Raw genomic sequence first — 165,578 nt, forward strand, 5'->3', positions numbered from 1 at the left:
GTTCAGCGGCTTTAGGCTGCGCGAATTCCAGCGGCATATCATCCGGCCGGTCGTCTTTCACCACTTTATCCAGCGCTTCGGCAAAACTGCTCTTCTTTCCGGATGGAGGAGGAGCGGTATCACCGGAAGCCCTTGTCAATGCTGCCTGAACATCTGCCTGCACATTGTCCATCATCGCTTTTGTTTCCTCACTGGCCGTATCATCAGACAACCTCGTCACCACTACCTCTTCCTGCGGCGCTTCCACACCTGCACCGCCACCGGCAGCATTCAGTGTCGCAAAGGTCTGCAGATCATATAATGCAAATTCTTTATCCCCGGTGTTCTTGAGCAGATAACCATAATCCCGCTGCCCGGTAATACGAAGAGTATATTCCTGCTCCGGCATCCCGTTCTTCAGAAAACCGACGGTCACCGGCACTTTCCCCTGGGGCAGCTTTGACAGGATCACATACCCCCTGGAGGAGGAACTGACCACCTTCCCGTTCAGCTTCACGTAAAACGGCTGCTGCTGCTCATGCTGGATATACACGAAATGCGCCTGGTCCTGCGCAGACAGGCCACCGGCCACCAAAAGGCAACAGAAAAGATATAACAGCTTTAATTTGGATCGATACATAACGTTACTACTAACAAATATTATTCCAGCACAATTAATACTTCCCCTTTCTCCACTGCTTTCCGTTCGGTGACCTTCACTTCTTTCACTACCGCATCGGAGGGGGCTTTGAATACATTCTCCATCTTCATGGCTTCCAGGATCAGCACCGGATCTCCCTTGCTGATGGCCTGTCCGGGTGAAACCAGCACTTTCAGCACCATGCCGGGCATCGGCGCTTTGATATCGTTCAGCTTGCGGGATGAGGCTTCTGAAATACCCATTGCCGCCAGCAGACGGTCCATCGGCTCTTCCAGCTTCACCTCAAAAAGGCGCTGCCCCAGCTGAAGCGTGACCGTTTTCGTGTCCCGGTCCGTTCTCACGACCTCGGCCACGTAACTTTTCCCGTCCATCAGAATGCTGTAACCGCCTGATGGCAGGGCTTCAGCACTCCATTCCGTTTTCCTGCCGTTACAGGATATCCCGTCCGCCGGGCTGGTTATTTCGAACGGCTGGGCGCCGTTCACTATTGCTTTGATCATCATTACAATTCCAAAAATAACAATTTTAACCGCTTGCGTCGTATTTGGGCCATTTGTTTAAATTTGACCCTTCCCCACGCAGTGAGGGGCTATTTTTGTTCTAAATAACAATTGCATGCATCATCATTTTCAGACATCTATTCGCACTTTACTGGCCGGCCTCCTGTTCACAGGGCTTTGCACAGGGGTGCTGGCCCAGACCGGTGGCGCCCGGCAGGAGGACCCGGCTCTCAGCATCTATCGGGCAACCCCCACCAAGATCAATAACCTGGTGCATACAAAACTGGATGTGAAATTCGACTACGCCAAACGCTACCTCCATGGCAAAGCCTGGATCGTATTGAAACCGCATTTCTATCCCACGGACAGCCTTACGCTGGATGCCAAGGGCATGGACCTGAAACAGGTATCGCTTGTACAGACGGGCAACACCGGCAAAACCGCTCCCACAGACCTGCTGCTGAGAACGGCCCGGCAAACCCCGCTGAAATATGCATACGACGGCCAGCAGATCCGCATCCAGCTGAATAAAACCTACAAGAACACGGAATCATATACGGTATTTGTAGAATACACCGCCAAGCCCGATGAGCTGGAAGTAAAGGGCAGCAACGCCATTACCGATGCCAAAGGCCTGTATTTCATCAATCCGGATGGCAAAGATCCCAAAAAGCCCATCCAGATATGGACACAGGGCGAAACGGAGGCTTCTTCCGTATGGTTCCCCACGATCGACAAGACCAATCAGAAAACCACGTCGGAGATCAGCATGACGGTGGATAAAAAATACGTTACCCTCTCCAACGGCCGGCTGGCCGGCCAGAAAAACAATGCGGACGGCACCCGTACGGACACCTGGCGGATGGACCTTCCCCATGCCCCCTACCTCTTCATGATGGCGGTGGGCGACTTTGCCGTGGTAAAGGACAAATGGCGCGATAAACAGGTGAACTACTACGTGGAGAAGGAATATGCGCCCCACGCCAAAGCCATCTTCGGCAACACACCGGAAATGATGACCTTCTTTTCCAAACTCCTGGACTACGACTATCCCTGGGTGAAATATTCCCAGATCGTTGTGCGGGACTATGTGTCCGGCGCTATGGAAAACACGACCGCCACCATTCATGGCGATTTCCTGCAGAAGACCGACCGGGAGCTGCTGGACGATGATGACCGTCTCGGGGAATCCGTGATCGCGCATGAGCTGTTCCACCACTGGTTCGGAGACCTGGCTACCTGCGAATCCTGGAGCAACCTCACCATGAACGAGTCCTTCGCGGATTACAGTGAATACCTCTGGTTCGAACATAAATTCGGCAAAGACGCCGCGGATGAACATGCCTACAGCGCCCTCAACAGCTACCTGGAAATGGCGGAATACCAGGGCGACCGCCACCTGGTGCGCTTTCATTATCACGACAAGGAGAATATGTTTGACCAGGTAAGCTACCAGAAAGGCGGGCGCATCCTGCATATGCTGCGCAATTACGTTGGTGATGACGCCTTTTTCAAAGCGCTCAATCTCTACCTGAAAGAACATGCCTTCAAAGCCACGGAAGCGCATCACCTGCGCCTGGCCATGGAAGAAGTGACCGGGCAGGATATGAACTGGTTCTTCAACCAGTGGTACTTCGGCCAGGGGTATCCCACGCTGGATATCAACTACGACTACAGCCAGGCCGGTACCGCCAAAGTGATCCTTACCCAGAAGGGTGAAAAGGTGTTCGACCTCCCCATCACGGTAGATGTGTACACCGGCGGCAAAAAAGAACGCCACAATATCCGCCTGACCGAGAAAGCCGATACCTTTTCGTTCGCTGTAAACGGCAAACCGGATTTCATCAATGTGGACGCGGACAAGGTGCTGATCCTCAGGAAAACGGACCGCCGGGACCTGAACACTTATGTATTCCAGTATAAAAATGCGCCGCAGTACCTAGACCGCCGCGAGGCTATTGAGGCCTGCCTGAAACAGCAGACCAGCAATGCCGGCGCCCGCGCTACGGCAATCGCTGCACTGAAAGACCCCTATGAAGGGCTCCGCGCACTTGCTGTCGATGGCCTGAAGCTGGATAACAATGACGTGAAGACCGCCGCCCTGCCCATCCTGCTGGACCTTGCGAAGAACGATAAACATTCCCAGGTGCGCGCAGCCGCGTTGAGACAGCTCGGCAGGCTGAAAGACACGGCATATACGCCGCTCTTTGAAGCTGCGCTGAAAGACCGCTCCTATATGGTGGAAGGCATTGCGCTGAATGCCCTCGCCGAACTGGATATGACCAAAGCGTACAGCCTGGCAAAGGCCATGGAAAAAGATGCAAAAGGTTTGCTGAGCAGCGGTATCGCCAATGTATATGCCCGGAACGGCAATATCGCCGATGTGCCTTTCTTTGCGAAGCAACTGGAGGAAACGAGCGGACAGGAAAAGATCGGCGCCGCTATCATGTACCTGAATATCCTGGCCAACGTGGACGATACGGAACTGGTCACCAAAGGCATCGACCAGGTGGTGGACGTTGTCACCGGGTTTAACAATACCTGGGTGAACAACTATATCATCAACCTGCTTGCGCCGATGGCGGAGAAAAAACACAGCAAAGCCGCCACAGCTGATGCCGCGCTGAAAGCGGAACTGACGAAGCAAGCGGAGTATGCTCAACAGGCAGCCGCGAAGATCAAAGCAAGTTCCAGCGAAGAATAATATGGGCGTCAGCGGCGGCGCTTTACCTGGCCGCCGTTGCGTCGCACACTTGAACATTCACCTTACTGTCAGCAGGCAGTTTCCGGGAACGGGAGCTGCCTGTTTTCGTTGTATCCCCAAGGCATACAGGAATATTTTGCGGCGCCGCTATACCAAAACATGCAGCAAAAGAAAACAAACCTCCAGGCGTTTTCAGTTTTAAACATGATTTGCTATATTGAGCAAATTCCACTGTCTCATGTTAGCATTCCTGCCCTTGATATATGCTGTAGCCGCTATCCTCCTGCTGATCGTCCTGATCCTGTGGGTGAAGCTGGACACGTTCATTTCCTTTCTGATCGTCAGTATCATCCTGGCACTGGCCTGCAACATGTCCGGTCCCGAAATTGGCTCGGCCATATCTAACGGTATCGGCAGTACGCTTGGCTCGCTGGTCACCATCCTGGGCTTTGGCGCCATGCTGGGCAAGCTGGTGGCCGACAGTGGCGCCGCACAGCAGATCACTTCTTCCATGATCCGCATCTTCGGCATCCGGCATATCCAGTGGGGAATGGCACTGGCCGGTCTTCTCGTGGGCATCCCGATGTTCTACACCGCCGGTTTTGTGATCGTGGTGCCGCTGATCTTTGCCACAGGCATGTCTACACGCCTTCCGCTGCTGTACCTCGGCATCCCGATGATCTCCGCATTATCTACCGCCCACGGTTTTCTGCCGCCGCATCCTTCCCCTACCGCCATCAGCCAGCAGCTGGGCGCGGATATCGGGAAAACGCTGGTGTACGGGCTGCTCATTTCCATACCGACCATTGCCCTGGCCGGCCCGGTTTTCGGCCGCAGCCTCCGTAAAATGAATATAACACCCGAACAGGGCCTGCTGAATATTACTTTCCGGGAAGAGAAGGACATGCCGGGGCTGGGGATCAGTCTCGCTACGGCCCTGCTCCCGCTTATCCTGCTAACGCTCACCACGGCCCTGGCGCCGCTGATGGTGGAAGGAACCGCGCTGACCAGAGCGCTTCGTTTCATTGGCGACCCCAACATCGCCATGCTGCTCTCCGTACTGGCGGCCATTTATTTCCTGGGCGTCCGCCGCGGACAGCCCATGAAAACGGTGATGAAATCCATAGAACAGGCGTTAAAAGATGTGGCGCCCGTCATGCTGATCATCGCCGGTGCAGGGGTTTTCATGCAGGTGATCAAAGACGGCGGCATCAACACCTATATCGGGGAAGCGCTGAAAGACCTGCCGGTATCACCGCTGGTGCTTGGCTGGACGATCGCGGCCGTGATCCGGGTCTGTGTAGGCTCGGCCACTGTTGCAGGGTTAACGACCGTAGGCATATTGCTGCCCCTCATACAACAGGAAGTGGTACATCCGGAACTGATGGTGCTCTCCATCGGCGCGGGCAGCCTGATGTTCTCCCATGTGAATGACGGCGGTTTCTGGCTGTTCAAGGAATACTTCAACCTCAGCCTGAAACAGACCTTCGCCACCTGGTCCGTCATGGAAACCATCGTTTCCGTATGCGGATTACTGGGGGTGTTGGCATTGGAACTATTTATTGGATAACTTTAAGCAAAAATCAGATGACGGCAGCAGAAAATTTCGCAGCGCTCGGGTTGAACCTTCCCCCCTGCCCCGCTCCCAAAGGCGTTTATAAACCATTACTGATCGTGGGCAACCTCGTGTATGTTTCCGGCCACGGCCCCGTGCTGGACGATGGTTCCTTACTGTTCGGAAAAGCGGGACTGGAAGTAAATGCAGATGGCGCGAAGCTTGCGGCACAACAGGTTGGCCTCACCATCCTTTCCACACTGGTCAGCCAGCTTGGCTCCCAGGACCGGATCAAACGGGTGATCAAAGTACTGGGTATGGTGAACGCTACACCGGATTTCGGCAAACACCCCTACGTGATCAACGGCTGCAGCGAATTGTTCGCAAAGGTATGGGGACCGGATAACGGCGTAGGCGTTAGAAGTGCGGTGGGCATGGGCTCTCTTCCGGACAATATCACCGTGGAGATCGAAGCTGTTTTTGAACTGGCAGACTAAATCAATATACAGATGCAGGCAGACTGGTATCACCTCAAAGACCCGGACACGGTGGCTTCCCCCGCCCTGCTGGTGTATCCGCAGCAGGTGGAAATGAATATCGACAGGATGATCGCCATAGCCGGCGGTCCGGGGCACCTGATGCCCCATGTGAAAACGCACAAGATGAAACCCATCGTGCAAATGCAGCTTGATAAAGGTATCCATCGTTTCAAGTGCGCTACTTTTGCAGAAGCGCTGATGCTCGCGGAAGCAGGCGCGCAGGACATTCTCATGGCCTATCAGCTGACCACGCCCGTTGCGGAGCAATTTGCGCTGCTGGCAAAACAGTATCCGAAGTCCCGCTTCTCCTCACTGGTAGACAATCTTGATTCGGCCATGCTGCTGAACAAAATCTTCAGCCCGCCGGGAGACCAGTTTGCCGCGGGTCATCTGCTCAATGATATCGATCATCCTCCCCGCGATCATTTTGGCACCGTACCGGCGCCGGAAAGCGCCGCCGTGGCCAATGTTTATATCGATATTGATAACGGTATGCACAGAACGGGGCTGGCGCCGGAAAAGGTATTCGCGCTGTACGAACAACTGCAGTCCCTCCCGCATGTACAATGCCTCGGCCTGCATGCATACGACGGCCATATCCGCGATACCGACCTTGCGGTGCGCACGGAAAAATGCGAGGCCGCATTTGCAGTGGTAGCCGCGCTCGCCGCCCGGATGCCGGGAGCGGAGATCATTGCGGGCGGCTCCCCTACTTTTCCCGTGCATGCCAGCCGGCTGAAGGCGTGGGAAAAGATCGCAGCCGCCGATACCGGAAATACGGAAACGGCTGAGGCAAAGGATGCCGCCGCTTCCGGGCACAAAGGCGTACGGCTGACCTGCAGCCCCGGTACCTGCGTACTATGGGACGAAGGTTACGGCAGCACTTTGCCCGACCAGCCATTCATTACGGCAGCGCTGCTGCTCACCCGCGTGATCTCGAAACCGCAGGAAGGGCATATGACGCTGGACCTGGGACATAAAGCCGTATCGGCTGAAAACCCCATCACCAAAAGGGCTTTCTTCCATGAGCTTGGTGAATATGAAGTGATCTCCCAAAGTGAAGAACATCTTGTTGTAAAAACACCGCTGGCCGGCCGCTTCAAGGTGGGCGACGTACTGTACGGCACGCCCTGGCATGTTTGCCCCACCGTAGCCCTGTACAACGAGGCACAAATAATTGAGAACGGCATCCTCACGGATACCTGGCCCATTGCCAGGGGACGGAAGCTGCTGTAACCACTAACCTTTAAACCTATGCAGCCACTAATTTTTGATGCGCATCTCGATCTCGGCATGAATGCGCTGGAATGGAACCGTGACCTCACCAAATCCGTCAATGCCATCCGTGAAAGGGAGAAGCATATGAATGATAAACCGGACCGGGGGCATGGCACCGTTTCCCTGCCTGAAATGCGGAAAGGCCGCGTTGGCTTGTGCGTAGCCACACAGATCGCGCGGTATGTGGGGCTGGATAACCCCTTGCCGGGCTGGCACTCGCAGGAGCAGGCCTGGGCGCAGACACAGGGGCAACTGGCCTGGTACCAGGCCATGGAAGCCAAAGGCGAAATGAAACAGATCACCAATGCCGCCGAACTGTCCACCCACATCAAACTATGGGAAACAGCTACAGATACCAGTTCGCTGCCGGTAGGGTTTATCCTCAGCCTGGAAGGCGCTGATTCTTTCTTTGAACTGGCCTGTGTGGAGAAGGCATATATTTCCGGCCTGCGGGCAGTGGGACCTGCCCATTACGGTCCCGGAGTATATGCTTACGGCACTGATGCGGATGGCGGGCTGGGCACAAAAGGCCGTGCGCTGCTGAAAGAACTGGAACGGTTCGGCATCATCCTCGATGCCACGCATCTTTGCGACAAGTCATTCTACGAAGCCATGGACCATTATACGGGTCCCGTTTGGGCAAGCCACCATAACAGCCGTACCATTGTGCCGCATAACCGGCAGTTCTCCGACGAGCAATTCTCCCTGCTGATACAGCGCGGTGCAGTGATAGGCACCGCCTTCGATGCCTGGATGCTGATACCCGGCTGGGAGCGCGGCAAAAGCACACCGGAACAGACCGGGGTTTCCCTGCAGCATATTGCCGATCAGATCGATCATATCTGCCAGCTGGCGGGCAACAGCCGTCATGCTGCCATAGGGTCTGACCTGGACGGTGCCTTTGGTACAGAACAGACGCCGAAAGACCTGAACACGATAGCAGATCTGCAAAAGCTGCCGGAGATACTGCAGAACAGAGGGTTTACCGCTGAAGATATCGATAACATCACCTCCCGTAACTGGATCCGTTTTTTGCTGGATACCTGGAGCTGAGTTATCTAACAGCGGTACAATGAATAAACATGACGGTGTGAACCCGACTGATATCCGGCGCCAGTACGATGAATTGCCCGGAGTGGGGGCAGGCGAAAGATGTAAGCGGCATTTTTGCAGCAAGACGAACAGGAGCGATCTCCCGTTCGTCTTTTTATATACCAGAAATTGGAAAGGAAGTTCCGTTGATCAGTTCGTCAGTTCTATCTGTCCGCGGATCTCTCCGCCGGGATGGGCGGCGGTGTGGATATTGACGTACCATTTTCCCCCAAGCAGATCGGCTTCCGTCTGGGTAGTGCCGTTGAGCACAAAGCTGGTGGAAAAACTGCCCGAAGGCGCGGCGGCAAACAGTGTGGCAAAGTTCTGCAGCACTCCTGCATTCGTACCGCGGTCTGCCGGCCCGTGTATGTGCATGAGCGTAGCATTACCGGTAAGCCCCTGCCAGCTGATGGTAATATTCATTTCTTTGGAGGCGGGGTTGTAGGTGGCATTGAAGCTGCCGGAGCCTGTTGTGGTTACCGCCGGGCTCTCCTGTGCGCCGGTGATGGGGGCATTCGTAGCCCTGTAGAGATTGTCATCATCTTTGTCCTTCCTGCAGGCTACGGCCAGCAGACAGAACAGGCCCATGGTAATGAATACAAGGGAATGCAAATTTTTCATAGCGCTCGTTTTCCGGAGAATACGGGCGGGGTGCGGGAAAGGTTGCCCCGGGTCAGGAATGCACCACCTTGCCTTCTTCGTCATCCCAGCGCCAGGGGGTATGCTCCAGCGGAATCCCGCCTATCCAGATATTATCCTGGCAGGCGAAGGACAGGTAGTTCTCTTCTGCATTCAGTATTTCTTTGCCGAGACCGGTAAGGCACAACATTTCATCGTTGCGTTGCACCACACCGGCGCGTTGGAGGCGCTGTGTGTAGATATCGAGCTGAAAATCCCCGAAGCCGTAGATCTTCAGCTCATCCCAGAACTGGTAATACAGGTCGCGTTCGCGGAGTTTGCCTAGGGAAAGCCGGTCCAGGAAAAAATGTTCCACGGCATTCAGGCCGTTCTCTTTGCCGGGAAGGCGTTTCAGATGTGCCTGCAAAGCTATGCCCAGGTAGGGCAGGCGTTCGGTACGATGGTAGCTGAGCTGTTCCAGTGCAAGCGGATCTTCGGAGCGGTAGGCTTCCCAGGCGTCAGCGGCCAGTTGCCAGTCTTCCTCCTGCAGGTACACCCGCTGTTCAAACAAGGGGGGCAGATGCTCCTGCCGCAACATGCCTAAACCGCGGAAGTTCGGTACCTCCGGGTGCTTGTGCAGCTGAACGATACTGACGGGTGGTAAGGCGGGATTGAGTTTTTTGAGGTAGTAGAGCACAAACAGCATGTTGACCTGGCAGAAAAGGTCGAACTCGAACCAAAGCACCACCTCGTCGTAGCTGGATGCTTTGCCGAGCTTTTTGTAATCTTCGCCGATCGTATCCAGGTAAGTTTTGCGGTCGAGACCATACACCTGCTGCAGGTGAGCCGCTCTTTCCTCGAAGAAGCGCGGCAGTTCTTCCGTTGCCGGAGCTTTGCCTTCGCAGAGCATTTCCCGCCATACGATCATATCACCTTCAAGGCCGCTTTGTTCGAATATTTCACGGGTTGCATCCCCATTGAGAATATGCAATATCATATCTACAATTTTCAGTTACAGATTGAACATTCAGCGATCAATCCATAACCTGAAATTGATCACTGTATTACCAGCTTCCGCTTGCGCCGCCACCGCCGCCGGAGCCTCCTCCGAAGCCGCCGAAACCGCCGCCACCGAAGCCACCGCCTCCAAATCCTCCGCCACGGCTACCGCCGCCAAGAGAGCCGGCGATCATGCCTCCGAGGATGCCCCCGAAGATGCTGTCCCCACGGCGGCTGATCACCCGGCCACCGCCTCTTCCGCCGCCACCGCGGCCTCCGATGATAAACAGGATGATGAGGGCGATGATAATGATACCGATGATATTTCCTCCGCCGGGTCCGCGTTTGCTGCGCGGAACGCCCTGGTATTCGCCGGCTGCGGCCTGTATGATCTTGTCCACCGCTTCATCCAGCCCCTGGTAGTAATGCTCCTGCCGGAAGGCGGGCTTCAATACCTTATCCACGATCCCCCAGGCAATGGCGTCCGGTACAGCGCCTTCCAGCCCGTACCCTACTTCTATCCTGGTCCGTCGCTCCTTCATCGCCACCATGATGACGATGCCGTTATTCTTCTCCGTACCGATGCCCCAATCCCGCAGAATGCGGAGGGACAGCTCGGAAATATCATAGTTGTCCAGGGATTTGATCAGCACGATGGCTATCTGGTTGGAGGTACTGTCACTATACGCTACCAGTTTTCTTTCCAGTTCCTGTATCTCGGACTGCACCAGCACATTCGCAAAATCGTTTACGAGGCGCGGGGGATCGGGCTTCTTCATCCAGTCCTCGTTCTGCGCCTGTACACCAGACCCGATCAGCACGAGCGTCCATAATAATAACCAGCGGGTAAACTTCATTGTTTGTTGCTTGTGAACCATTCTTTATTATTTTCCGAACACGATATCGTCCGGCAGTTCATTCTGATCACCGGATTCGTACGGAAAATAATGATACAGGGATTCTCCGATCTCTTTCACACAGACCTCGATTCCTTCGATGATCCTGTTCCCGGAAAAGTGCGTTTTGAGCAAAAGGGCTTCCTGTTGCCAGAAGTCGTTACCTACTTTTTCGTGGATACCCTGGTCTCCCAGGATGGCGAACTGATGGTCGCGCATGGCGAGGTACAGCAATACGCCGTTCCGCAGCCGGGTTTTTTCCATGCCGAGGGACAGGAATGCTTCCTTTGCGCGATCCATCGGATCTACATACTTGCAGCGGCTTTCCACGAACAGCCTGATCTCACCGGAGGTGAGCCGTTCGGCATGGCGGATGGCCTGCACGATCCGCGTTTTCTCGTCTTCTGTAAAAAGTTCCTTCTTTTTAAATGGGAACATGGTTCAATGATCAATATGCTTCCGGGATACAGGCCGGGGCGCTGCTGTGAGCGATATCCCTGCTTATATCCCGGAGAGCCGTTAAAATTTGTATCCGGTGAGCGTTCCGGCTGCCGATGGGGCACCGGATCAACAAAACCGGTGATTAAAATTCGACTTTCGGCGCTTTGTCAGAGCCTTCCGCCGCCTTGAAATAGCCTTTTTGCTGGAAACCGCCCAGGCCGGCCACCAGGTTGGTGGGGAAGGTGCGCACACTGCTGTTATATGCGTTCACGGCTGTATTGAAATCGTTCCGCGACACGGCGATCCTGTTCTCCGTGCCTTCCAGCTGCGCCATCAGCGTCTGGAACTGCTCGGTGGTACGCAGTTCGGGATATCGTTCCACGCTGACGAGCAGACGGCTCAGTGCGCCGGACAGTTCTCCCTGTGCCTGCTGGAACTGGGCGATCTTTTCAGGACTGAGGTCGTTCGCATTCACCTGCACGGAAGTAGCTTTGGCCCGCGCTTCAATAACACCGGTGAGGGTTTCCTGCTCAAATTTGGCGGAGCCCTTCACAGTGCTCACCAGGTTGTCGATCAAATCCGCCCTGCGCTGGTATTGCGTTTCCACATTTCCCCATGCCTTTTGCACTACTTCGTCTTTCTTTACCACTCCATTGTAGCTGCTGCAACCCCAAAATCCCACCAGTACGAGGACGATGATTACAATGATGCCTGTTTTCATTTTTCTGTTGTTTTTTAAATAATGTTAGGTTACGGGTATAATCAAACCTACAAGAAATAACGGAAAGCGCAAAAACTAGCTTCAAATAACATCGCGTTAACCGGCTAAGTTCCAGCGCTTACCAAACAACTCGCAACGGTCAACCAAAATCCCCCGGGTGAATAACAAAAAATAATTATGTTTGGCATCGATTTCCGGGTAATAAAAGAGGGAGTTATTATACCGGAGCCTGTTATCGGAATGCACAATTGTATTTTGTTTGATTGATACATTCATGGAAATTTTCATTGTTTCTAACTCATTTATTTTTATTATATTACATTAAGCTACTGCGTTTTATAATGAGTGCACAACACATTCACATCCTCTATATTGATGATGAAATACATAACCTGAACGCGTTCAAAGCTTCCTTCCGGAGAATCTATACCGTACAGACGGCTGAATCTGCCGAGGATGCTTACAAATTGCTGGAAGACCATGAGTTTCACATCATTATATCGGATCAGCGCATGCCCCGCATGACGGGGATCGAGTTCTTCGAATCGATCCTGCATAAATATCCTGAGCCCATACGGATCCTGCTTACCGGCTATGCCGACATCAATGCTGTTATTGATGCTATCAACAAGGGACAGGTGTACAAGTATTTCTCCAAGCCCTGGAACGATGAGGAGCTGCGCCATAATATAGAGAAGGCGTACGAGGTGTATTCCCTCCGCAAGGAAAACCGGGAGTTAACGGAGAAATTGCTGGATGTGAACGAGAAACTGGAGTTCCTGCTGCGGCAGAAGCTGATCTCTTAACTACGCCCTGCCGGCTCCCGGTCCCCGCTTTTATGCGCCCTGCTTCCTGCTTATGGTATATTTACCTTTGCCACAGCTCCCCTGTTACCTGCTTTTCACCCGCACTGCTGCTGAAGTGTGCGACGCAACGGCGGCCCCGGTCAGCGGCCCCCGCGCCCGGCCCCCAACTTATCTTCTTCATCCGCCCAACCTGCCTTTTCCCATAAAAACACGGGCTACTTTTCCATTTTCCGTTAAATTGCGCTCATTCATAAACGTTTAATAGCTCAATCATGCAAGTTTGGAAAGATTATCAGGCTCAGCACAAGGACCGTTTTTTGAACGAGTTGCTGGAACTGTTGCGGATCCCTTCTGTCAGCGCGGACTCCCGTCATAATGAGGACACTAAACGCTGTGCCGAAGCCGTAAAACAAAGACTGGTGGATGCCGGCGCCGAAAAGGTGGAGGTTTGCCCTACTGCCGGCCACCCTATCGTTTATGGCGAAAAGATCGTTGACCCTTCCCTGCCTACCGTACTGGTGTACGGCCACTACGACGTGCAGCCGCCCGATCCGCTGGATCTCTGGACCAGCCCTCCTTTCGAGCCGGTGATCAAGGATGGCAAGATCTACGCCCGCGGCAGTGCGGACGACAAAGGACAGTTCTACATGCATGTGAAGGCATTCGAGACCATGATCAAAACCAATACACTGCCCTGCAATATCAAATTCATGATCGAAGGAGAGGAAGAAGTGGGTTCCAACAACCTGGGCGTTTTCCTGAAGGACAATAAAGAGCGCCTGAAAGCGGACGTGGTGCTGATCTCGGACACCTCCATGATCAGTATGGAAAACCCTTCCCTGGATACCGGCCTGCGCGGCCTGGCCTATATGGAAGTGGAAGTGACCGGCCCGAACCGTGACCTGCACTCCGGCGTATATGGCGGCGCGGTGGGCAACCCCGCAACTATTCTGGCGAAAATGATCGCATCCCTGCATGACGATAACAATCACATAACGATCCCCGGATTCTATGACGGCGTGCTGGAACTGAGCGCCAAAGAGCGGGAAGACCTGAACAAGGCGCCGTTCGATGAAGCGGAATACAAGGCCGATCTGGGTGTGAATGAGCTTTGGGGAGAAAAAGGATATACCACCATCGAGCGGACGGGCATCCGCCCCACGCTTGAGGTGAACGGCATCTGGGGCGGTTATACGGGCGAAGGCGCCAAAACGGTGCTGCCTTCAAAGGCTTTTGCGAAGATATCCATGCGGCTGGTGCCTAACCAGGACTGGCAGCAGATCTCCGACCTGTTTGCCGCACATTTCAAGAAGATAGCCCCGAAATCCGTAACGATAAAGGTAACTGCCCACCATGGCGGTTCCCCCTACGTTACGCCTACGGACCATATTGCTTTCAAAGCGGCCAGCAAGGCGGTGGCTACCACATTCGGCAAGGAGCCTATACCGGTACGCGGCGGCGGCAGCATTCCTATTGTAGCGCTGTTTGAAAAAGTGCTTGGGCTGAAAACGGTGCTGATGGGCTTTGGGCTGGATAGCGACAATCTCCATTCACCGAATGAGAAGTACGGGCTGGAGAACTTCTACAAGGGCATTGAAACGATCCCTTATTTCCATCAGTATTTTGCGGAAATGTCCAAATAATAGTCCCGGATGCCGTAGCGGCTTCCGGCTTTTGACAAGAAGGGCTGAACTAAAAGCAAGGATGATCCTGCTTTCCGTTCAGCCCTTCTGTTATTGTTGATGCTGTTATTTTTTGATGGCAGCGATGCCGGGCAATTCCTTGCCTTCGAAGTATTCCAGCATGGCGCCGCCGCCGGTGGATACATAGCTTACCTTCTCGGCGAGGCCGAATTTATTGACCGCAGCCACGGAATCACCGCCTCCCACGAGGGAGAAAGCGCCGCTGGCCGTGGCTTTCACGATGGCGTCCGCAACGGCTTTGGTGCCGCCCTGGAAGGGTTTCATTTCAAAAACGCCCATGGGGCCGTTCCAGAGGATGGTTCTGGAGGCGGCGATCACGTCGCTGAAAAGCTGTACGGATTGGGGTCCGATGTCCAGCCCCATCCAGCCGGCGGGGATATTGTCGTTAGATACTTCCTGTGTATTGGCATCTTCCGCGAACTTGTCCGCCGCAACAGAATCCACGGGGATGAGCAGCTGTACGCCGAGGGTTTTGGCTTTGGCCAGCAGTTCATTGGCGAGGTCAAGCTTATCGTTTTCCACGAGGGAGTTGCCGATCTCCTTGCCCTGTGCTTTCAGGAAGGTGTAGGCCATGCCGCCGCCGATGATGATATTATCGGCTTTGTTCATGAGGTTCTCGATGATGAGAATTTTGTCGCTCACCTTTGCGCCGCCGAGAATGGCCGTGAAAGGCTTTTCGGAGTCGTGCAGCACTTTTTCGGCGCTGCTGGTCTCTCCTTCCATCAGTAGTCCGAACATTTTCTTCCCGGCCGGGAAAAATTCCGCGATCACAGCTGTGGAAGCGTGTGCGCGGTGTGCGGTGCCGAAGGCATCGTTTACATATACATCGCCCAGTTTGGACAGCTGTTCCGCAAAGGCACGGTCGCCTTTCTCTTCCTGTTTGTGGAAGCGGAGGTTCTCCAGCAGCAGCACTTCGCCCATTTGCAGGCTGGAAGCGGCTTTCTCAGCTACTTCGCCTACGCAGTCTTCCGCAAATTTCACGGTAGTGCCGTTCAGCAGTTTGATCAGGTGGGTGACGAGGTGTTTGAGGGAGTATTTGTCGGTGGGACCGTCTTTGGGGCGGCCCAGGTGGCTCATGAGGATCACGGCGCCGCCGTCTTTCAGGATTTTCTGAATGGTGGGAACGGCCGCCTGCATGCGGTTATCGTCCGTTATGTCGAACTGGTCGTTCAGCGGCACGTTGAAGTCCACACGGATGAGGGCTTTCTGCCCTGCGAAGTTGTGGTCGGAGAACTTGCTCATAATAAAGGCATTTAGTGAGGAAGGTAAGCAAAAACCCTCCGGTAAAGCGCCGAAAGCAGCGTTTTCGCGGAGGGTTGGTAAATATCATCAAGACCGTTATTACTTGCTGATCAGGCCAGCAAAGTGTTTCACGGTGCGAACGAGCTGGGAAACGTAGCTCATTTCATTGTCGTACCAGGATACGGTTTTCACCATCTGGATGTCGCCCTGGGTCATTACCCTGGTTTGGGTGGCATCGAAGAGGGAACCGAAGTTGATACCAACGATGTCTGTGCTGACGATCTCATCTTCCGTATAACCGAAAGATTCGTTGGCAGCGGCTTTCATGGCTGCGTTGATCTCTTCGGCGGTTACTTTTGTTTTGAGGATGGTGGTCAGTTCAGTCAGTGAACCGGTGATGGTGGGAACGCGTTGGGCGCTGCCATCCAGTTTGCCTTTCAGTTCGGGCAGTACGAGGCCGATGGCTTTGGCTGCGCCGGTGCTGTTGGGAACGATGTTGGCTGCGGCGGCGCGGGCGCGGCGCAGGTCACCTTTGGCATGCGGGGCATCCAGGGTGTTCTGGTCGTTCGTATAGGCGTGGATAGTGGTCATGAGACCGGTCACGATGCCGTATTTGTCGTTCAGCACTTTTGCCATCGGTGCGAGGCAGTTGGTAGTGCAGGACGCGCAGGAGATCACGGTTTCGCTGCCATCGAGGATATCATGGTTTACGTTGTAGACAACGGTTTTCAGGTCACCGGTGGCGGGAGCGGAGATCACAACGCGTTTGGCGCCGGCCTTGATATGGGCTTCCGCTTTGTCTTTATCGGCAAAGAAGCCGGTACATTCGATCACAACGTCGATACCGTGGTCTTTCCAGGGAATCTGGGAAGGATCTTTCTGAGCGTAAATTTTCACTTCCTCGCCGTTTACGGAGATGGCGTTATCGCTGTGCTTCACGTCCTGGCCGAAGCGACCCTGCGCGGAGTCATATTTCAGCAGGTGTGCGAGGACTGCGGGGCTTGTGAGGTCGTTGATCGCCACTACGTCGATACCGGGCATGTTATAGATCTGGCGGTAAACCAAGCGGCCGATACGACCGAAACCATTAATACCAATTTTGAGAGAAGTTCCCATTTTACACTGTAGTTTGTAGATGAAAAAAATTGAAGGCCAAAATTACGAGGTTGGCGGGGATTAATCAATAGCTATTTTTCGCGGGGGCTGTGGAGGCTGTTAAAAAGATTTTTTTTGGAAATTATGAAAGGGATTATACCTTTGCAATCCCAAATGAGGGAATGCCGCGTTGGTCAATCGGCTAAGACGCCTCCCTTTCACGGAGGAATGACGGGTTCGACTCCCGTACGCGGTACGAAAATCCAAAAGGGCTGTTCAATATGAGCAGCCCTTTTCATGCAAATATTCACGGCGGCAATCATAACTCTTCAGATATCGATACTGCTCATTCCATTGCCTGTTAAACTCAACACATCTCCATACGTCTATCCAAAGCTGCGCTTACGGCAGCAACCTGCATCACCGCCTGGCACGACCAGAAAATCGCGCTTCCATACTTACTACTTTTTTTTCGGCCGGTCGCGCTTCGATGATTTTGCTTCGTCATTAAAATCAAGGCACAGGCTGATCCAAAATTCAAAATCCTTTCTGCTTTTATATCCGTCTGGCGCCACGTAGCAGTAGCCTTTAAGTTCTTTGCCTTTCATGATCATGGGCAGAAAACCGGTCTTTTCCGACAACTGTTCCGTCAACTCAGGATCAAAACGGCACATTAGCCTGTCTTTGGAGACATTCACGCACATTTTATCCTTGACCATAAAAGCCAATCCCCCAAATACCTTCTTTTCCGACAACTGCAACCCCTTTATAGCATGCAGATATTCCCTGACGCGGTCTGCCAGGCGCTGATCAAATGCCATGGTAACAATATTTTAAAAAGTACTGGCGTCTATTCAATAACCCCGATAACAAGTGACATGCTCAGCATCAGGATCAATTGATAGCCATTATTTATCCAGGTCAGATTTGCCGGCTTCAGTTCGAAGGCGTTGTGCGTGACAAGCGTTGTTGCGGAAAATGCCAGCCACGTGAGGAAGCCGATCAGCAGGGCAACACCAACGTTATTTGCTCCGAAAGCAACGCTGCCTGCATGGATCAAAACAGATAACACTATCGCGGTAATGAGATTTGCGAACAACGTGATGATGATCGGTCTTTTGCCCGCCTTTTGGGATGCGGCTTCGCTGATACCGGTCAATTTTCTCCAAACCGGCCCGAATGCGGTTTTCATATACCAGGTTTTAGCACAGATCATTCCAACGACCGTGGCTAAAACCACAGCAAGCCAATTCACTTTAATGTCCATATAGTCAGATTTTAAGTTTATTTTGCACTTGCATTTTGCAATATCTAAAATACATAAGTTATTGCAAATTGCAAGAACTATTTTGTTTTCTTATGGAAAAGAACAGATCTGATTGTCCGATTAGCTGTTCGCTGGATGTTTTTGGCGACAAGTGGTCACTATTGATTATCAGGGACATTATGTTACGGGGGAAAGTTTCCTACAGTGAATTTTTGGGGTCGGAGGAAAAAATAGCCACCAATATCCTGGCTAACCGGCTGAGCGTGTTGGAAAAAGAAAAAATACTGGTCAAGGAAACATCGCCTGCCAATAAATCGAAGTTTGTATACAGCCTGACCCAAAAAGGTGCTGACCTGCTGCCGATCGTTATAGAGATCATGGATTGGGGAGCGAAATACAATGCAAATTCTCCCCGCCGTGAATTGGGGAAAAAAATCCGGCAAGACAAATTTTCCGTGGTTAAAGAATTGAGTGAAGCGCTGAAGAAGAAGGTTAAGTAAGGATGTTATCAACTTCCATCCTTGAACCTATGCAACCAACACTACACAGGATCACCCGCAATCGACCGGATCTCAATAAGAAAATCAATTGGCCAAGGGAGCACAACGGGAAATTGAAGATAGGGGATCCCGATAACCTGCCAAATCACGATACCACATAAATTGGGGCATCAACGCACGCCGCATCCCAAACAGGACCAAGTTCCCCCCTCCCCCGCCCACTTTCCCATAAAAAAACCTTAAATTAACGGTGGACTTGACCATCATCCCATGAACCTTTCAAAACCGATACCCCTAATCGTGTTGTGCCTGCTATGCTGTTATTCAGGAAACAGTGTTCTCGCCCAATCCGAAACGATCAGGAACGAGCAACACCAGTTGCATTCCATCAAAGACAGCATCGCGTTTGCCGACAAGCTTAACCGCATCGGTATCCTTTTTTACATGAAAGACGTTGACAGCTGCTTTTACTACGGCATGACGGCAAAAGCACTCTCAGCCAGGCTGCAGTACAACAAAGGCGAAACCGATGCTGATAACGTGATTGCTGCCGCATTGTACTTTAGAGGACTTTATAAGGAAGCGCTGGAACTACTCCATAAATGCCTGATGGCCTACCGGAACATGGGTGATTCCGCCAATGTTGCCCAGGTGCTCTCTAATATGTCAATCATCTACACAGACATGGCCGACAGCGCAAAGGCTATCAGCTTTGCCAGCCAGGGTTTCGAGCTGGGGCGGCAACTGGAAGGGGACAGCATTCAGACACTGCTCTACCTCAACTATTGCATAGACAATCCCCAGCTCCCCGAAGATACTATCCGGCACTACCTGGCCAAAGCCCGGGCTAACGCGGAGAAGTATAATGACCAGCCCATGCTGTCCTTGTCCATGCTCGTATTTCCCATATACCTGGTAGCTAACAGCCGCACCGAAGAAGCACTACCGCTGATCAGGGAGGTGCTTGACCACTCCCGCAGTACAGGAATGGAATACCTGGAGATCAGGACGCTGATGCTATACGGGGATTGCCTGAAAAACAACCCGGATAGCGTACTGGCATACTATACGCCCGCCCACAGGATCGCAGAGAAAAACGGCTACAAAAACTTCATCCTGCAATTATTGCAAGTCATCCTGGCAAACACGGAGCTGGTTGGTGACAAAGATCAGATCATCCATGTGCAAAAACTGATGACATCTGCACTGGAGGCGGACAACAACAACCTGAAAAAATTCATCGGCGATTACACCGCTTATAGTGCGATCAGGGAGAAAAACCACTTGCTGGAAGCCAGCAACCGGAACAAACTTACCCAAATATGGCTGCTGGCGGGCATATGCGCCGTCACAATACTGCTGCTCGCTTTCATTTACTATCTGTACAGGCGCTCGCGTCGTATGCATAAAACCATATCAGACCAGTACCAACAGCTGCAGCATACACTGGACGCGCTTGAACAAAGCCAGGCGGACAATAGCCAGATGCTCAAAATAGTGGCGCACGACCTGCGCAACCCTATAGGCGCCATGACATCTATCGCGAACCTGATGCTGGAAGATGGCCCCCGCAGCGAAAATGACCGTATGATGCTGGACCTGCTCAAGACCTCCGGGGAAAATTCACTGGAACTTGTTAACGATCTGTTGCTCATGCATACCCGTGCCGAAGAGCTTGCAAAAGAACCGGTAGACATGTACCAGCTCCTGGAATATTGTGTAGGGCTGCTGCATTTCAAAGCCAGGGAAAAAATGCAGCAGCTACTGTTGACGGCAGTACACGTAACCGTCCATGTAAACCGGGGGAAGATATGGCGCGTGATCAGTAATCTCATTACCAATGCCATCAAGTTCAGCCCAAATGGCGCGCGCATCCAGGTATTGCTGGAAGTCAAGACGGGTAAAGTGCAAATCAGGGTGGAAGATCAGGGGATCGGGATATCTGAAGAGATGAAGGATAAGATATTCGACATGTTCACCATATCAGGAAGGACTGGCACAGCAGGAGAACAATCATTCGGTCTTGGCCTATCTATTTCCCGGCAGATCGTAGAAGCGCATGGTGGCTCCATCTGGTGCGAAAGCTCCCCGGGTAGCGGCAGCACCTTTTTTGTTGAGCTGTCGAGGGAAACGGCCTGAATACCTGACCCGCGCAGTTCAATGGAACTGTGGTCATCTCCCCCTCACCGTCTCACATAATGAAGCGCCACACATCCGGATTTGAAATGTATGGTATCGGTCAACTTTAACTCAAGTTTTTCCTGAAGACTTCCGGCATCCAGCAATCGTCTTCCTTTTCCCACGATCACCGGATGGACCACCAGATTAAATTCATCGATAAGGCCCGCTGCAATCAACTCCGGAAGCAGGCTTATACTGTCTACTGAAATCTTTTTACCGGGTAGCTGTTTCAGTTTCAGGAGTTCTGCGGCAGGGTTGCTACGGACTATCCGTGTATTTTCATCAGCGCTGTCCAATGATCGGGAAACAACAACCCTGTCGATAGCGGTAAGCCTTTCCGCGAACCTGTTTTCACCTGCTGTACCGGATTGATCCCTCGCAACATCGCTCCAATAGGGAAACATGAGCTGGTACATGACACGCCCGAAAAAGAACAGGTCAACATCATCCATCGTTCCTGTAAAATAATCAAGCAGCTGCTCACTTGGATTGCCAATGGTGTGATCGCAGTAGCCATCTATGCTGATGTTTATACCGAATGATACAGTTCTCATTTTATTTGTTTTTGTGAAGACGATAGCCAAAAGTAAGCTATGGCATTAAACATTTTTGGGTGTTCCGCGACAAAAAGAGGGGTTTTCTGGCAAATGTAAATTTGCCGTTGTTGAATTTCACCTACCCGGGTACGATTTGTTATACAAACATAAAAGGTGTCAGAAATGGCAGCTGCGGTGCGCCCCTGAAAGGGTTTGCCAAAATTCCATTATGTTTACAGGAACATTCTGCTGCAAAATAATTGAAGGATAATAGTTTATATACTGACGAACAGCTGTTCGCCCTGATCGCTACGGGCGATGAAGCGGCGTTTGAGCGTTTGTTCTACCGTTACCTGCCGAAACTGCAACTGGTGATCCGGAAGATCGTGAAGCAGGAGGCTGTGGTGAATGATATCATACACGACATCTTCCTCAATATCTGGCTCAAACGGGAGGAATTACCGGAGATCAGTTCCCCCGCCAGCTGGATCTATCGCGTCATGTATAACCGTTCCCTCACCTGGGTAGAGCGGCAGCAGCTCCACAAGCGCAAACAACAGCAACTGCAAGCCGTCACCACTACCAATGATGCCGAAGAAGCCGTGTTCTTCGCGGAAACATCCAGACTGGTGCGGGAGGCGATCCGCAAGATGCCGCCCCAAACACAAAGGATCTACCTGCTCAGCCGCGAGTCAGGGCTCCGCATACCGGAAATTGCCGGTAACCTTGGACTTTCCCCGAATACGGTCAAAAACACCCTGGTACGGGCAGGAAAGCTCATTCGTGACCATCTCCGCGACCATGGCATCGTATTGCCGCTCCTGCTTTTTACTTTCTATTGATTTTTTTCGGGTCCCGTTGGTCCTTAATCCTCTTTCGCGGGACTTTATATGTAGGGGCTTTTTATATCACTATTATTTCACCTTCAAAACGATGATATTTTGTCTGACAGAACAGTCATACGTCAATTGCTGAAAAAGCTCACTGATGGCGTTGCCACAGAAGAAGAATCCCGTTTGCTGCGGCAACTGATCACGGAAGACGAGCAGGGCAGCCTTGCGGAGGAAGCCAATATCTACTTCAGCGGGCAGGCAGACATATCCACGGCAGAAGGCACGCCTGACCCTTACTGGGAACAGGCTGTCCGGAACATCCTGGATGTGGACAAGGTACAACCCCGGCGTTCATTCCGCTTATACTGGCTGGCTGCCGCTTCGGTATTATTGCTGGCGGTCGTTGCGGGTATCTACAACCGGGAAACCCGTCCGGCCCCGGAAACCGCGGCACAGGCAACCACAGCGGATATTGCGCCTGGTAAGGAAGGTGCTGTCCTCACATTATCCGATGGTACCAAAGTGACGCTGGATAGCCTGGGGAACGGCGTAGTGGCCTACCAGCAAGGCACACAGGTGATCATCCGCAATGGGCAACTGGCCTACGATCCTGCCGGAGCTTCAACAGCGGCCATCGCATATAACACCATGACTACACCAAAGGGCCGCCAGTTCAGGCTCCAACTGCCGGACGGCACGTCTGCCTGGCTCAATGCTGCCAGCTCCATCCGCTTCCCTACCGCATTCACAGGTAAAGAACGAAATGTGCGGATTTCCGGGGAAGTGTATTTTGAAGTAGCGCACAATGCCGCTCAACCATTCATCGTGAACGTAGATGACCACGCCTATATAAAAGTGCTGGGCACCCATTTCAATGTGCAGGCCTATCGCGATGATGCCAGTATCCATACCACCCTGCTCGAAGGTAGCATTGTAACCGCCGGCATCACCCTGCAGCCCGGCCAGCAGGCCCGGTTGAGCAGGATCTCCGGCTCCGCTCCGCAACTGGCAGACCAGGTAGATACTGATAAGGTCATGGCCTGGAAAAACGGCCTGTTTAATTTTAACGGCGCATCATTGGAAGAAGTGATGAAGCAACTCGAACGCTGGTATGATATAGAGGTCATATATGAAAAAGGCATCCCCGACATTACTTTCGGCGGTAAAATGACCAAAGGGGTTTCCCTGAAGGGCGTGCTGACAGCATTGGAAAAATCTGAAGTGCATTTTAAACTGGAAGGAAGAAAACTGATCGTATTGCCATGAGAATTTTATAACAAACCTATGCCGGATCAACAAAACAAAACCGGAAGTGTTGGACGCACTTCCGGGGAATCGTTCAGTTGATACTAAAACAGGTCTCGACAACCAATTTCATTCACAACCAAAACCTTGCTAAGGTATGCAAAAAACTGCTATCAGCGGCTTGGGCAAGCCGGTCCCGCCTCCATACGGACCGGCCACCCGGAACACCGGGCCCGGGCTGCCCGCCAAAATCATGCGAATTATGAGAATGCTCTCTTTCCTGCTCCTCGCTGCCTGCCTGTCCGTTCACGCCACAGGCGTGGCACAGCACGTTACGCTGTCCGGCAGGTCCCTTTCCATTAAACAGGTGTTTGCCGCCATCGAACAGCAAACGGGATATGTGGCCTTTTACAATGAAGACCTGCTGTCCGGCACCAGGCCGGTATCCGTATCTGTCAGTAATATGCCATTGAAACGCCTGCTGGAAGAGGTATTAAAAGATCAGCCGCTGGATTATGTGATAGAAGACAAGACCATCATCCTGTCCCGCAGGGCCCGCACGAACCCGGTCTATATTTCACCGGCGGCGGCGTTAGCACCGGTAAAACTGCGGATCACCGATACCACCGGGCAGCCTTTGCCCGGAGCGGCCGTCAATATTCGCGGCAGCAGGGCATCCGGTATGACAGATGCAGATGGCATATTGCATATAGACGTTAAGGAAGGTGATGTACTGCTGGTATCCTTCGTGGGCCATAACACACATACCGTTACCATAACAAAGGATATCCTCGACAATGCCACACTGGATATTACGCTGCGTCCATCAATAACCCGGCTGCAGGAGATCGTGGTAACCGTGAACACCGGGTATCAGGTAGTAGCGAAAGAGAAGATGACCGGTGCCACAGTTTCCCTCGGCAGCGCCGAACTGGAGAAAAGATACACCCCAAATATCATGGACAATCTGGAAGGCAGAGCGCCAGGCCTCGTCATATATCGCGGCACCACCTCCATTCGCGGCATCGGTACGATCAATGCCAACAAGAACCCGCTCATTGTACTGGACGGCTTACCTGTTGAAGGCAGTGTAGCAGACATCAATCCGTACGATGTAGAGAATGTGACCGTATTAAAAGATGCGGCCGCAGCAGCGATCTATGGCGCCCGCGCCGCCAACGGCGTGATCGTGATCACCACAAAAAAAGCCAAAGGCAATCGCACCACCGTGGAATTCTCCAGCGATGTGACCATTACGGAGAAACCGGATATCGGTTTCAACCTGCTGACACCCGCACAGCAGGTGGATATGGAGGGCCTGGTATATGACTACCTCTACTATGGCGGCATCTACCCCAGCACCGAAGCGGCGGTAGCGGCTACGGAAGCGGCTTTTATCAGGGGTTCGGGCATACAGCCGTTGTACTATGCTTATTACCAGCGGGCTAAAGGCATCATTACACAAAGCGAATTCGATCAGCAGGTAGCCAGCCTGAAACAGGGCGACTTCCGCCGGCAGTTCAAAGATCATGCTTTGCTGAATGGCCTGCTGCAACAATACAATCTGGCTGTAAGAAGCGCAGGAGATAAATTCCAGTCCAATCTCATCCTCAACTACAAGACGAGCAACACCGGTATCATCAACGCTTATGACCGTCAGTTGAACCTGTTCTACAAAGGCGCCTACGATATCACAAAATGGCTGAGCGCCAACTATGGCGTAAATACTGTGCTTGGTTACGGGAAAGCCAGCAACAGCGCATTTGCCACCAGCGGGCTCAATATACCATCTTACCAATCCCTGCTGGATGCCGATGGCAACAATGTATATTACTCAACGGCAGAATACAACATGTACAATACGGACCCGGCCAGCCAGCCTTCACAGGACCTGCGGTTCAACCACCTGGAAGAGCTCGGGAAAGATATGAAGCGCACCAACAGCCAACACAACCGCTATTATCTGAATCTTTCCGCCAAAGTATTACCGGGCCTGACGCTGACACCGCAATTCCAGTATGAAAGCAATACCATCAGCACATCTGCCTATTCGGAAGCAGACAGCTATATCATGCGGTACCTCAAAAGCGTGTACACTACATTGCTGCCTGCCAATGGCGGCAAACTGGCCACTACCAATACACGTGGCGACTACTGGACAGCCCGCGGCCAGGCACAATATCAGCGCAGCTTCGGTGCGCATGCAGTGGATATGATTGCCGGTACGGAATTCAGGCAAACGCGCGTGAAAGGAACAGGCGGTCTCCTGCTGGGTTATGATGATCAACTGCAATCGCATGCTACCACAAGCGTGAGCTTCCCTGCACTTTATGCGCTCCGGAACACAACAACGTTCAAGCCAGGATTCAGCACGGCCGCTCTCTACAGCACTTACCTGAACGATCCCCTCACCGTAATTCCGGAAACAGTGCATCGCTTCAATTCCAACTATGCGAACGTCACCTATACGTATGATGACCGGTATAATGCATTCGGTTCTTTCCGTGTTGACTATGCGGATGTGTTCGGCCTGGATGAGAAATTCCGCGGCAGGCCGCTCTGGTCAGCCGGTCTGGGATGGGCCATCCACAACGAGGGATTTATGGAGGGGATATCATGGGTAAACTTCCTCAAGCTGCGTACCACGTATGGCGTGACCGGCAACATCGTTCAGGGTGTGAGCAGCTTCCTCACGGCCAACTCTACCCTGGTGAATCCGATCACCAGCGCACCCTTGTCCATCGTCACAAATGCCGCCAATCCGGAACTGCGCTGGGAAAAAACAACTACCGTCAACGCCGGGCTTGATTTCGCCCTCCTGAATAACCGCCTGAACGGTACGCTGGACCTCTATCGCAAAAAAGGCTCCGACCTGCTGGTCACCACCCGTCTCGATCCTTCCGAAGGCTTTACCAGCCAGATCATCAACAATGGTGGTGTGTTAAACAAGGGCATCGAGCTGAACATCAACTACGAATGGTTCCAATCCACCCGGAGAAACGGACTGCGCTGGCTGACAGGTGTACTGCTGAGCAGAAACCTGAACGAGATCACGTATATCGATGAAACGGCCACCACACCTGTTGCACTGGCACAGAACGGATACCGGGTCGGTTTCCCTGTGAACGCATTATATGCTTTCCAGTACAAGGGGCTGGATGCAGTCGGCCAACCGCAATGGCTTGCCGGAAATGGCGAGCTCACCATTCTCCCTTTAACGGGCAATGACATGAATGCCGTGATATACAGCGGCACCTCCGATCCCCGCATCAACGCCACGCTTACGAATGAATGGCATTATAAGGGCATCAGCCTGAATGTACTGGCCGTGTATTACGGCGGGCAAAGCCTCCGGGCCGTTGTGCCCGAAGTGATCAGCGGCGCTCCTTACGGCTCCATGCCCGCCTACCTGCTGGACAGCTGGGAACCCGGCAAGACCAACACCATTATACCCGGTTTCGGCAAATATTCACCGGGCATGTACCCGGGCACCCGCAGCGTACCGCCCTACCATCTGGCCTACTCAGACGCATTCGTGCGTAAAGGCGATTTCATCAAGGTACGAAGCGCTACACTGGGCTATCAATTACCACATGGATGGACGGACAGGATCGGCGCGCGATCCGCAAAACTGCGTTTCCAGCTCAACAATCCTAAAGCTATCTGGACCCGGAATGACATTGGTCTGGATCCCGAGACCGGCGGAGCACGCGTGCCTTCTTCCTTCGTCTTCGGTATTAATGTCAACTACTAAAACCTGCTGAACATGAAAAAGATCATCGCTATTACAGGATGTATATTATATATGGGCATCGTGCTGCCGGCCTGTCAGAAATTCACGGAGATCACGCCGAAAGGCGCCAACATACTCAACCGTGTGTCTGACCTCGACCTGCTGCTGAACTACAACTTCTCTTCCGGAGATGCGAACAGTGCGCAGGCGGCCTTCTCTGCCAATGATGTGGGCAACCTGGTAAACGATACCTATGCCTACACAACGAACATCCCGTCGCTCATCACTGCCCAAACACAGAATCTCAATTATGCATATACCGTGTATGATGCGTCCATAGACAGGAAAACGCTGGCTGTTACGGATGCGAAATATGAAAAGATGTATTTCATCATCAACAATGTATGCAACGTGATCCTCAGGAATGCCGACAATGCATCCGGCGACCGGCAGAAAGCCAGCCAATACAAGGCGGAAGCCTATATCCTCCGGGCCTACATGCACTACATGCTGGTCAATCTCTATGCAAAAGCCTATGATCCGGCCACTGCGGCTACAGACCCCGGCATTCCTTATGTAAAAGAAGATAATATCATCTCCGAGCCCAACAGGAAAAGCACCGTTGCAGAAGTTTACGACAACATTCAGGCTGATATAGATGCCGCTTTTCAACTGAACAGCCTACCCCGTATCCCTGTAAACAATATGCGCACAGGGCAGGCGTTCGCGTATGGCGTAAAAGCACTGGTACTGCTGAATATGCGCAAACATACGGAAGCACTGGCAGCTGCCGGCCAGAGCCTCAGCATCGATAGTGTTTTGCATGATGACCGGCTCTATGCGCCCGTGGGTACCGCTGCCTACGTCAAACCGGTGATGACACCGCAGGAGAACCTGTTCTACATGGGAGCAGGCGGCAGTCCCACCGTTGCATCGCCCAGTATCGAGATCACCAGCCATATTTACGAACCCGGCAACATCGTCAACAGCTATGTGGAGCCGTATTATGCGCTGGACAATCCGTTCAGCGGAATTGCAGGTTCAAAGCTGTGGCTGAGCCAGGGAGGGGTTTATGCGATCAATACCGCCGGCCTCACTACCAGCGACACTTATCTCATCCAGGCCGAATGCCATGCGCGTAGCGGAAACCTCAATGAAGCGCTGCGCATCATCAACAAGATCAGGGAAAGACGGATTCATCCGAACGACTTCACACCGGTGTCTGCCAATACAACAGCCGGAGTAATGGCCTTGCTGATGCGTACTTCCCGGATCGAATTCCTTTATAGCATGCGCAATTTCTTCAACATCAAACGCTGGAATACGGAACCGGACTACCAGCAGACCATAACCAGAACGGTGAACGGGGTAACTTATTCGCTGGCTCCGGATTCTCCGCTCTGGATCTTTCCCTTCCCGCAAAGCGCTACCAATTACAATAATGAACTGACCCAAAACTATTAGTATCATGCTTATCACTAAACTGACCGCAGCACTCACCCTGCTGACACTCACCACACAGGCACAGGAAAACTTCGTCATCAACGGTAAAACAGGCACCGGCAATGCGCCCGGGAAAGCCTACCTGCTATATAAAAATGGCCGGGACATCATCACCGATTCCGCGGACCTGCATCATGGCGCATTCGAATTCAAAGGCAGCCTGAAGGAACCTACCCTGGCCCGCCTGATCGTAGATCATAAAGGCATTGGTTTTTCCAACACACCCATGAACGCGGATATGATCATGATGTATCTCGAAAAAGGTACCATCCATATCAATGCGGCAGATTCCGTAAAAAAAGCGAAGATCACAGGCTCGGCCATTAATGACGATCATGCCCGTTACCAGGCATTCATTGCCGGCACGGGCAAGGAAGACCTCCTGACCAAAGAGTTTGAATTCATCAGGGCGAACCCTGATTCTTACGTCAGCCTTTATACCCTGCGCGCAGCAGCAGTGCCGGTGATAGACGTACCGGTGATAGAGCCGCTCTTCAATGGATTGAGCAAACACTTGCAATCGTCTGTTACAGGCCGGGAGTTCAGGGAACTGATCGACAAGAAAAAGGCATTGGCGATAGGACAAATCGCACCCGGCTTTACGCAGAATGATGTGAACGGCCAGCCGGTGAGCCTCTCGGATTTCAGAGGTAAATATGTGCTGATCGACTTCTGGGCCTCCTGGTGCGGCCCCTGCCGCGCTGAGAACCCTCACCTCGTGAAGGCTTACAACAGGTATAAAGACAAAGGATTTACCGTACTCGGCGTTTCGCTGGACAGGCCCGGCAAGAAAGAAGACTGGCTGAAGGCCATTGAAAAAGATGGACTGACCTGGACGCAGCTATCCGATCTTCAGTTCTGGGACAATGCGGTGGCCAGGCAATATGGTATCAAAAGCGTTCCCCAGAACTTCCTGCTGGATAAAGAAGGCCGTATCCTGGCCGTTGATCTGCGCGGAGATGCGCTGAATGAAACACTTTCCAGGCTGATCAACTGATCATGTTTGCTGTTAAAAAACGGAGGCTGTATCTTTTCAGGTACAGCCTTTTGCATTGATGAGCAGCTGCGATGCCTGTAACTACGCAGCTCCGCGGACGCTGCATCGCCAGATATGCAGCGTCCGCAACACATCAGGCCAACACCCTCCCAATTGTGCGGAAAGATCATGAAAGTATCTGACCAATCAAACATCGAATATCATGTGGCCTGTCAAGCATTTTATTTTTTTATGTAAGTTTGCGCCATACAATTGATAACCCAACATTCGTACAAATGATGAAACAACAAATGATCTCTCTGGCAGTTGCCGTATTAGCATTGACTGCCTCCTCCTGTAACAATCAAACCAGGCAACCTTCCGCAGCAGAAGAATCCGGAGAAAAAACGGTGGCCGCAACCGAAGAAAAGAAACAGCCAGCCGGTAACGACCCCGCCGGTGCAAAAACGTTTGACATCAATACCATTCCTGTATCCGACAAGGAGATCGGAGAATTTCCCTTCTTCAACTTCCCGGAAGGCCTTAAAGCAACCAACCGCCCCATCCAGCGTAAATACGATGTGCTGTATTTTCCGATAGATGGCGTTATGACGCCGATAGAAGGCAAAGTTTGGAAAACGTATGTGTCTATAGCAAAGGGGTCTGATGACGAATGGTCCTTACCCTATTTTCTGAAAAGCTATGACGAAGCAATTGCCGCCGTTGGAGGAGTGAAGATCTTTGATGGTAAAATAACGAATGAGGAATATGAACGGTATCACGACCAGGCGGAATATCTGGGAGAAGATGGCTCCATTGGTTATGTTGGTCAAAGAATAGTCGTTTATGTGATTCGCCGGAGCGATGGCAGGGATGTCTATATTCAAATGGCCGGGAACACGGCTTCAGGCAACCTCAATATCCTGCAAAAGGAAGGCTTTAAACAAACCATCACCATGATGAAGTCTGACCAGATACAGCAAGCATTGGATGAAAAGGGGAAAGCCGTTCTTTATATCAATTTCGATGTAGATAAATCCACTTTAAAACCTGATGGAAAAGACGCCGTTGCTGAAATCAGAAAAGTGCTGGAAAGCACCCCCTCCCTCAAAATTGCCATTAATGGCTATACGGACAATACCGGTGACGATGCGCATAATAAACGGCTGTCAAACGACAGGGCTAACACGGTGATGCAGGCACTTGTTGCCGCGGGGATAGATAAGGCAAGACTGTCCGCCGAAGGGTTTGGCTCTCAAAACCCGCTTGCTGACAACTCATCTGAAGAAGGGAAGGCTAAAAACAGGAGAGTGGAGCTTGTTAAAATGTGATTTTTATTGACCGGTGGCAACCGGTAGGGTAAAGGGCTTCCATTCGCGAAGATGTTTTTCTGCTTTCTGTTAAAGGCTGATATCTCCCCATGTTGATTAAGCCTTTGATAAAAATATGGTCCAATCATTTCCCGGTTTTTCTTAAATTCAACCAGAAAATGTCTTTGTTAGCCAATGAATGAAACAGAAAAAACAGTAAAGCTACGGAAACCTGATCCTGAAGAAATCCAGTATATAATGGTTTCTCGTCTTGACGGGCATTGGGAGACGATTCATATTAATGGGACATCCACATCATTTCCCATTTCATTAATTCGTGGCTTGGTACATAGACCCATGCCCGAAGAAGCATCAACCTTATTTATCCGAAGGCACGACAATGGGAATCCGGATGAGTCATGGCTGGGTAAAAGCTACGGTTTTAGATGGCAGCGCAACTTACAAAATACGCTTACATTAATCTTTCACATAAAGGATTTGCAGCGGGTCTCATGCCCGTCAGCTTTTAAGAAACATGACATCGGGTGCCATTTAAACCATAAACACTCATTTGCGAATGAGCATCTGGAAGCAATTTTTTTAAAAGAAATGGCGGTTACCAACCGATGGCCTTTATTTGAGCAGTATTGCCATTACTTATTAAAATTACTTGGGATACATACAATACACCCTGTGTCTTTAAAAAAAAGCAAGGGTAAAGCAGATGGGCAATTCATATTCCAGGATCTGTTTGTTCTCTATGATGCAACCCTAAGAAGTAATTTTCGGGAATACAAAAAAACGCAAATAGCATCATATGTTACCCAGTTAAAGAAAAAAAGGCATATTACCATCGGTAACAAGCCTTTTGTCCTTAGAGATATGCAAAAGCAGATCTGGATCATAACAAGAGGAACTGAAAGTGGCCCAATAACCTTGGATGCAAGTATAAATTCAGGAAAAATATCCGTAAAAGAAGTTCCATTCACTAAATTGGTGGATATCTACTTCAAGAGAATGCACGAGGAAATCATGGCTGAAGATATATGTCTGCTTCTGAAAAACATCTGACTCCCGGCGAAAGACGGTATGTTTCAACGAACTCCTAATACTGTACAGCCAGGTTTTACCAAATATCCGGCATCCTCTGCACATCAGGCCTGCAGCTTCAATTGCGCTGAAAGGTCATGAAAATACCTGGCCGACCAAACATCGAGCCGCTCCGGATGACGGATAAAGCGACGGATACCATCCTTCACCCGATCCATATTTACCGAATCTATCTTTTGTTTGAGCAACGATCTGAATTGTGCTTCCGTAATCACTTCTTCCTGCCAGTTGCCGCTGCCTTTGGCGCGCAGCAGAAAGTGAGAAAGGTTGAGCGGTGTTCCATTTCTTATATACCATTCCATATCGTACCAATCACGCCCCTTGACATTGTTTTGCCATTTGCGAAAGAGGAGTGCATGCATTTTACCGGCAAAAAGGTCTGGCAATGAAAAACACTTTACATAAAAAGAAAATGGCCGGGTCAGCAGCTTCTCTTCGGTCGCAAACCCTAAGGGAGGCTTTTTGTCCACCTCAATCTTGATTTTTATCCTGGCCACCTGCCCTAAATGTTGTTCGGGCAAAATGCTATCAAGCACCAACTCCTTCCAGATCGTTTCGGATTTCAGAAACGCAGATTCTACATTGGATTGTGCAGACTTTACCTTTTCATTAATGCTCACCTGCATGCCCTGTGCATTAAATTCCGAAATAATAGCCTGCATATACGGTTGAAATGAAAAACCGGCATCTTCCTCAAGTAAAGAGAAATCGAGGTCTTCAGAAAAACGATCCAGCCCGTAAAAAATCCGCAAAGCGGTTCCTCCGTAGAAAGCAGCTTTGTCGAAGAATCCGCTGCGATACAATCCAGCCAGGCCTACCTCCTGCATGATCTCCCGTAATGCAGATGTTGCTTCTTCCCTGTTGGCCGGGTTATATGATTCGAGCCATTCTTTTATCATAGCTGTTGTATTGTTTGTACCAAAATATCCAGCGAAGTTCTTTTCGGGGAATTGACAAGCCACTCCTTCATAGCGGGAACATTTAAAGTCTTCAACCGGTCCAGGTCTATCCTCAAATCGTTTTCCAGGTAAGCAAGCGCACCCTTGCGGCTTCTAAGCTCTACCCCTGCAGTGGCAATGATCTTGTCAAAAAGCGCCTTTTCGGGCGTAGCGACAAGGAAACGTTGTTTGGGAGAAACTGCTACGCTTGCAATCCCATAACTATAGTACGGTAGCCGCAATCGCGTATAGCTAAACACACCAAGAGGAGTCTGGTAAATACGACTGCCCTTTGTGGTAACGGAAGTGGTTTCATAGACTTTTTCCGGGATAAGGTCATAGTAAGACAAGGCGCTTTCGAGCGAAACATAGCTCGGCCCCAGAATATGATTGGCCAACAGGAAGGGATCAGGCTGCTGATGGGTGATCTTTGGGCCGGCCACATAAAGCCCTTTTCTTACGGGGAGCAAAAGACCGTCCTTTACCAGATACTGAATTTTGTCATTCGGCTGCCGGTAATCCTGTAGCAACCATGTCATTACATGATGAGGAATGGGGGTTTCCCCGTATTGCTGTATGGATTGTGCTAAAGTCACGTTACAAATGTAGAATTTTATAGGGATAATATGAAATATTCATATTATCTATGTCAATTTCCGCATTTTCCATCCCACCTTTGCATGATGTCAGTACCTGGTATCTAAAGACGTTTTCAAAACCCGTAAATTGCACCCCCCGTAAACAATACGTTCCGCATCCCACAGTTGGCGGTAATTTTAAATACATCAAACAACAATCATGAGTATTGAAGAAATAAAAACACACATCTTTCAGAATTTTGAGCATGTCAATATTGTTGAAGCGAATGGTGACCTGTTTTTTATGTATGACAACAACGACAAGTTCCCCTTTGCAACGATCGTGACCAGCGATAATGAATACGACAGCACTTCAAACCTCAACCGGGAGGGTTTCTTTCGGCTAAACGTCGGGCTGGACGGCGAGACGTTCAATTCGATGTTTGGAGGACTGACCAGTGAAAAGGGACTTGAAGCTTACCTGAATTTGGGAATTGACTTTACAAAAGAAGACACGATACTGCCTCACCCCACTTATGGCGCGATGTACTGGGTTTGCGTGGTCAATCCATCGAAGGAGACGTTCGAATCGGTGAAGGAATACCTGGCCCTGTCCTATAATAAAGTCGCAAAAAAGCAATAACGGACGCTCAACGGCGTGCCGGCCGGCAACCTGCATTTCTGCCGGCTTGTAACGCTTCGTACACCCATCCATGAAACTGCTGTCATCCTTCTGTCGTGCCGGTATAAGTCAGAGAGGCAATGGGTGGATGACGGATGGACAACGGGTGGCGACCGGGGAAAAGGTGGACTTACAGCGGTGGTGATCCGGTGGCGAGGTGGGAATGAGTATTTGCAGGATACCGGATGAGGCGGTGTTATGCTCAAAAACAGGAATGCCCGCAGCGAAGGCCTGCAGGGGAATTTGCGGGTTATTGTATGTGTTTTTCAAGATCGGTTTTCAGGATAGTTTGCTCACCAAATACAGTACTCAAGGCGGGGATAACCTATTCTCTTTGTATGATGTGTCGGGTGGATGGTGTGCGTTTGGAGAGCGGAATGAGGTGGTGATGCTGTGCCTTAGCATCGGTGTGGGTGGCGGTGGTTGATGGAAGATCTTTCCGGTTTGTGGCTCCTGCACCGCTACGATATCCGCGGCCACATATTTACGGTTACCGGAAGGGTAACCATCCTTCATGGCCCTGACCTGCAGGGTCACAATCAATGTTCCCTTCCCCGGCACATCAACAGATAATGCCGCCCCGGCGAAAGGTTCCCGGGGTGTCGAGGATGAGGGTAGCGGTTTCTGTGTCTACCACTTTACGCTCTGCAAAGCTGATCCGCGCGGCGATCACTTTTACCTCCAGGGCGGTGAAGCCTTTGAGGTCTTTCAACGTTTGCGCGGGGATGTGCAGGATACCATCAGCAGACAGTACCGGGTCTACACAAAAGAACTTGTCTGTTCCCGTATAACGGTTAAACCGGAAGCCTGCAATGGCCCCGGGGTTGTTCCTCCCACCTTTGATGATCGTTTTATTCAACCGGTTAACCCGGCTGCCGTCGGAACGGATATCCAGTTCCTGCGCAAAAGCGCTTCGGATAAGCCGCCCTTTCCTGCTGGCAACGCCGAAGCGTTGTGCGGCCTGGCGGGTAGCGGAGGTTTGTCTGACCGTTTCAGGCATGCAGCGCATGAAATGTTTGCCGTTGCGGTTGTAACCGATCAGGTTGCCAACTCTCCCCGTAAAGGTGAGCAAAGATGTTTGTCTGCCCATGAGCAATTGTTTTGGTGCTATCTGAAATAACGCATCCGGGGAAGGAAGGTTCATCCATTTCCATCAAATTGCCATGATTTTATTAAATTTAGGCCATTGTAATACTATTTCTTAACCCTTATTTCAATTGTTATGACAAAACCCTTCCTGCTTCTACTGGCCTTTGCATTCACTCAACTATCTGTAAAAGCCCAATCAGATTGTGATGAACTGAAAAAAGAAAATGAGTACCTGAAAAAGGCCATAAAGTTTACCACTCCCACCAAAACCCTCACTTCCTCAAAGATCGATTTCAACCTCATCAAAGTTGAAGGAAATACGAAAGAGCAGTCAGTGGATATCGTTCTTACGTTAACCAATCGTGATGTTAACAAGAACATTAACCTTAGCAAAGCAGTGGCTATTGATATAGAAGCCAATGAATATGAAACCTACAATACCAAGATTGGCAGCGGAGGCTCGAGGAACAAAATATATACCGACACCCCGGTAAAAACAGTGATCAGATTCACCAAGATATTACCGGGCGTTAAAATGCTGAAATTAGTTCCGATAAGCTATTATGACGAATCAGGAAATACCGTAGGCATCGAATTCAAAGATCTGACCATCGACTGGAAATAGCTACAGCCCCAGCTTCGCATAAGGCACCCGTATCCCCTTCACCCGGTAATAATACGGGTCCATATAAGCACCTTCGCAGCTGGGTTCCCCGCAGGCCGAAAAATTAAGACAATACGTCAGCAACAGCTCATTCCTCCCGTTATCGAACTCGGGATGAATGACGGGCGTATAATACCGGGCATACTTGCCCTTGAAATACTCCGTGATGGTGTACACCGGTATTGGCGCGGTAAACGGCCCCGTTGGTGAACTGGCGGTTGCGATGTATATCCTTCTGGCGGTATCGCAGTTAAAGCCCTGGTCCATCGTCATCAGGATGTACCTGCCGTTCAGGTAAGCCATACTGAGCGTTCCCCTGACATCAGCGATCTTTGCGCCGCTGCCGGTATCGGGACTGCCGGTCCATTCCCGGCCGTTATAATATTCCCATTGCAGCGGGGCATCTTCGCCAAACCTCGCCACATGTACATAGCCGTCGTAATTGAAATGAATGCCCTGCCTGCCGAAGACATATACATACCCATCTCCCGGCCTCACCATACCACCGGAATAAATGATGGCCTTCTCGCCCTCCAGCCCATCAGGCATCATGCGCTCCGCCTTCCATTCCGTGCCCGCGCTTTGCGTTAAACGGTAAAGCGATTGCCCGGTGGCATCAAGGCCATTCCCTTCTCCGCAATGCACATACACCTTGTTACCGATCTCGATGCCGGGGCCGGACCAGGTCCAGGACGTGCCGGGCTGTATGTCAAATACCTGCCGGGGCTTACCGGAGCTGCTGTTGGGGATCGTCATGTTAGGGGTATTATCCGGATGCCAGTCGGTTTTACCCGGTTGTATCAGTACCGAATTGCTATAGCGGTGAAAATCCTGGCATGCGAACATGTTGTTGGGCTGCAACTGCACGCCGTCCCACGCATCCTGCGTGACCCAAAGCACTTTACCCTTATTGGGGCCCCAAGTCAGCGGAATACTGTTCCCCTGATCGAAAGCGGCAGAGCCAAGGGATGTGTTGTTCCGGTTGAAGAAATTGACCACCGCATCATCTCTGTAAGTGTCATGTTCGATCATGGTCATATTCCAGTATTGCCTGCGGTCGTTCGCCGGGGCTTCCTGTATCACCATATCACCGGCAGCGCCTCCTCCGGGAGAAAGCGCCAGGCCATTCTTTTTATTCCGTATCCTGTATTGCCCGGCTTCCTGTTCTTCCAGGCTCCATAACAGCTGATCCGGATGCTGCGGGAGTGTGGCTGACAACTGAATAACAACGCCGCCTGCATCAGAAGGTGCACTCAGCAATTTTCCGCTGTGCAGGTTCCGGATATGATAATACCTGGTGCCGTTCACCGTAGTTTGATAGATCAAATGCCATTTCTGCCAACGCTTTAACGTACCGCCCGGCACGGGGATGCCGGATTGCTGCAGTGTGGCGCTGTCTTTAAACTTTTCATTCTGCAAAAGATCGCCTCCTATTTCAAGGTACTTTCCGGTCTTTATGTGCTGTAGTGTGACGGTAGCGTAATCAGGGATGGGCGGCGTTCCCGCCGGATCGTGATGACCGGTTAACAGGGATAGCAAGAAGCAGGCTACAGTGAGACATCTCATCATGTTACAAAAATTAAATACTCACATCAAAAACCCGTTCTTCGCCTGAATAGGCACAGGAACATTCCCTTCCCCGATCATCTGCAGCAGGTCTATTTCTATCGTACGGCAAATGGAAAGCATCGGCACATCGTTATACAAACCTTCGAACGGGTTTTCCGTATAATCGCCGATCATTTCCATCAGCACATACACCCAGCCCGTTATAACGCCAAATGGAATGCAAAGCCACACACCATTACCTCCTAACTTGCTAAACTCCGCCACGAGTCCGAAAGGTAAGAGGAATACGAAAATGCAGACAAAAAGAAAACTGAAGCTGCCGTACTGCCGGGGGAAGGGGAATCGCTTGATACGCTCTGCTTTGCCCTGTTCTTCATAAAAGCTATTGAGCACCCGTTGCATTTCAATATGCTGCATCATGTTCATGCAGCCGCTGTTGTAGAGCGAGAGCAAGTCAGCGGTTTGCCTGTCTATCAACTGTGTGGCCCTGTTCGCCATCCCGTCGTAAGCATTTCGCTCTTCCTGCTCAAGATATTGCCTGGCAGCCACTTCCGCCAGTTCCTCCTGGTACGCCAGGTCCAGCAGCCGGTGCTGCCGCCGCCGGTTGTAGGAACCCCAAAGCCAGTGCAGGCTCACATGTTCCCAGGGCGCGGGCATGAGCAACTGCTCCCGCAGCGTGTACACATAGGCAATATGCCGGTACACCATTTTCTTTTTCAGCTGATCCAGCTGTCCGGCACTGATCGTCTCACCGGCTGCGAAGTGCTTCACCATCGTGCCCAGCATCCTGCTGTTATTGATGATGGCGCCCCATATTTTCCTGCCTTCCCAGAGACGGTCGTATGCCTGGCTGTTTTTAAAGCCGACATAGAACGCTACCGCAATACCGATGATCGACAAAGGTAACCAGGGAATAGTGATCCATTTCCAATGGGTAAAGTGATATAGTGCGGTAACGAGTACCATCCAAGCCGTAAGCCACAACAGATGATGGCCCCCGAATTCGTAAATGGCCCTGATGCCGAGCGTTTTTTTGACGATCATTGGCTGAAATGCATATGGTGAGTGTCCAAATTAGGCAAAATAGGCAGCTTTCCCAACAGGCGGGTTTACTTCACTTCCAGCTCCAGCAACGCAACATGCAGGTTCCTGTTTTGCAGCGGCAGCTCCGGGGCATCGGAGGTTTTGTAATGGCCGAGGAACACAAATCCAAATGACATATAGTAGGCGATGATCCGGTCATTTTCTGCCCAGGTATCCATCCGCACATACCGCAAACCATGCTGCCGCACATATGCCTTTGCCCAGTCCAGTACTTTCTCAAACTGTTTCTGCCCTTTGAAAGCGGGGTTTACAACGATCCTGTGCAGATAGATGGCATCATTCCGGTCCCGCTCTCCCCAGATAAAAGGATCATTGTGCTGTACGCTGAAAATGCATAACACCTCCTCCCCCTGCAATATCTTGAATTGCGAACGGCTCCTGATATCTTTCAGCAGCGCTTCGGGGTCAATTTCCTGCCATACCTTGTAGCCGTTCTTCCCTTGCAGGTCCATGGCCTGCCGGAAAAGCCTCTTTACCAGGTCAAGGTCTTCTTCCGTTGTTTGGATGATCCTGATATGATCTGTGTTGTTCTGCATGGCCCGGGTTTTAACAAAAAGGGCCGGCCAACGGCCAGCCCTGCAAAAATAGTTGTTTTCATTATTGGATCTTCAGTGGAAACTCCGCCAGCAGATCCGTGCTGCCCGGACCATAAGTACCATCCTTGCTCCCGGGCTGGTGCCGTACCACAGTACGGAAGAAACCGGTGAAGGCCCCTTTGGTGGCCAGGGTAATCTCCAGGCCTATGGGCAGGTTGTTGTCATCCTTATCCAGCGGTGTAACGGTCGCTACGGCAGACAGGGAATCCGCCACGGATTCGTTCGCGTTGAGGAAAAAGAGATGGAATATGCGGTGTTCATCTGCTTCCTCTTCAATTTCGTGCGTGATGGTATCCGCCGGGTTTTTACGCTCGTCAAAAAGCTCGGTGGTTACCGTATAGGTGGTATTGGCTTTCAGGCTGATCTCATCGATCACCGGCGTGGAGCCATCGCCGCCAAGATTTTTCCAGTTGGCTACCACTACATCGGTGGCATTGGCTGCGTTGGTAAAGGTGAGCTTCACCGTGGTGATCTCTTCATTGTCATTTTCTTCCTGCGGTTCGTTCTTTTCTTTTTTGCAGGCAGCAAAGAGCAGGGCAATCATGACAGCGAATACGGATAATGTCTTTCTCATGTTAGTTCAGTTGTTGGATGTTTAAGATTTGTTTTTCCTGAACTGCAGCGGCAGCTTCAGTTTCAGGTACACATTGGTACCCGGTTCATCCGCGAAATAGCGGAAGAAATTCATGTAATCGCGGTAGCGGGCATTCAGTAGATTGCCTGCCCCGATGATCACCGATAAGGGCTGTCCGCCGAGTTGCAGGGTGGACCCGGCTTCGAGGTTCAGCAGGGTGTAGCCTGCCGGCGGCGCCATAAGGTCCTGACCCCGCGGGTCCGATTTATCGGTCAGGTTCGCCGGTGTGCGCGTCTGCTCCAGTACATTGCTCACGCTCAGGGATATGTAATTTTCCTTCAGACGCTTTGTATTCCCGGGAAAGAAACTCAGCTCATGCTCAAAGCGGTCAGACGGCATGGCAATGAGCCAGTCGTTATCTGTTTCGTTCCATGCGCGCAGGATCGACGCTTTGGTGCTGAGCTGCCATTTGGGAAGAAAATGCCACCGGAGCTGCGCATCCATTCCTTTCATGCTGACGTCCGACTGCCGGAAGTACGTGTAAGGGAACGCGCCGCGGATGGTTACCACAATACTGTCGGTCGGTTGCTGGAAGATGAAGTTGCGGATGTAATTGTAATAAAGGTTCACATCTGCTTCCAGCTTCTCCCCGATATCATAATGCAGGGAAAGGTTGAACTTGGAGGCGATCTCCGGATCGAGATACGGGTCTCCGTCCACATACACCGCTGCGCCATGATGCAGGCCTGTGGCATATAATTCATTCACTGCGGCTGCACGCCAGGCGCGGGCAGCATTCAGGGATACATGAAAATGATCGAGGATGCGGTATTGTGCGCCGAGCGAGCCGGAGAAGCTGGAAAAGTCCTGCTCCGGAAAGCTCTTTTCACCGAGATTGTCGCCGAGGTTGTAAAACCGTTTATTATCGTAGCGGATACCACCTTCCAGCAGCCATTTGTTATCGCTGCTCTCCCATTTCTCTGTCCAGAAAGCGCCCCACTGGAGACTTTCGTAGTTGGGAACAAAGAGGCGGCGCTGATAGCTGTTGTCCTGGTACATGCCCGTGGCCCCCACCGTTCCGCGAAGTCCTTTCCAGTCGTGATGGTCCCATACCAGTTCCCCGTTGTAGGTGGTGAGGTTGAGGTTCATCTGGTTCACGGATAAAGCGGAGTTGCGGTCCAGCTCATCGCGGTAGTTGAACTGCCGCGCGAGCACCAGGTTAAGGCGGCCGGCCTCACCGGTGTTCAGGAAGCTTTTGATCTTGAACAGCTCGTGCTCCACGCGCTGGTAAGGCCTGTCGATTTCGTAGCTGAACCCTTCGGTGTATTCCGGCCGGGGCTTCCCCTGCCTGATCACTTCCTCCAGGTCTCCGCGGTTGCCGATATGGGAACCTTCGAATACGCCGAGGCTGGTATTGAACTGGCTGTAAAAGAGTTCCACGCCATAATCCGGCCGTTTCCATCCGGCGGCTACGGAGAAGTTCAGTTCCTCCACGCCGGTGTTATCCAGCCAGTAGTCCGGCGTACGGGTATTCCCGCCTTTGCGTACGGTGCCTTGCAGGCGCCAGCTGAGGCCCGGCACTTCCGGCACCTGTTGTTCCAGGATGGCGGAGACGGCGCCGAGGCGGTTATTGGAAAAACCGGCAAAGTTCACTTCTCCTCCCAGGCCCGGTGTCACGGGCAATGGTTTGGGTTCCGCCAGCACTACACCGCCGATGGCGTCACCGCCATAACGCAGGGAACCGGCGCCTTTGATCACAATGAGCTTGCTGGCGAGGAAAGGGTCCACTTCCGGGGCATGTTCGCTGCCCCATTGCTGGCCTTCCTGCCGGATACCGTTATTGAGAATAAGGATGCGGTTGCTGTGCAGCCCGTTGATGACAGGTTTGGAAACGTTGGGCCCGGTGGTCATGGTAGTGACGCCGTTCACCCGCTTCAGCGCATCGCCCAGGGTGAGGCCACGGGTTTTATCCAGCTCCCGGCCGCTGAGTGTTTCAACGGGGGCGGTGGTCACTTCCTTGGCGGCATGCCCGGTCACCGCTACTTCCTGCAGCCGCGTGATGCTATGCGGCAGGGCAATGTTGCGGCGCTCATCGCGGATGACCTGCCAGGCGATCTCCACCGGAACGCAGCCGATATGGCTTACGCGGACGGTGTAGTTACCCGGACAAAGCCCTTCCAGCAAATAAGCCCCCGAGGCATCGCTCTGCACGGCCTGCCCGGTTTCCTTTACGGTAATGCTGGCGCCGGACAATACCTGCCGGGTTTCTGTATCTGTAATGGTACCGCTTAAACGAATGGTACATTGTGCACTGGCGGATGCTACGAGCAATAGCTGCAACAACGCCCCTGTCAGCGCGATCTTCCTGATCATCATGATGTAAATGAATAAATTGTATAAGTATCCTGTAACGGGTCAGACGGATACGTATGGCGGTGCGCGCAGGGAAAAGTAATACGGGGGATATTGAAAGCGGAGCGCAGGCAGTTCCTGCAGCAGTGCTTTATAAGCGTGCGGTGTGGAGGGGATGGCGATAAGGGGCGCATCCACATACCCTTCGAGGGTCCAGTTAAGCCAGTCGCAATGCTGATGCTGGGTGGAGAATGCCGGGCCGCCGACGGGCGTTGTCATGCAGGTTTCATCCTGCGTGTCCTCATGCCCGGTAAAATGGTGCAGGTAATCCCTCGGCGTGATGTAAAGACAGAACACGCCGAGCAATAGAACAGCTGTTATTTGTTGTACAAGCTTCTTCACCATTGACCGATATCACGGCAAAGATAGTCAAAAACAGCGAATGCAACTGCGTTGCACACTATTTAAGGTGTTTTTAAGCCGGTTTAGCGCACTTTCAGCATGGTTCTCACCTGTTGAGTGACCCCGTTCTGGAAACGGCAGTAATACACGCCGTTGGGCAGCATCTCGCCATCGAAGGTCACCGTATAGGTGCCTGCGGCATGATCGCTGTCCGCCAGGGTACGCAGGAGACGGCCCATGGTATCGAAGACCTGTATGAGGGTATGCCCGCCGCGGGTGGTGTAGGAAACGACCGTTTTGAGGGTGAAGGGGTTCGGGTAGTTGGTCACCAGGTTGATGCCTTCATCCACTCCCGGAACGTTCGTTATTGTTCCGCAGGCCAGGCCGTTCACCAGCGGAAGGCTCTGATAGTTGTTGAGCATGATGGAGTTGAGGTCCGCCGCGGGTACGCAGAACCATTGTTCCAGCAATGAAGCATATACGGAACGGAAATCGTACTGCATGGGAATATTGTCATTCACGGAGGCGGCGTCCGGCATGGTGGGCGTAGCGCCGAGCACCTGCTGGTTCACATAATCCCCGAAAACGATCATGGGAGCCGAAGCGCCATGGTCGGTACCCATACTGCCGTTGGATTTGATGCGCCGGCCGAATTCGGAGAAGGTCATGCCCACTACCCGCTGTGATTTCTTCAGCCCTTTCAGGTCGTCCATAAAGGCTTTGACGGCGGAGGACACACGGCCCAGCAGGGTAGCATGCGTACCGGTGGTGGTATCGCCGCTTTCGGTCTGGCTGGCATGGGTATCAAAACCGCCGATGCTCACCATGTACAGGCGTGTTTTCAGGCCGCCTGCCACGAGGCGGGCAACGATCTTCAGCTGTTCCGCCAGGTTGTTGTTGGCGGGGTACGGCCCCTGGTTGGTCACGCGCGCGGCGGCTATCTTGATAGCATCCGCGAATTTGTTGGTATGTTGCTGTATAAGGCGGATATATTTCAGCTCTTTCCCTGCGCGGGTATCGGGTACGGGATCTTCCACGCCGTTGAGCAGGTTATAAAAATCCGTTGCGCTGGTCACGGCCATGCCCATATTGGTGGCAGGCCCCTGGAATGCAGGGGAAACGATGGAACCGATCTGGATGGCCAGCGGGTCCGGCATGTCCGCATTCGGATAATTGACGGGATAATTGGGATACTCGTAGTTCAGGTATCTTCCGCCCCAGCCGGTAGGCAGCACCTGGTTGGCATCTGAACCGGTGAGCCAGATATCCGTAGCCCGGAAGTGCGAAAAATTGGGAGATGGATATCCCACGCTGTGCAGCAAGGTCACATGCCCTTCGTTGTACATCTGCTGAATGCCGGTCATGGCGGGATGCAGACCGGTTTTCGCATGCCCGGCAAGCCGCAGCACCCGGCCTTCCGGGATGGCAATGTTGCTGCGCGCGGCCTGGTAGTTGCCGTACTGGTCCAGCGGGATCACCATATTCAGACCGTCATTGCCGCCATTCAGCTGGATCATCACCAGCACATGATCATTGTCCGTAGCCGCACCTTCCAGCGCGGCCAGCAGCGGGGAACTCCCGAATGCCTTCACGGAAAAGCCGTTGATGAAAGAGGGCAGTATGGCAGCCGGTGCAGTATATTTGAGGAAATCTCTACGTTTCATAAATAGGTTTTCAATATGATCAGGCTAAATGATATTCGGAGAGGTTCATGATATATTTATACATTTCCCGCAGATGCGTCAGCACGATGTTCCGGTTCATCATATTCGAAGTATCCGCTTTATAGGCGTTCCAGGCGTTGGTCCAGTAATAATCCTGCTCCTGTCCCTGCAGGAGTATCTGATCTTTGAGAAAAGCCTTTGTATTCTCTGAAACCCCCATCCTGTACAGTATTTCCAGCGAGTCATTCACGAGGGCCACGGGGTCCTGGGGATTATCGAGCTGGTCTGCGAACAGGATCGGGTCGATCTGCAGCGTCTGGCCGTTGCGGGTATAACCGGTAGTGATCATCTGGTCCACCAGCATGTTCCGTTTGGGCAGGGTATCTGTATTGATCCACAGCTCATGGAACTGGGGCGCAAGATAATAGGCGTCCCATCCGGATACGCCGGGAGGATCGCCGATGTTCTGCTGCTGCGTACTGGCAGCGGCCTGCAACGCGCTCCACTGGCCGTATGCGGCCGGATAATCCGCAGCGGTAGCCAGCGGCACACCGAATTCCCTGCAAAGGCCTACGGTAAAATCCACCGGGCTTTTGATGAGGCAGGACATGTTCAGCGGATCATAAAAATGCTCGCTCTTCAGCAAGGCTTCCAGCAGCGGCTTGATCTCGTAATTGCTGCTGCGGAAGATCTCCGCCAGCGGTGTGATCACATTGGCTTCGGCGGCGGCGTCTATTTCGTAGTAAATGAAGAACTGGTAGAATCTGCGGCAGATGAATTTGGCCACTTCCTGCTGCTGGAAGATGATGCCCAGCATATCATCCAGCTCCGTAGTGCCTGCTTCCCCGGTTTTCCCCGTGATCACGCGGTTGGAGAACCAGCTGGAAAACTGCTTGTTCTCGATGTCGTGCATCGTGGGATCGAAGTAGGAAGAGATGTTCACTTTATCGATGCGGTAACCGGTGAGCACTCTTGCCCCGGCACGCACATCTTCTTCGGTGTACAGGGATTCGGGGCCTTTGCCGCAGGTGAACAGCTCCAGCAACTCGCGGGAATAGTTCTCATCCGCTGCGCTTTTTTCGTTCAGGTACCCGTTGAGGTACACCAGCATGGCAGGGTCCAGCGTTACCGCTTTCGTCATCGCCCTGAAGTTGCCCAGTGCGTGACTGCGCAGCATGGCGTTATGCTTGTACATGAAACGGGCATCCTGTATGGTCTGTGTTTCGGTAGCGAAGTGATTATGCCAGAAGAGTACCAGCTTTTCATGCATGGTCCTTTCCTGGTTGAGCATGAGGCCGGTCCACCAGGCCTTATAGGAAGCGCGGCGTTTATCGTTCAGCTCTTCGTCTCCTTCGGGAGCCAGCACCCAGGGCGCTCCGGCCGGTACGCCGGTAGGATCGATATAGGCGCCAACGTTATAATTATTGACAGGAGGAGCGGGATCAACGGAATTGGGTTGCAGCAGTGCATCCACGGCGTCTTCCATCGTCATGCCTTCGAAATGCCTGATATCTGCGGGCGCGGCGCCGAACATGGCGCGTTTCAGCAAATGCACGACCTGCGCCTTGCCCCATTCTCCGGTATATGGGCTGATGCCGGTACGGGTACGGCCATAGTTCACTTTCACCGTTTTCTTGCGGGAAGGGGCTAGTGTTAAGAAGTCTCTACGATCCATTGTGATACGGTTATGACTTTAAGGTTTGTGTCAAGCTGTTACCTGGTTGATATCTTACAACGATAATAACATTACAGGGCATTTCAGGCAAAAGCCGGTTTTCCAGGAAGCAAATTAGTAAAAAGTTTAATTCAATTATATTATTTTATATGAAATGTCGTTGTCGGCGGTTTATCAGGGGGTTAGGCAGGGCTGTTTGAAAAAAAGGGGCGCGTCAGCCTTGCGACGCACCCCAAAATTGCTGATTATCAGAAGTTGACCTCTTAAGCGAGATTTTCGATGACGCCTGCAATGCCCTGTCCACCACCTACGCAGGCGGTGACGATGCCGTACTTCTTCTTCAGGCGCTGCATGTCGTTGAGCAACTGGATGGTGAGTTTGGCGCCGGTGCATCCGAGGGGATGGCCGAGCGCAATGGCTCCGCCGTTGATATTCACGGCTTCCGGGTCCAGCCCCAGTTCGCGGATCACGGCGATGGACTGGGAAGCGAATGCTTCGTTCAGTTCCACCAGGTCGATATCCTTGAGGGACTTTCCGGCGATCTTCAGGGCTTTGGGCACGGCGGCAATGGGACCTACGCCCATGATGCGGGGATGTACGCCCGCGGATACGCAGGATACCAGCCGCCCGATCGGCTGAAGGTTCAGCTCTTTCATCATCCGTTCACTCATCACTACCACAAAGGCGGCGCCATCACTGGTCTGTGAGGAATTACCGGCGGTTACTGATCCTCCGGCGGCAAATACGGGCCGCAATTTGGCCAGCGCTTCGGGAGAGGTGTCTGCCCGCGGCCCTTCATCCGTATCCACGGTGAAGGTGCGCGTATCTTTCTTCCCCTTTTCATTGAGATATACTTCTTCTACCGATATCGGCAGAATACCCTGTTTAAAATATCCTTTGCTGATGGCGTTGATGGCCCGTTGGTGGGACTGGTACGCAAAACTGTCCTGCTCCTCGCGGCTCACTTTAAACTCCTTTGCCACGGCTTCCGCCGTGAGGCCCATGCTGAGGTAATAGTCCGGCGTAACGCTGGTCACATTATAGTTCGGCACGGTTTTCCAGCCGGCTACCGGCACCAGGCTCATGCTTTCCGTACCGCCTGCAATGATGCATTCCGCCTGCCCCGTCCGTATCTTGGCCGTTGCAATGGCAATGGTCTCCAGGCCGGAGGCGCAATACCGGTTAACGGTCATGCCCGGTACATCAATGCCCAATGCGCGCACGGAGATCATCCTCCCGATCTGCAAACCCTGCTCCGCTTCCGGCACGGCATTCCCTACAATAAGGTCATCCACCCGCTGCGGTTCCAGCTGCGGGATGGTCTTCAGCAAACCGGTGATCACATCCACGGCCAGATCATCCGGCCGGTAAAAGCGGAACCCGCCCCTTTTCGATTTCGTTACTGCCGTCCGGTATCCTGCCACTATATAAGCATCCTGCATGGTTCTGTCATTTGGTGTTGATCAAATTTAAGGAATTTCATTACTTCTACCTTATCATAACACAACCAATTGATTTGTAATACACTACAGGGTTTCCGAAGTCCCGTCCGGCAGTCCTTGTTATTTTTCAGCTGATCTGACACCCGTCTACCGGATCATTCAACCTGCACTCGTTATTTTCTAGCTGATCTGACACCCATCTACCGGATCATTCAACCTGCAGTCCTCGTCATTTTTCCCCTGATCCGTTCAACAATTCCAGTATCCCTTCATTCCTGATGATCATCATCCCCTGCCGGTCTTCCGTAATACCCGCCTGCAACCTGTAAGTATATCGCGGATGCACGCCTTCCATGATGGTGGGCATAAAAGCAAACCGGATATTGTCATATTCCTTCAATGCCTCCCCTACTTCTATGATATGGGTGGAAACAATAAACAAACATTCCCTGTAACCGGAAAAACCTTCTGTTACGGCCAGCGTTCCGTCATATGCATCCTTTACATTCGTGCCTTTGAATAACTCGTCAAACATCAACAGCAGCTTTTTCCCGCTGGCAGCTGCCAGCGCGGCCTGTTTTACCCGCACTACCTCCGCGTAAAAATGGCTGTACCCCAGCCCGATATTATCCGCCACATTGATAGAGGAATACAGGCCTTCCCGTACTGAAAATTCCATCTTCGTTGCGGCGACGGGAAAGCCCATATGCGCCAGGTAAAACCCGATGCCTATCGATTTCATCAGCGTGGATTTACCGGCCATATTGGCCCCGGTAAGGAACAGCACATTGGCGCTCTGCTGCATCGTGACATCGTTGCCTACACCATGAGCGAGGCAAGGATGAGAAAGGTTCCTGGCGGAAAGCACATTCGCTTCAGCAGGCAGCGCCACCGCATAACCAAAGTTCTTTTCAGCGGCTACCCCGCTGACAGCGATGTACACATCCGTTTCATAAATGAAGGCCAATACGGCTTCCATTTTCGTCCGGAGCTTTCCCTTGAGCAAATAGTCGTAATACGACAAGGTTTTTACGGGGATGGACCGGTATATGTCCATATCGGCCAGCTGCCCTGCATGGCTGTCTTCCAGGATGCCCTGTATGGCCGCGACATTTGCGGCATAAGGTCCCGGCACATTGCGGAGCGTTCTTGCAAAGGCCCGGCATTTGTTCAGGGTGATGATCGTAGCATGCATCCGCTGGATCATTTCCTTGTACCTTTCATCTCTCGTGAGCGATGCCAGCGATTTTTTGACGAATATACCGGCCAGGGTGAGCGCGGCGCTTTTGCTCCCGCCGGCATCCAGGTACTCGTGCATCAGGGTCACCTGCTGCGCATCAAAGGGAAAAGCAAGCCCCGCCTGCTGAAAAAAATGGAATATCCTGCTGCGGTTGTTGATGTCTTCACTATTGCCCAGCGGGTGGCGGAACATTTTATCGAGCAACTGCTCTCCACCGCGTGTTTTCGTGCGATTAAACAAATGATATACGGAACCCTGACGGAATTTGCCCATCAGGTTCAGTTCATCAAGGGTTTGTTTGTCTATATTAAAACTCATATGCTGATCAGTATTAGCGTATCTTATTCAGTTTTCCCCTTCGTTTATCACCCGTTCGCCGGCTTTGCGTTCTGCCTGTTCGCCCCCGTTTGCATCCCCTCCCGGAGTATGTCCAGTATCCCTTCATTCCTGATGATGATCATGCCGTGCCGGTCGTCCGTAATACCGCGCTCCAGCTTATACGTGTACGTGGGTTTATGGCCGTTCATTTTAGTGGGCATATACAGAAAAGCGATGTTCTGCAGCTGTTGCAGCGCTTCCCCTGCCTCCACAATATGGGAGGAGACGATGAATATGCTGTTGCGCTTTCCGGCAAATCCTTTGATAACGGCTACGGTAGCTTCATGCGCATCTTTTACATTGGTGCCGCGGAACAATTCATCAAAAAGGATGAACAGCGATTTGCCGCTGCTTAATTCGGTGGCCATTTTTTTCACCCTTGTTACTTCCGCATAAAAATGGCTGGCCCCGATACCCAGGTTATCCGGCAGGTTGATGGTGGTGTAGATGCCGTCCATGACCGAAAATTCCATGGCGGTTGCCGCTACGGGAAATCCCATGTGCGCCACATACAAGGCTGAGCTGATGGCGCGGAGGAAAGTGGATTTGCCGGCCATATTGGCGCCGGTCAGAAATATGACGTTGGATGAAGGGTCGATGGAAATGTTATTGCCTACAGGCTGCTCCAGTCCCGGATAGTACACGCCTTCCAGGGTAAGCAGGCACTGCCCTTTATCCAGTGCGCGCGGAAAAACGAACTTTCTTTCGATCGCTGTTTGTGCCACGGACATATATACGTCCAGCGCATAGATGTACTTCAGCAGTTTTCCGATCTTGTTCCTTTCACTATTCCGGAACAATGCATCATAGGCCGTAATGGCCGCATAGGAAGGTTTTTCCTTTTCCGGCAAGCGAAGGACCGGCTCAAATGCGGGATATGACAGGAGATTGACGATGCTGTTGTACTCCGTTGAATAAGGCGCTATTTTCCCCAGATCACTGTTCTCCATAAACGCCTTTGTTATCCTGACAAGGTCAATTATCCCGGTAACGCCGTTCTGTATTTCCTTTTCGCCCAATGCTGACCGGCTGTTTGTTGTGCCGGTGGCATCCGTACCATTCAACAGGTATTTCTCCACCACATCAAATAATGACCCGTTGTATGGAAAAGGAATATTCAGCCGGGCAAAGTTGGCTATGATGCTGCTGCGCCGGTTAATTTCTTCCTTGTCTGACAATGGGTTGCGGAACATTTCTTCCAGCAGGGACTCGCCGCCGCGGGTATGGGTGCGGTTGTAGATATCATAAATGCTGCTGGTGTCATGCCTGCCAAAAATCCCTAAATCGCCAATGGTCTGTTCATCTGTATGCAAAGCCATCTTGTCGTTTTTTTAAGTAAGCCCCCGCCGGGGGATAAACCAATATACTACCCTGAACGCTTTAACGCAGCGCCTGCTTATTTTCTTTTTCTCCTGATGAGCAATATCGTCCCCAACAAGAGAATGATGCCCGGCAGTACCCATACGTAAATGATCTTCAGCACAGCTGCGAATTTCCCTCCTATCAGCAGCAGGTTGTCTTTGGCCGGCGCCCGGGGCGTGTAAATAGGAAATCTGTTCTCATCCAGCCAGCTGTAGATAGAGGTGGTAAAATAGGAATTATACCTTCTCAGGTTGCTGGCAAAATCCGCATCGCTGCAAACCACGATGCGCTGTTCTTTCCCGGCTATCTTCCGGGTCAGTTGTATAGCGGTAGGAAAGCTGGCTTTTATGTCACCCTCCTGCGGGCTGAATACCGGGGCGGTGGAATCGACGACCAGCGCACCCATTTTCAACCAGGTCCTTTGTTCCAGCGTATGCGCCAGTTGCTGCACCGCAAATCCGCTGTCGGTCGTATAGGCAATGCCGGTAACGCCGGGCATCAGCATAGCCAGTGTGTCTCTTCCGAAAAAGTTCAGCGTGGGGTCCGCTTCCTTTTCTTTCCGCAGGTTCCTTATTGCCAGCAGCATATTGTCATCGGACAGGTTGATGCCGGTTTCGGTCACAATAGGCGATACCATGTGCGGCATCTCGTTCTCGCTGACCTGTACAATGTTACCCGGCAGCAGCCGGACTCCCAGCGGTTTCAGCACAGGATTCAGCACCGCCTGTTTTTGGGGCTCTCCCATGATGAACATATTGCCGCCCTTGTCTATATACTTCCTGATCTTGTCCAGCGCAACGGGACTCAGCTCCCTTTTGGGATCGGCCAGCACCAGGATCGAAACGTCTGCCGGAATATCATGATCGTCCAGCGAAACCGTATCGATATTAAACCCGCTGTTGATCAGCGAATGCCGGTTGGTTTTATCCGATGTCATGAATTCATACTCCCTTTCTCCGGATTTATAAGCAGATCGCTCTAGGTTGCCGGTGACATATACTGCTTTGGGCAGATCTGCCTGCAGCAACCGTTTGAACGAGGCGGACACATTCGTTTCGTTCGGCCAGAATTCCGTATCCGGGAAAGTCCGCAGAAACTCCATACGCCCTTTGTATTTGAGCAGCATGATCGTTTTCAGGTTTTCAGGCTTCAGGTCAATTACTTTCCGCATTTCCTCCGGAGACATAAAATCCGCTATATCCACGCCGTACAGGTCGGCTATCCTTTCGGCGATCTCTTTGGTGGTCTTGTTCGGGAATCTTTGATGCAGGGACGGGCCCATCAGCTTTTCATCATAATCATAATAATATTTGTAGCTGAATTTGATATCAGGTTTGAAGCGCACGTATTTTTCCCACAGATAGTTCAGGTACACATTCCGTTGCTCGGGGAGCGCATTTGTGGCAGCGGTCTCCAGGAGATTTGCGCACAACACCACTTCCAGCGGCTCATCCCGCCCCAGCTCTTTGATGACCGCTTGTATGCGTGGATGTATGGTATTCGCGTCATTGGAAGTAGCGTCCCAGTACAGGGTGTAACGCGGCCGTGAGCTGACATACCCGATGGCCAGTGCTATAGCCAGCACGGTGAGATATTGGGACGCTCTGACATACCAGCGTTTCGACTCCCGTCCGGACCGGAGCTTGATCAGCGTAAAGCTCACGAACATACCGATCACCACCAGGAAGTATATGATATCCTTTGTTGTGATCAGCCCCAGCAACATCTTATCCGTCCGGCCCATCAGGGAAAGGAACCAGGTCAGGTCGCGGATAAAATCATATTTCTGCCAAAGCCCGCTGATATACGTGAGCACCAGGATGATCGAAAAAGTACTGATGGCGGACACGATCTGGTAAGTGGTAAGACTGCTCATGAAAAGCCCGATGGCCGAGTAAGCGCATATCAGCAGGAAGAACCCGAGGGTAGCGGAAAGCAGCACCCCGTATTCGATATTATTGGTGATAAAAGCCGCGGTGACCATGAAAATACCCACAATACATAACAGCAGCAGGTTATACATGATCACGGCCAGGTATTTTCCCAAAACGATCTGCCGGATGGTAACGGGTGAAGAGTATAACAGCTTGATGGTGCCGTTGTTGATCTCCCTGCTGACGATCCCCATCGTGAGCAGCGGAACGAACAGGTACAAATTCCGCAGTATGTGCGAGAACAGGGCACCGGGATCAGTGAACAATATGCGGGTGAAGGAGTTCTGTCCTCCCCAGTTCCTGAAATTGGGATCGCTCTCCCTGAATATGTCCTGTGCATGGGCAATGGGATACAGGAGGCTGGAATACACGATGGCGCATTGCACCAGGAATACGATCATTAAAAACCAGGCAACCGGGGAGTAAAAAAGATTGCGCAGTTCATTCTTTGTTATCTTGAAGATGATGTTCATGTAGAAAAATTTGAAATCAAAAATGCGGTCAATTCGCGCGGCCTTATGAATTGGAGGAAAGCTGTTTGAAGGTGTCGTCCAGCAGCCTTTTTTCAAGGCTCAGCTCTCTCAGGCGCCAGTTGTGCTGTACGCTGGCAGCCACCAGCCGTTCGGATATTCCCAGGTCGCCGTCAAAATCAACCCGCAGTTCTTTCTGGCTTAAAAATGTTACCCCTGTAACGCCCTGCATACCCAGCAGCGCTTCTTTGGAAGGCGGGTTTTCCATCTTCAGGATAATGCTCTGCGGCTGCAGGTAATTGTCAAAAGCATCCATGGTGTCTGCAAATACGATCCTCCCGGATGCGATCATGATGATGTCCTTGCAAAGCAGGTTAATTTCTGAAAGGATGTGTGAGGAGAGCAGCACGGCATGGTCCCGGGCGATTTCCTTGATCAGCTTCCTGGCTTCCAGCAGCTGGTTGGGATCCAGCCCGTTGGTGGGTTCGTCCATCACCACCAGCCTGGGCTTGTGAATAATGGCCTGCGCAATGCCTACACGCTGCCGGTATCCCCCCGAAAGGTTTTTCAGCAGGCGGCTGCTGAAATGGGCAATGCCGCAACGCTCTTTTGCTTCCGTTACGGCGGACCTGATCTTGTCCTTCTCTATGAATCGCAGCTGGGCACAATAGGTCAGGTACTCATCGATGGTCAGGTCCAGATAAAGCGGCGGATTTTGCGGCAGGAAGCCGATATTTTTCTTGGCGTCCTCGGGCTGTGCGTTCAGGTCAATTCCATTGAGATACACTTTCCCCGCTGTTTGATTGAGCACCCCGCAGATAATGTTCATGGTGGTGGACTTGCCCGCGCCGTTAGAACCGAGAAGGCCGGTGATACCAGTCTGTCCGATCTCGATATTGATATCCCTGATAGCCCAGGAGCTGGAATATTTGTGCGATAACCCCTCGGTCCTTAAAATACTGTTCATGAATTTTCAGTTTAAATATGCTTGTTGTCAATGGCGGTTTTAGTATGGCATGCTTTAGTGGTTCCTGACGATGAATGCGGCGGGCGGTGAATCGGTTGAACCCGGCACGCCGCGAAAGACCAGCGTAAAGTTGCGGTGACGCCAAAGGTTGGCAGCTCCGCTTGTGCCGGGATTATTGATGTTACTCATCGCAGCGGTAGCCAGGAGACTGCCGTCCGATGCATTCCGGAATTCAAAGACATATTGTTGTACGGAAGCATCAGCCGGATATCTTGTAAACGCCGTGATATTTTTATACGCCAGGTCAGCCGCTTCGCTGCCATCGGCCTGCCCGGCGAGATTGACATCAACGGCCGCCTTCTCCCCGGAGAGATTGATGAAGCGTATGCCCATGCTGCTGTCGCCTGCCGGAAAATGGAGGGGGGAATCCCTCACCAGCAAAGTATCCGGCACTTCTTTCGTTCCTGATACGAACAGGCTTCCCATAGTACCCGCAGGCAGGTCAAACAATAAGTTGAGCATGGAATGATCTGCCCAGGTATAGATCGGGTTGGCGGTATTTATTTCCCGCAGGTTCACGATCTGCTTCCCGCCATTAAGGCCGAAGGCCAGCGCGGTATTCCGGTCAACTATCTGTCCTACGCCCCCGCCGGTGAAAAGAATGGAATCTTCTTCGTTGAAATTGACGATGAGGGGAGTTGTCAGCGTATTGACAATGGTCAGCGACACTGCTCCGGGCGGCACCGGCGTTTTGGAACAGGAGCCCAGCAGGCCGGTCCCAAAAAAAAGGCAAAGACCTAATATGGCGGAAGGAAAGGACTTTTCTGTTTTTTTCATGCGATTAATTTTGATAGCCACTATTTTGAATGATTCCGGCCCCGTTGAGGACGCTTTCCAGCGGGAGCGGGTAAAGGAGCTGATAGTCCCCTACCCATGGTTGCTTTATGGGAATGGCCGAAAGCACTTCCGGTGCTTTTCCTGTCCGCTTGAGATTGAACCACCGGTGCCCCCATTCGCAGAACATCTCCGTCTGCCATTCCTTTGCAACCGCATCCAGCAGTTCCGTTTCAGACAGTGTTTCCGGCAGATCATCCAATCCTGACCGGGACCTCAGGGCATTCAGATCGGCAATGGCCGCTATTGCCCCGCCCGGTGCGCCGTGCGCTCTGGCTTCGGCACGTATCAGGTATTGTTCCGCCAACCGGAGCAGCATATAATATTCTGTCGCAGGGGCGCCGACAACACGGTTCAATGCCCCTGTTTTGTATTTGGCAGGATAGTAGTAATAGAACCCTGGGAAACCGGTGCTGTCCACCCATTTTGCCCTGCGCTGATCACCCGGCTCAAAGGCCCCCAGTAGCTGTTCAGAGAGGTAGGTTACCACAAAGGACGGTGCAATGGGCAATAAATTATATCCTTCCAGGGTAGCGTTGCCGGCCAGTCCGTCATTGATGTTTTGTTCCAGCTGCCATATGGCTTCTTTGCTATCGGTTAAAAATGCCCTGTTCAGATCGTCTTCCAGGTCAAATTCACTGGTGTTCCCGATCACTTTGGTGGCCTCCGCGGCGGCATTGTCGTAGTCCTGCAAAAACAGGTACGCTCTTGCCAGCAGGGCGGTGGCTCCCCACATGTTGACCCGTATGCGTTTTCCGTTGCTGGCCGAATAATCTGCAACCAGGCCGGTCTGCGCATCTTTCAGGTCCTGGATGATCTGCCGGTACACTTCCTCCACCGGGGTGCGGGACATTGCCGCTACTTTAAGCGGGTCCGCCACCAGTACCAAAGGAACATCGCCAAAGAAATTGACCAGGTAGAAATAACAGAAAGCCCTGATGCATTTTGCCTCGGCGGTCAGCTGCTTTCGCGTGCTGTCTGAAAGCCGTGAAGATGTGGAGCCTGCCACACCGTCTATCACCGCATTGGCGCCGTAAATAGTAGCATACAGCGTTTTCCATACCGCACTGGATTCTGCGCTCCCGTCGCGGGTGATCTTATTGGTATTGATGTGAACGATGGGAGCATCCAGCCCGATGAACATCGATACCAGCTCATCGGAGGAAAGGCCTCCCAGCCTGGAGGTAAGGCCGTTCGCGAAATTGTCCGTACCCGGAGATACGCCGATCATGCTGACGTATATGCCGGCCATGGCTGAGTTGGCCTGCTCATCGGTACTGAATACCTGCTCAGCGGTAACCTGGGTTACCGGCGGAGGCACCGTCAATAATTTCCTGCAGGAGATGCAGCACAGCAACACCAGAATGGCGGATACGGCCGGAAGCACATTTGACCTGCGCAGCAGCGGATACTGCCGCTGTTGTGTATAGGAATGGGGAGTAGGTAGCAAAGTCCGTTTCATAAATGACTTTTTAAGTTTAAAGGCTTACTTGCAGATTTAAAACATACACCTTGACAGGCGGCATTCCGCCAAAATTCTGCGTTTCGGGATCAAGTCCCTTGTAGCGGGTAATGGTGAAAATATTCTGCGCATTGATGCCGATCCCGCAATCTTTCACCCCTATCTTCTTTATCCAGGTTTCCGGCAAACGATAGGAGAGCGATACATTGCTGAGGCGGATGAAGGAAGCATCTGTAAAACTGCCGTCTGACCGTCCGAAATTGCTGCTGTTCTGGTTGCTCGTTGTGGTGAATGCGGGAAAAGCGCTGACATCACCCGGCTTCTTCCAGTTCTTCTGATACACTTCCAGCGGCAGGTTCTGGTTGAACTGACCATATGTGCCTATGGATTGCATCGCATTTCTTCCCATCTGCTTCCTGAAGCTGACATGCGCGCCAAAGTTTACCTGCTTATACCGGTAACTGGTGATCAGCCCCCCTAAATATTTTGGAGCCATATCCACAGTGACGTAGGTATCAGGATCGTGCGGTCCGATTCCGCCCGATATTACACCGTTCTTATCCCGGTCTTCCAATACATAACTGCCGGAAAGCGGATCTACGCCCAGATAATGAAGCAGATACTGGACTGTAAGCGGCTGGCCGATCTCAAACTTGCTGGCATAGGGAGAAGAGGCCAGACCCGGGAAAGACAGCAGGATATTTTTGTTTGTACTGATGTTGAAGCCGGCGGACCAGGACATATCCTTCCTGTCTATCAGCTGAGCATTGATCACACCTTCCCAGCCGCTGTTCTGTATGGTTGCCGGCAGGTTGGTGATTATGCTATTGAATCCCGTAAACTCAGGAAGCGGATAGCTTGTTATCTGGTTGCCGGTGCGATTGCGGTAATACGAAACGGAGAATGTCACATCATTGTTCCAAAGACCTATTTCCAACGCTCCTTCCAGTTTTTTGTTTACTTCCCAGTAGTAATCCTGGTTGGGCGGATTCTGCGGGATATAAGGTAAAATGCCGTTGTAGAAAGGATAGGGTTGCGTCACCGATGCCGATGAGCCCCATAAGGAAAGATACTGGTATGCTCCTCCTCCGGCAGTGCCTGTTGTGCCGTAGCTGCCCCGGAATTTAATGAGGCTGATATACGAAGGGAGTGCTTCATCCACCCATTCCTCTTCAGATGCGATCCACGCGATGCCAACGGAGCCGAAATCCCCGAACTGCCTGCCCGGCCCGAAATTGGAGTTCCCGTCCCGGCGGCCATTCAGGTTGACCAGGTACCTGTTCTTCAAATTATAACTGATACGGGCAAACGCTCCCACGTATTTGGAGTAGGCATATTCATCCCCCGGCCTGTCGATGACCGGGGCGTTTACAATAGAGCCCAGCAGGTTGTCATCTGTGTACCCGCTTCCGGATAATGCGGTGGCAACACCGGAGGAAGAGGTCAACGTAGCACCCAGCAACAGATCAACGGAGGCTTTACCCAGCAGGAAATGATAATTCGCCTGCGGCTCTATGTTCCAGCCGGTCACCTTGTTGGTATTAAAACTGGCATACCCGATGGGAGACCGGTAAGGGTTCTGCGACTTTATGGGGTTGAAAAAATTGTTGGAATTATGGGTGAAGGTGTAGCCAAAGAGCGTATTGAAAGAAAATCCTTTAAATGGTCTGTAACCGAGACTGAAGCTCGAGGTCAGCGCATTCGTCTTCTGGGGATTCGATTCCAGCATGGTGCCGAACGGGAACAGGTCCAGCGCACCATTGGCATTCCATTCAGCCCAGTTCAGGTTACCTTTCTCATCAAAAATAGCGGGCGCATTCGGCGCAAGCCTTGCATTTCCGGCCGCGTTAACAACGTCCACATAACTGTAGGCGTAGTTCGTGGAGAAGTTGACCGAGAACCGCTGGTCCCTCGTATTGTGCGTCAACCCGAATGCCATCGTTCCCTGTTGTGTAGACCCGGAAACCGCTGTAATGTCGGTAATACGGGAATAGTTGGCATTGATGTTGAATGTGGTTTGCTGATCGCCGCCGGAGATACCCATGGACAAAGCGGTATTACTGCCGGTGCCTCCCCATAATGCCTTTTGCCAGTTCGTGTAACGGTCCTGGTCCCAAAGCAGCAGGTCCGGGGAATTGGTTGTTGTGGGTGCAAGTCCGTCATTCCGCAGGGCTTCCCGGCGCGCCTCCAGGTATTGCGGGGTATTGAGCATATCCCAGAAACGGGTGACCCGCTGTACCCCTTGCCGCAAGGTAAAATTGAATCTTGCAGGCCCGGGTTTCCCTCTTTTGGTGGAGATCAGTATCACGCCATTGGTGCCCCTTGATCCGTAAATAGCCGTGGCATCGGCATCTTTGAGCACCTCAATGCTCTCGATGTCTCCCGGGTTGATATTGAATAAAGGGCTCTGACCGCCGGTGAAGCTGTTGCCATATAATATCCCTTTCTGACCGGTTACACTTACCGGTACACCATCGATAATATACAACGGCTCCGTGTTCAGGGAAAAAGTATTTACCCCCCTGATAGATACGTTCACCGGAGCGCTGGCATATCCGCTGGTTTGGGTAATAACGAGGCCAGGCACCCTGCCCTGCAGCGCCAGCAAAGGATTGGCCACAGGCTGCGTTGCTATCTCTTTGGAAGATATCCTGCTGATATTGCCGGTGGAAAGCCGCCGGCTTGTTTTGCCATAACCCTGCAGCACCACCTGGTCCAGCAGATTGGTGGCTTCGGACATCTGCACATATACGGTGGCGCGGCCGCCCACGGGGACCTCTTCGGTGGCATATCCCACCATACGGCAGACAAGGATGTCATCAGCCAGCACATCATTCAGATTGAACTCTCCTTTTTTGTCCGTGATCACTCCTCTTCCCGAACGTTTTACAATAACGTTCACATTGTCCATCCCTTCGCCCCGGCCGTTTATGACCACACCCCGGACAACCATCTGCGCGTCGTCCAGCTCCTTTTTATCGGGCACCGTATCCGGCTGGTTGTCCTCCACAATGATAATAGCATTGCCGATCAATTTGCCGGTAAGCCGCAGCCCCTTGAAGCAATGTTTCATCACCTCCGCAATTCCCGCATTCCTGACGGTAAAAGTAACGCTGATGGATTTTATCTTCTTCGCGATCTCATCATTATAAAAAGCGGTGTACCCGGTTTGCTTTTTAATTTCCTTGAATACTTCTTCAAGCCGCTGATTTTTTACTGATAATGTCACGCTCTTTGTTTGTTCCTGAGCAAAAACATCACAGTGCTGCGATAAGCAGGCGGCAAGTAACAGAACGACCGTAAGTCTCATTTGCCTGGTTTTAATTTTGGTTGCATAATCCGGGCCCGGGAAGTTCCCGATCCGGATATTCGCTGAATAAATGTTGCGTGTTGCTTTAAAAGCGGTGGTTTGGCTGATCTTTAACTGATATCACATGTTTCCCGAGCTGATATGCCACTGGCGCCGTGGTACAGCTCAGATACTGAAATATTTCCCGAACGATGATACATGACGCAATTGGCAGGTATTTCACCAGACCGATCGGAACAAGCCGGAAAAAATTCCTGTTATCCGTTTTTTATCTGAAGTATCTCCGCAAATGCGATAATAAACTTATGGTTTGACAATTATCTTGTTCCCCTCTATTTCAAACCGGACCCGTGTGGCTTCCAGCATTTTCAATACAAGCGATGCGTTGTTGCTTTTTGATATTTCTCCGCTGAACTTCATGTCCGGGACCTTGCCTTCATATGTTACCGTAACATCGTACCACCGGGCTATTTGCCGCATCACCGTCTGCAGGTCTGTACCGTCAAAATAAAAATATCCGTTCCTCCATGCTGTAACAGCGTCAATATTGATATCGGAGATGATGTCGATTTCCCCTGCTTTATTTAACCTTGCCTGCTGGCCCGGCTTCATCAGGTAATGTTTATTGGCTTTGCTGAATCTGATCGACCCTTCAAGCAATGTTGCGACGACCGATGGCTCATCCGCATATGCATTTACATTGAAATGCGTACCGAGCACTTCAATTTCACTGCCATTGGCGGACTTCACCCTGAAAGGTTTTTGCTTCATTTTAGCGACCTCGAAATATGCTTCCCCGGTAATTTCCACGATACGTTCAGCACCTGTAAATGCAGTAGGATAGGTGATGGAAGATGCCGCATTCAGCCATACATCAGTGCCGTCCGGCAACTGCAGCTTGTACTGCCCGCCCCTGGGTACGGATAACGTATGATATTCTGCCATAGCGGCTTTACCATAGTAGTTCAGTAACCCGCTGTCATTATTAACGGTTAATGCTCCGTTTTGAATGATCTGACCGTGACTGGTATCCAGCACAATGATCTGTCCGTTCCCGAGTTGCAGTACTGCGCGGTCCGATCCGGGAAGGACATCCTGCACCTGCACAACGGTTTCCGCTGTTTTATCACCCTGCTTAAGCAGGATCCAGCCGGTGGCCGCTCCCAAAACGGCAAAAATGACGGCAGCCGCTATCCGCCAATTGAAGCGTGTGTTCCGGTGGACAGTAAACTCGGGAGCAGGCGCGGTTTCACTACGCATGCCCTGCAGGAGCTTTTCTTTGATCTCCTGCTCAAGGTCCAGCCTGGCCGCCGCGTTTAAATGCTGAAAGGGATCTGCATCTTTATTCAGCTCATCCAGATAATCCAGGTACACTTCCACAAAATGGGTTTCAGCCGGTGTCGAACGCCCGCTTTCATACCTTTCGAGTACCTGTTGCAGATATTTTTTATCCTTTTCGGAGAGCATACAAAAAGTCCTTTGGTGTTATAGTCACCAAAAGATCACTTTCTTCCCGAAAAAAATGAAGAATTTTTAAAAAAAGTTCAGCGGGGCGTATGGGAGAGCATGATCAACAGGATGGGCAGGTGTTTGAGCCTTGTTTTCAGGTATTGTACCGTAATGCTCAGGTTATTCTGGACCGTTTTCCTGGACAGGTTCATGTCAATGGCTATTTCCTGTGCTGAAAGGTTGTCGAAGTAGTATTTTACAAAAATGCGGCGCTGCTTCTCTGGCAGAACGGCTATCCATGCTTCCAGGAGATTGACGAACTCGTTCATATTCACCTGGTTGTCTGCCTTGAAAGGCGATTGCAGCACTGCTTCAAATGAATCCAGCAGGGCGGTGCTTTTCTTTCTGTTGATATGATTGATCACCCTGAACCGGATGGCCTTTTCCAGGTAAGCGGCTAAAAATGCGATGGACAGGTCAGTTCTTCTTTTCCAGATATCCAGTAATACATCATTAACAATTTCCTTGGCATCCTCGCTGTCGTTCAACTTATTGTAAGCAGACTTGTATAACTTTTCCCAATACCGGTTGTATATCTCGGTAAAGGCCCCTTCTTCGCTGAATTTTAAAGACTCAACAAGCTCCTGATCTGTATATGTATGAAAATTCGGCAATCAAAACCATTTATCCCGCATCCGGTAGGTAGTCCATCAATCAAAGCCAATTATACATAATTTATCCCAGATTGTGCATACGGATGCCGGGTGTTGCGTGCTTCTGCCGGAGACGGTTATTTTACTTCAATGGGCAGGCTGGCGCTGTTGGTGCCGGCCATGATGCCGTAGCCGTCAAGCACATTCGAATAAACACTGCCGGGTTCTACGAGGGGATTATTGGTGGTGCTGCTTTGCAGTTCCAGTGTTTTGAGGTACAGCCATGCGGCGTGTGTGAGGCCCGTTACTTCCAGCAGCAGGTATCCGCCGGCTTTATTGACCTCCTCTGTTTGCATCACCACGGTAATTTCCCTGCCTTCGAAACGTTCATCGCTGATCAGGGTATATTCCAGGAAGCGGTCGGATATCAGGTCTGTAAAGTTATTGTTATAGGAAGGATCGAAACGGTAGCGCGCGCGTTTTTCCGGAACAAAGTTGTTGCTGGCATGGAACAGGCGGAACCGGTAGAAGTCGCTGCCTGGAAGGTCCCGCAACACAAAGCGCACGCGGCTGCCTCCGGCCTGCGCGAACGGGGCGGACAATAACGGTGCGCGGGGCAGGGTGTCCGTTGCATACACCGTATCCAGTCCTGCCGCACTTACTTCCAGCGAGTACCGCAAGCCGTATTGAACAGGGGAACCGGAAACGAAATATCCCTTTCCGCCGATCTGCTGCCAGCTGACCGGAATACTTGCATTACCGGCTTTGAGGGAAACCGAGGCGCCGGGTATTTCCGGGAAAACACTGGCCCCTGGCGGCTGCGAACGGGTCACCCGCAGGTACAGCAGGCTGTCCGGCTGCAGGAGCGCATTCACCACAATCTTGTCGCCATCATAGGGAACGGGAATATCTACCGGTTTTTCGCAGGCCATCCAGCAAAAGCAGAGCAATAGTATTCCTGTCCGTCTGTTTCCACTCATGTGTTTTTACAATTTATACCTGAAACGATTTGCATGCATGTGTTATTACAATTTATGCCCGAAACGATATGCATGCATGTGTTTTTACAATTTATACCTGAAACGATATGCATGCATGTGTTATTACAATTTATACCTGAAACAATTTGCACTCATGTATTCTTACAATTCATACCTGAAACAATTGGCGGCATCATTTCCTTCGTTCCAAAAATTTCCCTGCACAGGCTGCCGCATATCTTCGTACCCATTGATCAGAATTTGATCGCATAAGATATGCTCGGCAGGATGGGCAGAATGCTCAGCATCGTCAGCTGCCTTTCCCGTGTCTGCTCATTCCTGCTGTAATAGTAAAAGAAGGGATTCTGCCGGTTGTACACATTCATGAACCCGAAGGTCAGGATGTAGGCGGTATTCTTCCGTTGTTTGGTATGTGTAGCACTGATATCCAGGCGATGCATGTCCTGCATGCGCAGAAAATTCCTTTTTTCCACCACGTCCACTTCTCCCGGTGGCGTTGCCGGCGGCGGGAAGCCGGGAGTGGGTTCGGTCACCTGCTCGTAACTCCCTGTAGGCAATGTGAGCGGCATGCCGGTGTTGAACTGCCAGTTGGCGGAAAGCTCCCATCGCTTGCCGAGCTGCTGTGATAATACGACTTCTATTTCATGGCGGTGGTCATACTTGTAAGGAAATACACGGCCGTGATTCACGTTCGGGAAAGCGCGTTCAGACTTCGCCAGCGTATAACCGATCCATCCTTTGAAGGTGCCCGTTTTCTTTTGCAGCAATAATTCCATCCCGTAGCTCCGGCCCCGGCCCACGATCACATTCTCGTCCCAACTGCCGGAGGCGGACTGGAAATTGAGATTGTTCTCCACGTATTCGATCACATTACGCATGGATTTATAATATACTTCCACCGATGCTTCATACCGGTTATCCGCAGAGGTCTTTGCCAGGCCGGCGGCTACCTGCCTGGAAAACATCGGCTTTACCTTGCTGGTAGCGGGCACCCACAGGTCCGTGGGCAAAAATGTGGCATTATTGGCGAGCAGGTGGATATGCTGCGTCATCTGGGTATAGGAAAGCTTCAGCGCCCACTTGCGCGGCAGCAGGTAACGGAAGCCCAGCCTGGGCTGTATGGACACGTATGCATTTCCCGGTACGAGGAAAGCAGCGGTATGTACACCGAGGTTCAGGTACATGGAATCCCCGATCTGCCAGTCGTCTTCCAGGTAGAGGGAAAGTTCAGCGCCTTTGTTGAAGTCGTCATTATAAGCGGTATCCGTGAGTTGCTGGTTGTCCGTGGCGTTGCGGAAGCTGGTGATGCCGGGCCGGAACCCGTGAAAGGTGGCCTGCCCGCCGAAACGCATGGAATGTTCCGGGTTGGGCCGGTAATCGAGATCCATTTTCATGCCGCCATTTTCCACACTGGAATAATAGCGGCCATACATGTTATCTTTCTCCGCAATATCCAGCGCTTCATAATCATAGTTGTATTCTGTCCGGAAAAGGAAACGGGAATAATTGAAGGTGATATTGGAAAAGAGCCTTGGCGAAAAGATGTGGTTCCAGCGGAGCGCATAGGCCTGATTCCCCCATCCCATTTCAAAATCCATCAGCTCCTTGTACCGTTTCGGCTCGTTGTTGAGGGAATCGAACTGCATGTTGCGGTTGATGCTGGCCTGGTCCTGCCCTCCGTAAGCGCTCAGAAAGATGCGGTCGCGGGGAGAAAAGATGTGATTGATGCGGATATTGGCATCATAGAAGTAGGCATAAAAGCTGCCCTTTTCTCCGAGGTTCATCTGGTCCCTGGCAAGGTCTCCCGCCAGCAGGTCCGCATACGTGCGGCGGGCGGTAACGATAAAAGAGGTTTTACCTTTGATCAGCGGGCCTTCTATCATGGCATTGGACGCCAGCAGGCCGAGGGATACCTGTCCGTGAAAGCTGTGCATATTGCCGTCCTTCATGGAGATGTCCACCACGGAAGAGAGGCGCCCGCCGTAACGGGCGGGGAATGCGCCTTTGTAGAGATCAACATTCTTGATGATATCCGGATTGAAAACAGAAAAGACACCGAAGAGATGGCTGGCATTGTACACCGGCGTTCCATCCAGCAGGATGAGGTTCTGATCAGGACTGCCGCCCCTGACGTGGATACCGCTGGAGCCTTCCATTCCGCCGCTGACACCGGGCATGGCCTGGATACTGCGCAGCACATCCGATTCGCCAAGCAGCCGGGGCATGGTTTTCACCTGCGAAAGCGCTACGTTCACCTTGCTCATCTGCGTCTGCTCCTGCAGCCCGGGCAGGTTTTCCGTTACCTCTACTTCCTCTAACGTATTCACCGGCGCCAGCCGGATGCTGATCTGCCGGCTTTCCTTGTCTTTCAGAGACAATCGCTGCGGTTCATACCCCACGTAACTGATCATCAGTCCAAGTGTATCCTTTTCCGTTGTCAGGCTGTAAAATCCGTATTGATTGGTGACCGTGCCTGTCTGGAGATGGGGCGCATAGATCGTAGCGCCGATGAGCTTTTCACCGGTGCGGGCGTCTTCCACAAAACCGTTGATGGTTCTGCCCGGTGTATGCTTTACGGCAAGCACCAGCTGTTCCCCGATGCGTTTGAATTGTACGGACTGCCCGGAAAAAAGCTGTTCCATCACCCGGCGCAGGGGTTCCTGGTGCACATTCAGCGTAACACGGCGGTTCATGCTCACTACATCTCGACTGTAGGAAAAATGAATGCCGTACTCCTTTTCCAGCAGATCGCAGACGACGGAGAGGGGTTGGTCCTTTACGGACAAAGTAATTTTCGTGCGCCAGTTCCACGCAAAAAGCTGCATGGGGACCCAGGTAAAAAGCAATCCCAGCAGCAGTTTCCTGGCCAATGACATTGTTACAGGTTTATGATGAAGTCAGGTTATCTGATAGAAAAATCGTATTCCCCGTTGTTATCCACCCGGGTATTGGTCATGAAAGCGATGGTTTCCATGATATTCTCAATGGGCTCGTTCTCAAAATTGGCGGTCACTTCTTTCCGCAGCAAAGCTGTGTCTTCTACGTTGACGGTAATGCCATATACGGCTTTCAGCGTCTGCAGCACCTCCTGCAGCGGCACATCGCGGAACACGAGTGATCTTTTTGCGATATCCTTTACGTGCGCGGCCACTTCAAAAGGTTGTTGCGGTTCATCCTGCTTCAGCAGCATTCCGCCGGACAAAATTACGTTTTCTCCCTTTGTCGCGTTAATGACCATGATACGGCCATTGCTGACATGTACGGTCAGATCATTATTTTCCGGCTGATAATCGACTGTAAAACGGGTGCCCAGCACTTTGATCTCCGTTTTGCCGAGTACGATCACGAAGGGGCTTCCCGCCTGCTGCGCAATATCGAATACCGCCTTGCCGGAGAATGCCACCCGTCTTTCTTTTTTTCCGAAATCTGCCGACAGCTCCATCAATGCGCCCTGTTCCATCATCACCTTGCTGCCATCTTCCAATGCCGCCTGCTGCGCCCCTGAAAACACCACCTGTTCTGCGCCGGACCGCGTGCTGAGCCAGAACCCCAGCCCTCCCAGTACCAGTACTGCCGCCGCCACCTGCAGCCAGCGGTAACGCCTGCGGGGAAGAACTACGGTTTCCCGACCGGCAGCAGTATCCTCCACCGCCCTGTCCTGTGTAAAATGCGCTGACAAATCCCTGCCTTGCCCGCCCCATTCCGCCATTCCGGACGACCCGGAGCCGGTTATCCCCCGCTTCAACCTCTCCCAGCTGGAATCGGTATCCAGCCCCGGATAAGTTATCGCCGGCGCCGGTGCGTCCAGCATGCTGCGAATGGCAGACAGCACCTCTTCATTGGCAGTATTTTCCGTCCGCCAGGTTTCCACCCAGCGGCGCTCCACGCCATCCGCTTCATTCAGCAGATATTTGCAGAGCAGGGAATATAAAGCCTCATCAGGTTGCAGCATGCTCTTGAACAGTTGTACGTTAACAGAATTTGTCAGGAAGACGCCTGTAAAACAGCCATCCCCCTATGTATAGTTATAAAAATAATAGCGGCAGGTATTCCCGCAGCTCATGGTGTAATATTTTCAATGCCTTACCCATCTGGTTTTCAACGGTTTTTACGGAAATATTCATCACCGTGGCAATTTCCGCATACTTCAGTTGCTGCTTCCGGCTCAGCAAGAAAACCTCCCGGCAGCGCTCCGGCAGCTTCTCCAGGGCCAGGTGCAGCTTTCCCTCCAGCTCCCGTGCCTGTATGGAAAAATGCACTTCGGGGTCCTGCATTTTTCCGAAGGCATTTTCTTTTGTTGTGCGAACGGTTTGCTTCCGCCACTGGCTGATAGCCGTATTGCGGATAGCGGTAAAGAGATAAGACCTTTCCGATCCGTTGATAGCAATCCCTTCCCGCTTTTCCCATATCTGGGAAAATACAAGTTGCACGACTTCCTCTGCCTCATACGGATCACCGGTATAGTGAATGGCGAATGCCAGGCAGTGAGCGTGATGCTCCTTAAATATCCGTTCAAAAGACTGCAGGTCCAACATGGTCTAACGTGGGCAAAATTAGGCGGCTATCGCTGATAAACCAAATAAGCTGTCTTTTTATATCTTTGCCCGTAGATGTACGGTCTTATCAAAAAAATACTCTTTGGTTTCCCCCCTGAAAGCATTCACCATAGCGTAATGCGGGGTTTGAAGATTATCAATGCGCTGCCCTTCGGCAAAAATGTGCTGGATGCGTTCTGCCAGCCCCGCGGGAATGGCCTGGAACGTGAATTATGGGGCCTCCGGTTCAGGAATCCGGTGGGCCTTGCCGCAGGTTTCGATAAAGATGCCAGGTATATCGATGAGCTGGCCCATCTTGGCTTCGGATTCGTGGAGATCGGTACGGTCACGCCACAGCCGCAACCGGGAAACGACCAGCCCCGGCTGTTCCGCCTGCCGGAAGACAAAGCCCTCATCAACCGCATGGGTTTCAATAACGAAGGGGCAAGGGCCGCAGCCAAACGCCTCCAACAGCGCCGTTCCCATATTATCGTGGGCGGAAACATCGGCAAGAACAAGGTCACGCCTAACGAAGAAGCGATCAGCGATTATGAAAAATGTTTTCATACCCTGTTCGATGTGGTCGATTACTTTGTGGTGAACGTCAGCTCCCCCAATACGCCCAATCTCCGGGCGCTGCAGGAAAAAGAGCCGCTGAAGCAGCTGCTGCATCATCTGCAAACGCTGAACATGCAAAAGGCCAGCCCCAAACCCATCCTCCTGAAAATTGCCCCCGATCTTACTACAACGCAACTGGATGATATCATCGAGATCGTAGCGGAAACCGGACTGGCCGGCATCGTAGCCACCAATACCACCATCAGCCGGGAAGGGCTGCAAACCAGCCCGGAAACCCTGGAGCAGATCGGCGCAGGCGGGCTCAGCGGGCTGCCGGTAAGGGAACGCGCTACCGAAGTGATCCGGTACATCCATCAGCATTCGGGCGGTAAAATACCCATCATCGCCGCAGGCGGCATTTTCACGGCCAAAGACGCACAGGAAAAGCTGGATGCAGGCGCTTCGCTGGTGCAGGTGTACACCGGGTTCATCTACGAAGGGCCGGCTATTGTGAAGAAGATCTGTCAGGGTTTAACGCCGTCACCAGCCATTTAAATAGTTGTGACCACAATCCGGAAAGACGCCCCTTTTACCGGTTAGCCGCGGCAATCAATGTACAGGCCACCACACCGGCGGTCTCCGTGCGTAACCGTGTATCCCCCAAGGTTACCGGAACGAAACCATATTGCAGGGCCAGCTCAATTTCCTGCGGGGCAAAGTCCCCTTCCGGCCCTATCAGCATCAAGGTATCTTTCCCCGGCTGCACGGCATCCAGCAGATGCTGTTTCTGATCCGGCAGGCAGTGCGCGATGAAGCGCTGGCCTTTTTCATCCCTGCCCATCAGCGTCTCCAATGGCAATGGTCCGCTCAATACCGGCAAATACCATTGCTTCGATTGCAGCATGGCCGATACCAATATATTCTCCAGCCGCTCCGCCTTGAATTTTTCTTTTTCCGTACGCAAGGTGATCAGGGGAATGATGCCCTGCACGCCGATCTCCACCGCCTTCTCCAGGAACCACTCCATGCGGGAAGCATTTTTGGTGAAGGCAATGGCCATGCGCACGGCCGGGACAGGCGCCGGCACAGTGGTTTGGCCGGTAATGCCCACTACGCATTTCTTGCGGTGATCATCCGTCACTATCGCTTCGTAGCGCGTTCCTTTGCCGTCCGCCAGCAGAACGGCATCTCCTTTTACTTTCCGCAATACCTGGATGCAATATTTGGAGGTAGGCTCATCCATCGTATAAGAACCGGCGCCGGGTGTTATATCCTTCGCATAAAAAACTGGTAACTCCATGGCACTAAATTATATCTTTTCCGTTTGTTGTTCCAGGCGGCGGGTAATGGACTGAAAGCGGAAGAAGAGCAATACCGATGCGCCCAGCAGCCCAAGCAGCAATCCCCACCAGATACCCTGCACACCATATCCCATCTTTATACCGAGCCAGTACCCCACCGGCAGGCCCAGCACCCAGTACGCCAGGAGGGTAATAACGGTGGGCACCTTCACATCACCGAGCCCCCGCAGAATGCCCAGCCCCACCACCTGCGTGCCATCGAACAGCTGAAAGAAAGCGGCGATCAGCAACAGGCCCGAAGCGATGCTGATGACCGCGGGATCATTGATGTACATGGCCGGCAGCAAACGGCTCCCCAGCATGAACACCAGCGCAGCCACCCCCATCAGCACCAGTACCATGTGATAGCTGGCAATAGCGGAATGCCGCAGATCTGTAAAGTTACCGCGGCCGAAGTTGTTGCCGCTGCGGATACCGGCAGCCGCGGAGATGCCGCTGGCCATCATATAGGTCATGGCAGCAAGACTGATGGCGATCTGGTGCGCCGCCAGCTCCGCGGCCCCTATCCAGCCCACCATGATAGCTGCGCCGCTGAAAGCGCTCACCTCAAAAATGTATTGCAGGGCCACCGGTGTACCCAGTCCCGCTATTTTCTTCAGGGTGGCCGGTCTTATATGCCGGAAGCCGAACGTTTGCAGATAGGCTTTAAAACGCGGTGAGCGGAGTACATACCAGCCCATCGTCACCGCCATCAATAACCGGTCTACCACCGTAGCGAGCCCCACACCGGCCACGCCCATCCGCGGGAGGCCGAAAAAGCCATACACCAGCGCTATGCCCAGCAGGATGTTGAGCACATTACCCAGGATGCTGATGTTCATGGCCTGCCTGGTGAACCCTAGGCCTTCGGCAAACTGTTTGAAGGTTAAGAACACCATCAGCGGGATGAACGACAGCGCGAGGTACTGCAGGTAGATCTCCCCCTCCGCCGCAACATCCGGCTGCTGTTGCATACCGTCGAGGTTATGCCCCACCAGCAGGATGAGGCCGAAAAGCAATATGCCTGTGAGGAGGTTGATCAGGAGACTGTGGGCCAGCAGATGCCCGCAGCTCCGCCTGTTGCCCCGGCCGTTCTCCTGCGCGATCAACGGCGTAAGACCGTATGACATGCCGATGCCCGTGACCATGAACACGGAGAATATGCTGCCGCCGAGGGATACGGCGGCCAGCGGCACCTTGCCGGTATGACCGATGATGATGCTGTCGCTCAGCGCAACGAGGGTGTGGCCTAACTGGGAGATTACAACCGGGTAGGCCAGGTGGAAATTGTCTTTATAATGAGATCGGTACTTTTTATACAGTCGTTTCATGTCGTTCACAAGCATTAAAAAAGCCGGCAACTTTAAAGGTTGATGCCGGCTTCAGTTATTTTTTCAGGATGCTTTGCTAAAATGGTGCATCCCCGAATGCATCGTCATCAAAATCCATATCGTTCATCTTCGAACCTTTCTGGATGAATATCTTGGCTTCATCGTGCCCGCCGCCGTGGCCTTTCATGCCTGCGAAAGCATTGCCGCCGGTGGAAGGGGGCCCGTCCACGAACCCGTCATCTTCAAAGCGCTGGAATTCCAGTATGGCCCGGAGCTTCACGGTATCCAGCTGGCCGTTCCTGTGCTTCGCAATGCGGACGTGGGTTTCGCCTTTGTTGGATTCCCCCATTTCGTTGGTGGTGATCTCGTAGTATTCAGGCCGGTAGATGAACATCACCATATCCGCATCCTGTTCAATGGCACCGGATTCCCGGAGGTCGCTCAGCTGCGGCATTTTGTTGCCGTCTTTCCGCTTTTCCACATCACGGCTTAACTGTGACAGGGCCAGTACCGGTACGTTCAGTTCTTTCGCCATCCCCTTCAGGTCACGGGAGATCTTGCTGATCTCCTGCTCGCGGTTGGTGTTGCGGCCGTTTTCCGCGCCGCTCATCAATTGCAGGTAGTCAATGATGATGATGCCTACGCCGTGGTTATGTACGAGGCGGCGGCATTTGGCGCGCAGCTCGAAGATGTTCAGACCGGGGGTATCATCAATGAAGATGGGGGCTTTGGCGAGCCTTTCGATACCGTGGGTCATCAGCTTGCGCATTTCATGCTCTTCCAGCTTGCCGCGGGTGATCTTCTCCAGCTTGATCTCGGATTCGGCGGCCAGGATACGTTGTACGAGCTGGCCGCTGGACATTTCCAGTGAAAATATCGCGGCGCCTTTGGGATATTTCGGGTGAAGGGCGGCATTACGGGCAAGGTTCAACGCGAAGGCGGTTTTACCCACGGCAGGGCGCGCAGCCAGGATGATCAGGTCAGACGGCTGCCAGCCATATGTGATCTTGTCCAGCGTAGGGAAACCGGAAGGTACGCCGGTGATATCATCGCCCTTGTTCCGCAGGTCTTCGATACGTTTGATGGTGTTCACCAATACCCGGTCTATCGAATCATAATTCTTGCGGAGGTGATTGTTGGTGACTTCAAACAGCTTGGATTCCGCGGCGTCCAGCAGGTCGAACACATCGGCCGTATCCTCATACGCTTCACTGATGATCTCGCCGGAAATGCGGATCAGTTCCCGCTGGATGAATTTCTGCAGCACAATACGGGCATGCGCTTCAATATTCGCGGAAGACACCACCATATTGGTGAGGCGGGTAATGAAAAAGGGACCGCCCACGAGTTCCAGTTCAGCTGATGATTTCAGTTCTTCCACCACCGTGAGGATGTCCACAGGCATGGATTTGCCGGCAAGGCGTTGCATGGCGGCAAATATCTTCTGATGCGCATCTACGTAAAAACATTCGGATTTCAGGATCTCGATGACCGTGTCAAAAGCGCCTTTTTCCAGCATAAGCGCACCCAATACCGCTTCTTCAAGCTCTTTCGCCTGGGGGGGCACTTTACCGTAAACCATCGTGGAGATATCAATAGCAGGCTTGCGACGCGTGTTTCGGTCTTTCTTCAGATTGAGATCCATTTATATTCAGCGCATTAAGGAGGTTATAGAAAATAGTGGTTACTGTATGGCCGGGTTGCTTAATTATTTACAACTTTTTTATATCAGTTCCATTCACACCAGTTTAACAAATTGTAAAATTTTTGAACCGGAAAAACTAAGGTAACAGCATTTTTCTGATAAACCGGTTTAAATCCGGAACAATATTTATCCGAACGCTACCCACAGGTTATCCCAAGCCGAACATACGGTTATCCACCGTTTTTCAGGGGGTTATCCACCGAAATGGATAAAAATCCCAAGCAAAGATCGGATTATTCACATTTCCTGTGCATAAAGATTTTCCACATTTTACTTGGCTAAATTTCCATCTTGCCGTACAGCAGAAGTTGTTAACTTTACGCGCGATCAGGCGTCCACGTAAGGCGCCTGGCATCAAAATACAAGGATAGAAAATGACGATCTCGTATAATTGGCTCTGTGATTATCTGCCGGTAAAACCCGCACCGGAGGAACTTTCCGTAATACTTACCGCGGTTGGGCTGGAAGTAGAGAGCCTGGAAAGGTTTGAAAGCGTAAAAGGCAGCCTGGAAGGGCTGGTGATCGGGGAAGTATTGAGCGTGGAAAAACATCCCAATGCGGACAAGCTGCGCCTGACGAAAGTGAACATCGGCAACGGTGAGCCGCTGAGCATCGTCTGCGGTGCGCCCAATGTGGCAGCAGGCCAGAAAGTAGTGGTAGCCCCCATCGGCGCCACCATTTACCCTTCTTCCGGCGAGCCGCTTACCATGAAAAAGGCGAAGATCCGCGGGGAAGAGAGCTACGGGATGATCTGTGCGGAAGACGAGATCGGGCTGGGAGACAGCCATGACGGCATCCTGGTACTGGATGCCTCCCTGCAGCCGGGCCTCACCGCCCGGGAACTCTTTCAGCCGGCTGAGGACTGGGTATTTGAAATAGGCCTCACCCCTAATCATATGGACGCCATGAGCCATATGGGCGTGGCGCGCGACATCTGCGCCTGGCTGAACAACCATGAACATACGCAGATCTACCAGGTGCGCAGGCCCGGCATCCATGCGGCATCCCCGGCAGCACAGCCGCGGGAGACCGGCGTAGAGGTTAAAAACACGGAGGCCTGTCCCCGTTACTGCGGGCAGACCGTCACCGGCATCAAGGTAGGGCCTTCACCATCCTGGATGCAGCACCGCCTGCAAGCCATCGGCGTGCGCCCGATCAATAATATCGTGGATATCACCAATTACGTGCTGCATGAGACCGGGCAGCCGCTGCATGCATTTGATGCCGCGGAGATCAAAGGCGGCAAAGTCATCATTCAAAACCTCCCCGCCGGCACACCTTTTACCACACTGGACGGCAAAGAACGCAAGCTGGACGCCGGGGACCTGATGATCTGCGACGGAGAGAACAACCCGTTGTGCATTGCCGGGGTATTCGGCGGCATACAATCCGGCGTAAAAGAGACCACCACCGAAATATTCCTGGAAAGCGCATTCTTCAGCGCCACCGGTATCCGCAAATCCTCCGTCCGCCACGGTCTTCGTACAGACGCTGCCGTGCGCTTCGAAAAAGGGGCGGACATCAGCATGGCGCCCTTCGCCCTGGAAAGAGCCGTTGCCCTGATGGGCGAACTGGCCCATGGCGCCCCGGCCTCGGGTGTAACAGATACATACCCTTCACCCGCACCGCAAAACAGCGTAGCGCTTTCCTATCAATATATCAATACCCTGAGCGGCCACCAATATGCACCGGATAAAGTAAAAAATATCCTCTGCAGCCTGGGATTCACCATACAGTCGGAAGACGAAGCCCAGCTGCGTGTAGCCGTTCCATACCATAAAACGGATATCTCCATTCCGGCCGATATCGTGGAAGAGGTCATGCGCATCGACGGGCTGGACAATATCCCCATCCCTCCCCTGGTAAACATGGCGCCCTCCCCCCAGGAGCAGCCGGATAAGGAAAGGGTAAAGGAAAAGATTGCCGATTACCTCGCCGCCAACGGCTTTTCAGAAATATTTACCAATTCCATCACCAACAGCCAGTACTATACGCACCTGGAACAGGAGGGGCTGGTAAAAATGATCAATAATCTCAGTGCGGAACTGGACGTGATGCGTCCATCCATGCTGGAAACCGGCCTGGAACGGATCGCCTACAACCTCAACCGCCGGAATGAGGACCTGCTGTTCTTCGAGTTCGGGAAGACCTACATCCGTGAGGGTGCCGGAAAATACACCGAAACGGAACACCTCAGCCTTTATCTGACAGGGCAGAAAAGGCCCGAAAGCTGGATGTTCAAAGCAGCGCCGGTGGATTTTTACTACCTGAAAGGCTATGTGCAGAACATCCTGCAGCGGCTGGCGCTACCCTCTCCGCAAATGACCGCGGTATCCACGCATGGCCTGCAGCCAGCGTTCGAGATCAGCGTAAACGGTGCGGTGATTGCCGTACTTGGTGCGGTAGATAACCAGCAGCTCAAGACGTTCGACATCAAACAGGCGGTGTGGTATGCCGATTTCTACTGGGCAACGATCCTGCAGCAACTGCAGACGAAAGAGGCCTTCTATGAAGAGATCCCGAAGTTCCCCGCGGTGCGGCGGGATCTGGCGCTGGTGCTGGACAGGCAGGTGAGTTTCGCTGCGGTGGAAGCCGCCGCCCGTACGGTTAAAACATCATTACTGCAACATATCAACCTGTTCGACGTTTTTGAAAGCGAAAAACTCGGCGCCGGCAAAAAATCATATGCGATCAGCTTTACGTTCCAGGACAAGCAGAAAACGCTGACCGACCAGGAAACGGATGCATTGATGAACAAGCTGGTGAAAGCATTCGAAACACAGCTACAGGCTGAGATCCGGAAATAATGGAACTCGAACAATATATCCAGCGCATTGAGGACAAGCTGCATCAGCTGTTGAAAAAACTACAGCAGGCGCAGGCGGATAATGCCATGCTCCGGGAGCAGCTTTCCCTCCATCAATCCGAGCTTAAAGAGCAGGAGACGACCATTGCATCCCTGGACCAGCGACTCAAAATGGCAAAAATTGCCACTGCTACGCAGGGAAATGGTTTGTCAGAAGATGAGGAAGCGTTCCGCCGGGAAGTGAGGGGGAAGATCAATGACTATATCCGGGAGATAGACCGGTGCATTGCGCTGCTGAACTCCTAGATATAGAGACTGGTATCCAGGTTCTCCACTCCCATGATCCTGACAGACCTGATCAGGTCGTGCCGGGGATTGATCAGATAGATCCTTTCGTCCGGGAACACTGCGGAAGGGAATGAGACCACCAGCGTGTCCGCTGCTTTCAGTATCCGCGACCCGAATGCCCGGGCAGCCTCCGGGCGGGGCCAGGTTCTCCATTCAGGCGGCAGCTCACTTTCGGCAAACTCTCTCAGACTGCCGCCGGGCACATCAAAGATGGTGAATACCATATCATGCAACTCCTGGTCAAAATGATACCCGCCCCGCGAAAACTCGATCAGGCACTGTGACCGGCGCAGACAGGTGTAAATACAGCGGTCCCCGATATCGTGCCACCGGCCGGTTACAAACCTTGCAGCAAAACCCGTGGGGTCCGCACTGTACTCCCTCGTGCTGAGCTGGTGTAATTTCAGATTCATCGTTATTGTCATTTTAAGGTAGTCCATTAATATATACCCATCTCCAGCCTGCGCAGCTCATTTTGCACTTCCTGCATCCCCACCTGGGTATCCATTACTTCTATGGGCGCCAGGTCCCCGAAAGCCTTGTTCTTCCGCTTCATCCACTGGACCACCTTTTTTCTGTCCCGGAAAATGTCATATGCATGCCCGTACACATCCACAATAGACATGATCCTGTCGCTCACACTCTGACTGAACACCTCCTTGTCCTTCTTCAGATAAAGCGTTCTGTCCGTTACAGACAACATTTTACCCAAAGTGGCATACTCCAGCCCCAGCGTATCCTTCAGGATCGCTAACTGATCTTTTGTAACACCCTGCTTTACCAGCTCGATCTTCCATTTAAAAGATGACTTTCTCATTACTGCTATGGATTCTAAAGAGTTGAACAAATCCTCCTGCCGGCCTCCTGATGGTTTCCGGCCCTTTTTACCGTTGTCAAATTCCTTCGTCATGGCAAATGTAAATTATTTTTTGTTTACAAATTCAGTTGGGTTGAAAAAATATTTCCTTTAATCGGATGAAAATTTTCGTTTAATAGATTGAATATCAATATGATTAAACCATTATCAATTTGATAGTAAAATTTTCATGCGGATTTAAAAAGTTTACATTATTGTAAACACAAATTAATTCAATTATCACGAATCAAGTCAAAAAAACTCTCCCGTAGCCACCGGCCTATATCTGCCGGCATTCCTTACATTTGTGGCACAACAATCCTAACAAGATGGAAACGCTCATCCCGGTCAACATAGTGGTCGCCGACCGCACCTACCGCATCAAAATCCGCACGGAAGAAGAAGAAGCCGTACGCCGTGTCATGAAAGAAGTGAATGAAAAGATCATCGAGTTCAAAGCCGCCTATGCGGGAAAGGACATCCAGGATTACATCGCCATGGCGCTGATCATGTACGCCACACACCCCGCCACCAGCGGCGGAAAGGCACAGGCGGGCGTTGCCCCCTTCCTCCGGGAAAAACTGCAACACCTTGACAATCTGCTGGATGAACACCTGAAATGACCGCCAAACCCCTAAATAATTCATTATCACGAGCCTCCCGTGCTTTACTGCCAATATTTTTGTTATTTTCGCGGGTCGGCTTTTGCACCTATTGTTGAAAAAGGGCGGGGAGACATTTTATATCAATACTCTTTTAAACTACAGAATATGACAGAACTTATCATAGTGGGCGTCGTAGCTCTCGCTATCGGTATATTGCTTGGAAAGTTGATTTTCGCTAAAAACACCCAGAGGAAAATACAGGAAGCAGAAGATCAGGCCAAAAGGATTGTTGCAGAGGGCCAGCTTTCCGCCGAAACATTAAAGAAAGACAAACTGCTGGAAGCGAAGGAGAAATATCTTCAGATGAAATCCGAGCACGAGAAAGAAGTACTGCAGCGTAACCAGAAGATCTCGGAATCCGAGAACCGCATCAAGCAAAAAGAACAAGGCCTTAACCAGAAAACCGAGCAGCTCCAGAAACAGGTAGCGGAGAACGAATCCATCAAGGAGAACCTCGGCCGCCAGATAGAACTGGTGAACATCAAACGTTCCGAACTGGAAAAACACCAGGAAGAGCACATCCGCCGCCTGGAGAAAGTTGCGGCCCTGTCCGCCGAAGAGGCCCGCCAGCAACTGGTGGAAAGCCTGAAAGAAGAAGCCCGCTCCCAGGCTATGAGCCACATCCAGGAGATCATCGAGGATGCCAAGACCAAAGCCAACAAGGAAGCCAAAAAGATCATCATACAATCCATCCAGCGTACCGCCGCCGAAAACACCATCGAGAACGCCATTACCGTGTTCAACCTGGAAAGCGACGAGATCAAAGGCCAGATCATCGGCCGGGAAGGCCGTAACATCCGTGCCATTGAAGCGGCTACGGGTGTGGACCTGATCGTGGACGATACCCCGGAAGCCATCGTGCTTTCTTCCTTCGACCCCCTGCGCCGCGAGATCGCCCGCCTGAGCCTGCAACGCCTGGTACAGGACGGCCGTATCCACCCCGCACGTATCGAGGAAGTTGTGGAAAAGACCAAACGCCAGCTGGAAGAACAGGTGATGGAAATCGGGGAAAGGACCGTGATAGAGCTGGGCATCCACGGTCTGCACAAAGAACTGGTGCGTATGGTCGGCAAAATGCGCTTCCGCTCCTCTTACGGCCAGAACCTGTTGATGCACTCCAAGGAAACCGCCAACCTTTGCGCCGTGATGGCCGCGGAACTGGGCCTCAATCCCAAGCTCGCCAAACGCGCCGGCCTCCTGCACGATATCGGCAAAGTGCCTGATGAAGAATCCGAACTGAGCCACGCCCTCCTCGGCGCCAAGCTCGCTGAAAAATACGGCGAACATCCTGCCATCGTGAACGCCATCGGCGCACACCACGATGAAATGGAAATGGCCTACGTGATCTCCCCCATCGTTCAGGCCTGTGACGCCATCAGCGGCGCCCGCCCCGGCGCCCGCCGCGAGATCATGCAAAGCTACCTGCAAAGGATCAAAGACCTGGAAAACCTCGCCCTCGCTTACGATGGCGTGGAAAAAGCATATGCCATCCAGGCCGGCCGCGAACTGCGCGTGATCGTGGAAAGCGAAAAAGTAACCGACAGCGATGCAGACCGCCTCAGCTTCGAGATCGCCAACAAGATCCAGAACGAAATGCAATATCCCGGACAGATCAAAGTAACCGTTATCCGTGAACGGAGAGCGGTGAACGTTGCCCGGTAACGATATCCGTTTACCTTTTCCCAAAGCTGCCGCATCATACGCGGCAGCTTTTTTTTGCCTACTCCATCCCGCCCTGTTCCCCTTTACCAAATAGCCTAAAATCCCTATCTTACCAACTCTTAAAACAAACTTCTTTTGTATGACAAGCAAGATTCTGACCCTCGCAGTAATGGGACTGCTCACCTTCGGCGCCGCATCCGCCCAGAAACAACAAAAACTCTTCAACGGCAAAAACCTTGACGGATGGAAAGTGCACGGCACCGAGAAATGGTATGTGGAAAAAGGTGAACTGATCTGTGAAAGCGGTCCCGATAAAGAATACGGCTACCTGGCCACCGATAAGACCTTCAAGGACTTTGAACTGACGGTGGACTTCAAACAGGAAGCCAACGGCAACAGCGGCGTATTCTTCCACTCTTCCCTCGATGGCACAAAGATCTCCGGATGGCAGGCCGAAGTAGCGCCTCCGGGCAGCAACACCGGCGGCATCTATGAATCCTACGGCCGCGGATGGCTGATCAAACCAACACCGGAAAAAGATCAGTACCTTAAAATGGGCGAATGGAATACCATGAAAGTAGTGGTTAAAGGCGACCAGGTGACCACCTACCTGAACGGGCATGAGATGATCACGCTCAGCGATGAGAAGATCGGCGCAAAAGACGGACAGATAGCCCTGCAGATCCATTCCGGCGGCGGCATTAAAGTACGCTGGAAGAATATCAAAGTAAGAACATTATAAACGGTGGCTAAAAAGCCGCTCCTGAACAAATGATGGGGACTGAACCGCATTGATGCGATGTGCTGCCCCATCATTTTACTTTTTCATCAATATTGCAGCATGACTTCACTACCAGAACAGATCAGGGAAACCACCCGGTTCCTGCAACAACAGGGCTTTGAAGCCCCTACCACCGGTGTTGTATTAGGCACCGGCCTCGGCGAACTGATCAAAAAAATAGCTATCCAACAGAGCGTATCGTACAAGGACATCCCGCATTTTCCGGTATCCACGGTGGAATTCCACAAAGGGCAGCTGATCTTCGGCCACATCGGCAGAACATCGGTGATCGCCATGCAGGGGCGGTTCCATTATTACGAAGGGTATTCCATGGAGCAGATCACTTTCCCCATCAGGGTAATGAAAGCCCTGGGCGTACAGCAGCTGCTGCTGAGCAATGCCGCCGGAGGCATGAACCCCGCTTTCAAAAAAGGCGACCTCGTATTGCTGGACGATCACATCAACCTGCAACCGGAGAACCCGCTGCGCGGTCTTCACCATCCTGAATTCGGACCGCGTTTCCCCGATATGAGCAGACCTTATGATCCGCAGCTTTCCGAAAAACTGCAGATCGCCGCTACTGCCGCCGGGCATTCCATGCATAAAGGCACATACGTTGCCGTGACCGGCCCTAACCTTGAAACCCGGGCGGAATACCGCTTCCTGCGCATGATCGGCGGAGACGTTGTGGGCATGAGCACCGTACCGGAAGTGATCGTGGCCAACCAGGCGGGACTGCCCTGCGCGGCCGTTTCCGTGGTCACGGATGAATGCGATCCGGACAACCTGGCGCCCGTGGCCATTGAAGAGATCATTGCCGTGGCCGGTAAGGCAGATAAAGTATTAAGCGGGATATTCGCGGAAGTGATCGCGGAAATGACCTGAGCGGCAGGACTTGTTTAACTGGATTTACGGATGATCAGTTCGGTCTTCAGTACCCTGATGATCGTTTTCCAATCCGCCACATCACGCGCGATCTGTTCTATCAGCAGCTGCGCAGCTGTGCGGCCGATTTCCCGGACGGGCTGCGATACCGTGGTCAGCGATGGTTCTATCAGTCCGGATGCAAAATCATTGCTGAAGCCCACCACCGCAATATCGTCCGGCACCCGCAAACCGCGCTTCTTGATCACCTGGATCGCCTCTATCGCCGTAGGGTCGTTCACCGCAAAAATGGCATCCGGCGGGTGTTCCAGGTTCAACAGGTGATTCACGTAGATCTTCACTTTGTCCACATTCAGATCATAGGAGATGATCAGCTCCTCATCCACATCCATATTGTTCCGTTTAAGCGCAGCCTTATACCCGCTGAGCCTTCGTTCACTGATCTTGAGTGAGGCCGGCCCCGCCAGGTGGGCGATCCTTTTCCTCCCCCGTTCCAGCAGGTAATTCACGGCACGGTAGGCGCCATCGTAATCATCCACGATCACCTTTGGCACATCCATATCATCACATACCCTGTTGAAAAAAACAATGGGGATCCCCTTCCGCTGGAAGATCTTCAGATGATCGAAATTGCGCGTTTCCTTGGTAATGGATACCAGGATACCGTCCACCTGGTTAGCCAGCATCACTTTGGTATTCGCCACTTCCGTTTCATAACTTTCATTGCACTGGCAGATGACCGTATTGTAACCGGCCTGCCCCGCCACTTCCTGCGCCCCCATGATCACGTTCGGGAAAAAAGAACTGTAGAACTCGGGCACGATAATGCCGATAGTATTCGTTTTCTTCGTGATCAGGCTGATAGCCAGCATGTTTCGCTGATAATCCAGCTTCTCCGCCAGCTCCAGCACGGCCTGCCGGGTATCCGGGTTTACGCTGGGATGGCCTGTCAATGCCCTGGAAACAGTGGATTTCGAGAGGTTCAGCTCCTTCGCTATATCAATGATCGTTACCTGGTGTCTTTTCATCGTGTGCTGCATTTTTGCCGTTCCGTAAAGAAACGAAATAATTCCTTTCATGGGAACATTCCCACAAATTGGGAATGTTCCCAACGTGGAAACAGGGATTTTTTTATCCCCCGAACAACTGTTAATTATAAACTTGGGTTACAATCTTAAATTCACACGTATGAAAAAGCTGTTGCTGACCATTGGCATTTCTTTGCCGTTTCCACTTATCCCATTTCACAAAGCTTCTCTGCGCATCTTAAACTTTTAAAAGAGCTGGTTGTATGACAGTAAGATTTCTAATGCTGCTATTCGTCCTGTCCGGGACGTTGCACACCATGGCACAGGTTGCCGACAATGCCAAAACAGTCACGGGGAAGGTCACGGACCCCGATAACGCTCCACTGGAAGGTGTGAACGTAGTATTGAAAGGCAAAACAACAAAAACCACCACCAATGAAGAAGGCATTTATTCCATCCGCGTAGAAGACCCGGCCACCGCCGTGCTGGTGTTCTCCTACGTGGGCTTCCACAACAGGGAAGTAAAGCTCAACGCCACCACGACCATCTACAACCTGCGGATGGAAGCGGCGGTGCAGGGGCTGAACGATGTAGTGGTGATCGGCTACGGCACCGTCAAAAGGCGGGACCTGACCGGCGCCGTAGGCGAGGTAAAAATAGAAGACATGGAAAAAGCGCCTGTGGCTTCCTTTGAACAGGCGCTGGCGGGCCGCGTGGCGGGACTGCAGGTTTCTTCGGTGGACGGACAGCCCGGCTCCGGCCTGAATATCGTGCTGCGGGGCAACAACTCCGTTACGCAGGACAATTCCCCGCTCTACGTGATCGATGGCTTTCCGATGGAAAATCCATCCAACGACATCATCAATCCGGCGGACATTGCATCCATCGAAGTGCTGAAAGATGCTTCCGCAACGGCGATCTATGGCGCCAGAGGCGCCAATGGCGTGATCATGATCACCACCAAAAAAGGAAAAACCGGTGCGCCGGTAGTGAGCTACCAGGCCTGGGCCGGCGTCCAGCAAAACATCAAACAACAGGAGATGCTGGACCCTTATGAATTTGTGAAATACCAGCTGGAGCAAAACCCTACATTCTACGGATCTGTATATCTCGATAACGGCAAAACACTGGAAGATTACCGGAACGTGAAGGGCATCAACTGGCAGGATATGGTGTTCCGCGATGCCTTTATGCATAATCACAACATTTCCGTAAGAGGCGGTAATGACAAGACACGATATTCCGTTTCCGGCTCCCTCCTGGGGCAGGATGGTATCATTATCAACAGCGGCTATAAACGTTACCAGGGAAGAGTTTCGCTGGATCAGACCATCAGCGGCAAATTCAAAGTGGGTATCAATATCAATTATACATCCACCAAAAGGCACGGCACCATCTCCAATTCAACATCAGATGGCAGAGCATCCGGCCCAACGGCCAGCCTGATGTACAGCGTATGGGGCTACCGCCCGGTAACCGGTGATTCGCTCAATGACATCAATATCATCGATGAGCCGTTTGACCCGGATGTGGACCCGCTCAATGAATACCGCATCAACCCGGTTATCTCCAACAGGAATGAATACAACCCGGTCTTTAACAATACGCTCATTTCCAACGCTTACCTTGAATACAAACCGGCAAAATACTTTACACTGAGAGTAACCGGTGGCCTCACTAAAACGGCCATACGCCGCGAAAAATTCAACAACTCAAATACCCGCTCCGGCAATCCAAAAAGCGGAACACTTGGTGTGAATGGCTCTATCAGCAATGCCGAAACGGTGAACTGGCTGAATGAGAACACGCTCACCTACGCACGCAATTTCAATAAGGTGCATAACCTGAACGTGGTGGGTGGTATGTCGCTGCAACAAGTGTCCTCACACAGCTACGGCTTCAGCGCTTCACATATACCGAATGAATCCCTCGGCATCAGCGGGCTGGATGAAGGATTGATCACTACCGCGCCCACATCAAAGTCCACCAATGCACTAATGTCTTTCCTGGGCCGTGTGAACTATGGCTACAAATCCCGTTACCTGCTCACCGTTTCCTTCCGTGCGGATGGCTCCTCCAAATTCCCCACCAATGCCAAATGGGCTTACTTCCCCTCCGGCGCATTTGCATGGCGGCTGAGCGATGAATCGTTCATGAAGAACATCCGCTTTCTCTCAGATGCTAAAATACGCGTGGGATACGGCTTAACAGGGAACAACCGCGTATCTGACTTTGCATACCTTTCCGCATTGCAGATATTCCCTTACTCCGGTTACAGCTTCGGGGAATCTCCCGTTCAGGGCATCATTCCCAATAACCTCGGCGACACACATCTGAGATGGGAGACAACAGGGCAAACAGGTATCGGTCTGGATCTCGGTTTCCTGAACGACCGCATCACGCTTACAACAGATTACTATAAAAAGAATACCCGCGATCTGCTGCTGCAAGCCACACTGGCGCCGTCTTCCGGATACCTCAGCGGATACCGGAACGTAGGGCGCGTATCAAACGAAGGGCTTGAATTTACATTGAACACGGTGAACATTAAACGAAGAAACTTTTCATGGTCTACCAACTTCAACATCGCCTTTAACCGCAACCGCGTGTTGCAATTAAATGAAGATGAACCAAGTTATGCGTCCCGTATCACCTGGGGCAACTTCAACAACGCATATCCTTATATCGCTATACCGGGGCATCCTATTGCGCTGTTCTACGGCTTCCTGTTTGATGGCATCTATCAATATGACGACTTCGACCAATTGGCAAACGGCTCCTACGTGCTGAAAGAAAATGTGCCGAACAACGGCTCTCCGCGCGCCAATATGCAACCCGGCCATATCAAATACAAAGACATTAACCAGGACGGACAGGTGAACAACAACGATCTCACCATCATCGGAGATCCAAACCCTGTGCACATCGGCGGCTTCTCCAACAACTTCACCTATCGCAATTTCGACCTGAATGTTTTCTTCCAGTGGAGCTATGGTAACGACATCCTGAACGCCAACCGCATAGAATTTGAAGGCGGCGATGTGGTGCGCAGCTATCTGAATATGTTCAAATCAGTTGAAAACCGCTGGACGCCGGAGAACCAGACCAATTCCCTGTACAAGATAGGGGGACAGGGGCCGCTGGTATATTCTTCCCGTACAATAGAAGACGGTTCTTACCTGCGGCTGAAAACGGTGGCGCTGGGTTATACGTTGCCTGCGAATCTTACAAAAAGAGCCGGCATTAAGTCGCTGCGGGTTTATTCTTCCGCACAGAACCTTATTACATGGACGAACTATACCGGTATAGACCCGGAAGTATCTGTCCGCCACAGTGCATTAACACCGGGTTTTGACTGGTCTGCCTATCCTAAAGCGCGCACCATTACTGTTGGACTGGATGTTTCTTTTTAACGATAAAAATGCAAAACGATGAAACGTTTGATCACTATACTTCTCCTGGCCGGCTGCATGTTCAGTTCCTGCAGCAAGTTCCTGGAAACCAAACCGGAAGATTTTGTAACACCGGATAATTATTATAAAACAGAAGCAGACCTCCACCGTGCATTGAACGGTGTGTATAACAGGCTGATCGATAATTGGGGAAGGATGTATTCCCGTGGGCTTTACAGCTACCTCGCTATCAGCGACGAGTTCTTTTACAAAAACATCACCATTAACCACCTGAAGGTAATGGATTTTGATGCAGGCCAGCTGGATGTAGGCAAGCTCTGGGAAGTAACCTACCAGGGGATAGACAGGGCCAACCTGTTACTGGAAAATGTGAACAAGCCGGCGATGGATGAAACAAAACGGAATGCCATCAAAGGCGAGGCCCTCTTCCTGCGCGCCTATTATTATTACATCCTGGTGGACAATTTCGGGAGCGTACCGCTGAAGCTCGTTTCTACCAAGTCCCCTACAGATGGCTATCTGCCCGGAGCACCCATTGCTACGATCTATGACACCATCGTGTCTCACATGCAACAGGCGGAATTACTGGTGAACGACATTGACGGCTATACGAATAATGAACGCATCAGCAAAACGGCTGTACAAGCCATCCTGGCAAGGGTTTTCCTGAAAATGGCCGGTGAGCCGCTAAAAGATGTATCAAAATATGAAGATGCGCTGGCCTATGCGAATAAAGTGATCACTTCCAACAAACACTCCCTGCAACCGGATTACAAACAGATATTCATCAATCATTCCCAGAACCGCTATGACCTCCAGGAATGCCTGTGGGAAATAGGTATGTATGGTGACCAGCAGGGTAATATTCAACTGGCTGGTGCTGTGGGTATTGAAAACGGACTGGAATGCCCGGATGATAACATCGGCTACTCCGGAGGTGCACTGCATCCGACTGCAAGGCTGTTCAATCTCTTTGAGGAAGAAGACCTTCGCCGTGACTGGGCTATTGCTCCTTACAAGTATGTTGTCTCCAACGGCGTAACGAACAAATCATTCTATACGCCTGCACAGATCTATGAACGTACTGCCGGCAAATGGCGCCGTGAATATGAAACCACTTCTCCAAAGAACCGCGTGTACAACTCCACCAATTTCCCCGTGATCCGTTATGCAGATGTCCTGTTGATGAAAGCAGAAGCGGAAAACGAAGTGCGCGGCGTACCTACGCCCGAAGCCTACGAAGCCCTCAACATGGTAAGAAGAAGGGGTTACGGCAAACCGGTAAACACACCGGACCCTGCTGTTGATCTGGAACCCGGCCTGGGCAAGACTGATTTTTTTGCTGCCATACAGGATGAGCGGGCACGTGAGCTTTGCTTTGAAGGCATGCGCAAACACGACCTGATCCGCTGGGGCATTTTCATCTCCAATATGAAATCCCTTGTTGACGATATCGCCGCTACTGCTCCTTCCGGCTACAAATACGCCGCCAACGCAGCAAAGAACACTACGGACAGGAATGTGCTGTTGCCCATCCCTACAACAGAATTAACGGTGAACCGTCTCATCAACCAAAACCCTAACTGGTAGTATCCAATTACAAAAAATACACTGTCATGCGAAAAGCATTATTTATACCGATCTTCTTTATCACCGTCGCGGCCTGTACCAAAGAGAAAGTGACCACGCCGGACTTTGAAGTGTCCACGCCATCACTGACTTACAAAACCGGCGACACCGTCACTTTCCGGATCAGTGGCAATCCTGATAACCTTACGTTCTATTCCGGTGAACCTGGTCAGCAATACGAGTTCAGGGACCGCACCTCCATGCCAAACGAACTGGTGATCAATTTCTCCAGCTTTGTGTCATACGGTGTCATCCGGCAGAACCTGCAACTCATGGTGTCCAGCGACTTCAGCGGTCTGGCGGACAGCAATGCCATCAAAGCCGCCACCTGGACGGACATATCCCATCTGGCAACATTTTCCACCGGTGCGGACCGTGTACCTTCAGGTACTATTAACCTGAAAGACTATACGCAGGAAGGGCATCTGACGTATATTGCTTTCCGTTATACGGACTATAAAAAACCAGGCGGGCAGAACAGATGGGTGATCCGTACTTTTACGGCGGAAAATATCTCGCCGGACAGTTTGGTAACGCCGCTGGCCGTAATGTCCACCGCAGGCTGGCAGGCCGTGAACTTCAGGAACGAGAGCTTTGTCTGGAGCATCACCTCCGCACAACTGCTGATGCCGAGCAGCTCATCCACCGCGGATGATAACGAAGACTGGGTATTCTCCAAAGGATTCGATCCCTATTCCGTTAAGCCCGATGCAGGCACTGCATTGAAGAATATCAGCACCCTGCTGTCAGAACATAAACATGTATATAAAGAACCCGGCACCTATAAAGTGGTATTTGACGCTTCCTCCGTCCGCTATAACGGCGAGAAACGGGTTTTGAAAGAAATTACTTTAACGATCACGAACTAGGATATTCATGAACGCTGTCATTGATACGTCGGTTATTGTTGTGTTTTCGGTATTTATTATGCTGGTAGGGTTTTCTTTCTCCCGCACGGGGCGGAACCTGAAATCCTTTTTCGCCGCCGGTGAAGCGGTACCCTGGTTCATTGGAGGGCTGTCCCTCTTCATGAGTTTTTTCTCCGCCGGTACCTTCGTAGCCTGGGGTTCCATTGCCTACAAATACGGCTGGGTAGCCATCACTATTCAATGGACCATGTGCATCGGCGGGCTGATAACCGGACTCTACCTGGCGCCCAGATGGAAGGCCACCGGCAACCTGACAGCCGCTGAATTTATCCGGGAACGCCTTGGGGACAGGGTGCAGAAAAGCTATATCTACATTTTCATGCTGGTATCCCTGCTGATCAAGGGCTCGGTATTATATTCCGTCGCCCGCCTGGTCAGCTCCTCTCTCGGTTTCCCGCTGATGCCCAGCACGGTGGTGCTTGGCCTGTTCATGATCGCCTACACGGCTGTGGGCGGGTTATGGGCCGTAATGGTGACGGACATCCTGCAATTCGCGATCCTCACCGCCGCTGTGCTCATCCTTATCCCGCTGGCCTTCGATGCCGCGGGCGGCGTGCAGCAGTTCCTGCATTTCTCGCCCGAAGGGTTCTTTGATGTGGTGAACGGCGAATACACCTGGGGCTTCATGATCGCGTTTGCCCTGTACCATATTTTTTACATCGGCGGCAACTGGACGTTCGTACAACGGTACACCAGTGTGGATACACCGAAGTCGGCATCGAAAGTAGCCTATCTCTTTGCCGGATTGTATATCATCAGCCCGGTACTGTGGATGCTGCCGCCGATGGTGTACAAGACCATTAATCCCGGGCTTTCCGGCCTGGACACGGAGAACGCCTACCTGATGATCTGCCAGCACGTACTGCCGGCGGGCCTGATGGGGCTGATCCTCACCGGCATGTACTTCTCCACCTCGGCCTCGGCCAATACAGCGCTGAACGTAGTGTCCGCCGTATTCACCAATGACATTTACAAAGGCAGCATCAATCCCGGCGCTTCCGATAAAAAACTGATGCTGGTAGCCAGGGTATCGTCCTGGTTCTTCGGACTGGGGATGATCGCCATTGCGCTGGTAGTACCGTACATCGGCGGCATCGTGGAATTTACCCTGAGCATCGGCGCCATCACCGGCGGCCCGTTGCTGGCCCCTCCCATCTGGGCCTTGTTCTCCAAACGGCTGACGGGCAGGGTCACCTTGTATGTTACCGTGATCAGCCTGGCCATGAACCTGGTGTTCAAGATCATTCTGCCGTTCACATCGGGCTTCAGGTTAAATCGCGGTGAAGAAATGCTGCTGGGTGTGGGATTACCCTTCCTCATGCTGGCTTTATATGAACTATACGCCGCTTACAAAGGCACCATCAGCAATGAATATACGGAGCTGCAGCAGCGCCGGGCAACGAGGAAAGCATCACCGGTGATCATCAGCGCGGAAGAAGCACGGGAGATCAGGAAGCAGAACAGGTTCGGACTGAACGTGATCGCATTCTCCCTTTCCTTCATTGCCGTACTGCTGTACGTACTGTGCTTCTTCTCCGCGGGAAGCGTGGTACTGGTGGCCTCCATTGCCACCATCATCCTGTTATCATCACTCATTCCGTTGCGCGCCGCGAGGAAGGTAAAATTGGACTGATATGAAGAAATGTACGGGGCTGATAGGGCTATGGCTTTTTGCACAAACAGCAGTTGCACAGCAATATGTTTCGCTGGAAAGCAGCGCGCTGAAGCTCAGCTGGATCAAAAAAGAAAGCGGCTGGCAGCTGCATAACGTCACCGCCGGCCGCACGAAGCTGCGCAAGCCCAGTGGTGAATATACCTTGCTGTATGCCAGGGAAAAACCGGACTCCACGCCCGCGAAGGAATACGCACACTTCCCGGGAAAGCAATACCACTACATCGTTCCCCTCTGGCAGGAGATCACGCAACCGGTACAGCTCAATACGGCGGGAGAAGCCCTGCATTTTTATCCCGCCGGAGCGGTTTCGGGAAAAGATAACGCGCTGGTATTCACAAAAGAGCTGAACACGGCTATGGTGACCACCACCTGGAGCATAGACCCGGTGTATGCATCGGATGTTCGGGTAATTATCAGCCTGCGGGCGAAACAGGCCGGATACTTTTCCATTGCCACGCCTACCATCGCTGCGGCTACGCCCGAAGAATTGCAATGGGCAGGTATTCCCGGCCACTTTCAAAGCAATATGATCGAAAAGGATCTGATCCGGTCCTTTGCCTATATGCAGGGCATTCCTGACAAACCGGTACTGGTCAGGGAACGGACGGCTGCCACGCTTTCTCCCTACATGGAAATGAAGAACAAGGTCACCCTCGCGGTGATCCCTGACCCCGGTACAGGGCAGGACCCCTGGGCATCAGATGCGAAAACCCGCACTCCCTGGCGCCTGGGCCTGTCTCTCATGAACCGGAAAGCCATGCTGACGCCTACGGCCTATCATCCGGTGCTGGGACAGAAAGGATCATTCCTGCAGGCAGGGGACACCGTTTCCTTCTCCTTCCGTTATTCCATTCAGCAGCGGGATTGGTACACCGTGTACAAACATGCGGTGAACGATATCTACCGCTTCCCGGATTTCCTGGCGCTGAAGCAAACCGCGCAATCGCTGACAGACCGGATACTGGCCATGCACCGCTATGTGACCGATGATAAAACGTCCATGTGGCGGACGGAAGATTACAACGGCCTCCGCATCGGCGCGCAGGCCTATCTGGGCGGTGTATATGGCTCCGCCAAAGATGCCATGAAAAATTCCGACTACGGCGCCATGTGGATGCTCGCCAATATCATGCAGGATTCAGTACTGAAGCAAACAAGGCTGCCTTATGCCCGCAACTTCAAGCTGCAGCAGCAGGAGGAGCAGCCGGGCTTCTTTTACGGCGCCGCAGCGGGACAATATTACCTCTCCAAAAGCAAACGGTTCACCGAGGAATGGGGACCATATGTCGAGCCGATAGGGCTGACCTATTACATGCTGATGGATGCCGGTAATATCCTGCTGTTTGAACCGGGCGATACGGTGCTGCGGAATACCCTGCAGAAAGCAGCGGATAAATTGCTGTCGTGGATGGACAGGAATGGCCGCTGGCAGGTAGCATACGATCAGGCCACACGGCAGCCGATGTTTACCGAAGTGGAAGACCTGCGGCCGACTTTCTACGGCCTGGTGATCGCCTACCGGATACTGGGGGACAAAAAATACCTGGATGCAGCACGCAAGGGCGCTGACTGGTATATCGAAAATGCGGTGGAGAAAGGCCGTTTCCTGGGCGTTTGCGGAGATACCCGTTTTGCGCCGGACTTTGCCACAGCCCAGAGCGCACAGGCGCTGCTGGAGTTATACGACATCACAAAAACAGCACGTTATCGCAACGCGGCAACAGCCGTGGCAAGATTATACACCACCTCCATCTACACCCATCCCATCCCCGGTACCGCCATCAAAACCGTGAACGGGGCCCGGCGGCAGGATTGGGAGATCAGCCAGGCAGGCCTGAGCTTTGAGCACGGCGGTAGCCTGGGGTCAGCCAACTACCGCGGCCCGATCCTGCTGGCAAGCCATGCCGGGATGTTCGTGCGGATGTTTGCCCTGACCGGCGATTCACTTTTTCTGAACATGGCGAGGGCCGGAGCCTTGGGCCGGGATGCATTTGTAGACCCGCAGACGAGCGTGGCTTCGTATTACTGGGATGTGATGAATAAAGGCGCTGGCCCCTACCCGCATCATGCCTGGTGGCAGATCGGGTGGATCACGGATTACCTGCTGGCCGAAGCCGGCATGCGCTCCGGCGGAAGGGTGACATTCCCCCGCGGTTTCATTACCCCGAAAGTTGGGCCGCACCAGTCTTACGGCTTTGCACCGGGCGAGGTGTACGGCACTCCGGCAGACCTGTTGCTGAAAGAAGGCCTGCTTCATACCGGCAGTCCTTACCTGGACTATTACTGCGCCATCAACCGGAAAGAAAAGCAACTGTTTTTCATCCTGCTGAATAATGATGATGAACAACTTCATACCAGGTTGCAGGTGGATTACAGCAAACTCTCCCTGCAGGACGGTAACGCACAGCGCACCACACTGAAAACAGCTGACGGCAAACGCTCCCTTCACCCCGTCGATGCATCGCTGATCACCGTGAACGGAGAAAGAAAAAAACTTCATGACGTGTACACGATCCCGTTATCACTGGCACCATATGGCATCGCAGTGATAGCAGTCACCTATAACTAGATCATGCGGATAATAAACAAACATATACCATATACTTTTTTGATGCTGCTGGGCTGTGCAACGGCGCATGCCCAGGATACCTTTCTTGTGGAGGCAGAGGATTTCCAGTTCAAAGGCGGCTGGCAGGAAGAACGGGCAGAGGGGCATACCATCCTCCGTGTATTCTCCGGCAAAGTGCCGGCGGCGGATGCGCTGACCGTGATCGACATCAAAAAACCAGGTACCTACGCAGTATGGGTGCGCACGCCTGATTATCCGGATAACAGACCCGGCACAAGGTTGTTCCGGCTGTATGTGAACGGGCAGGCGATGGCACGGGAATCCGGTCAACATGGCAAAAACGGCTACTATTGGGAAAAGGCAGGCACCGCAACACTGGAAGCCGGCGAAAACGTATTGCGCCTTAAAGATACCCGCAGCAATTTCGGGCGCTGTGACGCCGTGCTGCTGACCAGCACAAACACCGATCCCAATACGGCCGGCTTCAAAGCCCCAGAAGCAACGATCATCAGCAAAGAAACAATTTCATCCGCCCCGCCGGTGGTCCCTGACCGCATCATTCCGAAAGATGCTCCCGTGATCGCCGCCGTCAGCAATGATAACATAAGGCTGCAATTCGTTGCTGCGGCAGATAAAAAGATCGCCGCAGTCATGCATATCCGGAAAAACGGTAAATGGATCACTCCCGATGCGGGACGTGAAGCCAACCGTATTTTCCTGCTAAGCGCGGATGATCCGCAGATCAGTTTCGGCAGCTTCTATCCTTCCTGGAAAGGATCGCTGGCAGCCGGCAGTTTCACCAGCAAAGGCAAAACATATCATATACAGGAACCCACGCAGCTGCTGAATCCCTTTCTTGCCGGGAAGCTGCAATCCTGCACCGTAACCACTGTAAAACAAATCAATAACCATTCCCTCTCAGCAGACTACCGGACGGAAGACGGGCAGGTTGTTGAAGGCATCTGGCAGTTATTGCCCGGTACGCAGCACCTGCAGCTGAGCCTGCAATACACGCCTGCGCAAAGCGGATACTACAGCTTCGTGGTGAAAGCATTGCAAGGCATCAATCCATCGGATGCAGCCCATATACTGGTGCCGCCCATGCAGCAATACCAGCGGCTGCCGGAAGGGCCGCTCATGATCCCCTCCGCCATGATGCCGCAGCCACTGGCGATCATGGAAAACAGCGAGCTGTCCGCATTCATTGCAGCCGCGCCATCTGTTTATCCGCTGGACTGGGCACAGTCATTCACCTCCCGTGCAGGCTTCTCCATCAGGGACGAGAAAAATGCGGTGCAGCCGGTGGCCTTTTCACCGGTTCCCGGGCTGGAGGATTCGAAGATAGTTGCGGGGCAGGTGCTGCAACGTTCCTTTATCATCGGGGCCATGGCAATGCCCTGGCAGGATGCGTTCACCTATCTTTCGGACAGCATTTTCAGGGTGAGGGACTACCGGAAGCAGGAAACAGTGTCCTTAACGGAAGCGGCATTCAACATCATCGACCTGATGCGGAATGATACGGCGGCCGGCTGGGCGCCGGAGCTGAAGGGATTTTACGATATCGAAGCAGATCCGAAGATCCGCCCCACCGTTGTGCAATCCGCCCCGCTTGCCGTGATCTCCGCAGCCGTAATAGGCCGGGATGAAGCGCTGTACATCAACAGAGCCCTGCCTACGATTGAATATACTTTGTCCCGCAGCGGTTTCCGCTGGGCGAACGGCATTGCCGGTACCTTGTTCAACAAGGATAAAAGATCATTGCGGCTCAGCGCATTCCATTCACAATTCACTACGGCATATTATGAGGGCTTGCACCAGTTGCTGCAGGAAGCCAATCCCTGGCTGAAAGCTGTTGCCCTGCCGCAAAATGCTGTCAGGACCGCCAAAGGATACTCCGTGAACGTTCCGGTATGGGCGCAGGAGCTGGCGGCTTACCGGTTGACGAAAGACCGGCAATGGCTGAATGCCGCCCGCAAAAACGCCGATACATTTCTGGCACGGGACGTTTATGGTACGCACACGGGTATGCTGGGCAAACAACCTTTCTACAATACTTCTTTTTATGCCAACTGGTGGGACCTGCCGGACCTGTACGATGCAACGGGAGACAGCAGCTATCTCAAAGCAGCGGAATCGGCCGCATTCCATACACTGGCCGGAGTACGCTCCTATCCTATGGTGGAAGATACCATGCAGACCATACATCCGGGAAATGTTTACAATGGCAACACCAGGTTCTGGTGGAAAGGCGGCGAAAAATACCGGCTGGGATTTCCGAGGAAGAAGGGTGACGCCCCGGAAAAGCAGGTGCCGCAACATCTTGTATCACCAGTGGGACTGGGCTTTGAGCAGCCTTTCACTTATTTCGATCCGGGCAAGCTGGTGCGCCCGGTGTTTATGAGCAGCTGGGCCCCTCACCTGCTGCGCCTCTCCAAAACGGCTCACGGCAAAATATTTGAAACCTATGCGCGCAATGCCGTGATCGGGCGGTTCAGCAACTATCCGGGATATTACAGCACCGGTTTCACCGACATTCCCATGCAGCCGGATTTCCCCTACAAAGGGCCGGATGTCAGTTCTATCTACTATCACCATATTCCGCCGCATCTGGCTTTCACGCTGGATTTTTTATTCAGTTCCGTCATACAGCGGTCCGGCGGAAAAATATATTTCCCCTACAGCAAACAGGATGGCTTCGTGTGGTTCAACAACCGCATCTACGGCGGCGGGAAAGGAGAAATATTTGATGACCGGGACGTAAGCCTCTGGATGAAAAAAGGATTGATCAACGTCGATAACCCTGTTGTGAATTATGTGACAGCCATATCCGGCAGGCAGTTCTGGATCATCCTGATGAATGAGGCAGCAGATGAACAAAGCTGCAGCATTACCTGGAGTGAGGAAGTGCAGGCAAAAGACAGCGGCATCCGCTATCCCGGAAAAATGGCCAGCGGCAGAAGCATTACGCTGGAACCGAAAGGGTTTGCTGCCATCGCATTTCCCCTGTCCGGCAAACATGCCGTAAAAAGGATACCGCTCTTGAAAAAAGGCATGCAGGAGATCGACTTCGGGCCGGGCATCGGCAAATTCCATGCTTTCCGGATACGTTCACCGTTCGGATGGGATTCCGTGTACGGCTACTTCGAAGCCATAGATTCGGAAGGCGCAACGGCATCGGTGACCATTCAGCATACCGAGGAGATCAGGGATACCTATCCCTATGAATGGTCTTATCACCCGCTGGATATGAGGGAGGACGCAGAGATCAGCATACAGATAAAAACAAGGAGCGGCAGGACTTTCAGCGGCTCCCTAACATTATAGATGAACATCAATATTCGTTCCATGAACCGACAACAGCTGAAGAGTGCGACGCAACGGCGGCCAGATAAGGGATATGCAGCCGGGTTCCTGAAAAGGACCTGTCTCTCTCTCCTTCCAGCCCTCCTGTGTATGCATGCCGCACACGCGCAAACCGCCGAGGAGTTGATCGCAGCTTCGCAGGCGGGCGCATCGCCTTTGTACTTTGATGTTCATACGGCGAATGTGCCGCTGGTAACTACCGGCAGCTTCCGGGATGAACGGGAGTGCAACGTCAGAAAAGGATTGCCCAACTTCTTTCACAAAGCGCTGAACGGGAAAACGGTCACCGCGGGATTCATTGGCGGCAGCATCACACAAGGCTCGGCATGCTACCGGCCGCAAACGGCAAAATACCTCCAGTCCATGTTCCCCGGCGTAACGCTGAAGGCACTCAACGCAGGCGTTTCCGGCACGGGCACCGATCTTGGCGCCTGCCGGCTTCATGACCAGCTGCTGCAATACCATCCGGACCTGATATTCGTTGAATTTGCGGTGAACGGGGCTTATGCTCCCGGCATGGAAGGCATCATCCGGCAGATCCGGCAATTTGACCCGGAGATCGATATCTGCCTGATCTATACCATCAGTAACGGACAAACGAAAATATATGCGGAAGGCGATGTTCCGGAAAATATAGCCGGACTGGAAAAAGTGGCAGCGCATTATGGCATCCCTTCCATTCATCTTGGTATGGAAGCCGCCATGCTGGAGAAATCCGGCGAGCTGCACTGGAAGCACAACGGCGATGTACCGGGCAAGATCATTTTTTCCCGGGACGGCATTCACCCGCTGCCGGCCGGTGGCAATCTTTACGCGGCGGCCATAGCGCGTGGAATGCAGCAGATGAAAAAACTGAACACACCCCTGCGCCATGCCATACCCGCCCCGCTGTTCCCGGATAACTGGGAAGATGCCGGAATGTATGCCCCGCTTGAGCTGGCGCAATTCAGCGAAGGCTGGCAGAAAACCGCGACCAGGCAACAATTTGCCGCCTGGTTCCCTTACATCATGGAAGCCTCCGCCCCCGGCGCCTCCTTCACCTTCCGGTTCAACGGCACAGCATTCGGCCTGTTTACGATCGGCGGGCCGGAAGCGGGACAACTTGGTATTACGGTGGATGGCAAGCCGCTGCCGCTGTCCACCCGCCCGTTGCCGGGAACAAGGATATTCCGGCCCGGGGAACAGCCCTGGCTCAATCTCTTCAACAGCTATTGCAATAACCGCTACCGCGGACAACATGACCTGGTAGCGCTGCCACCCGGCGATCATACCGTTACCATACAATTGTCAACCGAGAAAGCAGACAAGGTAAAGATACTGGGCGCACAACGGCAGGAAGATATTTTACAGCATCCGGAAAAGTATGACCGCACGGTGATCTACCTCGGCAAAATATTGCTCAGGGGACGCAGGATATAATGGGAATGTTCCCGCAAAACGGGAATGTTCCCACGCATTTTTTAACCGCGCGTACAGGATGGTACGCAATGAAGCACATTAAATTTGATGATGAGACACACGATGAAAAACGGATATTTCGCCACATTACTACTGCTCGGCAGCGTTACCTTTTCCGCACAGGCACAGGTGCCGGGCGTCAACATCACCTCCGCAGGCAAAACCTATACTTTCAGTCCTTCCTTCGTGGTGCTGCGCAACCCTGCCAATCCCGGCATGGCGCTGAAACCGGCGGGCATTCCGAAAGTTATGTACAATGTGCTGACCTGGAAAACCGATAGCAGCAAAGCAGACTTTCGTCAGCAGAAAATAAATGCATCCGTTGCAGGTGATGGTTTCGATGATAAAATACTGCGCGGCAGGAATGAACTGCGGACCGCCAACATTTTCAATGCCGGAGAACGGACGGAGATGCTGCCTGTTTCCGCGGTATCGAAGGGCGACACGGTTTTCTTCAGGTATGCGGACGATCCTGCCTTCCGGTTATCCGCCTACCTGATTGCCGGCGCAAAACCTTATCCGGTGTTACATTATACTTTTACCCCGCTGCAACCCGGTTACTACAGCGTGGGCTACACCGGCGCACCGGCATTTTCGCGGGAGCAGGCGGCCGCCATCTGGCAGCCGTTCATCTGGCAGGAAAAACGCATTCCGGATGCCGCTTATCTTACCCCCGCATTCATGGCTACCCTGCCCACCACCATGGTGAACGATGGCGCCAGCACCGTAGGCGTACTGGCCGCTCCGCAGGAACTGCCCTTCCAGCCATTGCCCACACTGGCGAACAGCCGCTTCGGCGTGGCGTTGCTGAACCGGCAGCAGCAATTGCAACCGCAGGTGTATGCGCCCATCCCCGGCGGATACCTGTCCAAAATGAACAAAGGGCAAACCTTTGAATTTTCAATGTTCCTGGTTGCGGAACCTTTGGGCATCAGCTACACCTACCAGAAAATAGCCGAAACCGTTTTCGGGTTCAAAGATTACCGGCGGAACGATATTGCCTCTCTGAACACGGCGCTGGACAATATTGTGGATTATTCGATGACGCACTATGCCTGGTTCATCGACAGCCTGAAGGGGTGTGCCTATTCCACGGATGTGCCGGGTGCAGTAAAGAACGTATCCAGCCTCAATCCCCTGGAAATAGCGCTGGTAAAGGACGATGCGGAGATGTTCGAAAAACGCGCCTACCCGCTGATGGAATTCATGCTGTCCCGCGAAAAATTCCTGTTCAGCCTGGACAGTACCCAGAAGATACAAAGCCCTTCGCGCAGGCTTAAAGGTCCCGTTGCACCCATGTCCGAACTGGGCGCGCTTTACAATGTATTTGGCCGTGACAATGGTTTTTACCTGCAAATGATGCAACAGGAATATAGCAGCAGCCGGGTGCGCAACCTCGATGTAAAAGAGAAGGGAAACAACTGGGTCAGTGCCATGCACCTTTACAAAGCTACGGGCGACCAGTCGTATCTCCGTACCGCGGTAGCCAGGGCGGATGTGTACCTGCAGAAAAGGGTGCATCAGCCGCAAACCGCTTTCAATGACCCATTCTCCGGCAGCTTCTTTTTCTGGCCCACTTTTACGAACAAGTGGATAGCGCTGTCACAACTCTATGAGCTGACGGGCGATACGGCATACCTGAACGCCGCCGTGCAGGGTGCGCGGAACTACACCCTCTTCACCTGGATGGCGCCGGGCATTCCCGATAGTATGGTAACGGTGAATAAAGGCGGGAAAGCGCCGATGTACAACTACCTGAAATCAAAAGGTCATACGCAGATGTATTTTCCGGAAGAGAAAGCCCCGGCGTGGCGCCTCTCTGAAACCGGTCTTACGCCTGAATCTTCCGGCACAGCCACCGGCCACCGCGCCATCTTCATGGCCAATTATGCGCCCTGGATGCTGCGCATCGGCTATTATGCGAAAGACACCTTTCTCATCAACGTGGCAAAAGCGGCTGTGATCGGCCGGTACCGGAACTTCCCGGGATATCATATCAATACGGAGAGAACGACGGCTTATGAAAAATACGACTTTCCGATGCATGCGCACAAAAAACAAAGCGTCAACTCTTTTCACTACAACCACATCCTCCCGATGGCTTCCATGCTGATCGACTACCTAGTAACGGATGCGGTTACACGCAGTCGTGATGCGATCAGTTTTCCCGCGGAATATATAGAAGGCTACGCCTATCTGCGAAGCAAGATGTACGGCATGCGGCCCGGAACTTTTTATACAGAAAAAGACGCGCAGCTGTGGATGCCATCCCGCCTGCTGCGCATCAGCAATACTGAACTGAACTATATCGCCGCGCGTAAAGACGGCAAGCTGCTGCTGGCATTCACGAACCAGTCCGCCAGTCCGGTTACCGCAACCGTAACCGTCAATCCCCGGCTGGTGGAGTTTTCCCGGCGCAGTAGTGCCCGGAGCCTGGCGGGAACCGCCGGGCCGCTGAAAGACAGCGTTTTCACCGTCACCGTAGCGGCGAACGGCATAACTGCGGTAGCATTGGAGCACGTTCAGCCGCAATCCTCCTTCCAGCAAAAGATACTGGCGGCGACAGATGACCGGAGCAGTGATTATGTAAAACTGGAAACCGGCAATGCCCATGCCATGCTGTTCAAACTCGGCGGCTATGGCAGGCGGCTTTTTATGTACCTCGAGGATGACGACAATAAAATAACCCGGGCAACGCTGCACTACGGAGATACGGCGGTTACGGACAATACCTATCCTTATGAATTTACAGTACCGCTGAAAGATGGTGAGGATATCCGGTTCCGGCTGTCCGTTACCGACAGGCAGGGAAGAACAACGCAAAGCAAAGCAATAACCTTAGGAAAAAAGCATAAACAATGATGAAGTTTGAAGCGGCCGGGCAGCGATCATTCCCCGGCAAAAACATGGATGTTGACCTCGTGATCACCGGTGGCGGCCTTTCCGGCGTATGCGGCGCCATTACCGCAGCAAGGCAGGGCCTCAAAGTAGTGCTGGTGCAGGATCGCCCGGTATTGGGCGGCAACGCCAGCAGTGAAGTGCGGCTCTGGATACTTGGCGCTACTTCGCACATGGGCAATAACAACCGCTGGGCAAGGGAAGGCGGATTGGTAGATGAGCTGCTGGTAGAGAACACTTTCCGCAACCCCGAAGGCAATCCCCTCATATTCGATACCATTTTGCTGGACAAGGTGACCTGTGAACCGAACATCACCCTGCTGCTGAACACGGCCGTGTATGCCGTTGAGAAAAAAGACGCCCACACCATCCGCTCCCTGAAAGCATTCTGCAGCCAGAACCAGACCGAATACACTTTAACCGCCCCCCTCTTCATGGACGCCTCGGGAGATGGCGTAGTGGGCTTTCTCTCCGGCGCCGCCTTCCGCATGGGCGCTGAAACAAAAGAAGAGTTCGGCGAACTGTTCGCACCTTCCAGAGAATACGGCGAACTGCTCGGCCATTCACTCTATTTCTACAGCAAAGACACCGGCAAACCGGTAAAGTTCGTACCGCCGGCTTATGCGCTGGACGATATCACCAAAGTGCCGAAGTTCAAAAGCTTCAACGCGCGTGAATTCGGTTGCAAACTCTGGTGGATAGAATATGGCGGCCGGCTGGATACGGTGCATGACACGGAAGAGATCAAATGGGAGCTTTGGAAAGTGGTGTATGGTGTATGGAATTACATCAAGAACTCCGGCAATTTCCCCGAAGCGGAAAACCTTACGCTGGAATGGGTAGGCACTATTCCCGGCAAAAGGGAAAGCCGGCGGTTCGAGGGGGATTATATGCTTCGGCAGCAGGATATTGTAGCGCAACACCAGCATGAGGATGCCATTGCATTCGGTGGCTGGTCCATCGACCTGCATCCGGCGGATGGGGTATTCAGCGAAAAACCGGGATGCAACCAATGGCACAGCAAAGGTATCTACCAGATCCCCTACCGTTGCGTGTACAGCAGCAACATCCGCAACCTCTTCCTGGCGGGCCGCATCATCAGCGCCAGCCATGTGGCATTCGGCTCTACCCGCGTGATGGCCACCGCCGCGCATGTATCGCAGGCCGCCGCCATGGCCGCCGTGATCTGCCGGGAGCAGGGAATACAACCTGCGGATATCATCAGCAAAGGATGGATCAACACCCTGCAGCAACGCCTGCTGAAAACCGGCCACCACATCCCGGGCCTCACGCACCGGGATGAGAAAGACCTTGTACAATCCGCTGCCATCACCGCATCCAGCGAACTGGTATTCCGTGAATTTACCGGCGATCCGCTGAAAAAACCGCTGGACGCAGCCGTAGCGCAGATGATCCCGCTGCAGCAAGGAAAGATCGGCCCGCTTACCTTTCATGCAGATGCCGCAACAGCCACCACGCTGGAAGTGGAATTGCGCATCAGCAGCAAAGCAGGCAATTATACGCCGGATGTTACCCTTGCGAGGCAAACATTACCCGTCCATCCCGGCAGGAACTGCCTGCAGCTCAACTTCGATGCGGAAATGCCCGAAGCTGCCTACGCCTTCGTTACTTTCCTGAAGAACCCGCAGGTGCAGCTGCACCGTACGGAAAAACGGGTGACCGGCCTGTTGTCCGTTTTCAATACGATCAACAAAGCGGTATCCAATTACGGCAAACAAACGCCGCCGGAAGACATCGGCATGGATACCTTCGAGTTCTGGTGCCCGCAACGCCGGCCGGAAGGGCATAACATCGATTTCAAATATCCCGAAGGCCTGGATCTGTTTAAAGCTGATAACATCCGTAACGGTACCGACCGGCCTACTACGCAGCCGAATGCCTGGGTGGCGGACTGGCAGGACAATAACCCTGCGCTTACCCTGCGCTGGGACACGCCGCAGCACATACGCGAAATCGACATCTTCTTTGATACGGATTACGATCACCCGATGGAATCCGTATTGATGACGCATCCTGAAACGGTCATGCCTTTCTGTGTGCAGGAATACCAGGTGAAAGATGATAAAGGGAACGTGATCGCATCGGCGGTGGATAATCATCAAACCTGCAACCGTATCCGTTTTGAGCAGGCCATAAACACCGGCAGCCTCACCATAGCAGTGAAGCATCCTTCAGCGGAGGTGCCGGCGGCGGTGTTTTCGGTCAGGTGTTATGAATAGGCCCGAAGCGGGCTGTCAAATTCTGGAAAAGCAGATGGCGCACCGGTCTTCCGGTACGCCATCTTATTTTTTTGCTTTATTGCGCTGCTAAAAAGGTATTGATCCGTTTCAGCAGGAAGTCGTAATGGGAAGGCGTAGCATTACCCACCCTGATCCCTTTTTTGATCAACTCCCTGATGTCCTTTAATTCTCCCAGCACCAGGCTTTCTATTTTGAACTGCTTGTCCGCAGCCCTGAAATCCATATACTGAAAGTAAAGGTTGTTGTCCCCGGGCTGCTGCGCCCTGAGAGAAGGCAGTTCCGCATCATGCAAGCAGAAACAGCTGGTATGCAGGGCATGCAAGACCCGTTTGCCGCCCGGTACGGGCCTACCGAACTTTGAAATATTGATCAGCCTGTCCACATAAATCGCCTGCAGCATCTGGCGGTAAAAGTCCGGCGCCTTTCCGGCCATCGTTTCCCGGAATACATCCTGTCGGATATCTTTCAGCAGGTCCTTTGCGCCGTAAGCATCTTTCCCGTTCGCCACTTCATTATCCACCAGGTAAGCCAGCTTGCCGTTGTTCAACAGATTGCCCTGGAAGCTGCTGGTGTACAATCTCTCAATATAGCTGCTGATAGGCAGCAGTTTTCTTACACCACCGGTATTGTTAACGATATTCAGATCAGCTATTTCAAGCCACTCCGGCAGTTCGCGGTATTGCTTCAGGATAAAGGCCACCGATTTCCGCTGTTCTTCCTTGCTCACATAGGTGTACCTTTTTTCGTGCTGCCCCTGCACTGGATAACGCTGGTAGATACCCGCGATATTTACGGACACATGCCCGATATACCGCTCATACTGCCGCAGCACGGCTTTCAGCAGGTCTTCCATATCCTCGTAGCTTTCGCCTTTTTTGCCTATCCATTCCTCCAGGTGCGAGATGATATATTTTATATTTTTCACGCCGTATTCGCTGGCCTTTACCACATTGTCTCCCAGGCTTTCACGCATGGCGGAAGGGTCGCTGCTGTTGAGGTCGCCTTCCCCGAAACGGTAGGATGGATCACCGATATGTTTTTCGATCCAGCTGTTCAGCACCGGCACTTCGCTTTCAGCGTCCAGGGCCTGCGGGATGGGCTTGTAGCCCCAGCTGATCGCATATTTATCATATGCCCCCAATAGCGGCGGCGTAAGTTTTACCCCCTTGTCTTCCGGCTGCGCCACATAGTTATTCCGCGCGTAATCCATGATGGACGGCGTGGTGCCATACTGTTGCGTAAATGTAGCAGAACGCAGGGAATCGACCGGGAAGGCGAAAGAAGCACCCATGTTATGCCGCAGGCCCAGCGCATGCCCCACCTCATGCGCCACCACATACCGCAACGCTTCGCCCAGGATGGAGTCAGGAATTTGCGTGGTGCGCACAACAGGATCGTTAGCTGCGGTCTGGGCAAAACGCCAGTCCTTCAACAGCTGAAAAACGTTGTGATAGATAATGATATCCGATTCCAGAATTTCGCCGGAGCGTGGATCGGTCACGGATGGGCCTTTGGCATTGGGAATGGCCGAGGCCGTGTACCGGATAACGGAATACCGCATATCCTCCGGATTGAATGAAGGATCATTCACCGGAACGTCCCTGGCTACGATCGCATTTTTAAAACCGGCCGCTTCGAATGCCGGCAGCCAGTCTTCCACTCCCTGCCTGATATACTTCACCCATTTCTCCGGCGTGGCGTCGTCGATATAAAAAATAACGGGTTTAACCGGTTCCGCGAGCGCACCGTTGCGCATCTTTGCCACATCTTCCGGCTTCGGCTCCAGCCGCCAGCGGGCGATAAAAGACCGCTGCTTCACGGGATTGCTTTCGTTATAATCGCTGTAAGACCGCACGAAATAGCCCACCCTGTCATCTGCAAACCTTGCCTGCATGGGCGCTTCAGGCAACAGCACCATAGAGCGGTTCACCAGGATGGAATAGGTGTTATCCCCTTCCGTGAACGTAAGCATGCTGCGTACTTCTATATTCTGACCGAAGCTTTGCGCCGTACTGATGAAAGAGCGGTCCGCCTCAAACTTGTATTTTTTTACGGGAAGGCCCAGCGCCACGTACAAGGGGTTCTGCGCGAAAGGCGTGAGTTCCTTTACGTCCGCCGCATACAAGGGTCTGATGTCGATGATCGCGCTCATGTTTTGTTTGCCTTTTGCCTTGATAGGGAAAGACATGAGTATGGGATCAAGGGTCTGCCGCATGATCGCTCTTTCAAAAGCGCTATCCGTTCCGCTGAAACGCATCAGGTTACGGGTAGTCACTTTTTTCAGCAGAATGGATTTGCCGTCAGGCGTAACATCCCACTGGATCATCAATCCTCCGGACTGTGCATTGTCACCGGCTACCATGGGATCGATCTCGCTGCTGCTCATGGCGGCACGGCGGGAAACGATCAGCATGTCCTTTTTCAGGAGGCTGTCCGGTATCTCGAAATAGTAGTTCCCTTTATCGAGGTGAACAATAAATAATCCTGTATCCGACACGGGTTGCTTTGGAAAGAAAGCATCGTATGATTTTATGCTCGTGTCGCGTTTCTCCTGTGCGTTTGCTGCAGAGATGCCCAGCATCCAGCAGGCAAACAGCATGGTACATCCCATCGATCTTTTTAAATCTGTCATGCTATAATTTAAACGTGTTAGTAGCCGGGGTTCTGATCCCCGAAGAATGGATTGCTCATGGTCTCGGCTTCCGGAATGGGCAAAATGTACTGATCAACATCTACTACCGTTGGTTTGACGGACATGATGCTGTCAAACCGTATTCCGGCGAACCATTCGCTGCCGTTCTCAAAAGCCAGTTCCTTGATGATCTGCGCATAGATATCGTTCAGCAATGCTTCCCTGGTGGTAGCGGGCGATGTTTGCGGCGTACCGTAAGCCCTTGTGATAATGCTGTCCAGCGGCGCCTTGGCATCTGCTATGGGAGCACCGCTGCGGGCAAGCCCTTCAGCTTTGATCAGGTACATTTCCGCCAGCCGGAAAAAATAGGAAGGCGCAAAATGGGCAGCATTGTTCGTTTTGACGATGGCGCTGTTAGATGCCGTGTAAGTGGCCGGAATCCGCGGATCGCCCGCCATAAAGGTCTTGAACCAGGGACTGGCGATCGCGTGGCGGTTGCCGTAGGTGAACCTTTTCCGGTCGCCGGTAAAGGTGATCGCATCCGTTGCCCGCATGAAGATCATTTCCGTGGAAGAGAACCCGTCTGAAAACACCTTGGCATAGGTAGCGCTCAGCTTCCGTTTTCCGCCGGAGATCACATCATCCGCCATTGCCGCCGCTTCTCCGTAATCGCCCCTGAACAACAACACCCTGGCCTTGATGGCCTGCGCTGCCGTTTTGGAGATGAATACCGGCGTGGAAAAATCCGGCGCTTTTTCTATCGCATAGTCGAGATCCGACAGCACCTGGTTATAGACCTCGGCAACCGTGCTTCTGGCGATGTTGCGTGTGGTGAAATCCGCCGGCTCCGTTCTGATCACCACCCCCCACGGGCTGTTCACATCATAGAACTGGCCGAAGAAACGCAGGGCGTCGAAATGGGCCATCGCCCGTAATGCCCTGGCCTGCGCGGTGATCGTTTCCCTTTCCGCCTGCGCCATTTCGCCTTCAGGTAATTCGTTCACCAGCTGAATGACCCAATTGGCCTGGTTGATCATTTTATACATGGCCACCCAGCAGTTGTTGACTTCCGCCAGGGTAGGCAGTACCGCATTATCCACGTACTGCAGGTTGACGAGGGAACCATTCCTGGCGATGGTGCCGCTCAGGGCGCCGGGAATGACTTCGGTCAGCACCATATAATAATACTGGTCATGCAGCTTGGCATAGGCGCCATTCAGCAGGTTACGCACACCTTCGGCGTTCTTTGCCACATTCTCGGGTACCAGGTTATTGGGCGGCTCGCGGTCTATCACATCCGTAATTTTTGTGCAGCCACCGAGCAGAAGGGCAATGAATATTATGCAGAGAATATTTTTCATGATATTGTCTTTACGTTTTAGGAACTAGAATCCAACCCTGAGGCCTACAGTGTACACCTTGGCTATCGGGAACCGGCTGTTATCCAGACCGGTACTCACATCATCATTGTACAGGTTGCTTGTTTCCGGATTGGCGCCGGGATATTTTGTGAAGGTCAGCAGGTTGGTTCCACTGATATACACCATGGCCGTTTTGATGAAGCGCGTGCCGCTCAGCAGTCCGCCCGGAAAGTTGTAGGACAGGTGAACATTCTTCAACCGCAGGAAAGAGGCATCATATACATAAAAACTGGAAACCCTACCGTTGGAGTTGGGATCGCCATACACTACCCGGGGTTGACTGCCGCCATTCTCCGGCGTCCAGCGGTCCAGGACGATCGACATCTTGTTTTCCAGGGCTGCAGAGGTAAAGTTGATCGCCTGCGCCTGTGTGCCCCAGCGAAGATCGTTCCCCATTGCGTACACGAATAAAGAAGACAGGCGTAAACCTTTAAACTCGAATGCATTGGTGAAACCACCGGAGAAATCGGGAACGGCATTGCCGATAATGGTCTGGTCTGCCGACGTTACCCTGCCGTCACCATTACTATCCCTGAATTTGATATCACCCGGCGATGTGCCGGCTGCCTGGTAAAAACCACCCGCAGCTGCGTTCAAAGCGTCAATCTCTTCTTGCGTCTGAAATATGCCTTCAGCAATATGGCCATACAGCAAACCTATCGGCTGCCCGGGCTGCAATACGGAACCGGTATTGGGCGGCGTAATGAAGCCGGTTGATTTATTCAGAAAATCGTCGTTCAGTTTCACCAGCCGGTTACGGTTGCGGGCGATGTTCAGTCCTAAATTCCAGGTAAAACTCCCGTTCCTGATGATGTCTCCGTCCAGCGACAGTTCCATGCCGTTGTTCTTCGTATTGCCCAGGTTGCCGATCACATTGCCGGCGCCGGTATTACCAGGGGCTTTATAGAAATACAGCAGATCAGTGGTATTTTTCTCATAGATATCGAACGCACCATTCAGGCGGCCGCGGAACAGGGAAAAATCCAGCCCGATATCCGTCTGCCGGGTAAGCTCCCACTTCAGGCGGCTGTTACCCAACTGGCTCTGTACTACGGCAGGCATTCCACCGTAGTTGGCTGCGTCAAACAAAGTACGCCATTGATAGGGCCCGAAATTCTGCTGCCCCGTCATGCCAATGCTGGCTCTTATTTTCAGATCGTCAATAAACTGCAGGGAACTGAAGATGCTTTCCTCGGATATTCTCCAGGCCGCCGCAACGGTGGGGAAGAATGCCCATTTGTTTTCCGATGCGAATTTGGATGATCCGTCTGCCCGGGCGGACAGGGTGAGCATGTATTTATCGTTGTACTGATAGTTTACGCGCCCGAAATAAGAGATCAGCCCGCTTTGCTTTTTATTGGAAGCGATCTCGAAATCCTGTGTGGCACTGGAAAGATTGGTGAGGGTGAAGTCCTGCGGGAACCCTTTGCCGGAGGCTTTCAGGAATTCCTGGTTGTCCCCTTGCCAGGAGGCGCCCAAAACGCCGTTCACGACATGTCTGTCAGCAAAGGTCTTGTCATACGTCAGCGTATTCTCCCATAAAGTGGAGTAGTTTTCGGTATTGCTTTCCTGGGCGAAGCCCGGGCCGGGGCCGTTTCGGGTGAACCCGCCGGTAAAGGTGAAACTCGGATAAAAGCTCCTTTGCTTGCCGGTACTGTAGTTGACCGCCAGGGAAGATTTGAAGACCAGTTCATCCGTGATCCTGATATCGCCGAAAATGGAACCTAACAGCAAACCGGTGCGGTTAACGTTCGTTGCCGCGGCCAATGCTACCGGGTTCTCGAAATTGTGGTAGTTGGAAGAAGAATAGTAGCCTGCGGAATCATACACCGGAAGATCGGGCCGGAAAGAATAGATCCGAGTTAAAAGCGCCGCATCCGGGGAGCCTTGTGTGGAGGAAGACAGGTTTACCGATGTGCCGAGGTTGATCCTGCGGGAAACGGCAAGGTTCAGGTTAAGGAGGAAGGAATACCGTTTGAAATAGGCATTATGAAAGCCGCCCATCTGATCCTGCGCGCCCAGCGAACTGTAGTATTTGATTTTGTCCGTACCGCCGGAAACGGAGAAGTTGACGTTCTTCGTCAGCGGATCGCCGGGTGTTACTTCTTTCGACCAGTCTGTATTGCCATTCCCGAAATAGGAGCCGTCTTTAATATCCTGCACAATAGCCGCAGTGGAAGTAGCGTTATTCGCCGCTTCCGTCCATATTTCCCGGAACTGCTGCGCATTCAGCATTTTTTCCGTTTGTGCTTTCTGATAGCTGAGGGAAGTGCTGAACGTGTACACCGGCTTTCCCTTGCCTTTCTTTGTGGTGACGATCACCACGCCGTTAGCGGCTCTGGAGCCGTAGATGGCCGTTGCGGACGCATCTTTCAGCACACTGATCGATTCAATGTCTTCCGTATTGATATTTGCCAGTGGGCTGTTCAATCCCTGCCGGATCATGGCGGTGTTAAATGCAGAACCGTCATCCGGGATATTGCCTTCGGCCACTACGGGAATCCCGTCCACTACATATAAAGGCTGATTGGAACCCAGCAGCGAGGAGCTGCCCCTTATCCGCACGCGGGTGGCGCTGCCGGGCTGCCCGGATTCCTGCACCACCATTACACCTGCGGCCCTGCCCTGCAACGCCTGCTCCAGGTTGACCGTCGGCGGAAGTTCGGAAATGTCTTTACCGGAAATAGTGGATATGGAACCGGTGAGGTCTTTTCTGCTCTGCGAGCCATAAGCGATCACCACCACTTCATCGATCTGCCGCTGGTCCAATGTCATCACCAGCCGCTGGCCGCTTGCTTTTAAACGGACAGACAAGGGGCGGTAGCCTACAGAGGTAAGCGTTACAATGTCATTGGCTTTTGCGGAAACGGAGAAACGCCCGTTCAAATCAGTGATGGCACCGCCATCCGGCGCCGTAATGCTCACGCCGCTCAATGGCTGATCATCGGCTGAAACCACAATACCCGATATCTTTCCTTCAACGGCAGTATCCTTCGGCAACCGAGGCACGAGCCCCCTGATATCAATCGTTCCGGGAACAGGAATGCTCTTTTTATCATTCCTGACGATGGTATAATGATTCACATCAATATACAGGAACAGCAGATTATTCGGATATAAAATGCTTTTCAGCACTTTTTCCACCGGCTGGTCTTTCTGCGCCTCCACATCTACCGTTGTTGTTTTGTTCCCGATGGTGGACCTTTCATACACGAATTTGGTCCCGAAGATCCTGGTTACTTCATCCAGCGCATTTTTCAGCGGGATGGTGGTCTGGGCGCCCGCAGTAGCGCATACCAGCAGTGACAGCGCTAACAGATATAGCGCGGCAAGTTTTCTCATGTCCTTTTTTTTAATAATTGACGGGATAGGGATGTCGACTACTTCCTCGTTTTAAAAATCATTTGGTTGTTCTTTTTCTCGATATCCACATTTAATATATTAGACAGTATGAACAGTACATTGCTCTCGTTTTTCAGCGGGATGGTGCCGTCTATCTTCCTGTTTGCCAACTCCGGATCTTCCAGTATGATCGTATAGCCGTAAATGTCTTCCAGTTCAGTAACGATCTCCGCTACGGTGGTATTGCTCGTCAGCATTTTCCGCTCGGTCCAGTCCTTATGAAACGCCGGCGGTGCGGTTGTTTTGCTGAATGTGCCTGTTTGTTCGTCATATTCCGCCAGATCTCCCGGTTGCAGGAACAGTTGCTGCAGGCTGTCTGCTTTCAATTGTACTTTTATGCTTCCCTTTTCCAGCGATACGGTTGTTTTACCCCTGCGTTCCTTTACGTTGAATTCCGTCCCCAACACTTCTATCCGCAACCTGTTTGTATGTACGATAAAGCGTTCGTTCGCCGCAATAGCCTTTTTAAACTTGCTGCTATTGATATGTCGTACAGAAAAAAATGCTTCCCCTTTCAGGTACACTTCCCTAGGTTGGCCATTATCCCATTTGCGCAGATAGATCACCTGTGAATTCGCATTCAGCTTTACAATGGACGCATCGGGCAGGGATACGGTCACCAGTTGCCCATATCCGGCAACAACAGTATTGGCGGTATTACGGTTCAGTAACCAGAAAGCGCCGGTAAACAGTATGACCGCTGCTATAGATGCTGCTATAAGCCATTTCCGCCGGCCGGTCATCCGCACCACTTTAGCCGGACTTTCATCTATGGCAGTGATGATCTTGTTCCAGACCTCTTCCTCGTCAGATGGCTCCGGGTCTATCCTGCGGACGCTTAACATGTGTTTCAGCTGCTCCTCCGCTCCTCTTAATGCGGCCAGATTATGCGGCTGCGCGGCTATCCAGCTATTCCAGAATGCCTCCGTTTCCGGTGTGCCGTATTTTACCCATTGGATAAAAAACTTATCCTCAAGAAAATCCTGCTGGTCATATGATGTGTAGTCCGATGCCATCGTCAGTTTATCGGCGGTATTATTAACAGGACAGCCGGAAATGCGTTTTTACCCCACTGGGCAGGAATTTTTTTCAAAAAAAGTTGATAAAAGGCTAAGGACAGAGAGTTTAATTTGTAGTAATTTGATAATCAATATATTAAACAGGTCTTCAAAAATCGCTGTATATTGCCATATCATCGATACACTACCGCAAAACCGTACCAATATGATCATCAGAACAGCAACGACCGGTGACATTGCACAAATGCAGATCGTAAGAAATGCCGTTACGGAAAATGTTTTGTCCAATCCGGATCTGGTTACCGATGAGGATTATCACCGTTTCCTCGACATCAGCGGAAAGGGATGGGTTTGTGTGATCGGGGATGCAATTGCTGGTTTTGCCATTGTTGATCTGCAAGACCATAACATCTGGGCGCTGTTCCTGAAACCTGAATTTGAAAGGCGCGGCATTGGCAGGCAACTTCATGATACGATGCTGGACTGGTATTTTGAGCAGACGACGAAAGAAGTATGGCTGGGGACCGCACCCGGTACACGGGCAGAAAAATTCTACCGGAAAGCGGGCTGGACGGAAACGGGCATGCGCGGAAAGGGCGAAATAAAGTTCGTCATGCGGTATGAGCATTGGATGGAAAAGAAGGGATGAAAACCCGGAGCTTTTTATGACCAACCGCGCGGCGCGGCCATAATACTCAGGAAAGCAGTTCCTCTTTTGCCAGGCTGATGATCATCAGCAACGAGAAGCCCGGGGTGTTCATGATCTCCCGCAGCGCTACGATGGCCCTGGCAGATAGTTTATAGGTTGCTTTTACGGAGATGTTCAGAATAGCAGCGATCTCGTTATACTCCAGTTCTTCAAAATACTTCAGGTAGATGATCTCTTTTTGTTTGGGCGTAAGTTGGTTCAACGCATTGAGCAGGTTTCTGCTCCTTTCGGAAACAGCTTCTTTTTCGAGGTAAGCCGACTCCACCGTAAAGTTCAGTTCAAACGAGTGCTGATCCTCTATGCCGATGATCTTTGTGCGCCTGGATTGTTTTGTTTTATTAAAAATGGTGCTGCGCAGCGATACGAGCAAATATGATTTAACGTTCCGGACACTGGACAGCTGCAGGCGGTTGGACCAGAGTTTTATGAACAGGTCCTGGATACTGTCTTTCACGAGGCTTTTATCCTCAGCAACCCGCAGTCCATATTCATACAGGTTCCTGAAGTACTGCCGGTATATGGCCGCAAAGGCACGGCGGTCACCTTGCTGAAAGGCCTGCCACAATAAAGCGTCAGCATTTAAGCCACTGTCCATTAAAGAGAAAATTTATTCAAGCCCTGGGGACGCTCCCGAAGTCCCCTCCCGTGCTAAGATATGGTAAAAACCACGGCCATGCTACCGGAATGCTGTTATTCCTGTAAGGTACAGGGAGCCAGAGCCGTAAATATAATAATGGGCTTTATGGGTGCTGACGGGGCGGGGCAGGCCTGATCCCGGTGCTGATGGCCGGGGAGGATCAATTCAGGAAACTGTTGATCACCTGCCATATCTCTGCTTTGGTGAAAGGCTTTTCAAGGAAGGCGTCGGCGCCGTTCTCGAGGGCCAGGTCTTTTATGGTGGTGTCCACACCGGAGATCATAATGATCTTTGTGGCAGGGTATTTTTTCCGGATAAAACTGATCAGGTCTACGCCGAATCCGTCCGGCAGCCGGTTATCGAGCAGCACGATGGCGGGTTGATGCTGTTGAAAATATTCCACAGTTTCGGAAATAGTTTTTACATGCTCCACTTCAAGTCCTTTGCCGTCCAGCAGCATATTGATCAGGAGGCACATCTCTCCTTCGTCTTCGATGATCAGGAGCTTTTGCTTTTTATCCGTGGTGGTGGTGGTGGTGTTTGTCATAAGCGTTTGATGATTTTCAATAGATGTATTAAAAATCATACCAGATACGGGGAGCGCTTATTGGTTTCGTCAACAGTCTGAAAGGCTGGTGTGAAAAATGGGGCCGGGATATATGGAAACTGCTGAGCTTATTTAGAAGCTCATTATACCGGCATTTACAGCTCAAAAGCAATGCTGATTGAGCCACATTTCGATGTTCCTAGCGCTTTATGGAAAAAGGTTGCAACGACCTATTATTGGGAATTGTTGTCATCGCTTCCCTTCCTGCTGCCGTCATCATCGTTATCCTCATCTTCGTCGTCATTATCTTCATCTTCCTCGTCGTCATCGGCTGCCTCATCATCTTCTTCATCCTCATCCTCATCGTCATCATCGTCATCATCTTCATCTTCTTCATCCTCATCGTCATCATCTTCATCTTCATCTTCTTCCTCGTCTTCCTCATCATCTTCAGCTTCTTCCTCGCCATCGGCGGCCCCATCATCGCTACCATTCACGACATCGTCATCTTCGTCACTTTCCTCGTCCTCATCATCTTCTTCCTCATCATCATCCACCGACTCATCATCGCCACCTTCCACTACACCACTGTCTTCATCATTTCCCTTATCTTCACCTTCTACCGCACCTTCGCTCTCGCCATCAGTATCACTATCCGCATCATCATCATTGTTATCCGTTTCCCTTTCGCTCGTTTCATGATCTCCTTCCTCATTCCCAAGATCTTCAACAGCGGCTTCGATGCCTTCAGCAGCATCGGCTTCGTTCATTTCAGTATCGCCAGCTATTTCTTCATCATTATCTGCAACTTCTGCCGGCATTTCCTGTTCCTCCCCGGCTGCAAGCGGCGCTTCCCCTTCCATAGCGGCTTCGCTGCCCTGTTCCAGTCCGTCGCTTTCCTCTGTTATTTCATCATCCATCATGATCGTTGTGGTTTCCGTCAGTTCACCTGTCTCCGAAACGATCAGATGCCCGTCATCATCCACCAGTTCTTCATCCACCCGAAGCGTTTCCCCGCTTTCGATGGACAGCTGCGTCGGCGCTACGAAATCCTCATCGAACACTTCCTTGAGCTTCGGCAGGTCTTTCGGGGAATTCAAGCCGAAATAGTCCATGAAAGCCTTTGAAGTAGTATATAACAAGGGTTTCCCCGGCAGTTCTTCGCTGCGGCCGGAGATCACGATCAGTTCTTTTTCCAGCAGTTTGGTAATGGAATAATCGGTGCTTACGCCGCGGATGTGTTCGATCTCGCCTTTGGAGATGGGTTGTTTGTAGGCAATGATGGCCAGTGTTTCCAGCGCGGCGGTGGACAGGCGTTTAAGGAACTTCTCGCCGTTCAGTTGCGCCACGGTCTGGTAATACTCTTTTTTAGTCAGGAACTGGTAACCTCCCCCGCTTTCCCGTACGCTGAAGGCATAGAATTCGGAATTGTATTTTTCCTGGATGGCTTCAAGGGCGGCTTCCACCTGTTCCTGGGTGGCGCGGTCTTCCAGGAAGGCCATTGCGTTATTGAGCAGCTCGAGGATGTCCGCCACCGGCAAAGGACGGTCTGCGGCAAAGATCAATGCTTCTACATGCGGGATGAGCTGGGAAATTTCCATGGACTAAAGTCGATTAAACAAAAATGTCAAAGGCCGAAAATAAGACCTTTGACATTTTTTCAGAAATATAAATATTGTACTGTTGATTACTTGTGCATAAGATCAGCCCATCAGTGCTGCAGCGCCGCTTACGATCTCGGTAAGCTCCGTTGTGATGGCGGCCTGGCGGGCGCGGTTGTATTCGATCTTCAGGCTGCGCAACAGTTCCCCGGCGTTTTCGGTCGCCTTGTCCATTGCGGTCATCCTGGCCCCGTGTTCGGAAGCATGGCCGTCCAGCACGGCTTTGAAGAACTGGGTATTGAGGATCTTCGGCATCAGTTCAGCGATCAGGGTCGCTTTTTCGGGCTCGAAAATATAATCCGCTTTGGCGGTCTTTTCTTCTCCTGCGTTCTCCACTTTCGCGATGGGCAGGAATTGCTCTGCCTTGAAACGCTGGGTAGCGGCATTCTTGAATTCGCTGTAGATAATGTCCACCGCGTCGTATTCCCCTTTTATGAACCCTTCCATGGCAACTCCGGCGGCGGCTTTCACCTGTTCGAAGGAGAGGTTGGAAAACAGGTTCCAGAAACTGTCGTTCACTTTATAGCCGTTCTTTGAAAAATGCTCATAGGCCTTTTTACCGATGGGCAGTATTTCCACATGGCCTTTGGCGAACTGGGCGGCATATTTCTCGCGGATGGTCTGTTTGGCCAGCTTGATGATGTTAGTATTGTATGCTCCGCAAAGCCCGCGGTCTGATGTGATCGCCACGATCAGCACTTTTTCCACCTGGCGGTTGGCAGCCAGGGCCATATCTATCCCGCCTTCCGTATTGCTGACGATGTTTTGCAACATCTCCTGCAATTTCACAGCATAGGGGCGCATTTGAACAATGGCATCCTGTGCACGGCGCAGTTTGGCAGCACTCACCATTTTCATGGCTTTTGTGATCTGCTGGGTAGACTGGATGGATTTAATACGGTTACGAACTTCTTTAAGCTGTCCAGACATATTCTTTTAAAGATTTATATAAAAGGACGACCGCCCTTTCATTTTCGGCTGCAAAGGTAAGCAAAGGGCTGATAAATCGGAAATCCGGCCCCCGATATTTCTCCTGATTCTGGTCAGGTTTGGGGGCAGCCGGAACCGCGCCGGAGAACCAGGGACTTTGTTCCAATGGCCGGTGCTCCCGGGGAAGGCCCCTCCAGCCTACAGGGTGATCTTCGTCCCCAGTACTTTCAGGAACGCCGCTATCCATTGCGGATGCCCCGGCCAGGCCGGTGAGGTCACCAGGTTGCCGTCCGTCACGGCTTCATCAACGTTCACAGACACATACTCGCCTCCGGCCATGGTCACTTCCGGCTCCACAGCCGGGTAAGCCGTCAGCTTCCGGCCCCGGACCACATCCGCCGCCGTCAGGATCTGTATGCCGTGGCATACCGCGGCGATGGGCTTGCCTGCCGAAGCAAAGTGTTTCACCATATCTATCACCTTCCGGTTCAACCGCAGGTATTCCGGCGCCCGCCCCCCGGCTATCACCAGGGCGTCATACTCCGCCGGGTTAACGTCCGCAAAGGAGGCGTTCAGCACGAAATAATGCCCGCGCTTCTCACTGTAGGTCTGATCCCCCTCAAAATCATGGATCGCCGTGATCACCTTGTCCCCGGCGGATTTATCAGGACAAACCGCATGTACATCATGCCCCACCATCTGCAGCATCTGGAAGGGGACCATCGTTTCATAATCCTCCGCATAATCACCTGTGAGGAACACAATTCTTTTTTGTGCCATATTATTAACGTTTTAACTGGTTAACGGATATACTAAAGTTATTGAGAAATAAGTGTATTTTCCTTTATCTTAGAAAAGGAAACATGCGTAACTGCTCTTATGATAAGTTTATTGCAAACGATTGCAATTTTCAGGGATAATTCTTTATCTTGGGGCGCTCAAGGCTGCGCTTTGTCGTGGCATGGCGGCGCAACACGGGCAGCGTACGCAAACTTGGTCAACTTTAAAACCTTAAAAAGCAGCGAGTGCAATGGCCCGGATTGCAGAAGCGGCTTTCTGATACAAATTACTCTTCCATGAAAAAGTACATCCTTCTCGGTTGCGGGTTGCTGTGGATGGTCGCCGTACAGGCGCAAAATGGCAAATGGCAGAACCTGTTCAACGGTAAAGATCTGAAAGGCTGGAAACAGCTCAATGGCAAAGCTATCTATGAAGTAAAGAACGGCGAGATCGTTGGCACAACGGTGCTCAAGGAGCCTAATTCCTTCCTGGCAACGGAAAAGGACTATGGCGATTTCATCTTTGAGGTGGAATACAAGCTGGATAAGGACTTCAATTCCGGCATCCAGTTCCGGAGCCAGAGCAGGGCCGATTACAATAACGGCCGTGTATTCGGCTACCAGATGGAAGTAGACCCTTCTCCCCGCCGCTGGAGCGGTGGCATTTATGAGGAAGGTCGCCGGGGCTGGCTTTATCCGCTGGACCTCAATCCCGCTGCCCAGCATGCCTACAAACCCAATACCTGGAACAAATACCGTATCGAATGCCGCGGCTCCGAGATCCGGACCTATATCAACGGTATTGCAGCTGCCCACCTGGTAGATGCCGAGCTGCCTTCAGGCTTTATCGCCCTGCAGGTGCATGGCATCGGCAATAAACAGGAAGATGCGGGCAAGAATATCCGCTGGAAGAACATCCGCATCATGGAGAATCCCCCTGCTTCGCAGTATTCCCCCTACGATACCATCTATGTGGTGAATAATATCCCGAATACCGTTTCCGAGCAGGAAAAACGCAACGGCGTACGCCTGTTGTGGGACGGCACCTCTACCAAAGGCTGGCGCGGCGCCCATAAGGATGCTTTCCCCGCCAAAGGCTGGGAGATCAAAGACGGCACCCTGAACGTGCTGCCGGCTGACGGCGGCGAATCCACCAACGGGGGCGACATCGTTACAGAAGAGGAATTCGGCGCATTTGACCTGGAATTTGACTTCCGCCTCACGGAAGGCGCCAACAGCGGCGTGAAGTACTTTGTGACCGAAAAAGAGAACAGTCCGGGCTCAGCTATCGGGCTGGAATTCCAGATCCTGGACGACCAAAAACACCCGGATGCAAAATTAGGCGCCGCGGGAAACAGAAAACTTGCATCTTTGTATGATCTTATCCCTTCCTATAAATTCACCAATTCCCATAAAAAGATCGGTGAATGGAACCACGGGCGGCTGGTAGTGTACCCGGACAATCGGGTGGAACACTGGCTGAACGGGCACAAGGTGGTAAGTTATGTCAGAGGTGATAATATTTACAAGGCCCTGGTGGCACGCAGTAAATACCAGAAATTCGAGAACTTTGGCATGGCAGAAAAAGGACATATCCTGCTGCAGGACCACGGTAATGCCGTGAGTTTCCGCAGTATCAAGATAAAGATTTTGAGGTAGTCAGCGACTATTTCATTGTTCACTGTTTTTCAACCGACATCCCGACTCTTCGGGATGTCCTTTTTTTAGTGAACCATCGCTTTCCAGATCACATCGTATATATCTGTAGCCAGTAAACGGTCTTTCAGCGGCTGTGTGCTGATCAGCACCGGATGATCTTTTATATCCTCCGCGATACGCCCGTGAGAACCGCGTACCAGCGTGGCGTCCAGGGGAATCACGTCCATCAGGTAACGGAAGCCCAGTTTCTTTTTCATCACTTTGCTGATGACCTTCAGCTTTACAAAGGGGTCGGCAGGGTTAAGGAACATCTCTACCGGATCATAACCGGGTTTGCGGTGAATATCCACGATGCGCGCAAAATCCGGCGCTTTGGCGTCATCCAGCCAGTAATAATAGGTGAACCAGCTGTTGGCGTCGGCTACCAGCACAAATTCCCCGCTGCGTTCATGGTGCAGGTGATGCGCCCGCTTCCCTTCCCTGTCCAGCGCCAGCTGCACACCCGGTATATTTTCCACCAGTTCCCTGACCTTCTTGTAAACACGTTCATCATTCACATATACATGCGCTACCTGGTGATCCGCTACCGCAAACGCTTTTGATGCGCCGGGGTCCAGCAGTTCCAGACCGCGCTCCTCCCTCACCGCAATCAATCCTGCCTCGCGGAAGAGCCGGTTGAGATGAATGGGATTGCCCACATTCGTGATACCGTATTCTGACAGGATGATGATCTCGCTGTCCTGCTGCTGATAATAGTTAACGAGCTGCTCCACAACTTTGTCGATCGCGCGCAATTCCGGCGCTATTTTCGTGTAATCATGCCCGTACTTCTGCAGACAGTAATCGAGATGCGGAAGATAGATCAGCGTGAGGGTGGGATCATGCCATTTGTCCGTCAGCATGGAAGCGTCCGCGATCCATTGGGAGGAGCGGATATTGGCGCCGGGCCCCCAGAACTGGAATAACGGGAACTGCCCCAGCTCCTGCTGCAGCCGGTCGCGTAGCGATGCGGGATGCGCATAACAGTCCGGCATTTTGCGCCCGTCCGACAGGTATTGGGGACGGGGCGTTACGGAAAAATCGGCGGTGGAGTACATATTGTACCACCAGAACATTTTTGCGCAGGTAAAAGCGGGATCGAGCTTTTTGGCGCGTTCCCATATCTTTTCTACCTGTACCAGCTTGTTGGATTGTTTCCAGAATTTGATCTCGCAGTCCTCCCGGTCGTACCAGCCGTTCCCCACAATGCCGTGCTCACTTGGCCACTGGCCGGTCACGTAGGTGGACTGTACTGCTGTGGTCACTGCCGGAAGCATGGGAGCAATGGCGCTTTTATGATGCTGTTGCGCGTATGCGGCCAGGAATGGCGTATGCTCACCGATCAGGGATGAAGAAAGTCCGACTACGTCAATTACCACAGTTTTTCTCATAGATATCTCGCTGGGTTTCAAAACCTGTTCAAAGCTAGGATGATGTCAGGATAATTCCAACTGTTGCAACACCCATTTCATTTCTCTGGCGATGGACGCGCCCATCTCCTGTTTCAGGCCGGCGGGCAATACTTCCCAGGTATAGGTCTCTATTTCAAGATGATGCGTGAACGGTTTGGCGGCCTGCCGTTGCAGCACCCGCACAATGTCTTCCCGCGTGGAGGTCAGCGCACCGAACTGCTGCACGAAAACCGGCACATGAAAATGCGCACGCCATTCCTGTACATCGGGATTGTCCTGATCGGCCAGCGCCTGCGGCAGGTCCGGATAATGCAGTTTTCCCTCGTCCGTTTTACGGGCGATGACCTGGTGCAGGTAAGTGGATTCATTAAACTCCGCGAATGCGGCCATCACCTGCCGGCGTGTGTTTTCATCCCGGAATTCCGCTTTCAGGGCGGCGCTGATCTGCACTTTTCCGGTCTTCAGGCCAAAATAGTTCAGGCGCTCCAGCACTACCTGCGGGTCTTCATAGGATACGGCAAAGTGACACACGTCATAACAGAGCTGCACATGCTGTTTAATGGCCAGTATGGCTTCTTCTTCGGTCATGCCGAACTTGTCCTGCAAAAAGATCACACCTGCGGGCAGCAGGTGCTGAAAATACCAGTCGATATACTCTTTGGAGTTCTCCAGCATACCATCCGGTTCCGGCTCCACATCGAGATGCAGCAGTGGCCCGCCTTTCCGGTGGATGTTCACTAATTGCTCTACCACCAGCAGCATGTTGAGCGTAGCGCTTTCCATTACCGCCTTATGCTCTTCGCCGCAGCGGTGCCATAATTTGTAGGATAAAGGGGAGGTAGACACGCCGCCTTCCATTCCTTCAGGCAGCAATGCTGCCAGGATGCGGAAGAGGCGGATAGTGTAAGCCACGCGCTCGGCGGAGGTCCAGTCCGGCGTATGTACATCGTCTTTCACTTTTTCCCTGTGAAAGCCGCCGTATGGAAAACCGTTCATGGTGAATACGTAGCAGTCCTGCTCTTTCAGCCACAACCGGAATGTATTCAGGGTGGGTTCCTTTGCCAGTTCGAGGCTGGCGAGATTGCTCAGGCGAAGGCCGATGCCGAAAGGCTTGCCGGGCGATACCTGTGCTTTAACGGCAGGAATGAATGCCTGCAGTTGAGAAAAGTGATCTCCCCAGTTTTCACCCGCATGAATGTTGGAACAGTATGTCAGGTGGCCGTATGGAGTATGCATGATATATAAATTGTCTGTTGTCCTGATCTGGTCTTGCGTATTCTTTCCCTACCATTTGTCACGCAGCATGTTCGCAGCCTGCATGAGCGTTTCCTGATCCATTTCATGCACTTCCTCCCCTTTGCCGATGGCGCGCAGCAGCGAGATGGTGAGCCTTCCGCCGAGATGTTCGCGGAACTCTTCCAGCCCGGCTATGATGGCGGAGCTTTCATCTTCTATTTCGAGAAGGGGATGATATAATGGCAACCGCAGTTGTTTCAGTAAATTGATGATGCGCAGCAGCGATCCTTCATCGAGCATGCCCTTTAACCAGGAATACACACTGTCCAGCGCAATGCCGATGGACACTGCTTCACCATGCCGCAGCTCGAAGTCCGTCAGCTGTTCCAGCTTGTGCGCGCTCCAGTGCCCGAAATCAAGAGGGCGGGAAGAGCCGCTTTCAAAGGGGTCTTTACCGCCGATATGGGCCATATGCAGTTCCGCGCAGCGGCGGATCAGGTATTGCAGGCTTTCCGGTTCCGCTTCCGTCAGCTTTTGCGCATGAGATTCCATCCAGTCAAAGAAACCGGCGTCCTTTATCAGGGCTACCTTCACTGCTTCTATCATGCCGGAGCGCCAGTCGCGCTCATCCAGCGTGGTCAGGAAGCGGGCATCATTAAACACCGCTGCGGGCGGGGCGAATGAGCCCAGGAAGTTCTTTTTGCCATGGTAGTTGATCCCGTTCTTCACCCCTACCCCGGAATCGTTCTGGGACAATACTGTAGTGGGAATGCGGATATGCTTCACACCGCGGTGGCTCACCGCTGCCACATACCCTGCCAGGTCCAGCACAGACCCGCCACCGATGGCTACCACAAAGGAATGCCGGTCGATGGCATGCTGGTTGATGGCGTTGACCAGCCAGTAAAAAAGCTGGAGGTCGTTCTTTGCCGCCTCGCCACCCGGGACCACGATCACATCTTCCACCAGCTCAAAGTTGTCCAGCCCCTGGCAATAGGCGGATAACTGCTCCTTCAGGTCTGCATGCGCTTCCGTTACCCCGTCATCTACGATGAACAGCAGCTTTTTACGGATACCTTTCTCTGCCTGGGATTCCAGGTAAGATGCAAAGCATGGGTTGGCCGGATCGAAAATATTCTCTGTAAAGTAGACCTTATACTCAAACTGAACACTGAATGATTGCTGTATGTACGACATATCTATACTCCTACTGATTCTTACGGGACTGTTTAACCGGCTAAAAGTACAAAAAACGGTATTAACGCCGGGAATTTTTGTGAGCAGTTTCCGGTCATGTTACGGCAAATGCCCTGGAGAGGAGGATGGATAAGGGGAGGAGGCAAAGGACAGCCAGGGCGAAGGGGAATGTGGCGAAGGCTGCGGCCCAGGCCGCATTCATGGCGATCAGGCCGATGATCCCTCCTTTAACGGCCCGCCCGATATTCGGACCGGCTGGGTCTTTTATGGCGGTCAGCAACGGGCGCATGATGAGATAGAGGAATACCGCCAGGAAGAGCGCTACTTCCGGGAGCTTTCCGTGAAGCCAGCCCTGTACGAGAATGACGATGCAGACGATGGCATAACCGGCGGCGGCCATTTTCAGGGGGCCTTTCTTCCCGCCATGCACTTCATCCCGACTGATCATGGTAATGGCTGCGATGTACAGTACCGGCACCAGGGCGAACCATCCGTGACGTAACAGTGATTCCGGGAGAATGCTCATGCCGAGCAGCAGGTTCAGGCCACGGCAAAGGCCCATGTTCAGCGGGCCGAGCTGTGTATGATGTTTGCCCCATTTGTTATATACCAGTGCGGCAATGGCGATGCACAAGGCAATGATCCCCTGCAATTCCCCGACGCTGAAAGCGCCGATCACGCCAAGTACCAACAGGTACACGCCCAGCACGATAGCCTCGGTGCGGGAGATGACACCGCTGGGGATGGGCCTTTCCGGGCGTTCAATACGGTCGAGCGTAGCATCAAAAACATCGTTGAATACAACGCCGCCGCCGTACAGGCCGATGGTGGCGAAAACGAGGCAAAGGAATTGCAGCACGGACTGGGTGTCCCCAAAACCGGCCAGTAAAAATCCGGAGATGGCGATACCTGCCATGACATCGGTAATGGCCGTCAGGATATTAGCCGGCCGCATCAAACGCAGATAACCAAATAATTTGGTAAAGATATAGCTCACGTTCTTCAGTTAGGATTCAATGGTTAAACAATGGGGAAAGGTGTATCCGGTTACCTGATAATTGTTGACTGTTTATTTGGCCGGGGCTGCTGACCTCCGCGCAGAACAGTGCTGCCGTTGTATTTGAGGCTTTGGTCTACTGTCTGAACGGTGTCAAAGTCGGCTTCATTGATCTGCCCGCTCTGCGCAAATGCCGTGATGGCGTTTCGATAGGTAACCAGTTCTACGGATGCTTTGTCGATACCGCTTTCCAGCATCAGGGCCGCGGTTTTGGGTACGGCCAGCGGATCGCTGATCCCCCAGTCCGCCGCTGAATTGATCATGATGCGTTCGGTCCCGTACTGCCTGACCACTTCCACCATTCTTTCATTGCCCATTTTAGTGAACGGATAGATGGTGAATGCGGCCCAGAAGCCCCGGTCCAGCACCTCTTTTACGGTTTCTTCGTTGTTATGGTCCACGATGACCATATAGGGGTCCAGGCCCATTTCCAGGGCTATGTCCATACTCCGCTGCGTACCCTGTTTCTTGTCGCGGTGCGGCGTATGGATCTGTACCGGGAGGCCGGCATCTTTGGCCAGCAGCAGCTGTGCGCGGTAATATTTTTCTTCCAGTGCGGTCTGATCATCAAATCCGATCTCACCGATACCTACCACGCCTTCTTTATAGATGAAGAGCGGCAGTATCTCCATGACCTGTTCGCTGAGTTTTTCGTTATTCGCTTCTTTCGAGTTCAGGCCGATGGTACAGTAATGTTTGATGCCGAACTGCGATGAGCGGAAACGTTCCCAGCCCACAAGGCTGCTGTAATAATCGCGGAACGTATCCACTCCCGTACGGGGCTGGCCGAGCCAGAAAGCCGGTTCTATCAATGCCACTACCCCCGCGTCTGCCATGGCCTGGTAATCGTCCGTTGTACGGGAGGTCATATGTACATGCGGGTCAAAAAACCGCATGCCTTTGATGGCATCCAGGTATGCCGGATTATGATTGAGGGGTTGAAGGTCTTTTTCCGTCAGCTGAGCACTACAACACATATATGGTTCGAATTACAATTGTCATCAAATTAGTAATAAAGCGCAACGCATAGAATAGCATGAATTAGCCATTTATGCGCCGGGCCACTGTTTCCCAAGTAAGTTTGCCGGTGGCGATGTCTTCCGCCATGTCCGGCCGTTTGCCGAGCAACTCACGGGCCGGGTTATACGAAGAACTGAAACAGGCCAGTGCAGCGGCTTCGCGCTCTGCATGCTGTTCAGAGAACCATACCCTTTCGATGTCCGCAAAGTTGGTTTCACTGATGAAAGGCGCCACCAGCCGCCATAACAGCGGATGCACCACCCTGCCTGCTGCCCATCGTTCATGCGCAAGATCGATGAGCGTGCGTGCCAGTACCGGGTTTGCGCGTTCATCCAGACCGGTGATGCGGTGTACGGGTTTCTCTGTAAAGAAGGCTTTCAGCACCAGCTGGTTCCAGGCCGCTTCGTCCAGGTACTTTGCGGGGTACGGATTATCCAGCATGATCGCTTCCAATACCACACCAATGTTTGATCTGATGCCTTCCGCCGTGCGGGCCGTCCATTCTTCGGGAAAAGCCAGCAGGGGCAATGCGCCGTAAAGCGCTACCTGCTCGTTCATTTCCGCGGCCATGAACAGGTTCTCCAACGCACGGATATAGGCGCTTTTGTCCTGTATGGGCAGCTGCAGCAGCCACCAGACGCGGAAAAGGCGATCCAGTGTATAGTCATTGATCACGAAGGGATGCAGGGCTTCCTGCTCTGCCGTGGATAGCTGAACTTCCGTCCTGCCCAGAAAACGCGGGGCGGCGGAAAAGGCCAGGTTGAACTGTTGCATGGCGCCCTGCTGCAGCCAGGCAGTCAATTGGGCGGACAGCCATTTTTCAGCGGTATCCGGTACATGCCGGAGTATGATCTGGTGTAACAGCGTCGAAATCCTGCGCTCATCGTATGCGTATCCCATGGGGCTAAAATAAGAAATTCCGGGCTGGCATAAAATAAAAGAGAGGCAACTAGTGCCTCTCCTTCCGCCATTCTAAAACCTGATTAGTAACCAGGATATTCTTCAGGGACCATGCCCAAATATCTTGCCGGGGTTGAACTTTCATGTTGCCTTGGCGTTGGAGGCAACTGCTTTCGATATGCAATATAAGGATTAAAAATCGTTCACCGATCACCCCAAAGTGTCAAAATTTTAACATTCTCTTTGGAAAAACGATTTTGCAGTAGATAAGTTTGACCGATTTTACTACGCTGGCACAGTTGTTTCAATAGATTAACGATGCAAAAAAGTGGAATTTATAAAGGCAAAAAATTTCTCTAAATATCGGTCAAGGTGTGGTTTATCTCATGCAAATTTTCGTATGCGAATCAGTTGTCATTGATGTTTTAAAATTATAACATTTATTTAACAACCGCAACTATTGTGCTATTTTTTTTGAAAAAAAGTTTTCTCACTACAAGCATGAGGCTTGTATTGCGGATTTTATGTAAGTTTAAACAATTTATCTGACTAGTTTTCATCTGTTCACATTTTTTTTCGGGCAGACGGAACCGCTGGTTTCAATTTTTTTCGTACAATTTGTGCCATGAAAATATTCAATGTCATTTTTGCCGTTCTGTTCGTGCTATTTGCTGCGCTTCAATGGAATGATCCGGACCCCTACATCTGGATACCCATTTATCTTTACGGCGCCATTTTTTGTGCGCTGGCGGCCACAGGTAAATATTACAAAGGCTGGTACCTGTTCGGGATCGTTGCCTGCCTGGGATATGCCGCTTATCTCTTCTTTGAAAAAGATGGCGTGCTGAGCTGGATGCGGGATCATCAGGCGGAGAACATCGCCGGCAGCATGAAGGCTTCCGCCCCCTGGATCGAAGATACGCGGGAGTTCTTCGGCCTCTTCATCATCATTATCGTACTGCTGGCCAACTTTGTGCATACCAGCCAGCGGAAAGCGAAAAAGATGCGTAAAAAGATGATGAAGATCGGATAACGATAGCCCGATGCTGATACAATTTTACCAGCAGCCCCTGTGCTTCGCCGCCCCAAGGACAACACAAGGAGAAGACAAGGAAAACCCAAGGAGAAGGAGGTTTAAATAGTATCATTATGCATAAAAAAGCGAGGCCGGCCCGGAAGGGTCAGCCTCGCTTTTTATTTATAAGATCTGCGGCGGTCTACTTCGCCAGCAGTTTAATGAAATCGATCCCTACCGGTGCTTTCTCCGCAGGGTCTGCCGCTTTGAAGACGAGGAACAGGGTATGCTTGTCGTTACCCGTCCAGGCGGGGAAACGGATGGTTGCCGTAGCCGCTGTTTCTTTCTGCGCATTGGCGCCGATCTTCACTTCGCCAAGTGACTGCCCGTTCACCGCATCGTCCAGCCGTGCTTCCACGATATAACCGTACTGCGGAACATCCTGCACGAAATACGTCAGCTCTATTCCGTTCACTTCCGCCAGGTCGAGGTCCTTATAAGAAGCCCAGGAGCTGGCCGTAGGAATGAGCAGCTTTCTGCCGCTGATATCCACAGTTGCCGCGCCATCAGCCTTGGCATAACGCTCTGCCTGTATCTTCGGGTTACGCAGTTCCGCATTGGCCGCGCCCGTAATGGGACGGATACCGGCACCGCCTTTATCCGTATAACTGGCCATCAGATAGAGGAAGCCGTTATCTTTCAGTTCGCTGCCGGCCGTTGCATCCACGGTACCGCTGACGGGCAGGGATGGTTCCTGTTTTGCGCCGCCGGCTACCGAGAAAATGTATTCCACGATCTGCCGGGCTTCACCGGGGGTAATGGTGGGGTGGGCGGACATCACTGTTTCGCCCCAGACACCGCCGCCGCCTTTGATGATCTTTTCCGCGAGATATTCCGGTGATTTCGGATCATCCTTGTATTTGGTAGCCACGTCCATAAAGCTGGGACCAATGGATTTTTCATTGATCTTGTGACAGGTTTTGCAGTCCGATGACTCCACGATGTTCCTGCCGGCGATAGCGCCGGAAATGATCTGGTGCCCCTGCGGCATGGCTGCTTTATCCCTGCCTTCCATATACAGCGCCTTGATGTAAAGGTTGGATACATCCAGCGTACCGGCGGCCGTGCTGCCGTCTTCCTTGTCCGTCACGGAAACGTTGTAGCGTACCGGCTTGCCGGGGAAGTAGAACATTTTGTTGCCCACGATATCAATATTGACTTCCGGTGTTTCATTACCGGCATATACGTTGATCATCTTGCTGCGCACAGTTGCGCCGTGACTGTCGGACACATCCACGAATACCGGGTACTCGCCCGCGGCCGTGAAAGTATGTTCCACAAAAGGTTCCGTTGTTTCTTTCTTGTTGCCGTTGCCGAAATTCCAGAGGAAGGTCAGCGGGTCTCCATCCGGGTCCATGGCTCCTTCCGCGGTGAGCTTCACCTTGAACGGCAGCGCACCGGTAAGCTTGTCCACCTTCAGTTCTGTCCTCGGCGCACGGTTCCCTCCATTGTAATCGATACGGACGAGCGCGGCATCGGGGTTCTTGCTGAACCAGCCTTTACCGTATTCCAGGATGTAGAGGCGCCCGTCAGGCCCCATCTCCATATCTATCGGCGCGTTGAATTGGGCAGAAGGCATGAACTTCTCCATCTTCACATAATTGGCATCCTTGTCCAGCGTAACCGCCATGATCCAGCCCCTGATCCAGTCGTAAATGAACAGCTTGCCATTATAGTACTCCGGAAGGCGTGTTGCCTTCGGGTAGAATTCGCTGTAATATATCGGCCCTGCCATCGCATTCCGGCCACCGCTGCCCACCAGGGGAAATTCTGCGGATTTGCCGTAGGGATACCAGATGAACGCGGGCACTGCGGGCGGGAGGTTGGTCAGCCCCGTATTGTTCCGGGAATTATTGACGGGTTTCTCCGGATCATGAAACGCGCCGGACTCCCCGGTCTCATAATTGTACATGCGGTACGACTGGTTATTCCCGATAAAGAGCGGATAGCCATAGTAGCCGGCTTTTTTCGCCTGGTTCACTTCGTCATAACCCATGGGGCCTCTGAGCGAATCGTCTTTTGCCGCATCCGGCCCTACATCACCCCAGTAAATGATCCCGTTCTTCTGGTCTACCGAGATCCGGTAGGGATTGCGGGTGCCCATGGCGTAGATCTCCGGTTTCGTTTTGTCTGTACCGGGCTTGAAGAGATTGCCATCTGGAATGGAATAGGAACCGTCTTCCTTTACGCGGATACGGAGGATCTTTCCCCGGAGGTCATTGGTATTGGAAGATGTTCTGCGGCCATCGTACTGCAAGTGGCCGGGGCGGTCGTCAACCGGACCGTAGCCTTTGCTGGTGTACGCTTCTCCCGGTTCATCAAACGGCGTGGTATTGTCCCCGGTGGAGAGGTACAACAAGCCATCCGGACCAAAAGCGATGGAGCCGCCGGTGTGGCAGCAGATATCGCGTTGCGAGTAGAATTGCAGTATTGTTTTTTCACTCTGCATGTCCAGCTTGTTATCCCTGAACACAAAACGGCTCAGGCGGTTCACGGAGGTATCTGCAGGGGAATAAAAGAGATATACGAAGTGGTTCTTTGCGTAATCCGGGTCTGCGGCAACGCCCATCAGGCCTTCCTCCGCATTCACTTTCGGCACATCCGTTTTATGATAAACGTTGAGGTAACCTACCTGTGTGAGCGCCTGTGTGGTGTTGTTATAGAACAGCACTTCACCGCGGCGTTGCACGATGAGCACATCCAGGTTGGGCAGGATGGCCATTTCCGTAGGTTCAAAGAAGTTGCCGCCGTTCAGTACCTGCCTGGTAAAGCGGTCTTCATCCGGTACGCGCTGCGAAGTGGCCCTGGAGTAGTCCAGCATCTGATTCTTGCCGATGGCGTATTTGATACCGCCCAGCACATGCTGGAGGAAAGGCGCTTCGGTATAGGATTCTTCCGTATGCCCCAGCTCTGTATAAAATGCGCGGCCTCCGTCGTATTCATGATACCAGCTGATGCGGTGATCATCGCCCATAGTGCCGCCCTTGTAGGATTTTTCATCTACCGAGATGAGCACTTTGGTTTCCTTGTTGACGTTCCTGAAATTATACCATTCATCGGTATGTTCCCATGTTTCCGGCAGGTCTTTCGTGGAAGGATGGTTCCTGTCTTTGATGATCAGCCTGGCTTTTTCCGTGCCTTCAGGATGATTCTCGAAGTAGGCGCCTACCAGTTTACCGTACCATGCCCAGTCATATTCCGTATCGGTAGCGGCGTGGATACCCACGAAGCCGCCACCGGCCTGGATGTAACGTTCAAAGTCCGCTTCCTGGCGGGTGTCCAGCACGTCGCCGGTGGTGTTCAGAAAGATCACGGCGGCATACTGCTGCAGGGAATCTTCGGTGAATCGTGCTGCATTCTCGGTAGTATCCACATCAAAGCCGTTCTCCTTCCCCAGTTGTTGTATGGCATTGATGCCGGCAGGGATGGAGGCATGACGGAAACCGGCGGTCTTGGTAAATACCAGCACCCGGGGTTTGCCGGGGCGGGATTTACTGCAACCCGCAATGCCCAGGCCCGTCACGGCAAGGATCATAATGATTAAAAGATGTTTCATCAAGGTTGTTAGTTTAAATAACGGGATGTATTAAAAGCATATAGAGACGCAGGTTGCTGCGTCTCTATATGCTTATCTTATGTGTTTGTCTGTCATCATTCCATTCACTTCTTTTTCGCCATCACATATTCGATGCCGCCCCATACATGTTGCAGGAAGGCCGGTTCGCTATATGATTCCTTTGTATGGCCCAGTTCGGTATAGAATGTGCGGCCTCCGTCGAAATCGCGGCACCAGCTCATGGGATGGTCGTCCCCGTTCTTGCCGCCCTTGTAGGATTGCTCATCGATCCTGAGCAGCACATGCAGACCGGGAACGATGCTTTTGAAGTTGTACCATTCATCCTTGCGGATCCAGGTACTGTCCAGGTGCCGTGTAGCCGGATGATCCCGGTCCTCCACATGCAGCGTTGCCGTCTGCTGGTGCGGATGGCTGAGGAAATAGGCGCCTACCAGCTGGTTGTACCAGGGCCAGTCGTATTCCGTATCCGTGGCGGCATGTACGCCAACGTAACCGCCGCCTTTACGGATATAGTTTTCCATGGCGGCCTGCTGCCCGTCGTCCAGTACATTTCCGGTAGTGTTCAGGAATATGATGGCTTTGTAGCGTTTCAGGTTCTTTGCGGTAAAGACCGCCGCATCTTCGGTGGTATCCACCGCAAATCCTTTTTCCGCACCGAGCTGCATCATGGCCAGTTTGGCCACGGGTATGCAATCGTGCCGGAAACCGGCCGTTTTGGAAAATACCAGCAGCCTGGGTTTGGCCTTTGCGGTTGTGAAAGCGTATCCTGCAAAGAGGATGCAAATACCACAGATAATGAGCAGGCTTCGGAGAAGGAATTTCATATACTAAAGTTCACGGATCTTGATATTCCTGTACCATACGCCGTCGCCATGGTCCTGCAGGGCGATATGGCCTTTGGCAAATGCGCCGAAACCTTTCCAGGTCTTGAATTTGCTGTTAGCCACAAGCTTGTCCCATTCCGGTGTGCCCATGGTTGTTTCGCCGGTCACCTTGCCGTTCAGCAGCAGCGTAAGCTTGCCGTCTTTCTTGATGATCTTTGCGGTGTTCCACTCTCCTACCGGTTTGGCGTAACGGGCGGGAGCAGCAATGAGATCATACAGTTCGCCGGCATTATGTTTTACATTCTTGCCGTCAGGGTGCCCATCATCATCGATCACCTGCATTTCAGGGCCGGTGGAGTAGGTAGCGCCGTACTGATCGCCTTCCTGTACGCTGAAGATGACACCGCTGTTACCTGCTTTGGATATTTTCCATTCCAGTTCCAGTTCATAGTTTTCGAACTGTTCCACTGTCATGATATCTCCGCCGGAAGCACCGGCTTTTTTGGCTTCAGTATCGAGGAACAGCGCGCCGTCCTGCACTTTCCAGGCGGAGGGAGCTTCCTGTTTCTTGAATCCGCGCCAACCGGTGGTTGTTTTGCCGTCGAACAGCAGTTTCCAGCCGGCTTTCTTTTCTTTCTTTGTCAGGGAAGGACCTCCGTTCTGTGCCTGTGTGGAGGCGCATCCTGCCAGCACGCCCAGCAGCAATACGGATGAGATAATACGTTTCATCTGTGTTTATATTTAATTTTTCGGGTCATAAGCAGCCTTGCCGGCTTCCTATGTTGTGTTTGTCTTTACCTGGTTATTTTCCTACGGAGAGGATATATTTCACCATTTCCTTTGCGTCCTCTTCGGGGATGGCCGGATGCGGGGCCATGGGAATCTCGCCCCAGTTGCCTGCGCCGCCTTTGATCACTTTGCCTGCGAGGGTGGCGATGTTTTCATCGTTGTTCTCGTATTTGGCTGCGATCTCATTGTAGGAAGGGCCGATCAGTTTGGCATCTTCCTGATGGCAGGTCTTGCAATCCTGCGCAGCGATCAGTTCCTTGCCTTTGCCCGCTGTGGGCGCAACCATGGAATCGTCTACCACTACAGGGGTCTCTTCAGATTTTTCTTCTGTTTTCTTTTCTTCACCGCCGCCGCATGCAGCAAAAAGGATCGCCGCACTGATGCATACTGGCGCCCATATGGTCTTCTTCATTTTTACGCTTTTATGATAACAATAATTGAGAAATCGTTTTAGCCCGGATCAGAGCCCCAAGATACGGCGGTTCAGGTTCTCATCCGCACCTGTGCCGGCAAAATCGTCAAACGCCTTTTCCGTAACACGGATGATATGGTCGCTGATGAACGGTGCGCCTTCGCGGGCGCCGTCTTCCGGATGTTTCATACAGCACTCCCATTCCATCACGGCCCATCCTTCGTAGTTGTATTGCGTCAGCTTGCTGAACACGGCGGAGAAATCCACCTGTCCGTCGCCCAGGGAGCGGAAGCGGCCGGGGCGGTCGATCCATCCCTGGTAGCCGCCGTACACGCCGGAGCGGCCGGTGGGATTGAATTCTGCGTCCTTCACATGGAACATCTTTATCTTTTCATGATAGATATCGATATAGCTGAGATAGTCCAGGCACTGCAGCACAAAATGGCTGGGGTCGTACAGGAGGCATGCGCGCTGATGGTTGCCGGTGGCGGCCAGGAACTGTTCGTAGCTGGCGCCGTCGTGCAGGTCTTCCCCCGGATGCACCTCATAGCAGAGGTCCACGCCGTTCGCATCCATTTCATTGAGGATGGGAAGCCAGCGGTCCGCCAGTTCCCGGAAACCGGTCTCCACCAGTCCCGCCGGGCGTTGGGGCCAGGGGTACACGGTATGCCAGAGCAATGCGCCGCTGAAAGTGGCGTGTGCATTGAGGCCGAGGTTACGGCTGGCTTTGGCGGCGTATTTCAGCTGGTTAACCGCCCATTCTGTGCGGGCTTTGGCGTTGCCGTGCAGTTCTTTGGGAGCGAAGCCATCGAACAGCTCGTTGTAAGCAGGGTGCACCGCTACCAGCTGCCCCTGCAGGTGAGTGGACAGTTCGGTGATCTCCATACCGGCGGACTGCACGATGCCTTTGATCTCGTCCGCATAGGTTTTGCTTTCGGCTGCTTTTTGCAGGTCTATCATGCGGGGGTCCCAGGTGGGGATCTGCACGCCTTTAAAACCCAGGCCGGCGGCCCATTTGCAAATGCCTTCGAGGGTATTGAAAGGCGCTTTATCGTCCAGGAACTGCGCCAGGAAAATGCCTGGTCCTTTGATCGTCCTCATAAACTGTTTCTTCTGTTAATAATTGATTCTTAATGGCCAGAAGGAACCTTGCACCAACCTTCCCCGTATGAGAAATCTCTCATGCCCGGTTTCCTTGTCTGTTAAAAAATCTGAAGATCAGTGCTTTCATTGTTTCCGGCACTGATCTTTATCTGGCGGGCGCCTGATCCTGCTCAGGTCCCTAAATTTCGAATTTTGTCCATTTCTGTTCGCTGGCGGATGATTTCACGACCATGTCGATGAATGCCATGCCGCGGATGCCTTCTTCCACACCGGGGAAATCCAGGGCTTCGGGGGCTGGAGCAGTACCGTCTGCTTTTGCCTGCAAAGTGAGGGCAAAATTGCGGTAGAGGTTGCCGAATGCCTCCAGGTATCCTTCCGGATGCCCGCCGGGCGTGCGGCAATTATGGGTGGCAAAGCTGCTGAGGTGCGGGTTGCCGCCACCGGCACGGAGGATCTCCGTGGGTTTGTCCAGCCACTTCACCAGCAGGGTGTTGGGTTCATGTTGTGCCCATTCGAGCCCGCCTTTTTCGCCATACACGCGGATCTTGAGGGCGTTTTCTTCGCCTGCCGCCACCTGTGATGCCTGCAGCACGCCTGCGGCACCGCCATCGAAGCGGATCAGCACAGCGCCGTCATCATCCAGCATACGGCCTTCCACCTGAATGAGGAGGTCAGCGCATAACTTATCCACTTTCTGGCCGGAGATATATTCCGCGAGATTGAATGCATGCGTGCCGATGTCGCCGAAGGCGCCGCTTTTGCCGGAACGTTTGGGGTCTGTGCGCCAGGCAGCCTGGGCATTACCTTCGCGCTCGCTCATTTTGCTGAGCCAGCCTTGCGGATATTCTACCCATACTTTCCGGATCTTGCCGAGCGCACCGGCCTTCACCATTTGTTTGGCCTGTTTCACCATCGGGTAGCCGGTGTAAGTATGTGTCAGCAAGAGTGACAGGCCGGTTTGTTCCTGTTTGGCTTTCAGTTGTTTGGCTTCATCCAGCGTGAAGGTGATGGGTTTTTCCACCACTACGTGAAAACCTTTGTCCAGCGCCATCATGGCGGGTTCAAAGTGTGCGAAGTTGGGCGTAACGATGGTGATGAAATCCAGGCGTTTGTCCGCCGGCATGGCGGCTTCCTTCTCCAGCATGGTTTTGAAGTCCGTGTAGATGCGGTCTTCATCCAGGAAGAGAGAGCGTCCGGAATCCTGGGCAACTTCGGGGTTAATGCTCAAAGCGCCCGCTTTCAATTCTATCAGCCCGTCCATATTCGCCGCGATGCGGTGGATGGCGCCGATGAAGGCGTCTTTGCCGCCTCCGATCATTCCCATTCTGAGTTTTCTGTTCATGCTATAAAAATATTCGATTACCGTTTTCTATGTTGATTATGCTGTTTGCAGCGTTGAATGCAGGGTCTGTTTCTTTTTTCCTTTCATGTAAAAGAAAAGCCCGGCGAATGCAACGATCAGGATCACCGGGATAATGAGCGTCACATTGATGATCTCAGGACCGGCAACAGCCTGCGCCTGCTGAAAAGTGGTGGCTTCGGGCGTACCCGGAGCGGCCGAGCGGTAAACATCCAGAGATGCGCTCGCTGGCAGATTCTTGGCAATGATGCTGTCATAAAAGCCTCCCATAAAGAAAGTATAAACGGATACGGCAAACATCCCTGCGCCACCGATGAGGTTCATACCCAATGCTCCGGATTCCGGAATATTCTCAGACACGAAACCCAGCATGGTCGGCCAGAAATAGGTGATCCCTATCCCGAAGATAACAGCTGCCACAAACAGCATGTTACCGGAAACGCTTCCCATCAGATAGAGGCCGAACGCTGAGAAAACAGCGGATGCCAACAATACGCCGGTAGGTGACATTTTATGCACCACGGGACCGGCAACAGCACGGCCTAATACCTGTACTCCGGCGGTCAGTGCCAACACCAGCAAACCATACGCTGTTACATTCTTCAGCAGTATCTCGATCCACTGGTTGGTAAACAGTTCGGTTATCGCTGTTCCGAACATGCAAATGAACATAAATATAAATAAAGGGCTGGCAATAGAACGGTACATCTGCTTGTTGGAAACACCCGCAGCCACACGCTCTGTTACAGGGAAGTCGAGTTTCAGGAAGAGGAACCCGTAAATCAGCGTGGGTACCAGCATCGTGGCTACCTGAATCTGCCAACCTATGTTTACCATATTAAGGAAGAATACAATGAGGCTTCCGATCACAATACCACCAGGGAACCAGAGGTGAAAGTGATTCAGTTTTGTTGTTTTGTTATCCTGATAAATGGTTGCCACCAGCGGGTTACAGGCAGCTTCTACTGTACCATTGGCCATGCCGATGAACAGTGTAGAAATAAACAGGGGCCAGAAACCTGACGAGAACCAGGGTGTGCAGATAGTCAACAGGATACCCAGCAGGTGCAACACAAAAGCCGCTACCAGCAACCTTTTCATACCAATGGCATCCACGATGAACCCTCCGATCACTACAGCCAGGGGAAAGCCCCAGAAGGCAGTGCCGGTAATGATGGCCAGTTCCTGGCCACTCAGATGAAATTGTACACCAAGCTGGCCGAGTATCCCGGCCCGGATTCCAAAGGATAGGGAAGTAACGAGCAAGGCCAGACAGCTGGCAACAAATAGCTTTTCAGGCTGTATCTGCTTCATAAACGCGATTTTGTGAAAATTCTATGGCTTGATTAAAACGTTTAAATTTATAAAAAGTATTTACATATTTTTATCTTTTTGTGATAAGATACCTGCTTTAGGTGAATATTTCATCATCCGGAATCCCCCGGCATGTTAATTTAGCTTTTTTTAACATTTGTTCCGATGGATCCGCATGAGAAATGGCTGCCAGTTATAAAATGAAGGGCTCCTTACATACCAATGACCTGCTCCGCGGCCTCAAGGCCCGGGACCCGGAAGTTTTTGCCGGTGTCTACCGACATTACTTCCCCATCCTCTTTGCCGCTGCCCGTAAATACATAGACGATAAAAGCCTCGCCGAAGAAATGATCCAGGACGTTTTTCTGAACATCTGGGAAAAAGACCTGGCGCCGGACCATCCGGCCGCCCTGAAAAGTTATCTTTTCCGCGCACTGATCAACCGCGTCATGAACCATTTTCAGCGGGAAAAAAGATTGCGCCACCACCACGAAGCCCTGCAACACCTTTCAGAAGAAAGTTATCTTTGCACTTTCATCGAAGAACAGGAACTTCGCGAAAATATTCACAAAGCCATCGAGGCTTTGCCGGACAGGTGTAAAAAGATATTCAAGATGAGCCGTTTTGACGGCATGAAGAACCAACAGATCGCAGATTCGCTCCAGCTGTCCGTCAAGACCATTGAAAATCAGATGACCATTGCATTGAGGCAACTCAGAGCAACTTTATTGGAAAACGATTCGCAGACGCTGCCGCCGGATGCGAAACTGAAAATACTTTTGTTCCTGCTGGGCGTGTAACCTTCACCTGGTTCACGATTGCCCGTCATCCCCCCATTAATTTGTTTTGTCCGAAGAACCCGGAAAAAATTATCTGCCTCCGTTTGGGGGCTGAATGCGTTTGACTTGTCTTAGCTGAACAATCAACCGAAATTGTATGAGAGGATCCGATCAGGAAGTTTATGCCATGATTATCCGTTCGCTCGATGAACCGGATAATCCCGATAACCAGAAAGCACTCCAGGAATGGCTGGCCAAAGACGCCGGTAACCATAAGCTGCTGGCGGAACTGCGGTCGCTTTGGGAAGGCGCCGCGGAAGCCAGCGTATTTGAAAGCACACAGGCAGACGCTGCCACAGCACGGTTCATCCACATCCTGCATGAACGATACCCTTCCGCAAAGGCCGCATCCACCTCTCCAAAGCTCAACTGGTGGAAATATGCCGCAGCCGCAGCCATCACGGGCCTGGTCGCCCTCACCTACTGGTGGGCGCAACCTGCTGCGGAAAAACTGACAACGTTCCGTACCACCGCCCAAACCGATTCGGTAACCCTCTCCGACGGTACCAGGATCGTACTCCACAGCCATTCCGCCATCCGCTATCCGGAAACCTTCCGGGGAAAAACGAGAACCGTATTCCTGGATGAAGGCACGGCATTCTTTGATGTACAGCAGGATGCAGCCCATCCCTTTACCGCTGCTACCGGTAACCTCAACGTTGATGTACTGGGCACCGCCTTTAATCTCTCTGTTACCGGCCACAGCATAAAACTCTACGTGGCGGAAGGGGAAGTGGCCTTCGGCCGCAGCGGCGATAACAGCCCCCTGCGGTTGCAGGCGGGCAAGGGTGCTTCTTTCCATAAAACCACCGGAACGCTTGCGCCGGACCGGGAGGCAGATCCCAATGCACTCGCCTGGAAAACGCGTGAGCTCCGCTTTGTGGATATGCCCATGGAAGAAGTCTGCAACGTGCTGTCCGACTGCTACGGGATGGCCGTGATACTGGAAAACGACTCCCGGAAAGCACAAAAACTGAATGCCCGTTTTAGCCAGAGATCAATAGAAGAAGTATTGCAAACATTGAACGCACTGTATGATTACCGCTACGAAAAACGTGGCGATACTGTATTTATTCACTAACCAACAACGCTATATCTGACCAAACTCTAAACTCGTCTTTATGTCCATCTTGAACCAGAAACCGACCCATAACCTATGGCGCAGGGCTTCGTGCGGCCTCCTGCTGGCGCTCGCATTATCCTCCGGGAATGCCGCCACGGCGCAGGATACCTTCGCGCTGAACAGGGTCGTGACCGTCAGGGTCAAAAATCAACCTTTGTCCAATATCCTGTCCGACATCGAGAAACAAACCCGTCTGCATTTTGTATATGACGGAACAGAACTGAACAGGTCCGAGATCATCAGCATCGATGCCCGCTCCCTTACCCTGGGCAATGTACTGCACCGGCTCTTCAAAGGCAATGCCGAAGTACGGGTAATGGGAAACCAGGTAATCCTGAAGAAACAGGGACCTGCTTCTCCTGCCGGCGATATCCGGCAGGAAGTAAAGCAATTGCGCATTACAGGAACAGTGGCTTTGCGGAACACCAGCGGAGAGGTACAGAAGATACCCGGCATCACCGTCCGCATCAAAGCCACCACTATCGGCACGGCCACGAAAGATGGCGGCAGCTTTTCCATCATTGCCAAACCGGGGGATGTACTGGTATTCAGCTACCTGGGCTATAAAACCCGCGAAGTTGTCGTGGATGCCCGATCCACATCCCTGCAGGTAACACTCGAGGAGGATGTGGAAAAGATAAAAGAAGTGGTGATCACCGGCATCTTCGAACGTAAGAAGGAGAGCTTCACCGGTGCCACGGCTACCTACACCAACAGGGAACTGAAACAGATCGGCAATCAGAACGTGATACAAAGCCTGAAAACGCTGGACCCTGCTTTTGCCGTACTGGAAAATAACCTCCAGGGCGCCAATCCCAATGTGCTGCCCGACCTTGAGATCAGGGGAAAAACCGCTACCATTACGCTGCGCGACCAATTCGGCTCCAATGCCAACCAGCCGCTGTTCATCATGGATGGTTTTGAAGTAAGCCTGCAAACGGTAGTGGACATGAACATCAACCGGGTAGAATCCATTACCGTACTCCGCGATGCCGCGTCCACAGCCATTTATGGCTCCCGTGCTTCCAATGGCGTGGTGGTCATTGAAACGAAGAAACCCAAACCAGGCTCCCTCCGTGTGTCCTACTCCATGGACAACCGGGTGGAGTTCCCCGATCTGCGGGACTATAACCTGATGAATGCGGAGGAAAAACTGGAGTTCGAACGGCTGGCCGGAAGATACTCCCTGAACTCCCGCTTTGAATTGTACCAGGACCAACAGCTGGAGCTGGATTCCCTCTACCATGCACACCTCGCGGAAGTGCAACGCGGCGTGAACACCTACTGGATGAATGAACCGCTGCGCACCGGTTACACCACCGGGCATAATTTATATGCAGATGGCGGGGACGACCAGATGCGATACGGCATCGGCGCCAACATCACCCGCACCAACGGCATCATGAAAGGCTCCGGTAAAACCATCGGCGGCGGCAATATCGATCTCATCTACCGCAAAAAAAGATGGAACATCTCCAATAAATTATTCCTGAATATCAGCAAGGCCACCGAGTCTCCCTACGGCTCTTTTGCCACCTTCGCCGAAACCAATCCCTATTTCCGCAAAACGGACGGCAACGGCAACATCACCCGCTACCTGGAAAACTCCACATGGGGCGGTACCGGTTCTTCGGAATACATTGTAGCCAACCCCTTGTGGGATGCGCAACTGGCCAACAGGAACCAGACGACCTATACGCAGATCATCAACAACCTGCAGGCGGAATACCGGTTCACGCAGAGCCTGATGTTCCGTACCAGGCTGCAGGCTACACAAACGGCTACCAGGAATGAGGTATTCATTCCCGGCCAGCATTCCATCTTCCAGGAAACGGAATTTCTCAAACAAGGCTCCTACAAGAATTCAAATACCACCCAGCTTGCCCTTAACGGGAACCTTTCACTGATCTACGGAAAGGATTTCGGGAAACATAATCTCAATGGCGTAGCGCAATGGCAATTGCAGCAGAACCAGGCGGAAATGGAGGGATACACCGCACAGGGCTTCCCCGTGGCCGGTTTTGAATCGCCCAATTATGCTACCGGCTACCAGGAAGCAGGCAAACCCATCTACAATGAACAAACGATCCGCTCCAACAGCTATCTGCTGAACGGCGGCTACCTGTACGACAGGCGCTATGCTATCGACGCCAGCTACCGGATGGACGGCAGCAGTGTTTTCGGCGCCAACCAGCGGTTCAGCGACTCCTGGTCGGTAGGGCTGGCCTGGAACCTGCACAACGAACCTTTTCTGCAGGCATACCGCTGGATCAATATCCTCAAGCTACGCGGCAGCGTGGGCAAACCGGGCAACCAGAATGTAGCGTCGTATATCAACTTCACGACTTATGCCTATAACACCGCCCTGTACAATTACTTCGATCTGGGCGCCGTGATACAGGAACCGGGTAACCCCAACCTGCAATGGCAAAAGAAGCTGGACAGGAACATCGGCATTGATCTGGCATTCCTGGCCAACCGCATCTCTTTCTCCGCCGATGTGTACAACAATATTACGAACCCGCTGGTGGTGGACATCAACGTCCCCTCCTCCGTAGGTTTCCCCGTGTACACCACCAATCTCGGCGGACAGATCGATAAAGGATTTTATGGCAACCTGGCGGTAAGACCGGTGTACCGGCCGCAGCAGCGCATCGTCTGGACCGTGAGCGTCAATGCCCGCAGGACGGTTTCCACCTTCGAAGACCTCGGCAACAAACTGGATGCATTCAATAAGAACAATATCTCCAAAAACCTGGAGCGGTATAAAGACGGCAGCAGCACCACGGCCATCTGGGCGGTAAGGTCCGCCGGCATCGACCCTTCTACCGGCCGGGAAGTCTTCATCCGTAAAGACGGCACGCTCACGTTCGTGCACAGCTACGATGATGAAACTGTTGTAGGCGATACCCGGCCTGACCTGGAAGGCGTGTTCGGCAATGCGCTTTCATACAAGGGCTTCAGCGCCAGCATCTATATCCGCTACCGCTTCGGCGGCGATGTGTTCAATACCGCCCTCTGGAACAAAGTGGAAAATATCAGCATGGAAGGGCTGAAGAAGAACCAGGACAAACGCGCGCTGTACGACCGCTGGAAGCAGCCGGGCGATGTGGCCACATTCAAGAATATCAGCGCCACAGAAGTAACGCCGGCATCTTCGCGTTTTGTACAGGAGGAAAATACCCTTGCCGGCGAAAGCATCCGCATCGGCTATGAGTGGAATAACGACCAGCTGAAAAAACTGGGCCTCAGCTATATCACGCTCAATGCCTATATGAATGACATTTTCCGCAAATCGACCATCGTCAGCGAAAGAGGTATCGACTATCCCTTTTCCCGCTCGGTATCCTTTTCCCTCAGCGCCGGCTTTTAAATTCAAACCGCAAGAACATGAAGAAATTTACCTTACATAGCATCCTGGCAGCAGCGCTCCTGCTGACCGCATCCTGCAACAAATGGCTGGACGTCAAGCCGAAGGACAGGACCATTGAAGAACAGCTCTACAAATCGGAAGATGGTTTTTACACCGCGCTGAACGGCGTGTACCTGGAGCTTTGCTCACAAAATCTCTACGGCGGGCAGCTAACGATGGAAATGCTGGAAGCCCTCGCCCAGCGTTACAACACTTCCGCTACAGACCACTACCTCCGCACCGTCACCAGCTACAGCTACCAGGAAAGCGCTGTGAAGAGCAAGGTAGACGGCATATGGCAGGGCCTCTACAAAAGCATCAGCAACCTCAACAGGATGATGCTGGTGATCGACGAACGCAAAAGCCTCTTTGCCAGCGAAAGGAACTACCAGCTGCTGAAAGGTCAGGTGCTCGGGCTGCGGGCCTTCCTGCATTTCGATCTGCTGCGTCTCTTCGGGCCGATGTACAATACCGTGGATTCCACCGCCGATGCCATCCCCTACTATGATCACTATACCGTTGAATACCTCCCTTTTCTGCCGGCCAGCGAAGTTGTTGCCAAAGTGCTGGCAGACCTGGATGAAGCGGACGCCCTGCTGTCCGTTTCAGATCCGGTGATCACGGAAGGCACATTGTTCTCCGCCGCGCCGGATGGCAGCTCGAACAAATTCCGCTACCGCAACCTGGCCATGAACTATTACGCCGTACAACTGCTGAAAGCACGCGCAGAACTTTACCGCGGGAACAAAACCGCCGCGCTCGAAGTCGTAAAACAGGCCCTGCCGGATGTGGAAAAATGGTTCCCCTTCGTGAACGTGAATGCAGTGACCGATAACATCAATCCGGACAAGGTGTTCTCATCAGAACTGCTCTTCGCCCAGTTCGATGCAAGGCTGTATGAAAAATACAACAATTACTACGCGCCGGCCCTGAATGCCAGGAGCCTGCTCACCGCCCAGGCCAGCCGGCTGAATACTACCTATGAAAGCAATGAGAACGATTTTCGCTTCAAGTCCGTTTTCTGGCGCATCCCGGACAATAATGCGGTAACGGTGAAATGCTTTTTCAAGTATTCGGACATTACCGATAAAAACCGGCCTTACCGCCAGCTGCTGCCCCTGATGCGCAAGACAGAGCTGTATTACATTGCAGCAGAATGCGAGCCATCCGCTCCGCTCGCAGCAGGGTATCTGAATACCGTACGAAAAGCCCGCGGGCTGCCGGACCTTCCATCCAACGCTAACCTGACAACCGAGATCAGGAAAGAATACCTGAAGGAATTCTACGGTGAAGGCCAGTTGTTCTTCTATTACAAAAGGAATAACACTGCCTCCATTCCCAACGGCTCCTCCGCCTCGGGGAACGTAGCCATGAACGCATCCAAATATGTACTGCAAATTCCGGACAGCGAGCTGGCTTACCGGAATTAAAAAATGTTTATCATGAAAAGATCAATATACAGCATGCTGTCAGCCTTCACCCTGCTCGCACTTGGCGCCTGCGAAAAGGAACTGGCCACCTACAGCGAAACCGACGGCGTCTATTTTTCCCTTACCGTCAGCAATGTACGTACAGACACCAGCAAGGTCACCTTCGCATATGCTCCGCACGATGTAACAGACACCACCATTCTTGTACCGGTGCGCACAAGGGGGTATTTGCAGGATCAGGACCGCGCTTTCCGCCTGAAAGTGGTGGAAGAAAACACCACGGCCACCGCAGGCGTTCATTTCACCGCCCTTCAGACGGAATACAGCATACCGGCCGGAACCAATATCTTCCAGCTGCCGGTAACCCTGCACCGGACGGCGGACATGCTCGCAGATACTTTCCAGATACAGTTGGAATTGCTGCCGAATGAACATTTCGACCTGAAGCTGAGCGATGAGATCATCAACACCACTACAAAAGAGAAAGTAAGCCTTACGCGCTTTACCGTCCAGGTGAACGACGTGCTTGCCATGCCCCGGGCCTGGTGGGACTATATGCTCGGCACCTTCAGCAGAAAGAAGATCCTGCTCATCGCGGAGATCAGCGGGGAGCCCCTGGCCAACTTCAACGACCAGACCCTCCTCACCGTCTCCAAAAACACCTTCCTCGGCAAGTTCACCCAGAAATACCTGAATGACCAGGCCGCGGCGGGAAATGTAATACTGGATGAAGATGGCCTGCCGATGGTAATGGGCGCCGGCGCACAATGATTGTTCAACTTATTAATGCTAAAACATGAGACCATATATCTTCCTGCTTGCCGTGCTGCTCTGCGCAACAGGCTGTTACAAAGACCTCGGCAATTATGATTACCGGGATGTCAACGAAGTGGGTATTGAAGGTATCGAAAGCCAATATACCATACTGTCCCTCGATACGCTGCGGATCAATCCTGTGTTGACATTCACGCAGGACGCTAAAGGCGATACCGCGGATTATGAATATGAATGGATCGCCATCCTGGATGAAGGCGACCGCGTGTTCCCGGATGTCAAACGGACCGAAGTGGCCCGCACCAGGGACCTCAACTACAAGGTGGTGCTGAAGCCCAATGCCGGATTCACCATGTCTTACCGCGTAAAGGACAAGAAAACCGGCATCCAGTGGAGCAAAACCTTCCGGCTGGAGGTAAAATCCACCATATACGAAGGATGGCTGCTTTATTCCGATGTAAATACAGACGCCCGGCTGGATATGATCTCCAGGCTGGATGATACGACTGAGCGCATATACATCGACGTGCTGGCACAGGTGGGATGTGAGCTGCCACCGCAAAAGCACCCCCGGCATGTCACTTACGCCACCAAAAACCAGGGCGGGGGCATTTACCTCAGCGCGGGCACCGGCACTAACAGCATTCATTCCGAAACATTCCTGTGGCAACCTTCCAATGCCATAGAATACGAAATGCAGGGGAAACCACCCGCCGGTTTTGCTCCTTTGTACGTCAGCAATATGGACAATGTGGAGCATGTCATGGTCACGGAAGACGAGATCTATTACCAACATTTCATCTTTGCAGCCGGTTATACGCTCCCCATCAACAGCATACAGGCCGAAGGCACTTTATTCAAGCCGGCGCCTTTCTTCGGGTTTTCCAACAGGATAGCCTCCAATATGGTCATCTACGATGAAACGAACAGACGTTTCGTGGGCTACAAAGGCAGCCAGACCTATAGCTACCTGCTGCAAGACCCGCCGGACGGCCTTTTCAGCTACTCCACCGGCCGCAGGATGCTCTACATGGCCAATACCCGGTACAGTAATAATGATGTGTTCGCCATCCTGAAAGACGATGCCGCCAACAAAACCTGGCTGTACAGGATGAACGTTTCCACAGGTATTACCCAGACCTATTACGGGGAGATGACCGGAACGGATATCGACAAGGCGGAGTCATTTGCCGTCAGCCATCAGTTTGGATACATCTTCTACAATGTGGGCGCAAAGGTATACCAGTACGATATGTTCAACAGAAACAGCAAGCTGATGCTGGACATGGGAACGGAAAAAATATCGCTGATCAAATGCCAGCACTTCAACGGCAGCAGCAAATATGCGGCATTCGAAAAAGCGCTGATCGTCTGCACCTACGACCCCGGAAAACCGGCGGCGGAACAGGGCACCATGCGGCTGTACGATGTTCCCGCCGTGAACGGGGACCTGGTGCTGACGAAGACCTACACCGGCTTCGGGAAAATAGTGGACGTTGCTTACCGGACACGTTGAACCCGTTTCTTTCAGACACAAAAAATAAATATATACAGATGAAAAACACGAACATCAGCAAACTGGCAGCCCTTGTGGCCGTTACGGCATGCTTTACGGTCACAGTGCAGGCCCAGCAATATACCATCAACGGGAACCTGGAGGATGCGGACAACAAAAAAATATGGCTGTTAAAAGTGACCGGCGGTACGAAATTCGATACCGTGGCAGCCGGTACTGTTAAAAACGGCACCTTCCGCTTTTCAGGCAGTGTACCCGAAGCCTATCCCCACGCCATAGCGCTCGAAGGGGGCCGCGGAAAGCTGTTCTTCCTTGAAAATACCAACGTGACCGTTTCGGGAAAGGCTGCAAATATGGAAATCTCCGGCGGGAAAGCCCAGGAGGCTTACCTGCGGTATGAAGCCATGGAAAAAGAAACACAGCAGCAGATGAACGTACTGCGGACGCGGCAGGAGAAACAGCGTAAGGACTTTCTGGCCAAGAATGGCGACAATGTAGTAGCCGCCTACCTGCTGGGCATCTCCCTCGGATATATGTCCGCCGGGGACCAGGAGCCCATTTATCAGCAGTTCAGTGACGCGGTGAAAAAAAGCGAGTTCGGCCGGCTCGTGCGCGACCGGATTGACCGTATGACGGCGGTGATGCCCGGCAAAAAAGCGCCTGATTTCAAGGCGCCGACACCTGAAGGCGGCATAAAAAGCCTGTCTGAAGTGGTGAAAACAGGCAAACTGACGATGATCGATTTCTGGGCAAGCTGGTGCGGGCCCTGCCGCGCAGAAAACCCCAATGTGGTGCGTGTGTATTCCAAATATCATGATAAAGGCTTCAATATCATCGGGGTATCGCTGGACAGAGAAGGAGAGGGTGAAAAATGGAAAGAGGCGATCAAAAAGGACGGGCTGGTGTGGAATCATGTGTCTGACCTGAAATTCTGGCAATCGGATATTGCCAGACTGTATAATATCCGCAGTATCCCTGCCACCTTCCTGGTAGACGAAAAGGGCGTGATCGTCGCCAAAGACCTGCGTGGGGCTGAACTGGAAAAGAAAGTAGCGGAGATATTGGGTAAAAACTGATCCCGGTACCATCAGGTTACCTACTGTGTCTTTATACCCTGGGGGCTGTTCGCAAGACAGCCCCCGATTTTTTAGCCCCATCCCCCAAAAATTCCTAATTTTACAGGCCTTCCGGAAAAAGGACCGTTCTGCCACCTTGTCACAACCTCCGCTCCGGGCGTAATATTTGACTATAGACAACCACGCAGGACTCCTGTGCAAGGTTACTTTTATCATACGAAATCGAAATTTTAACATGCTAGGTTTTTTAACAAAGCTTTTTGGAGGAAACAAGTCTGACCGCGATATCAAACTGATCCTGCCTGTTGTGAAGCAGATCAATGAGGAGTACGAAAAACTGTCATCCCTGACCATTGATGAACTGCGTGGTAAAACGCAGGAATTCCGCGCCCGCATCCAGGCACATCTTGCCGACACCGACCAGGAGATTGCCGAAAAGAAGGCATCTGCGGAAAGTGATGAGGATGTGAACGTGAAGGACCTGGCCTATAAGGAAATTGACAAGCTCATCAAGCAACGCGATAAACAGATCGAGGAAATTCTGGAGAAACTGCTTCCTGAAGCTTTCGCCGTAGTAAAAGAAACCGCCCGCCGTCTCAAAGAAAGCACTGTCATTACGGCCAAAGCCACTGAGCTGGACCGGCAGCTGGCGGTGAAAAAAGAGTATGTTACCATTGAAGGTGACAAAGTGACCTGGAAAAACTCCTGGATAGCCGGCGGTACGGAAGTGACCTGGAACATGGTGCACTACGATGTACAGCTGATCGGTGGTTCCGTATTGCATAAAGGTATGATCGCGGAAATGGCCACGGGTGAGGGTAAAACCCTCGTGTCCACACTCCCGGCCTATCTGAACGCACTGGCCGGTGAAGGTGTGCATATCGTCACGGTGAACGACTACCTCGCCCGCCGTGACTCCGAATGGAACGGCCCGCTCTTTGAATTCCTGGGCATCACGGTGGATTGCATCGACAAACATCAGCCGCATTCCCCCGAACGCCGCGCTGCCTATCAGGCGGATATCACTTATGGCACCAACAACGAATTCGGTTTCGACTACCTCCGCGATAACATGGTGCACAGTCCCGAAGAAATGGTGCAACGCAAGCACCACTTCGCTATGGTGGATGAAGTGGATAGTGTGCTGATCGATGATGCGCGTACACCGCTGATCATCTCCGGCCCCATTCCGCGTGGCGATGAACAGGAATTCCACGCTCTGAAGCCCCGCATCCAGCGGCTGGTGGAAGAGCAGCGCAAAGTAGTGAACCAGTACCTGCAGGAAGCCAAGAAACTCATCGCCGAAGGGAAAGACGATCCCAAGACCGGTGGCCTGGCCCTGATGCGCGCATGGCGCGGTCTTCCCAAAAGCAGCGCTACCATTAAATATTTAAGTGAGCCCGGCATCAAAGTGCTGCAGCAAAAAGCAGAGAACTATTATATTGCCGACCAGCAAAGGGAAATGCCTAAAGTGGATGAAGGCCTCTACTTCCACATTGAGGAAAAGAACAACAGCGTTGAACTGACCGAAAAAGGCATTGCCCTCATCACCGGCGCCGGTGAAGATCCTCATTTCTTCCTGCTGCCGGACGTTGGTGCGGAAATAGCAGACCTGGAAAAACTGGAACTGAGCGCCGAAGAGAAAATGCAGCGGAAAGATCAGCTGCTGCAGGACTTCTCCATCAAATCCGAACGTATTCACTCCGTACAGCAGCTCCTCAAAGCATATACCCTCTTCGAAAAAGATGTGGAATATGTAGTAATGGACGGAAAAGTGAAGATCGTGGACGAACAGACCGGCCGTATCCTTGATGGCCGGCGGTATTCCGATGGACTTCACCAGGCGATTGAAGCGAAAGAGAATGTGAAAGTGGAAGCCGCTACACAGACCTTTGCCACCATCACCCTGCAAAACTACTTCCGTATGTACCACAAACTGGCCGGTATGACCGGTACAGCGGTGACGGAAGCCGGCGAGTTCTGGGAGATCTATAAACTGGATGTGGTGACCATCCCCACCAATCTCCCCATCACCCGTAAAGACGCGGAAGACCTGGTGTATAAAACGAAACGCGACAAATACAAAGCCGTTATCAACGAGATCAAGATACTGAAGGAAGCTGGCCGCCCCGTACTGGTGGGTACCACCTCCGTAGAGGTATCCGAATTGCTGGGCAAAATGCTCACCTTCGAGAAGATCCCGCATAATGTACTGAACGCCAAACAGCATGCCCGTGAAGCACAGATCGTAGCGGAAGCGGGGCTTGCCGGCGCCGTGACCATTGCCACCAACATGGCCGGCCGTGGTACGGACATCAAGCTCGGCCCTGGTGTGAAAGAAGCCGGCGGTCTTGCCATCATCGGTACCGAACGCCATGAAAGCCGCCGTGTAGACCGCCAGTTGCGTGGTCGTGCCGGCCGTCAGGGCGACCCCGGTACCTCACAGTTCTTCGTATCCCTCGAAGATGACCTGATGCGCATGTTCGGCTCAGACCGTATTGCCTCGCTGATGGACCGGATGGGCTACAAGGAAGGCGAAGTGATCCAGCATAGCATGATCACCCGCTCTATCGAACGCGCACAGAAAAAAGTGGAAGAGAATAACTTCGGCATCCGTAAACGCCTGCTGGAGTATGATGACGTGATGAACAAACAGCGCTCCGTGATCTACAGCAAGCGTAACCACGCCCTCTTTGGCGAACGCCTGTCAATAGATATCGATAACGCCTTCTACGATGTGGCTGAGAACCTCGTGACCATCCACCGTGAAAGCGGCGACTATGAAGCCTTCAAGCTGGAAGTGCTGATGAACTTTGCCACAGATACCGCCATTACAGCGGAAGAACTGGGCAGAGGCAGCCTGCAGGAAATAGCCGGCAAGCTGTACGAAGAAGCCAAGGAAAATTACCATCGCAGAACTACGGAACTGGTGAACGGCACCCTCCCGGTGATCAAAAAGATATTCCAGGAACAGGGCAGCCATATCGAGAATATCTCCATTCCCTTCACGGACGGCAAAAAAGGCGTCAATGTGCTGGCCCCGCTGAAAAAAGTGGTGGAAACAGAAGGCCGCGAAACTGCTGCCGCGCTGGAACGCAGCATCACACTGGCCCTGATAGACGAATCCTGGAAGGAACACCTCCGCGCCATGGACGATCTGAAACAGTCCGTGCAAAGCGCCGTGTACGAGCAGAAAGATCCGTTGCTGATCTACAAGTTCGAGGCTTTCAACCTTTTCAAACAGATGGATGGGGAAACCAGCCGCGAGATCGTGGCATTCCTCTGCAAGGCAGGTATCCCCGGGGAAAGGGATAACCGTGAGCAGATCAGGGAAGGCCGGGAAGAAAAAACCGATATGAGCGGTATGCGCGCCTCACACCAGGAGTTTGAAGAAGCACCGGCAGGAAATGGCCGCCGTGAACCGGAATATGCGCCGGCTGAAGAGCAGCATCGCCCGGAACCGGTACGTGTAGGGCCGAAAGTAGGCCGTAACGACCCCTGCCCCTGCGGCAGCGGCAAGAAATTCAAGCAATGTCACGGTAAAGACCTGTAATCACTCAATAATATTTTAATTTTAATAACGGAGTTACACAGGCCACCTGCGTAACTCCGTTATTACTTTAAGCAGCCTTATGCGACTGAACCGCTATATCGACCATACTGTATTGAAACCCGCCACCACCCTGGAGGATATCAAAACCCTCTGCATGGAAGCCGTGGAGTATGATTTTGCGGCAGTATGCGTTCCCCCTCCCTTCGTAAAGCTGGCAAAGACGTTCGTGGGCAGCACCAATACCAAAGTAGCCACCGTCACCGGCTTCCCCTTCGGATACTCCGCCATTGAAGCCAAAGTGGCCGAAAGCGTGCTGGCCATCATCGATGAAGCAGACGAGCTGGATATGGTGGCCAATATCATCGCTATCCGTAATAAGGACTGGGCTTACCTCGAAAAAGAGATCGCCACCATCATGCCCATTATCCGCAATAAACAGCGGGTCATCAAGGTTATTATTGAAAGTGGCATATTATTGGAGGAAGAAATCATCAAATGCTGCGAGCTGTATGCCCGCTTCGGTGTGGATTTTGTAAAAACCTCCACCGGATATGCGGAAAAGGGCGCCACCGTGGAAGCCGTGCAGCTGATGCGCAAACATCTGCCCGCAAATATCGGGATCAAGGCTTCCGGGGGGATTCGTACCTTTGCCTTTGCGAAGGAACTGATCGCCGCAGGAGCTACCCGCATCGGAGCAAGTGCAAGTGTACAACTGATGAAGGAAGCATCGCTATAAAAAGCAGGTGATAATACAACAGGTGCAAGCACCAATACCGGCTGATGCAGTATTTTGATGGAACCCGGGGCATGCGGAATGCCCGCATTTTTTTGAGCAAACAAACGATTTTCATATGATGTTAAGAACAGGCTGTTTATTCATTTTTCTGCTGGCCGCAGTATCCCTGCGGGCGCAGGACAGCACTTATGCGGACAACGGGCCGGTTAAAGTAACGAAAGACAGCCGTATAGACATCCTCATCAGGAAACAGATCTATATCAATACCCTGGCCATCCGCAATCAGCCCGGCTTCCGCGTGCAGGTGATCACCACCAACCGCCGCAACGATGCCAATGACGCCAAAGCCAAAGCCATGCAGCTGTTTCCGGAGTATCGCAGTTATATCGACTTCCAGGCGCCGTATTTCAAGGTGCGTGTAGGCGATTTCAAGACCCGGGAGGAAGCGAACGAACTGCGCAACAAGCTGCTCAACCAGTTTTCCGGAGGCGTATTCGTTGTGCCCGCGATCATCAATGTTACACCCGGCACTGAGTTCGACTAAGCAAGCTCCCGGCGCGCAATAACTCATGGGGCGCCTTATCTGATTAATACATCAACATGCGGAGATGAAGCACCCGAGGCTCCATCCGGCCCGAAAAAAATAAAAATAAACGGATGAAACAAAGCATCAAATCCCTGGCCAGCGAATACGCACCTGATCTTATAGCTTGCAGACATCACCTCCATTCCCACCCGGAGCTTTCTTTCCAGGAATACGAGACATCGAAGTTCATCCAGTCCAAACTCGATGAATACGGCATCCCCTACACCGCAGGCCTTGCCGGTACCGGCATTGTTGCGCTCATCAAGGGGAAAAACCCGGATAAAAAAGTGATCGCCCTTCGGGCGGACATCGATGCGCTGCCCATCGAAGAAGCCAACGATGTGCCTTACAAGTCACAAAACCCCGGTATCATGCATGCCTGCGGCCATGATGTGCATACCACCGTAGTGCTGGGCGCGGCCCGCATCCTGCAGCAGATACGGGACGAATTTGAAGGCACCATCAAAATACTTTTCCAGCCGGGAGAAGAGAAACACCCCGGCGGCGCCAGCCTGATGATCAGGGACGGCGCATTGGAAAACCCCAAGCCACAGGCCATTCTGGGCCTGCATGTGCTCCCGGCCATGGAAACCGGCATCCTCGGATTCCGCGGCGGGCAATACATGGCCAGTGCGGACGAGATCTACATTACCGTAAAAAGCAAAGGGGGCCACGCTGCGGCGCCGCACCTTACGGCAGACACCATTCTCATTGCCTCCAACCTGGTCGTGAGCCTGCAACAGATCATTAGCCGCAACAACGATCCGTTCTCCCCCTCCGTATTGTCCATCTGCGCTTTTAACGGCGGCTTCACCACCAATGTGATCCCCAGTGAAGTGAAGCTCATGGGCACTTTCCGGGCCATGGACGAAACCTGGCGCTTCCGCGCGCATGAGCTGATCCGCAAACAGGCCACCGAACTCGTACATGCCATGGGAGCGGAGATCGATATAGATATACTGGTGGGGTATCCCACCTTATACAATAACGAAAATGTGACGGCCACCGCCCGTTCCCTCGCAGAAGACTACCTCGGCAAAGAAAATGTGACGGATACAGAACTGCGTATGGGCGCCGAAGATTTCGCCTACTATTCCCAGGTGATCCCCGCCTGCTTTTTCCGCCTCGGCACCGGCAACAAGGCACGCGGTATTTCCGCAGGCGTGCATACCCCGGTTTTCGATATCGATGAGAGGGCGCTGGAGATCGGGGCGGGTACGATGGCTTATCTGGCGGCGCGGTTTTAGAAAAGCCCTGCTGCTCTTCCCAAAGAACCAACCGTCCCGGTAAAAACCGGAACGGTGTACATCTGTGAGACTAGAATTATTATTATTTTACTGCCTTCAGCACTTCGCTCATATTCCCGGCCCTCCCCGACAAGGAAATAGTAGCCAGGGAATCAATTTTCCCGGGCCGGAACGCGCCGATCCCGATGTCATTTGAAATGGTCAGACTGGCATTTTTATCCAGCTGATAACCTAAGGTATCCACCCGGCCGTTCAGCAGAATGCTGCAATGGGCGCTTTCCTCCAGCTCCAGGTCTAGCTTCGGTAAAGACAATCCGAATATAGAACACGATGACCGCTGTACATGTATTTTTACCGGCACATCCTGCGCAAAACCGTACATGTCGATTTCAGCATACCTTACCGTAATAGAAGACAACTCGGGAGCATAGACCTTAAGCGATTTGTCATCGTAGTACTCACCCATCATCTGGCCCTTAACCTCATGGGAAACAAAAAGCGTATCATTCCGCTGCTCAATCTTCAGGTACTTCTCCAGCATGGGGCTTACTACAAAGTATGGGGTGGTACTTCCAGCCGTAAGCAAGGTCAGCTTCTGATGCTCCCCCGAAATATTAAGCAGGTTGTCACCCGATTTATACCATAAAATGCCATCGTACACGACATGCCGGAAAGGCTGCAGCGATTGTTGACGAACTTTGATACCCTCCGTGTTGAACCGCTGGATATTACCTTTGGCAAACTCCCGACCCAATAGAAAGTTATGGAACAAAATGGAAGCGGGAATGAACAGGAAAAGTGCGATCAGCAGTTTATTACTTTTTTTCATGATAAATTCTTTATTAGGTTATGCTTTTACCTGGCGCTGCTTGTATTTTTCATAGCGCGCTTTCAGCTCATCCAGCTCAATGCCCAGCAGGAACATCCTGCGGAAGAACTGCGGCAATTCCTCCTGCAGGAACAGCTCTTTCCGGATCACCGTGATCTTTTTAATGGCGTCTTCGCTCACAAAATATCCCATGCCCCGTTTGGTATAAATAATACCCTGCTGCTGCAGGTATTCATATGACCGCATAACGGTATTGGGATTGACCTCCAGCGAAACGGCCAGCTCCCGGACGGAAGGCACTTTCCCATCCGGCAACCAGTGCTGCAATTGCACCTGGTCGCAGACGTAATCAGCGATCTGAAGGTAAATGGCCTGTGTATGATTGAATTCCATGTTGGCGGTTTGAATGATAATGATTTACAACTGCTGTTCGCGGATCTTCATCCAGGTTACACCCCACAGGAACAAAGGAACCAGTCCAAGACTCAGCAGAAAAGGTATCTGAACGGAAGAAGGCAAGGCTACCCCGTAATCTGTCCCCACATGCTCAAACTGACTTTCCCTGACCTTAACCGCCTTGCCCAGGCGGATGTAATAATAGGGATTGGTAGCAGAATAACTGTACAGGGTATCTTTTGTGAAAGCATCAGCCGTTCTGTGCCTTCGGATCGCGGCTTCGCCGGAATAATTACTCAGGAGAATGAACATAAAGAAAGTCACAAACAGTAATACCACGGTTTTGACAAATGCCTGCTTGCGGAACCAGATAGCCCCCAGCAACACGAAGGACTGCACCAAAATGTTAGCGATGAAGGCATATAAAGTTTCAATACTATTGGGCAAAAAAACTGCATTTACATTATTGTTCCAATGCAGGTCCAGATAAACGGCAATCATGAGGCAGGGTACGCTGATCAGCATGTAAACAAGCGGATAGATCACGATCACCAGCAGCAGCGCTACCGCCATCCGCTCAGCGGCGGAAGCGGGAAGCATGAGCGCCATCGTACGGTCTTCCTTCTTCGAGAACTGTTTGAAAATAGTAGACCCGAAAACCGCGGACGACAATACCAGCCCTATCATGAACATAAATGTCTGACTGTTGTAATTCAATCCCTCCATATAAGAAAGAAAAAGCATGAAGGCCAGCAATATTCCGGCAATAGACGCTATCCCCAGTAGATAAAGCTTCCTGTTCACGGCCAGTTGCAGCCTGAGCAGATATATAAAACGCCTGAACGAAAATTTCATCGTGTAATATTTTATTGTTTGAACAAAGGAAGGATCGATTCTTTTTCCAACAGCACTGCGTTGAAGAACATTTCCATATCCAGCCGCGAGTGCTCTTCTTTCCGGTTGACGGCCACCACGGCATATCCTTTCAGGGCGCCTTCGCTGTACAGAGGGGCTTCCGTTTCTTCAAGGCTCACTACATGGCGGAAGGAGAGCTTTTCGGTGATACGGGTGACCGGTTCCTGCAGGATGATATGCGCCCCTTCCATGATGAGCACCTCATCAATAAGGCTGTCCAGATCCTTTACCTGGTGCGTGCTGATGATCATGCACTGGTCCTCGCCCAGCGAGCCGGCCATCACTTTGCGGAACTGGCGTTTGGAGGGAATATCCAGGCCATTGGTAGGCTCATCCATCAACAGCACTTTAGCCCGGGTAGCCAGCGCAAATGCGATCAGCACTTTCTTTTGCTGCCCATGGCTAAGCGCCGGCAGATGCTGGCCGGCGGGAATTTCGAATACCTCCAGGTACTGATGGAAGGCCTTATGGTCAAAAGCCGGATAAAAGGGCGTGTAAAGCCGGAGATACTGCCCCGTATCCATATCCGGCAGGCTGAAGGCTTCCGGCAGCAGGTACACCTGTTGCAGGAAAGCAGGTTCCCGTTTTGTTGGGTCAAAACCCATCACGGAAGAATGACCGGATCTGGGGTAAAGCAGGCCGCAGATATTGTACAGCAGGCTGCTCTTGCCGGCGCCGTTCCTTCCCAACAAGCCGTAGATGCGTCCCGGCTGCAGGGTGAGGGATACATCGTCCAGCACCGGATGGCCTTTGCGGTAAGAAAAATGCAGGTGTTGAAGGGATATCATACCATTGTTTTTGTTATTGATATAGTGTACTAGTTAAATAGTACACTGCAAATATAAGGCTGTATTCTGGATTTCCAAATTTTTAAGCGGACTGCGGAATTCGGGGATGGGGGATGGGGAACAGCGGGATGGGCAGCTGCCCGCAGCAGTAACAACGGAAAGGCCTGCGCGAGGGTACGCATTCGCGGGGCAGGAAGAGGATTCCGCATGCTTCGTGGACATCTGACTACATAACGAAAGGCGCATTTTTTGGCAGGATTCGTGCATTTACTATCACTTTACCTCCAGATAAGGGAGTACATTTATTCTTCAACGATGTGATTATGTTCAACTGGATACTACGCTGCAGTCTCATTCTTTTTATACTACCGGTGTCGGGACAGACACACCAGATCTATATTTCCCCTTCAGGCAACAACGGCAACCCGGGCGCCAAAGAGTCTCCGGTAGCCAGCATCCACCACGCGCAGCAAATGTGGCGGGAACATCGCAAACAACACCCGCGCGCCAGCATCCAGGTGGTGCTGCGGGACGGTACATATTATCTTGACAGTACGCTTGTGCTGACACCGGAAGACAATGCCGATATGAATGCCTTCCTGTTCATCATGGGATACCCGGGTGAGGATATTGTACTCAGTGGCGCCATACCTTTCGGGCCGGTCTGGGAACCCTGGGAACAGGGCATTTATAAAACCGCTGTGCCGCCTGTTATCCGCACGATGGACAGGCTCTTCATCAACGGTGAACCGCAGATACTGGCCCGTTATCCTGACTACGACAGCGCAGCCCGCTTCTACCACGGTACTGCGGAAGATGCTATTTCACCCGCACGCATCCGCGGCTGGAAGCAGCCCAAAGGCGCCATCGTGCATGCGCTGCACCGCTCCGAATGGGGCGGATATCATTACCGGATCACCGGCGTAGACGAAACGGGCGAAGCCATACTGGAAGGCGGCTGGCAGAACAACCGGCAAATGGGCCTCCATCCCACCCGGCGGTTCGTGGAAAATGTGCTGGAAGAGCTGGACGCACCACAGGAATGGTATTTTGACAGTGCAACCCATACCTTATATTACATGCCTCCTCCGGGCGGGCAGCTACCGGAAATTGTTTCCTGCGCATCGCTGAAAGAGCTGATCGTTATGAAAGGCTCGGCACAGCAGCCCATAAAACAGGTGGTGCTCAACAATATCACCTTCGCGGAGAACAGCCGCACATTCATGCTCACCAAAGAACCGCTGCTCCGCAGCGACTGGACGATCTACCGCGGCGGCGCCCTGATGATGGAAGGTGCGGAATATTGCTACATCAGCAACTGTAAATTCGATCAGGTGGGCGGCAACGCCATCTTCCTGAATAACTATAACCGCTATGTGAATGTGGACAGCTGCCATATCTATAAGGCCGGCGCCAGCGGCATCGCCTTTGTGGGGAGTCCGGATGCCGTGCGCTCCCCTGCATTCGAGTACAACCAGTTTGTACCGTATGCGCAGCAGGACCGTACACCGGGCCCGAAGCATAACAACTACCCGCATTACTGTGATGCAAAGGACAATCTCATCCAGTACACCGGTGAAGTGGAAAAGCAGTCCGCCGGCATACAGATATCCATGTCCGCCAACATCACTGTTTCGCACAACACTATCCATCATGTACCGCGTGCAGGCATCAACGTGAGTGAAGGCACCTGGGGCGGGCATATCATCGAGTTCAACGATGTGTACCATACCGTGCTGGAAACAGGCGATCACGGGGCTTTCAACTCCTGGGGGCGCGACCGCTTCTGGCATCCGGACCGGCGCGTGATGGATAGCGCGACTATGGCCGATATCAGCCTGGTCACCCTTGATGCGCGGGATATTACCGTGCTGCGTAATAACCGCTTCCGCTGTGATCATGGCTGGGATATTGACCTGGACGACGGCTCCTCCAATTACCGCATCTACAATAACGTTTGTCTCAATGGCGGATTGAAGCTCCGGGAAGGTTTCTTCCGGGTCGTGGAGAACAATATCATGATCAATAATTCATTTCACCCGCATGTATGGTTTGCCAACAGCGGCGATATATTCCGTCATAATATTGTGACCGCGGGATACAAACCCATCGGCATCACCACATGGGGAGCGGAAGTAGACTACAATTTCTTCCCGGACAAGGCATCGCTGCAAGCAGCACAGGCCAATGGCACGGATAGCCATTCCGGTTTCGGGGACCCGGAGTTCCAGGATTTCACCGCCGGCAATTACCAGGTAAAGCCCGGCAGCAAAGCACTCGCCATCGGGTTCAGGAACTTCCCGATGAACGAATTCGGCGTGCGCATCCCGAGGCTGAAAGCAATGGCCGCGCCCGTTCCGCTACCGGAAGAACTTTACGCCCGACAGACCACGGGCAGATCTTCCATTACCTGGAAAGGCGCTACTGTAAAAAATATCGAAAGCCTGGGAGAGCGCTCCGCTACCGGCCTGCCTGATGAAAATGGCGCCTGGTTCGAAAAAGTACCGGAAGGATGTGAGGCTTATAGGACAGGTTTCAGAACCGGGGATGTGGTGATTGCGATGGAAGCGGAAAAGATCAGCAACATCGCCGGTTTCATCGCAAAATACCAGGAGCATGCCTGGAAGCAAAGCATACAGATGACCGTATTCAGGCATCAGCGGGCGATGGAGCTGAAGGTGACGAAGTAATTTCGTGGCAAACCTTTATATTTGAGATTCAACTGACATGCGTATGCCCACCAGTATCCAGGAAATTGATCTTCTGATAGATGAACTTCACCGCCTTCTTCCAATGAAAGCGGAGGATAAACGGTTGCTGGACAAGAAGCTCCGGCTGGAGTTCAACTACAACTCCAATCACCTTGAAGGGAATACGCTGACTTACGGCGAGACGGAACTGCTGCTTTATTTCGATAAGACCACTGGAAATCATGATCTCCGGGAATATGAAGAGATGAAGGCGCATGATGTGGCTTTTAACTTTGTAAAAGATCTGGCGGAAAGCAAAGAGGTGCCGCTCACGGAAACCGCTATCAAAAATCTCAACAAGATATTGCTGGTACGGCCCTTCTGGAAGGATGCCGTAACAGCCGATGGCCAGCCAACCCGCAGGCAGATCAAAGTAGGCGACTATAAAGAATATCCTAATTCTGTGCGGTTGCAAAATGGCGAGATATTTCACTATGCTTCTCCCGCAGAAACGCCCTTGAAAATGGGAGAGCTGATAGCCTGGTTCCGGGAAGAAGAAGAAAAGAAGGAATTGCACCCGGTAGCCCTGGCCGCCCTGCTGCACTACCGGTTTGTACTGATCCATCCTTTTGATGATGGCAATGGCAGGATATCACGGTTGCTCATGAACTACGTACTGCTCAGGAACGATCTGCCCCCTGTGATCATTAAATCAAGCGACAAGAAAAATTATCTTTTTGCACTAAACCAGGCGGACACCGGCAACCTGGACGCATTTGTGCAATATATTGCGGATCAACTGGCCTGGAGCCTGCGGCTGAATATAAAAGCTGCAAAAAGTGAATCGATAGAAGAGGCGGATGATATTGACAAAGAAATTGAATTGCTAAAGCGCTCATTAAAACCGATGCAGGGTGAGGTGCAGAAATCTCCCGAGGTGCTGCTGGAGTTGTGGCAGGTATCACTCCGATATTTGTATGACGAGTTTCTGAATGCCTATCAGAAGTTTGCAGGTTTGTTTGATAATCCTGCTTGTCAAGTTGTTTTCCAGATAGGAAACGCTGGTAAAGGTGTTTCTAACAACGACGGTGCAGAGAAAATTTTGAAAAGTGAAACAAATGCTGACAAGTTCTCCGATATAATTATGACAGGCTTTTTAAGGAAAATGAAGAAAAGCGGATATAATACCCATTTGACCATTAACATTTCTCTCAAAAGCTACGACTACCAAATAACATCAAAAGCCGATACCATAACAAAAAAATACGGCGAATTCCTCTCTCCCAATGAAATCAGGGAACTCGTCCGGGAAAACAGCCGGCTGCTGTTGGAAGAATTGCAGCACATTCAATAACCTTCCGAACAAAAAAACCGTCCCGGAATTGCTTCCAGGACGGCAAAGTATTCAAATCTCATTTCAATCCTACATCTCCGGATACAGCGGGAACTGCCTCATGAACTCATTCACTTCTCCCCTTACTTTTGTGATCAACCCTTCATTATCCGCATCCAGGATCAGCTGATCGATCCAGTTCACGATAAGCGGCATATGATCTTCTTTCATGCCACGGGTGGTCACGGCCGGCACACCTACACGGATACCGGAAGTAATGAAAGGTGATTTATCGTCAAAAGGCACCATGTTCTTGTTCACGGTAACATCTGCTTTCACCAGCACCTGTTCTGCTTTTTTACCGCTGATGTTCTTGTTGCGGAGGTCGATCAGCATCAGGTGGTTATCGGTACCGCCGGAAACGATCTGGTAGCCTTTCTCCATAAACGCCCGGGCCATGGCCTGTGCGTTGCGGATAACCTGGCGCGCGTAGACATCGTATTCATCGGACAATACTTCGAAGAAGGACACGGCTTTCGCTGCGATCACATGTTCGAGTGGCCCGCCCTGGATACCGGGGAATACGGCCATATCCAGCAGGGAGCTCATCATGCGCACTTCGCCTTTCGGTGTTTTGAGGCCGAAGGGATTTTCGAAGTCTTTCCCCATGAGAATGAGGCCGCCACGGGGACCGCGCAGGGTTTTATGGGTGGTAGTCGTAACAAAATGGCAATGCTCGAACGGGGAATTCAGCAGCCCTTTGGCGATAAGGCCAGCAGGATGCGCGATATCCGCCATCACGAATGCGCCTACCTTGTCGGCGATCTCGCGGATGCGTTTGTAGTCCCAGTCACGGCTATAGGCAGAAGCGCCGCAGATGATCACCTTCGGCTTTTCGGCCAGCGCCTTTTCCTCCATCACATCATATTCAACAAGGCCGGTTTCTTTATTTACACCATAGAAGAACGGCTGGTACAGCTTTCCGGAAAAGTTCACGGAAGAGCCATGCGTAAGGTGCCCGCCCATGCTCAGGTCCAGCCCAAGTATCTTGTCCCCTGCCTGCAAAATAGCCAGCAATACGGCGGCGTTAGCCTGTGCGCCGGAGTGGGGCTGCACGTTCGCATATTCCGCTCCGAACATCTGTTTGGCGCGGTCTATCGCCAGCTGTTCGCTCAGGTCCACTACCTCGCATCCGCCATAATAGCGGCGGCCGGGGTAACCTTCCGCGTATTTATTGGTCATAACGTTGCCCATGGCCTGCATTACCTGCAGGCTGGTAAAGTTCTCCGAAGCTATCAGCTCAATGCCATGGCGCTGTCTTTCCAGTTCCTGGCCAATGATATCAAATATCTGCTGGTCTTTTTGCATGGTGAAGGAAAATTTAAGACGCAAAATTAATCATCTTCTTATTAATTACGAATTAGGAATTGAGGAAAAGAAGTGTTTAGATACATGATGCAAATTTAAAATGCATAAAATCAATCCCGCCCCAAATTCATAATTCGTGATTGATTACGTAATTTGCCCGCAATCTACACCAACATTCATGAAGGCAATCATACCAGTAGCAGGTGCCGGCACCAAACTACGGCCACATACATACACGCAGCCCAAAGCGCTGATCCCCCTGGCGGGGAGGACCATCCTGAGCATTATTGTGGACCAGCTGGTGGAGGCGGGCATCACGGAGTTCGTATTCGTTGTGGGCTACCTCGGGGAAAAGATCCAGCATTATGTACAAAAGAAGTACCCGGACCTCACCACCCATTTCGTACAGCAGAACGACCGTGAGGGTACCGGCCACGCTATATTGCTGACGCGGGAAGTGGTGCAGAACGACGAGATACTCATTGTGCTCGGCGATACTATTGTGGAATGTGATTTCCGGGAAGTGATCAGCTACCCTCATTCCCTGCTGGGCGTGAAAAAAGTGGACGATCCCCGCAACTTTGGTGTGGCGGAAACGGATGGATCGGGCACCATTACCCGGGTAGTGGAGAAACCGCAGATCCCGAAATCCAATATGGCCCTGGTGGGCATGTACAAGATCCGGGAAACGGAACAGCTGTACAAATGCCTGGAAGATAACATACAGCAGCAGATCCGGTCGCACGACGAGTTTCAGCTCACCGATGCGCTGGAATGCATGATCGGCCACGGCGTTCAGCTCAATGCGTTCAAAGTGAGCAACTGGTTCGATTGCGGCAGAAAAGAAAACCTGCTGGAGACCAATGCCATCCTCCTTAAAAAATACAAGCTGGCGACCAATCCGGTATTGCCATACGAGAATACGATCATTATTCCGCCCGTGAGCATCGGTGAAGGCTGCAATATCAAGAACAGCATTATCGGGCCGAATGTGGCGATCGGTGACAATACGGTTATCAGTTACTCCATCGTAAAGGATTCCATCATCGGGTCTTTCAGCAACCTGTATGAAGTGGTGCTGAAATCTTCGCTTATCGGCAGCGATGCCAATATCCGCGGGCTGAGCCAAAGCCTCAACATCGGGGATAACACGGAGATAGACCTGGGCTAACCAATCAGGAAATTATGGCTGCATTCAGCAACAGTATTACCCGTCTTTTTAATATCCGTTATCCGGTCATACAGGCCGGCATGGTCTGGGCCAGCGGCTGGCGCCTGGCCAGTGCGGTCGGCAATGCAGGCGGTTTGGGCATCATCGGCTCCGGCAGCATGTACCCGGATGTGCTGCGTGATCATATCCGCCAGTGCAAACAGGCTACAGACCAGCCTTTTGGCGTGAACGTGCCTTTGCTGTACCCGGATATCGACAAACACATCCAGATCATTATCGAGGAAGGGGTGCGCATCGTTTTTACCTCTGCCGGCAATCCTAAAAGCTGGACGCCCGTACTGAAAGAAAAAGGCATTACCGTAGTGCATGTGGTGTCCAGCGCCAAATTCGCGCTCAAAAGCCAGGAAGCCGGTGTGGATGCTGTGGTAGCGGAGGGTTTTGAGGCAGGCGGCCACAATGGCCGGGAAGAAACCACTTCCATGGTACTGATACCGATGGTGGCCGACGCCGTGCAGATCCCGGTTATCGCAGCGGGAGGCATTGCCTCCGGCAGGGCCATGGCGGCAGCTTTTGCCCTGGGCGCATCGGGCGTACAGGTGGGCAGCCGGTTTGTAGCTACGCCGGAAGCCTCATCGCATATGCTCTTCAAGGAAGCGGTGGTGAAAGCCGGGGAAGGGGATACCATGTTGTCCATGAAAAAACTGACACCGGTGCGGTTACTGAAAAATGCTTTTTATGATGCGGTGCGCGCCGCAGAACTGAAAGGCGCCGGCCCGGAAGAACTTGCCTTGCTGCTGGGCCGCGGCAGGGCGAAACTTGGCATGTTCGAAGGAAGGCTCGATGAAGGTGAACTGGAGATCGGGCAGGTCAGCGCCATGATCAAAGACATCAAACCCGCCGCGGAGATCGTAAAAGAGATATGGGAGGAGTTCAACAGCGTCCGTCAGCAGCTATATCAAATGTAATGCCCCGCAGAAGCCCTGCCGCTGAAGGGAGTGACACAACGGCGGCCGCATACATGATCTGCCGCCGGTCCCCAACTCTTCCCCACGCTATAAAAAAAGCCGGACCAATGCCCGGCTTCGCTTTTATCAAAAAAATAATCAATTCTTCCTCACGAGCCACTTCCCCACTTCCTTCAGCGTCACTTTCTTTCCGTACAGCAGTATCCCCGTCCGGTAGATCTTTGCCGCCAGCCAGGTGGTACCGATAAAACCGGCTATCAGGAACAAAACGGACAAACCCAGCTGCCAGTAAGGCACCGTTCCCGGCACCCCGTAAGGGATACGCGCCATCATCACTACAGGCGAAGAGAAAGGAATGATGCTTCCCCACACCGCCAGCTGCCCGTTGGGGTTACGCACGGCGGCAAACATGATAAATATGGAGATGATCACCGGAAGCGTGATGGGGAAAGTAAGCGCCTGTGCTTCGTTGGGATCTTCATTCACCAGGCTGCCCACAGCTGCGAACAACGCCGCATAGAAAAGGTAACCGCCCAGGAAATAAAACACAAAGCAGGTAATGATCAGCGGCCAGTTCACGCCTTCCACCACAAAGTTGATCTTGCTGATGGCCTCCGCCATGGCGGCGTTATTGCCTGTGCCCTGCGCCGCGGCGGCGTTCACGGTATCCGGACTCACAAACAGCGGCAGCAGCATCTGCAGACCCACGATCAGCACGATCCATATCAGGAACTGCGTGAGGCCCACACCGGCAATGCCCACGATCTTGCCCATCATCAGCTGGAACGGCTTCACGCTGGAGATCATGACTTCCGCCACGCGGTTCATTTTTTCCTCCATCACCCCGCGCATTACGGTGGTGCCGAAAACGAGCAGGATGATATATACCAGGAAGGCGGCGCCATACCCTACGGCATAGGCCAGTCCGGCGCTGCCTTTCTTTTCGTCCTTGCCGGCAAGGTTCACAATATCGATATCCGCACGGATGCTTTCCACTTTTTCCTTGTCGATACCGGCCACTTCCATTCTCTTGTCTTCCAGCACATTTTCCAGCCGCCGCTCCATATTGGATTTGAGCATAACGTTCATCTGGCCTTTGCTGTAATACACGATGCTGCCGGGGCGGTTGATGTCCATCTCCGGAATGTGCAGCAGACCGGTGTAGCCGTGGGACAGATAAGTATTCTTGAAGGTATCCACCCTGGCATCCACGAACTTGTAATGTACCCCGCCGTCATCCGCCAGCTTTCCCTGGAACACTTTGCTATCATCCACTACGGCGATCTTCTCATTGTCGCCGGACTGCATCATCAGTATAGGAATGAGCATCATGGCGATAAACAGCACGGGTACAAGCAGGGTGACGATCAGAAAGGACTTCTTTTTCACCCGGGTGAGGTACTCCCTTTTTATGATGATCCATATTTTGTTCATAAGAGAAGAATATTAGAGGTTTAGACTTCGGTGCTTTTTACCCGGGAGATGAATACTTCGTTGATGGTAGGCAATATTTCCTCAAAGTAGTTCACCTGGATGCCGTGTTGTATGAAGTGGGAAAGGATATCGTTCGTTTTGCTGGCTTCGTTGAGCTTCAGGGTGTAGGCCTTTTCATGTTGTTTGATGATGGTAAAGTGCCAGGTAGCCATCTGGGCGGGGTTGGGCTGCTCATCCAGCCCGATGCGGAAGAGATGCTCCTTGAAGTCCTGCTTGATCTGCTTGACGGAGCCATCCAGCACTTTGCGGCCTTTGTTGACCAGTACGATGTGATCGCAGATCTCTTCCACCTGCTCCATGCGGTGGGTGGAGAATATGACGGTGGTGCCGTTTTTCGCCATGTCGAATATCTCGTCCTGTATCAGCTGGGAGTTGATGGGATCGAGGCCGGAGAAAGGCTCATCGAGGATCAGCAGCCTGGGGTGATGCATGATGGTGGAGATGAACTGTACTTTCTGCTGCATGCCTTTGCTCAGCTCTTCCACTTTCTTGTTCACCCAGGAGGTCATCTCGAACTTCGAGAACCAGTAATCGATCTTTTCGCGGGCATCCTGCTTGCTGAGGCCTTTGAGCTGCGCCAGGTACATGGCCTGCTCGCCTACTTTCATTTTCTTGTAAAGACCGCGCTCCTCGGGCATGTAGCCGATGTATTGTATATCCCGCAGGGGGTCGAATTTTTTGCCGTCGAAAATGATCTCGCCGCTGTCCGGGTAAAAGATACCGGTGATCATTCGCAGCAGGGTGGTCTTTCCCGCACCGTTGGGGCCCAGCAGTCCGAATATGCTGCCTTTGGGGATGGCGAAGCTGATATCGTCCACGGCTTTATGCGTGGCATAGTGCTTCCGGAGATGTTGCAGTTCCAGTACGTTCATACTGTTAAGTTAAATGATTAGATGAATGGGCCCAAAGAATTAATATGATAATTTTATAATAATACACGAACACGGGGATTCGATGTACGAACCGCCCGAATGCGCTACAGTGCCGCAGCGATAGCCTCCGCAACCCTTTCCCCGTCCATTGCGGCAGAAACGATCCCTCCCGCATAACCGGCGCCTTCGCCACAGGGGTACAGCCCCGTTACCTGCGGGTGCATCAGCGTTGCGGTATCCCTCGGGATGCGCACCGGGGATGAGGTACGGGATTCGGTGGCCACCAGTATCGCGTCTTCCGTATAATATCCCCTGATCTTTTTCCCGAAAGCCTTAAAGGCTTCCCCCAGCCTGCTGTGTACCGCCGCGGGCAACACTTCGCGGAGGTCCACGCTGTTCACGCCCGGGATGTAGGAGCAATCCGGCAAGGTAGCGGACACTTTGCCCCTGACAAAGTCCGTCATCCGCTGAGCGGGTGCTACAAAATTGCCGCCTCCCGCTGCGAATGCATCGCGCTCCACCATCTGCTGGTAATGCATGGCAGCCAGCGCGCCTTCGCGGGCGAATGGCGCAAAGTCCGTTTCATCCACCGTCACCACCATACCGGAATTGGCAAAGGGGTTGTTGCGTTTTGAGGGCGACCAGCCGTTCACCACCAGCTCCCCCGGTGAGGTGGCCGCGGGGGCAATGATGCCACCGGGACACATACAGAAGGAGAACACGCCCCGGCCATCTACCTGCTCCACAAGGCTGTAGCTGGCCGGTGGCAGGAAGTCGCCACGCAGCGGGCAATGATATTGCACGCTGTCGATCAGTGTTTGCGGATGCTCTACACGAACGCCGAGGGCAAAGGGTTTGGCTTCTATTAATATCTGCTGGTCATGCAGCAGCTGGAAGATGTCCCGCGCGGAGTGCCCCGTGGCCAGGATCACCCGGGAAGCTTCCCAGGTGGCGCCATCCGCCGTTTTCACCCCTTGAACGTGCCCGTTATGCAGTACCAGTCCCGTCATCTTTTGTTCAAAATGCACTTCCCCGCCGCAGGCAACGATCTGTTCGCGCATGGCGGTGATGATATGGGGCAGCTTGTTGGTGCCGATGTGCGGATGTGCATCCGCCAGTATATTGTCTTCCGCGCCGAACTGCCGGAAGATATGGAGGATGCGGTTGATGTTGCCCCGTTTGTTGGAGCGGGTGTACAGTTTGCCGTCTGAATAAGTGCCTGCCCCACCTTCTCCGAAGCAGTAGTTGGATTCGGGGTTGACGATGCCTGTTTTGTTGAGGGCGGCAAGGTCCCGCCGCCGGGCGCGTACATCTTTCCCCCTTTCCAGCACAATGGGCCGGAGGCCCAGCTCTATAAGCCGTAATGCGGCGAAAAGCCCGGCAGGCCCGGCTCCTATGATGATCACACGTTGTGCGTTGCCGCGGAGCTGGTCGTAGCAGAACACCGGTTGCTCCCGTTGGCGGAAAGGCTCTTGTATAAAGACTTCCAGCGTGAGCACGTAATATGCCTGCCGGGAGCGGGCGTCTATGGATCGCTTGAGAAGATTAAAGCCGGTAATGGCAGAAGGCCTGATGCCGAGCTGGGCAGCGGCCAGTCTTGTTATGCTGCGCTGGTGGGCAGCATCCTGTGGAAGCAGCTTGAGGGAGATCTGTTGTATCATCGGTGGTTAGGTATTTATCCTAAAACTGATGCAAAGATAAGGCATCCGGGTGGAAGCGGCGGTGCAGAAGATAAGATAAAGGGGGGCAGGCGTGCGTTTGCAGGGCGGGGCGGGTGCGCCATGCATATGCATAACAGGCGGTGAGCAGCGGCGTTGAAGACAATATAAAGGCGGCAGGCATTTGTCCGAATAACAAAGGGCCCCGTTTTGCGGGACCCTTTGCATGCTAATATGTTGCTACCTGGAAGGTTAGAACGGCAGATCATCACCGCTGTTGCCGCCGCTGTTACCGCCTCCGTTGCTGAAGGGCGCTTCCTGGGATGTGTTGTAATCAGGCTGGCGGTCCGCTCCGGGCTGTGCCTGCATCATGCTTTCCATGCGCCATGCATCGAGGTTGGTGATGTAGTTCACCTTGCCGTCTTTTTCCCAGCGGGTGCCTTTTATATTAAAATAAACTTTAACCATTTCACCTTCATTGTGGCGATCAACGATAGCAGTACGGTCCTGTACAGACTGAAACTTGACATAATTCGTAATCACCCGGCCGTTTATATCATCGGATTTCTCTATCACGAATTCCCGGGTCTTGAATGATTCACTGCGTTGAACCGTGTTGTACTTCACTATCAGCTTTCCGGTAATTTCAAAACTCATAAAAACAAATTTAAAATTTCAATTGCGCCAAAGATAAGTTTTTCAATATAGGATCACTGAATTACTTTTGCACAAGTTATTCTACATTTATGCGAACAACACCATACATTTGCACGAAAATTGAGAATACCGAATGCAGTTTTCCAAAAAAGTGAGATACACCGAAGCCGATAAAAAGTTCCCACCGGGAGTATGATTTTTCAAGCTGAGCATGGGCAATGTTATTTTACCTGTTAAGCTGATGATTTCTGGCAAATCAGCAAACAGATAT

The 165,578-nt window shown here is 52.3% G+C and carries 127 protein-coding genes and 1 tRNA gene (1 of these 128 cut by a window edge); 53 read left to right on the forward strand and 75 right to left on the reverse strand.

Annotated elements, in window-relative coordinates; all coding sequences use genetic code 11:
* Positions 1-619, reverse strand: the beginning of a protein-coding gene (locus tag FW415_RS24230) for a DUF4476 domain-containing protein (protein ID WP_148389666.1). It extends 833 nt beyond the left edge of the window; the window shows 619 of its 1,452 coding nt (coding positions 1-619); its start codon is at positions 617-619; the stop codon falls past the left edge of the window.
* A gap of 20 nt (positions 620-639) precedes the next feature.
* Positions 640-1,143 carry an acetyl-CoA carboxylase biotin carboxyl carrier protein subunit gene (locus FW415_RS24235; protein WP_148389667.1) on the reverse strand — a complete coding sequence of 168 codons (504 nt, stop codon included), beginning with the start codon at positions 1,141-1,143 and terminating at the stop codon, positions 640-642.
* A 112-nt stretch (positions 1,144-1,255) separates the two neighbouring features.
* Here FW415_RS24235 and FW415_RS24240 point away from each other — a divergent pair, with 112 nt between their 5' ends.
* From FW415_RS24240 to FW415_RS24260, 5 genes are all read left to right on the forward strand, one after another.
* Positions 1,256-3,844 (forward strand): M1 family aminopeptidase, encoded by a 2,589-nt coding sequence (locus FW415_RS24240; RefSeq protein ID WP_148389668.1) that lies wholly within the window; start codon positions 1,256-1,258, stop codon positions 3,842-3,844.
* Positions 3,845-4,082: 238 nt separating this feature from the next.
* Positions 4,083-5,414 carry a gluconate:H+ symporter gene (locus FW415_RS24245; protein WP_210420787.1) on the forward strand — a complete coding sequence of 444 codons (1,332 nt, stop codon included), beginning with the start codon at positions 4,083-4,085 and terminating at the stop codon, positions 5,412-5,414.
* A gap of 17 nt (positions 5,415-5,431) precedes the next feature.
* On the forward strand, positions 5,432-5,896 hold the full coding sequence (locus tag FW415_RS24250) for a RidA family protein (protein ID WP_148389669.1): 465 nt from the start codon (positions 5,432-5,434) through the stop codon (positions 5,894-5,896).
* Between the two features lie 12 nt (positions 5,897-5,908).
* Positions 5,909-7,174: a D-TA family PLP-dependent enzyme gene (locus FW415_RS24255; protein WP_148389670.1), complete on the forward strand. Its 1,266-nt coding sequence runs from the start codon at positions 5,909-5,911 to the stop codon at positions 7,172-7,174.
* 18 nt (positions 7,175-7,192) lie between these two features.
* Positions 7,193-8,269, forward strand: a complete 1,077-nt coding sequence (locus FW415_RS24260; RefSeq protein WP_148389671.1) for a dipeptidase — start codon at positions 7,193-7,195, stop codon at positions 8,267-8,269.
* A 189-nt stretch (positions 8,270-8,458) separates the two neighbouring features.
* Here the strand turns inward: FW415_RS24260 and FW415_RS24265 are convergent, their stop codons facing one another.
* The 5 genes from FW415_RS24265 to FW415_RS24285 form a co-directional block, all read right to left on the reverse strand.
* Positions 8,459-8,929, reverse strand: a complete 471-nt coding sequence (locus FW415_RS24265; RefSeq protein ID WP_168208964.1) for a CHRD domain-containing protein — start codon at positions 8,927-8,929, stop codon at positions 8,459-8,461.
* Between the two features lie 52 nt (positions 8,930-8,981).
* Positions 8,982-9,923, reverse strand: a complete 942-nt coding sequence (locus tag FW415_RS24270) for a DUF1835 domain-containing protein (RefSeq protein ID WP_148389673.1) — start codon at positions 9,921-9,923, stop codon at positions 8,982-8,984.
* A gap of 67 nt (positions 9,924-9,990) precedes the next feature.
* A complete protein-coding gene (locus FW415_RS25645) occupies positions 9,991-10,803 on the reverse strand; it encodes a YgcG family protein (RefSeq protein WP_305764224.1) in 813 nt (270 codons plus the stop codon).
* 6 nt (positions 10,804-10,809) lie between these two features.
* Positions 10,810-11,259 carry a TPM domain-containing protein gene (locus FW415_RS24280; protein WP_148389674.1) on the reverse strand — a complete coding sequence of 150 codons (450 nt, stop codon included), beginning with the start codon at positions 11,257-11,259 and terminating at the stop codon, positions 10,810-10,812.
* Between the two features lie 145 nt (positions 11,260-11,404).
* Entirely contained in the window at positions 11,405-11,983 is a 579-nt protein-coding gene (locus FW415_RS24285; protein ID WP_148389675.1) for a LemA family protein, read from the reverse strand.
* A 341-nt stretch (positions 11,984-12,324) separates the two neighbouring features.
* Between FW415_RS24285 and FW415_RS24290 the strand changes: the two genes are divergently transcribed.
* Positions 12,325-12,789, forward strand: a complete 465-nt coding sequence (locus tag FW415_RS24290; RefSeq protein ID WP_148389676.1) for a response regulator — start codon at positions 12,325-12,327, stop codon at positions 12,787-12,789.
* A gap of 272 nt (positions 12,790-13,061) precedes the next feature.
* Complete coding sequence (locus FW415_RS24295) at positions 13,062-14,432, forward strand: dipeptidase (RefSeq protein WP_148389677.1); 1,371 nt, start codon at positions 13,062-13,064, stop codon at positions 14,430-14,432.
* A 105-nt stretch (positions 14,433-14,537) separates the two neighbouring features.
* Here the strand turns inward: FW415_RS24295 and pgk are convergent, their stop codons facing one another.
* Both pgk and gap read right to left on the reverse strand, forming a co-directional pair.
* Positions 14,538-15,734, reverse strand: a complete 1,197-nt coding sequence (gene pgk, locus FW415_RS24300) for a phosphoglycerate kinase (RefSeq protein WP_148389678.1) — start codon at positions 15,732-15,734, stop codon at positions 14,538-14,540.
* Positions 15,735-15,833: 99 nt separating this feature from the next.
* Positions 15,834-16,850, reverse strand: a complete 1,017-nt coding sequence (gap, locus tag FW415_RS24305) for a type I glyceraldehyde-3-phosphate dehydrogenase (protein WP_148389679.1) — start codon at positions 16,848-16,850, stop codon at positions 15,834-15,836.
* Between the two features lie 163 nt (positions 16,851-17,013).
* Between gap and FW415_RS24310 the strand changes: the two genes are divergently transcribed.
* Positions 17,014-17,085 (forward strand) — tRNA-Glu (locus tag FW415_RS24310).
* Between the two features lie 205 nt (positions 17,086-17,290).
* Here FW415_RS24310 and FW415_RS24315 read toward each other — a convergent pair.
* Both FW415_RS24315 and FW415_RS24320 read right to left on the reverse strand, forming a co-directional pair.
* Positions 17,291-17,650, reverse strand: coding sequence for a TfoX/Sxy family protein (locus tag FW415_RS24315; protein ID WP_148389680.1), 360 nt, complete (start codon positions 17,648-17,650; stop codon positions 17,291-17,293).
* 29 nt (positions 17,651-17,679) lie between these two features.
* Complete coding sequence (locus FW415_RS24320) at positions 17,680-18,096, reverse strand: DUF1761 domain-containing protein (protein ID WP_148389681.1); 417 nt, start codon at positions 18,094-18,096, stop codon at positions 17,680-17,682.
* A 92-nt stretch (positions 18,097-18,188) separates the two neighbouring features.
* Here FW415_RS24320 and FW415_RS24325 point away from each other — a divergent pair, with 92 nt between their 5' ends.
* Together FW415_RS24325 and FW415_RS24330 are read left to right on the forward strand one after the other, a co-directional pair.
* On the forward strand, positions 18,189-18,596 hold the full coding sequence (locus FW415_RS24325; protein ID WP_148389682.1) for a helix-turn-helix domain-containing protein: 408 nt from the start codon (positions 18,189-18,191) through the stop codon (positions 18,594-18,596).
* A 300-nt stretch (positions 18,597-18,896) separates the two neighbouring features.
* Positions 18,897-20,735 carry a tetratricopeptide repeat-containing sensor histidine kinase gene (locus tag FW415_RS24330; protein ID WP_168208965.1) on the forward strand — a complete coding sequence of 613 codons (1,839 nt, stop codon included), beginning with the start codon at positions 18,897-18,899 and terminating at the stop codon, positions 20,733-20,735.
* A gap of 44 nt (positions 20,736-20,779) precedes the next feature.
* On the opposite strand, the gene FW415_RS24335 is transcribed toward FW415_RS24330, so the two are convergent.
* On the reverse strand, positions 20,780-21,331 hold the full coding sequence (locus FW415_RS24335; protein WP_148389684.1) for a dihydrofolate reductase family protein: 552 nt from the start codon (positions 21,329-21,331) through the stop codon (positions 20,780-20,782).
* Between the two features lie 242 nt (positions 21,332-21,573).
* On the opposite strand from FW415_RS24335, the gene FW415_RS24340 reads away from it, so the two are divergent.
* From FW415_RS24340 to FW415_RS24370, 7 genes are all read left to right on the forward strand, one after another.
* Positions 21,574-22,155 carry an RNA polymerase sigma factor gene (locus FW415_RS24340; RefSeq protein WP_148389685.1) on the forward strand — a complete coding sequence of 194 codons (582 nt, stop codon included), beginning with the start codon at positions 21,574-21,576 and terminating at the stop codon, positions 22,153-22,155.
* Between the two features lie 99 nt (positions 22,156-22,254).
* Positions 22,255-23,412 (forward strand): FecR family protein, encoded by a 1,158-nt coding sequence (locus tag FW415_RS24345; protein WP_246858859.1) that lies wholly within the window; start codon positions 22,255-22,257, stop codon positions 23,410-23,412.
* A gap of 241 nt (positions 23,413-23,653) precedes the next feature.
* A complete protein-coding gene (locus tag FW415_RS24350; protein ID WP_168208966.1) occupies positions 23,654-27,145 on the forward strand; it encodes a SusC/RagA family TonB-linked outer membrane protein in 3,492 nt (1,163 codons plus the stop codon).
* Between the two features lie 12 nt (positions 27,146-27,157).
* Positions 27,158-28,588 carry a RagB/SusD family nutrient uptake outer membrane protein gene (locus tag FW415_RS24355; protein WP_148389688.1) on the forward strand — a complete coding sequence of 477 codons (1,431 nt, stop codon included), beginning with the start codon at positions 27,158-27,160 and terminating at the stop codon, positions 28,586-28,588.
* 4 nt (positions 28,589-28,592) lie between these two features.
* Positions 28,593-29,624, forward strand: coding sequence for a TlpA disulfide reductase family protein (locus FW415_RS24360; protein WP_148389689.1), 1,032 nt, complete (start codon positions 28,593-28,595; stop codon positions 29,622-29,624).
* A gap of 275 nt (positions 29,625-29,899) precedes the next feature.
* Positions 29,900-30,934 carry an OmpA family protein gene (locus tag FW415_RS24365; RefSeq protein ID WP_210420788.1) on the forward strand — a complete coding sequence of 345 codons (1,035 nt, stop codon included), beginning with the start codon at positions 29,900-29,902 and terminating at the stop codon, positions 30,932-30,934.
* 174 nt (positions 30,935-31,108) lie between these two features.
* Positions 31,109-31,984, forward strand: coding sequence for a hypothetical protein (locus FW415_RS24370; protein ID WP_148389690.1), 876 nt, complete (start codon positions 31,109-31,111; stop codon positions 31,982-31,984).
* 83 nt (positions 31,985-32,067) lie between these two features.
* Here FW415_RS24370 and FW415_RS24375 read toward each other — a convergent pair whose 3' ends face one another.
* Positions 32,068-32,922 (reverse strand): nucleotidyl transferase AbiEii/AbiGii toxin family protein, encoded by an 855-nt coding sequence (locus tag FW415_RS24375; RefSeq protein ID WP_148389691.1) that lies wholly within the window; start codon positions 32,920-32,922, stop codon positions 32,068-32,070.
* Positions 32,919-33,557 carry a hypothetical protein gene (locus FW415_RS24380; RefSeq protein WP_210420789.1) on the reverse strand — a complete coding sequence of 213 codons (639 nt, stop codon included), beginning with the start codon at positions 33,555-33,557 and terminating at the stop codon, positions 32,919-32,921. Before FW415_RS24380 ends, FW415_RS24375 begins: the two co-directional genes overlap by 4 nt.
* A 202-nt stretch (positions 33,558-33,759) precedes the next feature.
* Between FW415_RS24380 and FW415_RS24385 the strand changes: the two genes are divergently transcribed.
* The gene (locus FW415_RS24385; protein ID WP_148389692.1) at positions 33,760-34,182 is read left to right on the forward strand and encodes a DUF6194 family protein; all 423 of its coding nucleotides are present in this window, start codon (positions 33,760-33,762) and stop codon (positions 34,180-34,182) included.
* Between the two features lie 108 nt (positions 34,183-34,290).
* On the opposite strand, the gene FW415_RS24390 is transcribed toward FW415_RS24385, so the two are convergent.
* Together FW415_RS24390 and FW415_RS24395 are read right to left on the reverse strand one after the other, a co-directional pair.
* Complete coding sequence (locus FW415_RS24390; protein ID WP_148389693.1) at positions 34,291-34,491, reverse strand: hypothetical protein; 201 nt, start codon at positions 34,489-34,491, stop codon at positions 34,291-34,293.
* A gap of 292 nt (positions 34,492-34,783) precedes the next feature.
* Positions 34,784-35,311, reverse strand: a complete 528-nt coding sequence (locus FW415_RS24395; RefSeq protein WP_148389694.1) for a hypothetical protein — start codon at positions 35,309-35,311, stop codon at positions 34,784-34,786.
* Positions 35,312-35,443: 132 nt separating this feature from the next.
* On the opposite strand from FW415_RS24395, the gene FW415_RS24400 reads away from it, so the two are divergent.
* The gene (locus tag FW415_RS24400) at positions 35,444-35,935 is read left to right on the forward strand and encodes a hypothetical protein (protein ID WP_148389695.1); all 492 of its coding nucleotides are present in this window, start codon (positions 35,444-35,446) and stop codon (positions 35,933-35,935) included.
* Here the strand turns inward: FW415_RS24400 and FW415_RS24405 are convergent, their stop codons facing one another.
* From FW415_RS24405 to FW415_RS24510, 22 genes are all read right to left on the reverse strand, one after another.
* On the reverse strand, positions 35,936-37,543 hold the full coding sequence (locus tag FW415_RS24405; protein ID WP_148389696.1) for an RICIN domain-containing protein: 1,608 nt from the start codon (positions 37,541-37,543) through the stop codon (positions 35,936-35,938).
* 18 nt (positions 37,544-37,561) lie between these two features.
* Positions 37,562-38,587 carry a bestrophin family protein gene (locus FW415_RS24410; protein WP_148389697.1) on the reverse strand — a complete coding sequence of 342 codons (1,026 nt, stop codon included), beginning with the start codon at positions 38,585-38,587 and terminating at the stop codon, positions 37,562-37,564.
* A 65-nt stretch (positions 38,588-38,652) separates the two neighbouring features.
* Complete coding sequence (locus tag FW415_RS24415; RefSeq protein WP_148389698.1) at positions 38,653-39,183, reverse strand: GNAT family N-acetyltransferase; 531 nt, start codon at positions 39,181-39,183, stop codon at positions 38,653-38,655.
* Positions 39,184-39,244: 61 nt separating this feature from the next.
* The gene (locus FW415_RS24420) at positions 39,245-39,817 is read right to left on the reverse strand and encodes a hypothetical protein (RefSeq protein WP_148389699.1); all 573 of its coding nucleotides are present in this window, start codon (positions 39,815-39,817) and stop codon (positions 39,245-39,247) included.
* 21 nt (positions 39,818-39,838) lie between these two features.
* Complete coding sequence (locus tag FW415_RS24425; protein ID WP_148389700.1) at positions 39,839-42,193, reverse strand: TonB-dependent receptor; 2,355 nt, start codon at positions 42,191-42,193, stop codon at positions 39,839-39,841.
* Positions 42,194-42,232: 39 nt separating this feature from the next.
* The gene (locus FW415_RS24430; RefSeq protein ID WP_148389701.1) at positions 42,233-42,574 is read right to left on the reverse strand and encodes a hypothetical protein; all 342 of its coding nucleotides are present in this window, start codon (positions 42,572-42,574) and stop codon (positions 42,233-42,235) included.
* Positions 42,575-42,654: 80 nt separating this feature from the next.
* Entirely contained in the window at positions 42,655-44,235 is a 1,581-nt protein-coding gene (locus FW415_RS24435; protein WP_148389702.1) for a DUF1501 domain-containing protein, read from the reverse strand.
* 19 nt (positions 44,236-44,254) lie between these two features.
* A complete protein-coding gene (locus tag FW415_RS24440) occupies positions 44,255-45,910 on the reverse strand; it encodes a DUF1800 family protein (RefSeq protein ID WP_148389703.1) in 1,656 nt (551 codons plus the stop codon).
* A gap of 263 nt (positions 45,911-46,173) precedes the next feature.
* A complete protein-coding gene (locus FW415_RS24445) occupies positions 46,174-47,352 on the reverse strand; it encodes an acetyl-CoA C-acyltransferase (RefSeq protein WP_148389704.1) in 1,179 nt (392 codons plus the stop codon).
* A gap of 229 nt (positions 47,353-47,581) precedes the next feature.
* A complete protein-coding gene (locus FW415_RS24450) occupies positions 47,582-48,910 on the reverse strand; it encodes a DNA mismatch repair protein (protein ID WP_148389705.1) in 1,329 nt (442 codons plus the stop codon).
* Between the two features lie 47 nt (positions 48,911-48,957).
* A complete protein-coding gene (locus FW415_RS24455; RefSeq protein ID WP_148389706.1) occupies positions 48,958-50,289 on the reverse strand; it encodes a DNA mismatch repair protein in 1,332 nt (443 codons plus the stop codon).
* A gap of 77 nt (positions 50,290-50,366) precedes the next feature.
* Positions 50,367-52,739 carry a Gldg family protein gene (locus FW415_RS24460; protein WP_148389707.1) on the reverse strand — a complete coding sequence of 791 codons (2,373 nt, stop codon included), beginning with the start codon at positions 52,737-52,739 and terminating at the stop codon, positions 50,367-50,369.
* 43 nt (positions 52,740-52,782) lie between these two features.
* On the reverse strand, positions 52,783-53,703 hold the full coding sequence (locus FW415_RS24465; RefSeq protein ID WP_148389708.1) for an ABC transporter ATP-binding protein: 921 nt from the start codon (positions 53,701-53,703) through the stop codon (positions 52,783-52,785).
* Between the two features lie 54 nt (positions 53,704-53,757).
* Entirely contained in the window at positions 53,758-54,540 is a 783-nt protein-coding gene (locus FW415_RS24470; protein ID WP_148389709.1) for a DUF4397 domain-containing protein, read from the reverse strand.
* A 4-nt stretch (positions 54,541-54,544) separates the two neighbouring features.
* Entirely contained in the window at positions 54,545-56,059 is a 1,515-nt protein-coding gene (locus tag FW415_RS24475; RefSeq protein WP_148389710.1) for a RagB/SusD family nutrient uptake outer membrane protein, read from the reverse strand.
* Positions 56,060-56,075: 16 nt separating this feature from the next.
* A complete protein-coding gene (locus tag FW415_RS24480) occupies positions 56,076-59,288 on the reverse strand; it encodes a SusC/RagA family TonB-linked outer membrane protein (protein ID WP_168208967.1) in 3,213 nt (1,070 codons plus the stop codon).
* 384 nt (positions 59,289-59,672) lie between these two features.
* Entirely contained in the window at positions 59,673-60,836 is a 1,164-nt protein-coding gene (locus tag FW415_RS24485; RefSeq protein ID WP_148389712.1) for a FecR family protein, read from the reverse strand.
* A gap of 77 nt (positions 60,837-60,913) precedes the next feature.
* Positions 60,914-61,492, reverse strand: a complete 579-nt coding sequence (locus tag FW415_RS24490) for an RNA polymerase sigma factor (protein ID WP_148389713.1) — start codon at positions 61,490-61,492, stop codon at positions 60,914-60,916.
* 116 nt (positions 61,493-61,608) lie between these two features.
* Complete coding sequence (locus tag FW415_RS24495; RefSeq protein WP_148389714.1) at positions 61,609-62,451, reverse strand: DUF4249 domain-containing protein; 843 nt, start codon at positions 62,449-62,451, stop codon at positions 61,609-61,611.
* Between the two features lie 254 nt (positions 62,452-62,705).
* A complete protein-coding gene (locus tag FW415_RS24500) occupies positions 62,706-65,348 on the reverse strand; it encodes a TonB-dependent receptor domain-containing protein (RefSeq protein ID WP_148389715.1) in 2,643 nt (880 codons plus the stop codon).
* Positions 65,349-65,374: 26 nt separating this feature from the next.
* Positions 65,375-66,424, reverse strand: a complete 1,050-nt coding sequence (locus FW415_RS24505; protein WP_148389716.1) for a FecR family protein — start codon at positions 66,422-66,424, stop codon at positions 65,375-65,377.
* 73 nt (positions 66,425-66,497) lie between these two features.
* Positions 66,498-67,007 carry an RNA polymerase sigma-70 factor gene (locus FW415_RS24510; RefSeq protein WP_148389717.1) on the reverse strand — a complete coding sequence of 170 codons (510 nt, stop codon included), beginning with the start codon at positions 67,005-67,007 and terminating at the stop codon, positions 66,498-66,500.
* Between the two features lie 75 nt (positions 67,008-67,082).
* Here FW415_RS24510 and FW415_RS24515 point away from each other — a divergent pair, with 75 nt between their 5' ends.
* Positions 67,083-68,120, forward strand: a complete 1,038-nt coding sequence (locus FW415_RS24515; protein WP_148389718.1) for a quinone-dependent dihydroorotate dehydrogenase — start codon at positions 67,083-67,085, stop codon at positions 68,118-68,120.
* A 34-nt stretch (positions 68,121-68,154) separates the two neighbouring features.
* On the opposite strand, the gene FW415_RS24520 is transcribed toward FW415_RS24515, so the two are convergent.
* The 3 genes from FW415_RS24520 to dnaB form a co-directional block, all read right to left on the reverse strand.
* Positions 68,155-68,865 carry a 16S rRNA (uracil(1498)-N(3))-methyltransferase gene (locus FW415_RS24520; protein ID WP_148389719.1) on the reverse strand — a complete coding sequence of 237 codons (711 nt, stop codon included), beginning with the start codon at positions 68,863-68,865 and terminating at the stop codon, positions 68,155-68,157.
* 9 nt (positions 68,866-68,874) lie between these two features.
* Positions 68,875-70,236, reverse strand: coding sequence for an MATE family efflux transporter (locus tag FW415_RS24525; RefSeq protein ID WP_148389720.1), 1,362 nt, complete (start codon positions 70,234-70,236; stop codon positions 68,875-68,877).
* Positions 70,237-70,312: 76 nt separating this feature from the next.
* Positions 70,313-71,881, reverse strand: a complete 1,569-nt coding sequence (gene dnaB / locus FW415_RS24530) for a replicative DNA helicase (protein WP_148389721.1) — start codon at positions 71,879-71,881, stop codon at positions 70,313-70,315.
* 434 nt (positions 71,882-72,315) lie between these two features.
* On the opposite strand from dnaB, the gene pheT reads away from it, so the two are divergent.
* Complete coding sequence (gene pheT, locus FW415_RS24535; protein ID WP_148389722.1) at positions 72,316-74,748, forward strand: phenylalanine--tRNA ligase subunit beta; 2,433 nt, start codon at positions 72,316-72,318, stop codon at positions 74,746-74,748.
* Complete coding sequence (locus tag FW415_RS24540) at positions 74,748-75,053, forward strand: hypothetical protein (RefSeq protein WP_148389723.1); 306 nt, start codon at positions 74,748-74,750, stop codon at positions 75,051-75,053. The genes pheT and FW415_RS24540 overlap by 1 nt, the downstream gene beginning before the upstream one ends.
* On the opposite strand, the gene FW415_RS24545 is transcribed toward FW415_RS24540, so the two are convergent.
* Together FW415_RS24545 and FW415_RS24550 are read right to left on the reverse strand one after the other, a co-directional pair.
* Positions 75,050-75,508 (reverse strand): RES family NAD+ phosphorylase, encoded by a 459-nt coding sequence (locus tag FW415_RS24545; protein ID WP_168208968.1) that lies wholly within the window; start codon positions 75,506-75,508, stop codon positions 75,050-75,052. The two genes, FW415_RS24540 and FW415_RS24545, sit on opposite strands and share 4 nt — an antisense overlap.
* A gap of 26 nt (positions 75,509-75,534) precedes the next feature.
* A complete protein-coding gene (locus tag FW415_RS24550) occupies positions 75,535-76,005 on the reverse strand; it encodes an antitoxin Xre/MbcA/ParS toxin-binding domain-containing protein (RefSeq protein WP_148389725.1) in 471 nt (156 codons plus the stop codon).
* Between the two features lie 275 nt (positions 76,006-76,280).
* Here FW415_RS24550 and FW415_RS24555 point away from each other — a divergent pair, with 275 nt between their 5' ends.
* The 4 genes from FW415_RS24555 to FW415_RS24570 all read left to right on the forward strand — a co-directional run bounded on the left by FW415_RS24555 (position 76,281) and on the right by FW415_RS24570 (position 79,944).
* Positions 76,281-76,574, forward strand: coding sequence for a cell division protein ZapA (locus tag FW415_RS24555; RefSeq protein ID WP_146857865.1), 294 nt, complete (start codon positions 76,281-76,283; stop codon positions 76,572-76,574).
* 147 nt (positions 76,575-76,721) lie between these two features.
* Positions 76,722-78,278, forward strand: coding sequence for a ribonuclease Y (gene rny / locus FW415_RS24560; RefSeq protein WP_148389726.1), 1,557 nt, complete (start codon positions 76,722-76,724; stop codon positions 78,276-78,278).
* Positions 78,279-78,417: 139 nt separating this feature from the next.
* Positions 78,418-79,020 (forward strand): DUF1080 domain-containing protein, encoded by a 603-nt coding sequence (locus tag FW415_RS24565; RefSeq protein WP_210420790.1) that lies wholly within the window; start codon positions 78,418-78,420, stop codon positions 79,018-79,020.
* 99 nt (positions 79,021-79,119) lie between these two features.
* A complete protein-coding gene (locus tag FW415_RS24570) occupies positions 79,120-79,944 on the forward strand; it encodes a purine-nucleoside phosphorylase (protein ID WP_148389727.1) in 825 nt (274 codons plus the stop codon).
* A 14-nt stretch (positions 79,945-79,958) separates the two neighbouring features.
* On the opposite strand, the gene FW415_RS24575 is transcribed toward FW415_RS24570, so the two are convergent.
* Complete coding sequence (locus FW415_RS24575; protein ID WP_148389728.1) at positions 79,959-80,972, reverse strand: LacI family DNA-binding transcriptional regulator; 1,014 nt, start codon at positions 80,970-80,972, stop codon at positions 79,959-79,961.
* A 263-nt stretch (positions 80,973-81,235) separates the two neighbouring features.
* Between FW415_RS24575 and FW415_RS24580 the strand changes: the two genes are divergently transcribed.
* The 9 genes from FW415_RS24580 to FW415_RS24620 all read left to right on the forward strand — a co-directional run bounded on the left by FW415_RS24580 (position 81,236) and on the right by FW415_RS24620 (position 101,146).
* Entirely contained in the window at positions 81,236-84,385 is a 3,150-nt protein-coding gene (locus FW415_RS24580; RefSeq protein ID WP_246858860.1) for a TonB-dependent receptor, read from the forward strand.
* An 18-nt stretch (positions 84,386-84,403) separates the two neighbouring features.
* Positions 84,404-85,975, forward strand: coding sequence for a RagB/SusD family nutrient uptake outer membrane protein (locus tag FW415_RS24585; RefSeq protein WP_148389729.1), 1,572 nt, complete (start codon positions 84,404-84,406; stop codon positions 85,973-85,975).
* A gap of 26 nt (positions 85,976-86,001) precedes the next feature.
* On the forward strand, positions 86,002-86,883 hold the full coding sequence (locus FW415_RS24590; protein ID WP_148389730.1) for a DUF5017 domain-containing protein: 882 nt from the start codon (positions 86,002-86,004) through the stop codon (positions 86,881-86,883).
* 7 nt (positions 86,884-86,890) lie between these two features.
* A complete protein-coding gene (locus FW415_RS24595; protein ID WP_148389731.1) occupies positions 86,891-88,576 on the forward strand; it encodes a sodium:solute symporter family protein in 1,686 nt (561 codons plus the stop codon).
* 1 nt (position 88,577) lies between these two features.
* Positions 88,578-91,187, forward strand: coding sequence for a glycerophosphoryl diester phosphodiesterase (locus tag FW415_RS24600; RefSeq protein WP_210420791.1), 2,610 nt, complete (start codon positions 88,578-88,580; stop codon positions 91,185-91,187).
* A gap of 42 nt (positions 91,188-91,229) precedes the next feature.
* Positions 91,230-94,511 (forward strand): hypothetical protein, encoded by a 3,282-nt coding sequence (locus FW415_RS24605; protein ID WP_168208969.1) that lies wholly within the window; start codon positions 91,230-91,232, stop codon positions 94,509-94,511.
* 21 nt (positions 94,512-94,532) lie between these two features.
* A complete protein-coding gene (locus tag FW415_RS24610; protein ID WP_168208970.1) occupies positions 94,533-95,969 on the forward strand; it encodes an SGNH/GDSL hydrolase family protein in 1,437 nt (478 codons plus the stop codon).
* A gap of 87 nt (positions 95,970-96,056) precedes the next feature.
* Positions 96,057-98,870 carry a hypothetical protein gene (locus FW415_RS24615; protein ID WP_210420792.1) on the forward strand — a complete coding sequence of 938 codons (2,814 nt, stop codon included), beginning with the start codon at positions 96,057-96,059 and terminating at the stop codon, positions 98,868-98,870.
* Positions 98,867-101,146: an FAD-dependent oxidoreductase gene (locus tag FW415_RS24620; protein ID WP_148389734.1), complete on the forward strand. Its 2,280-nt coding sequence runs from the start codon at positions 98,867-98,869 to the stop codon at positions 101,144-101,146. Before FW415_RS24615 ends, FW415_RS24620 begins: the two co-directional genes overlap by 4 nt.
* 76 nt (positions 101,147-101,222) lie before the next feature.
* On the opposite strand, the gene FW415_RS24625 is transcribed toward FW415_RS24620, so the two are convergent.
* Genes FW415_RS24625 through FW415_RS24640 form a run of 4 tightly spaced genes read right to left on the reverse strand, consistent with a single transcriptional unit; the run spans position 101,223 to position 109,638 of the window.
* The gene (locus FW415_RS24625) at positions 101,223-103,799 is read right to left on the reverse strand and encodes a zinc-dependent metalloprotease (protein ID WP_148389735.1); all 2,577 of its coding nucleotides are present in this window, start codon (positions 103,797-103,799) and stop codon (positions 101,223-101,225) included.
* A 17-nt stretch (positions 103,800-103,816) separates the two neighbouring features.
* Complete coding sequence (locus FW415_RS24630; protein ID WP_148389736.1) at positions 103,817-105,160, reverse strand: RagB/SusD family nutrient uptake outer membrane protein; 1,344 nt, start codon at positions 105,158-105,160, stop codon at positions 103,817-103,819.
* Positions 105,161-105,184: 24 nt separating this feature from the next.
* The gene (locus FW415_RS24635) at positions 105,185-108,562 is read right to left on the reverse strand and encodes a TonB-dependent receptor (RefSeq protein ID WP_148389737.1); all 3,378 of its coding nucleotides are present in this window, start codon (positions 108,560-108,562) and stop codon (positions 105,185-105,187) included.
* 38 nt (positions 108,563-108,600) lie between these two features.
* A complete protein-coding gene (locus FW415_RS24640) occupies positions 108,601-109,638 on the reverse strand; it encodes a FecR family protein (RefSeq protein ID WP_148389738.1) in 1,038 nt (345 codons plus the stop codon).
* A 208-nt stretch (positions 109,639-109,846) separates the two neighbouring features.
* Here FW415_RS24640 and FW415_RS24645 point away from each other — a divergent pair, with 208 nt between their 5' ends.
* On the forward strand, positions 109,847-110,290 hold the full coding sequence (locus tag FW415_RS24645) for a GNAT family N-acetyltransferase (RefSeq protein ID WP_148389739.1): 444 nt from the start codon (positions 109,847-109,849) through the stop codon (positions 110,288-110,290).
* Positions 110,291-110,336: 46 nt separating this feature from the next.
* Here FW415_RS24645 and FW415_RS24650 read toward each other — a convergent pair whose 3' ends face one another.
* The 5 genes from FW415_RS24650 to FW415_RS24670 all read right to left on the reverse strand — a co-directional run bounded on the left by FW415_RS24650 (position 110,337) and on the right by FW415_RS24670 (position 114,905).
* On the reverse strand, positions 110,337-110,945 hold the full coding sequence (locus FW415_RS24650) for an RNA polymerase sigma factor (protein WP_148389740.1): 609 nt from the start codon (positions 110,943-110,945) through the stop codon (positions 110,337-110,339).
* 202 nt (positions 110,946-111,147) lie between these two features.
* A complete protein-coding gene (locus tag FW415_RS24655; RefSeq protein WP_168208971.1) occupies positions 111,148-111,534 on the reverse strand; it encodes a response regulator in 387 nt (128 codons plus the stop codon).
* 233 nt (positions 111,535-111,767) lie between these two features.
* Entirely contained in the window at positions 111,768-113,135 is a 1,368-nt protein-coding gene (scpB, locus tag FW415_RS24660; RefSeq protein ID WP_148389742.1) for an SMC-Scp complex subunit ScpB, read from the reverse strand.
* A 102-nt stretch (positions 113,136-113,237) separates the two neighbouring features.
* Positions 113,238-114,125: an ATP synthase F1 subunit gamma gene (gene atpG / locus FW415_RS24665; protein ID WP_148389743.1), complete on the reverse strand. Its 888-nt coding sequence runs from the start codon at positions 114,123-114,125 to the stop codon at positions 113,238-113,240.
* A 198-nt stretch (positions 114,126-114,323) separates the two neighbouring features.
* Entirely contained in the window at positions 114,324-114,905 is a 582-nt protein-coding gene (locus FW415_RS24670; protein WP_148389744.1) for a DJ-1/PfpI family protein, read from the reverse strand.
* A 296-nt stretch (positions 114,906-115,201) separates the two neighbouring features.
* Between FW415_RS24670 and FW415_RS24675 the strand changes: the two genes are divergently transcribed.
* Positions 115,202-116,563: a DUF1080 domain-containing protein gene (locus FW415_RS24675; RefSeq protein WP_148389745.1), complete on the forward strand. Its 1,362-nt coding sequence runs from the start codon at positions 115,202-115,204 to the stop codon at positions 116,561-116,563.
* Positions 116,564-116,628: 65 nt separating this feature from the next.
* On the opposite strand, the gene FW415_RS24680 is transcribed toward FW415_RS24675, so the two are convergent.
* The 6 genes from FW415_RS24680 to FW415_RS24705 all read right to left on the reverse strand — a co-directional run bounded on the left by FW415_RS24680 (position 116,629) and on the right by FW415_RS24705 (position 123,424).
* Complete coding sequence (locus FW415_RS24680; RefSeq protein WP_148389746.1) at positions 116,629-117,993, reverse strand: alkaline phosphatase family protein; 1,365 nt, start codon at positions 117,991-117,993, stop codon at positions 116,629-116,631.
* Between the two features lie 45 nt (positions 117,994-118,038).
* Positions 118,039-119,250 carry a metabolite traffic protein EboE gene (gene eboE / locus FW415_RS24685; RefSeq protein WP_148389747.1) on the reverse strand — a complete coding sequence of 404 codons (1,212 nt, stop codon included), beginning with the start codon at positions 119,248-119,250 and terminating at the stop codon, positions 118,039-118,041.
* A gap of 48 nt (positions 119,251-119,298) precedes the next feature.
* A complete protein-coding gene (locus FW415_RS24690) occupies positions 119,299-120,534 on the reverse strand; it encodes a 3-dehydroquinate synthase (protein WP_371417068.1) in 1,236 nt (411 codons plus the stop codon).
* Positions 120,535-120,541: 7 nt separating this feature from the next.
* Positions 120,542-121,444 carry a UbiA-like protein EboC gene (eboC, locus tag FW415_RS24695; RefSeq protein ID WP_246858861.1) on the reverse strand — a complete coding sequence of 301 codons (903 nt, stop codon included), beginning with the start codon at positions 121,442-121,444 and terminating at the stop codon, positions 120,542-120,544.
* Between the two features lie 50 nt (positions 121,445-121,494).
* Positions 121,495-122,481, reverse strand: coding sequence for a TatD family hydrolase (locus tag FW415_RS24700; RefSeq protein WP_148389749.1), 987 nt, complete (start codon positions 122,479-122,481; stop codon positions 121,495-121,497).
* Positions 122,482-122,545: 64 nt separating this feature from the next.
* Positions 122,546-123,424 (reverse strand): EboA domain-containing protein, encoded by an 879-nt coding sequence (locus FW415_RS24705; RefSeq protein WP_148389750.1) that lies wholly within the window; start codon positions 123,422-123,424, stop codon positions 122,546-122,548.
* A gap of 625 nt (positions 123,425-124,049) precedes the next feature.
* Between FW415_RS24705 and FW415_RS24710 the strand changes: the two genes are divergently transcribed.
* On the forward strand, positions 124,050-124,457 hold the full coding sequence (locus tag FW415_RS24710) for a transmembrane 220 family protein (protein WP_148389751.1): 408 nt from the start codon (positions 124,050-124,052) through the stop codon (positions 124,455-124,457).
* Between the two features lie 184 nt (positions 124,458-124,641).
* Here FW415_RS24710 and FW415_RS24715 read toward each other — a convergent pair whose 3' ends face one another.
* The 7 genes from FW415_RS24715 to FW415_RS24745 form a co-directional block, all read right to left on the reverse strand.
* A complete protein-coding gene (locus tag FW415_RS24715; protein ID WP_148389752.1) occupies positions 124,642-128,055 on the reverse strand; it encodes a ThuA domain-containing protein in 3,414 nt (1,137 codons plus the stop codon).
* A gap of 104 nt (positions 128,056-128,159) precedes the next feature.
* On the reverse strand, positions 128,160-128,900 hold the full coding sequence (locus FW415_RS24720; RefSeq protein WP_148389753.1) for a ThuA domain-containing protein: 741 nt from the start codon (positions 128,898-128,900) through the stop codon (positions 128,160-128,162).
* 3 nt (positions 128,901-128,903) lie between these two features.
* Positions 128,904-129,629 carry a DUF1080 domain-containing protein gene (locus FW415_RS24725; RefSeq protein ID WP_148389754.1) on the reverse strand — a complete coding sequence of 242 codons (726 nt, stop codon included), beginning with the start codon at positions 129,627-129,629 and terminating at the stop codon, positions 128,904-128,906.
* A gap of 73 nt (positions 129,630-129,702) precedes the next feature.
* Positions 129,703-130,101 carry a c-type cytochrome gene (locus FW415_RS24730; protein WP_148389755.1) on the reverse strand — a complete coding sequence of 133 codons (399 nt, stop codon included), beginning with the start codon at positions 130,099-130,101 and terminating at the stop codon, positions 129,703-129,705.
* 48 nt (positions 130,102-130,149) lie between these two features.
* Positions 130,150-131,202 carry a sugar phosphate isomerase/epimerase gene (locus FW415_RS24735; RefSeq protein WP_148389756.1) on the reverse strand — a complete coding sequence of 351 codons (1,053 nt, stop codon included), beginning with the start codon at positions 131,200-131,202 and terminating at the stop codon, positions 130,150-130,152.
* Positions 131,203-131,383: 181 nt separating this feature from the next.
* Positions 131,384-132,547, reverse strand: coding sequence for a Gfo/Idh/MocA family protein (locus FW415_RS24740; RefSeq protein ID WP_148389757.1), 1,164 nt, complete (start codon positions 132,545-132,547; stop codon positions 131,384-131,386).
* A gap of 36 nt (positions 132,548-132,583) precedes the next feature.
* Entirely contained in the window at positions 132,584-133,879 is a 1,296-nt protein-coding gene (locus tag FW415_RS24745; RefSeq protein WP_148389758.1) for a sugar MFS transporter, read from the reverse strand.
* Positions 133,880-134,079: 200 nt separating this feature from the next.
* Between FW415_RS24745 and FW415_RS24750 the strand changes: the two genes are divergently transcribed.
* The 11 genes from FW415_RS24750 to FW415_RS24800 all read left to right on the forward strand — a co-directional run bounded on the left by FW415_RS24750 (position 134,080) and on the right by FW415_RS24800 (position 150,171).
* Positions 134,080-134,679 carry an RNA polymerase sigma-70 factor gene (locus FW415_RS24750; protein ID WP_168208972.1) on the forward strand — a complete coding sequence of 200 codons (600 nt, stop codon included), beginning with the start codon at positions 134,080-134,082 and terminating at the stop codon, positions 134,677-134,679.
* Between the two features lie 136 nt (positions 134,680-134,815).
* Positions 134,816-135,799, forward strand: a complete 984-nt coding sequence (locus FW415_RS24755) for a FecR family protein (RefSeq protein ID WP_148389760.1) — start codon at positions 134,816-134,818, stop codon at positions 135,797-135,799.
* A gap of 40 nt (positions 135,800-135,839) precedes the next feature.
* Positions 135,840-139,214, forward strand: coding sequence for a SusC/RagA family TonB-linked outer membrane protein (locus tag FW415_RS24760; RefSeq protein ID WP_148389761.1), 3,375 nt, complete (start codon positions 135,840-135,842; stop codon positions 139,212-139,214).
* A gap of 17 nt (positions 139,215-139,231) precedes the next feature.
* Positions 139,232-140,683, forward strand: coding sequence for a RagB/SusD family nutrient uptake outer membrane protein (locus FW415_RS24765; RefSeq protein WP_148389762.1), 1,452 nt, complete (start codon positions 139,232-139,234; stop codon positions 140,681-140,683).
* A gap of 12 nt (positions 140,684-140,695) precedes the next feature.
* Positions 140,696-141,454, forward strand: coding sequence for a DUF4843 domain-containing protein (locus FW415_RS24770; RefSeq protein WP_168208973.1), 759 nt, complete (start codon positions 140,696-140,698; stop codon positions 141,452-141,454).
* A gap of 25 nt (positions 141,455-141,479) precedes the next feature.
* Positions 141,480-142,973, forward strand: a complete 1,494-nt coding sequence (locus tag FW415_RS24775; RefSeq protein ID WP_148389764.1) for a PKD-like family lipoprotein — start codon at positions 141,480-141,482, stop codon at positions 142,971-142,973.
* Between the two features lie 38 nt (positions 142,974-143,011).
* Positions 143,012-144,049: a TlpA disulfide reductase family protein gene (locus FW415_RS24780; RefSeq protein ID WP_168208974.1), complete on the forward strand. Its 1,038-nt coding sequence runs from the start codon at positions 143,012-143,014 to the stop codon at positions 144,047-144,049.
* 235 nt (positions 144,050-144,284) lie between these two features.
* Positions 144,285-147,602: a preprotein translocase subunit SecA gene (gene secA, locus FW415_RS24785; protein WP_148389766.1), complete on the forward strand. Its 3,318-nt coding sequence runs from the start codon at positions 144,285-144,287 to the stop codon at positions 147,600-147,602.
* A gap of 79 nt (positions 147,603-147,681) precedes the next feature.
* Positions 147,682-148,338 (forward strand): deoxyribose-phosphate aldolase, encoded by a 657-nt coding sequence (gene deoC, locus FW415_RS24790; RefSeq protein ID WP_148389767.1) that lies wholly within the window; start codon positions 147,682-147,684, stop codon positions 148,336-148,338.
* Positions 148,339-148,453: 115 nt separating this feature from the next.
* Positions 148,454-148,882: an SPOR domain-containing protein gene (locus tag FW415_RS24795; RefSeq protein WP_148389768.1), complete on the forward strand. Its 429-nt coding sequence runs from the start codon at positions 148,454-148,456 to the stop codon at positions 148,880-148,882.
* 113 nt (positions 148,883-148,995) lie between these two features.
* Positions 148,996-150,171 (forward strand): M20 family metallopeptidase, encoded by a 1,176-nt coding sequence (locus FW415_RS24800; RefSeq protein WP_148389769.1) that lies wholly within the window; start codon positions 148,996-148,998, stop codon positions 150,169-150,171.
* Positions 150,172-150,253: 82 nt separating this feature from the next.
* Here the strand turns inward: FW415_RS24800 and FW415_RS24805 are convergent, their stop codons facing one another.
* Genes FW415_RS24805 through FW415_RS24820 form a run of 4 tightly spaced genes read right to left on the reverse strand, consistent with a single transcriptional unit; the run spans position 150,254 to position 153,099 of the window.
* Positions 150,254-151,000 carry a hypothetical protein gene (locus FW415_RS24805; protein WP_148389770.1) on the reverse strand — a complete coding sequence of 249 codons (747 nt, stop codon included), beginning with the start codon at positions 150,998-151,000 and terminating at the stop codon, positions 150,254-150,256.
* An 18-nt stretch (positions 151,001-151,018) separates the two neighbouring features.
* Complete coding sequence (locus FW415_RS24810; RefSeq protein WP_148389771.1) at positions 151,019-151,393, reverse strand: GntR family transcriptional regulator; 375 nt, start codon at positions 151,391-151,393, stop codon at positions 151,019-151,021.
* Between the two features lie 24 nt (positions 151,394-151,417).
* Positions 151,418-152,251 carry a hypothetical protein gene (locus tag FW415_RS24815; RefSeq protein WP_148389772.1) on the reverse strand — a complete coding sequence of 278 codons (834 nt, stop codon included), beginning with the start codon at positions 152,249-152,251 and terminating at the stop codon, positions 151,418-151,420.
* A gap of 11 nt (positions 152,252-152,262) precedes the next feature.
* Positions 152,263-153,099: an ATP-binding cassette domain-containing protein gene (locus tag FW415_RS24820; RefSeq protein WP_148389773.1), complete on the reverse strand. Its 837-nt coding sequence runs from the start codon at positions 153,097-153,099 to the stop codon at positions 152,263-152,265.
* A 323-nt stretch (positions 153,100-153,422) separates the two neighbouring features.
* On the opposite strand from FW415_RS24820, the gene FW415_RS24825 reads away from it, so the two are divergent.
* Complete coding sequence (locus FW415_RS24825) at positions 153,423-155,789, forward strand: PDZ domain-containing protein (protein WP_148389774.1); 2,367 nt, start codon at positions 153,423-153,425, stop codon at positions 155,787-155,789.
* Between the two features lie 43 nt (positions 155,790-155,832).
* Entirely contained in the window at positions 155,833-157,143 is a 1,311-nt protein-coding gene (locus tag FW415_RS24830; RefSeq protein WP_148389775.1) for a Fic family protein, read from the forward strand.
* Between the two features lie 69 nt (positions 157,144-157,212).
* Here FW415_RS24830 and glyA read toward each other — a convergent pair whose 3' ends face one another.
* The gene (glyA, locus tag FW415_RS24835; protein WP_148389776.1) at positions 157,213-158,490 is read right to left on the reverse strand and encodes a serine hydroxymethyltransferase; all 1,278 of its coding nucleotides are present in this window, start codon (positions 158,488-158,490) and stop codon (positions 157,213-157,215) included.
* 178 nt (positions 158,491-158,668) lie between these two features.
* On the opposite strand from glyA, the gene FW415_RS24840 reads away from it, so the two are divergent.
* Entirely contained in the window at positions 158,669-159,661 is a 993-nt protein-coding gene (locus FW415_RS24840; RefSeq protein WP_148389777.1) for a sugar phosphate nucleotidyltransferase, read from the forward strand.
* Between the two features lie 14 nt (positions 159,662-159,675).
* Entirely contained in the window at positions 159,676-160,626 is a 951-nt protein-coding gene (locus tag FW415_RS24845; protein ID WP_148389778.1) for a nitronate monooxygenase family protein, read from the forward strand.
* A 138-nt stretch (positions 160,627-160,764) separates the two neighbouring features.
* Here the strand turns inward: FW415_RS24845 and FW415_RS24850 are convergent, their stop codons facing one another.
* The 4 genes from FW415_RS24850 to FW415_RS24865 all read right to left on the reverse strand — a co-directional run bounded on the left by FW415_RS24850 (position 160,765) and on the right by FW415_RS24865 (position 165,307).
* Positions 160,765-162,060 carry an ABC transporter permease gene (locus tag FW415_RS24850; protein WP_148389779.1) on the reverse strand — a complete coding sequence of 432 codons (1,296 nt, stop codon included), beginning with the start codon at positions 162,058-162,060 and terminating at the stop codon, positions 160,765-160,767.
* A gap of 20 nt (positions 162,061-162,080) precedes the next feature.
* Positions 162,081-162,992: an ABC transporter ATP-binding protein gene (locus FW415_RS24855; RefSeq protein WP_148389780.1), complete on the reverse strand. Its 912-nt coding sequence runs from the start codon at positions 162,990-162,992 to the stop codon at positions 162,081-162,083.
* A gap of 104 nt (positions 162,993-163,096) precedes the next feature.
* A complete protein-coding gene (locus FW415_RS24860) occupies positions 163,097-164,653 on the reverse strand; it encodes an NAD(P)/FAD-dependent oxidoreductase (protein WP_148389781.1) in 1,557 nt (518 codons plus the stop codon).
* A 249-nt stretch (positions 164,654-164,902) separates the two neighbouring features.
* Positions 164,903-165,307 carry a DUF3127 domain-containing protein gene (locus tag FW415_RS24865; RefSeq protein WP_148389782.1) on the reverse strand — a complete coding sequence of 135 codons (405 nt, stop codon included), beginning with the start codon at positions 165,305-165,307 and terminating at the stop codon, positions 164,903-164,905.
* Between the last annotated feature and the right edge of the window lie 271 nt (positions 165,308-165,578).

This window comes from Chitinophaga sp. XS-30 (assembly GCF_008086345.1).
Classification (GTDB): Bacteria; Bacteroidota; Bacteroidia; order Chitinophagales; family Chitinophagaceae; genus Chitinophaga.

Excerpts from the sequence above, each read along its gene's own strand:
- FW415_RS24235 (WP_148389667.1), bottom strand. The coding sequence starts at position 1,143 with ATGATGATCAAAGCAATAGTGAACGGCGCCCAGCCGTTCGAAATAACC.
- FW415_RS24240 (WP_148389668.1), top strand. The coding sequence starts at position 1,256 with ATGCATCATCATTTTCAGACATCTATTCGCACTTTACTGGCCGGCCTC.
- FW415_RS24245 (WP_210420787.1), top strand. The coding sequence starts at position 4,083 with ATGTTAGCATTCCTGCCCTTGATATATGCTGTAGCCGCTATCCTCCTG.
- FW415_RS24250 (WP_148389669.1), top strand. The coding sequence starts at position 5,432 with ATGACGGCAGCAGAAAATTTCGCAGCGCTCGGGTTGAACCTTCCCCCC.
- FW415_RS24255 (WP_148389670.1), top strand. The coding sequence starts at position 5,909 with ATGCAGGCAGACTGGTATCACCTCAAAGACCCGGACACGGTGGCTTCC.
- FW415_RS24260 (WP_148389671.1), top strand. The coding sequence starts at position 7,193 with ATGCAGCCACTAATTTTTGATGCGCATCTCGATCTCGGCATGAATGCG.
- FW415_RS24265 (WP_168208964.1), bottom strand. The coding sequence starts at position 8,929 with ATGAAAAATTTGCATTCCCTTGTATTCATTACCATGGGCCTGTTCTGT.
- FW415_RS24270 (WP_148389673.1), bottom strand. The coding sequence starts at position 9,923 with ATGATATTGCATATTCTCAATGGGGATGCAACCCGTGAAATATTCGAA.
- FW415_RS25645 (WP_305764224.1), bottom strand. The coding sequence starts at position 10,803 with ATGGTTCACAAGCAACAAACAATGAAGTTTACCCGCTGGTTATTATTA.
- FW415_RS24280 (WP_148389674.1), bottom strand. The coding sequence starts at position 11,259 with ATGTTCCCATTTAAAAAGAAGGAACTTTTTACAGAAGACGAGAAAACG.
- FW415_RS24285 (WP_148389675.1), bottom strand. The coding sequence starts at position 11,983 with ATGAAAACAGGCATCATTGTAATCATCGTCCTCGTACTGGTGGGATTT.
- FW415_RS24290 (WP_148389676.1), top strand. The coding sequence starts at position 12,325 with ATGAGTGCACAACACATTCACATCCTCTATATTGATGATGAAATACAT.
- FW415_RS24295 (WP_148389677.1), top strand. The coding sequence starts at position 13,062 with ATGCAAGTTTGGAAAGATTATCAGGCTCAGCACAAGGACCGTTTTTTG.
- pgk (WP_148389678.1), bottom strand. The coding sequence starts at position 15,734 with ATGAGCAAGTTCTCCGACCACAACTTCGCAGGGCAGAAAGCCCTCATC.
- gap (WP_148389679.1), bottom strand. The coding sequence starts at position 16,850 with ATGGGAACTTCTCTCAAAATTGGTATTAATGGTTTCGGTCGTATCGGC.
- FW415_RS24315 (WP_148389680.1), bottom strand. The coding sequence starts at position 17,650 with ATGGCATTTGATCAGCGCCTGGCAGACCGCGTCAGGGAATATCTGCAT.
- FW415_RS24320 (WP_148389681.1), bottom strand. The coding sequence starts at position 18,096 with ATGGACATTAAAGTGAATTGGCTTGCTGTGGTTTTAGCCACGGTCGTT.
- FW415_RS24325 (WP_148389682.1), top strand. The coding sequence starts at position 18,189 with ATGGAAAAGAACAGATCTGATTGTCCGATTAGCTGTTCGCTGGATGTT.
- FW415_RS24335 (WP_148389684.1), bottom strand. The coding sequence starts at position 21,331 with ATGAGAACTGTATCATTCGGTATAAACATCAGCATAGATGGCTACTGC.
- FW415_RS24350 (WP_168208966.1), top strand. The coding sequence starts at position 23,654 with ATGAGAATGCTCTCTTTCCTGCTCCTCGCTGCCTGCCTGTCCGTTCAC.
- FW415_RS24355 (WP_148389688.1), top strand. The coding sequence starts at position 27,158 with ATGAAAAAGATCATCGCTATTACAGGATGTATATTATATATGGGCATC.
- FW415_RS24360 (WP_148389689.1), top strand. The coding sequence starts at position 28,593 with ATGCTTATCACTAAACTGACCGCAGCACTCACCCTGCTGACACTCACC.
- FW415_RS24365 (WP_210420788.1), top strand. The coding sequence starts at position 29,900 with ATGATGAAACAACAAATGATCTCTCTGGCAGTTGCCGTATTAGCATTG.
- FW415_RS24370 (WP_148389690.1), top strand. The coding sequence starts at position 31,109 with ATGAATGAAACAGAAAAAACAGTAAAGCTACGGAAACCTGATCCTGAA.
- FW415_RS24375 (WP_148389691.1), bottom strand. The coding sequence starts at position 32,922 with ATGATAAAAGAATGGCTCGAATCATATAACCCGGCCAACAGGGAAGAA.
- FW415_RS24385 (WP_148389692.1), top strand. The coding sequence starts at position 33,760 with ATGAGTATTGAAGAAATAAAAACACACATCTTTCAGAATTTTGAGCAT.
- FW415_RS24395 (WP_148389694.1), bottom strand. The coding sequence starts at position 35,311 with ATGGGCAGACAAACATCTTTGCTCACCTTTACGGGGAGAGTTGGCAAC.
- FW415_RS24400 (WP_148389695.1), top strand. The coding sequence starts at position 35,444 with ATGACAAAACCCTTCCTGCTTCTACTGGCCTTTGCATTCACTCAACTA.
- FW415_RS24405 (WP_148389696.1), bottom strand. The coding sequence starts at position 37,543 with ATGATGAGATGTCTCACTGTAGCCTGCTTCTTGCTATCCCTGTTAACC.
- FW415_RS24410 (WP_148389697.1), bottom strand. The coding sequence starts at position 38,587 with ATGATCGTCAAAAAAACGCTCGGCATCAGGGCCATTTACGAATTCGGG.
- FW415_RS24415 (WP_148389698.1), bottom strand. The coding sequence starts at position 39,183 with ATGCAGAACAACACAGATCATATCAGGATCATCCAAACAACGGAAGAA.
- FW415_RS24420 (WP_148389699.1), bottom strand. The coding sequence starts at position 39,817 with ATGAGAAAGACATTATCCGTATTCGCTGTCATGATTGCCCTGCTCTTT.
- FW415_RS24425 (WP_148389700.1), bottom strand. The coding sequence starts at position 42,193 with ATGATGATCAGGAAGATCGCGCTGACAGGGGCGTTGTTGCAGCTATTG.
- FW415_RS24430 (WP_148389701.1), bottom strand. The coding sequence starts at position 42,574 with ATGGTGAAGAAGCTTGTACAACAAATAACAGCTGTTCTATTGCTCGGC.
- FW415_RS24435 (WP_148389702.1), bottom strand. The coding sequence starts at position 44,235 with ATGAAACGTAGAGATTTCCTCAAATATACTGCACCGGCTGCCATACTG.
- FW415_RS24440 (WP_148389703.1), bottom strand. The coding sequence starts at position 45,910 with ATGGATCGTAGAGACTTCTTAACACTAGCCCCTTCCCGCAAGAAAACG.
- FW415_RS24445 (WP_148389704.1), bottom strand. The coding sequence starts at position 47,352 with ATGCAGGATGCTTATATAGTGGCAGGATACCGGACGGCAGTAACGAAA.
- FW415_RS24450 (WP_148389705.1), bottom strand. The coding sequence starts at position 48,910 with ATGAGTTTTAATATAGACAAACAAACCCTTGATGAACTGAACCTGATG.
- FW415_RS24455 (WP_148389706.1), bottom strand. The coding sequence starts at position 50,289 with ATGGCTTTGCATACAGATGAACAGACCATTGGCGATTTAGGGATTTTT.
- FW415_RS24460 (WP_148389707.1), bottom strand. The coding sequence starts at position 52,739 with ATGAACATCATCTTCAAGATAACAAAGAATGAACTGCGCAATCTTTTT.
- FW415_RS24465 (WP_148389708.1), bottom strand. The coding sequence starts at position 53,703 with ATGAACAGTATTTTAAGGACCGAGGGGTTATCGCACAAATATTCCAGC.
- FW415_RS24470 (WP_148389709.1), bottom strand. The coding sequence starts at position 54,540 with ATGAAAAAAACAGAAAAGTCCTTTCCTTCCGCCATATTAGGTCTTTGC.
- FW415_RS24475 (WP_148389710.1), bottom strand. The coding sequence starts at position 56,059 with ATGAAACGGACTTTGCTACCTACTCCCCATTCCTATACACAACAGCGG.
- FW415_RS24485 (WP_148389712.1), bottom strand. The coding sequence starts at position 60,836 with ATGCTCTCCGAAAAGGATAAAAAATATCTGCAACAGGTACTCGAAAGG.
- FW415_RS24495 (WP_148389714.1), bottom strand. The coding sequence starts at position 62,451 with ATGAGTGGAAACAGACGGACAGGAATACTATTGCTCTGCTTTTGCTGG.
- FW415_RS24500 (WP_148389715.1), bottom strand. The coding sequence starts at position 65,348 with ATGTCATTGGCCAGGAAACTGCTGCTGGGATTGCTTTTTACCTGGGTC.
- FW415_RS24505 (WP_148389716.1), bottom strand. The coding sequence starts at position 66,424 with ATGCTGCAACCTGATGAGGCTTTATATTCCCTGCTCTGCAAATATCTG.
- FW415_RS24510 (WP_148389717.1), bottom strand. The coding sequence starts at position 67,007 with ATGTTGGACCTGCAGTCTTTTGAACGGATATTTAAGGAGCATCACGCT.
- FW415_RS24515 (WP_148389718.1), top strand. The coding sequence starts at position 67,083 with ATGTACGGTCTTATCAAAAAAATACTCTTTGGTTTCCCCCCTGAAAGC.
- FW415_RS24520 (WP_148389719.1), bottom strand. The coding sequence starts at position 68,865 with ATGGAGTTACCAGTTTTTTATGCGAAGGATATAACACCCGGCGCCGGT.
- FW415_RS24525 (WP_148389720.1), bottom strand. The coding sequence starts at position 70,236 with ATGAAACGACTGTATAAAAAGTACCGATCTCATTATAAAGACAATTTC.
- dnaB (WP_148389721.1), bottom strand. The coding sequence starts at position 71,881 with ATGGATCTCAATCTGAAGAAAGACCGAAACACGCGTCGCAAGCCTGCT.
- pheT (WP_148389722.1), top strand. The coding sequence starts at position 72,316 with ATGACGATCTCGTATAATTGGCTCTGTGATTATCTGCCGGTAAAACCC.
- FW415_RS24540 (WP_148389723.1), top strand. The coding sequence starts at position 74,748 with ATGGAACTCGAACAATATATCCAGCGCATTGAGGACAAGCTGCATCAG.
- FW415_RS24545 (WP_168208968.1), bottom strand. The coding sequence starts at position 75,508 with ATGAATCTGAAATTACACCAGCTCAGCACGAGGGAGTACAGTGCGGAC.
- FW415_RS24550 (WP_148389725.1), bottom strand. The coding sequence starts at position 76,005 with ATGACGAAGGAATTTGACAACGGTAAAAAGGGCCGGAAACCATCAGGA.
- FW415_RS24555 (WP_146857865.1), top strand. The coding sequence starts at position 76,281 with ATGGAAACGCTCATCCCGGTCAACATAGTGGTCGCCGACCGCACCTAC.
- rny (WP_148389726.1), top strand. The coding sequence starts at position 76,722 with ATGACAGAACTTATCATAGTGGGCGTCGTAGCTCTCGCTATCGGTATA.
- FW415_RS24565 (WP_210420790.1), top strand. The coding sequence starts at position 78,418 with ATGACAAGCAAGATTCTGACCCTCGCAGTAATGGGACTGCTCACCTTC.
- FW415_RS24570 (WP_148389727.1), top strand. The coding sequence starts at position 79,120 with ATGACTTCACTACCAGAACAGATCAGGGAAACCACCCGGTTCCTGCAA.
- FW415_RS24575 (WP_148389728.1), bottom strand. The coding sequence starts at position 80,972 with ATGAAAAGACACCAGGTAACGATCATTGATATAGCGAAGGAGCTGAAC.
- FW415_RS24580 (WP_246858860.1), top strand. The coding sequence starts at position 81,236 with ATGACAGTAAGATTTCTAATGCTGCTATTCGTCCTGTCCGGGACGTTG.
- FW415_RS24585 (WP_148389729.1), top strand. The coding sequence starts at position 84,404 with ATGAAACGTTTGATCACTATACTTCTCCTGGCCGGCTGCATGTTCAGT.
- FW415_RS24590 (WP_148389730.1), top strand. The coding sequence starts at position 86,002 with ATGCGAAAAGCATTATTTATACCGATCTTCTTTATCACCGTCGCGGCC.
- FW415_RS24595 (WP_148389731.1), top strand. The coding sequence starts at position 86,891 with ATGAACGCTGTCATTGATACGTCGGTTATTGTTGTGTTTTCGGTATTT.
- FW415_RS24600 (WP_210420791.1), top strand. The coding sequence starts at position 88,578 with ATGAAGAAATGTACGGGGCTGATAGGGCTATGGCTTTTTGCACAAACA.
- FW415_RS24605 (WP_168208969.1), top strand. The coding sequence starts at position 91,230 with ATGCTGCTGGGCTGTGCAACGGCGCATGCCCAGGATACCTTTCTTGTG.
- FW415_RS24610 (WP_168208970.1), top strand. The coding sequence starts at position 94,533 with ATGAACCGACAACAGCTGAAGAGTGCGACGCAACGGCGGCCAGATAAG.
- FW415_RS24615 (WP_210420792.1), top strand. The coding sequence starts at position 96,057 with ATGATGAGACACACGATGAAAAACGGATATTTCGCCACATTACTACTG.
- FW415_RS24620 (WP_148389734.1), top strand. The coding sequence starts at position 98,867 with ATGATGAAGTTTGAAGCGGCCGGGCAGCGATCATTCCCCGGCAAAAAC.
- FW415_RS24625 (WP_148389735.1), bottom strand. The coding sequence starts at position 103,799 with ATGACAGATTTAAAAAGATCGATGGGATGTACCATGCTGTTTGCCTGC.
- FW415_RS24630 (WP_148389736.1), bottom strand. The coding sequence starts at position 105,160 with ATGAAAAATATTCTCTGCATAATATTCATTGCCCTTCTGCTCGGTGGC.
- FW415_RS24635 (WP_148389737.1), bottom strand. The coding sequence starts at position 108,562 with ATGAGAAAACTTGCCGCGCTATATCTGTTAGCGCTGTCACTGCTGGTA.
- FW415_RS24640 (WP_148389738.1), bottom strand. The coding sequence starts at position 109,638 with ATGGCATCGGACTACACATCATATGACCAGCAGGATTTTCTTGAGGAT.
- FW415_RS24645 (WP_148389739.1), top strand. The coding sequence starts at position 109,847 with ATGATCATCAGAACAGCAACGACCGGTGACATTGCACAAATGCAGATC.
- FW415_RS24650 (WP_148389740.1), bottom strand. The coding sequence starts at position 110,945 with ATGGACAGTGGCTTAAATGCTGACGCTTTATTGTGGCAGGCCTTTCAG.
- FW415_RS24655 (WP_168208971.1), bottom strand. The coding sequence starts at position 111,534 with ATGACAAACACCACCACCACCACCACGGATAAAAAGCAAAAGCTCCTG.
- scpB (WP_148389742.1), bottom strand. The coding sequence starts at position 113,135 with ATGGAAATTTCCCAGCTCATCCCGCATGTAGAAGCATTGATCTTTGCC.
- atpG (WP_148389743.1), bottom strand. The coding sequence starts at position 114,125 with ATGTCTGGACAGCTTAAAGAAGTTCGTAACCGTATTAAATCCATCCAG.
- FW415_RS24670 (WP_148389744.1), bottom strand. The coding sequence starts at position 114,905 with ATGGCACAAAAAAGAATTGTGTTCCTCACAGGTGATTATGCGGAGGAT.
- FW415_RS24675 (WP_148389745.1), top strand. The coding sequence starts at position 115,202 with ATGAAAAAGTACATCCTTCTCGGTTGCGGGTTGCTGTGGATGGTCGCC.
- FW415_RS24680 (WP_148389746.1), bottom strand. The coding sequence starts at position 117,993 with ATGAGAAAAACTGTGGTAATTGACGTAGTCGGACTTTCTTCATCCCTG.
- eboE (WP_148389747.1), bottom strand. The coding sequence starts at position 119,250 with ATGCATACTCCATACGGCCACCTGACATACTGTTCCAACATTCATGCG.
- FW415_RS24700 (WP_148389749.1), bottom strand. The coding sequence starts at position 122,481 with ATGTGTTGTAGTGCTCAGCTGACGGAAAAAGACCTTCAACCCCTCAAT.
- FW415_RS24705 (WP_148389750.1), bottom strand. The coding sequence starts at position 123,424 with ATGGGATACGCATACGATGAGCGCAGGATTTCGACGCTGTTACACCAG.
- FW415_RS24710 (WP_148389751.1), top strand. The coding sequence starts at position 124,050 with ATGAAAATATTCAATGTCATTTTTGCCGTTCTGTTCGTGCTATTTGCT.
- FW415_RS24715 (WP_148389752.1), bottom strand. The coding sequence starts at position 128,055 with ATGAAACATCTTTTAATCATTATGATCCTTGCCGTGACGGGCCTGGGC.
- FW415_RS24720 (WP_148389753.1), bottom strand. The coding sequence starts at position 128,900 with ATGAAATTCCTTCTCCGAAGCCTGCTCATTATCTGTGGTATTTGCATC.
- FW415_RS24725 (WP_148389754.1), bottom strand. The coding sequence starts at position 129,629 with ATGAAACGTATTATCTCATCCGTATTGCTGCTGGGCGTGCTGGCAGGA.
- FW415_RS24730 (WP_148389755.1), bottom strand. The coding sequence starts at position 130,101 with ATGAAGAAGACCATATGGGCGCCAGTATGCATCAGTGCGGCGATCCTT.
- FW415_RS24735 (WP_148389756.1), bottom strand. The coding sequence starts at position 131,202 with ATGAGGACGATCAAAGGACCAGGCATTTTCCTGGCGCAGTTCCTGGAC.
- FW415_RS24740 (WP_148389757.1), bottom strand. The coding sequence starts at position 132,547 with ATGAACAGAAAACTCAGAATGGGAATGATCGGAGGCGGCAAAGACGCC.
- FW415_RS24745 (WP_148389758.1), bottom strand. The coding sequence starts at position 133,879 with ATGAAGCAGATACAGCCTGAAAAGCTATTTGTTGCCAGCTGTCTGGCC.
- FW415_RS24750 (WP_168208972.1), top strand. The coding sequence starts at position 134,080 with ATGAAGGGCTCCTTACATACCAATGACCTGCTCCGCGGCCTCAAGGCC.
- FW415_RS24755 (WP_148389760.1), top strand. The coding sequence starts at position 134,816 with ATGAGAGGATCCGATCAGGAAGTTTATGCCATGATTATCCGTTCGCTC.
- FW415_RS24760 (WP_148389761.1), top strand. The coding sequence starts at position 135,840 with ATGTCCATCTTGAACCAGAAACCGACCCATAACCTATGGCGCAGGGCT.
- FW415_RS24765 (WP_148389762.1), top strand. The coding sequence starts at position 139,232 with ATGAAGAAATTTACCTTACATAGCATCCTGGCAGCAGCGCTCCTGCTG.
- FW415_RS24770 (WP_168208973.1), top strand. The coding sequence starts at position 140,696 with ATGAAAAGATCAATATACAGCATGCTGTCAGCCTTCACCCTGCTCGCA.
- FW415_RS24775 (WP_148389764.1), top strand. The coding sequence starts at position 141,480 with ATGAGACCATATATCTTCCTGCTTGCCGTGCTGCTCTGCGCAACAGGC.
- FW415_RS24780 (WP_168208974.1), top strand. The coding sequence starts at position 143,012 with ATGAAAAACACGAACATCAGCAAACTGGCAGCCCTTGTGGCCGTTACG.
- secA (WP_148389766.1), top strand. The coding sequence starts at position 144,285 with ATGCTAGGTTTTTTAACAAAGCTTTTTGGAGGAAACAAGTCTGACCGC.
- deoC (WP_148389767.1), top strand. The coding sequence starts at position 147,682 with ATGCGACTGAACCGCTATATCGACCATACTGTATTGAAACCCGCCACC.
- FW415_RS24795 (WP_148389768.1), top strand. The coding sequence starts at position 148,454 with ATGATGTTAAGAACAGGCTGTTTATTCATTTTTCTGCTGGCCGCAGTA.
- FW415_RS24800 (WP_148389769.1), top strand. The coding sequence starts at position 148,996 with ATGAAACAAAGCATCAAATCCCTGGCCAGCGAATACGCACCTGATCTT.
- FW415_RS24805 (WP_148389770.1), bottom strand. The coding sequence starts at position 151,000 with ATGAAAAAAAGTAATAAACTGCTGATCGCACTTTTCCTGTTCATTCCC.
- FW415_RS24810 (WP_148389771.1), bottom strand. The coding sequence starts at position 151,393 with ATGGAATTCAATCATACACAGGCCATTTACCTTCAGATCGCTGATTAC.
- FW415_RS24815 (WP_148389772.1), bottom strand. The coding sequence starts at position 152,251 with ATGAAATTTTCGTTCAGGCGTTTTATATATCTGCTCAGGCTGCAACTG.
- FW415_RS24820 (WP_148389773.1), bottom strand. The coding sequence starts at position 153,099 with ATGATATCCCTTCAACACCTGCATTTTTCTTACCGCAAAGGCCATCCG.
- FW415_RS24825 (WP_148389774.1), top strand. The coding sequence starts at position 153,423 with ATGTTCAACTGGATACTACGCTGCAGTCTCATTCTTTTTATACTACCG.
- FW415_RS24830 (WP_148389775.1), top strand. The coding sequence starts at position 155,833 with ATGCCCACCAGTATCCAGGAAATTGATCTTCTGATAGATGAACTTCAC.
- glyA (WP_148389776.1), bottom strand. The coding sequence starts at position 158,490 with ATGCAAAAAGACCAGCAGATATTTGATATCATTGGCCAGGAACTGGAA.
- FW415_RS24840 (WP_148389777.1), top strand. The coding sequence starts at position 158,669 with ATGAAGGCAATCATACCAGTAGCAGGTGCCGGCACCAAACTACGGCCA.
- FW415_RS24845 (WP_148389778.1), top strand. The coding sequence starts at position 159,676 with ATGGCTGCATTCAGCAACAGTATTACCCGTCTTTTTAATATCCGTTAT.
- FW415_RS24850 (WP_148389779.1), bottom strand. The coding sequence starts at position 162,060 with ATGAACAAAATATGGATCATCATAAAAAGGGAGTACCTCACCCGGGTG.
- FW415_RS24855 (WP_148389780.1), bottom strand. The coding sequence starts at position 162,992 with ATGAACGTACTGGAACTGCAACATCTCCGGAAGCACTATGCCACGCAT.
- FW415_RS24860 (WP_148389781.1), bottom strand. The coding sequence starts at position 164,653 with ATGATACAACAGATCTCCCTCAAGCTGCTTCCACAGGATGCTGCCCAC.
- FW415_RS24865 (WP_148389782.1), bottom strand. The coding sequence starts at position 165,307 with ATGAGTTTTGAAATTACCGGAAAGCTGATAGTGAAGTACAACACGGTT.